The organism is Bordetella ansorpii, from assembly GCF_900078705.1.
GTDB classification, from domain to species: Bacteria; Pseudomonadota; Gammaproteobacteria; order Burkholderiales; family Burkholderiaceae_B; genus Bordetella; species Bordetella ansorpii_A.
On the sequence record NZ_FKIF01000006.1, the window covers coordinates 1 to 227,087 of the forward strand.

Annotated in this window: 218 protein-coding genes, 4 tRNA genes and 7 pseudogenes; 83 read left to right on the plus strand and 146 right to left on the minus strand. The window is 64.3% G+C overall.

All coding sequences use genetic code 11. The features are described 5' to 3' along the window. The 5 genes from A6745_RS10320 to A6745_RS10340 all read left to right on the plus strand — a co-directional run. A partial coding sequence (locus tag A6745_RS10320) for a dihydrodipicolinate synthase family protein (RefSeq protein WP_197488134.1) occupies nt 1-417 on the plus strand: 417 nt, incomplete at its 5' end. Nucleotides 418-561: 144 nt separating this feature from the next. Next, the gene (gene nhaA / locus A6745_RS10325) at nt 562-1,899 is read left to right on the plus strand and encodes a Na+/H+ antiporter NhaA (protein WP_066126629.1); all 1,338 of its coding nucleotides are present in this window, start codon (nt 562-564) and stop codon (nt 1,897-1,899) included. Nucleotides 1,900-2,058: 159 nt separating this feature from the next. Beyond that, the gene (locus A6745_RS10330) at nt 2,059-2,331 is read left to right on the plus strand and encodes a GNAT family N-acetyltransferase (protein ID WP_066126631.1); all 273 of its coding nucleotides are present in this window, start codon (nt 2,059-2,061) and stop codon (nt 2,329-2,331) included. Nucleotides 2,332-2,470: 139 nt separating this feature from the next. Further along, a complete protein-coding gene (locus A6745_RS10335; protein WP_066126634.1) occupies nt 2,471-2,878 on the plus strand; it encodes a YchJ family protein in 408 nt (135 codons plus the stop codon). Between the two features lie 37 nt (nt 2,879-2,915). After that, nucleotides 2,916-3,614, plus strand: a complete 699-nt coding sequence (locus A6745_RS10340) for a glutathione S-transferase N-terminal domain-containing protein (RefSeq protein WP_066126636.1) — start codon at nt 2,916-2,918, stop codon at nt 3,612-3,614. A gap of 154 nt (nt 3,615-3,768) precedes the next feature. Here A6745_RS10340 and A6745_RS10345 read toward each other — a convergent pair whose 3' ends face one another. Both A6745_RS10345 and msbA read right to left on the minus strand, forming a co-directional pair. Next, on the minus strand, nt 3,769-4,905 hold the full coding sequence (locus A6745_RS10345) for a porin (RefSeq protein ID WP_066126639.1): 1,137 nt from the start codon (nt 4,903-4,905) through the stop codon (nt 3,769-3,771). 261 nt (nt 4,906-5,166) lie between these two features. After that, nucleotides 5,167-6,942, minus strand: a complete 1,776-nt coding sequence (msbA, locus tag A6745_RS10350; RefSeq protein ID WP_066126641.1) for a lipid A export permease/ATP-binding protein MsbA — start codon at nt 6,940-6,942, stop codon at nt 5,167-5,169. A gap of 102 nt (nt 6,943-7,044) precedes the next feature. Here msbA and A6745_RS10355 point away from each other — a divergent pair, with 102 nt between their 5' ends. The 3 genes from A6745_RS10355 to A6745_RS10365 are packed head-to-tail and all read left to right on the plus strand — an operon-like array spanning nt 7,045 to nt 9,089. Beyond that, on the plus strand, nt 7,045-8,013 hold the full coding sequence (locus A6745_RS10355) for a glycosyltransferase family 9 protein (protein WP_066126643.1): 969 nt from the start codon (nt 7,045-7,047) through the stop codon (nt 8,011-8,013). Between the two features lie 18 nt (nt 8,014-8,031). Beyond that, on the plus strand, nt 8,032-8,799 hold the full coding sequence (locus A6745_RS10360) for a YdcF family protein (protein ID WP_066126645.1): 768 nt from the start codon (nt 8,032-8,034) through the stop codon (nt 8,797-8,799). Between the two features lie 8 nt (nt 8,800-8,807). Further along, nucleotides 8,808-9,089, plus strand: a complete 282-nt coding sequence (locus tag A6745_RS10365; protein WP_066126647.1) for a YkgJ family cysteine cluster protein — start codon at nt 8,808-8,810, stop codon at nt 9,087-9,089. 174 nt (nt 9,090-9,263) lie between these two features. Here the strand turns inward: A6745_RS10365 and A6745_RS10370 are convergent, their stop codons facing one another. Both A6745_RS10370 and icd read right to left on the minus strand, forming a co-directional pair. Further along, nucleotides 9,264-11,492: an NADP-dependent isocitrate dehydrogenase gene (locus tag A6745_RS10370; RefSeq protein ID WP_066126650.1), complete on the minus strand. Its 2,229-nt coding sequence runs from the start codon at nt 11,490-11,492 to the stop codon at nt 9,264-9,266. A 253-nt stretch (nt 11,493-11,745) separates the two neighbouring features. Further along, nucleotides 11,746-13,002 carry an NADP-dependent isocitrate dehydrogenase gene (icd, locus tag A6745_RS10375; protein ID WP_066126652.1) on the minus strand — a complete coding sequence of 419 codons (1,257 nt, stop codon included), beginning with the start codon at nt 13,000-13,002 and terminating at the stop codon, nt 11,746-11,748. 155 nt (nt 13,003-13,157) lie between these two features. Between icd and A6745_RS10380 the strand changes: the two genes are divergently transcribed. Next, nucleotides 13,158-13,583 carry a DUF1841 family protein gene (locus A6745_RS10380; RefSeq protein ID WP_066126655.1) on the plus strand — a complete coding sequence of 142 codons (426 nt, stop codon included), beginning with the start codon at nt 13,158-13,160 and terminating at the stop codon, nt 13,581-13,583. 120 nt (nt 13,584-13,703) lie between these two features. Here the strand turns inward: A6745_RS10380 and A6745_RS10385 are convergent, their stop codons facing one another. Both A6745_RS10385 and A6745_RS10390 read right to left on the minus strand, forming a co-directional pair. Beyond that, nucleotides 13,704-14,066 (minus strand): c-type cytochrome, encoded by a 363-nt coding sequence (locus A6745_RS10385; protein ID WP_066126657.1) that lies wholly within the window; start codon nt 14,064-14,066, stop codon nt 13,704-13,706. 13 nt (nt 14,067-14,079) lie between these two features. Beyond that, nucleotides 14,080-14,475, minus strand: a complete 396-nt coding sequence (locus A6745_RS10390) for a c-type cytochrome (RefSeq protein WP_066126659.1) — start codon at nt 14,473-14,475, stop codon at nt 14,080-14,082. A 158-nt stretch (nt 14,476-14,633) separates the two neighbouring features. Between A6745_RS10390 and A6745_RS10395 the strand changes: the two genes are divergently transcribed. Together A6745_RS10395 and A6745_RS10400 are read left to right on the plus strand one after the other, a co-directional pair. Continuing rightward, nucleotides 14,634-15,509: an AAA family ATPase gene (locus tag A6745_RS10395; protein ID WP_066126661.1), complete on the plus strand. Its 876-nt coding sequence runs from the start codon at nt 14,634-14,636 to the stop codon at nt 15,507-15,509. A 19-nt stretch (nt 15,510-15,528) separates the two neighbouring features. Further along, nucleotides 15,529-16,701: a vWA domain-containing protein gene (locus tag A6745_RS10400; protein ID WP_066126664.1), complete on the plus strand. Its 1,173-nt coding sequence runs from the start codon at nt 15,529-15,531 to the stop codon at nt 16,699-16,701. Between the two features lie 55 nt (nt 16,702-16,756). Here the strand turns inward: A6745_RS10400 and A6745_RS10405 are convergent, their stop codons facing one another. The 7 genes from A6745_RS10405 to phnD all read right to left on the minus strand — a co-directional run bounded on the left by A6745_RS10405 (nt 16,757) and on the right by phnD (nt 21,929). Next, nucleotides 16,757-17,131, minus strand: coding sequence for a hypothetical protein (locus A6745_RS10405; RefSeq protein WP_066126666.1), 375 nt, complete (start codon nt 17,129-17,131; stop codon nt 16,757-16,759). Beyond that, complete coding sequence (locus tag A6745_RS10410) at nt 17,128-17,484, minus strand: HVO_A0114 family putative DNA-binding protein (RefSeq protein ID WP_066126667.1); 357 nt, start codon at nt 17,482-17,484, stop codon at nt 17,128-17,130. The genes A6745_RS10405 and A6745_RS10410 overlap by 4 nt, the downstream gene beginning before the upstream one ends. 214 nt (nt 17,485-17,698) lie before the next feature. Beyond that, the gene (locus A6745_RS10415; RefSeq protein WP_066126670.1) at nt 17,699-18,256 is read right to left on the minus strand and encodes a GNAT family N-acetyltransferase; all 558 of its coding nucleotides are present in this window, start codon (nt 18,254-18,256) and stop codon (nt 17,699-17,701) included. A gap of 167 nt (nt 18,257-18,423) precedes the next feature. Further along, nucleotides 18,424-19,239, minus strand: a complete 816-nt coding sequence (phnE, locus tag A6745_RS10420) for a phosphonate ABC transporter, permease protein PhnE (protein ID WP_231885969.1) — start codon at nt 19,237-19,239, stop codon at nt 18,424-18,426. Next, entirely contained in the window at nt 19,236-20,030 is a 795-nt protein-coding gene (phnE, locus tag A6745_RS10425) for a phosphonate ABC transporter, permease protein PhnE (protein WP_231885970.1), read from the minus strand. Before phnE (A6745_RS10425) ends, phnE (A6745_RS10420) begins: the two co-directional genes overlap by 4 nt. Before the next feature lie 52 nt (nt 20,031-20,082). Next, a complete protein-coding gene (gene phnC, locus A6745_RS10430; protein WP_197488135.1) occupies nt 20,083-20,946 on the minus strand; it encodes a phosphonate ABC transporter ATP-binding protein in 864 nt (287 codons plus the stop codon). A gap of 2 nt (nt 20,947-20,948) precedes the next feature. Next, nucleotides 20,949-21,929 (minus strand): phosphate/phosphite/phosphonate ABC transporter substrate-binding protein, encoded by a 981-nt coding sequence (gene phnD / locus A6745_RS10435; protein ID WP_082853009.1) that lies wholly within the window; start codon nt 21,927-21,929, stop codon nt 20,949-20,951. A 126-nt stretch (nt 21,930-22,055) separates the two neighbouring features. Here phnD and A6745_RS10440 point away from each other — a divergent pair, with 126 nt between their 5' ends. The 12 genes from A6745_RS10440 (at nt 22,056) to A6745_RS10495 (ending at nt 34,665) form a co-directional block, all read left to right on the plus strand. After that, complete coding sequence (locus A6745_RS10440; RefSeq protein WP_066126677.1) at nt 22,056-24,809, plus strand: M16 family metallopeptidase; 2,754 nt, start codon at nt 22,056-22,058, stop codon at nt 24,807-24,809. A gap of 419 nt (nt 24,810-25,228) precedes the next feature. Then, the gene (locus A6745_RS10445) at nt 25,229-26,431 is read left to right on the plus strand and encodes a mandelate racemase/muconate lactonizing enzyme family protein (RefSeq protein WP_066126679.1); all 1,203 of its coding nucleotides are present in this window, start codon (nt 25,229-25,231) and stop codon (nt 26,429-26,431) included. A gap of 40 nt (nt 26,432-26,471) precedes the next feature. Further along, nucleotides 26,472-26,813: a carboxymuconolactone decarboxylase family protein gene (locus tag A6745_RS10450; protein WP_066126680.1), complete on the plus strand. Its 342-nt coding sequence runs from the start codon at nt 26,472-26,474 to the stop codon at nt 26,811-26,813. 72 nt (nt 26,814-26,885) lie between these two features. Further along, nucleotides 26,886-27,857, plus strand: coding sequence for a Bug family tripartite tricarboxylate transporter substrate binding protein (locus A6745_RS10455; RefSeq protein WP_066126682.1), 972 nt, complete (start codon nt 26,886-26,888; stop codon nt 27,855-27,857). After that, entirely contained in the window at nt 27,854-29,362 is a 1,509-nt protein-coding gene (locus A6745_RS10460) for a class I adenylate-forming enzyme family protein (protein WP_156513353.1), read from the plus strand. The genes A6745_RS10455 and A6745_RS10460 overlap by 4 nt, the downstream gene beginning before the upstream one ends. 46 nt (nt 29,363-29,408) lie before the next feature. Beyond that, entirely contained in the window at nt 29,409-30,155 is a 747-nt protein-coding gene (locus A6745_RS10465; RefSeq protein WP_066126687.1) for an enoyl-CoA hydratase/isomerase family protein, read from the plus strand. An 83-nt stretch (nt 30,156-30,238) separates the two neighbouring features. Next, nucleotides 30,239-31,231, plus strand: coding sequence for an acrylyl-CoA reductase (NADPH) (gene acuI, locus A6745_RS10470; RefSeq protein WP_066126689.1), 993 nt, complete (start codon nt 30,239-30,241; stop codon nt 31,229-31,231). Then, nucleotides 31,231-31,842 carry a cysteine dioxygenase family protein gene (locus A6745_RS10475; protein ID WP_066126690.1) on the plus strand — a complete coding sequence of 204 codons (612 nt, stop codon included), beginning with the start codon at nt 31,231-31,233 and terminating at the stop codon, nt 31,840-31,842. Before acuI ends, A6745_RS10475 begins: the two co-directional genes overlap by 1 nt. A gap of 80 nt (nt 31,843-31,922) precedes the next feature. Then, nucleotides 31,923-32,453, plus strand: a complete 531-nt coding sequence (locus tag A6745_RS10480) for a GbsR/MarR family transcriptional regulator (RefSeq protein WP_066126692.1) — start codon at nt 31,923-31,925, stop codon at nt 32,451-32,453. Between the two features lie 185 nt (nt 32,454-32,638). After that, nucleotides 32,639-33,889 carry an SDR family oxidoreductase gene (locus A6745_RS10485; RefSeq protein ID WP_066126694.1) on the plus strand — a complete coding sequence of 417 codons (1,251 nt, stop codon included), beginning with the start codon at nt 32,639-32,641 and terminating at the stop codon, nt 33,887-33,889. Continuing rightward, on the plus strand, nt 33,886-34,359 hold the full coding sequence (locus tag A6745_RS10490) for a DUF2269 family protein (protein ID WP_066126696.1): 474 nt from the start codon (nt 33,886-33,888) through the stop codon (nt 34,357-34,359). The genes A6745_RS10485 and A6745_RS10490 overlap by 4 nt, the downstream gene beginning before the upstream one ends. A 21-nt stretch (nt 34,360-34,380) precedes the next feature. Beyond that, complete coding sequence (locus A6745_RS10495; protein ID WP_066126698.1) at nt 34,381-34,665, plus strand: hypothetical protein; 285 nt, start codon at nt 34,381-34,383, stop codon at nt 34,663-34,665. Nucleotides 34,666-34,758: 93 nt separating this feature from the next. Here the strand turns inward: A6745_RS10495 and A6745_RS10500 are convergent, their stop codons facing one another. After that, complete coding sequence (locus A6745_RS10500; protein WP_066126700.1) at nt 34,759-35,634, minus strand: aldo/keto reductase family oxidoreductase; 876 nt, start codon at nt 35,632-35,634, stop codon at nt 34,759-34,761. An 87-nt stretch (nt 35,635-35,721) separates the two neighbouring features. Between A6745_RS10500 and A6745_RS10505 the strand changes: the two genes are divergently transcribed. After that, nucleotides 35,722-36,360: a TetR/AcrR family transcriptional regulator gene (locus A6745_RS10505; protein ID WP_066126703.1), complete on the plus strand. Its 639-nt coding sequence runs from the start codon at nt 35,722-35,724 to the stop codon at nt 36,358-36,360. A gap of 47 nt (nt 36,361-36,407) precedes the next feature. On the opposite strand, the gene A6745_RS10510 is transcribed toward A6745_RS10505, so the two are convergent. From A6745_RS10510 to A6745_RS10560, 11 genes are all read right to left on the minus strand, one after another. Next, nucleotides 36,408-37,511, minus strand: coding sequence for an extracellular catalytic domain type 1 short-chain-length polyhydroxyalkanoate depolymerase (locus A6745_RS10510; RefSeq protein WP_066126706.1), 1,104 nt, complete (start codon nt 37,509-37,511; stop codon nt 36,408-36,410). A 24-nt stretch (nt 37,512-37,535) separates the two neighbouring features. Then, complete coding sequence (locus A6745_RS10515; RefSeq protein WP_066126709.1) at nt 37,536-37,958, minus strand: CopG family transcriptional regulator; 423 nt, start codon at nt 37,956-37,958, stop codon at nt 37,536-37,538. A gap of 179 nt (nt 37,959-38,137) precedes the next feature. Continuing rightward, the gene (gene dnaJ / locus A6745_RS10520; protein ID WP_066126710.1) at nt 38,138-39,274 is read right to left on the minus strand and encodes a molecular chaperone DnaJ; all 1,137 of its coding nucleotides are present in this window, start codon (nt 39,272-39,274) and stop codon (nt 38,138-38,140) included. Nucleotides 39,275-39,380: 106 nt separating this feature from the next. Then, complete coding sequence (dnaK, locus tag A6745_RS10525; protein WP_066126714.1) at nt 39,381-41,303, minus strand: molecular chaperone DnaK; 1,923 nt, start codon at nt 41,301-41,303, stop codon at nt 39,381-39,383. 72 nt (nt 41,304-41,375) lie between these two features. Next, nucleotides 41,376-41,801, minus strand: coding sequence for a thioredoxin family protein (locus tag A6745_RS10530; protein ID WP_066126716.1), 426 nt, complete (start codon nt 41,799-41,801; stop codon nt 41,376-41,378). 28 nt (nt 41,802-41,829) lie between these two features. Next, nucleotides 41,830-42,390, minus strand: a complete 561-nt coding sequence (gene grpE / locus A6745_RS10535; RefSeq protein ID WP_066126718.1) for a nucleotide exchange factor GrpE — start codon at nt 42,388-42,390, stop codon at nt 41,830-41,832. Between the two features lie 159 nt (nt 42,391-42,549). Then, a complete protein-coding gene (locus A6745_RS10540) occupies nt 42,550-42,780 on the minus strand; it encodes a hypothetical protein (protein ID WP_066126719.1) in 231 nt (76 codons plus the stop codon). A gap of 166 nt (nt 42,781-42,946) precedes the next feature. Then, on the minus strand, nt 42,947-44,047 hold the full coding sequence (gene hemH / locus A6745_RS10545; RefSeq protein WP_066126722.1) for a ferrochelatase: 1,101 nt from the start codon (nt 44,045-44,047) through the stop codon (nt 42,947-42,949). A gap of 59 nt (nt 44,048-44,106) precedes the next feature. After that, a complete protein-coding gene (gene hrcA / locus A6745_RS10550) occupies nt 44,107-45,114 on the minus strand; it encodes a heat-inducible transcriptional repressor HrcA (RefSeq protein WP_066126726.1) in 1,008 nt (335 codons plus the stop codon). A 108-nt stretch (nt 45,115-45,222) separates the two neighbouring features. Next, the gene (locus A6745_RS10555; RefSeq protein ID WP_066126729.1) at nt 45,223-45,981 is read right to left on the minus strand and encodes an anti-sigma factor family protein; all 759 of its coding nucleotides are present in this window, start codon (nt 45,979-45,981) and stop codon (nt 45,223-45,225) included. After that, a complete protein-coding gene (locus A6745_RS10560; RefSeq protein WP_066126731.1) occupies nt 45,978-46,493 on the minus strand; it encodes a sigma-70 family RNA polymerase sigma factor in 516 nt (171 codons plus the stop codon). The genes A6745_RS10555 and A6745_RS10560 overlap by 4 nt, the downstream gene beginning before the upstream one ends. Before the next feature lie 174 nt (nt 46,494-46,667). On the opposite strand from A6745_RS10560, the gene A6745_RS10565 reads away from it, so the two are divergent. From A6745_RS10565 to A6745_RS10585, 5 genes are all read left to right on the plus strand, one after another. Beyond that, on the plus strand, nt 46,668-47,747 hold the full coding sequence (locus A6745_RS10565) for a catalase family peroxidase (RefSeq protein WP_066126733.1): 1,080 nt from the start codon (nt 46,668-46,670) through the stop codon (nt 47,745-47,747). Further along, nucleotides 47,744-48,271 carry a cytochrome b gene (locus A6745_RS10570; protein WP_066126735.1) on the plus strand — a complete coding sequence of 176 codons (528 nt, stop codon included), beginning with the start codon at nt 47,744-47,746 and terminating at the stop codon, nt 48,269-48,271. The genes A6745_RS10565 and A6745_RS10570 overlap by 4 nt, the downstream gene beginning before the upstream one ends. 204 nt (nt 48,272-48,475) lie before the next feature. Next, entirely contained in the window at nt 48,476-49,375 is a 900-nt protein-coding gene (locus tag A6745_RS10575) for an NAD kinase (RefSeq protein ID WP_066126737.1), read from the plus strand. A 15-nt stretch (nt 49,376-49,390) separates the two neighbouring features. Further along, nucleotides 49,391-51,049: a DNA repair protein RecN gene (gene recN / locus A6745_RS10580; protein ID WP_066126739.1), complete on the plus strand. Its 1,659-nt coding sequence runs from the start codon at nt 49,391-49,393 to the stop codon at nt 51,047-51,049. Between the two features lie 110 nt (nt 51,050-51,159). Beyond that, complete coding sequence (locus tag A6745_RS10585; protein WP_066126743.1) at nt 51,160-52,416, plus strand: allantoate amidohydrolase; 1,257 nt, start codon at nt 51,160-51,162, stop codon at nt 52,414-52,416. Nucleotides 52,417-52,498: 82 nt separating this feature from the next. On the opposite strand, the gene A6745_RS10590 is transcribed toward A6745_RS10585, so the two are convergent. Beyond that, nucleotides 52,499-53,755 carry a M20/M25/M40 family metallo-hydrolase gene (locus A6745_RS10590; RefSeq protein ID WP_066126745.1) on the minus strand — a complete coding sequence of 419 codons (1,257 nt, stop codon included), beginning with the start codon at nt 53,753-53,755 and terminating at the stop codon, nt 52,499-52,501. A gap of 131 nt (nt 53,756-53,886) precedes the next feature. Here A6745_RS10590 and A6745_RS10595 point away from each other — a divergent pair, with 131 nt between their 5' ends. The 5 genes from A6745_RS10595 to A6745_RS10615 all read left to right on the plus strand — a co-directional run bounded on the left by A6745_RS10595 (nt 53,887) and on the right by A6745_RS10615 (nt 57,612). Further along, a complete protein-coding gene (locus A6745_RS10595) occupies nt 53,887-54,582 on the plus strand; it encodes a GntR family transcriptional regulator (protein ID WP_066126747.1) in 696 nt (231 codons plus the stop codon). A gap of 203 nt (nt 54,583-54,785) precedes the next feature. Then, nucleotides 54,786-55,568 (plus strand): transporter substrate-binding domain-containing protein, encoded by a 783-nt coding sequence (locus tag A6745_RS10600; RefSeq protein WP_066126750.1) that lies wholly within the window; start codon nt 54,786-54,788, stop codon nt 55,566-55,568. A 13-nt stretch (nt 55,569-55,581) separates the two neighbouring features. After that, nucleotides 55,582-56,250 carry an amino acid ABC transporter permease gene (locus A6745_RS10605; RefSeq protein WP_066126752.1) on the plus strand — a complete coding sequence of 223 codons (669 nt, stop codon included), beginning with the start codon at nt 55,582-55,584 and terminating at the stop codon, nt 56,248-56,250. Further along, nucleotides 56,247-56,903, plus strand: coding sequence for an amino acid ABC transporter permease (locus A6745_RS10610; RefSeq protein ID WP_066126754.1), 657 nt, complete (start codon nt 56,247-56,249; stop codon nt 56,901-56,903). The genes A6745_RS10605 and A6745_RS10610 overlap by 4 nt, the downstream gene beginning before the upstream one ends. Then, complete coding sequence (locus tag A6745_RS10615) at nt 56,884-57,612, plus strand: amino acid ABC transporter ATP-binding protein (RefSeq protein WP_066126756.1); 729 nt, start codon at nt 56,884-56,886, stop codon at nt 57,610-57,612. The genes A6745_RS10610 and A6745_RS10615 overlap by 20 nt, the downstream gene beginning before the upstream one ends. Before the next feature lie 73 nt (nt 57,613-57,685). Here A6745_RS10615 and fur read toward each other — a convergent pair whose 3' ends face one another. Further along, nucleotides 57,686-58,105 carry a ferric iron uptake transcriptional regulator gene (gene fur / locus A6745_RS10620; RefSeq protein ID WP_066126758.1) on the minus strand — a complete coding sequence of 140 codons (420 nt, stop codon included), beginning with the start codon at nt 58,103-58,105 and terminating at the stop codon, nt 57,686-57,688. A gap of 165 nt (nt 58,106-58,270) precedes the next feature. Between fur and A6745_RS29685 the strand changes: the two genes are divergently transcribed. Both A6745_RS29685 and dapB read left to right on the plus strand, forming a co-directional pair. Continuing rightward, nucleotides 58,271-58,960, plus strand: coding sequence for an outer membrane protein assembly factor BamE (locus A6745_RS29685; RefSeq protein ID WP_407922727.1), 690 nt, complete (start codon nt 58,271-58,273; stop codon nt 58,958-58,960). Nucleotides 58,961-58,995: 35 nt separating this feature from the next. Beyond that, nucleotides 58,996-59,790 (plus strand): 4-hydroxy-tetrahydrodipicolinate reductase, encoded by a 795-nt coding sequence (dapB, locus tag A6745_RS10630; RefSeq protein WP_066126760.1) that lies wholly within the window; start codon nt 58,996-58,998, stop codon nt 59,788-59,790. Between the two features lie 103 nt (nt 59,791-59,893). Here dapB and A6745_RS10635 read toward each other — a convergent pair whose 3' ends face one another. The 4 genes from A6745_RS10635 to murB all read right to left on the minus strand — a co-directional run bounded on the left by A6745_RS10635 (nt 59,894) and on the right by murB (nt 65,250). Continuing rightward, nucleotides 59,894-62,362, minus strand: a complete 2,469-nt coding sequence (locus A6745_RS10635) for a TonB-dependent siderophore receptor (RefSeq protein ID WP_156513354.1) — start codon at nt 62,360-62,362, stop codon at nt 59,894-59,896. 158 nt (nt 62,363-62,520) lie between these two features. After that, nucleotides 62,521-63,528, minus strand: a complete 1,008-nt coding sequence (locus A6745_RS10640; protein WP_231885971.1) for a FecR domain-containing protein — start codon at nt 63,526-63,528, stop codon at nt 62,521-62,523. Further along, nucleotides 63,510-64,016 carry a sigma-70 family RNA polymerase sigma factor gene (locus A6745_RS10645; RefSeq protein ID WP_066126764.1) on the minus strand — a complete coding sequence of 169 codons (507 nt, stop codon included), beginning with the start codon at nt 64,014-64,016 and terminating at the stop codon, nt 63,510-63,512. The genes A6745_RS10640 and A6745_RS10645 overlap by 19 nt, the downstream gene beginning before the upstream one ends. Nucleotides 64,017-64,173: 157 nt before the next feature. Further along, on the minus strand, nt 64,174-65,250 hold the full coding sequence (murB, locus tag A6745_RS10650) for a UDP-N-acetylmuramate dehydrogenase (RefSeq protein WP_066126766.1): 1,077 nt from the start codon (nt 65,248-65,250) through the stop codon (nt 64,174-64,176). A 296-nt stretch (nt 65,251-65,546) separates the two neighbouring features. Between murB and A6745_RS10655 the strand changes: the two genes are divergently transcribed. Further along, nucleotides 65,547-65,622 (plus strand) — tRNA-Gly (locus A6745_RS10655). Between the two features lie 158 nt (nt 65,623-65,780). On the opposite strand, the gene A6745_RS29310 is transcribed toward A6745_RS10655, so the two are convergent. After that, nucleotides 65,781-66,380: an ATP-dependent Clp protease proteolytic subunit gene (locus tag A6745_RS29310; RefSeq protein WP_066126770.1), complete on the minus strand. Its 600-nt coding sequence runs from the start codon at nt 66,378-66,380 to the stop codon at nt 65,781-65,783. Between the two features lie 57 nt (nt 66,381-66,437). Between A6745_RS29310 and A6745_RS10665 the strand changes: the two genes are divergently transcribed. Further along, entirely contained in the window at nt 66,438-67,298 is an 861-nt protein-coding gene (locus A6745_RS10665; RefSeq protein WP_231885972.1) for an RNA polymerase sigma factor, read from the plus strand. 200 nt (nt 67,299-67,498) lie between these two features. Here A6745_RS10665 and A6745_RS10670 read toward each other — a convergent pair whose 3' ends face one another. Further along, on the minus strand, nt 67,499-67,927 hold the full coding sequence (locus A6745_RS10670) for an RNA-binding S4 domain-containing protein (RefSeq protein WP_066128696.1): 429 nt from the start codon (nt 67,925-67,927) through the stop codon (nt 67,499-67,501). Between the two features lie 166 nt (nt 67,928-68,093). Here A6745_RS10670 and A6745_RS10675 point away from each other — a divergent pair. Beyond that, nucleotides 68,094-68,169 (plus strand) — tRNA-Gly (locus A6745_RS10675). 246 nt (nt 68,170-68,415) lie between these two features. Next, a pseudogene (locus A6745_RS29315) lies at nt 68,416-68,574 on the plus strand (Arm DNA-binding domain-containing protein); the annotation flags it as partial. Here A6745_RS29315 and A6745_RS10680 read toward each other — a convergent pair. Then, the gene (locus A6745_RS10680; protein WP_066126773.1) at nt 68,504-69,442 is read right to left on the minus strand and encodes a LysR family transcriptional regulator; all 939 of its coding nucleotides are present in this window, start codon (nt 69,440-69,442) and stop codon (nt 68,504-68,506) included. The pseudogene A6745_RS29315 and the gene A6745_RS10680 sit on opposite strands and share 71 nt — an antisense overlap. A gap of 122 nt (nt 69,443-69,564) precedes the next feature. Here A6745_RS10680 and A6745_RS10685 point away from each other — a divergent pair, with 122 nt between their 5' ends. Genes A6745_RS10685 through solA form a run of 8 tightly spaced genes read left to right on the plus strand, consistent with a single transcriptional unit; the run spans nt 69,565 to nt 77,158 of the window. Continuing rightward, complete coding sequence (locus A6745_RS10685; RefSeq protein WP_066126776.1) at nt 69,565-70,443, plus strand: NAD(P)-dependent oxidoreductase; 879 nt, start codon at nt 69,565-69,567, stop codon at nt 70,441-70,443. Continuing rightward, entirely contained in the window at nt 70,440-71,387 is a 948-nt protein-coding gene (locus A6745_RS10690; RefSeq protein WP_066126778.1) for a DMT family transporter, read from the plus strand. The genes A6745_RS10685 and A6745_RS10690 overlap by 4 nt, the downstream gene beginning before the upstream one ends. 16 nt (nt 71,388-71,403) lie before the next feature. Beyond that, entirely contained in the window at nt 71,404-72,477 is a 1,074-nt protein-coding gene (locus A6745_RS10695; protein WP_066126780.1) for a cupin domain-containing protein, read from the plus strand. 54 nt (nt 72,478-72,531) lie between these two features. Next, nucleotides 72,532-73,224: an iron-containing redox enzyme family protein gene (locus A6745_RS10700; RefSeq protein WP_066126782.1), complete on the plus strand. Its 693-nt coding sequence runs from the start codon at nt 72,532-72,534 to the stop codon at nt 73,222-73,224. A 21-nt stretch (nt 73,225-73,245) separates the two neighbouring features. Next, nucleotides 73,246-74,205, plus strand: coding sequence for a pyrroline-5-carboxylate reductase (gene proC, locus A6745_RS10705; protein ID WP_156513357.1), 960 nt, complete (start codon nt 73,246-73,248; stop codon nt 74,203-74,205). Beyond that, on the plus strand, nt 74,199-75,083 hold the full coding sequence (locus tag A6745_RS10710) for a methyltransferase (RefSeq protein ID WP_082853015.1): 885 nt from the start codon (nt 74,199-74,201) through the stop codon (nt 75,081-75,083). The genes proC and A6745_RS10710 overlap by 7 nt, the downstream gene beginning before the upstream one ends. Nucleotides 75,084-75,089: 6 nt before the next feature. Continuing rightward, the gene (locus tag A6745_RS10715; protein WP_066126786.1) at nt 75,090-76,010 is read left to right on the plus strand and encodes an EamA family transporter; all 921 of its coding nucleotides are present in this window, start codon (nt 75,090-75,092) and stop codon (nt 76,008-76,010) included. After that, the gene (gene solA / locus A6745_RS10720) at nt 76,007-77,158 is read left to right on the plus strand and encodes an N-methyl-L-tryptophan oxidase (RefSeq protein ID WP_066126788.1); all 1,152 of its coding nucleotides are present in this window, start codon (nt 76,007-76,009) and stop codon (nt 77,156-77,158) included. The genes A6745_RS10715 and solA overlap by 4 nt, the downstream gene beginning before the upstream one ends. Nucleotides 77,159-78,079: 921 nt before the next feature. On the opposite strand, the gene A6745_RS10725 is transcribed toward solA, so the two are convergent. The 5 genes from A6745_RS10725 to A6745_RS10745 all read right to left on the minus strand — a co-directional run bounded on the left by A6745_RS10725 (nt 78,080) and on the right by A6745_RS10745 (nt 83,106). Beyond that, nucleotides 78,080-79,108 carry a Bug family tripartite tricarboxylate transporter substrate binding protein gene (locus tag A6745_RS10725; protein WP_066126790.1) on the minus strand — a complete coding sequence of 343 codons (1,029 nt, stop codon included), beginning with the start codon at nt 79,106-79,108 and terminating at the stop codon, nt 78,080-78,082. 49 nt (nt 79,109-79,157) lie between these two features. Then, nucleotides 79,158-79,916 (minus strand): SDR family NAD(P)-dependent oxidoreductase, encoded by a 759-nt coding sequence (locus A6745_RS10730; RefSeq protein WP_082853016.1) that lies wholly within the window; start codon nt 79,914-79,916, stop codon nt 79,158-79,160. Then, the gene (locus A6745_RS10735; RefSeq protein WP_066126791.1) at nt 79,913-80,629 is read right to left on the minus strand and encodes an SDR family NAD(P)-dependent oxidoreductase; all 717 of its coding nucleotides are present in this window, start codon (nt 80,627-80,629) and stop codon (nt 79,913-79,915) included. The genes A6745_RS10730 and A6745_RS10735 overlap by 4 nt, the downstream gene beginning before the upstream one ends. Nucleotides 80,630-80,884: 255 nt before the next feature. Continuing rightward, entirely contained in the window at nt 80,885-82,084 is a 1,200-nt protein-coding gene (locus tag A6745_RS10740) for a hypothetical protein (protein WP_066126793.1), read from the minus strand. A gap of 128 nt (nt 82,085-82,212) precedes the next feature. After that, complete coding sequence (locus A6745_RS10745; protein WP_066126795.1) at nt 82,213-83,106, minus strand: LysR family transcriptional regulator; 894 nt, start codon at nt 83,104-83,106, stop codon at nt 82,213-82,215. A 203-nt stretch (nt 83,107-83,309) separates the two neighbouring features. Here A6745_RS10745 and A6745_RS10750 point away from each other — a divergent pair, with 203 nt between their 5' ends. Continuing rightward, entirely contained in the window at nt 83,310-84,266 is a 957-nt protein-coding gene (locus A6745_RS10750) for a Bug family tripartite tricarboxylate transporter substrate binding protein (RefSeq protein WP_231885973.1), read from the plus strand. Between the two features lie 69 nt (nt 84,267-84,335). Here A6745_RS10750 and A6745_RS10755 read toward each other — a convergent pair whose 3' ends face one another. Beyond that, nucleotides 84,336-84,722: a lysozyme inhibitor LprI family protein gene (locus A6745_RS10755; RefSeq protein WP_066126799.1), complete on the minus strand. Its 387-nt coding sequence runs from the start codon at nt 84,720-84,722 to the stop codon at nt 84,336-84,338. 55 nt (nt 84,723-84,777) lie between these two features. Then, nucleotides 84,778-85,473, minus strand: coding sequence for an N-acetylmuramoyl-L-alanine amidase family protein (locus A6745_RS10760; RefSeq protein WP_082853082.1), 696 nt, complete (start codon nt 85,471-85,473; stop codon nt 84,778-84,780). 343 nt (nt 85,474-85,816) lie between these two features. On the opposite strand from A6745_RS10760, the gene A6745_RS10765 reads away from it, so the two are divergent. The 4 genes from A6745_RS10765 to A6745_RS10780 all read left to right on the plus strand — a co-directional run bounded on the left by A6745_RS10765 (nt 85,817) and on the right by A6745_RS10780 (nt 89,102). Continuing rightward, entirely contained in the window at nt 85,817-86,542 is a 726-nt protein-coding gene (locus A6745_RS10765) for an ABC transporter substrate-binding protein (protein ID WP_066126803.1), read from the plus strand. Nucleotides 86,543-86,730: 188 nt separating this feature from the next. Then, nucleotides 86,731-86,804, plus strand: a tRNA-Cys gene (locus tag A6745_RS10770). Between the two features lie 126 nt (nt 86,805-86,930). Then, a tRNA-Gly gene (locus A6745_RS10775) sits at nt 86,931-87,006 on the plus strand. Nucleotides 87,007-87,233: 227 nt separating this feature from the next. Continuing rightward, nucleotides 87,234-89,102, plus strand: a complete 1,869-nt coding sequence (locus A6745_RS10780) for a tyrosine-type recombinase/integrase (RefSeq protein WP_197488163.1) — start codon at nt 87,234-87,236, stop codon at nt 89,100-89,102. Nucleotides 89,103-89,138: 36 nt separating this feature from the next. Here A6745_RS10780 and A6745_RS10785 read toward each other — a convergent pair. Both A6745_RS10785 and A6745_RS10795 read right to left on the minus strand, forming a co-directional pair. Further along, nucleotides 89,139-90,331, minus strand: a protein-coding gene (locus tag A6745_RS10785) for an IS3 family transposase (RefSeq protein ID WP_109421512.1) whose coding sequence is annotated in 2 segments (ribosomal slippage) — nt 89,139-90,061 and nt 90,061-90,331 — 1,194 coding nt in all. Because the reading frame shifts where the segments join, the coding sequence is not laid out codon by codon here. A 63-nt stretch (nt 90,332-90,394) separates the two neighbouring features. Beyond that, nucleotides 90,395-90,580: pseudogene (locus A6745_RS10795) on the minus strand (transposase); the annotation flags it as partial. Nucleotides 90,581-90,644: 64 nt separating this feature from the next. Here A6745_RS10795 and A6745_RS10800 point away from each other — a divergent pair. Together A6745_RS10800 and A6745_RS10805 are read left to right on the plus strand one after the other, a co-directional pair. Next, a pseudogene (locus A6745_RS10800) lies at nt 90,645-90,890 on the plus strand (alpha-hydroxy-acid oxidizing protein); the annotation flags it as partial. Then, nucleotides 90,880-91,170 carry a transcriptional repressor gene (locus A6745_RS10805; protein WP_054500161.1) on the plus strand — a complete coding sequence of 97 codons (291 nt, stop codon included), beginning with the start codon at nt 90,880-90,882 and terminating at the stop codon, nt 91,168-91,170. The pseudogene A6745_RS10800 and the gene A6745_RS10805, both read left to right, overlap by 11 nt. A 315-nt stretch (nt 91,171-91,485) precedes the next feature. Here A6745_RS10805 and A6745_RS27830 read toward each other — a convergent pair whose 3' ends face one another. From A6745_RS27830 to A6745_RS10840, 9 genes are all read right to left on the minus strand, one after another. Continuing rightward, the gene (locus A6745_RS27830) at nt 91,486-91,854 is read right to left on the minus strand and encodes a diacylglycerol kinase (RefSeq protein WP_073110278.1); all 369 of its coding nucleotides are present in this window, start codon (nt 91,852-91,854) and stop codon (nt 91,486-91,488) included. Between the two features lie 77 nt (nt 91,855-91,931). Continuing rightward, the gene (locus A6745_RS27835; protein ID WP_231886012.1) at nt 91,932-93,485 is read right to left on the minus strand and encodes an ArnT family glycosyltransferase; all 1,554 of its coding nucleotides are present in this window, start codon (nt 93,483-93,485) and stop codon (nt 91,932-91,934) included. A gap of 28 nt (nt 93,486-93,513) precedes the next feature. Beyond that, entirely contained in the window at nt 93,514-94,566 is a 1,053-nt protein-coding gene (locus A6745_RS10810) for a glycosyltransferase family 2 protein (RefSeq protein ID WP_054447322.1), read from the minus strand. Continuing rightward, nucleotides 94,550-95,011: a GtrA family protein gene (locus A6745_RS10815; RefSeq protein ID WP_123786095.1), complete on the minus strand. Its 462-nt coding sequence runs from the start codon at nt 95,009-95,011 to the stop codon at nt 94,550-94,552. Before A6745_RS10815 ends, A6745_RS10810 begins: the two co-directional genes overlap by 17 nt. A 187-nt stretch (nt 95,012-95,198) precedes the next feature. Then, complete coding sequence (locus A6745_RS10820) at nt 95,199-97,109, minus strand: LTA synthase family protein (RefSeq protein WP_054447323.1); 1,911 nt, start codon at nt 97,107-97,109, stop codon at nt 95,199-95,201. Nucleotides 97,110-97,489: 380 nt separating this feature from the next. Next, on the minus strand, nt 97,490-98,773 hold the full coding sequence (locus tag A6745_RS10825; RefSeq protein WP_054447324.1) for a sensor histidine kinase: 1,284 nt from the start codon (nt 98,771-98,773) through the stop codon (nt 97,490-97,492). After that, on the minus strand, nt 98,773-99,480 hold the full coding sequence (locus A6745_RS10830; protein WP_054500160.1) for a response regulator transcription factor: 708 nt from the start codon (nt 99,478-99,480) through the stop codon (nt 98,773-98,775). Before A6745_RS10830 ends, A6745_RS10825 begins: the two co-directional genes overlap by 1 nt. 44 nt (nt 99,481-99,524) lie before the next feature. Then, on the minus strand, nt 99,525-100,178 hold the full coding sequence (locus tag A6745_RS10835) for a VTT domain-containing protein (RefSeq protein WP_054447325.1): 654 nt from the start codon (nt 100,176-100,178) through the stop codon (nt 99,525-99,527). Nucleotides 100,179-100,284: 106 nt separating this feature from the next. Continuing rightward, nucleotides 100,285-101,484 (minus strand): glycosyltransferase family 2 protein, encoded by a 1,200-nt coding sequence (locus A6745_RS10840; protein ID WP_082853017.1) that lies wholly within the window; start codon nt 101,482-101,484, stop codon nt 100,285-100,287. Between the two features lie 206 nt (nt 101,485-101,690). On the opposite strand from A6745_RS10840, the gene A6745_RS27840 reads away from it, so the two are divergent. Beyond that, complete coding sequence (locus A6745_RS27840) at nt 101,691-102,125, plus strand: EamA family transporter (protein WP_054500158.1); 435 nt, start codon at nt 101,691-101,693, stop codon at nt 102,123-102,125. 51 nt (nt 102,126-102,176) lie between these two features. Here A6745_RS27840 and A6745_RS10845 read toward each other — a convergent pair. Further along, nucleotides 102,177-102,899 (minus strand): annotated as a pseudogene (locus A6745_RS10845) (IS3 family transposase); the annotation flags it as partial. 62 nt (nt 102,900-102,961) lie between these two features. Here A6745_RS10845 and A6745_RS10855 point away from each other — a divergent pair. Next, a protein-coding gene (locus A6745_RS10855) for an IS3 family transposase (protein WP_109421512.1) occupies nt 102,962-104,154 on the plus strand; the annotation gives its coding sequence in 2 pieces (ribosomal slippage) (nt 102,962-103,232 and nt 103,232-104,154; 1,194 coding nt in all). A gap of 76 nt (nt 104,155-104,230) precedes the next feature. Here the strand turns inward: A6745_RS10855 and A6745_RS27845 are convergent. Further along, a pseudogene (locus tag A6745_RS27845) lies at nt 104,231-104,794 on the minus strand (LysR substrate-binding domain-containing protein); the annotation flags it as partial. Between the two features lie 107 nt (nt 104,795-104,901). Here A6745_RS27845 and A6745_RS27850 point away from each other — a divergent pair. After that, a complete protein-coding gene (locus A6745_RS27850; protein ID WP_071659031.1) occupies nt 104,902-105,207 on the plus strand; it encodes a helix-turn-helix domain-containing protein in 306 nt (101 codons plus the stop codon). Nucleotides 105,208-105,211: 4 nt separating this feature from the next. Here the strand turns inward: A6745_RS27850 and A6745_RS10860 are convergent, their stop codons facing one another. The 9 genes from A6745_RS10860 to A6745_RS10905 form a co-directional block, all read right to left on the minus strand. Beyond that, the gene (locus tag A6745_RS10860; RefSeq protein ID WP_066126805.1) at nt 105,212-106,102 is read right to left on the minus strand and encodes a LysR family transcriptional regulator; all 891 of its coding nucleotides are present in this window, start codon (nt 106,100-106,102) and stop codon (nt 105,212-105,214) included. 231 nt (nt 106,103-106,333) lie between these two features. After that, on the minus strand, nt 106,334-106,618 hold the full coding sequence (locus A6745_RS10865) for a CopK family periplasmic copper-binding protein (RefSeq protein WP_003090336.1): 285 nt from the start codon (nt 106,616-106,618) through the stop codon (nt 106,334-106,336). Between the two features lie 128 nt (nt 106,619-106,746). Beyond that, entirely contained in the window at nt 106,747-107,673 is a 927-nt protein-coding gene (gene copD / locus A6745_RS10870; protein WP_016445094.1) for a copper homeostasis membrane protein CopD, read from the minus strand. Between the two features lie 4 nt (nt 107,674-107,677). Further along, on the minus strand, nt 107,678-108,064 hold the full coding sequence (copC, locus tag A6745_RS10875; RefSeq protein ID WP_008063308.1) for a copper homeostasis periplasmic binding protein CopC: 387 nt from the start codon (nt 108,062-108,064) through the stop codon (nt 107,678-107,680). A gap of 141 nt (nt 108,065-108,205) precedes the next feature. Continuing rightward, nucleotides 108,206-110,644 (minus strand): heavy metal translocating P-type ATPase, encoded by a 2,439-nt coding sequence (locus tag A6745_RS10880; RefSeq protein WP_082853018.1) that lies wholly within the window; start codon nt 110,642-110,644, stop codon nt 108,206-108,208. A 154-nt stretch (nt 110,645-110,798) separates the two neighbouring features. Further along, entirely contained in the window at nt 110,799-111,071 is a 273-nt protein-coding gene (locus A6745_RS10890) for a DUF2933 domain-containing protein (RefSeq protein WP_008063316.1), read from the minus strand. Between the two features lie 33 nt (nt 111,072-111,104). Then, nucleotides 111,105-111,590, minus strand: coding sequence for a DUF411 domain-containing protein (locus A6745_RS10895; protein WP_006226241.1), 486 nt, complete (start codon nt 111,588-111,590; stop codon nt 111,105-111,107). A 37-nt stretch (nt 111,591-111,627) separates the two neighbouring features. Next, nucleotides 111,628-112,608, minus strand: a complete 981-nt coding sequence (locus A6745_RS10900; protein WP_023086160.1) for a copper resistance protein B — start codon at nt 112,606-112,608, stop codon at nt 111,628-111,630. A 25-nt stretch (nt 112,609-112,633) separates the two neighbouring features. Further along, nucleotides 112,634-114,553, minus strand: coding sequence for a copper resistance system multicopper oxidase (locus tag A6745_RS10905; RefSeq protein ID WP_023657320.1), 1,920 nt, complete (start codon nt 114,551-114,553; stop codon nt 112,634-112,636). Nucleotides 114,554-114,807: 254 nt separating this feature from the next. Between A6745_RS10905 and A6745_RS10910 the strand changes: the two genes are divergently transcribed. Beyond that, a complete protein-coding gene (locus A6745_RS10910; RefSeq protein ID WP_003097513.1) occupies nt 114,808-115,500 on the plus strand; it encodes a heavy metal response regulator transcription factor in 693 nt (230 codons plus the stop codon). Further along, complete coding sequence (locus tag A6745_RS10915) at nt 115,484-116,908, plus strand: heavy metal sensor histidine kinase (protein ID WP_021195321.1); 1,425 nt, start codon at nt 115,484-115,486, stop codon at nt 116,906-116,908. Before A6745_RS10910 ends, A6745_RS10915 begins: the two co-directional genes overlap by 17 nt. Here A6745_RS10915 and A6745_RS27855 read toward each other — a convergent pair. Genes A6745_RS27855 through mobH form a run of 3 tightly spaced genes read right to left on the minus strand, consistent with a single transcriptional unit; the run spans nt 116,868 to nt 119,257 of the window. Further along, nucleotides 116,868-117,125: a heavy-metal-associated domain-containing protein gene (locus A6745_RS27855; protein WP_013391817.1), complete on the minus strand. Its 258-nt coding sequence runs from the start codon at nt 117,123-117,125 to the stop codon at nt 116,868-116,870. The two genes, A6745_RS10915 and A6745_RS27855, sit on opposite strands and share 41 nt — an antisense overlap. A gap of 33 nt (nt 117,126-117,158) precedes the next feature. Beyond that, nucleotides 117,159-117,383: a hypothetical protein gene (locus tag A6745_RS10920; RefSeq protein WP_034012201.1), complete on the minus strand. Its 225-nt coding sequence runs from the start codon at nt 117,381-117,383 to the stop codon at nt 117,159-117,161. Continuing rightward, complete coding sequence (gene mobH, locus A6745_RS10925) at nt 117,380-119,257, minus strand: MobH family relaxase (protein WP_066126813.1); 1,878 nt, start codon at nt 119,255-119,257, stop codon at nt 117,380-117,382. Before mobH ends, A6745_RS10920 begins: the two co-directional genes overlap by 4 nt. A gap of 305 nt (nt 119,258-119,562) precedes the next feature. Here mobH and A6745_RS10930 point away from each other — a divergent pair, with 305 nt between their 5' ends. From A6745_RS10930 to A6745_RS10940, 3 genes are read left to right on the plus strand one after another with little or no spacing between them, the layout of a single operon-like run. After that, complete coding sequence (locus tag A6745_RS10930) at nt 119,563-119,880, plus strand: type II toxin-antitoxin system PrlF family antitoxin (RefSeq protein ID WP_066126818.1); 318 nt, start codon at nt 119,563-119,565, stop codon at nt 119,878-119,880. After that, on the plus strand, nt 119,880-120,338 hold the full coding sequence (locus A6745_RS10935; RefSeq protein WP_066126820.1) for a type II toxin-antitoxin system YhaV family toxin: 459 nt from the start codon (nt 119,880-119,882) through the stop codon (nt 120,336-120,338). The genes A6745_RS10930 and A6745_RS10935 overlap by 1 nt, the downstream gene beginning before the upstream one ends. A 27-nt stretch (nt 120,339-120,365) precedes the next feature. Next, nucleotides 120,366-120,722, plus strand: coding sequence for a DUF3742 family protein (locus tag A6745_RS10940; protein WP_066126822.1), 357 nt, complete (start codon nt 120,366-120,368; stop codon nt 120,720-120,722). On the opposite strand, the gene A6745_RS10945 is transcribed toward A6745_RS10940, so the two are convergent. The 16 genes and pseudogenes from A6745_RS10945 to A6745_RS11020 all read right to left on the minus strand — a co-directional run bounded on the left by A6745_RS10945 (nt 120,719) and on the right by A6745_RS11020 (nt 134,742). Further along, on the minus strand, nt 120,719-122,224 hold the full coding sequence (locus A6745_RS10945; RefSeq protein WP_066126823.1) for a conjugal transfer protein TraG N-terminal domain-containing protein: 1,506 nt from the start codon (nt 122,222-122,224) through the stop codon (nt 120,719-120,721). The genes A6745_RS10940 and A6745_RS10945 overlap by 4 nt on opposite strands. 15 nt (nt 122,225-122,239) lie before the next feature. Further along, nucleotides 122,240-122,599 (minus strand): hypothetical protein, encoded by a 360-nt coding sequence (locus A6745_RS10950; protein WP_066126826.1) that lies wholly within the window; start codon nt 122,597-122,599, stop codon nt 122,240-122,242. Beyond that, on the minus strand, nt 122,596-123,990 hold the full coding sequence (locus A6745_RS10955) for an integrating conjugative element protein (RefSeq protein WP_066126832.1): 1,395 nt from the start codon (nt 123,988-123,990) through the stop codon (nt 122,596-122,598). The genes A6745_RS10950 and A6745_RS10955 overlap by 4 nt, the downstream gene beginning before the upstream one ends. Nucleotides 123,991-123,999: 9 nt before the next feature. After that, nucleotides 124,000-124,947, minus strand: coding sequence for a TIGR03756 family integrating conjugative element protein (locus A6745_RS10960; RefSeq protein WP_066126834.1), 948 nt, complete (start codon nt 124,945-124,947; stop codon nt 124,000-124,002). After that, nucleotides 124,944-125,390: a TIGR03757 family integrating conjugative element protein gene (locus tag A6745_RS10965; RefSeq protein WP_066128708.1), complete on the minus strand. Its 447-nt coding sequence runs from the start codon at nt 125,388-125,390 to the stop codon at nt 124,944-124,946. The genes A6745_RS10960 and A6745_RS10965 overlap by 4 nt, the downstream gene beginning before the upstream one ends. Before the next feature lie 159 nt (nt 125,391-125,549). Beyond that, a pseudogene (radC, locus tag A6745_RS10970) lies at nt 125,550-126,044 on the minus strand (RadC family protein). Nucleotides 126,045-126,228: 184 nt separating this feature from the next. Beyond that, entirely contained in the window at nt 126,229-126,993 is a 765-nt protein-coding gene (locus A6745_RS10975) for a DsbA family protein (RefSeq protein WP_066126837.1), read from the minus strand. Between the two features lie 13 nt (nt 126,994-127,006). Next, a complete protein-coding gene (locus A6745_RS10980) occupies nt 127,007-129,889 on the minus strand; it encodes a conjugative transfer ATPase (RefSeq protein WP_066126842.1) in 2,883 nt (960 codons plus the stop codon). Next, nucleotides 129,886-130,335 carry a TIGR03751 family conjugal transfer lipoprotein gene (locus A6745_RS10985; RefSeq protein ID WP_066126845.1) on the minus strand — a complete coding sequence of 150 codons (450 nt, stop codon included), beginning with the start codon at nt 130,333-130,335 and terminating at the stop codon, nt 129,886-129,888. The genes A6745_RS10980 and A6745_RS10985 overlap by 4 nt, the downstream gene beginning before the upstream one ends. After that, entirely contained in the window at nt 130,316-131,734 is a 1,419-nt protein-coding gene (locus tag A6745_RS10990) for a TIGR03752 family integrating conjugative element protein (RefSeq protein ID WP_066126848.1), read from the minus strand. The genes A6745_RS10985 and A6745_RS10990 overlap by 20 nt, the downstream gene beginning before the upstream one ends. Then, nucleotides 131,724-132,647 (minus strand): TIGR03749 family integrating conjugative element protein, encoded by a 924-nt coding sequence (locus A6745_RS10995; protein ID WP_456236469.1) that lies wholly within the window; start codon nt 132,645-132,647, stop codon nt 131,724-131,726. Before A6745_RS10995 ends, A6745_RS10990 begins: the two co-directional genes overlap by 11 nt. Further along, on the minus strand, nt 132,644-133,336 hold the full coding sequence (locus tag A6745_RS11000) for a PFL_4703 family integrating conjugative element protein (RefSeq protein WP_066126850.1): 693 nt from the start codon (nt 133,334-133,336) through the stop codon (nt 132,644-132,646). The genes A6745_RS10995 and A6745_RS11000 overlap by 4 nt, the downstream gene beginning before the upstream one ends. Further along, a complete protein-coding gene (locus A6745_RS11005; protein ID WP_066126852.1) occupies nt 133,333-133,743 on the minus strand; it encodes a TIGR03750 family conjugal transfer protein in 411 nt (136 codons plus the stop codon). The genes A6745_RS11000 and A6745_RS11005 overlap by 4 nt, the downstream gene beginning before the upstream one ends. Nucleotides 133,744-133,755: 12 nt before the next feature. Next, nucleotides 133,756-134,115 carry a TIGR03745 family integrating conjugative element membrane protein gene (locus tag A6745_RS11010; RefSeq protein ID WP_066126858.1) on the minus strand — a complete coding sequence of 120 codons (360 nt, stop codon included), beginning with the start codon at nt 134,113-134,115 and terminating at the stop codon, nt 133,756-133,758. A 16-nt stretch (nt 134,116-134,131) separates the two neighbouring features. After that, entirely contained in the window at nt 134,132-134,365 is a 234-nt protein-coding gene (locus A6745_RS11015; protein ID WP_066126860.1) for a TIGR03758 family integrating conjugative element protein, read from the minus strand. Next, complete coding sequence (locus tag A6745_RS11020; RefSeq protein ID WP_066126862.1) at nt 134,362-134,742, minus strand: integrative conjugative element protein, RAQPRD family; 381 nt, start codon at nt 134,740-134,742, stop codon at nt 134,362-134,364. The genes A6745_RS11015 and A6745_RS11020 overlap by 4 nt, the downstream gene beginning before the upstream one ends. A gap of 161 nt (nt 134,743-134,903) precedes the next feature. Here A6745_RS11020 and A6745_RS11025 point away from each other — a divergent pair, with 161 nt between their 5' ends. Further along, nucleotides 134,904-136,274 carry a hypothetical protein gene (locus tag A6745_RS11025; protein WP_066126865.1) on the plus strand — a complete coding sequence of 457 codons (1,371 nt, stop codon included), beginning with the start codon at nt 134,904-134,906 and terminating at the stop codon, nt 136,272-136,274. On the opposite strand, the gene A6745_RS11030 is transcribed toward A6745_RS11025, so the two are convergent. The 7 genes from A6745_RS11030 to pilL2 are packed head-to-tail and all read right to left on the minus strand — an operon-like array spanning nt 136,275 to nt 142,294. Beyond that, complete coding sequence (locus A6745_RS11030; RefSeq protein ID WP_066126868.1) at nt 136,275-137,024, minus strand: TIGR03747 family integrating conjugative element membrane protein; 750 nt, start codon at nt 137,022-137,024, stop codon at nt 136,275-136,277. Continuing rightward, a complete protein-coding gene (gene traD / locus A6745_RS11035; protein WP_066126869.1) occupies nt 137,021-139,207 on the minus strand; it encodes a type IV conjugative transfer system coupling protein TraD in 2,187 nt (728 codons plus the stop codon). Before traD ends, A6745_RS11030 begins: the two co-directional genes overlap by 4 nt. A 4-nt stretch (nt 139,208-139,211) precedes the next feature. Beyond that, nucleotides 139,212-139,760, minus strand: a complete 549-nt coding sequence (locus tag A6745_RS11040; protein ID WP_066126870.1) for an integrating conjugative element protein — start codon at nt 139,758-139,760, stop codon at nt 139,212-139,214. Next, nucleotides 139,757-140,347, minus strand: a complete 591-nt coding sequence (locus A6745_RS11045) for a transglycosylase SLT domain-containing protein (RefSeq protein ID WP_066126873.1) — start codon at nt 140,345-140,347, stop codon at nt 139,757-139,759. The genes A6745_RS11040 and A6745_RS11045 overlap by 4 nt, the downstream gene beginning before the upstream one ends. Continuing rightward, a complete protein-coding gene (locus tag A6745_RS11050; RefSeq protein ID WP_066126875.1) occupies nt 140,329-141,054 on the minus strand; it encodes a TIGR03759 family integrating conjugative element protein in 726 nt (241 codons plus the stop codon). The genes A6745_RS11045 and A6745_RS11050 overlap by 19 nt, the downstream gene beginning before the upstream one ends. A 14-nt stretch (nt 141,055-141,068) precedes the next feature. Further along, on the minus strand, nt 141,069-141,719 hold the full coding sequence (locus A6745_RS11055) for a hypothetical protein (RefSeq protein ID WP_066126878.1): 651 nt from the start codon (nt 141,717-141,719) through the stop codon (nt 141,069-141,071). After that, nucleotides 141,716-142,294, minus strand: a complete 579-nt coding sequence (gene pilL2 / locus A6745_RS11060) for a PFGI-1 class ICE element type IV pilus protein PilL2 (RefSeq protein WP_066126880.1) — start codon at nt 142,292-142,294, stop codon at nt 141,716-141,718. The genes A6745_RS11055 and pilL2 overlap by 4 nt, the downstream gene beginning before the upstream one ends. Before the next feature lie 493 nt (nt 142,295-142,787). Between pilL2 and A6745_RS11065 the strand changes: the two genes are divergently transcribed. From A6745_RS11065 to A6745_RS11075, 3 genes are read left to right on the plus strand one after another with little or no spacing between them, the layout of a single operon-like run. Further along, complete coding sequence (locus A6745_RS11065; protein ID WP_156513359.1) at nt 142,788-143,552, plus strand: hypothetical protein; 765 nt, start codon at nt 142,788-142,790, stop codon at nt 143,550-143,552. A gap of 29 nt (nt 143,553-143,581) precedes the next feature. After that, entirely contained in the window at nt 143,582-144,547 is a 966-nt protein-coding gene (locus tag A6745_RS11070; RefSeq protein ID WP_066126885.1) for a patatin-like phospholipase family protein, read from the plus strand. A gap of 9 nt (nt 144,548-144,556) precedes the next feature. Further along, the gene (locus A6745_RS11075) at nt 144,557-145,450 is read left to right on the plus strand and encodes a nucleotidyltransferase domain-containing protein (RefSeq protein ID WP_066126887.1); all 894 of its coding nucleotides are present in this window, start codon (nt 144,557-144,559) and stop codon (nt 145,448-145,450) included. A 52-nt stretch (nt 145,451-145,502) separates the two neighbouring features. On the opposite strand, the gene A6745_RS11080 is transcribed toward A6745_RS11075, so the two are convergent. From A6745_RS11080 to A6745_RS11165, 17 genes and pseudogenes are all read right to left on the minus strand, one after another. Further along, nucleotides 145,503-147,782: a helicase-related protein gene (locus tag A6745_RS11080; RefSeq protein ID WP_066126889.1), complete on the minus strand. Its 2,280-nt coding sequence runs from the start codon at nt 147,780-147,782 to the stop codon at nt 145,503-145,505. 136 nt (nt 147,783-147,918) lie between these two features. Next, nucleotides 147,919-148,224 carry a hypothetical protein gene (locus tag A6745_RS11085; RefSeq protein WP_003098895.1) on the minus strand — a complete coding sequence of 102 codons (306 nt, stop codon included), beginning with the start codon at nt 148,222-148,224 and terminating at the stop codon, nt 147,919-147,921. 89 nt (nt 148,225-148,313) lie between these two features. Next, nucleotides 148,314-148,634: a hypothetical protein gene (locus tag A6745_RS11090; RefSeq protein ID WP_003098896.1), complete on the minus strand. Its 321-nt coding sequence runs from the start codon at nt 148,632-148,634 to the stop codon at nt 148,314-148,316. A 50-nt stretch (nt 148,635-148,684) separates the two neighbouring features. After that, nucleotides 148,685-149,818: a DUF6094 domain-containing protein gene (locus A6745_RS11095; RefSeq protein WP_254916320.1), complete on the minus strand. Its 1,134-nt coding sequence runs from the start codon at nt 149,816-149,818 to the stop codon at nt 148,685-148,687. Nucleotides 149,819-149,858: 40 nt separating this feature from the next. After that, nucleotides 149,859-150,509: a hypothetical protein gene (locus A6745_RS11100; protein WP_008266552.1), complete on the minus strand. Its 651-nt coding sequence runs from the start codon at nt 150,507-150,509 to the stop codon at nt 149,859-149,861. A gap of 104 nt (nt 150,510-150,613) precedes the next feature. Beyond that, nucleotides 150,614-150,955, minus strand: coding sequence for a hypothetical protein (locus A6745_RS11105; RefSeq protein ID WP_006226014.1), 342 nt, complete (start codon nt 150,953-150,955; stop codon nt 150,614-150,616). Nucleotides 150,956-151,057: 102 nt separating this feature from the next. Further along, nucleotides 151,058-151,384 carry a hypothetical protein gene (locus A6745_RS11110; protein ID WP_006226013.1) on the minus strand — a complete coding sequence of 109 codons (327 nt, stop codon included), beginning with the start codon at nt 151,382-151,384 and terminating at the stop codon, nt 151,058-151,060. A gap of 94 nt (nt 151,385-151,478) precedes the next feature. Further along, the gene (locus tag A6745_RS11115) at nt 151,479-152,168 is read right to left on the minus strand and encodes a DUF3275 family protein (protein ID WP_006226012.1); all 690 of its coding nucleotides are present in this window, start codon (nt 152,166-152,168) and stop codon (nt 151,479-151,481) included. Nucleotides 152,169-152,226: 58 nt separating this feature from the next. Then, entirely contained in the window at nt 152,227-153,156 is a 930-nt protein-coding gene (locus tag A6745_RS11120; protein ID WP_006226011.1) for a DUF3577 domain-containing protein, read from the minus strand. Nucleotides 153,157-153,522: 366 nt separating this feature from the next. Beyond that, nucleotides 153,523-153,875 (minus strand): annotated as a pseudogene (locus A6745_RS11125) (DUF3085 domain-containing protein). A 141-nt stretch (nt 153,876-154,016) separates the two neighbouring features. After that, nucleotides 154,017-154,829: a hypothetical protein gene (locus tag A6745_RS11130; RefSeq protein ID WP_006226009.1), complete on the minus strand. Its 813-nt coding sequence runs from the start codon at nt 154,827-154,829 to the stop codon at nt 154,017-154,019. Between the two features lie 287 nt (nt 154,830-155,116). Beyond that, the gene (locus A6745_RS11135; RefSeq protein WP_003108989.1) at nt 155,117-155,395 is read right to left on the minus strand and encodes a hypothetical protein; all 279 of its coding nucleotides are present in this window, start codon (nt 155,393-155,395) and stop codon (nt 155,117-155,119) included. 96 nt (nt 155,396-155,491) lie between these two features. After that, nucleotides 155,492-156,229, minus strand: a complete 738-nt coding sequence (locus A6745_RS11140; RefSeq protein ID WP_003098947.1) for a DUF5983 family protein — start codon at nt 156,227-156,229, stop codon at nt 155,492-155,494. Nucleotides 156,230-156,442: 213 nt separating this feature from the next. After that, entirely contained in the window at nt 156,443-156,835 is a 393-nt protein-coding gene (locus A6745_RS11145; RefSeq protein ID WP_003098949.1) for a hypothetical protein, read from the minus strand. Between the two features lie 571 nt (nt 156,836-157,406). Beyond that, nucleotides 157,407-157,718 carry a hypothetical protein gene (locus A6745_RS29690; RefSeq protein WP_003108988.1) on the minus strand — a complete coding sequence of 104 codons (312 nt, stop codon included), beginning with the start codon at nt 157,716-157,718 and terminating at the stop codon, nt 157,407-157,409. Between the two features lie 336 nt (nt 157,719-158,054). Further along, nucleotides 158,055-158,555: a signal peptidase II gene (lspA, locus tag A6745_RS11160; protein WP_003098955.1), complete on the minus strand. Its 501-nt coding sequence runs from the start codon at nt 158,553-158,555 to the stop codon at nt 158,055-158,057. A gap of 3 nt (nt 158,556-158,558) precedes the next feature. Further along, on the minus strand, nt 158,559-161,471 hold the full coding sequence (locus A6745_RS11165; protein ID WP_003098961.1) for a heavy metal translocating P-type ATPase: 2,913 nt from the start codon (nt 161,469-161,471) through the stop codon (nt 158,559-158,561). A gap of 91 nt (nt 161,472-161,562) precedes the next feature. Between A6745_RS11165 and cadR the strand changes: the two genes are divergently transcribed. Beyond that, complete coding sequence (gene cadR / locus A6745_RS11170) at nt 161,563-161,961, plus strand: Cd(II)/Pb(II)-responsive transcriptional regulator (RefSeq protein ID WP_003098965.1); 399 nt, start codon at nt 161,563-161,565, stop codon at nt 161,959-161,961. Between the two features lie 67 nt (nt 161,962-162,028). On the opposite strand, the gene A6745_RS29320 is transcribed toward cadR, so the two are convergent. Then, the gene (locus A6745_RS29320) at nt 162,029-162,403 is read right to left on the minus strand and encodes a DUF3703 domain-containing protein (RefSeq protein ID WP_055312603.1); all 375 of its coding nucleotides are present in this window, start codon (nt 162,401-162,403) and stop codon (nt 162,029-162,031) included. A 12-nt stretch (nt 162,404-162,415) separates the two neighbouring features. Further along, nucleotides 162,416-162,652, minus strand: a complete 237-nt coding sequence (locus A6745_RS29325) for a hypothetical protein (RefSeq protein ID WP_003098970.1) — start codon at nt 162,650-162,652, stop codon at nt 162,416-162,418. Nucleotides 162,653-163,036: 384 nt separating this feature from the next. On the opposite strand from A6745_RS29325, the gene A6745_RS11180 reads away from it, so the two are divergent. Next, a complete protein-coding gene (locus tag A6745_RS11180; protein WP_003098972.1) occupies nt 163,037-163,672 on the plus strand; it encodes a cation transporter in 636 nt (211 codons plus the stop codon). A gap of 723 nt (nt 163,673-164,395) precedes the next feature. Here A6745_RS11180 and A6745_RS11185 read toward each other — a convergent pair. The 11 genes from A6745_RS11185 to A6745_RS11235 form a co-directional block, all read right to left on the minus strand. Then, a complete protein-coding gene (locus tag A6745_RS11185) occupies nt 164,396-166,426 on the minus strand; it encodes a DNA topoisomerase III (protein ID WP_003116834.1) in 2,031 nt (676 codons plus the stop codon). Between the two features lie 283 nt (nt 166,427-166,709). Beyond that, nucleotides 166,710-167,150: a single-stranded DNA-binding protein gene (locus A6745_RS11190; RefSeq protein WP_003098976.1), complete on the minus strand. Its 441-nt coding sequence runs from the start codon at nt 167,148-167,150 to the stop codon at nt 166,710-166,712. A 73-nt stretch (nt 167,151-167,223) separates the two neighbouring features. Further along, nucleotides 167,224-167,751 carry a DUF3158 family protein gene (locus A6745_RS11195; RefSeq protein ID WP_003098978.1) on the minus strand — a complete coding sequence of 176 codons (528 nt, stop codon included), beginning with the start codon at nt 167,749-167,751 and terminating at the stop codon, nt 167,224-167,226. Next, complete coding sequence (locus A6745_RS11200; protein WP_003098981.1) at nt 167,748-168,539, minus strand: PFL_4669 family integrating conjugative element protein; 792 nt, start codon at nt 168,537-168,539, stop codon at nt 167,748-167,750. The genes A6745_RS11195 and A6745_RS11200 overlap by 4 nt, the downstream gene beginning before the upstream one ends. Nucleotides 168,540-168,968: 429 nt before the next feature. Continuing rightward, on the minus strand, nt 168,969-170,207 hold the full coding sequence (locus tag A6745_RS11205; RefSeq protein ID WP_008264646.1) for an STY4528 family pathogenicity island replication protein: 1,239 nt from the start codon (nt 170,205-170,207) through the stop codon (nt 168,969-168,971). A 3-nt stretch (nt 170,208-170,210) separates the two neighbouring features. Further along, entirely contained in the window at nt 170,211-170,771 is a 561-nt protein-coding gene (locus tag A6745_RS11210; protein WP_003090097.1) for a DUF2857 domain-containing protein, read from the minus strand. Nucleotides 170,772-170,785: 14 nt separating this feature from the next. Next, nucleotides 170,786-172,465, minus strand: a complete 1,680-nt coding sequence (locus tag A6745_RS11215) for a ParB family protein (protein WP_003098985.1) — start codon at nt 172,463-172,465, stop codon at nt 170,786-170,788. Beyond that, nucleotides 172,458-172,727: a hypothetical protein gene (locus A6745_RS11220; RefSeq protein WP_003050422.1), complete on the minus strand. Its 270-nt coding sequence runs from the start codon at nt 172,725-172,727 to the stop codon at nt 172,458-172,460. The genes A6745_RS11215 and A6745_RS11220 overlap by 8 nt, the downstream gene beginning before the upstream one ends. Beyond that, a complete protein-coding gene (locus A6745_RS11225) occupies nt 172,711-173,586 on the minus strand; it encodes a ParA family protein (RefSeq protein WP_003098988.1) in 876 nt (291 codons plus the stop codon). The genes A6745_RS11220 and A6745_RS11225 overlap by 17 nt, the downstream gene beginning before the upstream one ends. Nucleotides 173,587-173,628: 42 nt before the next feature. Continuing rightward, nucleotides 173,629-173,841 (minus strand): AlpA family transcriptional regulator, encoded by a 213-nt coding sequence (locus tag A6745_RS11230; protein WP_003090093.1) that lies wholly within the window; start codon nt 173,839-173,841, stop codon nt 173,629-173,631. A gap of 118 nt (nt 173,842-173,959) precedes the next feature. After that, entirely contained in the window at nt 173,960-174,706 is a 747-nt protein-coding gene (locus A6745_RS11235) for a hypothetical protein (protein WP_003098991.1), read from the minus strand. Nucleotides 174,707-175,156: 450 nt separating this feature from the next. Here A6745_RS11235 and A6745_RS11240 point away from each other — a divergent pair, with 450 nt between their 5' ends. From A6745_RS11240 to A6745_RS11250, 3 genes are all read left to right on the plus strand, one after another. After that, a complete protein-coding gene (locus A6745_RS11240; protein ID WP_003098996.1) occupies nt 175,157-175,657 on the plus strand; it encodes a DUF305 domain-containing protein in 501 nt (166 codons plus the stop codon). A gap of 488 nt (nt 175,658-176,145) precedes the next feature. Further along, nucleotides 176,146-176,757 carry a hypothetical protein gene (locus A6745_RS11245; protein ID WP_066126891.1) on the plus strand — a complete coding sequence of 204 codons (612 nt, stop codon included), beginning with the start codon at nt 176,146-176,148 and terminating at the stop codon, nt 176,755-176,757. Between the two features lie 580 nt (nt 176,758-177,337). Next, on the plus strand, nt 177,338-178,183 hold the full coding sequence (locus A6745_RS11250) for a S1/P1 nuclease (RefSeq protein WP_066126892.1): 846 nt from the start codon (nt 177,338-177,340) through the stop codon (nt 178,181-178,183). Between the two features lie 62 nt (nt 178,184-178,245). Here the strand turns inward: A6745_RS11250 and nudC are convergent, their stop codons facing one another. Together nudC and A6745_RS11260 are read right to left on the minus strand one after the other, a co-directional pair. Then, nucleotides 178,246-179,217, minus strand: a complete 972-nt coding sequence (nudC, locus tag A6745_RS11255; protein WP_066126893.1) for an NAD(+) diphosphatase — start codon at nt 179,215-179,217, stop codon at nt 178,246-178,248. 160 nt (nt 179,218-179,377) lie between these two features. After that, entirely contained in the window at nt 179,378-179,830 is a 453-nt protein-coding gene (locus A6745_RS11260) for a hypothetical protein (protein ID WP_066126895.1), read from the minus strand. 223 nt (nt 179,831-180,053) lie between these two features. On the opposite strand from A6745_RS11260, the gene A6745_RS11265 reads away from it, so the two are divergent. The 3 genes from A6745_RS11265 to A6745_RS11275 are packed head-to-tail and all read left to right on the plus strand — an operon-like array spanning nt 180,054 to nt 181,730. Then, complete coding sequence (locus tag A6745_RS11265; protein WP_197488136.1) at nt 180,054-180,560, plus strand: prepilin-type N-terminal cleavage/methylation domain-containing protein; 507 nt, start codon at nt 180,054-180,056, stop codon at nt 180,558-180,560. A 10-nt stretch (nt 180,561-180,570) separates the two neighbouring features. Beyond that, on the plus strand, nt 180,571-180,960 hold the full coding sequence (gene gspI / locus A6745_RS11270; RefSeq protein WP_066126897.1) for a type II secretion system minor pseudopilin GspI: 390 nt from the start codon (nt 180,571-180,573) through the stop codon (nt 180,958-180,960). Beyond that, nucleotides 180,957-181,730 carry a PulJ/GspJ family protein gene (locus A6745_RS11275; protein WP_082853019.1) on the plus strand — a complete coding sequence of 258 codons (774 nt, stop codon included), beginning with the start codon at nt 180,957-180,959 and terminating at the stop codon, nt 181,728-181,730. The genes gspI and A6745_RS11275 overlap by 4 nt, the downstream gene beginning before the upstream one ends. A gap of 240 nt (nt 181,731-181,970) precedes the next feature. Here the strand turns inward: A6745_RS11275 and A6745_RS11280 are convergent, their stop codons facing one another. From A6745_RS11280 to A6745_RS11365, 19 genes are all read right to left on the minus strand, one after another. Continuing rightward, nucleotides 181,971-195,110, minus strand: coding sequence for a filamentous haemagglutinin family protein (locus tag A6745_RS11280; protein ID WP_082853020.1), 13,140 nt, complete (start codon nt 195,108-195,110; stop codon nt 181,971-181,973). 9 nt (nt 195,111-195,119) lie between these two features. After that, nucleotides 195,120-195,383: a hypothetical protein gene (locus A6745_RS28665; RefSeq protein ID WP_156513360.1), complete on the minus strand. Its 264-nt coding sequence runs from the start codon at nt 195,381-195,383 to the stop codon at nt 195,120-195,122. A 296-nt stretch (nt 195,384-195,679) separates the two neighbouring features. Beyond that, nucleotides 195,680-196,942 (minus strand): substrate-binding domain-containing protein, encoded by a 1,263-nt coding sequence (locus A6745_RS27865; protein WP_082853021.1) that lies wholly within the window; start codon nt 196,940-196,942, stop codon nt 195,680-195,682. Between the two features lie 142 nt (nt 196,943-197,084). After that, nucleotides 197,085-198,308: a substrate-binding domain-containing protein gene (locus tag A6745_RS11290; protein ID WP_066126903.1), complete on the minus strand. Its 1,224-nt coding sequence runs from the start codon at nt 198,306-198,308 to the stop codon at nt 197,085-197,087. A 454-nt stretch (nt 198,309-198,762) separates the two neighbouring features. Beyond that, nucleotides 198,763-199,971: a substrate-binding domain-containing protein gene (locus A6745_RS11295; RefSeq protein ID WP_066126905.1), complete on the minus strand. Its 1,209-nt coding sequence runs from the start codon at nt 199,969-199,971 to the stop codon at nt 198,763-198,765. Nucleotides 199,972-200,220: 249 nt separating this feature from the next. Next, nucleotides 200,221-201,429 carry a type II secretion system inner membrane protein GspF gene (gene gspF, locus A6745_RS11300; protein WP_066126908.1) on the minus strand — a complete coding sequence of 403 codons (1,209 nt, stop codon included), beginning with the start codon at nt 201,427-201,429 and terminating at the stop codon, nt 200,221-200,223. Between the two features lie 14 nt (nt 201,430-201,443). Then, complete coding sequence (gene gspE, locus A6745_RS11305) at nt 201,444-202,907, minus strand: type II secretion system ATPase GspE (protein WP_066126912.1); 1,464 nt, start codon at nt 202,905-202,907, stop codon at nt 201,444-201,446. Next, nucleotides 202,907-205,726, minus strand: a complete 2,820-nt coding sequence (gene gspD / locus A6745_RS11310) for a type II secretion system secretin GspD (protein ID WP_231885974.1) — start codon at nt 205,724-205,726, stop codon at nt 202,907-202,909. The genes gspE and gspD overlap by 1 nt, the downstream gene beginning before the upstream one ends. After that, the gene (gene gspM, locus A6745_RS11315; protein ID WP_066126915.1) at nt 205,723-206,301 is read right to left on the minus strand and encodes a type II secretion system protein GspM; all 579 of its coding nucleotides are present in this window, start codon (nt 206,299-206,301) and stop codon (nt 205,723-205,725) included. Before gspM ends, gspD begins: the two co-directional genes overlap by 4 nt. Next, entirely contained in the window at nt 206,298-207,572 is a 1,275-nt protein-coding gene (gene gspL / locus A6745_RS11320) for a type II secretion system protein GspL (protein WP_066126917.1), read from the minus strand. The genes gspM and gspL overlap by 4 nt, the downstream gene beginning before the upstream one ends. Beyond that, the gene (gspK, locus tag A6745_RS11325; protein WP_197488138.1) at nt 207,569-208,618 is read right to left on the minus strand and encodes a type II secretion system minor pseudopilin GspK; all 1,050 of its coding nucleotides are present in this window, start codon (nt 208,616-208,618) and stop codon (nt 207,569-207,571) included. The genes gspL and gspK overlap by 4 nt, the downstream gene beginning before the upstream one ends. Next, a complete protein-coding gene (gene gspG / locus A6745_RS11330) occupies nt 208,584-209,030 on the minus strand; it encodes a type II secretion system major pseudopilin GspG (RefSeq protein WP_082853023.1) in 447 nt (148 codons plus the stop codon). Before gspG ends, gspK begins: the two co-directional genes overlap by 35 nt. Nucleotides 209,031-209,122: 92 nt before the next feature. Continuing rightward, nucleotides 209,123-209,635 carry a transposase gene (locus tag A6745_RS11335; protein ID WP_066126921.1) on the minus strand — a complete coding sequence of 171 codons (513 nt, stop codon included), beginning with the start codon at nt 209,633-209,635 and terminating at the stop codon, nt 209,123-209,125. Nucleotides 209,636-209,752: 117 nt separating this feature from the next. Next, on the minus strand, nt 209,753-210,367 hold the full coding sequence (locus A6745_RS11340) for a transposase (protein ID WP_066126923.1): 615 nt from the start codon (nt 210,365-210,367) through the stop codon (nt 209,753-209,755). A 96-nt stretch (nt 210,368-210,463) separates the two neighbouring features. Beyond that, a complete protein-coding gene (locus tag A6745_RS11345) occupies nt 210,464-211,456 on the minus strand; it encodes a FecR family protein (RefSeq protein ID WP_066126927.1) in 993 nt (330 codons plus the stop codon). A 150-nt stretch (nt 211,457-211,606) separates the two neighbouring features. Beyond that, nucleotides 211,607-212,122 carry an RNA polymerase sigma factor gene (locus A6745_RS11350; RefSeq protein WP_066126931.1) on the minus strand — a complete coding sequence of 172 codons (516 nt, stop codon included), beginning with the start codon at nt 212,120-212,122 and terminating at the stop codon, nt 211,607-211,609. Nucleotides 212,123-212,152: 30 nt separating this feature from the next. Next, nucleotides 212,153-212,968, minus strand: coding sequence for a TonB family protein (locus A6745_RS11355; RefSeq protein WP_231885975.1), 816 nt, complete (start codon nt 212,966-212,968; stop codon nt 212,153-212,155). A 134-nt stretch (nt 212,969-213,102) separates the two neighbouring features. Next, complete coding sequence (locus tag A6745_RS11360) at nt 213,103-213,681, minus strand: RNA polymerase sigma factor (protein ID WP_197488139.1); 579 nt, start codon at nt 213,679-213,681, stop codon at nt 213,103-213,105. 436 nt (nt 213,682-214,117) lie between these two features. Next, nucleotides 214,118-214,822, minus strand: a complete 705-nt coding sequence (locus tag A6745_RS11365) for a nitroreductase (protein ID WP_066126932.1) — start codon at nt 214,820-214,822, stop codon at nt 214,118-214,120. A gap of 246 nt (nt 214,823-215,068) precedes the next feature. On the opposite strand from A6745_RS11365, the gene A6745_RS11370 reads away from it, so the two are divergent. After that, a complete protein-coding gene (locus tag A6745_RS11370; protein ID WP_066126935.1) occupies nt 215,069-215,836 on the plus strand; it encodes a GntR family transcriptional regulator in 768 nt (255 codons plus the stop codon). A 46-nt stretch (nt 215,837-215,882) separates the two neighbouring features. Here A6745_RS11370 and A6745_RS11375 read toward each other — a convergent pair whose 3' ends face one another. Continuing rightward, nucleotides 215,883-216,260 carry a DUF427 domain-containing protein gene (locus tag A6745_RS11375; protein WP_066126939.1) on the minus strand — a complete coding sequence of 126 codons (378 nt, stop codon included), beginning with the start codon at nt 216,258-216,260 and terminating at the stop codon, nt 215,883-215,885. A 185-nt stretch (nt 216,261-216,445) separates the two neighbouring features. On the opposite strand from A6745_RS11375, the gene A6745_RS11380 reads away from it, so the two are divergent. The 5 genes from A6745_RS11380 (at nt 216,446) to A6745_RS11400 (ending at nt 220,477) form a co-directional block, all read left to right on the plus strand. Further along, nucleotides 216,446-217,036: a DUF2946 family protein gene (locus A6745_RS11380; protein ID WP_066126943.1), complete on the plus strand. Its 591-nt coding sequence runs from the start codon at nt 216,446-216,448 to the stop codon at nt 217,034-217,036. A gap of 96 nt (nt 217,037-217,132) precedes the next feature. After that, the gene (locus A6745_RS11385; RefSeq protein WP_066126945.1) at nt 217,133-217,714 is read left to right on the plus strand and encodes an NUDIX hydrolase; all 582 of its coding nucleotides are present in this window, start codon (nt 217,133-217,135) and stop codon (nt 217,712-217,714) included. 4 nt (nt 217,715-217,718) lie between these two features. Beyond that, nucleotides 217,719-218,480 (plus strand): leucyl/phenylalanyl-tRNA--protein transferase, encoded by a 762-nt coding sequence (aat, locus tag A6745_RS11390; RefSeq protein WP_066126946.1) that lies wholly within the window; start codon nt 217,719-217,721, stop codon nt 218,478-218,480. Nucleotides 218,481-218,593: 113 nt separating this feature from the next. Further along, on the plus strand, nt 218,594-219,319 hold the full coding sequence (locus A6745_RS11395) for an arginyltransferase (protein ID WP_066126948.1): 726 nt from the start codon (nt 218,594-218,596) through the stop codon (nt 219,317-219,319). Nucleotides 219,320-219,430: 111 nt separating this feature from the next. Next, nucleotides 219,431-220,477, plus strand: coding sequence for a quinone-dependent dihydroorotate dehydrogenase (locus A6745_RS11400; RefSeq protein ID WP_066126950.1), 1,047 nt, complete (start codon nt 219,431-219,433; stop codon nt 220,475-220,477). Nucleotides 220,478-220,686: 209 nt separating this feature from the next. Here the strand turns inward: A6745_RS11400 and phaP are convergent, their stop codons facing one another. Further along, on the minus strand, nt 220,687-221,274 hold the full coding sequence (phaP, locus tag A6745_RS11405; protein ID WP_066126952.1) for a TIGR01841 family phasin: 588 nt from the start codon (nt 221,272-221,274) through the stop codon (nt 220,687-220,689). A gap of 467 nt (nt 221,275-221,741) precedes the next feature. Here phaP and A6745_RS11410 point away from each other — a divergent pair, with 467 nt between their 5' ends. Next, nucleotides 221,742-222,719, plus strand: coding sequence for a tripartite tricarboxylate transporter substrate-binding protein (locus A6745_RS11410; protein ID WP_066126953.1), 978 nt, complete (start codon nt 221,742-221,744; stop codon nt 222,717-222,719). A gap of 125 nt (nt 222,720-222,844) precedes the next feature. On the opposite strand, the gene A6745_RS11415 is transcribed toward A6745_RS11410, so the two are convergent. The 4 genes from A6745_RS11415 to A6745_RS11430 form a co-directional block, all read right to left on the minus strand. Beyond that, nucleotides 222,845-223,930, minus strand: coding sequence for an AbrB family transcriptional regulator (locus A6745_RS11415; RefSeq protein ID WP_066126956.1), 1,086 nt, complete (start codon nt 223,928-223,930; stop codon nt 222,845-222,847). Further along, a complete protein-coding gene (locus tag A6745_RS11420) occupies nt 223,923-224,807 on the minus strand; it encodes an IclR family transcriptional regulator (RefSeq protein ID WP_066128728.1) in 885 nt (294 codons plus the stop codon). Before A6745_RS11420 ends, A6745_RS11415 begins: the two co-directional genes overlap by 8 nt. 150 nt (nt 224,808-224,957) lie before the next feature. Next, nucleotides 224,958-225,767: a competence/damage-inducible protein A gene (locus tag A6745_RS11425; protein ID WP_066126958.1), complete on the minus strand. Its 810-nt coding sequence runs from the start codon at nt 225,765-225,767 to the stop codon at nt 224,958-224,960. Nucleotides 225,768-225,785: 18 nt separating this feature from the next. After that, nucleotides 225,786-226,598, minus strand: a complete 813-nt coding sequence (locus A6745_RS11430) for an EI24 domain-containing protein (RefSeq protein WP_066126961.1) — start codon at nt 226,596-226,598, stop codon at nt 225,786-225,788. Nucleotides 226,599-226,662: 64 nt separating this feature from the next. Between A6745_RS11430 and A6745_RS11435 the strand changes: the two genes are divergently transcribed. Then, complete coding sequence (locus tag A6745_RS11435) at nt 226,663-227,052, plus strand: thioredoxin family protein (RefSeq protein WP_066126964.1); 390 nt, start codon at nt 226,663-226,665, stop codon at nt 227,050-227,052. Nucleotides 227,053-227,087 lie beyond the last annotated feature (35 nt).

The window sequence follows — 227,087 nt, forward strand, 5'->3', positions numbered from 1 at the left end:
TACGCGGCCGTGAAGGAATGCCATCCCGCGCTGCTCGCCACCCTGGCCCTGCATGGCCGCGTACAGCCGCTGTGCGGCGCGGACAACATGCTGATGGATCATTTCCTGGCCGGCGGCACGGGCGCCATCCCGGCGGCGGCACACTTGTTTCCCGAGCGTTTCGTGGCCATGATGCACGCCGCGCGCACGGGCGACGCCGCGCGGGCCGAGGCGCTGTTCGCCCCCCTGCGCAAGCTGATCCGGCTGCTGTTCACGGAACCCAATCCCGCGCCCTTGAAGCGCGCGCTGTCGATGCGGGGATTGATCGTCGACGAACTGCGAGCGCCCATGATGCCGGCCAGCGCCGCACTGACGGCAAGGCTCGCCCGCGCGATGCAGCGGGTCGAAGAGGCCCCCTCGCAACGGCTGGCGGCCTGACCATTCCAACGGCCAAGGCAGGCGGCCTCGCGCCCTTGGCTGGCCTGAAAAAAACCGGATACAATCATGGGCTGGGTGTCTGCTGCATTCTGCGGCAGGCAGGTTCATGCGTCGGTCGGGCCGCCACGCGGAGTTTTCTCGACCATGCACGCCCCCACCCCGCGGCAGCCCTTGCCGCGCGCCCAGGTCTTGGCCGAACGCGCCTTCGCCACCCTCGAACGTTTCCTGCACATCGAAGCCGCCAGCGGCATCGTGCTGGTCATTGCCGCGGCCGTCGCGCTGATCTGGGCCAATTCCTCGCTGTCCGACAGCTATCACCATCTCTGGCACCTGCCGGTCTCCATCGGACTGGGGGATTCCACGTTTTCGCAATCGCTGCACTTCTGGATCAACGACGGGCTGATGACGTTGTTCTTCCTGGTCGTGGGCATGGAGATCCGCCGCGAGATCCATGAAGGAGCGCTCAGCGACCTGAAGCAGGCGGGCCTGCCGATCATGGCGGCGCTGGGCGGCGTGGCCGTGCCGGCGCTGATCTACGTGGGCGTGAATGGCGATCCGTCAGGGCTGCGGGGCTGGGCCGTTCCCACCGCCACCGACATCGCCTTCGCGGTCGGCGTGCTGGCGCTGCTGGGCAAATCGATTCCGGCCAATGTCCGCGTCTTCCTGCTGGCCCTGGCGATCATCGACGACATTGTCGCCGTGCTGATCATTGCCGTGTTCTATTCGGGCGGCCTCGACTACCAGGGCTTCCTCGTCGCGGGACTGGGCCTGCTGATGGTGCTGGCGTTCCAGCGCATCGGCCTGGGCTCCGCCTACGCTTACCTGCTTCCCGGCGCGATCACGTGGACGGGCCTGCTGATGACCGGCGCGCATCCCACACTGGCGGGCGTGGTGCTGGGCATGATGACGCCGGTCGTGGCGCGGCCCATGCGCGAGCGCCCGCTGGACCTGCTGGGCAGCGCCGCCGAGACGCTGCGTGGCTCGCATGACCCCCACCACCTGGCGGGACCATTGAAGCAGGTGCGCCTGGCCCAGCGCGAAATGCTGCCGCCCGTCACCCGCGTACAGATGGCGCTGCATCCCTGGGTCGCCTACGGCATCATGCCCGTGTTCGCCCTTGCCAATGCCGGCGTCAGCCTGCAGGGCGTGGACCTGTCCGCCCCGGGCCCGCAATGGATCGTGGCCGGCGTCGCGCTGGCGCTGGTGCTGGGCAAGCCGCTGGGCGTGATCGGCATGAGCTGGCTCGCGGTCCGGCTGGGCTGGTGCCGCCTGCCGCCCGGCGTCTCCTGGAGCGGCATCGCGCTGGTCGGCATGCTGGCGGGTATCGGCTTCACGATGTCCATCTTCATCGCCATGCTGGCCTTCGACGATCCCGTGTTGCTGGGCGCGGCCAAGCTCGGCGTGCTGGCGGGATCGCTGGTGTCGGCGGTGCTGGGCCTGGCATGGGGCATGATGTATCGTCGTGGGCTGCGGACTGGCTAGCGGGCGCCATGCGCACGGCGGCCGGGGCGCGCCTTGCTGGCCCGCCTGCCCCGTGGGGCATGGCGCGGCCGGCTCGCGCCCGATCCTGGCCAGCGTGTCTGCGCGGGCACGCCGCCTGCGGGGCCACTGCCTGCCAAAGACACCACGAGGAACCTCACCATGACGGACATCACCCACGACACATCGGCCAGCCGTTTCGAATGCACGGTCGACGGGCACCTGTGCATGCTGGACTACCAGTTGGATGATGGCGTGATGACGATCACCCACACGGGCGTGCCGCCGGCCGTCGGCGGGCGGGGCATCGCCGCCGACCTGACGCGCGTGGCGCTGGATACGGCGCGTGGGCAGCACTGGCGGGTGCGCCCGCTTTGCTCGTACGCCGCCGTGTACATGCGGCGTCATCCCGAGTACGCCGATCTGGTCGCCTGACGCCTTCGGCCCACGGCCCACGGCCTTTCCGCGGCCTGGAACACAGACCCGCGGCCCTGGCGGCCAAGCCCGCCGGATTACCCCGCCACGCCGTCCGGGCAAGTGCCGGGACATCTCGGCTTCATGCCAAAATGTCCGCGTGAAAGCTGCCCCCTTCTCTCCCGCCGCGCCCTGCCCCTGCGACAGCAAACTTCCCTATGCGGGCTGCTGCGGCCGCTGGCACCACGGTCCCACGCTCTTGCAGGCGCCCGACGCGGAATCCCTGATGCGCTCGCGCTACAGCGCCTTCGTGCTGGATCGGCTGGATTACCTGCGCCAGACCTGGCATCCGGACACCCGGCCGGCCGATCTGGCGCCCAATCCGCCAAATCTCAAGTGGCTGGGCCTGCAGGTACGCCGGCACGAGCAGCAGGATGACGATCACGCCATTGTCGAATTCGTGGCGCGCTGCCGGCAGGACGGCCGGGCGTCGCGCCTGCACGAGACCAGCCGCTTCGTCCGACAGGACGGGCGGTGGCTGTACGTAGACGGCGATCTGCACACCTAGCGTCTGGCCAACGCCCCTTCCTCGGACCCTGACTTCCATGAAAGCACTCTCCGACTTCCCCATCACGCAAAAGTGGCCGGCCCAGCACCCGGGCCGCATCCAGCTCTATTCGCTGCCCACGCCCAACGGCGTGAAGGTGTCGATCATGCTGGAAGAAACCGGCCTGCCCTACGAGGCGCACAAGGTCGACTTCGGCAGCAACGACCAGTTGACACCCGAGTTCCTGTCGCTGAGTCCGAACAACAAGATTCCGGCCATCCTGGATCCCGACGGTCCCGACGGCCGCCCGCTGCCGCTGTTCGAATCCGGCGCCATCCTGGTCTACCTGGCCGCCAAGAGCGGGCAGTTCATGCCGCAGGACGTCGCCGCCCGCTATGAAACCCTGCAATGGGTGATGTTCCAGATGGGCGGCATCGGCCCCATGTTTGGCCAACTGGGCTTTTTCCATAAGTTCGCCGGCAAGGACTACGAAGACAAGCGTCCCCGCGACCGCTACGTCGCCGAGTCCAGGCGCCTGCTGGGCGTGCTGGACAAGCACCTGCAAGACCGCGACTGGATCATGGGCGGCGACTACACCATCGCCGACATCGCCACCTTCCCGTGGATCCGCAACCTGATCGGTTTCTACGGCGCGGGCGATCTGGTCGAATTCGATCGGTTCGCCAACGTGCGCCGCGTGCTGGACGCCTTCGTGGCCCGCCCCGCGGTCGAACGCGGCCTGGCCATTCCGGGCTGAGGCCGGTCATTCGGGTTTATCGCGCGGCGCATGTCTTGGTCGCCACGCCATGCCGCCGCTGTAAATAAAAAGAGCCGCCTTCTCGCGAAGGCGGCTTTGAGATGGGTGCCCCGGCCCTGCTCAGGCGAGGCGAACCCTGCAGTCGCAGTTGCACTTAGAAGCGGTGACGCAGGCCCACGCCGACGGTCAGCATCTTGTCGCCGTCGACAAATGCCGCAGCGTCGTTGTACGAGCCGAAGGCGTACAGGTTGGTACGCTTGGACAGGTCGTAGGTGTAGCCCAGGCTATAGACGTTCATCGTTTCCAGGCCCTTGTTCGGGTCGGCGCGCTGCCACGAACCGAAGACGCTGCTGGCGCCGCCGATCGGGGCGCTCAAACCAACCATGTACGAGTTGATCTTCAGGTCTTTCCAGGTGAACGAATCGTTGGTGTCGCCTTGGCCGGTGGCCGGGGTGTTCGGGTTGCCCAGGCCGCCCATCAGGTCGTAGCCTTGGCCGATCATGACGCCATCACGGCTGCGGCCATAAGCCAGCGACAGCTTGACGACCTCGAAGTCATAGGCGGCGCCGAGAATGAACTGGTCGGGCGACGGCTGGTTGGGCTTGAGCATCTGCTTGTCGTAGGTGAAGACGACTTGCAGCGGGCCGCCGCTATAGCGCACGCCGGTCGTGATGGCGCGGTTGTTTTCTTTGGTGGCGAACTGCGAGCCGCGCTCGACGTCATCGAACGAGAAGGAATAGCCTGCGCCGAATTGGAAACCCCCGAACGACGGGCTCTGGTACGTGACCATGTTGTCGTAGCGGACGGTATTGGCGGCGCTGAAGGCCGTACCCATCGAAGCCGTCCAGAAATCGGTGCCGAACGGGTCGATATTGCCGAACCAGTCGGAAGCGATATTCGTATTGCGGCCCAGATCCAGCGAACCCCAGGCCTCATTGGACAGGCCGAGCGTGGCGCGGCGGCCAAACAGGCGGCCCGCCTGTTCGCGATTGCCGTTATTGGCGGAGAAGCCATTTTCGAGCACGAAATTGGCTTGCGTACCGTTGCCCAGATCTTCGACGCCACGCAGGCCGAAGCGCGAACCGCTCTGGTTGCCGCTGTTCATGCCGATGCGGGAGTGGTAATCACCGCCATATTCGGGACGGTTGCCGTCGCTGGTACCGACCTTGCCGCGTTGATACACAATCCCCAGATCGACCAGGCCATACAGCGTCACCGAAGTCTCGGCGGCGGCGGTGCCGGCCATCGCGGCCATCAGGGCACCCGCAAACAGGGTTTTTGTAAGTTTCATCGCACTGTTCCACATGAGGTTCGAAGAGAATTCAGCAGACCGAAATCCGCGCACCCCTCAAAGCCTAGGGACATGGCTGGAAACCACTACAACCCAACTATTCAAAACGAAACTGGATAATTCAAGGGGCCGCCCTAGAAAGGTGCGGCCCCTGCCATAGAGAGATGACTACGAGATATTACGGTTACGTTTACACGTTATCTTGCACTGCAAAATTGGCGTTTAAACAACACCGGCAATACCGCGAAAGTTGCCATGTCCTCAAACTTCGCGGAATTGCATGTTGTAGAGCGAGGCATACAAGCCCCCGTGCGCCAGCAGTTCGGCGTGGGTGCCCTGCTCGGCGATGCAGCCGGCATCCAGCACGATGATGCGGTCCGCGTTCTGCACCGTGGACAGGCGATGCGCGATGACCAGCGTGCTGCGGCCCTGCATCAGGCGCTCCAGCGACGATTGCACCTGCCGCTCGGATTCGTTGTCCAGCGCCGAGGTGGCTTCGTCCAGGATCAGCACCGGCGCATTCTTGATCAGGGCGCGCGCGATTGCCAGGCGTTGCCGCTGGCCGCCGGACAGGCGCGCCGCCTTCTCGCCCACCGGCGACTGCAGGCCGTCGGGCAGCGACTCCACGAATTCCAGCAGATTGGCGTCCTTCAGGGCCTCGCGGATGCGCGCCTCGTCGGCCTCGTCCAGGGCGCCGTAACCCACGTTGGCCGCGATGGTGTCGTCGAACATCATCACGTCCTGGCTGACCAGCGACAGGTTGGCGCGCAACGAATGCAGCGAGACGTCGCTCAGCGGCACGCCGTCGATCAGGATCTCGCCCGAGGTCGGCGACACGAAACGCGGCAACATGTTGGCGATCGTGGTCTTGCCGCTGCCGGACCGGCCCACCAGGGCCACCGTCTGGCCCGGCTCGATGCGGAACGACACGCTGCTGACCGTATCGCGCTCGGCATCGGGGAAGCGATGCGACACCTCGCGAAACTCGATGGCGCCGCGCACGGGCTGGGCCAACTGGCGCGTGCCGGCATCCGTCTCGGGCACCTGGTCGATCAGGGTGAACACGCTTTCGGCGGCCACCAGCATCTTCTGCATCTTGCCGGCCACGTTGGTCAGGCGCTTGATGGGGTCGAAGATCTGGGCCAGCGCGGTGATGAACGACGCAAAGCTGCCCACCGTCAGGGCGCCGCTCTGGGCCTGGCTCAGCGCCACGGCGATGACCACGCCCAGCGCCACCGAGACGAACAGCTGGGTGATGGGCGTGAGGGCGGCGTCGGCCGTGGCCGTGCGCATGGCAAAACGGCGCAGGCGTGAGCTGACGAACTCGAAACGCTTGCGCTCCGTGGCATAGCCGTCGAACAGCTTGATGACGCGCTGGCCATCGATGCCTTCGCTGACCACCCGGGTCAGTTCGGCGTTCATGTTGACGGTTTCGCGGCTGATGCGGCGCAGGCGGCGGATGAAGGCGCGCATCACCAGGATGCAGACCGGCATGATGACCAGCACGATCGCCGTCAGCGCCCACGACATGTACAGCAGTACGCAGATCAGCGCGATGACGACCAGGGTTTCCTTGATCAGCGTGGTGATGACCTCGGTGGCATAGCTGGTGACGTTGCCCGCGTCCACCGTGAAACGGTTGAGCAGGCGGCCGGTGTCGCCCCGCTTGAAATCGGCGTCGGGCAGGCGCAACAGGCGATCGAACATGTCGCCGCGCAGTTGCAGCAACACCTTGTTCGCCACCCAGGCCAGCAGGTAGTCGCTGAAGAAGCTGGTGATGCCGCGCACCATGATGAGCGCGACCACGGCAACGGGAATCGCCCAGATGTAGTAGGGTTTGGCGCCCGAAAAACCGTCGTCCAGCAACGGCTTCATGATGACGGCCAGCAAGGGTTGCGTACCCGCGGCCACCGCCATCAGCAGCAACGTCAACACCAGCCGCTTCCAATGGGAACCGACCCGGCTGTAGATGCGCTTCCAGAGTGTGGCGCGTACCGGCTCGCTGCCGGCGGGCGCGTAGCGCGAAGCAGAAGTCAAAGCAAACTCGCTTTAATACAATTGTGCGGCGATTGTACCGGCCCGGCGGGGCGCGGACGGCACACTCTGTTCCTTTTCCCCAACGCGCCCCGGCGCCCATCCATGACCGAGATTTCCTGTCTGTACCTGAGATTGCCCAATTGGGTGGGCGATGTCTGCATGAGTCTGCCCAGCCTGCGGCTGTTGCAGGCAACCGGAGTTCCCCTGGTGCTGTGCGCCCGCCCCTGGGCCCGCGACCTGCTGGCGGGCGTTTCCGGGCAGGACTTCCTGCCCATGTCGGGCAAGTGGAAGATCGACCGGGCCGCCGTGGCGGCCCACCGCCGCGGCCTGGGCGCCCGGGCGCGCGATGCCCGCGGGCTGCTGCTGCCCGACTCGCTGTCCAGCGCGGCGGTATTCCGGCTGGCGGGCGTGGCCAGCGCCGGCTACCGCGACGATGGCCGCAGCGTGCTGCTGCGCTGGCCGGTGGCCAAGCCCACCGCCCCGCTGCACGCCGTGCAATCCTGGTATCACCTGGCACGCACGGCCCTGGGGCGGTGGAACCTCCCGCAGGGCCCCGCCGACCCCGGACCGGCCCTGGACCTTCCCCTGACCGACGCGCACCGGCAGGCCGCCCAGGCAGCGCTGCACGGCAGCGGACTGGCGGGGCGGCCGCTCGTGCTGATCGCCCCCACCGCCACCGGCCTGCACCGCGGACGCGTCAAGGTCTGGCCGGAATTCGACACCCTCACCCGCGCCCTGCAGGCGGACGGCCATGCCGTGGCGATGTGCCCGCCGCCCGCGGAGGCCGAGCAGGCGCGCCGCAATGCGCCCACCGCCCAGGTGCTGCCCCCCCTGTCGCTGGGCGCCTTCGCCGCGCTGGCCCGGCAGGCCGCGCTGGTCGTGTGCAACGACTCGGGCGTGTCGCACGTCGCCGCCGCCGTCGGCGCTCGCCAACTGACGCTGTTCGGCGTCACCCAGCCCGCGCGCACCGGTCCGTGGTCGCCCACGGCCTCGTGCCTGGGCTCGGAGGGGAACTGGCCAGCCCCCGACGAGGTCCGAATCCAGGTCCTGCGCCTGCTCGCAGGCGCCTGAGCAGATAAGATTGCGCCCATGACTATGTCGACGTTTCTCGCCAACCTGATCATTCCCCTGAATCTGTGCCTGACACTGGTGGCGCTCGGACTGGTGCTGGGCCTGTTCCGCGGCGTGCGCCGGGCCGGCGTGGCGCTGGCCGCGGCAGGCGTCATCTGGGCAGCCGCCTGGTCCCTGCCCGCCACCTCGGTCTGGCTGGGCGGCGCGCTGGAGCAGCGCTATCCCTATCAGTCCGCCGCGCAGATGCCCGAAGCCGACGCCATCGTGGTCCTGGGCGGCAACACCGCCAATGGCCGCGCCAACTGGTTCCTGCCCTATGACCGCGACAAGGCGGTGGTGCGGGTGGACACCGCCACCGACCTGTACCGCGCCGGCCGCGCGCCCAAGGTGGTGCTGTCGGGCGGCGCCCTGGAAGGCGACGTCAGCGAGGCCCAGGGCATGGCGCACCAGATGCGCCAGAGCGGCGTTCCCGAACAGGCCCTTATCCTGGAAAACGCCAGCCGCACCACCTACGAGAATGCGGCGCTGACGGAAGAGACCCTGAAGCAGCACGAGATCCACAAGGTCCTGCTGGTCACCTCGGCGCTGCACATGCCGCGCGCCATGGCGGCGTTCTCCAAGCAAGGCGTGGAAGCCATCGCCGCCCCCGCCCCGCCACAAATCCTGTTGCCGGCCGATGGCTCGGTCGAACCCTGGATTCCCAATGAACGCGCCTTCGATGCCAGCCGTTCGATCATCAAGGAGTACGCGGGCCTGTTCGTCTACTGGCTGCGCGGGTGGGTGTAGGACGCGCCATGCAAGACACGAAAGGCGACGCGCTCGCCTGCAGGCTGGGCTGCGGCGCCTGCTGCATCGCCCCGTCGATCACCAGCCCGATCCCGGGCATGCCCCACGGAAAACCCGCGGGCGTCCGATGCATACAGCTGGGAGAAGACAATCTGTGCCTGGTCTTCGGCAAGCCCGAGCGCCCCGATTTCTGCGGCGGCCTGCAGCCGTCCCCGGACATGTGCGGGGCTAACCGCGAGCACGCCATCGCCTGGCTGGCGGACCTGGAACGCGCAACCGCGCCCGCGTGATCGACGGGCGCTCGCCGCCGCCGATGGCCGTGTCAGTCAGCGCGAGCGGCCGGGACGCGCCACGGGCCACGACCCCGCAAAAAACAAAACCCCGGCAGGAGAACCTGCCAGGGTTTCAGGGAATGGCTTCGAGCGATCAGGCAGGCGGCAAGCCTGCCCGGTTCCTCCGGTCCATCAGCCCAGGGTGGCCAGCGCCGCGTTCAGCGTCTGGCTGGGACGCATGGCCTTGTTCACCAGTTCGGTGTTCGGACGGTAGTAGCCGCCGATCTCGATCGCCTGGCCCTGGTTGCCGCCCAGTTCGGCCACGATCTTGGCTTCGTTGTCGGTCAGGGTCTTGGCCAGTCCGGTGAACTGCGCCTGCAGTTCCTTGTCTTCGGTCTGGGCGACCAGCGCCTGGGCCCAGTACAGGGCCAGGTAGAAGTGGCTGCCGCGGTTGTCCAGGCCGCCGACCTTGCGGTCCGGCGACTTGTTCTCGTCGAGGAACTTGCCCGTGGCTTCGTCCAGCGTCCTGGCCAGGGTCTTGGCGCGGGCGTTGTTCGAGACGTTGCCGAGGTGTTCGAGCGAAGCGGCCAGGGCCAGGAACTCGCCCAGCGAATCCCAGCGCAGGAAACCTTCTTCCACGAACTGCTGGACGTGCTTCGGCGCGGAACCGCCGGCGCCCGTTTCGAACAGGCCGCCACCGGCCATCAGCGGCACGATCGACAGCATCTTGGCGCTGGTGCCCAGTTCCATGATGGGGAACAGGTCGGTCAGGTAGTCGCGCAGCACGTTGCCGGTGACCGAGATCGTGTCCTTGCCGGCACGGATGCGTTCCAGCGAGAACTTGGTGGCCTCGACCGGGCTCAGGATGCGCAGGTCCAGGCCGCTGGTGTCGTGGTCCTTCAGGTACTTCTCGACCTTGGCGATGATCTGGGCGTCGTGGGCACGGTTCTTGTCCAGCCAGAACACGGCCGGCGTGTTGGACAGGCGGGCGCGGTTGACGGCCAGCTTGACCCAATCCTGCACCGGGGCATCCTTGGTCTGGCACATGCGCCACAGGTCGCCGGCCTCGACCGGCTGCTCCAGCAGCACAGCGCCCGACTCGTCCAGCACGCGCACCACGCCGTCGGCGGCGATCTGGAAGGTCTTGTCGTGCGAACCGTATTCCTCGGCGGCTTGCGCCATCAGGCCCACGTTGGGCACGCTGCCCATCGTGACCGGGTCGAACGCGCCGTTCTTCTTGCAGTCTTCGATGACGGCCTGGTAGACGCCGGCGTAGCAGCGGTCGGGAATGACGGCCTTGGTGTCGTACAGCTTGCCGTCCGGACCCCACATGCAGCCCGATTCGCGGATCATGGCGGGCATCGAGGCATCGACGATGACGTCGCTGGGCACGTGCAGGTTGGTGATGCCCTTGTCGGAGTTCACCATGGCCAGTTGCGGACGATTGGCGTATTCGGCCTGGATGTCGGCCTCGATCTCGGCGCGCTTGTCGGCCGGCAGATCGCCCAGGCGGGCGTACAGGTCGCCGATGCCGTTGTTGGGATCGAAGCCGATCTGCTTCAGGGCGTCGGCATGCTTGGCCAGCACGTCGGCGTAGAACACCGAGACGACCTGGCCGAAGATGATGGGGTCGGAGACCTTCATCATCGTGGCCTTCAGGTGCACCGAGAACAGCACGTTCTTGGCCTTCGCGTCGGCGACCTGGGCTTCCAGGAAGCTGCGCAGGGCCTTCTTGCTCATCACGGCGGCGTCGATGATCTCGCCGGCCTTGACAGGGGTCTTTTCCTTCAGCACGGTCTTGGCGCCGTCGGCGGCCGTGAATTCGATCTTCACGTTGCCGGCGTTGGCCACCAGGGCCGACTTCTCGCTGCCGTAGAAGTCGCCGCCCGACATGTGGGCCACGTGCGACTTCGAATCAGCCGACCAGGCGCCCATCTTGTGGGGGTGCTTGCGGGCGTAGTTCTTGACCGACAGCGGCGCGCGTCGGTCGGAGTTGCCCTCGCGCAGGACCGGGTTCACGGCGCTGCCCTTGATCTTGTCGTAACGGGCCTTGATGCTCTTGGCTTCGGGCGTGTCGGGCTCGTCGAAGTACTCGGGCAGCATGTAGCCCTGCTGGCGCAGTTCCTTGATCGCGGCCTTCAACTGCGGGATCGAGGCGCTGATGTTGGGCAGCTTGATGATGTTGGCTTCGGGCTTGGTGGCCAGTTGGCCCAGCTCGGCCAGCGCATCGGGAATCTTCTGCGTGTCGTTCAGGAATTCCGGGAAGGCGGCGATGATGCGGCCGGACAGCGAGATGTCGCGCGTTTCGACGCCGATACCCGACGACCGGGTGTAGGCCTCGACGATGGGCAGCAGCGAGTACGTCGCCAGCGCGGGCGCCTCGTCGGTGAGGGTATAGATGATCTTCGATGCAGTGGACATGTTCTTGGCTTACCTTGATGGATCAGGAAAAGCGGCCGCCCGTCCCGCCGGATGGCGCAGCCCGGGAATTCAGGTCTTATATAAGACCTTCAATTATGCAGCAATTCGCCCGGAAACGCTCGGGTCTGGATGGAGCGGTAAAAAAATCGCCCCACGCCACGCCTCGGGCCTGCTGCCGCCCGAAGGCCGGAAAGGCCGCGCCGCCGGGACGCGACCCCATTTCTACCCCGCCAGCGATGTCAGCGGAATGACATCACATGTTATCGACCATCGCCCGCCCGAATCCCGAGCAGGACACCTGGTTCGCGCCCTCGAGCAGGCGCGCGAAGTCATAGGTGACGGTCTTGGTCTTGAAGGTCTTCTCCATGCTGGAGATGATCAGGTCGGCGGCCTCGGTCCAGCCCATGTGGCGCAACATCATCTCGGCGGACAGGATTTCCGAGCCGGGATTCACATAATCCTTGCCGGCGTACTTGTGCGCGGTGCCATGGGTGGCCTCGAACATGGCCACGCTGTCGGACACGTTGGCGCCCGGGGCGATCCCCACGCCGCCCACCTGGGCCGACACGGCATCGGAGAGGTAGTCGCCGTTCTGGTTCAGGGTGGCGATCACGTCGAATTCGGCCGGACGCAGCAGGCTGCGCTGCATGAAGGCGTCGGCATAGACGTCCTTGATCAGCACGTCGCGGCCCGTGCGCGGGTTCTTCAGACGACACCACGGGCCGCCGTCGATCACCGTGGCGCCGAACTCTTCGCGCGCCAGGGCATAGCCCCAGTCGCGGAAGCCGCCCTCGGTGAACTGCATCAGGTTGCCCTTGTGAACCAGCGTGACGGAGGAGCGGTCGTGGTCCAGCGCGTACTGGATCGCCTTGCGCACCAGGCGCTGCGTGCCCTGGCGCGACACCGGCTTGATGCCGATGGCCGACGTCTCGGGGAAGCGGATCTTCTTCACGCCCAGCTTGTCCTGCAGGAAGCCGATGAGCTGCCGGGCCTGCTCCGACTCGGCCTTGTACTCGATGCCCGCGTACAGGTCTTCGGAGTTTTCGCGGAAGATGACCATGTTGGTCTTCTCGGGCTGCCGCACGGGCGAAGGCACGCCATGGAAATAACGCACCGGCCGCACACACGCGTACAGGTCGAGCTGCTGGCGCAGCGCCACGTTCAGCGAGCGGATGCCGCCGCTGGTGGGCACGGCCAGCGGCCCCTTGAACGAGACCACGTAGTCGCGGACGATCCGCAGCGTCTCTTCGGGCAGCCAGGTGTCGGCGCCATAGACGCGCGTGGCCTTCTCGCCGGCATAGACTTCCATCCAGTGGATCTGGCGGCCGCCGCCGTAGGCCTTCTTCACGGCGGCGTCGACGACGTGGATCATCACGGGCGTGATGTCGGCGCCGGTGCCATCGCCTTCGATGTAGGGAATGACGACCTGATCCGGGACGGCCAGCGCGCCATCCGCGCCGACGGTGATCTTCCCGCCCTCGGCGGGAACCTTGACGTGTTGGTAAGACATGGATGCTCCAGGGCGGAATCCAGCCATTCTATCTCGCCCTGTGGGCGGCCCGGGCCGTCGCCGCCCGGCCCGATGCGGCGCCGTGCAAACCGAGGGCGTAAAATGCACATTCCCTGACCGCATTGCCCGGCGCCCGGCGCCGGTCGGACCTCCCGATGTTCAATCCTTCCCGCGAACAGGTTCGCGAATTCTTCATCCAATCCTGGCGCAAGCACCGCGCCAACGAAGTGCTGACGCCGCTGGAAGCCATGGCGCTGGACTGGATGATCGAACACCCCGAATACCACGCCGACCTGGAAAGCCCCGGCGCGATGGAAGAGGAATACCCGGTCGAGAAAGGCCGCACCAATCCCTTCCTGCACCTGTCGATGCACCTGGCCATCGCCGAGCAACTGTCCATCGACCACCCGCGCGGCATCCGGACGGCCTACCAGCAGTTGGTGGCGCGCAGCGATGCCCACCAGGCCGCCCACGACATCATGGACTGTCTGGGACAGGTCGTCTGGGAAGCGCAGCGCCTGGGCACGCCGCTGGACAGCGACGCGTATATCGAGCTGATCCGGCAACGGGCCGGCAAATAAGCAAGTCGGCTCCCGGCAGGAAGCGATCGGTCCTGGATGTCTTGATAATCGCGGGGTGTGAACACAGGCCGACCCCGCCTGATGGCGGGGTCTTGCCTTGTGCCGGCAACCACGCGGGCTTTACTTTCTGACGCCCAATCCACTGGGCAGCGACGCCAGCCATGCCGATACGTTGGCGATGTCCTGGTCCGACATCTGCGCGGCGAAGGCGCCCATGATGGGGTTCTTGCGCACATTGGCCGTGGCCGGGCTGCTGGACCCGCCACGCTTGTAGGCCTTCAGCGCATGCGCCAGGTAATCGGCATGCTGCCCCGCCAGGATCGGGTACTCGGGCTGGACCGCCGTCTTGGCGTCGGCGCCATGGCAGGACGCACAGTTCATCTTGTCGAACACCGCTTTACCGGCGGCGAGATCCTGCGCCTGCGACGGCAGGGCGGACACGGCAACGAGAATACCCGTCAGGGCAAAGATAGCGCGTTTCATGTGTCGGCCCCGATCACTTGAGGTTGCTGTAGTAGGCCGCCAGATCGGCGATGTCCTGGTCGGACAGGCTGCCCGCGATCGCATCCATCGTGGGATGGCTGCGCGCGCCCTTCTTGTATTCGTTCAGCGCGGCCTCGATGTACCTGGCGTTCTGGCCCGCGATCATGGGCACGTGGTACAGCTCGGGAAACGAGGCCTTGTAGCCGGGAATGCCGTGGCACCCGATGCACATGGACACCTTGTCGCGCGCGTTCTGCACGTTGCCCGTGATGGGCGCGGCCGCTGGTGCCGCCGCGGCGGAGGGCGCCGCGGGGGCCGCCGCCTGGGCCTTTGCCGGGGCGGCGATGGCACAGGTGGCCACCAGGACGAACAGGGGCGCCAGGCGCACCAGGGGTAATCTCAACTTCATCGGTCTGTCTCTTCTCTAGTAGGAATAATGATGACTGAAGCTGGGCTGCTGGCGGCGGGGTGCCCCGGCCGGCAAACGGGTGGATTGTACGATAATTGATCAGGGTCCATACTGTAGACGACCCCTGCCGCAGGGTTCCTCAACGACTTCGCCGCCACATGTCCGTTCATCCCGAATCCCAGACCTCCACCCGCTTCGAAGGCACCGACCGCTACGTCGCCACCGACGATCTGAAACTGGCCGTGAACGCGGCGCTCACCCTGCAGCGCCCCCTGCTGATCAAGGGCGAGCCCGGCACCGGCAAGACCATGCTGGCCGAGGAAGTGGCGCGCGCGCTGGGCCGGCCGCTGATGCAGTGGCACATCAAGTCCACCACCAAGGCGCACCAGGGCCTGTACGAATACGATGCCGTCTCGCGCCTGCGCGATTCGCAACTGGGCGACGAGAAGGTGCGCGACATCCGCAACTACATCGTCCGCGGCACGCTGTGGCAGGCCTTCGAGTCCGACGAGCCCGTGGTGGTGCTGATCGACGAGATCGACAAGGCCGACATCGAATTCCCCAACGACCTGCTGCGCGAACTCGACCGCATGGAATTCCATGTGTACGAAACGCAGCAGACCGTGGTGGCGCGCCACCGTCCGCTGGTCATCATCACGTCGAACAACGAGAAAGACCTGCCCGACGCCTTCCTGCGCCGCTGCTTCTTCCACTACATCCGCTTCCCCGACCGCGACACCATGCGCGACATCGTGGGCGTGCATTTCCCCGACCTGAAGCAGGACGTGCTGCGCGCCGCCATGGACACCTTCTTCGCGCTGCGCGAGGCGCCCGGCCTGAAGAAGAAACCGTCGACGTCCGAGTTGCTGGACTGGCTGCGCCTGCTGCTGGCCGAGGACGCCAGCGCCGCGCAGATCGACGCGCACGCGGCCACGGCCGTGCCCATGCTGGCCGGCGCCCTGCTGAAGAACGAACAGGACATGCAGTTGCTCGAACGCCTGGCCGCGATGACACGCGGCGGACAGCGCCGCTAGACCCCGACGCGGCGGCGCCATGCTGATCGACTTCTTCTACCACCTGCGCGCGCACAAGCTGCCCGTGTCCGTGCAGGAATACCTGACGCTGGTCGGCGCGCTGCGCACCGACGTGATGTCGCCCACGCTGGACGAGTTCTACTTCCTGGCGCGCGCCGCGCTGGTCAAGGACGAGTCGCTGTACGACCGCTACGACAAGGCCTTCGGCGCGTATTACCGCGGCATCGAGGCCGCCCTGCCCGCTGGCCGCGACATCCCCATCGACTGGCTGATCAAGCAGTTCGAGAAGAGCCTGACGCCCGAGGAAAAAGCCGCGATCCAGAAGCACGGCTGGGACAAGCTGATGGAGCTGTTCAAGGAGCGGCTGGAAGAGCAGAAGGAACGCCACGCCGGCGGCAGCAAGTGGATCGGCACGGGCGGCACCTCGCCGTTCGGCAACGGCGGCTATCACCCCGAAGGCATCCGCGTGGGCGGCGATTCCGCCGGCAACCGCACCGGCATCAAGGTGTGGGACATGCGGCAGTTCCGCGACTACGACGATCAGGTCGAGCTGGGCACGCGCAACTTCAAGGTCGCGCTGCGCCGCCTGCGGCGCTTCGCGCGCGACGGCGCCGACCTGGAGCTGGACCTGGACGACACCATCGCCAGCACCGCGCGCAACGCAGGGCATCTCGATCTGCGGCTGGTGCCCGAAAAGCGCAACAACGTGAAGGTGCTGATGCTGCTGGACGTGGGCGGCAGCATGGACGACCACATCGCGCGCGTGGAGGAACTGTTCTCGGCCGCGCGCAGCGAGTTCCGCAATCTCGAGGTCTATTACTTCCACAACTGCCCGTACGAAAACCTGTGGCAGAGCAACCGGCGCCGCAACACCGAACGCTTCGAGACCTGGGACATCCTGCGCCGCTTCAATGGCGATTGGCGGTTGATCATCGTGGGGGACGCGACGATGAGCCCGTATGAGATCCTGCAACCGGGCGGCTCGGTCGAGCACTACAACAAGGAAACCGGCGCGGTGTGGATGCGCCGGCTGCTGGATGCGTGGCCGAAATCGGTTTGGCTGAATCCCGAGCCGACGGCGTCATGGCAGTACCGCCAGTCGATCGCGCTGATGCGCGACATCATGCAGGATCGCATGTTTCCGGTGACGGTGGCGGGGCTGGAGCAGGCGATGCGGTTGCTGTCGAAGTAATTGCGCTTGGGCTCGCTGCAGGACTGCCGCAACAGCAGCAGCATCCCGAGATACGTCAGGCGGTCTCGTCGGCCGTGAACTTGGCGAAATCGTGCGTGTACGTCACGGTGACGCCATGCTTCGTGCACACCATGTCCCGCTCCAGGTCCAGGTCGATCAGCAGGTCTTCGCCGCGCAAGCCCTGCCACATGGCGAGATAGCGGTACGAGCCGAACTTGCGGCCAGACTTCAGCGCACGCTCCACGCCGCCACGCCACGGCAGGATGACCAGCTCGCCTCGCACGGCGGCGGCGGCCAGCTCGGGGCGTTCTCTTGCCATGTCGCGGCCACGTTCCCACGCGGCGATGACACCCCAGTCTTCTGCCAGCCAGAGTTGGTCCACGGGCAGGCTGCCGCGTGCGGGCGTGTCGATGGGTCGTTGCAGTCTCATGCTGCCATTGCCAGAATTCGGAATTCGGTCGCCTTGGCTACAGGTCGAACCACGTTTCGCTCGCGCATCAGATCCACGATACCGTAGTTGGACAGGGTTTTCAGCGTGCGGGACAGATTGCTTGGCCTACGCCCGGTGGCCTGCGCCAACGCAGCGATGGATGCAGGTTGCGTTTCAATAATCACGCGCAGCAGTGCGCGGTTCTCATCGCTGAGAACCTCGGCCAGCGACCTCATCGAGGTGAACCAGATTTTGGGCTCGCCCGCCTTGGGCTTGTAGTCCCCACGGGCGATAGCCAGCACTCGATCACGAATTTTCTCTTGCGGCATGATGCCGATGACGACGGACTTCATGACGTTCTCACTCTCGCTAATGTGCGGTCTGCATCCGCGAAAAAAATCAATCAACAACTGCTGAGCGTCCCTAAAGGCGTAAGGAACGCCCTTGTCCCTCGCATGCCGATGCTTATGGTCATAGGCATGGATATGCCCCGCATATATGATTCAGCGTAATCTGGCTAGCGGCGCCTCTCGCTGCTATTCTGAACAATCAGACCGTTTCCGGCTATCAGCCATCCACCGGCCGGTCCGGCGTATCCAGCGTCAACTGGTAGAACGCCAGATCCAGCCAGCGCCCGAACTTGAAGCCCGCCTGGCTGATCGTGCCCGAATGCACGAAGCCCAGCTTCTCGTGCAGTTTGATGCTGCCCGCATTGCTGGCGTCGATGCCGCCCACCAGCACATGCACCTGGTTCTTGCGCGCGGCGTCGATCATCACGCGCATCAGTGCCTCGCCCAAGCCAAGGCCGCGAAAACGCTGGTCGACGTAAACCGAATGTTCCACCGAGTACTTGAACGCCGGAAATGCGCGGAACGTGCCATAGCTGGCGAAGCCCATCAGTTCGCCCTCGGCATTCTCGTAGCCCAGCACCGGAAAGCCGCCCGCGGCCTTCACCTGGAACCAGGTTTCCATGGACTGCATCGTGCGCGGTTTGTAGTCGTACAGCGCGGTGGTATTGACGATCGCGTCGTTCAGGATGGCCAGGATGGCGGCCGCGTGGCGGTCGTAGGTGCATGACACCAGCGTGGCGCCGGCGGGGCCAGATGTTTGGGCGGAGTCGTTCATGGCAAGGGCACGGATGATCGGACGGGTTAGACGCGGGATTGTAGGCCCGACGAGGCAGGCCGGATCGCGCCGCCGCCCAAGCAGGCGGACATGACCCAACCCATGGCAATACGAAGTCACGTCTTGGCTGGCGCACGCGCCAGGCCAAAGCTATACGCCGCACTGCGTCAGATCAGCGCCTGCCTGACCCGATGCGACACCCACTCCGCCACGAACACCGTGGCCAGGATGGCCGCGAAGATCACCGTGACCTGCGGCCAGGCCAGCGTGTCTACCGAAGCCGCCAGCGGCAGGCCGATGCCGCCCGCCCCCACGATGCCCAGCACGGTGGATTCGCGGATGTTGATGTCCCAGCGGTAGACCGTGGTGCCCACCAGCGCGGGCAGGATCTGCGGCACCACGGCATAGGCCAGCACCTGCGGCCGGCTGGCGCCGGTGGCGGTGACGGCCTCGACCTGGCGCACGTCGATCTCCTCGATGGCCTCGTACATCAGCTTGCCGACGAAGCCGATGGAGCGCAGCGCGATGGCGATGATGCCGGCCAGCACGCCCGGCCCCACCACCGTCACCAGCAGCATGGCCCAGATCAGCGAGTTGATGGAGCGCGACGCCACGATGATGCCCAGCGCCACCGGTCGCAGCGCCAGCCGGCTGGGCGTGGTGTTGCGCGCCGCCAGGAAGGCCACCGGCACCGCGATGGCCGCGCTGATGGCGGTCCCCAGCGTGGCGATGTTCAAGGTGTCCCACAGCGGCTGCCAGAGCTTGTCCAGATAGCTCCAGCGCGGCGGCCACATGCGCGAGACCATGTCCCACCCGGCGGCCGGCGCGTCGGCGGCGAAGGCCCAGATGGTGTTGCCGGACATCAGTTGCCAGCCCCAGGCGAACACCAGGGCGGCGATCATCCAGCCCAGCCAGGCCCAGCGCTGCTGCGCGGGGGTACGGCGGCGCCAGACGGGCACGGCAGGCATCGTCGGAGTGTTCACAGGAACCTCCGCCGCACGTGCCCCGAGGCGTATTCACACAGCATCACGATGGCGATGATCAGCAGGAGGATCGCGGCGGCCGTCTCGAACTCATAGCGGTCGAAGGCCGTGTTCAGCGTGGCGCCGATGCCGCCCGCGCCCACGATGCCGATGATGGCGGCCTCGCGGAAATTGATGTCCAGGCGGTACAGCGACAGGCCGATCATGCGCGGCATGACCTGCGGCTGCACGGCATATACGATCCACTGCGGCCAGGCGGCGCCGGTGGCGCGCACGGCCTCCAGTTGGCCACGGTCGGCCGTCTCGATCTCTTCGGCCAGCAGCTTGCCCAGGAATCCCATCGACGCGATCACCAGCGTCAGCATGCCGGCCAGCGGGCCGAAGCCGAACATCTTCACCAGCAGGATGGCGATGATGAGTTCGGGAAACGCGCGCGAGGCGGCGATGAAGCCCCGGCACACCGCGTATACCGGCAGCGGGCTGATGTTGCGCGCCGCCCCCAGCCCGATCGGGATGCTCAGCACGATGCCGATGGCGGTGGACACGACGGCCATCGCCACGCTTTCCAGGATGCCCTCGCTGATCTCGCGCCAGCGGGTGATGAAATCCGGATGCGCGAACGCGGCCACGAAGCGCCAGCCGCGCACCAGGCCTTCGGCGACGCGGTTCCAGTCGACGTGGATGGAACCCAGCGCGGCGGCCAGGTACAGGGCCGCCAGCAGCCACAGTCCGTAGCGCAGCGCCGCTGAACGGATGAAGGGCGGCCGGCGCCAGTGCAGCGGCGCGCTCACAGGATCACCTCCTGCGCATGCCGGCATTGGCTCTCGCGTCGGCTCGACCTGCTCATGCCGCCGCCGATGCCGCGCGCAGCGCCACGTCGTCCTCGCCGGCATCCGCCGCATCCCCGGTGGCGGCGTGGCCCGAGGCGTTCCAGTCTTCCTGGCCGTAGATGTCGGTCAGCACGTCGGGCGTCAGCCCGGTGGGCAACCCGTCATAGACCAGCTTTCCCTTGCGCAGGCCGACGATGCGGTCGGCGAACTGCGTGGCCAGCGCCACGTCGTGGATGTTGATGACCGCGGACAGCCCGCGTTCGCGGCAGATCTCGCACAGCAGGCGCATGATCTGCCGCGAGGTTTTCGGATCCAGGCTGGCGGTGGGCTCGTCCACCAGCAGCAGCAGGGGCTCCTGCATCAGCGCCCGGGCGATGCCCACGCGCTGGCGCTGCCCCCCCGACAGGGCATCGGCGCGCTTGTTCTCGAAACCCGTCAGGCCCACGCGGTCCAGCAGATAGTAGGCCTGCTGGATGTCGGCCTGGGGGTAACGGCGCGTCCAGCTGCGCCAGAACCCCGTGTAGCCCAGACGGCCCGACAGCACGTTCTCCATGACCGTCAGGCGTTCGACCAGGGCATATTCCTGGAAGATCATGCCGAGCTGGCGGCGCGCCTGGCGCAGCGCGCGCGCGGACAGGCCGCCCAGGGCCCGACCTTGCAGCCGCACCTCGCCCCCCGAAGGCTCGACCAGCCGGTTCACGCAGCGGATCAGGGTGCTCTTGCCCGCGCCGGACGGACCAATCAGCGCCAGCACCTGGCCGCGCGGCACGGCCAGGTCGACGTGGTCCAGCGCCAGGTCGCCGGTCGGATAGCGCTTGACCAGCCCTTGCAGCGCGAGCAGGGGCTCGTCCTGCCCAGCCGGCGCGGTTCCGGCCATGCTTACTTGCAGGTGTAGGAGACGTTCATGGCCCGGTCGATCTCGCGAACCACGGCCCAGTGTTCCTTGTAGGTGATCGGGATGAAGCTTTCCTGCGCCGGTTCGGTCTTGCTGAATTCCTTCAGCAGTTGCGTGCCTTCCCAGTTGAACGAGAAGAAAGCCTGCTTCACCTTCTCGGCCAGCTCGGGTTTCAGGTTGTAGACGTAGCCGTAGCCCGTGGTGGGGAACGACTGCGACTTGTAGATGGTGCGGATCCTGGACTTGTCCACGGCGTTGCGCGCGAACATGCGGTACATGACCGAGTTGGCCACGGCGGCGGCGTCGTAGTCCTTGTTGGCCACGCCGATCACCGAGTTGTCGTGCTTGCCCGAGAACGCCGGCTTGTAATCGCGCTCGGCCTGCATCTTGTAGGTGCTGGCCAACAGCGCCGACGGCGCCTTGTAACCGGAGTTGGACGTCTGCGACGTGAAGGCGATGGTCTTGCCCTTCAGGTCTTCGATCTTCTGCGCGGGGCTGTCGGCCGGCACGATGATTTCCATCTCGTAGCCGTAGGCGCCCTTCCTGTCGGCCATCATGGCCATGGGCACGAAGCCGGCGCAGTTCACGGCCAGCGGGTTGCTGCCGGTGTTGAAACCGGCCACGTGCAGGCGGCCGGAGCGCATGGCCTCCAGCTGCGCGGCATTCGATTGCACGGGGAAGAACTGCACCTTCTTGCCGGTGGTCTTCTCCATGTGGCGCAGGAACTCGTCCCAGACGCCGCGGTACACCTCGGGGTCTTCGACGGGGGTGTAGGCGAAGATCAGCACCGACGGGTCGACCCACTGCTTGGGATCCGTGGGGGCATCGGCCACCATGTCGCCGTTGGCGTCGCAGAACTTCTTGTCGAGATCACCCTGGGCGCATTCCGCGGCGCCCGCGAACGGAGCCGAGAACGCCCCGGCCATGCCCATGAGCGCAATACCGAACAGCTGCTTCGTTTTCATTTCAACCCCGTGTCAGGAAACCGGCGGACATTTTTCGACAGATTCGTGACAAGCCCATGACGGGCGGTGAACCAATGGCTAGGGATAAACTCCAACCGGATTCCGCAACTGAACAGGGCACGAAACATGCGTCTTTCCTTCTCGGTACTGCCATGCCGCCTGCCGGTGCTGCTGGTGTCGTCGTTCCTGGCCTTCCAGGCCGGGGCCGCGCCGCTGCCCAAGGGCGTCTCCGAAGTCACCTCGGTCGAAGGCATTACCGAGTACAGGCTGGACAATGGTTTGCGCGTGCTGCTGGCCCCGGACGCATCCAAGCCCTCCACCACCGTCAACATGACGTACCTGGTGGGCTCGCGTAACGAGAATTACGGCCAGACCGGCATGGCCCACCTGCTGGAACACATGATGTTCAAGGGCACGCCGACCATGCGCAACGCGCTGGGCGAGTTCTCGCGGCGCGGCTTGCAGGCCAACGGCACCACCGCCGCCGACCGCACCAACTACTTCGCCAGTTTCGCGGCCAATCCCGAGACCCTGAAATGGTATCTGGGCTGGCAGGCCGACGCGATGGTCAATTCGACCATCCTGAAGTCGGACCTGGATTCGGAAATGACCGTGGTCCGCAACGAGATGGAAAGCGGCGAGAACAGCCCCTTCCGCATCCTGATGCAGAAGATGCAGGCCACCGCCTACCAGTGGCACAACTACGGCAAGCAGACCATCGGGGCGCGCTCCGACGTGGAAAACGTCGACATCGGCCAGTTGCGGGCGTTCTATCACCAGTATTACCAGCCCGACAACGCCGTGCTGATCGTGGCCGGCAAGTTCGACCCTAAGACGGCGCTCGCCGACATCCAGGGCACGCTGGGCAAGCTGCCCCGCCCCAAGCGCAAGCTGCCGCCCGAATACACCGTCGAGCCCACCCAGGACGGCGAGCGCGCCGTCACGCTGCGCCGCGCCGGCGGCACGCCGCTGGTGGCCGCCATGTATCACATTCCCGCCGCCGGCAGCCCCGACTTCGTGCCCTTCGACCTGGCGGCCACCATCCTGGCCGACACGCCTTCGGGCCGCTTGTACAAGGCGCTGGTGCCGACCAAGGAAGCCACCGACGTCTTCGGCTTCACCATGGACCAGCACGATCCCGGCATCGCCATGTTCGGCGCGCAACTGCAGGCCGACATGGACGAGGGCAAGGCCCTGGCCACCCTGACCGGCACGCTGGAATCCGTGGGCAAGCAGCCCTTCACCGCCGAGGAACTCGAGCGCGCGCGCAGCAAGTGGCTGACGGCCTGGCAGCAGACCTACAACGACCCCGAGCGCGTGGGGGTGGCGCTGTCCGAAGCCATCGCCTCGGGCGACTGGCGCCTGTTCTTCCTGCAGCGCGACCGCGCCCGCGACGCCAAGCTGGACGCCGTGCAGCGCGCCGCCGACGCTTACCTGGTGCGGGCCAACCGCACCGAGGGCCGCTACATCCCCACGGACAAGCCGCAGCGCGCGCCGCTGGGCGAGCGTCCCGACCTGGCGCAGGTCTTCAAGGACTACAAGGGCGATCCCGATTTCAAGGCCGTGGCCGCCTTCGATCCCACGCCCGCCAACATCGACAAGCTGACGCAACTGCGCACGCTGGACCTGCCCGGCGGCCCGGTGCAGTTGGCCCTGCTGCCCAAGGCCACGCGCGGCGAGCGTGTGCAGGCGCAGTTGCTGCTGCAATTCGGCGATGCCGAGACCCTGAAGGGCCAGCGCGACATCGCCGACGCCGCCGCCGACCTGCTGACCCGCGGCACGCCGCAACTGACGCGCCAGGCCATCGAGGACCGCTTCGACAAGATGCAGGCCCAGGTCAGCTTCAGCGGCTCGGGCACCGACCTGGCGGTGGGCATGTCGACCACGCGCGAGAACCTGCCGGAACTGATCTCGCTGGTGCTGGATATCCTGCGCAACGCCAACTATCCCGAGTCGGAAGTGGCCGAGTACAAGCGCCAGGTGGTCACCTCGCTGCAAAGCGCCATGACCGAACCCACCGCCCTGGCCTCGCGCGCCCTGGCCCGCCACAACAACCCGTGGCCGGCCGACGACGTGCGCTACACGCCCAGCTTCGAGGAGTCGCTGGCCAACGTGAAGTCGCTGGCGCGCGACCAGCTGGCCGCATTCCACGACAAGTTCTACGGCACCGGCCGCATCAAGTTCTCGGCGGTGGGCGACTTCGATCCCAAGGCCGCGCAAACCGCACTGACCAAGGGCCTGGACGGCTGGAAGCGCGCCCCGGCCTACACGCGCCTGGACAACCCGTACCGCGACGTGCCGGCCAAACTGTTCGAGATCGCCACGCCCGACAAGGCCAACGCGTTCTACATCTCGCGCGCCCCGATCAAGCTGCAGGACACCAGCGCCGACTTCCCGGCCCTGTATCTGGCCAACTTCCTGCTGGGCACGTCCGAGACCTCGCGCCTCTGGAGCCGCGTGCGCGAGAAGGAAGGGCTGTCGTACAACGTGCGCAGCAACATGACGGCCTCGTCGTTCGAACCCACCGGCAGCTGGACCATCTACGCCATCTACGCGCCGCAGAACCGCGAGCGCCTGGAAAAGGCCGTCTCGGAAGAACTGGCCCGCGTGCTGAAGGACGGCTTCACCGACGCCGAGGTGCGTGACGGCGTGACCGCCCTGCTGAACTACCGCAACCTGTCGCGCGCCCAGGACTCCGTGCTGGCGGGCGTGTGGGTCGACTACATGAAGACCGGCCGCACCTTCGCCTGGTCCGCCGAGATCGACGAGAAGCTGAAGGCGCTGACGCCGGCCACCGTGAACGCGGCCCTGCGCAAGTACCTGAAGCCCGAGGACTTCAGCACCTCGGTGGCGGGCGACTTCACCCGGAAGGCGCCCTGACGCAGCGCGTCACGGCGGAGAGATCCGCCACATCATGTCAATTTCTGGAACTTAAATCCCATGAAATGGGATTTAAGTTCCAGGCCTCGCAATAGTCCCCCTCTCTCTCCATGCCAGGCCCGGCGCCCTGCCGGGCCATCCGGCGCGTCCGCCTGCCGCGGGCAATACGCATGCGGAATGCCGCGCCGCACCATCATTTCAAGCACCTGAATCCGTCCAGGACGCTGCCTGGACGCCGGCGACATTCGTCTGTGCAAACGACGAATCTGCCTGTTCCAAGTGTTGTCACCCAGTTTTTTTGGGCGTAGTATCGCCAAAAATAATCCCGAATCAAAAGATTCACTTCCTAAATAATAGGATTTAAAGAAAAATCAGCGGCACCGTGCCGGCGGGACCGGCCCCAAGAGGAGACAACCAGGATGAAGATCGTCAACGTCGAAACCCTGTCGTGCGACGCGGGGTGGCGCAACTATCACTTCGTCAAGATCGAGACCGACGAGGGTCTCGTGGGCTGGAGCGAGTACGACGAAGGGTTCGGGTCGCCGGGCGTCAGCGCGGTCATCGAGCAGTTGGCGCGGGGGTTGGTGAACGCGCCGGTGCCGGGTCCGCAGCGTTTTTATGCCGAAGCCTACAGCCGCACCCGGCCCGCCGCCGGCGGCGTGGTGGGCGAAGGCATCGGCGCCCTGGAGAACGCGCTCCTGGACCTGCGCGGCAAGATCCTGGGCGTGCCCTGCTACGAGCTGCTGGGCGGCAAGGTGCGCGACGAACTGCGCGTGTACTGGTCGCACTGCCCGGCCTGGCGCATCAACCATCCCAAGTATTTCGGCCCGCCCGTCACCGACCTGGACGGCGTGAAGGCGATGGGCAGCGAGGCGCGCGAACGCGGCTTCACGGCGCTCAAGACCAATCTGTTCCTGTTCGACGACGGCCCGGCGCACGCCTGGCGGCCCGGTTTCGCCGCGCCGTTCTATCCCGAGCTGAACGCCGACCGCCGCCTGATCCGCAACCTGCGCGACAACCTGGAAGCGCTGCGCGACGGGGCCGGTCCCGACATGGAAATCCTGCTGGACCTGAACTTCAACTTCAAGACCGAGGGCTACCTGAAGCTGTTGCGGGCCATCGCCGACCACGACCTGTTCTGGGTGGAGATCGACTCCTACAACCCCGAGGCCCTGGCCTATATCCGCCAGCACAGTCCCTTCCCGGTCAGCTCGTGCGAGACGCTGTTCGGCGCCCGCGAGTTCATGCCCTACCTGCGCAACAACGCGGTGGACGTGGCCATCGTCGATGCGGTCTGGAACGGCGTGTGGCAATCCATGAAGATCGCCGACCTGGCGGACACGCACGAGGTCAACGTGGCGCCGCACAACTTCTACGGCCACCTGTGCACCTTCATGAACGCGCACTTCGCATGCGCCGCGCCCAACTTCCGCATCATGGAGACCGACATCGACCGGCTGGCCTGGGATGACGAACTGTTCACCCATGCGCCCGAGTACCGCGACGGCCACCTGATCGTTCCCGACCGCCCCGGCTGGGGCACCGACCCGGTGGAAGAGGCCCTGCGCGCCCATCCGCCCAAGCAAGGAGGCGGACTGATCCAGCCCCGGCCCAAGCACTGATCCGCAGTCCCGCTTTTTTCCCGACAAGGAGATGTCAACGATGCTGAACAACTGGGTAGATACGCTGACCAACCTGCGCAAGTCCGCTGGGGCTTTCGCCGAACACAATCCACCGGTGGTGCAGGCCTATCGCGGCCTGAACGAGGCGCTGGGCCAGGGCAAGACGCTGGATGCCAAGACCCGCGAGCTGATCGCGCTGGCGGTGGCCGTGACCACGCGCTGCGATGGCTGCATCTCGTCGCACTCGGCGGCCGCGCGCAAGGCCGGCGCCACCGAGGCCGAGGTCGCCGAGGCGCTGGGCACCGCCATCGCGCTGAACGCCGGCGCCGCCTACGTCTATTCGGTGCGCGCCATGGAAGCTTTCGGGCAGTTCAAGGAATAAACGCGGGGCCAGCCGCGCCCTGAACAGACACAGACCACCTCCGGGATACACCGGAGGGGCGAGGAGACAGACATGAATGCATTCCCGCGCCGGCGCGCCAGCGTGTTTTGCGCATGGGTACTCGCAGCAACCATCACCCACCCCGCCGTGGCCGCCTGGCCCGACGACAAGCCCATCCGCATGATCGTGCCCTATACGGCGGGCGGCGCATCGGACACCCTGGGCCGCATGGTCGCGGCCCACCTGACCACCACGTTGAAGCAGACCGTGGTCGTCGAGAACCGGCCCGGCGCCGGCAGCATGCTGGGATCGCAGTTCGTGGCGCGGGCCGACCCGGATGGCTACACCTTCCTGCTGGGCAGCATCTCGAACGTGCTGAACAACTTCTTCTACAAGGATCCCCTGTACGACCTGCGCCGCGACCTGGCCCCCGTGGCGCAACTGGTGACCGTGCCCAACTACCTGGCCGTGGCCCCCTCGGTGCCGGCCAAGACCATTGCCGAGCTGATCGCGCTGGCCAAGAAGGACGGCAAGGGACTGAGCTGCTCGACTTCGGGCATCGGCTCGTCGCCCTATCTGTCCTGCGAGTTGTTCCGCCTGCTGTCCGGGGCGGAGATCATCAATGTGCCCTTCAAGGGCGGCACGCAGGCCATCCAGGCCGCCATCGGCCAGCAGTCGACCATGGTGTTCGCCAACGAGGCGTTGCCCTTCATCACCTCGGGCCAGTTGCGGCCACTGGGCGTCACCACGCCCAAGCGCGCCAGCTTCCTGCCTGATGTGCCCGCGATCGGCGAAAGCCTGAAGGGCTATGACGTGACGGCGTGGTACGGCGTCTGGGCGCCGGCCGGCACCCCCTCCAAGGTGCTGGAGCGCGTCAGCGCCGACATCAAGGCCGCGCTGGCGCAACCGCAGGCGCAAAAGACCCTGGCCACGCTGGGCGCCGAACCCGCGCACGCCGGTCCCAAGGCCTTCGGCCAGTACGTGGAACAGGAGATGCAGCGATGGCAGAAACTGACGCAGAGCATGAATGTGAAACCACAATGATCCCGGCAGGGCAGGTCCGGCTGGCCGACGGCTTGCGGGTATGGGCCGAACGCACGCCGGACCAGCCAGCGGTCAGCGATGACCGCGCGGCCTGGACCTATGCCCAGCTGCAGGGCTGCGTGGACGAGGCCGCAGCTTTTCTGCGCGGCCAGGGCATCGCGGCCGGCGACCGCGTGATGCTGGTCGGCGAGAACAGCGCGGCGCTGGCCGCGCTGATTCTCGCGGCGGGCCGCATCGACGCCTGGGCCGTGCTGGAGAACGCGCGACGCGCGCCGCTGGAGGTCGACGCCATCGTCGACCTGTCGCGGCCGCGGCGCGTGGTGTTCGTCACCTCGCAGTCGCCCGCCGCGCTGGCGCATGCCGAACGGCATGGCGCAACGGTCGTGCCGGCGGGCTTCGGCGACGTGGCAGTCGGCCCGTTGCGAGACAGCGAGGCCGAGCCGGTTCAGGCCGGTCCGCAGCAGGTGGCGGCGCTGATCTACACCACCGGCAGCACCGGCAAGCCCAAGGGGGTGATGCTGACGCATGCGAACCTGCTGCACATCGCCCATCTGATGCGCACGCTCAGGCGCGTCACGCACGCCGACCGTGTCTATGGCGTGCTGCCCATCACGCATGTGATGGGGTTGTCGTCGGGCCTGATGGGAACGCTGGCCTCGGGCGCGCACGTCAGGCTGGTCGCGCGCCTCGATCCGCAAGCCTGCCTGCGGGCCCTTGCGCACGAAGGCATCACCATTCTCCAGGGTGCGCCCGCCATGTTCGCGCGGCTGATGCAGATCGCGTCGGCGCAGGGCCTGTCCGCGCCCGCGCTGCGCTTCATCGCGGCAGGCGGCGCGCCGCTGGACCCCACGCTGAGCGCGCAGGCGCGTAGCCTGTTCGGCCTGCCGCTGCACAACGGCTACGGCCTGACCGAAGCCTCGGGCACCTGCTGGACGCGGCTGGAAGACGTGGCGCCAGGCACTTCCGTGGGCCCGCCCACGCCGGGCGTCAGCCTGCGCGTGTGCGACCCGGACGGCCGTGAACTGCCGGACGGCCAGGAAGGCGAGTTGTGGCTGCGCGGACCCAACGTGATGCGCGGCTATTACCGCGCACCCGAACTGACGGCCACGGTGCTGCGGCCCGACGGCTGGTTCAACAGCCAGGATCTGGCGCGCCGCCTGCCCGATGGGCGCATCGAGATCGTCGGCCGCGCCAAGGACCTGATCATCCGCTCCGGCTTCAACGTGTCGCCGCTTGAAGTGGAACAGGCCCTGAACAGCCATGCCGACGTACAGCTGTCGGCCGTGTTCGGCCATGCCGTGGCGGGCAACGAGGAGATCATCGCCGTCGTCGAACCGGCGCCCGGCGTGGAACCGCGGGAGGCCGCGATACGCGCGCACCTGGCCCAGCGGCTGTCGCCCTACAAACTGCCCGGACGCATCCTGTTCGTGCCGGCCCTGCCGGTGGCGCCCAACGGCAAAGTCCTGAAACCCCGATTGATGCAGCAGATAGGAGAGATGCTATGAATACGTTCTTCCAGCACGGAATCACGCGGCGGCAGGAGGCACAGGCATGAGCCATGCAGTGACCTACGAATCGCGGGACGGCATCGCCGTCATCACCATCAACCGCCCCGACCGCCTGAACGCCATCGGCCCCGAGGTGGAAGCCGGCCTGGCGGCGGCATGGATGCGCCTGAACGACACGCCGGAAGACCGCGTGGGCATCCTCACCGCCGCGGGCACGCGGGCCTTTTCGTCGGGCCGCGACCGCGATGCGCAAAGCCCACCCGACTATCGCAGCTTCACGCCCAACGTGGGCGTGGCGCTGGACAAGCCGCTGATCGCGGCGGTCAGCGGCTGGTGCGTGGGCGGCGCGCTGGTACTGGTGGCCATGTGCGACCTGTGCGTGGCCACGCGCGATGCGCGCTTCACCTATCCCGAACCCAAGATGGGCTTCGCGGGCGGCATGATCGCCTCGCTGGCGGCGCGCATTCCGCACAAGGTCGCCATGGAGATCATGCTGCTGGGCGAAGTGCTGGAAGCCCAGCGCGCCTATGACGTGGGCCTGGTCAACCGGTTGGCCGAACCGGGCCAGCACCTGGAAGAGGCCATGAAGCTGGCGCGCCGGCTGGCCGACAACGCGCCGCTGGTGATGGCGATGCTCAAGCGCTTCGCGGCCGCCACCGTGCCGGCCAGTCCTGTCGAGCAGGCCGGCCTGGCCTGGCGCGAGACCGAACGCGTGTTCCGCAGCGCCGATTACCAGGAAGGCGTATCCAGCTTCCGCGACAAGCGCGATCCGCGTTTTTCCGGGCGCTGAGACGCCGCATATTGCCCATGCCGGCCGGACATCGATGTGTCCGGCCTGGTGCTGTTTCCGAAGCAACGACGAAGGAGAGGACCATGACATTCGCGGCCCTGATGCTGACCCAGCAAGACAAGACCACTCGCGCCGAGCTGACCCGGGCCGATGCCGGGCAATTGCCCGAAGGCTCGGTGACCGTGCGCGTGCAGTACTCCACCCTGAACTACAAGGACGCCCTGGCCATCACCGGCAAGGGGCCCGTGGTGCGCCAGTTTCCGATGGTGCCCGGCATCGATTTCGCCGGCGTCGTCGAGCAATCGGATGATCCGGGCTTCAAGGCCGGCGACGCCGTGCTGCTGAACGGCTGGGGGCTGGGCGAGACCCGCTGGGGCGGCCTGGCCGGCTACGCCCGCGTGCCGGCCGACTGGCTGCAGAAGATTCCCAAGGGCCTGGACGCGCGCCGCGCCATGATACTGGGCACGGCCGGCTACACCGCCATGCTGTGCGTTCGCCGGCTGGAGGCGCTGGGTGTCGCGCCCGGCAGCGGTCCGGTGCTGGTGACGGGCGCCAACGGCGGCGTGGGCAGCACCGCCATCGCGCTGCTGGCGCGGCGCGGCCATGAAGTCACCGCCAGCACCGGCCGCGCCGACGCGCACGAGCGGCTGCGGGCGCTGGGCGCGCACGCCATCGTCGACCGCGCGCAGTTGTCGGCGGCCGGCAAGCCCTTGCAGAAGGAGCACTGGGCCGCCGTGGTGGACAGCGTCGGCAGCCATACGCTGGCCAATGCCTGCGCCGCAACGCGCTACGGCGGCGTGGTCGCGGCGTGCGGGCTGGCGCAGGGCGCGGACCTGCCGGCCACCGTCATGCCGTTCATCCTGCGTGGCGTCACGCTGGCGGGCATCGACAGCGTCTATGCCCCGATGGCCCAGCGGCAGGCCGCCTGGGACGACCTGGCCGCCACCCTGCCCGGGGACCAGATCGACGGCATGGCCGAAGAGATTCCGCTGTCGCGCGCCATCGAGTACGCTGAACCTCTATTGGCTGGACAATTGCCGCATGGCCGGGTGCTGGTGCGGGTGGAGGAGAAATAATGGAACGCCGTCTCGATCGGCTGCGCGACTTCATCGCGGCAGCAACCCGCCTGGCCGATCGGCACGGCGCCGCCGGCATGGCCGGACCCGAGCTGCAAGCCGAACTGGGTAAACTCATCGCGCACGACGACTGGCTGCCCGAGTCCTGCACCGTGCCGCATGCCGAGTACTACCAGCAGTTCCTGCTGCATTGCGATCCGCTGGAACGCTTCAGCCTGGTCAGTTTCGTCTGGGGGCCGGGGCAGTTCACGCCGGTGCACGACCACACGGTCTGGGGCTATGTCGGCATGCTGCGCGGCAGCGAGTACAGCCAGCGGTATCGGGTGCGTGACGGCGCCTGTGTCACCGAAGGCGAACCGGCCGCCTTGCAGCCGGGACAGATCGAAGTGCTGTCGCCCGTCGAAGGCGACGTGCACAAGGTATGGAACGCCTATCCCGACCGCACCTCGATCAGCGTGCACCTGTACGGCGGCAACATCGGCGCCATTGCGCGGCACGTGTACGACCCGGCCTCCGGGCGGGCCAAGCCGTTCGTGTCGGGGTACAGCAGCGTGGTGGTTCCGAATCTGTGGGATCGGTCGGCACAAGTGCGTGCAGGGCTGACCGCCTGAATACCCTGCGCGCAAGGCGCGGGAAGGGTTCATTTCATTTCTGTCTTGACAGAAATTTCTGAAATAACTAAATTGGCGCCATGACACTGACGCCAATCGCAGAACGCTTCATCCTCCACTGGGGCGAAATGGGCTCCCGGTGGGGCGTGAACCGCACCGTCGCGCAGATCCACGCCCTGCTGTTTCTGCTGGGCCGTCCCGTGCCCGCCGACGAGATCACCGACACGCTGGGCGTGGCGCGCTCCAACGTCAGCAACAGCCTGCGCGAACTGCAAAGCTGGAAGCTGGCCCGCGTGGTGCACGTCAAGGACGACCGCCGCGATCACTTCGAGACCTCCACCGATGTCTGGGAGTTGTTCAAGCTGATCGTGGAGGGCCGCCGCCAGCGCGAGATCGACCCCACCCTGGCCATGCTGCGCGACAGCCTGGCCAGCCCCGGGATCGGCCGCGAAGACCGCGAGATGGCGCAACGCATGCGCGACACCCTGGTGTTCCTGGAGACCATGACGGCGTGGTCGGACGAGATGCTGCGCTTGAAACCCGAGACCCTGATGAAGACGCTGGGGCTGGGCGCCAGGATCAGCAAGACGATGCGGCGCTCGAAGGACTGAGCAGCGCGACGGCGGGCGAGGCAGGTCCGCTTTTTTTGAACCCATTATTTCTGTCTATACAGAAATATCTGAAATAAAAGAATCATAGGCGAATCATGAACCGGGCTATCGGAGAGGCTTCGGAGACAGGCACAAGGAGCGGAACCGGCTCGGCGGCGGCCGCCAGCGCATGCGCGCATCAGCGCTTGAACATCCTGGTCTGCGGCGCCAACGGGTTCATCGGCGCCGCACTGTGCAGGGCGCTGGCCCCTCATCGCATCATCAAGGGCGTGCGCCAGCCCCGCGCGGCGGACGAGATCGCCATCGACTACACGGTCGATCTCGATGCCGGCGCCTGGATGGACAGCCTGCAAGGCGTGGACGTCGTCATCAACGCCGTCGGCATCGTCAACGAGCACGGCGCACAGACGTTCGACCGGGTGCAGCGCGAAGCGCCCATCGCGTTGTTCGATGCCTGTGTACGCGCCGGGGTGAAGCGTGTGATTCAAATATCGGCACTGGGCGCGCAGACTGGCGATGCACGGTTTTTGCAGACACGGCGGGCTGCCGATGAACATCTGCAATCGCTGGGAATCCCGCATCACCTCCTGAGGCCTGCCTTGGTCTATGGAACGGAAGGCACCTCCGCGCGGTACTTCCGCACGCTGGCCTCGATGCCTGTTCATCTGCTACCCGCGGGCGGCCACCAGGTGTTGCGGCCTGTGCATATCGATGAACTCGCCGAAGCCGTCGTTCGGCTGCTGGACGGGAACCACGCCGAACCGTCCGTGCTCGACGTGGTCGGGGGAACGGAGGTCGATTACCGCCAGATGCTTGCCACCTACCGCGCGTCGATGGGTTTCGCGCCCGCCTGGCGCATCGGCATCCCGAGCAGGCTGATGGACCTGGGCGCCGCCCTGCTCGAACGCGTGCCGGGCTCGCTGTTCACCCGCGAAACCTGGCGCATGCTGCGCGCCGGCAACACCGCCGACGCCGCCCCCATGGCGGCCGTGCTGGGCCGCGCGCCCGCCGGCATCGAGACTTTCATTCCGCGCCGCGAGGCCCCCGCGCTGCGCCAGCAGGCGCTGGCCGCGTGGCGCCCCGCCCTGCTGCGGGGAGCCTTGGCGATCACATGGCTCTGGACCGCGGTGTGCAGCGCTTTCATCTACCCCCAGGCGGACAGCCTGGCCCTGCTGGCGGGCGTGCCTCTGCATGGCCTGCCGGCGCTGGTCGCGCTGTACGCGGCCTGCGCGCTGGACGCCGCCTTCGGCATCGCCACGCTGTTGCGCCCCGGGCGCCGGCTGTGGGCCGCGCAGGCGGCGCTGATTCTCGGCTATTCGCTGGTCATCGCCGTCGCGCTGCCCGAGTTCCTGTGGCATCCCTTCGCCCCCCTGCTGAAGAACCTGCCGATTCTTGCCTTGCTGATCCTGTTGTTTTCCGAAGAGAGCGAATCATGAACATGTTCCTGACGATGAAGACCCTGCACATCATGTCCTCGGTGCTGCTGGTGGGCACCGGCTTCGGCACGGCGTTCTACCTGTTCTTCGCCAACCGCGCGGGCAACGTGCCCGCCATCGCGGCGGTGTCCCGCCTGGTGGTGCGCGCGGATCTCTGGTTCACCACGCCCGCGGTGATCTTCCAGCCCCTGTCGGGGCTGTGGCTGGCGCACTCGGCGGGATGGCAGTGGAACACGCCGTGGATACTGGCCAGCATCGGGCTGTATCTGCTGGCGGGCGCGTGCTGGCTGCCGGTGGTGTGGCTGCAATACCGGATGGCGCAGATGGCCATGGCCGCGCACGGCAGCAATGCGGTGACCTTGCCGGCGCGGTACTGGCGCTATGCCAAGCTGTGGGAACTGCTGGGCTATCCCGCGTTCGCCGCGATGGTGGCGGTGTATTTCCTGATGGTGTACAAGCCTGACTGGTAAGCCACCTGCCTGGAGCCGATCATGACCGATGTCCAGAACGACGAACCACTGATCATCACCCCGGTGCCGGCCCTGTGCCTGATCCTGCTGAACCTGGAAAAGGACAAGGGCAGCCCGCTGACCGAAACCGAAGTGCTGGAGGCCCGCGACAAGGCTGTCTGCATGATGGTGCCCCAGTCGGTGGCCAAGATCATGGAGGAAAAGCGGGGCTATCGGGACCTGATCCTGGAGGACGTCTGGAACGATTGGCTGGGATTCAAGCAGTGGCTCGCCGACACGGCGCGGGCGGAAGGCGGCTCGGCGTGAGTCCGCGCCCCTGGGCGTGCCGCCCGGGCCGCCCGGGCCGCCCGTCAACGCCCCGGCAGGCGGCCCGTGGCCGAACCGCCTGGTCCGGGCGGGCTACCGTGCGGCGGCGCCGATGCCATCCAGGGCCATGACGGCCTCGGGCGGCAGCGCCAGGCCGGCCGCCGCCACGTTCTGCCTCAGGTGGTCGACGGACGACGTGCCCGGGATCAACAACACGTTCGGCGCCCGCTGCAACAGCCATGCCTGCGCCACCTGCATCGGCGTGGCGCTCAACCGCGCCGCCACGTCGTTCAGGATCGACGATTGCAACGGCGAAAACCCGCCGAGCGGGAAGAACGGGACGTAGGCGATTCCCGCCTGCTCCAGGCTGTCGACCAGGGCATCGTCACCGCGATGCGCCAGGTTGTACATGTTCTGCACGCAGACAATGTCGGCCAGGCCCCGGGCCTGTGCCACCTGGGCAGGCGTGGCGTTGCTCAGGCCCAGATGGCGGATCAGGCCCTTGCGCCGCAGTTCGATCAACGGTGCCAGCAGCGGCTCGATGTCGCCTTCCGCCGGTCCCGCCACATCGAACATCAGACGCAGGTTCACCACGTCCAGGACGTCCAGCCCCAGGTTGCGCAGATTGTCATGCACGGCCGCCGTCAACGCCTCGGGCGACAGCGCCGGATTCCACGAGGCATCCTCGCCGCGCCTGGCCCCCACCTTGGTCACGATGACCAGGTCGTCGCGGTACGGGTGCAGCGCCTCGCGGATGATCTGGTTGGTGACGTGCGGGCCGTAGAAGTCGCTGGTGTCGATGTGGTTGATGCCGCTGTCGATCGCGGCGCGCAACACCGCGATGGCGGCGGCGCGGTCCTTGGGCGGGCCGAAGACGTGCGGGCCGGCCAACTGCATGGCGCCATAGCCCATGCGGGCAACGCTCAGGTCGCCCAGCTTGTAGGTACCGGCGCGGGTGGCTTCAGTCATGCGGAACTCCTGGTGGAAATCGCTGAAAGGCGTTCAGCGCGTCAGGGGTTCATAATATGAACAATCCTTCACATTGAAAATTCGCATATGGACGCGCACGCCGAATCCACGCTGAAGCCCCGCAAACAGCCGCGCCAGGCCCGTTCCCAGGCCACGGTGGATGCCATTTTCGAGGCCACTATTCAGGTTTTGCTGGCGGACGGCCTGCAGAAGCTGACCACGATACGCGTGGCCGACCGCGCCGGCGTGTCGGTGGGTTCGCTGTACCAGTACTACCCGAACAAGCAGGCGCTGCTGTACTCGGTGCTGGAGCGGCATCTGGTCAGGATAGGCGATGCGGTCGAACAGGCCTGCCTGTCCTCGCACGGACAGCCGCTGGCGGACATGGTCAGGGCGGTGGTGCGCGCCTTCGTCCACGCCAAGACGGAACACCTCGAAGAAGGCCGCGCCCTCTATGCCCTGGCGGGCGAACTGGAGACGCGGGAACTGGTGCACCGTGCGCAGCAGCGCCACCGCACGCTGCTGGCCGACATGCTGGCCACGGCCCGGGATGCCGTGCTGGAAGACCTGCCCACGGCAGCCTATATGTTCAGCACCGCCATGACCGGCCCCATCCTGGCGGTGATAGAGGGCAAGGCGCCGGCCAGGCTGGTGCGTGCCTTGCCTCATCACATCGAATCGCTGTGCCTGGGGTATCTGCAGCGCGAAGCCAAGATACGACCGTAGAAACGCATGAATCCGTCGGAAGACATCGAAAGAACAGTGTCACGGGCTCAGCCCTGCCTGCCGCCCACCGTCCGTGCGAAGAAGAACCGCAACATCTCGCCCGTGGCATCCGGCCCCGCCGGATCCGTATAAGAACCGCTGTTCGTGCCGCCAGCCCAGGCGTGCCCCGCGCCATGGATCTCCCAGCGTTCGGCGACAACGTCTCCCGCAGCGTTGCGATAGGTGTGCCGGACACTCTGGCGCAGGCGGTTCGAGCCCGCCACGCGATCGGTCCGGACCTGGGCGGACGAACCGGCGCTGGCCACCGCCACCGCCTGGGCATTGCTGGGATGCACGGTGGCATCGCGGTCGCCGTGGAACACGATCGTCGGCACGCCGCTACCCGTGCGAGCGGGCTCGTTGGCGCCCCCGCCTTTCATCGCGGCCAGCGCCGAGGGCAGGTCCGACGCGACGCCCGGCGCCAGGCCGGAGTGCACGCCGGCCGCGGCATACAGGCCGGGATAGGCGCCAGCCAGGATGGCGGCCATCGCCCCGCCCGCGGACAGGCCGGCCACATAGACACGCTGGGGATCGATGGCGTGCGCTTCCATGACCGAACGCGTCATGCCCGCCAGAATGGCCGGCTCGCCGCGGTCCGCGCGCTGGTGATTGTGCTTGAACCAGTTCCAGCACCTCTGGGGATTGGCCTCCCGCGACTGGATGGGATACAGCACATAGAAGCCCTGAGCCCGCGCAGCATCGTTCATGGCGGTGCCGGCGGCAAAATCGTCGGCATCCTGCGTGCAGCCATGCAGCATGACCACCAGCGGCAAGGACTGGCCGTCCGCGTTGGGCGGCACGTAGAGCTTGTAATGCCGCAGTCCGACCGAGTTGCGGAACGATCCCGCAGTGAACGTATCGCCAGGCTGGCTGGAGGTGCGCACGGGCGCGGCGGCGCTCTCGTCGCGCGCCGCCCCTGCGCTGGACGAGGCGGCGGACGCCGGGATCTCGACGGCCTCGACGTCAATGACGTCGGCGTCCTCGCGGACGTCGCCGGCCGTGGGCGCGAGGCCGCGCAACGCGGCCTGGATCGCGGCCGTGGCGGCGCGCAGATCCCCCGACTGAGTAAGCCGGGCGGCCTGCTGCATGAACTGCTGGAAATCAGGGTGCATGAAATACCTTTTCGGCGAGCGCGTTCAGCGAATGCGAGAACGCAAGGCGGCCTTGACGGCGGCGCTGGCATGCAGGGCGCCCAGGACCGTCAGGGATTCGATGGTGGCGAGCGCCAGTTCCGGCGTGACATCCGGGGCGATCGTCGCCAGCCCCAGCACCCGGATCTGCAGCATCTCGCCTCTTGCCTGCACCGCCAGCAGGTCCTCGGCGCGGTAATGCTGGATGCCCAGGACCAACGTCTTGCGGCTGACGGCCTGGCGTACGGCGTCGCCGTGCGCGGCCAACTGGTTGCGGATAGCGGTGCGGATCAGATCGGTGCGGTTCGCGTAGAAGCCTTCCTGGACCAACAGGTCTATCTGGCCCAGGTCGACGTAACCCAGGTTGATCGTGACCTTCTCATCGGCAGGCTTGGAAGCGGAAGCAAGGGCGGGAGTGGGTGGCGGCATGAAAACATCATAACACCATCCACTTGGATGGTAAGTGGATTATTTTTCCACCATTCATCTTGACCATCCAAAGAAAAAAGCCCGTCTTGCCGACGCCTGGCATGAAGGAATCCCTCCACGGGCCAGACACTGGGCAAAACGGGCTCGTCCATCGCGCCTTCATGGGAAGGCCGAGGCGGTCAGCTGAAGAACTCCTTCACCCGATCCGTCCACGACTTGCTCTGCGGCGAATGACGATCGCCGCCATCATTCAGCGAAGCCTCGAACTGGCGCAGGATCGATTTCTGCTCGTCGCTCAGGCGCACCGGCGTCTCGACCACCACGTGGCAATACAGATCGCCCGGATACCCGGCACGCACGCCGCGAATCCCCTTGCCACGCAACCGGAACGTCTTGCCGGACTGCGTACCCTCGGGAATCTGGATCTCGGCCTTCCCGCCCAGCGTGGGCACCTGCAGGTCGCCGCCCAACGCCGCCGTGGTGAACGGAATCGTCAGTTCGCAATGCAGGTCATCCCCATCGCGCTGGAAGATCTTGTGCTGCTTCAGGTGGATCTCGACGTACAGGTCGCCCGGAGGCCCGCCGTTGATGCCCGGCTCGCCGTTGCCGCTGGAACGGATGCGCATGCCGTCGTCGATGCCGGCGGGAATCTTCACCTGCAGCGTCTTGTTCTTGCGGATGCGGCCCACGCCATCGCAGGCGGGGCACGGATCGGTGATTTCCTTGCCGCTGCCGTGGCAGGTCGGGCAGGTCTGCTGCACGCTGAAGAAACCTTGCTGCATGCGCACGGCGCCCGCGCCATTGCAGGTGCGGCAGGTCTTGGGCGAAGTGCCCGGCTTGGCGCCGGAGCCATGGCAGGTGTCGCAGTTCTCCCAACTGGGCACGCGGATCTCGGTGTCGAAACCGGCCGCGGCCTGCTCCAGCGTGATCTCCAGCGAATACTTCAGGTCGGCGCCGCGATACACCTGCGGACCGCCACCCCGGCGGCCACCGCCGGCAGCGCCGCCGAAGATCTCGCCGAAGATGTCGCCGAACGCATCCGCGAAGCCGCCGCCCATGCCGCCCGCCCCGCCCATGCCCGCGGCATTGGGATCGACGCCGGCATGGCCGTAGCGGTCGTAGGCCGCCCGTTTCTGTTCGTCGCCAAGGATCTCGTAGGCTTCCTTGGCTTCCTTGAACTTCTCCTCGGCGTCCTTGCTGTCCGGATTGCGGTCCGGATGGTATTTCATGGCCAGCTTCCGGTAGGCCTTCTTCAGTTCTTCGTCCGAGGCGTTCTTGGCGACACCAAGAATCTCGTAATAGTCGCGTTTTGCCATATGGTCCGATGGGCTCCGGAAGGAGCGCTATTCCAGGTCCGTCTTAAACGAGCCCGCCCGGTAGGCGGATTTTCCGGCTACCGGGCGGGTGCGTGCGCGGCGCGCCTTACTGGTCGCGCTTGACTTCCTTGAAGTCGGCGTCGACGACATTGTCGTCGGCCGGCTTCGCGTTGTCGGCGGCCTGTTGCGAGGCTGCCTGCTGCGAGGCCTGGGCGTCAGCGTACATCTTTTCGCCCAACTTCTGCGAAGCGGTGGACAGGGCCTCGACCTTGGCGTCGAGCTGGGCCTTGTCGCCGTCCTTCAGCGCGTCTTCGACTTCCTTGATGGCCGCCTCGATGGTTTCCTTCTCGGAGGCCTCCAGCTTGTCGCCGTATTCGGTCAGCGACTTGCGGGTGGCATGCACCAGGGCATCGGCCTGGTTGCGCGTCTGGGCCAGCTCGGCGATGCGGTGGTCTTCTTCCGCATTGGCCTCGGCGTCCTTCACCATGCGCTGGATCTCGTCTTCCGACAGACCCGAGTTGGCCTTGATGGTGATCTTGTTTTCCTTGCCCGTGCCCTTGTCCTTGGCCGACACGTGCAGGATGCCGTTGGCGTCGATGTCGAACGTGACCTCGATCTGCGGCACGCCGCGCGGCGCCGGCGGGATGCCTTCCAGGTTGAACTCGCCCAGGCCCTTGTTGCCGGCGGCGATCTCGCGCTCGCCCTGGAAGACCTTGATGGTCACGGCCGGCTGGTTGTCGTCGGCGGTGGAGAAGGTCTGCGAGAAGCGGGTCGGGATCGTGGTGTTCTTCTGGATCATCTTGGTCATCACGCCGCCCAGGGTCTCGATACCCAGGGACAACGGGGTGACGTCCAGCAGCAGCACGTCCTTGCGGTCGCCCGACAGCACGGAACCCTGGATGGCGGCGCCGGCGGCGACGGCCTCATCGGGGTTGACGTCCTTGCGCGGCTCCTTGCCGAAGAATTCCTTGACCTTGTCCTGCACCTTGGGCATGCGCGTCATGCCGCCGACCAGGATGACGTCGTCGATGTCGGAAACCTTGACGCCGGCGTCCTTGATGGCGATGCGGCACGGCTCGATGGTGCGCTCGATCAGCTCTTCGACCAGGGCTTCCAGCTTGGCGCGGGTGACCTTCAGGTTCAGGTGCTTCGGGCCCGAGGCGTCGGCCGTGATGTACGGCAGGTTGATCTCGGTCTGCTGGCTGGAGGACAGCTCGATCTTGGCCTTTTCGGCGGCTTCCTTCAGGCGCTGCAGGGCCAGCACGTCCTTGGACAGGTCGACGCCCTGTTCCTTCTTGAACTCGCCGATGATGTAGTCGATGATGCGCTGGTCGAAGTCTTCGCCGCCCAGGAAGGTGTCGCCGTTGGTCGACAGCACTTCGAACTGCTTCTCGCCATCGACGTCGGCGATTTCGATGATGGACACGTCGAACGTGCCGCCACCCAGGTCATAGACGGCGATCTTGCGGTCGCCCTTCTCGGTCTTGTCCAGGCCGAACGCCAGCGCGGCGGCGGTGGGTTCGTTGATGATGCGCTTGACTTCCAGGCCGGCGATGCGGCCGGCGTCCTTGGTGGCCTGGCGCTGGCTGTCGTTGAAATAGGCCGGCACCGTGATGACGGCCTCGGTCACTTCCTCGCCCAGGTAGTCCTCGGCGGTCTTCTTCATCTTGCGCAGCACTTCGGCCGACACCTGCGGGGGGGCCATCTTCTTGCCGCGCACTTCGACCCAGGCGTCGCCGTTGTCAGCGCGGGTGATGGTGTAGGGCATCAGGTCGATGTCCTTCTGCACGGCCTTCTCTTCGAACTTGCGGCCGATCAGGCGCTTGACGGCGTACAGGGTGTTGCGCGGGTTGGTGACGGCCTGGCGCTTGGCCGGCGCGCCCACCAGGGTTTCATCGTCCATGTAGGCGATGATGGAAGGCGTCGTGCGGGCGCCTTCGGCGTTTTCGATGATCTTGACCTGACCGCCGTCCAGCACAGCGACGCAGCTGTTGGTCGTGCCCAGGTCGATGCCAATGATTTTGCTCATGGTAGGTTGCCTTGAATGAAATTCTGGAATGCGAAGAGTTGGTAAAAACCCGTCGAAAAACTCGGTCCCAGCCTAACTGGGGTCGCCTGCAGGGTTTTCAAGTGCTGGCGACCCGCCTGCCGCCCCGGCCTGTTGCCGCCTGACCGCCTCCGTGAACCGCGGCAGGCCCGGCCAGCCGGTGATCCGGCCCAGCCGCTTGCCCGCCCGGTACAGCACGAAGGTGGGCACGCCATGCAGGCCGAACCGGCGGCCCAGGGGCTCGTCGGCGTACACGTCGGCCTCGAACCAGGTCAGGCCCAGGGCCAGCAGCGCGTCCTGGTGCAACAATGCCGTCTGCTTGAACAGATTGCAGTTGTAACAGTCCTGGCCCCACAGGAACACGCACCGCAGATCGTCCCCCGGCGCTTGCGCGACGGCAGCGTCGAAGTCGGCATGGCTGACGTGCCGCATGCCGAACAGGTCGAAGACCTGCGAGGGATCGAAGGAGGCGTTGCCCATGGTGGGGATCGCGTTGGCCCGGGTCCGATCAGTTGCCGGCGGCGACCACGACCAGCGCGGGGCGCAGGGTACGGTCGGCGATGGCGTAGCCCTTCTGCAGCAGTTGCACCACCGTATTGGCGGGCTGCTCGGCGGGCACCGACGAAATGGCCTGGTGCTGATGCGGATCGAACTTGTCACCCTGGGCCGGCGCGATGTCCTTGAGCATGTTGCGCTCGAAGGCGGACGACAGCTGCTTCAGGGTCACTTCGACGCCTTCACGCAGGTTTTCGACGGTTTGTTCGGGCTGGGCCAGCGCCGCCTCCAGGCTGTCCTTGACCGGCACCAGGCTTTCGGCGAACGACTCGATGCCGAACTTGCGGGCCTTGGACACGTCTTCCTGGGCTCGGCGGCGCACGTTCTCACCTTCGGCCATGGCGCGCAGGGTCTGTTCCTGGGCCGCCTTCTGGGCTGCCTGGGCGGCGTCGAGCTCGGCGCGCAGCGCGGCGATCTCGGCCTGCAGGGCCTCGACGCTGTCCAGCGCCGGGGCGGCAGCGGCTTCACCGGCTTGCTCAGGGGTGGAATCGACAGGCTCTTGGGGTGCCGTCATGGGGTCCTCCGGAAAGTGTTTCGATGGGGTCGCCCAGCACGATGGGGACGAATGCCCCTGTTTCAAGTCCGGTCTTGAAAGAAAATCGAGGTGGGGTGGCGTATTCCGGGGCAAAAGCGGGGCCGGAGCGCCACCCGGCCGGTCCTGGCGGAATGGCCGTTACTGCTTGCCGGGTTGGGACGGGGCCGCCGGGTCGCTGGCGGGGAAAGTGTCTTCGAGGGCCTCGTCTACCGACTGGTCATGGCCGGTCTTGCGGTCTTCGGGGTCCTTGCCGGTGTCGATCGAGACGGGATCGCTGGCCGGAAAGGTGTCGTCCAGGGCGTCATCCAGCTCGCGCTCGAGCGGATCCTTTTCGCCTGTACGGGGGTGGGATTTCTGCTTGGTCGTCATACGCAGCCTCCTGGTTTAACCTGCGAGAAAGCTCGCGAGCCTGCATTGCGCAGCAAGAAGCATGCCTCGGCCTCTGGGCGCCCGTGCAAACGCCGCCCGGCTCGCCCCGGGGCGGCATGCCGCCGCAGAAGTCTTCCGGCCCCGCTTTACCGGCCCTGGCCCCGCTTTACCGGCCCTGGCCCGGCGCGACCGGCCAGCCTTGCAGGTTCGCGTCGACGATGTCCGTCAGCGCCGCCGTCCAGGCCGGGCTGTCGTTCAGGGCCGGAATGTAGCGGAACTGCTTGCCGCCCGCCTCCAGGAAGGCATGCCGGCATTCCTGGTTGATTTCTTCCAGGGTCTCCAGGCAGTCGGCCACGAACCCCGGGCAGGCCACGTCCACCGACGTGATGCCGCGGCGCGCCAGCTCCTTCAGGGTGGGCTCGGTATACGGCTCGAGCCAGCGCGCCGATCCGAAGCGGCTCTGGAACGTGACTTCCATCTGCCCGGCCGACAGGCCCAGGCGCTCGCGCAGCAATTGCGCCGTCTGCATGCAGTCGCGGTAATACGGGTCGCCCAGCTCGATGGAATAGCGCGGCAGGCCGTGAAAGCTGAGCAGCAGCAGTTGCGGCCGGCCGTTGGCCTGCCAGTGCGACTCGATGCGCTCGGCCAGGGCGCCGATGTAGCCCGGATCGGTATGGAAACGCTTGATGAAGCGCAGCGCCGGCTGGTCGCGCAGCCGCGCGGCATGCGCGCTGACGGCATCGACCGCGGTGGCGGTGGTGCTGGCGGCGTACTGCGGGTACAGCGGCACGGCCAGGATATGTTCGCAGCCACGCTTGCGCAGCGCCGCCACCGCGTCGGGAACCGAGGGGTTGCCATAGCGCATGGCCAGCTCGACCTCGACGTCGCGGCCACGCTCGCGCAGCGCCTGGGCCACACCGTCGGCCTGCTGGCGGCTGTAGACCATCAGCGGCGAACCGCCATCCATCCAGATGCCGCGATAGCGCGGCTCGAGCTTCTTTGGCCGCAGCGTCAGCACCAGGCAGTGCAGGATGGGCTTCCAGAGATAGCGCGGGATCTCGATGACGCGCGGATCGGACAGGAACTCGCGCAGGTACTTGCGGATGTCGCCCCTGGACGGGGTGTCGGGCGTGCCCAGGTTCAGCAGCAGGACGCCGACCCGGCCCGGTCCGGTGATGGGCGGATTCTCGTCGAACAGGTCGACCTGGGCCGGCGCCTCGGGCAGGAATCGCTCGGGCCACAAATACTTGAACAAGCGTAGGAACACACACACCCCCTATGGCGGCTCGCCCGCGGCGCAAGCCGTTTGTCGTGTTGAATGGATTTTTACGGGTGGTTATGGCTCAGTGCGTTGGACAGCAGCCGCGCCGTGATGTCGACGATGGGAATGACCCGCTCGTAGGCCATGCGCGTGGGGCCGATGACCCCCAGCGTGCCCACCACCTTGCCATCGACTCCATACGGCGCGGTGATCACCGAGACCTCTTCGAATGGCACCAGTTGCGAATCGCCGCCGATGTAGATCTGCACGCCCTGCGCGCGGCTGGAGACGTCCAGCAATTGCAGCAGGTCGGTCTTCTGCTCGAAAAGGGAGAACATCTTGCGCAGCCGGTCCATGTCGGACGCGATGTCGGTGACGTCCAGCAGCTTGCGCTCGCCGGAGATGACCACGGCATCGCCATCGTCGGCGGCCTCGGCGCTGGCCTCGACGGCCGCCTGCATCAGCTTGGAGATGTCTTCGCGCAGTTGCGCCAGTTCGGTCGACAGCGTGCGGCGCACCGCGTCGAAGGACTTGCCCGAGAAATGCACATTGAAGAAATTGCCGGCCTCGGTCAGTTCGGCATCGGTGTAGTCGCGCTGGGCGGCCAGGATGCGGTTCTGCACGTCGCCGTCGGGCGTGACGATGATCAGCAGCACCCGGCGCTCGGACAGGCGGATGAACTCGATCTGGCGAAACACCTGCGACCGCTTGGGCGTGAGCACCACGCCGGCGAACTGGCTGAGATTGGACAGCAGCGCGGCCGCGGCGTTGACCGCGCGGGCCGGGTCGGACATGGGCAGCATGTCGCTGACGCTGGGCTGGTGCAACTGGTAGGCGCGCACGGCCAGCAGCGAGTCGACGAACATGCGGTAGCCGCGCGGCGTGGGCACGCGCCCGGCCGAGGTATGGGGGCTGTGGATCAGGCCCTGGTCTTCGAGGTCGGCCATGACGTTGCGGATGGTGGCCGGCGACAGGTCGAAGACTTTGGACAGCGTGCGCGAACCGACAGGCTGCCCGTCGGCGATATAGCGTTCTATCAACGCTTTGAGCAGTGCGCGTGCGCGATCATCCATCCCCCTATTTTAGGGAATCTTTTTGAAACGCGCCGACTTTTGCGCCGGACACGCCGCGACCCGCGGTTTCATTGGCCGGCAAGCCCGGCGGGAAGGCTCCGGAGGGCGTCAGATGCCGTCGCCCAGGGCGCTGGCGACGGCCTGCCGGGCCACGCTGTCCGCAGGCCCCACCACCGCATACAGCACGCCCTGCAGCGACCCGTAGCGCGTCAGCAGCCCGCCGTCGGCCCGCTCCCCCCGGGGCAGCATCCGCAGCGGCGACTCGGGCGGCCGCAGATAGAAGCTCAGCACCTGGCCGTCCGCGTCCTGATACAGGATCATCGCCGCCGCCCCGCTTTCCGTGGCGAACAACCGTCCGCCCACAGGGGTGAATCCGGCGCCGGCCAGATCGGGCAGCCGTGCCGACTTGCCCATGCTGCGGTCCACCCAGGCCTGCAGGGCCGGAACACTCGACGCCGCGACGTCCACCCGGGCGCCGCGATCGGACACCATGAGCTTGTAGGCGGCGATGGCATCGCTCATCGGCAGGGAGACGCGGGCGGTGGCCTGCCAGCCGCGCGCCTGCCACCCCCCCATGGCGCCCAGCGTCAGGCACACGGCCAGGGACGCGGCCAGGGCCAGCCGGGCCCGGACGCGCTGGCCGCGCCGGGCGCGAATGGCCACGGGGTCCAGGGCAGGATTGTCGGGGGGCAGCGGCATGCCTGCCAGCGCCGCACGCAGATCGTGCGTCTGCCGCTGCCACTGCCGCACCTGCGCTGCGCGCTCCGGATCGCCGGCCAGGAACTGTTCGACGGCCCGCCTCGCCGGTTCGTCCAGCAGGCCATCCACATAGGCATGCAGCGTGTCGTCACTGGGGGGCTGGTTCATTTCATCACTCGGAGTAAAGGGGCGGCGCGCTTGCCATTGTCCAGTTGGCGCAAGGCGGCGCGGGCGCGCGACAGGCGCGACATCACCGTGCCGATGGGGATGCCCAGCAGATCGGAGACCTCCTGGTAGCTGTAGCCCTCGACGGCGACCAGCAGCAGCAGGGTGCGCTGCGGTTCGGGAAGATGGCCGAAGGCCTCCAGCGTGCCCCGGACCACGGCCACGTCCTCGGCGGACGGCCAATGCGGCTCCCCGGGTTCGTGCAGGCGGCCCAGCAGCCATGCATAGCGCTTGGCGCTGCGCTGGCTGTCCAGGAAGCGCCGGTACAGGATGGTGAAGAGCCAACTGCGCAGGGCGTCTTCCTCGCGCCGGCTGGCCCAGTGCGACAGGGCGCGCTCCAGCGTCGACTGCACCAGGTCGTCGGCGGCATGGACGTCGCGCGTCAGCCAGAGCGCGAAGCGGCGCAGCCGCGGAATCAGCTCCCGCAGTTGGTCGTCGAGATCGAAGGATGACATGGCCGTCGGATACCCAGGGGGACGCAGCAGGGAGGGTGCGCCATCGGAAGTGTAAGACGCCGCCGCCGCCCGCTTATTCCCTCGCCCGCCAGGAAACTCTGTCTGGAATAAAAGCCGCCGGGCCGCGTCCCACGTCTATTCGACACAGGGCCTGCGGCCCGGGAGTGGATTCACATGGAGCAACCGTCTTCAGGACAAAGCAGCCCGCGCAACGCCATGCGCTGGGTGGCGATCGGCGTGGCGGTGGCGGGCGTGACGGCCGCCTTCGGCTACGTCGGCGGCTGGCTGGCGCCCCAGCGGCTGACACCGGAAAAGGTGGTCGACGCCTTGCAGGCCAATGGTGGCCAGCATCCCGGCTATCGGCGCAATCATGCCAAGGGGGTTTGCGTCAGCGGCTATTTCGAGGGCAACGGCGCGGCCAGCGCCTATTCCAGCGCGCCCTTCTTCCAGGCCACCCGCACGCCCGTGGTCGGCCGCTTCGCCCTGCCAGGCGGCAATCCGTACGCCCCGGACAACAGCGTGCCGATCCGCAGCCTGGCGTTGCGGCTGACCGCGCCCGACGGGCAGCAATGGCGCACCGGCATGAACAGCATGCCCGTCTTTCCGCTTGCGACGCCCCAGGCGTTCTACGAACAGGCGCTGGCCAGCCGCCCCGATCCCAAGACCGGCAAGCCCGACCCCGAAAAACTCAAGGCCTTCGTCGGCGGCCATCCCGAGATGGGCGCGTTCCTGGCCTGGGTGAAGCAGGCCAAGCCCAGCGCCAGCTATGCCACCGAAACGTATTACTCGCTGAATGCGTTCTATCTGGTGAATGCGCAGGGCAGGCGCCAGGCGGTCCGCTGGCGCGTGGAACCGGAACAGGCCGCCGCGCCCGGCAGCGTGGCCACCGCCGGCGACGCGAACGTCCTGCAGGAAGACCTGTCGCGCCGCATCGCCGCCGGCCCGCAACGCTGGAAACTGCTGTTCACCCTGGCGGCCGCCGATGATCCCGTCGACGACGCCACCCGGAGCTGGCCCGCGCAACGCACCACGATCGATGCGGGCGTGCTGGTGCTCGATACCGTCACGGCCCAGGACAGCGGCCCCTGCCGCGACGTCAACTATGACCCGACCGTCCTGCCGCGCGGCATGCAGGCCTCGGCCGATCCGCTGCTGGCCGCCCGTTCGGCCGCCTATGCGGATTCCTACCTGCGGCGCACCAGCGAAGAAGCCGGCATCCCCGGCGCCGCCCGCATGCAATCGGAGAAACGATGATGAAGACGACTTTCAGCCTGCCCGCGCGGCTACTGCACTGGCTCATGGCGGCGATGATCATCGCCATGCTGTTCATCGGCGTGGGGATGACGGCGTCGGTATCGGAACGGCACACGGCGCTGGTCTCCATCCACCTGCCCCTGGGCATCGCGGTATTGGCGCTGGCCTGTATCCGGCTTGCCGTGCGGTGGCGCTCGCCTGCGCCCGCGTTGCCCGGGGACCTGCCGGCCTGGCAGCGGCTGGCCGCGCATGGCTCGCACCTCGCGCTGTACGCATTGATGATCGCCATGCCCCTGATCGGCTGGGCCATGCAGTCGGCGGGCGGCTATCCCATCATGCTGGGCGCGGGCGTGCAATTGCCCGCCATCGCCCCGGCGGATCCGGTGCTGTTCGCCTGGCTGCGCCACGCGCACCGCTGGCTGGCGTACCTGTTCTTCGCGACCTTCGTGGCCCACTTCGCGGCCGCGCTGTACCACGGCCTGATCCGCCGGGACGGCGTGCTGAAGTCGATGGCCGGCAAGTAACGGGAGGAAATCGGGGCCGGGCGCGCCGGTGCCCGCGCAAGGTGGAAGGATGACGCGGCGCCGCCATGGGCCGTGGGGAAATGGGAAGCACGGCGGCCAGGGCGGCGCAAGGGAGACTTTTCTCCTGCGTCCGCCACGAACGGCCCCCTATAATCGTCAGGCGCGCTCGCTTTTCCCATACCAATACATATACAGACCTCCACCATGCATTTTCCCACCGTCGCCCTGATCGGCAGGCACCAGGACAGCGGCCTGGACGGCCCGTTGCGCGCGCTGGCCAACGCCATCACGCAGGCAGGCCGCAAGGTGCTGATCGAGGCGGACACCGCCCAAAACACGCAGGTGCGCGAGTACCCTGTCGCCGACCTGCAGGAAATCGGCCGCAGCGCCTCGCTGGCCGTGGTCATGGGCGGCGACGGCACGGTGCTGGGCGCCGCGCGCCACCTGGCTCCCTATGGCGTGCCGCTGGTCGGCATCAACCATGGCCGGCTCGGCTTCATCACCGACATCCCCGTGCAGGACGCCCACGCCGCGCTCAACCGCGTGCTCGAAGGCAACTACAGCATCGAGGACCGCATGATGCTGCAGGGCAGCGTCTGGCGCGGCGAGCAGCAGATGGTCTCGGCCTCGGCGCTGAACGACGTGGTGCTGAACCGCGCCGGACGCGGCGGCATGATCGAGGTGCGCGTCGAGCTCGACGACGCCTTCATGTATGCGCAGCGCGCCGACGGCCTGATCGTGGCCACGCCCACGGGCTCCACCGCCTACTCGCTGTCGGCCAACGGCCCCCTGCTGCACCCGGGCCTCAATGCCATGGTGCTGGTGCCGGTGGCCCCGCAGACCCTGTCGAACCGGCCCATCGTCATCCCCGACACGGGCGTGCTCAGCATGACCCTGGTGGCCATGGGCCGCGTCGAGGTCGGCGCCAGCGTGCATTTCGACATGCAGACCTGGTCCGACCTGCAGCCCGGTGACCGCATCACCGTGCAGCGCGCCCCGCATACCGTGCGCTTCGTGCACCCCGAGGGCTACAGCTTCTTCTCCACCCTGCGCCGCAAGCTGCATTGGAACTTGATGCCGCAGGCCACCGATAACGTTGAATAGCCACACGCGCCCGCCATGCTGCGCACCCTGCACATCCGAGACTTCGTCATTGTCGAAGAAACCGAGATCCACTTCGGCTCCGGCTTCACCGTGTTCTCCGGCGAGACCGGGGCCGGCAAATCCATCCTGATCGACGCGCTGGCCCTGGCGCTGGGGGAACGCGGCGACGCCAGCATGCTGCGCGAAGGCGCGGCGCGCGCCGACATCACGGCGGTGTTCGACACGCCCAGCCATTTGAAGGAATGGCTGACCGAGCGTGACCTGGACGCAGAGGGCCCCGAGCTGGCCCTGCGCCGCGTCATCGACGCGCAAGGCCGCAGCCGCGCCTACCTGAACGGCACGCCCGTCACCGTGACCCTGCTGCGCGACCTGGGCGAGCACCTGGTCGACATCCACGGCCAGCACGCCCACCAGAGCCTGATGCGCCCCGACGCCCAGCGCGACCTGCTGGACGCCCATGGCGGCCACGTCGAACTGCGGCACAAGGTGGCGCAGGCCTGGAAGCACTGGCGCAATCTGCAGCGCCAGCTGGAAACGGCCGAACAGGATGCCGGCAAGCTGGCCGCCGACCGCGAACGCGTGCAATGGCAGGCCGACGAACTCGACGCCCTGGCCCTCGCGCCCGACGAATGGGACAGCCTGCAGGGCGAGCACACCCGCCTGGCGCATGCCCAGTCGCTGCTGGACGACGCGGGCCAGGTGCTCGAGGCGCTGGACGGCGAGGACGATTCCGCGCGGCACCGCGTCGGCGTGGCGCTGCAGCGCACGCAGCAGATGATGCGGCACGATCCCGCGCTGAAGGGGCTGTGCGACGAACTGGAATCGGCCGAGATCGCCATCGGCGAGGCCGTGTCCGACCTGAACAACTACATCTCCAAGGTCGAACTGGATCCGCAGCGGCTGGCCGACGTCGAGACGCGCATGGGCGCGGTGTTCGAGACGGCCCGCAAGTTCAAGACCACGCCCGAGGAGCTGCCGGCGCTGCGCGACAGCCTGCATGCCCGGCTGGACGAGATGCAGGCCGCGGGCGACATCGAGGCGTTGCGTGCGCAGGCCGGCGTGGCCCAGGCGGCCTACACGGCCGCGGCCGCCAAGCTCACCGCCGCGCGCCAGAAGATCGCGAAGGAACTGGGCAGGGAAGTCAGCCAGGCCATGCAGACGCTGGCCATGCAGGGCGGCACTTTCGTCGCCGCGCTGGCCGAGGCCGCCCCGTCCGCGCAAGGCAGCGAAACGGTCGAGTTCCGCGTGGCCGGCCACGCCGGCACCACGCCGCGTTCGCTGGCCAAGGCGGCGTCGGGCGGTGAACTGTCGCGTATCTCGCTGGCGCTGTCGGTCATCGCCAGCCGCGCCGCGCGCGTCCCCACGCTGATCTTCGACGAAGTCGACAGCGGCGTGGGCGGCGCGGTGGCCGAGGTGGTCGGCAAGCTGCTGCGCGAACTGGGCGAACGCCACCAGGTGCTGTGCGTGACCCACCTGCCGCAGGTCGCGGCCTGCGGCAACACGCAATACCGGGTCAGCAAGAGCGAGTCGAACGGCACCACGCGTTCGCAGATCACCGAGCTGGCCCCCGACGCGCGCATCGAGGAACTGGCGCGCATGCTGGGCGGCGTCACCATCACCGACACCACGCGCAACCACGCGCGCGAGATGTTGGGCGTGTCCGAACCCGTATAAGGACATCAGGCGCTAGGACCGGGCCGCCGGGCGGCCTGGATTGTTCTGTATACAAAATTTGTGCATTATTGTTTAATGCTTTTGTTCCCCTGCCCTTCGCCTTCCTCGACATGACGCCCGAACGCGCTCTTCACGCCGCCCAGCAGATCCTGGCGCGCGCCGACATCCTGGGCCGGCACACCGACATTGCCGGCGAATTGACCTGCACCTACCTGGGCGCCGCGCACCAGGCCGTGGCCGGCCAGTTGGCGGCATGGATGCGCGAGGCAGGCTGCGACAGCGTGCGCATCGACGCCATCGGCAACGTGGTGGGCCGCTACCTGGCGCGTCCCGGCCCGGCGCCCGCCGCCTGCCTGGTCACGGGCAGCCATTACGACACCGTGCGCAATGGCGGCAAGTACGATGGCAGGCTGGGCATCCTCATGGGCATCGGGCTGGTCGCGGACCTGTCCGCGCAGGGGCTGCGCCTGCCCCACGACCTCGAAGTCGTGGCCTTCGCCGACGAAGAGGGCGTGCGCTTCGGCAGCACCTTCCTGGGGTCGTCGGCTTATGCCGGCCATTTCGATGGCGCGCTGATGCAGGCCACCGATGCCGCCGGCACCACGCTTCGGACAGCCATGCAGGACGCCGGCCGCGACCCGGATGGCATCGCGCGGGCCGCCACCGACGCCAGCCGCCTGGCGCATTACTTCGAGATCCACATCGAACAGGGTCCCGTACTGCTGGACCGGGACCTGCCCGTCGGCGTGGTCACCGCGATCGCAGGCAGCGTACGCCGCCGCCTGACGCTGACCGGGCTGGCCGGCCATGCCGGCACCACCCCCATGTCGCTGCGCCGCGATGCCGCCTGCGCGGCGGCCGAGATCGCGCTGTATGTCGAATCGCGCTGCGGACAGGAACCCGGGCTGGTCGGTACGGTAGGGCAATTGGAAGTGCCGGGCGGATCGATCAATGTCATCCCGGGCGCCTGCCGCCTCAGCCTGGACGTGCGCGCCGCCGAGGATGCGGTGCGGGACGCCGCGCTGGCGGACATCGACGCCTGCATCGCGCGGGCCTGCGGTCGCCGCGGCGTGGCCTGGCAATCGGAAGAACTGCTGCGCGCGCCTGCCGTGGCCTGCGATGACGCGGGACGCGCGGCCTGGCGCGAGGCGGTCGCGGCGCAAGGCGTGCCCGCGCATGAATTGCTGTCGGGCGCCGGACACGATGCCATGATGATCGCCAGGATTGCGCCCGTCAGCATGCTGTTCATCCGCTGCGGCGCGGGCGGCATCAGCCATCATCCTCTGGAAACCGTCGAGGCCGCGGATGTCGCCGTGGGCCTGAGCACGGCCCATGCCTTCCTTCTGGCCCAGGGCAAAAGCGCGTAGCGCTACCTCAGCGCCGGCACATACTCGGGCAGCTACCGCGGCGCACGCATGCAGAACGTGTGGCGAGGTAGCGCGCGGCCCATCACGCCATCAGGTCGGCCAGCGTCAGCGCCACGACGCGCGTGGCCCGCGCCAGGTCGTTCAACCTCAGGTTCTCATCCGAATTGTGCCCGCGCGCTTCCATGATGGTTCGCGGCCCCGCGCCATACAGCACCGTCGGAATGCCCGCCTGCATGTAGTGGCGGGCATCGGTGTACAGCGGCACGCCATGCACGGGGATGTCGCAGCCGAGCACCTCGCCGGCGTGCTTGCGCAGGGCATCGATCAGCGCACGCGCGCCCGGCAGTTCCGCCAGCGGGCTGGCCTGCAGCACCGGCCGGATCTCCACCGAGATGCCCGGACGCTGGGCGGCGGCGGCTTCGATGATGCCGCGAAGCTCGGCCTGCGCGTCGTGGCCGGCCTCTTCGGGAATCATGCGGCGATCCAGCCGGAACACCACGCGGTCGGGCACCACGTTGGTATTGATGCCGCCCTGGATCAGGCCCACGGTCAGTCCGGGCGTGTCGATGCCGGGCGTGGCCGAACGCTTCTGGGCCAATTGCCCGCGGAAATCGTACAGCGCGCGCAGGATGTGGGTGGCGGCCTCGAGCGCGTCCACGCCCGTGTGCGGCATGGCGGCATGCGCCTGCCTGCCGCTGACCGTCACTTCGAGATGCAGGCAGCCGTTGTGCGCGGACGTGATGCCATAGGCGAAGCCGGCGGAGATCGCATAGTCGGGGCGACTGATGCCCTGGGACAGCAGCAGCGCCGGGCCGATCTCGCCACCGGTCTCCTCGTCGTAGGTGAAGTGCAGTTCGACCGTGCCGCGCAAGGCGGCCCCCTGGGCCTGCGCATGCAGCAGCGCCAGCACGGCCCAGGTATAGGTGGCGAAGTCGGACTTGGACACCGCCACGCCACGGCCATACATGACGGGGCCGTGTTCCGGATCCTGCTCGATGCGCGCGCCATAGGGATCGTGCCGCCAGCCCTGTCCCGGCGGAACGACGTCGCCATGCGCATTAAGGGCGATGGTGGGACCGCCCGGGCCGAACGGCACGCGCACGACCAGATTGGTCGCCGAGATCATGCCCGCGGCGCGCACCTGTTCGGCGGGCACCGGGTAAGCCTCGACCGGCAGCCCCAGGCCCGACAGCCGCTCGCGCACGTGTTCGGCATGCGGCGCGCAGTCGCCGCCAGGATTGTCGGAAGGCACGCGGACGAGTTCGGACAGGAACGCGACCTGCCTGTCATGCTCGCTGGCCAGGAAGGATTCGATGCGCGCGGGAAGGGAAGAGGACATGGGATGGCGGAGACGGGAGGACCGGGGCGATGGCAGGCCGCCACGCGTGCGGCGGCAGGAATCCCACCACTATATTGGATGGAAATTTTGTATTCAATAGTGGTTTCACAATTTTGGTTAGACTAGGCGGCATGACTGACCGCCCCACTCCCCCCTCCGACGCCAGCGCCGAGCAGATCGCGCAGGACATCGCGTCGGCCATCGTCGACCGCCGCCTGCCCGCCGGCGCCCGCCTGCGCGAGGAAGCCCTGGCCCGCGCCTATGGCGTCAGCCGCACCAAAGTGCGCGCGGCCCTGCTCATGCTGTCCAAGGACAAGCTGATCCGCACGGTGCCCGACAAGGGCGCCTTCGTCAGCAAGCCCAGCATCAACGAGGCCCGCGAGGTCTTCTCGGTACGGCGCATCCTGGAAGCCGCGCTGGCGCGCGAATTCGTGGCCCGGGCCAAGCCTGCCGACTACCGCCGGCTGGAGCAGCACCTGCGCCAGGAGCGGCGGGCCATCGGCGGCACGGATGCCCGCCTGCGCAACACCCTGCTGTCGGACTTCCACATTCTGCTGGCCGAGGTCGTCGGCAATTCCGTGCTGACGGAAATGCTGCGCGACCTGTCGGCCCGCAGCGCGGTCATCACCGCGCTATACCAATCCACGCTGGACGCCGCCTGTTCGTCCGACGAACACCACGCCTTTCTCGGCGCGGCCAAGGAGGGCGACGTCGAACGCGCGGTGGCGCTGATGCTCGAACACCTGCACCACGTCGAGGAAGCGCTCGACTTCAGCGACCAGGCCAAGGATGGCGACGCCGATCTGGTGCTGGCCCTGCTGACCTGAACGACGCCCTGTGGCCCGCCCCACGATGGGGCGCGGCCGCACCAGCGTGGCGCGCGAACGCACCACGATGCCTCCGCCACCGCGCATCCCTGCGTGGAGATACCGGGCGCGGCCCCGCGCAACCAGCCTGGCATAGCGATTGCTTGAGTAGTTTTGTATACCGTATTGGTGTGCATAAATAGAGGCCACTCAGGAGAACCTCCATGCTGCGCAGAACCCTGCTGCTGTCTTCCCTCGCCGCCGTGGCGATGCTGGCAAGCCCCCTTGCCCGTGCCGATGCCCTGCAGGACATCCAGAAAGCCGGCACGATCAGGATCGCCGTGCCCCAGGATTTCCCGCCGTTCGGCTCGGTCACCGTCGATCTCAAGCCGCAGGGCTACGACATCGACACCGCCGCCCTCATCGCCAAGAGCCTGGGCGTGAAGCTCGAACTGGTGCCGGTCACCAGCGCCAACCGCGTGCCCTATCTGCAGACGAACAAGGTCGATCTGGTCATCTCCAGCCTGGGCAAGAATCCTGAACGCGAGAAGGCCATCGACTTCTCGGACGCCTACGCGCCCTTCTTCAACGGCGTGTTCGGTCCCGCCGACATCAAGGCCGAGAAGGCCGGCGACCTGGCCGGCAAGGTCGTCGGCGTGACGCGCGGTTCGGTCGAGGACATCGAGCTGTCCAAGATCGCCCCCGAGTCGGCGACGATCCGCCGCTACGAGGACAACAACGGCACCATCACCGCCTTCCTGTCCGGACAGGTGCAACTGGTCGCCACCGGCAATGTGGTCGCCGCCGCCATCCTGGCCAGGAAGCCGCCGAAGAAGCCCGAGACCAAGTTCCTCATCAAGAACTCGCCGTGCTACATCGGCCTGAACAAGGGCCAGTCCGCGCTGCAGGCCAAGGTCAACGAGATCCTGGCCCAGGCCAAGAAGGATGGTTCGTTGAACGCCATCGCGGTGAAGTGGCTGGGCGAGCCCCTGCCGGCGCAACTGTAGGACCGAGGCGCGCGTGGACTACGCATTCGCCTTCGGGGCCATCCTCGACTACTGGCCGGCGCTGCTGCGCGGCGTGGGCCTGACCCTGCTGCTGATCGCCGTGGGCGGCGTGGGTGGTATCGCGCTGGGCCTGGCATGCGCCTGGGCGCGTACCGCGGCCCCGGCCTGGTTGCGCGCGCCCGTCGTGGCCTACATCGAGCTGATCCGGAACACGCCCTTCCTGATCCAGCTCTTCTTCATCTTCTTCGGCCTGCCGGCCATCGGCGTGCAGATGGGCGAGTTGCCTGCCGCCTGCCTGGCCATGGTCATCAACCTGGGCGCCTACAGCGCCGAGATCATCCGCGCGGGGATCGACGCCACGCCGCGCGGCCAGTACGAGGCCGGCGCCAGCCTGGCGCTGTCGCGCGCGCAGATCTTCCGCCACATCGTGCTGGCGCCGGCGATGGCCCGCATCTGGCCGGCCCTGTCCTCGCAGCTCGTCATCGTCATGCTGGGCTCGGCCGTATGCTCGCAGATCGCGGTCGAGGAGCTGAGCTTCGCGGCGAACTTCATCCAATCGCGCAACTTCCGCGCCTTCGAGGCCTATTTCGTCGCCACGGCCATCTATCTGGTGCTGTCGCTGCTGCTGCGCCAGGCCCTGCGCGAGCTTGGCCGGCGCCTGTTCCGGAGTCCCGCACGATGATCGAATTCTCGCAATGGGACATCGTCCGCAACCTGCTGATGGCGGCGCGCTGGACCGTGCTGCTGTCGCTGGCGGCCTTCGTGGGCGGCGCGGTGCTTGGCCTGGCGGTGCTGATGCTGCGCACCTCGCACATGCCGGTGCTGCGCCGGGCCGCCACCGCCTACATCGAGCTGTTCCAGGGTACGCCGCTGCTGATGCAGTTGTTCCTGGCCTTCTTCGGCCTGGCGTTGCTGGGACTGGAGGTGCCGGCCTGGCTGGCGGCGGGCGCCGCGCTCATCCTGTGGTCCGCCGCCTTCCTGGCCGAGATCTGGCGCGGCTGTGTCGAGGCGATTCCCAAGGGGCAATGGGAGGCCTCGGCCAGCCTGGCGCTGGGCTATGCCCAGCAGATGCGCCACGTGATCCTGCCCCAGGCGCTGCGCATCGCGGTGGCGCCCACGGTGGGCTTCGCCGTGCAGATCGTCAAGGGCACGGCCCTGACCTCCATCATCGGCTTCACCGAACTCTCCAAGGCCAGCACCATCATCGTGAACGCGACGTTCCAGCCCTTCGGCGTATACGCCTACACGGCGCTGCTGTACTTCGTGCTGTGCTGGCCCCTGTCCCGCCTGGCCCTTCGACTGGAAAGGAAACTGCATGCCCCTCATCGCCCTTGAAGACGTCCGCAAACGCTATGGCCAGCACGAAGTGCTCAAGGGCATCACGCTGCGCGTGGAGCCCGGCGAGGTCATCGCCATCATCGGCAAGAGCGGCTCGGGCAAGAGCACGCTGCTGCGCTGTATCAATGGCCTGGAATCGCTCGACGGCGGCGCCATCATGGTGGCCGACGCGACCCTGGGCGACACGGAAATGCAGTTGCGGCGGCTGCGCCTGAAGGTGGGCATGATCTTCCAGCAGTTCAATCTTTTCCCCCACCTGACCGTGGGCAAGAACGTCATGCTGGCGCCCATGGTGGGCAAGAAGATCAAGCAGGAAGAAGCCCGCGAACTGGCGCAGACCATGCTGGAACGCGTGGGCCTGGGGCACCGTTTCGACGCCTGGCCCGCCGAGCTGTCGGGCGGCCAGCAGCAGCGCGTGGCGATCGCGCGCGCCCTGGCCATGCAGCCGATGGCGCTGCTGTGCGACGAGATCACGTCGGCGCTGGACCCGGAGCTGGTCAGCGAGGTGCTGAGCGTGGTGCGCGCACTGGCGGCCGACGGCATGACCTTGCTGATGGTGACGCACGAGATGCGCTTCGCGCGCGACGTGTGCGACCGGGTGGTGTTCATGCACGAAGGCCGGATCCACGAATCCGGCCCGCCGGCAGAGCTGTTCGTGCAGCCGCGCACCGCGGAACTGCGGCAGTTTCTGGGATTGCACGGCTGACGCCTGGGGCGGCGCCACGGGCGCGGCCCAGGCGTGCCCATGAAAAAGCCGGCACTTGGCCGGCTTTCTGACTTCAGCGGGTTTTCTGGCAGTTGCCGCAGATGCCGTACAAGACCATCGCGTGGCTTTCCAGCGCGAAGCCGTTGTCCTTGGCGATCTTGTGCTGGCGCTTCTCGATCTCGTTGTCCGAGAACTCGACCACCACGCCGCAGTTGGTGCAGATGAGGTGATCGTGATGATCGCCGTCGTTCAGTTCGAAGACAGCCTTGCCGGTGTCGAATTGGCTGCGGCTGAGGATGCCGGCCTGCTCGAACTGGGTGAGCACCCGGTAGACGGTAGCCAGGCCGATCTCGACGTTCTCGGCAATCAGGGCGCGATAGACGTCCTCTGCGCTGAGGTGGCGCTCGTCCGACTTGCGGAAGATATCGAGGATCTTCAGGCGCGGGAACGTCGCCTTCAGGCCCATGTTTTTCAGGTCGCTTTGGTCGGTCATGTGTGCTCGCTATCCGTAGGCAGAAGCCGGACCCCGGGACGCAGAAACCGGCCGGCCTCGCTACACCCGCCGGCCATCTTGTCGCCGCTACACGGAACTATCTTCTTGAAACCTTTATGATAACGGTTTTGTTCGTTTCTCAATAATGGCGGGGCGCAAGTGTCCATGATTGCACGTAATCCCATCCGGTCCGTCCGGATTCTCAAGACGGGCCTGGCAGCACTGGGCATCGTGGCCGTTCTGGCCGGGTGCTCTTCCGGCAGCAAATGGGGCTTCCCGTACAAGATTGACGTCCAGCAAGGCAACTGGATCACGCAAGAGCAGATCGCCCTGCTGCAGCCCGGCATGTCTCGCGAACAGGTCCGCTTCGCCCTGGGCAGCCCCATGCTGACCAGCGTGCTGCACTCCGACCGCTGGGACTACCCGTACTACTACAAGCCCGGCTACGGCGAAGCGCGCGAGCGCAAGTTCACCGTCTGGTTCGAGAACGACCGCCTGGCCCGCTGGGCCGGCGACGAACAGCCCACGCTGCAGCCGTACCAGTTGGACGAGAACGGCAAGCCGATCGAGCAGGCGCCGGCCGCGCCGGCCAACCAGGCCAAGTCGGAACCAGCCGCCCAGCCCGCCGCCGCGCCGGTCGCCCCGGATGCCAAGGCGGACGCCGCCCGCGCCGAAGCCGCCCGCCAGGCCGAAGCCCAGCAAAGCAGGGCCAGCCAGACGACCGACTCCGACCAGGCCCGCCAGCGTGCGGAAAGCAGCCGCCAGATCACCCCCAACGTGGTGATCCAGCCGCCGGCCAGCACCGCGCCCTATTCGCCCGGCCTGCCCGGCAGCGACGCCCAGCCGCTGCGCTGATTGCCGCCATGCCTGTCCAACACCAAGGAAATTCCATGCGTATCGCCATCGCGGGCGCCAGTGGCCGTATGGGCCACATGCTGATCGAGGCCGTCCTCGATGCCCCCGACCTGCAACTGACCGTGGCGCTGGATCGCGCCGGCTCGGCCTCGCTGGGCAACGATGCCGGCGCTTTCCTGGGCCGCGACACCGGCGTGGCCATCACCGACTCGCTCGATGCCCTGGCCAATGCCGACTGCCTGATCGACTTCACGCGCCCCGAGGGCACGCTGGAACACCTGAAAGCCTGCGTGAAGCACGGCACCAAGCTGATCGTCGGCACCACCGGTTTCGACGACAGCGGCCGCGCCGCCATCGACGTGGCCGCGCAGAAGATCGCCATCGTGTTCGCGCCCAACATGAGCGTGGGCGTCAACGCCACGTTCAAGCTGCTGGAGATCGCCGCCAAGATCCTGAATGCCGGCTACGACGTCGAAGTGTTCGAGGCGCACCATCGCAACAAGGTCGACGCCCCCTCGGGCACGGCCTTGCGCATGGGCGAAACGGTGGCCCGCGCCTGGGGCGTGGCCCTGCCCGACGTCGCCGAGTGGGCGCGCCATGGCGAAACCGGCGCGCGCAAGCCCGGCAGCATCGGCTTCTCGGTGGTGCGCGGCGGCGACATCGTCGGCGACCACACCGTCATGTTCTGCGGCACGGGCGAGCGCATCGAAATCACGCACCGCTCCACCACCCGCGCCAACTACGCGGAAGGCTCGCTGCGCGCGGCGCGCTTCCTGGCGGGCAAGCAGACCGGTATTTACGACATGCAGGCGGTGCTGGGTCTGGGCTGACGCACCTCTCGCGTTCGCAATCGAAAAAGCGGTCCGCTCCTCGGCGGACCTTTTTTCGTGCATGCCGTGCCGGACGGCAAGTGGCCCGCCCGGCTGGCGCCGTCTACATCCGGTACTGGACGGTCAGCAGATAGCTTCGGGGCGTACCGAAGTAATTGCGGTCGTAGCTGATCGAGCTGTAGTACTTCTTGTCGGTCAGGTTGCCGATGTTCAAGGCGGCCGACAGGTTGTCGCTGATCTGGTAACCGACGCGGGCATCCAGCACCGTGTATCCGCCCTGCTTGCGGCCGTAGTACGCGAAGCCGGAAGACTGGCTCTGCGTGGTGAGGCCAGCACCGATCGACCAGCGGTTCCATGCGTCCTGCAAGCGGTAGTTGGCCCACAGCCGCGCCAGATGGCGGGGAACCCCGGTGTTGGCCGAGATGTCGTAGCCCACCGAAGGCACGTCCGAGCCGCGGTGCCGCGTATGCGTGTACGTGTACGACGCCGCCAATTGCAGTCCCGGCCAGACCTCGCCATTCAGCGATGCCTCGAACCCTTGGCTGCGCACCTGCGCCGAGGGGCGATAGCAGGTGCCACCGCACTGCGCATTGGCCACCTCCTCGGGTATGCCGCCCTCCTCGAAAGCCACTTTCTTCTGTTCGGTGCGGAACAGGGCGAACGCCGCCTCGGCGCGGCCATCCAGCAACTCGGCCTTCAGCCCCAGCTCATGGTTCTTGCCCGTGACCGGGCTCAGGAACTGCCCATCGACGCCACGCTGGCTCTGCGGGCGGAAGATGTCGGCGTAGCTGGCATAGGCGGACCACTGGCTGGACAGCTTGTAGACCAGGCCCAGAAAAGGCGTGAATTCGCCCGACTCCCTGGCCGTCGATTCCGAGTATCCCCAGACGCCGTCCGACACGTAGGTTTGCTCGTACCACGAGTAGCGTCCGCCCAGCACGACCGACAGGGGCTCGGCCAGCGCGTAGCGCGCCGTCGCGTACAGGCCCTTCTTGTCGGACCGATAGCCGTCGTTCATCCGGTTGGTGTTGATGATGTCGTAGCTGTCGATGTCCGACGCCGTGGACCGCTGGTCGTAGCTGCCGTTCAGGCTTTCGACGTTGCGCCGCCAGCCCCAGATGTCGGTGCTGCGCTGGTGCGAGAAATTGCCCCCGAGCGTCAGGTCCAGCTTGCGACCGAGTACGATGGCGTCGCCCGTCAGGTAGGCATCGCCCCCCAGATTCCGCGATGCCATGTCGAAAGCGTACGCGTCCCCGCGCACCGTATTGGGCGGCCCCAGCGTGCCGCTGCGCAGCAGGTATTTGATGTCGTTGTCTTCCTGCACCCGCACCAGGGCGGCCTTGAACTTCCAGCCGTTGGCGAAACGGTGGGTCAGATCCGCGAACCAGGTGTCCTGGCTCTTGTAGGCATGATTCCATGGCGCGCTGAGGTTGGTCGAACGCTTGAAGTCGGGAATGGATCCGTCGGCATATCCTGGCAGCCCGGACCAATCGATGCCGCCATAGGGCCTTTCGCGGCTGTAGCCCAGGCCGAGGGTGGTGGCGCTGCCCAGGTCGATATCCAGCGCGCCGTAGAACGTCCGGTCGTTCGTATCGAGGTAATCCCGGAAAGAACCGGCGGTTTCATAGTTCATGACTACGCGGCCACGCAGGGATCCGCTGTCGTTCAACGCCCCGCCCATGTCGGCTTGCGCGCCGTACTGGTCCCATGACCCGATCTTGCCGGTCAGGATCACCTGCCGCTCCTGCGTGGGCCGCTTGCGCACCATGTTGACCGAGCCCGAGGGGTCGCCCGCGCCCTCGAACAAGCCCTGTGGACCGCGCATGATCTCCACGCGATCATAGATGGAGGTATCGGAGTTGAACGCCGATCCGCGCGCGTACAACTGGCGTTCCAGCGGCACGCCGTCGAACTGGTAGCTCTGGATGAAAAAGCCGCGTGAATAGAAGTGCCCGCCCGGCTCATTGGCCACCATGGACACGCCAGGGGCATTGGCCAGCGCCTCACGGATGTCGCTGATGCCCTGGTCGTCCATGCGTTGCCGGGTGATCACCGACACGGCCTGCGGAATGTCGAGCGAGGCCTGGTCGCCCTTGGCGATCGTCAAAACTTTCGACGCATACGAGCGCGAGCCCTCGGTCGTGGCCGGATCCCGCCCCAGCACCCGCACTGGCGCCAGCGTAGTCACGCCGCCCTGGCTCGCGCGCAGTTGGTAGTCGCCCTGCGCATCGCGCACCGCGTCCAGGCCGGTGCCACCCAGGATGTCCGACAGGGCCGAGTGCGGATCGTGGGCGCCTCGCACGCCCGCGCTGCGCCGACCCTGCACCAGTCCGGGCGGACTGGCCAACAGGATGCCCGACTGCCTGGCGTACTGGGCCAGCACGTCGCCCAACGCGCCTGCGGGAATGTCGTAGTGCCTTACCTGGCCCTGCTGCGCGGAATCCTGGCCGGATGCGCCGGCCTGTGCCTGGGCGGCCGGCGGCAGGGTGGCCGCCAGCAGGCCCGCCAGGCATGCCTGGGAGACGGCGGCGGCCGGGCGTGGCAGGACGGCGCGGCGGCGGAGATCGGACAAGAGCGTCCTCGCCGGGAAGCGGACGGGTGGAGACGGGCGCAATGACATGCGGGATTCCTTGGTCGTTCGTGGGTCAGGTGATGTCTGTCATCTGCTCATCGAACGACACGGCAAAAAGCGGAACTCCCCGATGCAAATATTCTTGGCGCGGAGATCGCCTAGCGGGGCCCGACGCTGACCCACCAAGGCAGGAAACGCCGCACGCGGATGGGCATCACGCCTTCCAACATGCCCAGCACACGGTCGGGATCGGTCATGGGAAAGCTGCCGAATACCGGCAGGCCCGCCACCTCGGGCGCCACGGCAAGATGGCCGGTCCGGTATCGGCCCAGCTCGCGCAATACCTCGCCCAGCGGCACATCCTGGACCACGTACAGGCCACGAACGGCGGACTCGGCGGCGGGGTCCGCGCGTTGCAGGTCCGAGACGCCATCGCGGGCCATCTCGGCTTGCCACCCGGCCGGGATGACAACGGCCACGCCGCTGGCGGACCTCGCCTGCACGGCGCCCTCGTAGACGGCGATGCGCGTCCACGCCGCTTGCCGCTGCACGATGAAACGCGTGCCCAGGGCACGCAAGCGGCCGTGCAGCGTATCGACCACGAACGGCCTGCAGGCGTCGGCCGCCGTGCTGATCAGCATCTCGCCGGCCAGCAGATCCAGCCTGCGCAATGCGGGGGTGTAGTCCTCATTGAATGCACTGGCGGTGCCCAGCCAGATGCGCGTGCCATCCGCCAGCAGAATGTCGCGCACCTCGCCGATGGCTGCGCGATGATCGGCCGACCACGCCAGGACCGAGGCAGGCAGCCAAGCCTGCCGCCAGGCCGCCGCGCCCACCCATCCGGCGCCGGCCAGCGCGGCCACGCCCAGCACGAAGCGGCGGCGCGCCGCCTGCGTCGTCGCCGCGCGGTAGGCGCCCACCGCGTCACGCGGCCGGGTGGTGGACTGGATCGGCTGGAACAGCCGGCCGACCTGCTCGACTTGGCTCCATGCGGCGCGATGCGTATCCGCGCCATCGCGCCAGGCCTGCCAAGCGGCCCGGTCGGCGGAGGTTGCCTCGCCCGAGCGCAGCAGCGCAAACCATTGGGCCGCCTGCTCCAGCGCCGCTGGCGTGGGCTGGACGACGTCCCCGGAACCTGCCGCGCCGGTCACAGCGCGTTCAGGCAATGCAGCATGGCCTGCGCGACGTACTTGCGCACCATGCGGGTCGAGACGCCCAGTTCTTCCGCGACCTCTTTGTCGGTCATCTCGCATCCGACCGCCAGCACGAACCCGTGCGCCGCCTTGACGGGCAGGCTGCGCAGCAGCCGGTCGATGTCCTGCAAGGCCTGCAGCACGATCGCCTGGTGTTCGGCCGATGGCGCCCGCGCTTCCGGCTGGGCGGCCAGGGTATCCAGCCAGGCCTGCTCGATCTGGCGGCGGCGCCACAGATCGACGCACAACCCGCCTGCCATGGCGCGCAGGTAGACGCGCGCTTCGGGCAGGCTGCCGAATGCCCTGGGCTTGGCCAGCAATCTCAGGAAGGCATCCTGCGCGAGGTCCGCGGCGTCGGCCGCATTGCCCAGGCGCCGGCGCAGCCATCCCTGCAACCAGGAGTGATGGTCGCAATAGAGAGTCTCAACATCGGGAGGCGAGGCGTAGTCCGAAGCGTTCAAGGCCGGCAGCCGGCCACGCGCGACGGCACGCGGACTCGGGCGAATCGTTATGTAATGAGAACTATTATTTCTTAAATTCGGACGGGCTTCAATATCGCGCTCACCCGGGACCGCTTTGCTCGCCTTGCCAGACGCCCGCCCGACGAACGCGTGGAGCCTATGCCACCAGCACCGGCTCGCGCTCCAGCCGCACCCCGTAGCGTTCTTCCACGTCGCGCTGGATGGCCGAGGCCAGGTCCAGGATGTCGTCGGCGCGGGCGCCGCCGCGGTTCACCAGTACCAGCGCCTGGCGGTCGTGCACGCCAGCCGCGCCCTGCGTCCTGCCCTTCCAGCCGCATTGGTCGATCAGCCAGCCCGCCGCCAGCTTGTAGCGGCCATCGGGCTGCGCGTACGACACCAGCGTGGGAAAACGCGCCAGCAGGTCTTCGCGCAGGGCAGCGTCGACAATGGGGTTCTTGAAGAAACTGCCGGCGTTGCCGACGACGGCGGGGTCGGGCAGCTTGGCGCGGCGGATGCGGCAGACGGCATCGAACACGTCGCGCGCGCGGGGAGGCATGGCGGCCTGGCCGGGGCGGCGCGGACCGGGATTGAGAACGGGATCGCGGGCCAGGTCGGGATAATCGGCCACGGCATGCCAGGGCCGGGGCAGCGCGAAGCGCACCGACACGATCACCCAGGTGCCCGGCTCGGCATGCTTGAAGACGCTGTCGCGATAGGCATAGCGGCATTCCCGGGCGCTCATGCGCACCAGGCGGCGTTCGCGCAGGTGCCAGGCCAGCAGGCTGTCGAAGCGTTGATCGAGCTCGACGCCGTAGGCGCCGATATTCTGCACCGGCGCGGCGCCGACCGTGCCCGGGATCAGCGCCAGGTTCTCCAGGCCGTCCCAGCCTTGCTCGACGCAATGCGCGACGAAATCATGCCAGACCTCGCCGCCAGCGGCTTCGACGATCCAGGCGTCGGGGCGTTCCTCGATCAGGCGGATGCCCTTGAGCGCCACGCGTGCGACCAGGCCGGGCACGCGCGAGGGAAGGATGACGTTGCTGCCGCCGCCCAGGATCAGCAGGGAAGGATGCTGGAGGGCCAGGTCGGACAGCGCCTGCAGTTGCGCGGTGTCGTCCAGGGTGACGCAGGCGGGTGCGTGCGACACCAGGCCGAAGGTGTTGGCGTGAGTGAGATCGCAGGCGGCGGGCGTCAGCATGGCGCCGGAAACGGCAGGATCGGCGGGCTGGGACATGGCGGGCGGGATGCAGCGTGGGGACTGGGGAGATGATACTTGACGGGGTGTGGGCAGGCGGATTCGGGAAGGGTTGCACGAGTAAAGAGGTGCTGCGAAGAAAGGGGATTTTCTCCTTGGGGATTCGAACTCCAGAGGGCCTTGGCTGCGTCTGCGGACTGCGTGGCCCTCTCTCGCCTGGCCACGCTCGGACGCGGCGGCAGGAACGCTTTCAAGCAGGCGGCATCCGCAGGCGCCGGGGAGCGCGCAAAGGCGACGCGCACGTTCGATTTATCTGTGTATAATGCGCCCTCTCTGCGGGAGTAGCTCAGTTGGTAGAGCGCAACCTTGCCAAGGTTGAGGTCGCGAGTTCGAGACTCGTCTCCCGCTCCAGTGCATGATCTACAGACCTCCCCGGGTGTCTGTACGTCGTTGAAAAAAGGAGCTTCGGCTCCTTTTTTCATTCCAGCCAAGGCCAGGGAAATCCACCGGCAGCCAGCGTTTTTGAGGCCAAGAACAAGGCCAAGGAATGCGGGCAGCGCCGGTTCCGATCAGCCCTGCTCCAGTTCCGTGCGCCGCTCGATGATGCGCGACACCAGGCCATAGGCCACGGCATCCTCGGCGGGCATCCAGTGGTCGCGTTCGATGTCGGCCATGACGCGCTCCAGCGGCTGCCCGCATTCGCGCGCGATGACGCGGGCGATGCGTTCGCGGGCCTTGACGATCTCGCGGGCCTGGATGGCGATGTCGCTGGCGGGGCCGCCCGCGCCGCCGCTGGGCTGGTGGATCAGGAAGCGGGTCTGCGGCAGGCAGACACGGCGCTCGCGCGGCACGCCCAGGTACAGATGCGTGGCGGCGCTGCCGACCCAGCCGGTGCCGATCATGTTGACCGGGGCGCCGATGAAGCGCAGCACGTCGTGGATGGCGTCGCCGGACTCCAGGTGGCCGCCGGGGGACGACACGATCATGTTGATGGGCGCGCCGGATTCCGCGTCCAGCATCAGCAGGCGCCTCACGGTTTCCGAGGCGCTCGTATCGGTGATGCTGCCGAAGACCAGCACGGTGCGGTTGCGGAAGGTCTTTTCTTCCAGGAAGGCGCTGTTCGGGGCGGGGACCGGCGCGGCGGCCTGGTCGGGATCGGTGGCGTGCATGGCGGAAACTCCTTTCATGTTAAGTTCCGACCGGTATACGAACGAGCGATCGACAACGTGACATCCGCCCCGCCCCCGCACCCCCTGGCCCACGACGAGCCCCTGCGCAGGCGCCTGATCGGAATGGCGCGGCGCTGGCTGATGCACGGCGGCCAGGCCGAAGACCTGGTGCAGGACGCCTACTTGCGCACGGCGGACGATGCGTTGCCGCCCACCGAGGCCGGCCGGCAGGCGTGGCTGGCAACGGTACTGCATCATCTCTGCATCGATTTCCTGCGCCGCCAGGGGCGTTATCGGGAGATCCTCGGGCAAATGGCCGGCTCGGCGCGCCAGGTCGAAGACGATTGGCCGCAGCGGCTGGCCGACCAGGCGCAGCGCGTGGAAGCCGCCCTGGCGCATCTGGCGCGCACCCTGGCGCCCGGCGATGCGGCGGCCGTGTTGCTGTACGAGGTTTTCGAATTCACCCATGCGGAACTCGGCGCGCTGGCCGGGCGCAGCGAAGCGGCCTCGCGCCAGTCCCTGCATCGCCTGCTGAAGCGCCTGCGCGCGGCGCCGCCGCGGGATCCCGGGCAGGCCGAAGACGATCTGGACGAGGACGCGGCCTATCTGTTCGCGCTCTGCCGCCAGGCTTTGGCCCAACGCGATGCCGGCGGCCTGGTCGCCGTGCTGCGCGCCTGCAGCCCGCAAGCCATGACCGTGGCGGCGAATGCCGTATCGGGCATGCGGGAAGGCGATAGGCCGAGCGACGGCTCGCCGTGCCTGCGCGCTCCCAACCTGATGGCGCTGACGGCGATCACGGGCGCGGGCGGCATCGCGGCCGCCCCGCCCTGGATTGCCGCGCCCGGCGCGGGCATGACCCACCCACCGATGCGCCACGCCACCCCCGCCATCGAAGATGCCGCGCTGGCCGTTTGCTGAACCTGGCGCGCCAGCCCTGTTCCGGCGGGATGCCCGCCTGATCCGGCCACGCGGGCGCTATGTGGGAGTGATGCCGGAGGCGACGGCGAACGCGCAATGCTCATGGCGTCGCCGCGGCTCGGCCCACACCTGCCTGCTCGGCACGCGGCCGGACGACACGATGGCCATCGCGCCATCGCCGGAACCGGCAAGCCGCCGGATCAGCCCCCATCCCGCCACGAGGACAGCCTGCGGCGGTCGCGCTTGGTGGGCCTGCCGTCCGAAATGGTCTGCGCCGGTTCGGGCGCCAGACGGCGCTGCTCCGCCGCGCGCTGGCGGGTCGCCTGGCTTTCCGGCGTCTCTTCGTATAGCAGCACCGCCACCGAGGCGGGGCCGCGCACGCCGCTGATGGCGCGCACGCGCACTTCCATGTCGTGCTCCTGGCGGCGTACCACCAGCACGTCGCCAGGACGCACCTCGCGCGCCGGCTTGGCGCCCTGGCCGTTGACCAGCACGCGTCCTTTATCCACTTCGTCGGCGGCCAGGCTGCGGGTCTTGTAGAAACGCGCGGCCCACAGCCATTTATCCAGGCGGATCTTGTCTTGGGAAGACGCGCCGTCTTGCGCGTCACGGGAATGGGCTTTGGACATGCCGGACATGATACGGCGATCGGCGGACGGCGGGCGAACACATGGCAGTGGCGTCCCCAGCGAGTCGAATCGATATTTTTCCCGCGCCCGCTTGACAAGCTCGTTACACACGTTATATGATCTCTTTCTTCGCAAAACGCACGTAATAGCGCACGTACAGCGAAATGCGGGAGTAGCTCAGTTGGTAGAGCGCAACCTTGCCAAGGTTGAGGTCGCGAGTTCGAGACTCGTCTCCCGCTCCAGAATTTGGATCTTCAGTGTTCCACTGAAAGCTCAGGAACACTGTAAGTCCTTGATTAAAGGGGCGAAATCGAAAGATTCGCCCCTTTTTTCGTTCTCCTGACGTCTCTCGAAATCCATCAACAGCTCCCCCTTTCTAGTCCAGAAATTAGTCCAGAAGAATGGGGGACTGTCGCACCGGATTGTTAGAGGCGTGGCGCGGGCGATGAAATGACCATTCGGTTCCTGACGCTTTCAGGAGCCATACCGTGGCACTCTCAGATTTGTCCGTCCGCCAGGCGAAAGCCGCTGACAAGGATTACACCCTCGCTGATACCGACGGCCTCTCCCTGTGCGTCACAGCGGAGGGCGGGAAATCGTGGCATTTTCGGTATAGCTGGGCAAAGAAGCAGAAGCGGATGTCGCTGTGGGTCCGCGATTACATTCGAGCAAGACTGCGGACAACGCCAGTATCTTGGCCTGCGGTGCCTCTTTACGCCATATCAAGCGGGTCTTGGCCCGCCTGAACTTCGGGCTCAGGGGATGAATGCTTAGCCGGTCCCGTTCGTGATAAGTGTCCATGACGCTGCGCGGGACCAGGGCCACGCCCATCCCCACCGCGACGCATCCCAAGATGAGGTGATAGGAGCCGACCTCCACGATGCGCTCTGGCGACACGTGGCCGCGTGCGAACCAATCCTCCAACCTTTTCCGGTGCGGGCATCCGGGATGAAATGCAAGCAGCGTGCGCGAGGGGACGTCCTTGGCGGACTGAATCGCGGGGTGTTTGGCCTCGGCGACGATGACCAGTTCTTCGTCGTAAATCACCTGTGATTCCAGTCGTCGATCCGACACCGGATCAGCGATCAGCGCAGCATCCAACTTCGCCTGCAGCACGTCGTTGATCAGTTCGCGCGGGTCGGCCGAATACAGCTCCAGGGCCACATCAGGATGGCGCTCATGAAACAGGCCAAGCGGCTCGGGTAGACGCACAGCCGCGGTGCTCTCCATGGCCCCGAGCCGCAACGTGCCAGAAGGCCCATCCGTCTGCACTGCATGGGCCGCCTCTTTGGCTAAATCCAGCATGCGATCCGCATAGCCGAGCAGAACGCGGCCCGCCGGCGACAGCCGCAGCCGGCGCCCCTCTCGGACAAACAGCGACACCCCCAGCTTCTCCTCCAAAGCGCGGATGCGAGCCGTCACGCTCGACTGCGCACGATGCAACGATTCAGCCGCGCGGACAACGCCGCCAGCTTGAACCACAGTGCGAAAGACATGGAGATCTGAGAGTTCCATATATCGATAAAACCGAATTATTTGTTCTCAATTACCCATTTTATTCGAATCGAAACACTGGGTAGAGTCGGTGCATAAACCGTAGCAATCATCAAATCGACCCGTGCAGGAGCGAGACAGTCATGAAGATGGGAATCATAGGCGTAGGCGTGATGGGCGAGCCGATGGCACGCAACCTCCACACAGCGGGCTTTGCCGTGACGGTCTACAACCGGACAGCCTCGCGCTGTGCACCACTGCGCGAGGCCGGCCTGACCGTTGCCGCCACCGCGCAGGACGTGATCGACGCCTGCGACGCGATCATTCTGATGCTCCCGGGACACGAGGAGATCGATCAGGTCCTGGGCCGAGACGCCCAAGGCAAGATCACGGCTGCCGTCGCCGGCAAGACGCTGATCGTCATGGCTACAGTCTCCCCAGCCTACTCGACCACGCTGGGCAACGCGATCAAAGCGGCCGGCTCACGCTACATCGAAGCACCCGTCTCCGGCTCGCGAAAGCCCGCTGAAACCGGGCAGTTGGTGATTCTGGCTTCAGCCGAGGACGACAGTCACATCGACGCGGTGCAGCCTGCCTTCGACGCCCTGGGAAAGAAGACAGTTCGCTGCGGCGCGGTGCCCACCGCCATGCGCATGAAGCTGGCCAACAACCTGCTGCTCATCGCGAGTTTTGAAGCACTATCGGAAGCGGCCCATTTTGCCCAGCGTATCGGGCTGGATATGCCGTTGTTCTTCGAAATGGTCCAGGCCGGTCCGCTGGCTAACGACGTCGTGCGGATGAAAGTCCCCAAGCTACTAGCCGACGACTTCGCCGAACAAGCGCCCATTCGCCACGTCTCGAAAGATATCGGCTTGGTCTGCGCCGAGGCGCAGCGCTGTGAAACATGGCTGCCGATCGCCCAGGCCAACCGCGAGCTTTTCGGGCGGGCGATCCGCCGTGGCCTGGCGAGCGACGACGCCATTGGGATCATCAAGGTGCTGCGCGAAGGAGTCGATGCATGAAAAGCGGCGCGCTGTCTGCTCCTGTCGCTGCCCGGACGGGCGATCTTGCCACCGGCGTGCTATGCGGCCTGGCCGTGGCTCTGATCTGGTCGGGATGGTCGGTTGCAACACGCTTTGCAGTAACCACCAACCTGCGGCCCCAGGACGTCACCTTCCTGCGGTTTGGCGTCTCTGCGTTACTTCTCTGGCCCATCCTGGCACGCAAGGGTCTGGGGTTGGCCGAGGTTGGTGTGGTGCGAATGTTGGTCATGCTGGTGGGCGCCGGCGTGCCGTTCATGCTGCTGGGCTCCATCGGCATGCGCTATGCCCCCGCCGCGCACGTGGCGACCCTGATGATCGGCGCCATGCCGATATTCGTGGCGCTGCTGATGGTGGCGTTCTTTGGTGAGCGGTTCTCTCGCCTGCAGACACTTGGGATCGGCTCGGTGGTGATCGGCGTCGCGTGCATCGGCGGCTACGCGCTGGTGATGAACCGCGCAGCCGGCGAATGGCGCGGTGACCTGCTTTTCATGCTAGCGGGCCTGCTCTTTGCCAGCTTCACCATCGCACAGCGTCGCTCCGGCATATCACCGTGGCATGCCACGGCGCTTGTGAACGTGGGCTCGGCGGTGCTGTTCACACCGATCTACTTCCTGTGGCTAGAACCCAGGATATTTACAGCTCCCTTGCCCGCTGTGGCATTCCAGGTGGTCGCACAAGGCGTCTTCGTAGCAATTCTCGGTATGTACTTCTACGCCCAGGCCGTGCGGCGCCTGGGCGCTGCGCGCGGAGCGATATTCGGCGCGCTCGCTCCCGCCTTCGCGGTATTGCTGGGCATGCTCGTCCTGGATGAGTACCCCGCCGCGATCACCGTGGCAGGGATCGTCCTGGTTATGGGTGGCGTATTGCTGGTCGTCAATGGTGCGCGGGCGAAACCGACAGGTCACAGCCCGCCGAAACGGTAACCTCACAGGTGAAATCATGCTTCATTTGCTCCCGTTGGATGGCCCGACCACCCCCCAGTTCGAGCTAGGCAGTGTGGATGGCCCCGCAGACCAGGTAGCACGCAACCTGCAAGGCAGCGAGATCATCAAGACGATCAGCGCAGGTTGGGCGTCAAAGGAAGACCTCTCGTTTCTTTTGCCACTGCTCGCCGCTACGCATGATGCAGCGGTCCAGGCCGATGAAGGCGCGAATGAAGAAACGGATGAGGCGCAGGAGTCCGGCATACGGTCCAAGCTCGGCATCACAGACCCTCAACGTGCACAATACGACGCAGCGCTGACTGCAATCGCCACGCCACGCGCTAACGCCCGCCAGTTGCCGGTCGCGATCAAATACTTCGCCCAACAGTGCCAAGCCGCACAGCGCGACGCCAGCGCGGCAGGCGTGCAAGACTTCATCGAGGTCAGCCAGCAGGTGTCTGCGCTCGTCCTCAAGGCAATCGAGCGGGGATTTCACAAGATCGGCATTAATCCCCAATGGCCCGCGGCGCCCATCCAGGCACCGCCGACACGCGAACCAGCCATCTCCGCCGAGTCGGCACAACGCCGCGGCGAAGTCCTCGCGCTGCATATGGAGCTACACGCCGAGCTCTACCGAGTCCTGCGTTTCGAGCGTGTCAGGGCAGCATCTGATCGCATCCAAGCCAGGCTCAGCCTGGAGACCGAAGATGAGCCACCTATCGCGCTCTATCCAGGCGTCGGCGAGATCATGTTCACCGAGGATGACCAGGCGCGCGACATCGCATTCACGGTGGAGCGCTATCCCTGCACCGCCGAGGTCCTCGACCCACGGGTGGTACGGATACCACCGGGGAAATCCAACAACCGCCACAAGCACGCGCACGAGACGCTCTTCTACTTTATCTCGGGCACAGGCTCGATCCTCGTGGGCGAGACCTGGACGCCCGTGAAAGCGGGCGACGCAGTTTTCTCGCCGCGCTGGGCTATTCATCAAACACGCAACACTGGGGACGAAGAGCTCGTTCTGCTCGCCATTACCGACTACTACCTTACAAGCCAGGTCTACGTGGGTGCCTACGACAAGATCTGAAAGAACTCCCAAAGGAGCGGGGCCTATCGCAGCAAAAACAATGGATACAACATCATGTTGGAATTTTGGCAACTCGCGGACGCGAGCAAGACCGAGGCGGAATTTCTAGCCGACAAGAAACTGCAATCACTTAGGTCGTTACCCATCGAATCACTCAGGAGGATCTTCGTTCAGTACCGTTTCTTCACCATCTACTACATCGCCGACATGGCGCTGCTGGTGCACCGCCTGCCCTTCGGCAAGCTGCGCAGCCTGCTGGCCGAGTTCCTCAGCGAAGAGCTGGGCGAAGGCCAGGCGCCCGGGGCGCACCCACAGCTATATGACGATTTCCTGGTGAGCGTGGGCGCTGACGCCTCGACCTTCGACGAGCCCCTGCCAAGCAACATCGCTCTGCTCGAAGAGATCAGCACGTTGGTCGCGCAGGAGTCGGCTACACAAGGCGTCGGGCTGCGCGGTCTCGGCGGGGAATGCCTGTGCCAGCTCTACCTGTCGGCCATGCACACGCATTTCAGCAAGAACCCGCAAATCATGGCGATGGGCGATCGCGTCGACTGGCGCTTCTGGGAGATCCATATCGGCGACGTGGACATCTCCCATCGGCTGCGCCTGCGGGCCGCGATCGACGAAGAGATCGCTCGCTCACCGGCGATGGGCTACGAGATCCGCGTCGGTTACGAGAAGAGCAAGAAGGCCTGGGATCAGTTCTGGACCAACATCTTCGAGGCCGAATACGCGCAAGCCGCCTGATGCGGCCCACAATCCGGGACGATCCGGCCACCGCCGCGCTCGCGTGCACCGCTTTCTCCGGGCGCCAGGCGGTGCTATGGCCGCGATTCGTCTTGGCACGAGCATCGAACTACGACCTCCTTCGAGGAGCCGGCAATGAACATCGTCATCTTCGGCGTTGGCCACATGGGATCAGCTATCCTGCGTGGTCTGCAGCGCAACGCGCGCGCCGACGTACTCGCGGTGGACCCCGATCCGAAGCGACGCGCCGTCGCCGCAAACATGGGCGTCAACGCCACCGATACGCCATCTCGGCTGGGATCGTCCGATATCGCTGTCCTCGCCATGCCACCGCAGGCATTCGCGGCCTTCGCGGCGAGCCAACGCGCCATCCACGCCACAAGCCCTGTCGTCTCGGTCATGGCGGGAATTCGCGCCTCAGCGCTGGAGGCTGCGCTGGCAACGCCCCAGGTCATTCGGGCCATACCGAACACCCCTTCCGAGTTCTACGAGGGGATGACCGTCTTCTACGCCCCTCCCGCAGCAAGCCCTGACACCATCGCCGCAGCCGGTCAAATCTTCGAGACAATCGGCCGTGTGCTGCACGTCCAGAACGAAGCCTTGCTCGATCCGGCCACGGCTTTATGCGGTGGCGGTCCAGCGTTCGTGGCATATTTCGCGCATGCACTGGCGCAGTTCGCCACTGACGCCGGCTTCGCGCCTGCGCAGGCAGCAGCAATGACGGCTCAGGTACTACGCGGCACGGCGACGCTACTGGAACGATCAGCCAAGCCTGCGATGCAACTTTGCCAAGAAGTCATGACCGCAGGAGGAACCACCGAGCGCGGTATCCAGGTCTTCGAGCGGAAAATGCTCGGACGCATCATCTACGAAGCGCTCGAAAAGGCGAGCGCACGATCCGCGGAGCTTGGCGGCGCCGAGACCGCCGATACGGGTTCGCCAACGATGCAAGGTATATCGACAGGGGGCACGTCATGCTAGGGCTAAGTGACAAGAGCTGGCTGGTCGAAATGCTGCATCCACAGGATGCTGCCGCTGCGCAATCGGCGGGAGACGCGCCACCACCGCGTGAATACGATGCGTACTTTGGCCTGGGCTACAGCGTGAGGCTCTTGGACAGACCGCCGGTCTTCAAAGTCAGCTTGGCGGGCTTGGCGCTGGGCGCGTATCTGGTCAGAGCGTTGGACGACACGATGCTCGAGGGGAGCTTTCTGGATCTGGGTACCGGCAGTGGTGTGCACGCCTTGCTGCTACGCCGGTTGGGCGCCACGCACGTCACAGGCACAGACCTTTCCTGCGAAGCTGTGATGTTGGCTCGCGAGAATGAACTGCTCAACTTTGGCGACCAAAGAATCACCTTTCAAGAAAGTGATCTCTTTCTCGGACTAAACGCGCCGAGCGGCCAATACGACACGGTGATCTTCAACCCACCTGGCTGGCGCACACCTTCCCAGCGCTTGCTAGCGCGCCTAGCCAGCAACGCAGATGGTACGGACATGCCCGTGTCCGCGATGTTCTATGGCGATGATGTGCTGCTGAAGTTCCTGGAGCAGTTGCCGCGTCACCTGAAGCCTGGCGGACGGGCGATCGTGGGCCTGAACTCTCTGGTCGGCATACAGGACGTGTTGGGCCGATATCGGCTCGGACACGCAGGCAAGCCGCCGCTGCGCTATCGTCTGCTTGAGCGCCACGCGCTGCCCTTGCTGTATTACTCGGCTTCCTGGCGCGCCCAGCAAGGTGCGCTCGAGGCCGAGTTTCGCGATTGGCGGGATCACGCCCTGGCCGCATACTCGACGGATGGTCGGGGCAGCATCTACTGGTCCTACGAGATCGTCGAGTTTCAGTTCTCGGAACGATAGGTCACGATGACACAAGGATTCGCCTCCCGCCATGCCTACGGCCTTGCAGCAGCATCTGGCGTTACGGCCAACGTGCTGCTGGGCGCCTCCTCGCTGTACTGGCGGGAACTGGGAAGCGTCGCGCCTACGACCCTCGTTGCGTATCGCATCCTCGTGTCCCTTTTGACCTTGCTGCTGGTCATGTGGGCGGGCGGGCTGCTGCGCGGCCTGGCCACCCTTCTCGCCCGCCGGGTCGTACTGCTGCATGCGCTGGCCGCCGCGCTCGTGGTCGTGAACTGGGGGACGTTCATTTGGGCATCGATCCACGGGCGCGTCGTCGAGAGCGGCCTGGGCTACCTGATCGCGCCCTGCATTGCGATCGGGCTGGGCATCGTGTTGTATCGCGAGCGACCTAGCCGCTGGCGGGTCCTAGCCTTGGCGGTGATCGCAATCTCGCTGGGCCTACTGCTTACACGTAGCGGGGAGCTGACCCACTGGGTCTACCTCGTCATTGGCACAACCTGGGGCCTGTATGCCTGGCTCAAGAAATTGACCCCGCTGGACGCCTTCAGCGGCCTTCTCGTGGAGACGCTGGTGTTGGCCGTGGCGTGTGCCGCCTTGCTGCTGGGCGCACAGATCAGTCTGGCGGTACCGCCAGACTTTGGAGCCGCTTCATACGGCTTGCTTGCCCTGTGCGGTGTCGTCTCGGTCTTGCCGTTGGCCCTATTCGCCTTCGCAGCAGGCCGGCTGCCGCTGAGCCTGATGGGCTTCTTTCAGTTTGTCCTGCCGACTACGCAACTGGTTGTTGCGATATGGGCCTACGAGCAAACCGTTACACCCAACACGTTGTGGGCCTTTGGGATGATCTGGTTGGCCTTGGTCGCGATGGTGCTCGAACCGCTAATGGGCCGCAGGCCTGCAAACCAGGCGCTTGGAGGTGAACGATGAACGACAGATACGATGCGGTGGTCATTGGCCTGGGCATCATGGGCTCGGCCTCGCTCTGGCGCCTGGCAACCGCAGGCGCCAAGGTCCTGGGCGTAGAGGCATTCGGCCCGCGTCACGGCATGGGCTCCTCGCATGGCGCGACGCGGATCTTTCGCCGGGCGTATTGGGAAGGCGAGAAGTATCTACCCTTGCTTGCGCAGGCCGATTCCCTATGGTCGGCACTGGAAACGGACAGCAAGACGCCACTTTGCATACGCTCGGGCGGCCTGTTCGTCGGTCCGCGCGCCACCGGCATGGTCGAGCGCAGTGCACGCACCGCGCGAGCCGGCGGCATCGCCCATGAACTGTGGGACCATGCCATGCTCGCAGCGCGCGCGCCGGCCTTCGCGGCCGCCACCGACCTTCATGCGGTGTTCGAGCCTGGCGCCTACGCGGTTGCCGCCGAACAAAGCCGCCTCTGCATGCTGGATCAGGCAGTCCGTCGATCGACCGTCGTTTGGTATGGGGATGCCGCCGTTGCCGTGGAACCGGCTGCGGACGGCATCCGAATCCCACTTCGCAGTGGGCGCACCTTGCGGGCCGACTCGGTCGTGGTCACCACCGGACCGTGGCATATGCAGGGTTTTATCGAAGAACTGGCCGCGCACGTGCAGCCTCGGCAAGTGCCCATCTACTGGTTTGCCCCCGAAGCGGGGGCCGAGCACCTGTTCGATGCCAGCCGGTTCCCGGTGTTTCTTTTTGAGCTGGAAGACGGCGGCTTGCTGTATGGCACACCCAGCATCGGCAGCATCGAGCCAGGCGTGAAGATCGGCTTTCACAATCGGCAGCAGCGCCCCGCCTCGCTTGGCGAAGGTCCAGGCGTGGTAAGCGCCGCTGATGAGCAAGAGATCAGCCGGCGAGTGCAGCAGGTCTTCCCTCGCCTGCAGCCCCGGCCAACTCGTTCAGCCACCTGCATTTACACAATGACAGCCGACGAATCCTTCATCATCGGCACCGCGCGCGCCCATCCTCGAATTCACTATGCCTCAGCATGCTCAGGACATGGCTTCAAGTTTGCGCCCGCGATCGGCGATGCGTTGGCCCGTTTAGCTCAGGGACAGGCACCTGACGTTGACGTCAGGCCTTTCTCTGTGGATAGGCTCTGCTGAGAACCCGCCGCCAGCACATTGGGCGCAGGGCCTACCGGCTCTCCGAGCGTCCGGCGGCTGACCGGAAATGCGACGACAACTCGCGCGTTCTCACAGTACCAACTCAGCCGGGGCCGTCAAGACGCAACACGTCAAGCGCCGCTACGCGAGCGCTGACGATAGCTGGCGCAGAACGCGACCTGCCCGAAAGGTCCCGAGCGGGCGACCATTGATCGGCAGCGCGACGGCCGCCCGCGCGTACCTGCCATCGCCATAACTCACCCACGCCCCCTGTCACGCAGCACATCAAGCACCTCTGTCCGTGCACGTGCCGAGATTGGCACCCACTTCTTCTTCTCCCCGGGTGCCCAAAACTCCCCTGTTTCCATATCTACGGCAAGCCACTTTCCAGGCGTATAGGTGTGCAGGACCAGATCGACGGGGGCCTTCAGTTCTTCTACTTCCATACCGTTACGCAGTATTCGACCTTTACCCGACACAACCCCAATGCCGATAGCTGCGGCGGACGAGCACGCCCAGCCTGTGGTACTCCAAAATCAGGTGATCAAGCCAATGCACCCGCGGTTGTTCGTGACCGGGGCTCGGTAAATGGATAGAGCCGGCGCGCAACTTCAGCTCGAAGGAAAGGTTTAGTGTGGCAGGGCCACCCGCTTGACTGGGTGCTTGCGTCAGGCAAGTTGAGCCTATGCCTGCAGGTATGCGATCAGCAGTGACATGAGGCAGGAGCGCTTCGACTCTTGTCCCCTGTACACAGCGTGATCTGCTCTTGCGGAAATAGAGCAAAGATCCGGTTTTCAGGCCACGCCTGAACAACCAAAGCAAAAAAGGAGCCCCTGGCTCCTTTTTTCATTTCCTCGCCCAAGACACACAACCGGTTCCAGCACGGCCATGCCGCGCCGGAACCGCCTGGGCGATCGGCTATCAATCCACCTGGGCGCCCGAGATCTTCACCGCTTCCGCCCACTTGGTGATTTCCCGGTCCACGAAGGCTCGGAACTCATCCGGCGTGGACGGCGTGAATTCGCTGCCGGCGGCAACCATCTTCTGCTTGGACACGGGATCGGCCATCACTTCACGCATGTCCGCCGAGATCTTCTCGACCAGCGCCTTGGGCGTGCCCTTGGGCGCGAAGAAGCCGGACCAGGGCGGCGCGGCAAAACCCGCGAAGCCCTGCTCGGCCACGGTCGGATAATCCGGCGCGCTGGCGAAGCGTGTGCCCGTGGTCAGGGCGATCAGCTTCAGCTTGCCGGTCTTGGCGTAAGCCTGCACCGCGGGCAGGCCCGTGATGCCGACCTGGATCTGGCCGCCCAGCAGGTCCGTCACCATCGGCGCGCTGCCGCGATAGGGCACGTGCGCGATCTGGAAACCGCCGCGGCTCTTCAGCAGCTCCATGCCCAGGTGCGAAGCCGTGCCGTTGCCGTCGGAGCCGTACGAGTACTGGCCCGGATCCTTCTTCAACAGCGCGATCAGCTCGGTCAGGTTGTTGGCCGGCACGCTGTTGTTGATGACGATGGCGTTGGGATACAGCGTGGCCTGGGTGACCGGCTCGAAGTCCTTGCGCGGGTCATAGCGCATGTTCTTGTACAGCGACGTGTTGATGCCGTGCGAACCGGTTACGCCCAGTACCAGCGTGTAGCCGTCCGGCGCCGCGCGGGCCACGTACTCGGAACCCAGGTTGCCGCCGGCGCCGGGGCGATTCTCGACCACGACCGACTTGCCCCACTTCTTCGACAGGCCTTCCGCGACCAGGCGCGCGGTGATGTCGGTCGCGCCGCCCGCCGGGAACGGCACCACCAGCGTCACGGTGCGCGACGGGTATCCGGCGACGGCGTCCTGTGCCTGCGCCTGCGTCGCGGCCGACATGCCCAGCGTGCCGACCAGCAGCGGCAGCGCGATGCCCTTCAACAGGGTGCGGCGCGACAGGGCGCCGCAGAGATGCTCGATGCTCATATAACCTTCCTTCTGTGCTTGATCCAGGTAACCCAGAGATGGCTCGCCGCTATATTGCGGAATAGCCCCCATCCACGCGCACGTCCGTGCCCGTGATGAACGCAGCGCCCTCGCCCATCAGGAACAAGGCCGTCCGCGCAACTTCTTCCACATTCCCCAGGCGGCCGGCCGGATAGCGGCCCGCCAGCGCCGCGGTCGCCGAGTCGGCATCGCCATAGCGGCGCAACACACGGCTGGTCAGCACCGCGCCGGGGGACAGGCTCAATGCCCGGATGCCCTCGTCCGCGTGGTCGACGGCGATGGCGCGCGCCAGCGCGATCAGCCCGGCCTTGCTGGCGCCGTAGGCGCCGCGACCCGGCGCCGCCACGCTGCCCAGTTGCGAGGCCACGTTGAGCACCACGCCGCGGCCCGCGCGGCGCATGGGCGCCAGCGCGGCCTTGCTCATCAGCCAGGCGCCGGTGAGATTGATGGCCAGCGCCTGGTGCCAGTGCGCGGAAGCCAGATCGCCGATCTTGTCGCCCGGCGTGACGACGGCGGCGTTGTTCACGAGCACGTCCAGGCGGTCCCAGCGCGACAGCACCGACTGCACCGCCGCGCGCGTCTGCGCGGGATCGGCCACGTCGCACTGCACGCGCAGCAGCCGGGGATCCTCGGGCGCTCCGCGCGCCTGCAGCGCCGCCATGTCCAGGTCGACCAGCGCGACATTGGCGCCCGCCTGCAGGCATTGGCAGGCGATGCCCCATCCCAGGTCGCCCGCGGCGCCGGTGATGACGACGACCTGTCCGGCCAGATCCGTGGCGTTGCTCATGCGGGTGCGGCTCCTATCGAAGCGCCGCCGCACACGTACAGTGTCTGGCCGGTGATGGCGCCGGCTTCGGGTGAAAGAAAAAAGGCGATGGCCGCCGCGACCTCGCCGGCCTGGATCAGGCGCCCGAGCGGCAGGTCGACCGCAGGCGGCGCGCCCCGCGACGGATCGCTCAGCATGGGCGTATCGACGGCGCCCGGGGCGACCACATTGACGGTGATGCCGCGTCCGATCAGTTCGGCGGCCAGGCTGCGCGCCAGGCCGATCTGCGCGGCCTTGCTGGCGGCATACGCGGCGCGATGCGCGCGGCCCAGCACGGCCCGGCTGGACACCAGCACGATGCGGCCACTCGCGTCGGGCAGGCGCGGCACCAGCAGGCGGGCCAGCGCCAAGGGTGCGGCGCCGTGCAGGCGCCAGAGCAGGTCGATGTCTTCCGCGCGGCTGTCCACCGCCCCACCGCTGCGCATCACGCCGGCGCTGTGAACCAGCGCCCGCACGCATTTCGGCAATTGCTCCGACAACGCGTCGATGGCCGATTCGTCGGTCAGGTCGCAAACATGGTGCCGATAGGCAGGATGCGCGATGCCCGCGTCGGCCTGCCGGTCGATGCCCTCCACGGCCCAGCCGGCGTCCAGCAGACGGCGGGCGAGCGCCTGGCCGATGCCAGACGCGGAACCGGTAATGACGGCGTGATCGGGGGTGGCGTGAAGACTCATAGCCCGGACAGGCTATCAATCCAGCGGAAAAAGTGTCAACTCTTTTTTTGCGCAACGCAGCAAAACAAACAAGCGCAACCAGGATTCTTCCCAGAGAGAGCGCAAGGAGATTTTTCCTCCTACCTGGGGAAACCCCTAGGTTTTGAATGCAGTGATCGCGCCACGAACAGGGCGTCCGGGAGCGGCTTCAATTGTCTTGAAGACAAAGTGTTGACAGAAATCCGGGTATTTCCTCTGACTTCCGGGGTTCCGGCGTCACTCGCCCAGTTCCCGGGCGGCCTCGCGCATCGCGTCCACCAGCAGCTGCTGCACGAAGTTGACGTGCATCATCGAGCCGATTTCATCGAAATCCGACGCGCCCGGCGCGGCCAGCGCCGAGAACCCGATCACCGGATTGGCATTGCCACGCAAGGCCACTTCATAGGTCGACGCGGCCAGCTCGCGCTCCAGCGGATGGCTCGACGTAACCTTGTCCACGAACATGGCGTCCAGCGCGGACACCCTTTCGGTGCCCTCGATGCGATGCGCCTCCTGCATGCTGCGGTGCGTGTAGCCATTCCCGGGCCAGAGCACCTTCAGCATGTGGCCCGACACCATGTCCGCGCCGCCGCGCAGCAGCTCGGGACTCATCTCATACCTGGTCTGGCCCTCGATGCCGAACACCAGCACATGACTGGTCGCGCTGCGGCTGGCGCCGTCCCTGAACATCTGCGAAGAGAACCCGCCCTCGTCCCAGGCCCCTTCCGCGCGCCAGTTCGGCGGCAGCTTGAACGTCAGGTCCTTGCCAGAAGGCAGCCGCACCGTATGGGTCACCATGCTGTCCATCAGCGGATCCGATGCCATCGGATGCAGGAAGACCATCGAACGCATCATCTCGCGCATCCGGGGAATCAGGTCTGCCGAGGCCTGCGGACTCATGTCGGCGCGCACGACCAGGATCTTCATCCCGCGCCGCCAGACACCGATCAGGCTGTGGCGCCGCTCGGCCGCGTCGAGGCCGTCGTCGCGGGAGACTTCAGTGGTGACATTGGCGCTGACCGTGTTGCCATCGGCATCGTTGACGTTCTCCTCTTCGCCCTCGCCATTGCCGAAGCCCTTGGCCATCAGGCGCGCGTAGTCCATCGGCACGGCGGCGCGCGTGGGCACGACGTTGGCCACGTAGATGGTCATGCGCAGCCTGTCGGGGCGCTGGGCGTTCTCGCCGATCATCAGGCGCGCGAAGTCCTCGATCATGCCCGACGCCTCCAGGCCCTTCATCTCGTGGCCGTCCTTGCGCCACGACAGCCCCACGGGGGTGTCCAGGCGAAACGCCAGCTCGGGCAGCCGCGGGATATCGACGGTCATCTCGCGCGTGTCGCCCCCGGCAGGCTGGCTGGCGCCCTGCTCGCGAGCCGCCGCCTGCGCGCCTGGCGCGCACAACAAAAAGCCCGCCACCACGGCGGGCAACAGGCGCATACGGGATCGCTGAAGCAATGTCGGCATGGATCTGGATGGGCTGTGGGCGTGAAGGCCCGTATCTTAGCCAGCCCCCCGCCGTGAGACCCTGCCGAACGTAACGGAGGGCTACGAAAGACGCCCACGCGCTATCTGTGCACGATCGAACCGCGCTGCATCGCCGCCAGGCTGACTTGCATGGCGTTGCGCACCGCGGCCAGCACGCGGCTGTCGTCCGATTTGCGCGACACCATGGACAGCGTCAGCACCGGCGCGGCGCGTCCCAGGCGGATGATGCGCACCGGATAGCCCACCAGCGACACGGGATCGGGCTCCTGCAGCACCGAAATCCCCAGGCCCGCGCTGACCATGGCCCGGATGGCGGGCGCGCTGTCGAACTCCAGCGTGCCGCGGATCTCGGGCACGTTGGCGGCCACGTACTGCGCGGCCATCGCACCCGACACCGTCTTGCGGTCGTAGCGGATCCAGTCGTGCTGGCGGAACAGCGTGGCCACGCTGGCCTCCTTGGTACTGGGCGGGGCGATCAGCACCAGCTCGCGGTGCAGCATGGGCGTCCAGGCCAGCCGCGCCGAACCACCCGTGACGGGCTGGGCCACCAGCGCGGCATCGATCTCCGCGGCCTTCACATCGGCCGTCAGCGTGCCGCTGCGCCCCCGCACCAGTTGCAGTGCCAGCCGGGGATGGTGGTCGCGCAGGTAATGCATGATGCCCGGCAGCACCACCGGCTGCAGCGACTCGATGACGCCCAGCCGCACCACGCCCTCGACCGCCACCTTGTTGCCGGCGCGCAGCGCCTCCAGGCTGTGCAGGGCCTGCCGCATGTTGTCGGCGATCTCGTGCGCCAGCCGATTGGGCTTGGCCTGCAGGCCGGATCGGTCGAACAGGGGCTTGCCCACGTACAGCTCGAGCTGCTTCATCTGCATGCTGACCGCGCTGGGCGTGACGTTGGCCTGCTTGGCCGCCCCGGCGAAGGTGCCGGTCCGCAAAACGGCCTCGAGGGTGCGGAAGGTTTCGATCTTCATCAAAATCCCTTATGAAGAAGCTAAAGGAAGTTCGCTATTCTAATGAAGCCCGCTCTGACTAGACTAGGGCCTGAAGAACGAACGACTGCCACGAGACCGCTTTCCGGCGCCCTGGGCGCCAGCGCCGCCGGCCCAGGCAAAGGCCGAGCGGCTCGCGCCAGCCTCACCGTCGCGACCACAAATACAACGTCAAGGAGACAACCGTGCACAGACGATCTTTCATGGGCGCCATGGGCGCCGGCATGCTGGCGGCCTCGGGCCTGGCCCGCGCGCAGGACGCCCCCACGCGCATCATCGTGGGCGCCACGCCCGGTGGCGGCACCGACACCGTGGCCCGCCTGCTGGCTGCCGAACTGGGCCGCATGATGGGCGGCACCTTCGTGGTGGAAAACAAACCCGGCGCGGGCGGCAACATCGCCGCGCAGGCGGTGGCGAACGCCGCCCCGGATGGCCGCACGCTGCTGGTCTGTTATACGAGCCACGCCATCAACGCCTCGCTGTATCCCAACCTGCCCTTCGATCCGGTGAAGGATTTCTCGCCGGTGTCCTCCGTGGCCACCGCGCCGTCGATCCTGCTGGCGCACCCTTCGGTTCCGGCCAATACCGTGCCCGAGCTGATCGCGCTGGCCAAGAAAGAACCCGGCAAGCTGAACATGGCGCTGCCGGGCATCGGCTCGGCCGGCCACCTGGGCGGCGAAGTCCTGAAACAGCAGGCCGGCATCGACATGGTGATGGTCCCGTACAAGGGTACGGCGCCCGCCATGACCGACCTGCTGGGCGGCCAGGTGCAGCTGATGTTCGCCGGCGCGGCGCTGGCCAAGGGCCAGATCCAGGCCAGGACGCTCAGGCCGCTGGGCATCAGCAGCGCCAGGCGCATGGAAAACTATCCCGACATCCCGCCCATCGCCGACACGCTGCCGGGCTACGATTTCAGCGCCTGGTATGGCTTGCTGGGCCCCAAGGGCATGGATCCGAAACGGGTGGCGCAGTTGTCGCGGGCCACGGTGAAGGTGCTGTCCGAGCCAGGCAACAAGAAGCGCCTGATGGACGAGGGCCTGATCACCACCGGCGGCACGCCCGAGCAGTTCAGCGCGTTCGTGCGGGAAGAGGTGGTGCGCTGGGGCAAGGTGGTGCAGGCTTCGGGCGCGAGGGCGGGCTGAGCCTCGCCCTTGCATGCCGCCAAGCCGGGATGCCCGCCCGGCCCGCGGCAGGCATCCTCGTGCGCCTGCCTACTGCGCCAGCTTGGCGTCGTTGCAGCCCGTGCTCTTGCACTCGCGCTCGCGTTCCTTCAGCACGCCGACGCGCGCCTGCGTCATGTCCATGGCGCAGGTCAGATTGACGTAGTAGCCGTTGGGCTTTTCCAGGCTGCATGCCTCGTCGCGCTGCTTGATCCAGGCCAGTTGAGCCTTGCGCAGCGAGGCCTGCTGGCCCTCGTTGAGCATCTTGCGCAGCGTGGTGTATTGCGTGTTCAGGTCGCGGTCGGCCTGCGAGTATTCCGTGCTCTTGCAGTAGACCTGGTCGAACGCGTTGCGCGGCTTGCCGCAGCCCGCCGCCCACGCGCCCGCCGTCGGCAGCGCACCCAACAACAACCCGGCAACGATCAGTTTCTTGTTCACACTCTTGCTCCATCGGATCGCCACGTTCGTGGCGGCTTGGTTGAAACCGGAGAACTCACTTGCCTTGCAGGCATTCGCGCAAGCCCCGCGCGATGGCGTCGGCCTGGCGGCGCACCACGGCCGGCTCGCCCAGGCGCCGCGCTTCGTCCGGGTTGGCGATCACGCCCACCTCGACCAGCACCGCGGGCATGGCCGCGGTCTTCAGGACGACGAGATCGTCGAAGCGATGAACGCCCAGCCGCTTGTCGATCAGCGGGCGATTTTCGCCGGGAATGGGGGTCTGATGGTAGAGGGAGGGGACCTCTCCGATGGTAAGCAGTTGTGTACCGATCGCCCGGGCGCAGGCCAGGCTTTTTTCGTAGTGCGGATTCTTCTCGGATACGAACAGGGCGTATCCGCGGAACTCCCGGCGCCTGCCCGCATCGATCCATTCCTGCTGGATGGAATCGTGATGAATGGATACGAAGAAGTCCGCGTCGGGATGGGCGGCGGTGCGCTCCTTGAGCGCGATGTCCTTGCCATCGGCCGCCACGCGGGCCACGCGCTGCCCGTCGGCGGCCAGCGCGCGCGACAGCGCATCGGTGACTTGAAGGTTGTAGTCGTACTCGACCTTCCCGCCGGGGCTGACCGCCCCGGGGTGGGCGCGCGTGTGGCCGGTATCGACCACCACGAAAGCGGCCTGGACCGCCATCGGCAGGCAGGCGCCCACGATCATCACAGCCGCCAGCACGCCGGCCGCGCGCGCACCCATGTTCTTCATCGAGGTCTCCGAACCGGGCGGCACGCCATGCCGCCCCATGAGGACGAGCGCCGCAACGGAACGCGGTCTCGAAAGAGACGGCGCCCGGCGCCCGGCGCGAACCATCGGATGGTACTCCAGGCGGCCGGCCGCATGGCTCCAAGGGTGCGGCGACCCGCCCCCAGGCGGCAGCATTGCGGGCAGCACCTGCCTGTGCTGGAATTGCGCGAGCGCGAACCTCCGCCAAGCACGCTGGACAACCTCGGCCGCATCAAGGCACGCTGGGATCGGACGCGCCGGCCAGGCGGCCGCGCAAAGAGTCCCGCCCATTCCCCCTGACTGGAGCATCACCCGCATGGACGCCGCCATCAAGCAAGCCTTCACTCCCACCGGCGCGCTACGCGCCTCGATCAACCTGGGCAACCCTATCCTGGCCGGACGCGATGCCCAGGGCGAGCCGGCCGGCGTGTCGGTCGACCTGGCCCGCGCCTTCGCCGAACTGATCGGCGCCCCCCTGGAACTGGTGGTGTTCGACGCGGCAGGCAAGTCGGTCGAGGCGGTGACCAACGAGCAGGCCGACATCGGCTTCTTCGCGGTCGATCCGGTGCGCGGCGCCGGCATCGCGTTCACCGCGCCCTACGTGTTGATCGAAGGCGCCTATCTGGTGGCTCAGGACTCGCCGCTGCAAAGCAATGAGGAAGTCGACCGCCCCGGCACGCGCGTCACCGTCGGCAAGGGCAGCGCCTACGACCTTTACCTGACCCGCGAACTGAAGCACGCCGAGATCGTGCGCGCGCCGACCTCGCCCGCCGTGGTGGACACCTGGCGCGAGCAAGGGCTGGACGTCGCCGCCGGCGTGAAGCAGCAGTTGGAGGCCGATGCGCAACGCGTGGGCGGGGTGCGCCTGTTGCCCGGCCGGTTCATGGTGATCCAGCAGGCGATGGGCTGCCCCAAGTCGCGCCCCGCGGCCGCCGCGCAGTTCCTGGCGCAGTTCGTCGAGGCCCGCAAGGCCGACGGTTTCGTGGCCCAGGCCCTGCAACGCCACGGCATCCAGGGGGCATCGGTGGCGCCCGCCGCCTGAGCCCGGCATGGGCGGGCATGCATCCCCGCCGCCATCGGCTTCACCTTCGTGCAGGGGATCGCCCACGTCCCGCCCTTCGCGCCAGGACGGCCATCCCTCATCCGGATGGCCGTTCTTTCTGTTCGCCCTACGCCGGGCTGTGACAACGGACAAAAAGCTGATGTATACTAGCGGGCTTGATGCGGTTTGGCGCAATGGCAGAGTGGTTATGCAGCGGATTGCAAATCCGTGTACGTCGGTTCGATTCCGGCTTGCGCCTCCAGCAACTTCCAAAGAAATTTGGGTTGCCGCAAAATAAGGTATAATTTTTGGCTTGCTGCGGCTCACACGAACCACGGCACAAAAATGCAGGACACCACGCAGTACGTACTGAAAAGTACAGCTCCATGCGGGAGTAGCTCAGTTGGTAGAGCGCAACCTTGCCAAGGTTGAGGTCGCGAGTTCGAGACTCGTCTCCCGCTCCAGTTTATGATCTACAGACTTCCACTGACGTCTGTAAGTCATTGAAAAGAGGAGCTTCGGCTCCTTTTTTCATTCCAGCGAAAGCCATGGGAATCCACTGACAGCCACCATTTTTGAGGCCAAAAACAAGGCCAAAGAATGCGGGTCGTGCCGGTTCCGGGTTGTTGCTGGGGTTGGATCGGGATGACAAGCAGCATCGGGCCTAAGTCCAAGACTTAGGAGCTTGATGATGACACTCTCTGATCTGACCGTGCGGCAAGCCAAGGCCGCCGAGAAAACCTACAGCATCCCCGACACCGATGGCCTCGGCCTGGTGGTCGCCCGCACCGGCGGCAAGTCGTGGCATTTGCGCTATTACTGGCTCGGCAAGCAAAAGCGCATCTCCCTGGGGAACTACCCCGAGATCGGTTTGCGCGAAGCGCGCACCTTGCGCGACGAAGCCCGGGCGCTTCTGGCAAAGGGCGTCAACCCCCATACCGATCGGAAACAGAAGCGACACGCGGTCAAGCTTGCGGCCGACTACACCTTCAAGGCCGTCTTCGATGCGTGGGTCGAGCATCGCCGCAAGGAAATCAAGGAGGGCAGGAACAGCACGCTGTCGCAGATCCTGCGGATCTTCAACAAGGACGTGCTGCCTAGCCTCAAGCAGATGTCGATCTACGACATTCGCCGGCCCCAACTCCTGGGCGTCCTGGCGAGGATCGAGGAGCGCAAGGCGTTCACCACTGCCGAGAAGGTCCGCACCTGGCTGGGGCAGTTGTTCCGCTATGCCCTCGTCATCGTGGAGGGGCTGGAAGCCAATCCGGCCTCCGACCTGGACGTGGTGGCCGAGCCCAAGCCCCCGGTGAACCACAACCCCTACCTGCATCTTCCGGAGCTCCCCGAGTTCCTGCACAAGCTCAGGCTCTACAACCCTCGTGGTTGGCAGACCCAACTCGGCATCCGGCTGCTGTTCCTGACCGGCGTGCGTACCGGCGAGCTGCGGCTGGCGACCCCGGACCAGTTCGATCTCGACCGTGGCCTGTGGATCATCCCGCCGCAGATCGTCAAGCAACTCCAGGACGAGATGCGCAAGGCCGGCAAGCGCCCGCAGGACGTTCCGCCCTACATCGTGCCGTTGTCCGTGCAGGCCATCGAGATCGTGCGCTACCTGTTGGGTGTGATGAGGCCGGCCCAGGTCCATCTGCTCACGCACCGCAGCGAACTCAAGAAGCGCATCAGCGAGAACACCCTCAACGCGGCCTTGAAACGAATGGGCTACGAGGATCAACTGACCGGTCACGGCATCCGCGGAACCATCTCGACGGCGCTCAACGAGATCGGCTATCCCAAGATTTGGGTGGACGCGCAGCTTTCGCACTCGGACCCGAACAAGGTGAGTTCGGCCTACAACCACGCCAAGTATGTTGAGCCGCGCCGCCGGATGATGCAGGACTGGGCGGATCGTCTCGATCTGCTCGAACAGGGCCAAGTGGAAGCGGCCAGCGCGCACCTCACGATCCATATCGAGGGCGTGCCGGCCATGGCAGAGGAGGACAAGCCCAACACCATCGTCGCTGCTGCTTCTGCGGCATCCCTTCCGCCTGTGGTGGCCGAACCCATCGTCGTGACGCCAAACGACGGGGGAATCACATTCCAGCGACTGTCGCAGGTACCACCGCCCCCGACGCATGCGCCAGAGCCGGAGGTGTCAGTCATCCAGCGCGAGCGCGAGGAAATGCTGGCCATCTACGAATCGCCGAGCAGTCTGCCGGTCCCGCTGTTCGGCAAGTTGGCCGGGAAGTCCAAGGACCAGATCAACCGCGAGCTGAAGGCGGGCAAGCTGCTGTCTATCAGCTTGGGCAACCGCGGGCAACGCGTGCCCGACTGGCAGCTGGTACCCCTCAAGCACAAGCTGGCACAGGTGCTCATGAACCAGTGCCCGCATGCGGATCCGTGGGACCTGTACCGGATGCTGACCCGCCCACATCCGGACCTGGGTGATCGCGCAGCCATCGACATCGTGACACCAGGAAATTTGGGCATGGTCGTGCGGGTCATCGCGGGCACCCAGCAGCAGCCAAACAGGCCCGGACCTGACTCGTCTGTGCAAGGTTGATATTGCCCCCGTTTCTCGTAGTCCTTAGCCTCGGGTTCAGGCAGCGACCTTATATTGGCTCGCATGCCAGCGTTCTTCATATTCCATCGGACTCGTATAGCCCAATGCCGAATGCAGTCGTCGGTGGTTATAGAATGTTATCCAGTCCATCACAGCAGCCGTAGCGACTCGGTGGGAAGCGAATTTCCGCCCCTCCAAACTCGCCAGCTTGAGGCGGGCCCAGAAGCTTTCTATCGGGGCGTTATCCCAACAATCCCCCTTCCTGCTCATTGAGGCACGTATCTGCCGGGTGCGCAATATTTGCTGGAACTCATGGCTGCAATATTGACTACCTCTGTCGCTATCGAATATCAGCCCAGGCGCCGGCAGTCTGCGCAGGTACGCCATTTCCAGGGCATCCTTCACCAGGCTGGTCTGCATGTGGGGCTTGATGCTCCATCCTACGATCTTTCGACTGAACAAGTCGAGCACGGTCGCCAGATACAGCCAACCCTGCTCTGTCGGCAAATACGTGATGTCACCACACCAGATCTGATCTGGTGCAGGAGGATTGAATTGCCGCTGTACCAGATTCGGGGCCACCGGCAGCGCATGCTTGCTGTCGGTCGTGGAAGCATACTTGCGTTTGACCCTGCCACGCACGCCATGGGCTTGCATCAGCAGCCGCACCCGTTCCTTGCCTACACGCAGCCCTCGGCGACGCAGCTCCTGATGGATTCGTGGCCAACCATATTCCCCCTTGACCTCGCGGTGGATGGCTCGGATGTGAACCAACACCCGCTCATCCGGCAGCCGCCTGCGCGTCGGTCCGCCGCAACAGCGCTGCCAACCGTAGTAGCCGCTCTCACTGACTCCCAGCACCCGGCAAATCGCCCGGACAGGCCAGTGGCCCTTCATTTCTTGAATCCAGGCGTACTTTGCAGCGTGTCCTGCGCAAAGTACGCCGCGGCTTTTTTTGCTATATCGCGCTCCATCCTCAGCTGCACGACCTCCGCCCGTAAACGGGCAATCTCCATTTGCTCGGCCGACACAGCACCGGGAGCCGTCGTCGGTGTTGCGACGACACCCAGCTCACCGCGTTGTTGCTGGCGAACCCAATTACCTAAACTGGCCTTTGGGATGCCCAGCGAGCTGGCCACCGAGCCCACAGACGCCCCCGCCAGCACCTGCCGGACACTTTCCTCTTTGAATTCCTGCGTGTACCTTGCACGCCTTCTCGAATCTGACATTCCTTGCTCCTTCTTTCCAATTTAACTGGAACTAAGGACTCCGTCATTCGGGGGCAAGCTCATCTCGGCTTCCAGCTCCTTCATCCGCGCCATCAGCGACACGTCCATGCCGCCGTACTTCGATCGCCACTTGTAGAACGTCGCCGAGCTGATGCCCAGCTCCCGGCACAGTTCGGGTACCGCAAGGCCAGCTTCCACCCGTTTGATGGCTTCGATGATCTGGCTGTCCGTGAATCGTGACTTCTTCATGCTGTAGAACTCCTCAACGAGAAAATTCTACTTCTGACCTCAACGCTTTTGCGGGAGGATTACCCTGGCGGACGGCGGCATCCGCCGAGGAACAGATGTCTTCAAGATGCTGGCCTTGGGGGCGGACGCGGTGTTAGTGGGCCGCCCCGTCCTACACGGGCTAGCCGTGGCAGGCGCCACCGGGGTCGCCCATGTGCTGAACATATTGCGCACCGAGCTGGAGGCCGCCATGGTGTTAGCGAGTTGTAGGACGGTCTCGGAGATCGACGCAACAAGGTTATTGACCAGAGGAGAGAATCATGGCAGATAGGAGCTTCTCGCTGCCCCGGGCTCGTATTGACGCCGATCCGCTCCGCTCGGCAGCGCAGGTCATGAAAGAGGCAGGCGTGGCTACGACCATGCCGCGCATGGTCGTATGGAGGGTCATTGCTCAGTCGGATCGACCCATAATAGCCATGGAGATCAAGCGTTACCTTGTTGGTAATGGGTTGGATATTGCTATGTCGTCCATATATGCGGCGCTCAAGCGACTTACAACTGCAGAACTACTCTCGACCTGCAGAGTCGCTGGAAAACACATTATTATTTAACATCCAGGAAGTTCCGTCAAAGAATAGTATGTCAAGATTCCGGCACGGAGCATTGGCTTTTCGATCCCGAACTTGAGCGTGCTGTTGAAGTTTTTTGCCAAAAGCATGGCTTCAAGATGTCCGATTACACGCTATCGGTGCAAGGACAAAGCATCAATCCTGGGAAAAAAGAGGCCGGTGGTGATCGAATGAAAAAGAGAGCGGTTCCCTGACGCTGTACTTCATTCTGCAACACCACACATGTTCTTTCTATGCTGGCCTTGTATACGCTGAGTGAGAGCGCCTATTAACCTGCACTACCTAGCAGGAACGGATTTACGCCAAAATCACACCTATCCAAATCAGGGACGCCATAGTAAGTGATAGCAGCACAGCAGCACTTCCTAAATCCTTGGCTCGTCCTATCATGGGATGGTGATCTATGGTGATCGTATCAGCGACCGCCTCCAGTGCTGAGTTCAATAGTTCGATAATCAACACAAAGAGAAGTGAACCTATCAGTAGTACGGCTTCAAAAACGTTCTCACTTATCCATAGTGCCACAGGGGTGAGCACAACCGCAAGGATTAACTCTTGCCGAAAGGCGGCCTCATGCTTGACTGCGATAATCAGTCCCTGGATTGAGTAGCGTAGAGCGCTAAGCAGACGCGAAAATCCGCCCTTGCTTTTGTAAGGTGAATACATGGGAAATGGGTGCGAAGGAGTTATTCGAATGAGAGCGATAACGCACGAACTCTGTTGGCATGAAATCCCACGCCCTCTCAATTAATGATGATTGAGCCTTCGTTACTTGGGAGATGCTTTAGTTGCAAGCTGATCGGTTTCTGTTTTGCTATAACTTGAGCGCTGCAATTGGAGAGCGGTGATATCTTCACTAAGATGTATCGCTTGTTTGAGTAAAGCGCAATAAGTGGCTTGCTCGTCATCTTTGCAACGATCGATTGCCTTTCTTTGGGGATTGCCAAATAGAAGGGCGTGCCGCATTTGATTGCGTTCCCAAGATCTGATTGCTGAATTTCCCGTGCCCTCCCTGCCGAGTAGAACTGTGCTGAGAAAGGGATCTTCGATAAATAAACCAATGGAATTGTAAAGTTACCGTCTTGTCTCGCGTAGCGTATTAGTTCCCGTTCTGTATTCCCCAGATTGGGATTAGCCCAAACGACGGCACTCAACACAAGAACGGCGACTGGAACGATTCCTGCGGTAATTAGAAACCCGCGCCTGGATAAGCCTAGTTGTCTGTATATATGATCTGCGAGAATTGCAGTCAAGACACTAAATCCGGCCAACGAAGGAAGCACGTAAGTCCAAAGTATGTTGGCAGAGAATGTAAAGAATAACGGTGTGACGACAGCGCCAGCCAGCCAGTAGTAAAACAACGATGTTGTGCTGGCGATTCGTACCGCAGAACGCAGGCGCATGCTAACAAACGCCCCAACGAATGTTGCTAGCACCATAATGCCCCAGGGAAAGGATGCTTGCAGCCAACAGAGCCATATTGTTCCGTATGCCTGTTTGTGGGCGGTTCCATATAGATCGCCCTTCCAGCCCGGATCTAGGAAGCGTCGAAAGTGCTCGCCCACGATGAAGTAATCCAGAAAGCCTGGCGTCTTGATTTCAGCTACAACGTACCAGGGCAGACTTATTGCAGCCACTAAGGCTAGACCTTTAGCCCAGGGTAGCGCTGAAACCAGAGAGCCCCTCCTTCTGTTCAGCAAGTACCAAACCGCTATCGGCGCGAAGCTGAGTACCGCAGCCAAAGGCCCTTTGGCTAGCAAGCCAACAGCCAGGCCCAAGAAGAACCCATATTGCCACCACACGGAGCCCCGCGCTGGCCCGACGCCGGCCGACTTTCCTACAGGATTGCCAGTTCCTGCTACGCGCTGCTCGGGCTCGTGGACGACCACAGCGAATGAAACCAGAGACAAGGTGGTGCCAAGTGCGAGAAATGGGTCAGTGAGTACGGCGCCCGAGCTGATGTAGACGAGCAGACACGTGCTATAGACGATTGCGGCCAAAAGCGCAACGCGTGAGCCATGTATTAACCGCAGCCCTGCCAAGAGTATGGCGTTGGATAGAATCAGGCATAACCAGGAAGGAAAACGCGCTGCAAACTCGGTGAAGCCAAATAACTTCATGGATAGCGCCTGTGCCCAGAATGAAAGGGGGGGCTTGCCCCAGAAAGGCAGCTCAGGGCTGAACCAGGGCGTTATCCAATCGTCTGATTGCGCCATGATGCGGGCAATTTCGGCATAACGAGGCTCACTCGTATCATAGAACGGCACGATGATCATTGAGACGAGTGGCAATAACACCGCAGCCAATAAAACTATCCACGTGCTCCTACTTATACGTTGCATACGACTCTTTTCCTGCAGTTGCGGTCGAGGGGGGAGTGCTCTCTCTTTCGTTGACGGTATTGCGACGGCTTACTACCTCACGAACTAGATACACTGGACGTTGCTTGGTTTCGTAATACGTTTTGCCTAGGTATTCGCCAAGAAGGCCGATGGAAAGTAATTGGGCACCGCCCAGGATTGTGATCATGGAAATAAGCGAAGGGTATCCCTGCACGGGGTCGCCCAAGACAAGCGCCTTGAACACAATCCACAGAGTGAAGAGGACACCAAAGAGCGCAGTCAAAAGGCCGGCTGCCATCGCCAGACGCAGCGGCGCCGTCGAGAAGGAGGTAATCCCCTGGAAGGCCAAGTTGAATAGACTTAGATAGTCCCATTTGGTCACACCCGCTGCGCGTGGCAGGCGATCATATTCAATCACGGTGGTGGGCAAGCCGATCCAGGCGAACAAGCCTTTCATATAACGGTTGCGTTCGTTCAATTGGCTCAATGCGTCGACGGCTTTTCGGCTGAGTAAGCGAAAGTCGCCCGTATCAGCAGGAATATCCACTTCGCTGATGGCGTTAAGCACCCGGTAGAAACGATGTGCGCTGTAGCGCTTGAGCCAGCTTTCCCCGGCTCTTGAGCGCCGACGCATGCAGACTACGTCTGCACCGCCCTTCCAGGCACGCAGCATTTCTGGAATGAGTTCCGGGGGGTCCTGCAAGTCGGCATCCATAATAATGACTGCATCCCCTGCGGCATGATCTAGACCCGCTGTAAGCGCGGCCTCTTTTCCAAAGTTTCTGCTTAGGAATACAGCTTTCACAGCGGAATCCACTTCGGCCAGCCGGTTCAACATGTTCGGGGTACCGTCACGGCTGCCATCGTCGATCAGAACCAGCTGGTAAGAAATATCCAGACTGGCGAGCACGGCACTCAAACGCTCGTGCATCATTGTGATCACTTCGTACTCGTTATAGAGAGGAATCACGATCGACAATTCGATCTTGCTCTCCCTTTGAGATTCGGGGCGCCAGCTTTCAACTAAAGCGTTCATGGAACACAACCTTCTTATAAGCAATGAAATTCATGACGGCGACCGCGGCGGTGGCGGAGAGCTGCGCCAGAACTAAGCCCATATGAGCGAAAGAGGTAAGAATGTAGAAAAGCACGGCATTGACGCACCAGCCCAGAAACACCGTGCAGATATAGGCTGGGATGGCCATACCGTGGATACCATTACCTTTGAACGTCCAGTAAAACTGGAGCCAGTAGTTGAAGATGGATCCAACGAACGCGCCGATGATGGTGGCTAAAACCGGCGTCAAGCCTCCCCAGACCAGTAGGACCATTGAAGTCCAATGGATGAAGGTGGCAAGGCCTCCTGAGGCCAAGAACAGGGTGACTTGGGCACAGAGCGATGCGGCAGCGGTCCCGGAGCTATTAGGGAATCGCTGCGAGCTGGTTTGTTTTTTTGGCGAGATGGCTCTCAATGTCGTCACTCAATTTATCCATTGTTGCAATGGAGCAAGAATACGAAGACCGACAACAAGAAATCGTCAATCAAAGATCAAGATTTCATCAAGGGACGATCGAGCTTGCCAGGAGCAAGCACGCAAGAACAGCTTGAGACGCCATGCATAAAAGAAGTGGCCGGCATAGGCCGAAATACGAGTATGGAGAGTCGCGCTAGGGAAGCGATTGCGCAGTTGGAAGCGCGGGGCGTAGATGTGGGAGCGTGTAGTAATGGTTCTTGTACGCCCACGTGGGCCAGAGCACATGACTCAGTGCTTCCTTGAACAATGAGTCCTCAACGCTCTGTGGGGTGTAAGAAGCAGGTGCAGCGTACTCGTACTGAGTGGGCGCCCGGTGTGGTTCTAGAACAAGGAGCTTGTCGCCCTTGAGATAGCCATAGTTCTCCCCATACTGCATCATCGCTCGGTTGCAGTCCGCCTTCGTGAGATCGCGCCCGATCATAGGGTGCTCGCAAAGAACCCCAATCAGAGAGAGTAGCGTCGTGGGTAAGTCGATCTGGCTAATGATGCGATCGTCTTGTCGTGGCTGAATGTCGGCTCCAAGGATAAGCGCTGGTATATGAAAATGCCTCAACGGAACAAGGTTTGCGCCGAATACGCGTGAGTCATGATCTGCCACCACGAGAAAGACGGTATCCTTCCAGTAGTCGGATGCTTTGGCTTTTTCAAAAAATTTCCCTAGCGCCCAATCAGCATAACGAACGGTATTTTCGATGGTCGCCGGGTCGTCGTTGACCTCGATCCGTCCTTGGGGATACTCCCAGGGAGAGTGATTGCTCACGGAAAACGCGAGACTGAATGTTGGCTGGCTGGGTGGATTGCTCAACAGCGCATCGAGCTTGTTGAACATGTCTTCGTCGGAGGCGCCCCATGTCCCGACGAAGGCGGGTTCGTCGAAAGTGGGCAAATCGTGCAGCTCGTCAAAGCCGTTGCCCAGGAAGAAACTCTTCATATTATCGAAGTGGGCTTCTCCTCCATAGATGAATCGAGATCGGTAATCATGCTGCTTGAGTACCTGGGCGAGCGTGAAAAAATTTCGTTGAGCCCCTGATAGACGCAAGGCGGCATCTGAAATGGTGGGCGGAAACCCTGAGACGAGGGCCTCAAGACCGCGAACCGATCGCGTACCCGTTGCGTAGGCACGCCTGAAGTTCCAGCTTTCGGTTGCCAGATCATCGATGCAGGGCGTCAACCCGCTCCCACCGAGGTTCTTCACATACTGAGCGCCTAGGCTCTCTTCGACGATCATCACCAGGTTCAACGGCTTTGTTCGCTTGCATGTGGGCTCTTGGATGTGGAGCGACGGAATATCGGCGTAGCACGGGATGATGCCCGCGCGCAGATTGACCTCCTCGCTGACTTGCTCATTGGCAAGCTTGCCGTACACGTCCGAGGCTGAACGTTCATTCTTCATGCTGTAAATAGCGTAGAGAACGCTGTAAAGCGAGTTGAGCGGCAACGTGTTGAGCATGCCGTCGCCGCAGTATGCCACGGTGGATGGGTTGATTGGCCGGTGGCCCAACGTACCGCGAATGGCCAGGAAGATAAGGGGCACAGCAATGAGCGTGTAGAAGATTCGTTGCCGCCATAGGAGCGGTGCATCGACTTGATCTTGGCCGAACAATAGGTAGCCCACCCACATCAGTAGCGCGATTGACAAAAGTGCGCCGGAAATCGCTAGCCGATATCCTTTCCACAGCATGCTGAAAACCTCTTTGGGATGTTTGAGGTATTCCACATAGAGACGGTTGGGACGGGTATCGTATTCGAAAATGAATTGCGGGGTCGATGCTTCCAGTAGGACGAGTACAAACCATGCAATGAGAAGCCAGCTCACGGTGATCGTGCCGGCAAATGGATAGTGGCCTAACCAGGGTCCAAGAATCAACGGAATTCCCGAAAGCATGGCAATCTGGGCCGCGTCTATGCGTAGGCCGCCCTTCAGCACCGGCCATAGGCCGCCGGCGGCTTGGATACGTTGCCACTGCCATGCGCAAAGCAGAAGGCGGCAAAGTGTCAGAAAGCAAAAGCTGGTAGCGATAAAAGCTAGGGTATGTCCACGCATTTAGAGTTATCGGTCATGCAGTGCTAGCCAGCAAGGGCGCGGCAACAAATACGCCGTCTTTTGCACATCACATGCTAGATAGCGACCATGTTGAGGTTATGGTAAATCTACCGAAAAGAGTACAAGGAGCGACAACAAGAATTCATCAAGAAAAAATCAAAATTTCATCAAATTGATCTTGTTGGCTGTGGAAGGCAGACTCTTGCATGAGCTATCAGGAGGTCTTTGTATGATGGTGCCAACCGAAGTTCCTAGGCTCGGAGATGACAGACGATGAAAGGCAGGCGGGGCGCCCCACAAAGTCCAATATGTGTAGGCAACTTCAGTGCATCCTTGAAGAGCGACCCGTCATACGCATGGACGGATTGGCAGCGTACTGTTCAGTTTCGGACGCCCATGGCGCCGCCCTTCGGATTTAGGAGGATTCTCGTGCCATTGTTGTCGTTCTGCGTGATATCTAGTTGCCAGCCCAGCCTTTCGGTCATCAGCGTCACGATATAGAGCCCTAATCCTGTAAGTGTCGATCCGTCGGATACAATTTTTCTCTCACCCCGAAGAATAGCTTGCTGCTCGGCGGTGAGGCCAGAACCTTGGTCCTCAATTGCTATTGCGTTTTCCGATATCGTTACACGTATGTCGCTTTGGGTATGCTGGACGGCGTTCTGTATAAGATTTCGCAGCAACATACGCACCATGATGGGATCCGTATTGATCGTCAATGGGGATTGTGCGTCGAGCGTCACACGCTCTCCTGCATGGTGACTGATCTTCAGATCCTCGATTACCTCCTGAGCAACGAGGTCTACGTCAAATACTTCTTGATTTTGATCGGCGGAAGCGCGGCGAGCAAGCTTAAGCAAGATACTAACGTTGTCCCGCATTTCGTCACACGACCTGCGTACACGCCCGAGCGTGGCCTGGTCGTTAGGCGTTAGCTGATTGCGCTGCTCCAGAATATCGATGGCACCCGACATTACGGCGATTGGCGTGCGCAATTCATGGCTGGCCAAACTCAAGAGAGACTGTTCTCTTTGTACGTAGGATTCAAGTTCATCCAGGAACCGATTAAATGTCATCGCGATAGAATGCAATTCGGCATCCGCATAGTCGGTTTCCATCCGAGGCATGTTAGCTCCAACTGGAATACGACTTATCCGCTCGGATAACAACCTCAACGGCCTAACAATGCGTCGGCTACTCAATACCGCAAGCAGCAAACTGAACGCGATAATGACCAGCGTCATAATGATCAAAGCTATTTCGAACAGCGCTTCCCGATCTTCAAAGTGCGTGATGTTCTTGGCAACATAAAGTAGACCCGTTTCAACTTTGCTCACTGTCACAAGATAGGTTTCAGCCCCAAGCTTGATCTCCGCTGAATAGTTGTCGGGCAATCCACGAAATACGGGCGGTAAGACTTTAGGGCGTGGCTTGCCCGAGGGGATGAACACCACCGCCAGGTTCGGTGTGTCCCATACCAGCACGTCCTCGCCCGTATTGTTCATGAGAATGAAGTCGCGCTCTTGAGCGAACTCCACGTCAAGCATCGTGTGTTCAAGATCTTCGTTGACGAGCAGCACGGTCATGACCATGACGACCATGCTGACCACACTGACTGCCAGTATGGCGCGATAAACCCGACGGGAAATTGACTTATGTTGCATCAGCTATCTTGGTGTGGCGTAAGAAGTCTGTAACCACGTCCATGCATGGTCTTGATCATTGGATATTGAAATGTATCTTGCAGCAACTTGCGAAGGGAGTACACATGGGTGCGCAGAGTATTCATATCGACTTCTCGCTCGCCCCACACCCGATCTTGAAGCTCAGTGTACGAAAGAAAATTGGGGTACGCCCTGATTAGCTCCTCGAAAATGCGTGCTGCTATGCCTGATAGTTCGAGCTGTTCTCCATTGTCGGTGCGTACCATAAACGTGCCGGGATTAAAGTGGATTCCCGGGATGCCGATTTCCGGGGTTCTGGAAAATCCAGCTTTGCGTCGATATAGTGCGTCTACTCTTAATTGCAATTCACGTAGATTAAATGGCTTGACAACGTAATCGTCCGCACCAACGGTAAAGCCCTCCTCCTTGTCTTGCAATTGATCTTTCGATGTCATGATAATGACTGGAGTCGAGCAATGAATGTCACTCCGAATACGGCGGCACACTTCAAATCCAGACAGCCCCGGCAGCATGACATCCAGAATAATGACATCGTATTCGTTGGTGGCGATCAGATGAATGGCCGTCAGGCCGTCGGAGGCGAAATCTAATACATATCGGCTATTATCGAAGAACTCTAGCAGGTTGGTGGCCAGACCCGCGTGATCCTCGACGATTAGCATCCGTATTGAGTGCTCTAGAGACATGTCGGTTATCTAGTATGATTTTCTGTTGAGTGTGTAGCCGTTGTTCATGCGTTTCCTTTTCTTTCTTTCGCCCCTATGGAACGTCTCATTTTACTGATAACGCCTGGCAGAAAAGACAGCAGCACGATACCTAGCAAGATCGTGTTGAGGTGATCGCTCACAATGGGAAGGGTTCCCAGTGCGTAACCCGCGCCAACAAGCGAGACGACCCAAAAGAGAGCTCCAATGATGTTGTATTTCAGGAAAATCCCATAGTCCATCTTTCCAAACGCTGCGATGAAAGGTGCTATCGTGCGAACAATGGGAACGAAGCGAGCAAGCACGATAGTCTTGCGACCATGCCGCTCAAAAAACAGATTCGTCCGTTCGACATACTCGGGCTTCAGTAAGCGCAACCGGGCTGTATCGACCGTACGTTTGCGAACCGTACTACCCACGGCGTAGTTCACGGTGTCGCCTGCGATGGCGGCCACAGCCAGAAATGGAACCAGAATAGGAAGATCCAAAGCTTGTTGCGCCGCTAATGCGCCGGCTACGAATAGTAGAGAGTCTCCCGGAAGGAACGGCATCACGACGATGCCGGTCTCGATGAAAATCACGGCAAACAACGCCAAGTAGACAAAGGTTCCATGATTCGCGGCCAATGCGCCAAGGTGTGTATCGAGATGAAGGAACCAGTCAAGTATCAAGCTCAACATAGATAATCTTATCGTTAAAGTATTGTGGTTGGAGGGCTGTTGCGTCAGAAAGCGACCCTACGGTTTTGTTCCAAGTGTCGAAGACGGAGTCTTCTTCTCGCAGCGACTATAACGACGAGGGCCTATGAAAACGCATAACTTCCTTGACCAAGTATTGAGGACGTTTAGGATGAAAACGCGCACGGCTGATGGATTTTCCTAGACCACCAACTAAAAAAAACACTACGCTCCAGAATAGAACTTGATTGGACATTGCTACTGGTTTGACCTCCGGAAGAGAACCTAGCGCTGTTGCTTTTATAATGTTGTAGCAAACATAGAGCAGACTGGTTAGCGTGCCTAACAGTCCGAGGGACATCATGACCCGCAGCATCGCATCGAGATAGTTGCTGGTGCCATCTGGGTAGAATCCTAGAAACGTCGGGAGACACCATTTGGAGTAACCCGCGGCGCGTGGCAGCCTCTCATACTCGATGACGATTTGGCTCGCGCCTACCCAGTCGAACATTGCCTGCATATACCGCTTTCGATGGACCACGAGACTCAGGGCGTCCACAGCCTTTCGACTATAAAGCATGAAGTCGACGCGGCTTTCGGGCATCCCCACATCCCCGATCGCGTCCAGTATACGGTGAAGACTACGGCTCCCCAACCGTCCGAGTGTTGAGCTAGCGATCTTATGCTGGCGACGCATGTGCACCACATCGGCGCCCTCGCGCCATGCCGTTAGCATTTCGGGGATACGTTCAGGGGGGTCTTGTAAGTCCGCATCCATGATGACGACCGCTTGGCCGCTTGCTTCGGCCAATCCGGCGGCTAGGGCCGCTTCTTTCCCAAAATGGCGAGTAAGGACAACCACGACAACGAACGGATCGTCACGTGCAATGTTCGACAGCTCATCAATGGTGTTATCGTTACTACCGTCGTCTACGAACACCAGCTCATAGCGAATCTCCAGTGGCATGATAACCGTTGTTAGTTGCCGGTATATTTGGACAATAACCTCAGATTCATTGCGCAGGGGGAGGACAATGGACAATTCCAGCTTGTCTTCGCTGGAGGATTCGGAATGATCGTTCGGGATCGTTTCCGCCAGTTCTGGCGTTTTTGTCGAGGTAAGGATTGTTTCTTTGACGCTATGTACGAGAGGTCGCTGAACGACCGTTCTAGCGTTAGGCCCATACGAAAACCTTGAATATATATTCTTTGGATTTTCTTTGGAGTGGCACAGCCTTATCGGGATCGATTGTCCGTCAAGGCGTTGGCTTATGCCGACAGTAGCTTGAGAACGGTTTAAGGGTGACATGTCTCGCCTGCGTTGTGTTCGTATACGGCAGGGTAGAACAGTTACAAACAAGAAATTATCAACTATTTATCAATTTAATATCAAAATGTTGTAGCCACTCCGCTGGATTTGTACCTGCCCACATGAATTAACTCGCTAGCGGGCGCATAACCGCGCGGTGCTGTGTGTCTGCCCGTTCACCACGGGCCTTACAAGGTTTGGAAAATATGGCGACATCTACCGGGTGGTTTTTTTGGGCACTTTTATCTGCCGTTTTTGCGGCACTAACCGCCATTTTTGCCAAGATTGGTATTCAAGACGTCGATTCGGATCTAGCCACATTGATCCGTACGGTGATAATTATCGTTGTACTGTCTTTGTTCGTGGTTTACACGGGTAAATGGGCCAATCCACTAGAGCTTTCGCCCAAGACCTGGCTATTTCTTGGATTGTCTGGCCTGGCGACAGGGGCGTCTTGGGTATGTTATTTTCGTGCCCTCAAAATAGGCGACGCCTCCAAGGTGGCGCCCGTTGATAAGCTTAGTCTAGTCCTGGTTGCCGTGTTTGCATTCACATTCTTGGGTGAGCGGCCGTCGCTACGTGAATGGTTCGGTATCGCTATGGTCGCCGGCGGTGTCCTTTTGCTTGCCTTCAAGCGCTAGCGCGTCGACGGGTAATCCCCCCATTTTTAGCGTTTGCCAGAAGTAGGAACGCTATGCGGCCATGGCGAGCCGCTGTTTCGGGGTAAATCCGCCCAGTGCCATGTTCGGGCGCTCGTGATTGTAGGACCACATCCACTGCGTGGCGACACGCTGAACGTGATCCAGATCGTCCCAATGATATTGGGACAGCCATTCGTAGCGAACGGTCCGGTTGAATCGCTCGACGTAGGCGTTCTGCTGGGGTCGGCCCGGTTGAATATATTCGAGCTTGATGCCCCATGTGCCTGCCCACTGCACAATGGCCGCACTCAGGTACTCCGGACCGTTGTCGCAACGAATCGCCGAGGGTTTTCCTCGCCAGCCAATGATCTGCTTGAGCGTGCGAATCACACGTTCTGAAGGCAGCGAGAAGTCGACCTCGATGCCCAGCGCCTCGCGGTTAAAGTCGTCGATCACGTTCAGCACTCGGATGCTACGTCCGTCGGCAAGTTGGTCGTGCATGAAGTCCATCGACCACACCTGGTTGACCTGGGACGGTACCGTCAACGACTCGGGCGCCTGCCGAACCAGCCGTTTGCGCGGTTTGATCCGCAAGTTCAATTCGAGCTCGCGGTAGATCCGGTACACACGCTTGTGGTTCCACCGGAAGCCGCGGACATTACGCAGGTACAGAAAGCACAACCCAAAGCCCCAGTTGCGGTGGTTGTCCGTCAGGCGAAGCAGCCAGTTTGCGATCTCCTCGTTCTCGGCGTCGATCTTGGCGACGTACCGATATGAGCTTGCCCCCGAATGACGGAGTCCTTAGTTCCAGTTAAATTGGAAAGAAGGAGCAAGGAATGTCAGATTCGAGAAGGCGTGCAAGGTACACGCAGGAATTCAAAGAGGAAAGTGTCCGGCAGGTGCTGGCGGGGGCGTCTGTGGGCTCGGTGGCCAGCTCGCTGGGCATCCCAAAGGCCAGTTTAGGTAATTGGGTTCGCCAGCAACAACGCGGTGAGCTGGGTGTCGTCGCAACACCGACGACGGCTCCCGGTGCTGTGTCGGCCGAGCAAATGGAGATTGCCCGTTTACGGGCGGAGGTCGTGCAGCTGAGGATGGAGCGCGATATAGCAAAAAAAGCCGCGGCGTACTTTGCGCAGGACACGCTGCAAAGTACGCCTGGATTCAAGAAATGAAGGGCCACTGGCCTGTCCGGGCGATTTGCCGGGTGCTGGGAGTCAGTGAGAGCGGCTACTACGGTTGGCAGCGCTGTTGCGGCGGACCGACGCGCAGGCGGCTGCCGGATGAGCGGGTGTTGGTTCACATCCGAGCCATCCACCGCGAGGTCAAGGGGGAATATGGTTGGCCACGAATCCATCAGGAGCTGCGTCGCCGAGGGCTGCGTGTAGGCAAGGAACGGGTGCGGCTGCTGATGCAAGCCCATGGCGTGCGTGGCAGGGTCAAACGCAAGTATGCTTCCACGACCGACAGCAAGCATGCGCTGCCGGTGGCCCCGAATCTGGTACAGCGGCAATTCAATCCTCCTGCACCAGATCAGATCTGGTGTGGTGACATCACGTATTTGCCGACAGAGCAGGGTTGGCTGTATCTGGCGACCGTGCTCGACTTGTTCAGTCGAAAGATCGTAGGATGGAGCATCAAGCCCCACATGCAGACCAGCCTGGTGAAGGATGCCCTGGAAATGGCGTACCTGCGCAGACTGCCGGCGCCTGGGCTGATATTCGATAGCGACAGAGGTAGTCAATATTGCAGCCATGAGTTCCAGCAAATATTGCGCACCCGGCAGATACGTGCCTCAATGAGCAGGAAGGGGGATTGTTGGGATAACGCCCCGATAGAAAGCTTCTGGGCCCGCCTCAAGCTGGCGAGTTTGGAGGGGCGGAAATTCGCTTCCCACCGAGTCGCTACGGCTGCTGTGATGGACTGGATAACATTCTATAACCACCGACGACTGCATTCGGCATTGGGCTATACGAGTCCGATGGAATATGAAGAACGCTGGCATGCGAGCCAATATAAGGTCGCTGCCTGAACCCGAGGCTAAGGACTACGAGAAACGGGGGCAATATCACAAATCGATCAGCTACAAGATTCGTCTGTCCCGAGAGTCGCTGCAGGTGCGTAATGACCTCGTAGGGGCCATCGGCTATTGGACGCGTGCAGATTCCGCACTGGCTAGCGGTTTCAATGCGTGATCGCGAAGAAATCCCTACGCCATATCCAGCTGCGACCCAGAGCAACAACATCTCAAAAGAACTGACATGCTGGACATTTGGCCTTTCCGTTGATGACATGGAGGACAGGTACTGGTCCAGCGAAGGAGAATATTCGGCCTTCCATCGAAACACGGAGTGCTCCTTAAGTTCATCTATTCTGATTGACTGCTGCCGGAGCAGTGGGTATCGCAGCGGCGTGGCAAGAGCTGTCGCCTCAAACCAAAGAGAAAGACTCTTCAGCGAAGAATCGCTCACCTGCTTCAGAGAAAGGCCGACGTCGAAGCGCCGTTTGTAGAGGCCTGTAATGAGATCGCTCGTCGTAACCTCATTAAATTCCATAGAAACATCGGGCTCCTCCGCGCGCTGCAGGGCAAGCAATGCAGCTAGGTTCGAAGAGGCCACACCAGGCGCTATGGCGAGCCTGAGCTGTGGGCGTGGGCTGGTGGCGTCGTGCATGAGAGGCCCCAAGAAGCGATAAGACAAGGATGGAAAGTCTTCATGATAGCTAGTTTGAGTTAAACTTAACGTGGTTAAATTGTCGGGGCTGTTCGACGCTTCCAAGGATGGAGAAGCGAACTGTCCGACGAGGCCGTCCCCCAGGCACTACCACTTTCGACGCCGAGCCAGCGTTGGCATTCGGAGCGGCCGTTCGTGTCGCCCGCCTGACGCAAGGTATTGCTCAGGAAGAACTGGCTGCGAAAGCAGGGATCGAGCGATCGCACATGGGCAAAATAGAGCGTGGGGAGCACATGCCCACTCTCGCTCTGATCTTAAGAATCGCCGCCGGACTCAAGCTTAGTGCTGCGGAACTCGTCAGCGCAGCAGAACGCAATCTTCGTGCCGCGGCGCACGATTCAGATAGGCATTGACGCTTTAGTCATCCGGAGGTCCTCGCAGACGTTCGATGAAGCGATCCAGTGAAACCGATGAGTTGCTGCTTTCTGGCCGAAGCAGATAGGTTGTGATTACCGCCGTGTCCTGCGCCAGAGGGCGAATCACCACGTCCGGCCTCTGGCTGATGGGAATCTTGGTCGCTGTCATGAAACCAATCCCATAGCCTGCGCCGACCAGCGTTAGCATCATGTCCAGCGACGACACTTCTTCGACAACGTTGAGCCTGTGTTCCAGAACCTGTAGCAGCCGATTTAGTTCTCGGCAGTAGCCTTCGCAGGCCAGTTTGTCGCACAGAACCAGTGGGTGACCCTGAAGTTCGTTGAGCGGAACTTGCTTGTGCGCAAGAAGCGAGTGCCGCGCTGGCACGGCGATCACAATCGGGTCTCGCCAGATCGGTTCAGCCACGATGCCTTCGCCAACATCCGCCGCGTGTGCAAATCCGATCGTGAAGTCGCCAGACCGTAGGCCCCGTATCTGCTCGGTCAGCGGTACCTCGGAGAGACGTATCTCGACCTCGGGCTCTTCCGCGTGGCAACGAGCTAGGAACGCCGATAGTCGTGGGTCCATCGCACCATCGGAAATTGCAATGCGCAGGCTGCCCCTCAGGCCCGCGGCAATGGCTCTGGCATTCTCACGCGCTTGCTCCAGGACAGTGAAGAGTCGGCGGGTGTCCTGCAAGAATGCCGCCCCCGCCACGGTCAGCCGTGTGCCCCTGCGGTCGCGGTCAAACAGCGTGACCCCAAGCTCATCTTCCAATTCCTTGATCGCGCGAGACAAGGGGGGTTGCTCTATGTGCAGCCTCTCGGCCGCCCGCGTGAAATGCAACTCCTCTGCCAAGACGACAAAGCATCGTAGATGACGCAACTCCATAAATCGGGCTCCTCGCAGGTTCTCCTTCGCGCCAGATGTCCCGTGGACGAATCACGGTGGATGGGGAGACTGGATCCATTCCAGGGAAGTTGATGCGCTTGACATCGCAAAAACTGGCATCTTGAGCGCTCGTGGTTGCTCGTGACGCGTCCAAAGCGCGCGCGCCCAATCAGGGCGCGCGTCTCTGTCACACTGTGCAGAAGCTTTGAAAAGCACCGCGCACCCGCGGCGTCATCCGCCGTGCTCTTTTTGTAGCAGCGACCCGAGGCGAGCGACTTCATTGCTGGTGATCGCGATGTTGCGCCCATCCTTCGTCGACACCGAAGCCCCGACATTGAGATAGACGGCGCGCCCGAAGCGGCTTTCCTGTGCCATCTTTCCGTCCTTGAAGATGTACAGCGTTCCCCCGTCAGCCAAGGGAACCATCTCCTTGGCTGCTTGGGCTGCTGCATGACCGGCGAAGGCTGGCACGGAGAGAGCGCTCAACAGGGCGGCAATGACAATTTGCGATTTCATGATCGACTCCTTTGTAAAAACGACGACAACTTGCGCCGCGTCGTTAAATGTAGAAGCAGGCGGTCTACAGAGGGCTTACCCGTGCATTACATTCAATTCATGCGCTGTCATCTGCCGCCCATGAAGGATTAGGTTCCAGTGGGAGACAAGATGCCAAGCCATGCAACGCTCGCCAGAACCAAAACGGCCAAGGTTGCCTCCGTGAACAGACTCTGCCTAAGCTTGATGACTGCCTGTGCGCGATTGCCTGCCTTCAAAGCTGCCTCCAGGCTCGGGCTCAACCGATACCGATTGGCAGCAGCCAACGCCAGCATGCCTGCGAAAAGCAGGAGCTTTACCATCAGCAGCCGGCCATACAGCGTCGAGATGAGCGGATCAAACGATGGTCCGGCGATCAACAGGTAATTGAGAGTTCCACTCACGACGAGTGCAGCCACGATCGCTGTACCTATGCGAGCAAAGCCATTCGACGTCCGACTGAGGACCGCTACCGGGTCTTGCGCGACATCCCGCTTGTGGGATGCCAGCATCAAGAACGCCAACAATGCGCCCACCCAAGCGCCCGCTGCCCAGAGGTGGGTGATATCCGACGCAAGATGGATGTAGCCGCGAACGCCGTCGTCCATGGCGCCGTGGCCTGCCCACGCAAGGGTCGCCAGCGCCACGCCGGTGGAGAGCGCCATCACTGCAAATCGCAAGGTAGCGTTCAATTTCAACATTGCGACGAGCACACACACCAACAGCGCGAGGATGCGAATGCACCAGGCGATGCCCATGTGCGTGCCCGTAATGAGCATGTCGAAAACGTGCGTTGACAGCTCCGCGTAGCTTTGGGCGCCGGACATGGCCTTGGCCATGACCGTCATGCCCCACATCGACAGGGCAATGCCGATGGCAGCGGATGCGCCAATGAGGACGCGATAGCGGCGCGAGATCGTCGAGGATCGCTCGTCGTTGCCCAAAGCATAGAGTCCGAACATGGCGACGCCAAACGCCGCCGCCAGGTCCAGATAAAGCGCCAGGCGCAGGACGATGGTCAACCAATCCCCGGCCATGGGCTTACTTCACCTTGAAGGTGACGTTACCCGTGATCGGATGCGTGTCCGAGGAGACGGCACGCCATTCGACGCGATAGTCGCCGGGCTGGAGCGCCTGTGCTGGCGTGATGACCATGGTCTTGCCGTCGCCGGCACCCGCGACGCTGGCGTTGATCTTCATCGGGCCATGGCTCGCCATTCCCGGCATGCCAGTCATGACAAGGCTCGCGGCGGAGAACTGCGGCACCAGCGTTTCGGAGAACTTCAGCTCGATGGTGGCTGGCGCGGAAACCTGCGACTTGTCGGCTGGCGTTGAAGACACCAGCGAAGGATGCGCGAATGCGGCGGTGGCGAACAGACCAGCAGCGATCGGCGCGACGAGCTTGGCGATGAAATGTGAACGGGTCATAGAGATTTCTACCTTGATGTGTGAGGAGTGGTTTAAGAACGAAGTGCCGAGATAAGGCTTGCACCTTCGCAACGGCGTGGAACGAAAGAAACGGTTCGCTGGGCGATAGCAGGCTCCTGTAGGTTCAGAAAGAAAATCCGGTCACAGTCGGCTCGCTCTCAGGCGCAAGGCGTTGCCAACGACCGACGCCGAACTCAGGCTCATCGCCAATGCTGCGATCAGCGGCGACAGCAGCCAGCCCGTGAGGGGATAGAGAACCCCGGCGGCGATGGGGATGCCCAGCGCGTTGTAGAGGAAGGCGAACATGAGGTTCTGCTTCATGTTGCGCACGGTACTCACCGAGAGCGTGCGAGCGACAGCGATGCCACGCAGGTCGCCCTTGACCAGCGTGACCTGGGCGCTGTTCATCGCCACGTCGGTCCCCGTTCCCATGGCGATGCCCACGTCTGCCTTCGCCAAGGCCGGCGCGTCGTTGATGCCGTCTCCGGCCATGGCGACGATGCGTCCTTCTTTCTGCAGCCGCTCGATCAACATGAGCTTGTCCGCCGGCTTGACCTCACCATGCACCTCGTCGATGCCTAGGCGTGCACCGACGGCTTTGGCGGTGGTCTGCCCGTCCCCGGTGGCCATGATGACCCGCAGGCCCGCAGCCTTCAACGCGGCCAGGGCCTCGGGGGTGCTGCCCTTGACCGGATCGGATACGGCGAGCAAGCCCGCGAGCTGCCCGTCCACAGCCAAGTACATGACGCTTGCCCCTTCGCCGCGCAGAGCTTCGGCCTGGGGTACGAGCGGTTCCACCGATACGCCAGACTGTTCCATCAGCACTGTGTTGCCCAACGCCAGTTGCCGGTGCTCAACCTTTCCGCGCACGCCGATGCCGGTTCCCGATTCAAAGCTCTGAGGCTTCACGAGTTGGAGGCCCTGGGCACGCGCGGCCTGCACGATGGCGTCGGCCAGGGGGTGTTCACTGCCCTGGTCCAGGCTGGCCGCAAGACGCAGCACCTCATCGTTCGTAAAGCCGCGTGCTGCGACGACCTGATCGAAAGCAGGTCGGCCTTCGGTCAGGGTTCCTGTCTTGTCGATGACGAGGGTATCGACCTTGCGAAGATTCTCGATCGCCGCGGCATCGCGGAATAGCACGCCCTGCGTGGCGCCACGGCCCGTTGCGACCATGATCGACATCGGCGTGGCCAGACCCAGCGCGCACGGGCAGGCGATGATCAGAACGGCCACCGCATTGATGAGTCCATAGACCCAGGTGGGCTGCGGCCCGAAGAATCCCCATACAAAGAGCGTCGTGACCGCAATGGCAACGACGGCCATCACGAAGTAGCCGGCAACGACATCGGCCATGCGTTGCATCGGCGCCTTGGAACGCTGCGCCTGGGCGACCATCTGGACGATCTGCGACAGAACGGTGTCCGAGCCGATCCGCTCCGAACGCATGACCAGCGCGCCGCTGGTGTTGAGTGTGGCCCCGATGACCTTGTCGCCCGCGCGCTTGCTTACGGGCAGCGGTTCGCCGGTCAGCATGGATTCGTCAATCGAGCTGCTGCCCTCGTGCACGATGCCATCCACCGGCACCTTCTCGCCGGGTCGGATGCGCAGCAGATCGCCGACGTGCACATGGCTGAGCGGCACGTCTTCCTCGCTGCCGTCCGCATTGATGCGCCGCGCGGTCTTGGGCGCCAGCCCCAGCAGCGACTTGATGGCCGCCGAAGTCTGGGAGCGCGCCTTGAGTTCCAGCACCTGGCCGAGCAGTGTCAGCGAGATGATGACGGCGGCGGCCTCGAAATACACGCCGACCCGTCCCATGGACATGAAGGATGCCGGAAACACTTCTGGCGCAACGGTTGCCACGACGCTGTAGATGAATGCCGCACCTGTTCCCAGGCCGATCAGCGTCCACATGTTCGGGCTGCGGTTGACCACGGACAGCCAGCCGCGGGAGAAGAAGGGCCAGCCGGCCCACAGCACGATCGGCAACGACAGCACCAACTCGACCCAGCTCTGCGTGGCCATGTCCATCAGGTGCAGCCGCTCACCCAGCATCGCCAGCGCCAGAACCACGAGCGTCAACGGCAAGGTCCACCAGAAGCGACGCGAGAAGTCACGCAACTCCGGGTTGTCGTCGTCGAGGTCGGGCAGCAGGGGCTCCAGCGTCATCCCGCACTTGGGGCAGGTTCCCGGATGATCCTGGCGGATCTCCGGGTGCATCGGGCAGGTGTAGATCGTTCCGGGTGCGGTTGGCGATGCCGCCGGGGCCGGTGAAACTGCGGTGCTGGCATGGTGATGCGGCGCATGGCCGCTGCCTGTGCCTATGCCCGCGCCACCGCTGGCATATCGCGCCGGATCGGTGTCGAATTTGGCCTTGCATCCGGTGCTGCAAAACAAGTACGTGTTCCCCAAGTGCGTGGAGCGGTGCTCCGACGCCGCCGTGACCGCCATGCCACACACCGGATCGCGCGTCGCGGCATCGGGCTGCGAGTGGCTTGAGGACCCGCCCGCGTCGTCACTGCCGGCATGGCTGGCGTGATGGTGGTGCTTATGCGGGCCGGACGTTGTGGCACCCGCCGCCATGCCTGCGTGCTCATGTCCTGAAGACTTGCTGGGTGAATTCATAGTGACAAGTGCCCTCCGCCGTTAACCGTTGGTGTCTGGTGATCGCAGCAGGCCGCAGGCGCGCAAGGAGACAAGCGCGGCGTCGCGTGCTCGCACTGTGCGAGCACGCGACTCATTGCTTCTGCTCCTTGGCGGGTGCGGCACCTTCCTCACCCTGACGCGCGGCATGATCGTGTCCGCCGTGGCCGTGACCACGGTGCATGAACAGGTGCATCAGCGGACAAGCCGCCAGCAGCAGGAAGGGGAGATAGCCGGCAACATGTGCCGTGTGCTCCTTGAGCAGGAAATACGCGGCGACAGCGGCGATGATGAGGAACGCCACGCCGTAGCGCGATCGCCAGAACCGGGGACGATCGCTGGGGGTCTGTGTGTGCTGATGCTGCATGGCATATCTCCACGGAAAAGAGTTGATGGATGGTCAGAGATGCGACTGATAGACCGTGCTACTACCGTTTTTCCCGATCAGCAGCACGTCGTAGGCGTCCTTGCGTCCACCATAGGCCGGACCATCCATGCCGGGCGAACCGACCGGCATGCCCGGCGCCGCGAGGCCGATGGCCTGCGGGGCTTCGCGCAGCAAGCGTTGAATGTCCGAGGCAGGCACATGACCCTCGATGGCATAGCCGCCGATCTGCGCCGTGTGGCACGAACCGTACTTCTGCGGGATGCCCAGCCGCGTGCGCGCTGCCGTGTTCCCGGTGTCAAGAACCTGCACATCGAAGCCTGCGCCTTGCAGGTGTGAGACCCAGTCCTTGCAGCAACCGCAGCTCGGGTCCTTCCACACCTTGGCGATCGGTCGGCTCTGCGCCAGGCTCGGTCCTGCGAGTGCCATCACCAACAAGCCAGCGATCAATGCTTGGCGTCTCGGCACTTTGCCCTGGCTTCTGTCGTAGTGCATGTTCATAGATTGCCTCTCATCAGATGATCAAACCCACAAGGTTCTAGAACCAGAATCGCACGCCAGCCACCCAGCGCGTCTGCTGCGCGCGGCCACCTTCGGCACGCACATAGTCCGCTGTGCGTCCGAAGCTGCCCGCCCGTTCCACGCCGATGTAGGGGGCGAACTGGCGACTGAATTCATAGCGCAGGCGCAAGCCAGCAGACGCTTCGGCCAAGCCCTTGCCGATACCGCGTTCCGGGTCGTCCTTGCCATAGAACTGCAATTCGGCACGAGGCTCCAGAATCAGTCGCTGGGTCAGCAGCAGCTCGTAGCTGCCTTCGACACGCAGCGCCGTACGTCCGCCACTTCCCACGTAGCCCGTCGCCTCCAGCTCGAACCAGTAGGGGGCGAGGCCCTGGATGCCGAAAGCCAACCATTGACGGCTCGGGCCTTCTCCGTTATCCACCCGAACGCCGAGCTGGGTGTCCCAGTACGGTGCGACGGCGTGCCCCCAGAGAAGCTCGGTACGCGATTCTTCGAGCTTTCCTTTGGCGATATCGCCTTCGGCCTTCACGACGGCCTTGTTGTAGGTCGTCCCATACCAAGCCTGGAGGTCGTAGGCCGTGGAATCGTCCCCTTTGCGCGTGAAGCGGCGTTCCAGGGTTTCGCCGCGCAACGAGAAGAACCTGTGTTCGTCGGCCAGCATCAGCCGCGGCACACCGGGTACGGCGTAGTCGCCCGATCCCAATGTCAGGCCATTGGAGTAGCCATGCGGATCGCGGGCGTCAGGAGGCGCCGACCCGCCCTGCATCTGCATGTTGCCGTGATCCATGGCCGGGGCTGCGGTGGAGCCGCTCGCCGGCGCCGCGTGACCCGCGTGCGGATCGGCGGCAGGAGGCACGGTCTGAGTGGATGGCGCGGCCGTTTGAGCGTCGGTCTGGCCGTGCGCTGCATGGTCGTTCTGTGCTTGTGCCTGGGCGGCGACGCTTACCAGGGCCAGGAGCGTCGTGGCCAGTGCGCGAGTGGGGAGTGCTTTGGACATTCTTGGTCTTCCTTGTGCGCTGGGTTCAAGACACCACGACTTCGCGGAACATGCCGGCATCCATGTGGAACATCAGGTGGCAGTGCCAAGCCCAGCGGCCGAGCGCGTCGGCTGTCACCAGGAAACTGATGCGTTGTGCCGGTTGCACCGGCAGGGTGTGGCGGCGCGCCAGGAAGCGACCGTCGGGGCTTTCCAGCTCGCTCCACATGCCGTGCAAGTGCATGGGATGGGTCATCATGGTGTCGTTGTGCAGAATGACCCGCAGCCGCTCACCGTGTTTGAAGTGCACCGGCGTGGACTTTCCGAACTCCAGTCCGTCCAGGGACCATGCGTAGCGTTCCATGTTGCCCGTGAGGTGCAGTTCGACCTCCCGACCAGGGCCTCTCTTGTCCAACGGCCCCGACGGGGTATGCAGATCCGCGAGGGTCAACACGCGCCGACCGTTGTTGCGCAGTCCGATGCCGGGGTCATCGAGGTTGGTGCGCGCCATGTCAACGCGCATGTCCGTGCTGGAACCATACTCGGTGCGAGCGTGGCGAGCAGTAGTGCTGGGCACGGCCAGTCCCCCCGCCGCCGCGGCGTGTTGGCTGTGATCCATCGCCATGCCACCGTGGTTCATGGCGCCGTGATTCATGCCTGCCATCGCCCCATGATCCATCCCGGACATCGAACCCGAGCCCATCCCGGTCATCCCGGTCATGCCCGTCATGCCCGTCATCCCGGTCATCCCGGTCATCCCGGTCATCTCCATGGCCTGGCCGGACCCGCCATGGTCCATGCCCCCCATCATGCCGCCCATCATGTCGTTCATGGTCAGCCATTCGACCGGATCGAGGGCAGGCACGGGAGCTTGAAGACCTTCACGCACGGCCAGCGTGGCACGCGCGTAGCCTGTCCGGTCCATCGCCTGGGCGAAGATCGTGTAAGCGTCATCCCGTGGCTGGACGATCACATCGACGGTTTCGCCAGGACCGAATCGGAACTCATCGACGGTCACCGGCTCCACGTCAACACCATCGACGTGCACCACCGTGAGTTTCAGTCCTGGAATGCGTACGTCGTAGAAGGTGTTGCCCGCACCGTTGACCATGCGCAGCCGCACGCGCTCACCCGGTCGGAACAGCGCCGTCCAATTGCCGGCGGGGGTGACGCCGTTGGCCAGATAGGTCAGCGTGGCGGCAGACAGATCTGCGAGATCCGTCGGATTCATCCGCATCTCGTTCCACATCTTGCGCTTGTCGATCGCAGCGGCCGTGCCTTCGCGCGAGGCGTCCCGGAAGAAGTCGAAGACGGTAGGTTGGTTGTAGTTGTAATAGTCGCTTTGGGACTTGAGCTTGGTGAACACCCGCATCGGGTCTTCGTCGGTCCAATCCGAGAACAGCAGCACGTGGTCACGGTCGGCGTGGATGGTCTCGGCGCCAGCGGGGTCGATGATGATCGCCCCGTACATGCCCGTGAGTTCCTGGAAGCCGGAGTGCGAGTGGTACCAGTAGGAGCCGCTCTGCTGAACCTTGAAGCGGTACGTGAAGGTCTCGCCGGGAGCGATGCCATTGAAGCTGATGCCCGGCACGCCATCCATCTGATACGGCAGGATGATCCCGTGCCAGTGAATGGATGTGGCTTCACGCAGCTTGTTGGTTACACGGATTGTGACGGTGTCACCCTCGCGCCAACGCAATGTCGGTGCCGGCAGCGAGCCGTTGATGGTCGTAGCCACGCCTGGCTTGCCCGTGAAGTTCACGGGCGATTCGGCGATCACCAAGTCGAACTCGGTGCCCTTCAGCACAGGGGCGGCACCGCGCGTCGCGGAGCCTTGCTGGGCAAATGCCTTGAACGCCGGCGTGGACAGCCCAGCGAGAACGCCGCCGGCGGCTAACCCTTGGACGAAACGCCGACGAGAAAGGCCCTGTGTGGGCACGATAAAAAAGGGTGAACGAGGCGGCATGGCCTGAAATCCTCCATAGATGACTCGGAAGTCGTTCTAAACGCCACCCCATCCTGAGCGGCACAGTTCGACGCAATGCAGGTCATGCTATGGGTTGGGCACTTTCCATCGAATGACCCCTGAATTACATTCATGTAATGTTCGTGTCATGTTCGTGGAAGCTGGCAACCAGTAAATTGCTGATTGAAAGTGGATGAATGCGTACATCGTGAGCGGCTATTTTTCCGCGCCGTAGCGATTTCATGGGACATGCGATGAAACTGCTGGTCGTTGAAGACGAGAACAAGACGGCGGATTACGTCCGCCAAGGTCTCATGGAGGCGGGATTCGTCGTGGATCTGGCGCGCAACGGATTGGACGGACACCACCTGGCCATGGGCGAGACATACGATCTGGTGGTCTTGGATGTCATGCTGCCGGATGTCGATGGCTGGCGCATCGTGCGTGCCCTTCGAGATGCCGGTAAACAGGTCCCTGTGCTCTTTCTGACGGCGCGTGGCGGTGTAGACGACCGTGTCAAGGGATTGGAACTGGGAGCGGACGACTACCTCGTCAAGCCATTCGCGTTCTCTGAGTTGCTGGCGCGGGTGCGGACGCTGCTGCGACGCGGAAGCGCTCCGAGCCAGCCTGATCGCATCCAGGTTGCCGATTTGGTGCTGGACTTGGCGCGCCGGCGCGCAACGCGCGCTGGCCAACGCATCAATCTCACCAGCAAGGAGTTCGCGTTGCTTGAGCTCCTGGCCCGTCGCCAGGGGGAGGTCCTTCCACGGTCTCTGATCGCGTCGCAGGTATGGGACATGAATTTCGACAGCGACAGCAACGTCATCGATGTAGCCATCCGCCGTCTACGCGCGAAGATAGACGATGCGTTCAATCCGAAGCTCATCCACACCGTGCGTGGAATGGGATACACGCTCGATGCGCCCGATGATGCCCCTGCGCCATAAGCCGCGGCAAAGCCGTCCAGCGTCGCTTGCATTGAGGGTCACGGCCCTCGTTGGTATCGCCACGACCTTGGTGTTTCTTGTGTTCAATTGGGTCATTCTCCGGTCGTTGGAGCACCACTTTGCTCAACAGGATGCCCACGAACTGGAGGCAGTGACAACCGCTTTGGCTCAGCCCTTGCACCAGCTTGCAAGTGACATCGCAAGCGACGAACTGAAGCAACACTTGGCCAACGCAGTCGCAGGACATCATGGGATGACGTACGGCGTCTACGATGGGGCTGGCAATAGCATCTATGCCACGCCCGGTCCTGACCTGTCTAAACTTGCCAGTAGCAAAAAGTTGGTCAACCGCATCACCGCTGACGATTTGATCGTGTGGCAGGAGGATCAGAGGTCATATCGAGGTGTGGTGCTGCAACTGCCTGCTGACGATTCAGCGGCGCCCGGCTACCGCATCGTCGCTGCCATGGACATCGGCTTTCATCTCGACTTCCTGGCGGAGTTCAAGCGCATGCTCTGGTGGGCAACCGGCTTGGTCATGTGCCTGGCGCTCGGTGTGGCTTGGCTGGCGGTGCAGTGGGGCCACCTGCCGATTCGCAAGGTCAATGAAGAGATTCGGGCGATTCGCTCTTCAAAGCTGGATGTGAGGCTGGATCCTCGGGATGTGCCGATCGAACTGGCGGAACTGGTATTCGCCTTCAACGATATGTTGGCGAGAATCGAGGAAGGCTTCACCCGGCTATCACACTTTTCCGCAGACATAGCGCACGAGTTGCGCACGCCCGTCACCAACCTGGTCACGCAGACTCACGTAGCGCTTGGCCAGCCGCGCAGCAACGAGGAATACAGAGAAATCCTCTATTCAAATTTGGAAGAGTTTGATCGGATGGGACGCATGATTGGAGACATGCTGTTTCTTGCCCAAACGGAAAATGATCCCCGCAACTTGCGCTTGTCTACAATTGATCTGTCCGAATTGGTGCGGAGTCTGTTCGACTATTTCGAGGCGCTGGCAGAAGATAGCGGCATTACGCTTGGCGTTAAAGGGGCGATCGGCAGCATAGCGGCGGATCGGGAAATGCTCACCCGGGCGCTGAACAATCTTCTCTCGAACGCAATTCGACACACTCCTCGCGGGAAGAGCATCACGGTCTTGCTCTCGCAGGATGAGCAGTGGACAACGATCAGTGTGGTCAATCCCGGTGAGAAAATTCCTGAGCCCGATCTACCAAAGCTCTTCAATCGATTCTACCGAGTTGATCCGGCACGGCAACGAAATACGGCGGGCGCCGGTCTTGGCCTTGCCATCGTGAAATCGATTGCGGAGGCGCATGGTGGTTCTGTTGCCGTGACCTCCAGCGAGCTTGTCACAAGATTTGACTTGGCACTGCCCCATCTGCGGCAGTAGTCCGGGTGAGCTTCGGTGCCGGATAGCCGCATTCGGAGATGCAATGGCGCAGATCCTTGACCCTGAGGCATCGCTCGTCGAGATGAATCGTTGCGCTTCCCGCAACATAGTTGGCATCCGCATTATGGACGCCGTGAAGATACAGCAGCTTGCGGCGCACTCCCTCACCGCTCAGGCTCGATACAAGCCCTCCGACTTCAACGTTGATCGACTTCATGAATGCTCTTTCCTGTTAGCTGTATTTGTGGTGTCAAGGAGCGAATCGGCCCGAGTCCAGACAGTCCTGCGAGAACTCGAAGACAATCTCCCGGTCGGGAGCGATGACCTTATGCTTCTTGCCGGCGTAGTGCAGCCCAGAGACGGGAGAGGCGCTGCCTTGTTCCATCATCGCTGCGCTCATCGGGCCTTTGGCTCTGTCTGAATAAAGGTGCGCTTTGGCGGCAATAGACTGCCCCGGCGAAATTGAGGAGGTCATGTTGACGCCCCTTGCTTTCCTGAAGTCTGTTCGCAGTGTCTGGTCTCACCCAACAGGGATAGATAGGGATTGCTCGGAGGCGTTTCCGAGAAAAGCAGGCTCGGATCTTCCAGAAGGTATCCATGCAGACGGCGGGATTTTCTAGGCCCGGTTACTTCACAGGTCCAGATGTTCAGGCCGTTCGGTTGCTTGCGATGCAGCTGCAGCCTCTCGAAGCGCTTTTGTATCCACTGCCAGTCTTGCTGGCTCTCCTGCTTGGCCAGCGCGCTGACTTGCGGATGCTCCTGCGCATAGCGCTGGAATACGCCGGGGCTGACCAGGTAGGCGGTGCCGCTCGCGGTATGCACGAGCGCTTTCGCGTCGTTGATGATGAGCCGGCGGGAAGCGATGCCTTGTTTCAGCCACGCCATGAAGTGCTCTCCGGATGGCGCTGTCGTGGGCTTGGGCGCTGGGGACGAACGCTGAGGTGCGGTCAAGGTCGTCGCTTCAGTACGCGCGGCAGACACCGGCTCCGAAGGTGCTTCAGCGTCCTGCCGGGTTGCGGGTGAATTCACCATGCCCACCATCGAAAGCATGTCTTCCATGGCGTCGGGCAGCGGTTCACCTTTCGCTGGACGAGAGGGGTTACCTCCCTCCCATGGCGGAACCTCTTGGCCCTCCGAGGCTGACTGCGCTCCGGCCGGCGGAGTAGTGGCTGACACATCGGGCCCTTTGTCCGTGGCCGCCGCGTCGATCGCCACTGTGCCGGCGAACAGCGCCGGCCTCTCGCTTGGCTCCCAGATCAGCGCGGGCCCGAGGCGCAACAGCGTGAACGAGTGACACCAGCCGGTGGAACTGGTCACGGTCGCGCGCCAGATCGCCTTGCCGTCGGGCGTCGGCTGCAACATGCCGTGATCCTGGAGGACGTTGAACACCGCGGTGTTGTTCGCAGGAATGCCGTCAACGCCTTGGGACAGCAGGTGCGCACGCAGTTTGTCCGATACCGTCTTGCTCACCAGCCACAGCGCGTCCTCGGTGAGCCAGCCATCGGAGGCTTCCGGCTGGTTCAGCTTCAACTCTTCCTTGAGCAGATAACGCAGCCCGTCGAGCAGCTTGCGTTGCAGTGCGTGCTTGGGCGCGGCCATGACGCGGGCCGGATCACCACCCAGCTCCTGCGCCACAGAAGCGCGATCAGCCTGCACGACAAGCTCGCCCAGGACCCCGGCATGCTCGTACTGTCCGGCCAAGACGTAGAGCAGCGGTGCCCATAGCGCAGGGTAGCCACTGAGCCAGTCCAAGAGTTGGGCGTCCAGCAGTTGGCGATAGAGCAGCCCTGTCGCGGCACTGTGCAGCCGGTACTCGCGGTCCTCGCGGTAGCGGAAGCGGTACGGCTGGTGCAGCGGGCCGTGCCACGGGTGCCAGGTGCTGCCATCGGCCAGCTCCACGTGCAGATCGACAGCGATCTTGCCGATGTCGTGCAGCAGTGCCGCGTAGGCGACGGCAGCGGTCCAGGCCTCGGATTGCGCCGCCTGGTCCTCGGGGCTGGCGCCGACGGGCAGCAGATGGGATTGCCGTAGCTTCAGGCTGTAAGCGACGATTTCGAGGCCGTGATCGAGCATGCCGCCCGGGTATGCGTGGTGATGCGCTTCGGAAGCCGGGAACACCTGGACCAATTCGGCGTAGCGTTCTAGCGGCGTGCGGTACAGGGTGGCGAACTGTTTGCGCGAGAGCGATGTGCGATGCCAGATGTGCTCCAGCAGCTTCTGCCGGCGCGGCGTCGCCAGCAGCGATGCAGCCGACTCGGGCCGCAACAACCCTTTCGGAAGATCGGTGGCGGGCGCTGGCGACGGAGCGGCAGCGACCGGGGGCCGTTTTCGCTGGAACAGTGAGAGCATGTAAGTGTCCTGGTGGCGGGCCGACCGGGAGGCCTTTTCGCCTTTTCGAGGTAGGGCCTTTCCCCTTGCACCCCATTCCCTTGCCCTTTCTGCCCTTTGGCCTTTAACCATTTGGGTATAGGGCGTGGGGCATTGACCGTCCACGGCCAATGCGGGGTTCGGCGGGCCGGATTGATGCGTGAAGGCTTGGTGTTCCCGCACTACGATGGGCCGATTCTTGGACTCGGGAGGACGCCATGCGACCCCATATTGACACGGTAAGGAATATTCCTTACCATCGAGGCATCGCTATTAGGAGAACGGCCATGCCTGCCATTCATGAAATTGCCACCCTGACCTCAAAAGGCCAGATCACGCTGCCCAAGCCCATCCGGCAGGCGCTCGGCGTCGATGCCGGCGGCAAGGTTGCGTTCGACCTGCGTGACGGAGAAGTCGTCGTGACCCGTGCCAACGCCGAGCATGAGGACCCCGCCATCGGTGCGTTCCTGAGTCTGCTGGCCCGCGACATCGAGGCGGGCCGGAACGTCCATGGCCTGCCCGAGGACCTGGCTCGCGCCATGCTGGAGCAAGCGGGTCACGGCGTGAAGCTGGACGAGGAAATCGACGGGGAAGTGGCGCTCTGATGCAACGGCATGGCTGGACGCTGCTATTCCATGACTGCGTAATCGAGCAGTTGCAGAAGTTGGATGCAGCGGCGCGGCGCGCTCAGGAGAACGATCCGGAGGGCTTCGAGTCCAACGCCAACGTCAAGCTCTTCCGGGCTTTGAGTCAGTTGATGCTGGATGTGGTGCCGGGTGATCCGGCACGCGACGAGTACCGCCAGGGCAACACCCTGGGGCCCGCCCACCGGCACTGGCGACGGGCCAAGATCGGAAGGCGGTTCCGGCTGTTCTTCCGGTACGACTCGAAGGCGAAGGTCATCGTGTACGCCTGGGTCAATGATGAGCAGACCTTGCGATCATCGGGGAGCAAGTCAGACCCCTATGCCGTTTTTGAGAAGATGTTGGGACGGGGAAATCCGCCAGACGACTGGAACGCATTGGTACTGGCAAGCAAGCAGAATTGGAGCAAACTGGAATAGGCATTCCGCATGTAGCAGGAGACGACCATGAGTAGGACAACCCGCACCAGCACCGCAGAACGGCTTGGCCACAGCTTCGGCCGCGGATGGCGCGCCTATGCCCGCGGCGAAGGGCGAGTGTCGAACTGGCTGGCCTCCAGGGGGGTACCGGCGGCTGGCGCCACCGCGCTGCTGTGGTTGGTCAAGTTGGTCGTGCTCGGTGTGCTGCTATACACCACCTTCTGGCTGGCTCTGCTGCTGGTGTTCACCGCAATGGTTGCCCGAGCTGCCGGGAATGTGTCCATTGAAGACGACGAGAAAGCGGAATGGCGGATGGGCTGGTCAGGCTATGGTCTATATCGTGGCGAAACGCGCGTCGATCCTGGACAAGATGAGGATGACTAGACCACTTTGTTAACAGCCTTGCTTCCTGCGGTTTTGGCCCCATCGGTCGACGTCGCCATCATCTGTGCAATGTTGCCTGCCCGAATGCCGGCCCAGGCAAGCGCTCCAACCCAGAATGCGGGTAGCACGATGAACATTGCCCCCATGACGAAGTTCAAGAGCAGGTCGCCGAACGCATTGTTCAAGCCGACCAGCGGATCGAAATTGTTGTGCGGCCGATTCCACCCCCAACCCCACCCGTAGAGCGCATCGAGGATGGTGCTGTCGATCCAGCGTGCGAGCTGGAACCAGAAATCCACGAAGAACAGCGCGAACTGCACGACGCTGACGGTGATGACCGTCTTCAGGTCATAGGTGCCCACGACCAGCACCAGCGGGATGCAGATGACCAGCGCCAGCTTGAGCAAGGCCAGCACCATGGGCAGCGCCTGGCGCACTACATCCATGGCAGGGAACGCGGCAATCGCTCCAACCGCCAGGCCTACGTCGCCGGTGGCCCGCGTCACGATGTTCGGCAAGGTCTTGTCAATCTGGCCGCCGTAGTCGGTATAGACCGAACCCTGGTTGAGCTTTTGCTGCCGCGGTGAGGCGATCGTGCGAATCACCGAATCGTCCACCTGGGCCCGGCTCAGGAACCCGGCCCAGCCCGCCAAGCGATTCAGCAGGCTCGGATCCACCTGGCCCAGTAGCCGTGCGCGCAGGCCGTTGCTGCCGTCGGCCCACCATTGCCTGCAGGTCGGGTAGCCGCCGCTGCTGGCCACCTGCGCCAGCCCCGCATCGCGGGTGCTGTCGTAGGGCCAGTCGTTGCGTGGCGTGCTGGATCGATAGTTATCGTAGTAGCCAGCCGTGTCCGTAAAAAAGCGCGAGCCGATCCAAGTGACATCGTGCATCTGCTCTTCGTCAAGCTGTGGGCGCTGCATGAACAATTTCGCTCGGGCCGGCCCGTAGCAGTCGTGCGTGAAGTCCGCCACCTCCTGAGCCAGTACCGGATCGTCGATGCGCGTGGCGTCGATCTCCATCCTCATCTGCCGCAGGTCCGTCCCGCACGGGATCGCCGCCACCGAGGCACCCGTGACGGCGCGCGAGAGCGCGTGCATGAAGGCCCACCACACCGGCAGCTTGGCGCTCTGGTTGTTGAGCGTCGAGAAAGACTGCGACCAGCCCGTGTCGGTAGGCTGCGGCACGCTGACCTGGCACTGCGCCGAGCGCGAGCTGTCGTACTGGATGGTGTTGAGGTCCACGTCGATGAACGGAATGCCAGCGAACATCACCACCACGATGGCGACGAACACCCGGTTCTCGATGCGCGCAGCCGACAGCACACCCTTGTTGCCTTCGTCCGCGCCTTCCGCGCGGGCCTTCAGCCATTCCTGCACGATGATTGCCACAAAGGGCAGCGCAAACACCCCGCTGGATACCAGCACGGCCCAGATCCCGTTATGGACGATCCAGGACACAAGGGTGAGGTAGTACTCCAGGTAGTCGGTCGTAAAAAGCGTCATTGCCTGAATCTCCCCTCAGCCCTGCACCAGCAAGCTGGCTTCCAGCGCCACGATAGCGATGACACCGGCGATCTCGCTGCGCACTAGGCGGCGCCGTGCCTGCCTATCTGTGCCGTTCTGGGCTTCACGCGCCAGCAGCCGGCGGCGCATCCAGACCCATCCGTAGGCCGTCGCCACGTACAGGCACAGCCGCCACACCAGGAAATAGCCTGCGGCGGCAGCCAGCCACCGCTCCCAGCCGGCGACGCTGCCGACTAGGTAGATGCCGGCGAGGTTGGCTCCCACGGCAGTGGCGATGATTGCCACCGTCCACACCAGCGTCTTCGCCGCGCGCCGACTGAACAGCCAGCGCGGCCGCAGCCAGGTCGCACTCATGGCCGACCTCCCGGATTGCCCTTTTGCAACTGGTCGAGGCGGTCGGGCACCGGGTCGCCCTCATAGACGCCGCGCGAACCCGCCGCGCGCGTACCATGGCGCTGGATGATGGCCATCGGCGAGTTGTTGGCCAACTCGCGGCGCAACTCCAGTTCGGTCTTGAGGTTGCGGATCTCCTGATCGAGCGTGTTGCTCTCGTTGTTCACCGCCTCGACGGCCAACTGGTTGGCCGCCACGTTGGGTTCCTTCTTGCCCGTCAGCAGGGTCCGCTGGAGCAGCAATGCCTTCTCTAGCACCGACGAGAGAGCGACCTCAGACGCTAAGCGTCGCGCTAACAGGTCTTGATCCGGCTCGTCGCGTAGCGCCTCGATGACGCTGCGGGTGATGGGGAGTGAGTTGCTACCAGCCTCGCGCAGGTTCTCGAACGTCGTGTTGCGCGTCCCCGAGATCAGCTCGTGCAAGGTTTCCAGCTTCGCCTCGTACTCCTCCTGGATCAGCGGCGTCAGTCCGACGCCGGGCACCGTCTCGGTCTTGGTGCAGGAATCGCATGTGCGCTGCTCCTGCTCCCCGAGGACCCGTGTGGCCCATTCGATCGCCTGCTGCGGCGAGGACCAGGTCTGGCATGACAGACTGGCGCAACTGGCTGCTGCGATGGACGATGTATCGGTCACGCCACGACCGTTGACCAGATTGTAGCCTGCGCGGGTGACATCGCCGACCACCCGAATAGCGGGCTGGCCTGCACCGCCGGCATTGCTGCCGCCAACCCAGGGTACACCGTCATTGCCGCGGCGCGTCTCGGCCTGCTCGATCGCCGACACGGCATCCGTGCTCGACACCGCATCGCGTAGCGCCATGCCTTCGGCCATCTGGTTCCAGCCAAGCTGGCCGCCAGCCGTCTCGGCCATCTTCTCGGCCATCGCCCTGCAAGTGAGCTTCGAACGGTCGAAATCCAGGCGTGCCTGCAGCACGCCGTTGGTCAGCAGGTTGTACAGGCCCGGATCGGCGCGCTGGATGATCAGCGCAGGCAGGGACGCCACCGCGCTGGTCGCGCTCTGGATCACGTTACTCATGATCTGCTGAAAGCCATTCGTGACGCCGTTGAGCTGGTTGCGCAGCGTGGTCTGAATGCTCATGTCTCCGCAGATCAGGTTGCTGTTCCAACCCACGCCGACGCCGATCGAGCGCATGCCGGCGGCGCGTCCCATGGATACCGCGCTGCCGCCGCCAATCGAATACATGACGTCATCACCGATGACGGGGCCGCTGTTCTGGTATCCGGCCTGTGCCCATGCCAGGCCGCAGCCCAGGGCGAGCGCGCCGGCCAGTGCCGTCGGACGCAGCAGGCGGCACGCTCTGGTGGAGAGATTCGTCGGTTCAGGACGCTTCATCGCGGCACCTCAGAGGAAATCAACGCTGCCAAGGAACACCTGCCCGCGGCGTTCGCAGCAGGCATACGGCCGCCACAGCGCCCAGGCGTAGTCGCCTTGCTGGGCTTGCGTCAGGGAGCCGCCGCGCGGGAAGACCGTGCAAGACGAGGACAGGACGGGCGTGAGTTCCTGCCACTTGCCAGTCGAGGCGTTGCCCTCCATCAGCGCGCCAGCCGGCCAGTAGCCATCGCGGGAATTGGCGAGCAGCGGCTGGTACACGTGCAACTGCCCGCGCCGAGTAACGACGTCGCCGGCACGCTGAGCCACCAGGGCACCGGCCTTGTGATCGTCCGTCTGGTGCAGGAAGCCGCCGCGCGGATACACGTTGCCCCAGAGGTTCAACGTCGAGCGCGCGCCGACCTCGCGCATGCCCGGAATCAGCGCTTCCGGGTAGGCCATCTCGGGCACGTTGTAACGCCAGGCCAGCGTGTCCAAGGTGCTGAGCAGATACGGCATGAACGCCGTGCCCGCACCCTCGCAGAAGTAGCCCGACGATGAGACGAACTGGTTGAACACCTCGACGCCAGGGTGGCCGATCACGTCGGCGTTCTTGAATTTCTCGAGGTTGTTTTCGTGGCCTTCGTTCGTGGTTCCGTCCCCGCCGGCTTGGGCGGATGGGTTGGGCGTGCTCATCAGCCGGACTTCGATCCAGGGGCTCTCGCCGGTGTTGCTGTAGCTGGAGACGACCGCATCGGGAATGTAGTGGCGAACCTTGATGGACGTGCGTACCGTACAGCCCGTCCAGGTGCAGTAGAGCCAGTAGCAGATCCCGACGACGCGGTATTCGAGGCAGTCTGGCGATGCCACCGAGCCGACGATGGTTGCGGTGTTGAGCGCATAGCTGCCCGTGGCGCTGAGCAGCAGCACGGATGCAACGCCAGCCCGCAGGCGGCGCATCAGGTTGAATGGGCGGGTCACGGTTGGGCCCTCCGGTGCTGCTGGATGCGCGTGACGGCGCGGGCCACGTCGGGCTCGCCATAGACCACGTAGCGCTGATCCACCACGACGGCGGGGATGCTGGCGATGCCCAAGCTCCATGCGTCGGTGACGCCCTGGTACGCGGATGCAATGCGGCGCTGAAGGTCGGCACCGCTACTGTTCAGCCGACGCTTGACGATGGCGGCAGCCTCTTCAGAATCGGCGGGGAGTTCGGCAGAAAGCTCCGCTTCAATCCGATGTGCTTCGTCCAGCTCGATCAGCCGCTCGCCGCCCATGGTCTTGACCGGGTGGCGGCTGTCGGTGACGACCACCACGTCGGCGGCGAAGGTGGCCGGGCTGAAAACCGCGAGAGCGGCTGGCAGCGCAACGGCCAGACCAAGGGTCCGCCAGCCCGGCGCGAACCTGGAAAAAGAAGCTGGCATGTCGCGTGCCCCTGAAAGTTGATCAGGGTCATAGTCAAACGCCGAACCCAATGCGGGCCCCACAAACAATGCGCATCGCGGGCACCCCGCATTCCTGCTTGTCTCGCCGCAAAGAAAAGCGGAGGCCGAAGCCCCCGCAGTGATCAATGAAACGATGCGCTACAGCAGGCCGTGCTCAGCGAAGGAGTACGGATTTCCCAGACCGACGACGATGTGGTCCAGTACCCGAACATCGATGAGCGCCAGCGCAGCCTGCAATCGCTGGGTCAGCGCTTGATCGGCGCTCGACGGCTAAGTGACACCTGAGGGGTGCTGGTGCGCGAAGATCACAGCGGCGGCTTTCAGCTCCAATACACGCTGCACGACGACACGGGGATAGACCGCAGTCGAATTGATCGTGCCCCTGAACATCGGCTCGTAGGCCAACACTTGGTGCATGCTGTCCAGGAAAACGATTGCGAATATCTCGTTGGGCTCAGCGACCAGTTTTAGACGCAGGTAGTCCCGCACGGCGGCCGGTCGGCTGAGGCACGGTCCGACTTTGAAGATCCGTCTCTCCAGCAGCTCGATAGCCTGCTGGATGATCCAGTCCTCATGCTGGGCTGCGACGGCGGAAAGCGACTCCACGCAGGAGTCATTGACGACGAGAGACATGGCGAACCTCCGGATGATGAGATCAGAGGGCGCACGCCCTGGGAGGGCAAGCCCTCCTAGGGATGAGAACAACGGAACAAGGTGCATCCACCACCACGCAGCGGTGATTGTTCGCGGTCAGGATGCGGAGCGAACGGGGAGCGGTCAGCGCAGAAGACTGCGCCGTAGCCTCAAGGACCGCGGGCTACCTGGGCATGTCGCCGACAACGTCGGCAGGCATTTCGGTGGCGGGTGTGGCGGGTGGTTCATCAGCGGACAGCATGTCCATGGACGACAGCAAGGCATCGCCTTCGATCGGTCCCTGCAGCAGGATGGACTGGCCCGTCTGGCGATCGAGCAGGCGCAGCGACGGCGTGGCTGTCACGCCGCTTTTCGTGGCTTCCGCGGCCTGCGCGCGGATGGCCGCGTCGACCGGCTCGCTTGCCATGCACTGCTCGACGGCCGGCGTCGATTCGGGGTAGCGCAGGCCATCGGGCAGTCCTAGGCCGTCGCTGCGCGTGTGGGCATAGACCCACTCGACGGCTCGCCAGAAGGCAGCATGCCCGCCGGCTTCGGCGACGCACTCGACCAGACGCGCCTCGGCCAACGCGGCCGGCTCGTGCGCAGCCAGCGGCTGGTGGTGCCATTGCAGGGCCACGTCGGCGTTGCTGCCGACCCAGCGCTTGAGCTGCGGGAAGTACTCCCGACAGAACGGACATTCCAGGTCGGCATAGAGCGTCAGCGTGAAACGGCCCTCGGGATCACCCATCTGCCAGGGCGGCCCGGACACCTGCGCCGTGCTGATCGGCGTGGGCGACTGCGGTGAGGATTCGCCAGGCGACCGGGACACGAGCCAGATCAGCAGCAGCGCGACCAGCGCAACAGCCAAGGCCCAAGGCCAGCGGGGCGGCCAGCGACGACGACGGAACGCCTGCACTTGAATCGGAATGGAAGGACGCTTCTGTTCCATGGCATTCTCCGGCTTACGACAGTTCCAGGGCCGGCGACTCGATGCCGCGTGCCTGGTCGATCTTCTCGGCGACCTTGAAAGCTGCTTCCAGTTCAGTGCAACCGTATTGCTGCATGAGCTGGTAGCGCTCGGCCTTCTCTTCGGGTTCGGTTTGCGCAAGCGCGAGGTAGAGACTCGGCGGCACGGCGCGGAACAGCACTTCCATGCTCTTAGAGAGGATGACGCCCTCGGTGAATTTCCCCGCCTCTTTGCGCGCCGAAAGCATCAGCGCCTTCTGCGCGGGCGAGAGTTCGCGGAACCGGGCGATCTTCTCCACCTCGTCCGGCGGCATCGACAGGCAGATCCACCACTCGATCATGTTGAGCATGGGTTCCGCGGCGCGCGGCAGATCGTCGATATTCTGCGTCGCGAGCCAAAACCAGGCACCCAACTTGCGCCACATCTTCGTGATCTTCACGACGTAGGGCGCGAGCAGCGGGTTCTTGGTGATGATGTGCCCTTCATCGGTCACGTTGATGATCGGGCGGCCCAGGTACTGGTCGCGCTCGGCGATGTTGTTCACCGTGCTGATCAGGCTGATGTAGGCGATGGAAAGCTGCGCGTTGTAGCCTTCGCGGGCATAGGTCGCCAGATCGACCAGGGTGATGTCGGCCTCGGGCCACGGCGTGCCGTCGCGGTCGAACATTTCGCCATCGGTGCCTTGACAGAACATGTCCATGGCATCTGCCATCTCCAGCAGCCGCACGCGCCGCATCTCTGGCAGCGTTGGATCCTGGCCGCGCTCGCGCAGCGCGTTGCGCACGTCGCGCGTGAGCACCGTGCGCTTCTCGGCCACGCAATGCTCGGCGGCGTCGAGGATGCACTGGCGGATGAGCGAGCGATCGGCCCGCGTCATCCGGGCCTCTTCTTTATCCTCGCCGCCGGTGATCATCAGCCGTGCGGTGATTTCCAACTCGCCGAGTACGTCGCGCTGCTCGTCCGCTTCCATGGCCGATGCATCGGGGGGCATGTCCTCGTCCAGCACATCGGCATCCAGCGTCTGCACGTCGCTCGGCGTTTCGATCAGCCGACGCGCGTCGGCGAACGGCGCCAGGCTGATGCCCGAGCCTGGGGCCAGCTTGACCCGGTTCACAGTCAGGCCCAGGCGCTTGGCGAAATCGCTGAACAAGCCGAAGCTGTTGCCGGCTTCCACGATGAAGAGGCGCGGCCGGTAGATGGCCGTGACCTGGTTCAAGAGGTTGTTGAGCGTTGCGCTTTTGCCGGAGCCGGTGGGGCCGAACAGGAACAGGTGCGCGTTCATCTGCCGATCCAGGCGGTTGAGCGGGTCAAAGGTGATCGGCCCGCCGCCTCGATTGAAGAACGTATTGCCCGGATGTCCCGTACCCTGGCTGCGGCCCCAGGCCGGCGAGAGATTCGCCACGTGCTGGGCGAACATCAGTTGGGTGAACCAGTTCCGACGATCCTGGCTCGGGTTGTAGCAGCACGGCAGCCAGCGCAGGTAACTGTTCAAAGGCGCGACTTCATCGTCTTCGCGCACGGGCTGCAAACCGGCGTTGAGCATCACGTTCGCCAGATCCAGGCCGCGCCGGTCCAGTTCGGCTTCATCCCGGCCGCGCAAATAGAACGCCAGCGTTCCCCGGTAGAGCTTGTGCGCGCTGCCGATGAGCGAACGGGCCTCCTGCACATCCTTGAGTGTCTGCTCCGATGCCAGCGTTTCGCCGACTGCCTTCTTCGCCAGGTGGTTCAGATGCGATTCGAGGATGTCTTGGGGTGTCGCCACCATGGTCAGACACATCGTCGTGTCTTCGGGCATCTGATCGAACAGCGTGTTGATCGCATCGCCTTTGCGAGTTTCGCCAGTCAGATGCCCCGTGCCGGGCGGCATGCGTAGCCGGTCAGTGACCAGCACACGGTGCGGCATGCCGTCGAAGTGCCAGGTGCCGTGATCCGCGTCCGAGCGTGGCTGGCTGAAGAAAAGCCGCTGGCTGAAATCTTGCCCACTCGCTAATTCGATCTCGCCGGCCTCGGTCTCGTCGGGGTAGCGCGCCAGTGCATAGAAGTGCTCCCGGTCCTCGGCCCCAGGCCCGAGCAGCGTGGGCCGCGGGTTGAACCACCGCAGAAGCCAGTCGTGGACGTCGGCCGCGACCATGCGCCGGGCCTGGATGCCGGCGTTCGCCAGCCCGCCACACAAGCGATCGCAGACGATGTTCAGCATCTGCTCGGGCGTCTGGCCGCGGCGGCTCGCCTGCCCGGTGGCCCGGCGATAGACGACCATGCGCACGCGCCGCGTCTGGCCGCGCCAGCGCAGCCGCGTGACCACCGTGTCCTCGAACAGGCCGCCCGGCTTGGCGACCGCGCGCAGATGGTGGCCGAAGAAGCGAAGGTAGAACTCAGTGAAGGCCGTGTCGCGGGCGCGCGGCTGCACGTAATCACGCAGAGTCTGCATGTACTGGTCGAAGCTGGGTTCGTCCTGGGCGTAGAGCTGGAGTACCCAGGGGTTCTCGTCCAGTTCATCGAACGAGTCCTGGAGCGCATTCTCCAAGGCGTCGCGCGCATGCGCGAGCCAGCCGGGTTCCCGGCCCTCGGTGCCCAGCGGCACCAGCTCGTAGAAGGCGGCCACCGATTGCCCGTCTTCCAGCAGCATAGACTTCGACTGGGGCAGGAACTCCACCCAGGGCAGGAATTCCGCGAACGACGGCGCGACGTCGTACAGCGCCTGCTCGTCGGCCAGGGTCGCGGGCCTGTGACCTTGGACCGCCGTGCCGGGTTCGGGGATGCCGGCCTGACGCAGGGTCTCGACGTGGCGCTGCCAGCCATCCGGCTGTTCGTCACCGCCAGCGCCGGATGCCGCCAGCTTCGGCGCGGCCGGCTTAGGCCAAGGGAGCTTCCACATCAGTAGTCCTCCACGCGCTCGCCCGGCATGGCGTACTGCACGCGCTGGTACAGGGGGAACACCGTTGTGTAGCCCGGCACGGGAACGGGGTCGGTGCCTGCCAGGTGCGGGTACACATACATCTCCAGGTCGGGGTTGGGCAGGCGCTGGAACTGGCGATGGACCTCGTTGCGCGCTGTGCGCGTGTAGCGCATCTGCTCGACGGGCGCCGCCTGCACGTCGGCCTCGGTCAGCAGCCGGCGCAGGCTCTGGCGCGCGTCGAGCAACTGCCGGCGCGCAACCTGGCCGGCGCCCCCGCCGCCGTCCCCGACGTTCTGCTGCCAGACGTCCATCATCGTGTTGTCGCCGTGGGGCAGCAGCTTTTCCTTGCTGGTGGCGCAGCCGGCGAGCACCGCGACGGTGAGGGCCAGCGCCAGGCCACGGGCCAAGTCAGTCAAGTTCGAGGGCATGGCTTTCTCCTGCACGGTGATCGACCTTGCGGCCTTCGGGATCGAAGTCGATGGCGAGCGGCTTTTCGAGGTGGACGGCGACCTTGGCGCCGGGCTGCACATACACGGCGGCGAAGGCCTGGCCGTAGAGCTTGTTGACCCAGGCCGACATGTCCCGGACGCCGCCCGCGAGAATCTGGCCGACCGCTTCCTGGCCGGTGATGCCCACGGTGCCGATGGAGCCGTCCGAGCCGACATAAGACATGCGGCCGCTGTCGCTTTCGATGAGCGAGGCCACGCCGGCACCGGCCGCCGTGATCAGGGCCTGCGAGCCGAGGTATTGCTGGGCGTTGCTGCGGCGCTCACCGCTGACGCACGGAATGCCGTAGGGGTCGCTGATCCAGCCCAGGCCGTCGCGCTGCTGGTTGTTCTGCTGGTTGCCCTCGCGGTCCTCGGGGATGGTGCGAACCGTGCCATCGTGGAAGACGAAGGTGATGCTGCGCACCTGACCGCGCACGCATGAGAGCGTCCAGTCGCCCGAGGCCGTGCCGGAGAAGACCGCGCCGGCCACGTCGGGAATGTTGATCCCGTTGGCCGTGAGGTTGTCGGGACCGACAAGGACTTTGAACGGATACGGATCGTTGACCGTACCGTCGATCGGAACGCGGCCAATCAGTGCCGTCATCGCCACAGAGCCCATCAGCGTCGAGTTGGTCGGCACCGTATAGACCGGCTTGGCGCTCTTGACGCCTGCGGCGCGGGCGCCGGCGTTCGCCACGTTTTCCGCGGTCGTTTCCAGCGTGCTTTGCGCTGGGCCGAAGCTCGTCGGGAAGCTCATGCCGCTGCCCGTGCCACGACTGCCGTTGCGTCCCTCAGTCTTCTTCGCGTCGTCCGGCTCGACCCACCGCATGTTGCCTTCCATGCCGGCCTCGTCGCCATCGCGCAGCCCCAGGCCCACGGGCAGATCGGCATGGCCGCCGCCGCGCCCACCGATGCTATCCAGACGCCGCTGCAGGTCGGCGAGCAGCCCTTCGGTCTGCTGGCGCGCACTAGCAGCTTGTTCCTGGTCGCGGCGCAGGTTGGAGCGCTCGGATTCGAGGGCCGAATTGATGCGCTGATCGATGGAGTTTTCGCGCTGGCGCAGCCGCTGGTTTTCCTCGCGCTGCGACTTGTTGTCGGACAGCGCGGTCTGAAGCTCGGTGCGCAACTGCTTCACCTGCGCCACCAAGGTTGCAACGGTGTCGCGCGGGGTATCGCCTTCGATGCCCAGCGCCTTCATTTCCTCCGGCGTGAGCTTGGCGCCGGCATCCGCGGCGGGAGGCGCAGACGTGCTTCCACCCGAAAACAACCGGATGGCGACGAACAGCACCAGCAAGGCGACTGGGATCATCAGCCACTTGAGCAAGCCGTTACTGCGCATGGCGGGCCTCCTTGCCGTCGTCGGCTTCAGCTTCCGGCTGTGGCAGGTGCGCAGCCGGGTCGAAGCGGTGGATCGCCGGCAGCAGCGACTGCGCCAGGCCGCGCCCGCGCGTCACAAGGTACAGGACGGTCGTGTCCTCGGGCGTTCCGCGCGGGCCGAGCGCCTCGTGCTGGAAGGTGGCGGTGAGGAAGTCGCCTTGCAGCACGCGCGGGTCGAGCGTGATCCAGCCCGCGCCGGTGTTGGTCAGGCGCACGGCAGTGATCCACTGGTCTTCCAGACGCCACGAGGCGAGCGCGACCGCGCGCACCGGCAGCGTCGGCATCAGCATGCCGAGGTCGAGGTCACGGCGCAGGTTGACCCGCATGACACCCGGCAGCGGCTCCACGGTACGCAGCGGCGCATAGAGGTTCTGCGCGGCGAAGCGCGTCAGCACGACCGGAACCGGGGTTTCGCGCCGGGTTTCCCGCGTACCTGCCTGGTCCTGGGCGCGCGCGCGGGCCTCGTCGGCATCGCCGGGCTGGTCGCCATAGCGCGCCGGGGTGCTGTTGCCCTCGACGATGCGTACCGGCTCCAGCTCGGCCTCGCCGTCCTTGGGCGGCTCGGCCGCGATGTCCAGCAGGATCAGCGCGCCGGTATCGGCGTCCTGCAATTGCAGCCGCGTGGGTTCGATCGGCTCGCTGGCGCGCAGGTACACCGCACCGCCCGCGCTTTGGACACGCAGGCGTTCACCCACGCCTGCGGGCACGCCCACGCGGATGTTCCGGTCAATGAACACGATGCGCTCCTGGCCGACCTTCAGCGCCACTGCCAACGGCATGCGTTCCCAGCGCAGGATTTCCACCGCCTGAGCGGGGGCCACGGCGAAGGCCAGCAGCCCCAGCAGCGTGAGTACAGGGTGCTTCATGGGGTTCATGGGGAGTTCCCTCCTTGAGGCGCTTGCGGAGACAGTCCGCCAGGTGCCGGACGCGTCGGCTCCGGCGCGCTGATGCGCTGGGGCGTGCCGTCGTAGCAGTCCAGCGCCAGGCCGAACGGGTTGCGGGCCGGATCGACGTCCACCCGCGTGACCTTCACGGGGTAGCGCACCAAGGCCCGCTTGACCTGCTCGGCGCCGTAGTACTCGTCGGCGGTGATGTCGAGCGTCACCACCCAATCGCGGTCGGAGACCACGCGCACGCGCGCCGTGGGGTCGTCGCCGTAGCCGCGGCCGGGGATTTCGTAGATGCCGCGCACGCGCTGGCGCAGCTCCCCCGTGGAGCGGCGGTAGTCGTAGTCCGCACGCAGGAAGGCCTGGCAGGACTGGGTGAGGTACGGCGACAGCGTGTGGAGGTTGCGCGCGTAGTCCTCTTCGCCATTCGTCGGCCAGCGGTTGAGGGTCTGGAACACGTAGAACGTGAACGCATAGACCGATTCGGGCGGAACTTCCCACCACTTGCGGGTACTGCCGGAGCGCAGATCAGGCGGGACGTGGATGGTCAGGTCGCGCGGCGCGCTCCACCAGCCGCCGCCCATGACCAGAGCGACGATGACCAGCGCGCCGGCACCCAGGCGGAGCGTCTTGATGTGCGCCTGCAGATGGGTGATCTCGTTCTTGAAGCGGCTCATCGTGCCCCCCTTGCAGCAGACCTTCGGGTGGTCCAGAAGCCGGAGCGTGAGATCAGCACATGGCCGCCCACCCAGCCCGCCACCAGCGGGTGGCGCGTGGCAATGCGCCACTGAAGTTGCCGGTACAGCCAGGTGTCGGGACGCCCACGCTTGAGGCGACGCAGGATGCCGCCCCCGATGAACACGCCGAAGGCCACGCCCAGCACGACGAACGTGGGCGCGAGCGCGATCGTGCGGAACACCCAGGACAGCGGCGCACCGACCAGCAGGCCGGCGGCGCCGGACAGGCCGCAGCAGATCCACAGCTCGTCGGCGGTGAGGCCGCGCACGACAACGGGATGGCGGTTGAGCCGGTGCGGAAGGAACATGACCGTCCCGTCAGCACGGACGTGCTGCTGCTCGGACATACCAGCCTCGCCTTACAGGATGCCGGTGGCTTCGGTGAGCAGCCAGATGCCGATCACGAGCAGCACCGCGCCGATGGCGACCGTGAGGCCGAATTGGCCCCACGTCTTGCGGCCAGTGTGGATTTCCGCGTAGGTGCCGTAGGCGTGGTAGCACACGCCGATAAACATCGACGCCACGACCAGCAGGGCCACGAGCATGATGATGTCGTAGCCGTAGTTGCGGATCGTTTCCATGATGCCGTTGCCGGTGCCGCGGGTCGGGTTCTCCAGTTGCGGCAACCCCTGCGCGAACGACAGCGCGGGCAGCGCGGCGGCGCCCAGGGCCGCGGCGGCGCGCTGGGCAAAACGGGACGTGAGGATGCGGTTTTGCATGGTCAGGCCTTTCAGGTCAGGAGAGGAGGAAGAAACTCAGGACGAGATACATCGCGACGAAGCGGATGCAGACGCCGAGGAACTGGCGCTGGTTGAGGCGGCTCTCGGACCACCCCACGTAGGCCGTTCGGATGGCCCAGACGCCCCAGACGAGCAGGACTGCGAACACGACGCCGACCAGGACGGTCGCCATCACCGAAGGCGCGATGCCGCTGTTGGCTTGAAATGCCGAGACCTGCGCGCCGTTCATGGCTTGGCCTCCGCGGTCGTCGGCGATGGCGCGACGGTCCGCTCGGTGCGGTAGTCGCCAGCCAGTTCGGAGGGGTCGCGCGGCTGAGCACGCGAAGGAGAGAGGTGCGCCTGGATGCCGGCGCGCACGCGCGCCAGGTCAGCCAGCAGCCGCGGGTAATCGAAGTGGTAGCGCTCGCCCGGCTGGACGGGAGCATGCGCGGCGCTGTCGGTGACGGTGCGCTCCAGCGCGTCGAGCTGGCGCAGCGCCGCGACCAATTCCTGACGCTGCGCGGGGGGCTCGGCCAACGCCATCGGGGACTGGCCCAGCAGGAGGGCCGTCACGAGAAAAGTGGGCACGCCGCGATGCGCGGCACGCAGCCAGGTTGAAGCCACCATCGCGCCATTCCTGTGTGATCAGCAATGGCTCGATCGTGGAGATCAGGGCTGCTTTAGGCCGCAAACAATAGGAACCCGCGGATGACCGGATTGATGGATGCCGAGGCTGTTGGTGTCAGCCTGGGCTATCCTGCGGTCAGAAGTAGAGCGAGGAGGAATTTATGGGGCTAAAGACCGAGCTGAAAGCTCTGGTGGATGAGTTAGATCGCGTGCACAAGGGGGCCACTCCATGGTCCGAAGAGGCCGGCATTCCTGATTTCGTCACCGCTGAGAACGGTATGCAGCGGTACTTCACCAAGAAGGCAAGAGAGGCGCTTGGGCAGTTCTCCAGCACCCTCCATCAGAATCGGACTCTGAACTCAGTGAAGATCGAACCCGAGGCCTTTCAGAAAATTGCCCGCCAAGCCGTTGCCGATATGCACGCCTCGGGTGAGCTTTCAGGGTTTGATGAATGCGATCAGGGCGAGCTGCTTCCCAAACTGAAATTGCTTATCGAGGAACGACTCGCAAGCATCACCAACGAACACACGCACTATTTCCCTGCCTGGACCCTGGGCATGGAGAGGAAGTCTCCGTTCTCCCTCGGCCCGGTGACATTCTTGAATAGGTCGGACTGGATAGATTCTGTAGATTTCCCTCAGCAGGGAAAGGATCACTATCTGAACCAACCAGAGGCGAACCACCGCTGGAAGGAAATTCTCAAGGATGCCTTGCAGAAGCCCAATGATGGCTCCTCCATCGAAGGGCTGGCCAACGCCGTCTACAGTGCGATAGTCGGATGTCCAGCCTTGGTCAAGGTAACAGTCCGTGGCTATGAGCGTGAATTCTCACGCAAGTTGGCGAGATTGGTGGGCAAGACAGCGCTTGACGCTATCTCTCTGGGCTTTGGAGCCCCCGAGTGCTTCCTGCAACAGGCGCTTCAAGACGAGCGCCTACCGCCTGCCGGTAGCGATCGTCTGGTCGAAACTAAAGGATTTCTGTGGCTGCCCGGAAGCTCGCTTGGAAAGCGGATTATCTCGCAACCTCCCAAACGAGTAAGGCAAGCGTTGGATGACATGGCATCAATTCTTCCGGCATTCGCGGCGATCCTTGAAGGGCTGCTTGATCCATCGAATCACGAGCATCCCAAGCTTGCCAATCGATGGGCTACTGCGCTGGACTGGTTCGGCGAAGGTAATCGTGAGTCAAGTGATGCCATAGCGCTAGCAAAGCTCGGAACCTGCCTGGATGTACTGTGCTGCGGCGGCAAGAACGACGGTATCCGTGAGATGGTCGTACATCTGACCGGCACGAAAGGCGACACGCAGGTTGTCCGGGGAAACCGCCCTCGTACACTGAAGCAGTTGGTCAAGGACATTTATGACCACGGTCGATCACAGATACTGCATGGCACACACTACGATAGACTCGAATCATTCGCCGCAGAGCGCCAGTATGCCGCCTACCTCGCACGGATCGTGTTGATTGAATGCGCACTGCGGCTACAGCGTTATGGTGGTCCGGACGAAGACAAGGCGTTCAGAACAATGTAGCTACAGGTACTTCTTGAAGCTCCCCGCAGTCAGAGACACCGCTAGTCCCAGCAAGGCGGCGCTCGGCAACAGGATCAGCAATGGGTGCACCGAGATCGGCAAAGCCAGGTACGTGACCCAGGGCAGAACGGCTATGGGCATCAGGCTGGCTTTCGCACGGTGGTAGATAAAGCCCGATTCGCGGCCCGCGCCGAATCGGCGCAGGTCGCGCCGCACTAAACCGTCGATCAGGCCAACGAACGCCGCGGTGAAGATCAGCGGCAGCGTAAGCACCAGGACCAGTAGGCGCACCAGGAAAGTGAGCGTGGTGAAGGCCGCGGCGATCAGATAGCTCTCGGCCCAGACATAGACCTGGCTGATGAAATACTGGAAGTTGTGGGCCTGTTCGTGGCTGGGCACGCGGGCGCGCTCGGCGGTCAGGCTCATGCGCTCCAGAAGCCCCGAGCGCACGAACACCCATTCGTAGCCTGTATCCACCAGCGCGTGCGCCGTGCGTCCGGGCTCTTGAACCACCACGCTGCGCGTGAAGTGACTGGACAGGTGCCCCAGTTCGTACTGCAACATCTGCTGGGAGTGGCGCCAGCCCTGATCCTTCCAGAACAGGTGCATGCCAACGCATTCCACGACGATGGAGAACAGCAGCGAGCCGATCAGCACCCCGAGCAGCCGGAACGGCAAGGTGATGGTGCCGACGATCAGGCCTTGGCGCTGGTTTTGCTCCCGCTGCGTGGTCGAGGCGGCATCCTTCATGACGAGGCCTCGTTGCCGGCGCTGTCGTCGTTGGCCAACGGGCCAGGGTCGGCCGCAGCAGTATCATCCAGCAGGTCGTCGGGCAAGGCCCCGTCCTGCAAGGCCGGGGAGCTGGTGAACTCCCACCACTGCGTGGCCTCGCTGTAGCTCTGGCGCATGTAGCCCGCGAGTTGTTGCAGATCCTGCGGCATGACCTCATCGGGGTCCGGTGCCGGCAGCGGCATGCGAACCTTCCAAAGTTGGCCGCCCTGCAACAATGCAAAACACTGGCCTTTGGGCAAGCCGACGATGTGCGACGGTTCGATCATCGGCACGCTGGACATGCTGATGCGGTCCTGAGTGTTGGACGTGAAATCCGTCGCCCCGCGGATGTCCGAGCTGTCGGTCGCGCCGGAGACGATGGTGGTGGTATAAACCTCGACCTTCGGCAACTGCCTCGTCAGCAGTTCGGCGGTGGCCGTCTCTCGCACGCGCAGCATGAAGAGGTTATTGAAGTTGCCGATCACCTGACCGGCCTTCGCGCGGTTGCCGATGCGAGCCTCGATGTCCGAGAGGGTCTGCGTGTACGCGGTGACTTGCAGCCCGGCGCCACCGCCTTTGTTGATCAGCGGAACGAACTCGTCGCCCATTAACTCGTTGAATTCGTCGGCATGGACGTTGATCGGCACGCGCGTGCCCGCCGATGCGCCCGGCAGGCCATCGTCGATTCCGTGCTTGTAGATATGGCCTGCCACCGAAACCAAGTCGGAGAACATGGAATTGCCGACCGCTGCGGCAACCTCGGCGTCGGATAGCGCGTCCAGGCCCACATAGACGACTGCGCGCTTTCGGATGACCTGCATCCAATCGAAGATCGGGCGCGGGTCGGCCAGGTCGGAATAGTTCGGGGCCAAAAGCTGGGAAATCTTCCCGCTGGTGAGCTTCTCCAGCAGCGGCAGCAACGACGCGACGATCTTGTCGAAATACGTCTTGTCGTAGCGAACCGCCGAGCGCAGGCCGTCGAGTACCGGGTCGTAATTGCGCGCCTGGGAGAGGTACTGCTCCAGCGCCACCACGCGCTTCTCGCGCCCGATCATGTTGCGCGGGATGTTCTTCTCGTTGAGCTTGGCCTCGATCTGGACGATCACCTCCCAGGCTTTCGGCTCCGTCTTGGCGAAGTAGTGCTGCGCGTACTCGATGAACAGCGCGTCGATGTTGATGACATGCTGCTGGATCAGCATGTAGTCCGGACGCTGCCCCAGTTCCACCAAGGCGCGGGCGATGATGTTGACGAAGCGCCAGGCGAACTCGCGAAATGCCGCGCTATTGCCTTCGCCGGAAAGCTGCCCAGCGATGCGGGTTGCCACTTCCGAGATGCGCCCGAAGCGCCCCACGGCGTTGTAGCGGGCAGAAATGTCCGGCCAGCCCAAATGGAACACATAGAACTCGCCCTCGCGGCCTGCGCGTTGCGCCTCGACATACATCCGCTTCAGGAGGTCGGCATCCCCTTTGGGGTCGATGACGATCACGACCTCGTGCTCTCCGGCGGCGCTCTTGCGCCGGATGTCCTGGGTCACGAACAGTTCGGCCAGCCGCGTCTTGCCCACGCGGGTTGTCCCCAAGACCAATGAGTGCCCGACGCGCTCGCCCAGCGGCAGGCTGACGTCCACCTCCTCGGGTTCGATGCCGTGCAGCCGAGGAAGTCCGCCCACAGGTGGTAGCGGGCGCACTGGGTTGAAAGGCACGTCCCAGCCGGTGAGTTTCGACAGCCGGGACAGCGGGAACGGCGAGAACTCCAGCCGTTCCTCCAGGCGCCGCGCCAGTCGGTAGGCCGGCGTCGGCTCGACGTAGCGCCGAAACTCTGGCCGGTACGTCTGCATGAGCCTATGGGTGTGTTTCTGCTCCCACAAAAAGCCGCGCCCCACAAACAGACGCTGCTGGCTGACCGGCACGTCCTTGCTGGTCATCACATATCGCGGCAGGCGGCGGATGTTGCGTCGGTAGCGAAGGATGACGCGGGCATCGCGGTAGCGGATCGCGCCGTAGGCGCCGAACGCCAGTGCGCTGCCGACGCCCATGGCGGGGCTCAGCGCGAGCGACCACGGGGCCACCAGGGACAGAAACGCGGCGCCTGCACACGCCGCGACGGTATATAGCTCCACCGCTGGGCGAAGCAGAACCTCGACCGGCTGTTTCCCCGACATGGCTTCATTGCTCGATGCCGGTGGCCGTGATCAGCGCCGGGTAGTGCCGCAGGCCCAAGCGCTCGGCCAGGTCGTCGCCGGACACGGGTGCGAGGGGGACGCCGGGCACCAGTGTGCGCAGCCGCGCCAGGCCCTGAACGGTCTCGACGTTGACCACCAGACCGACCGCGCCGCGCTCGCGCAATGAGGCTGCATGGCGGTGCAACCAGGCCTGGGAAGCCTCGTCGTCGCCCACGACCACGAAGGGACGCAGGCCCGGGGCTTCGATCACCCGCCGCGTGACGGTGCCGGGCGTGAGCTTGGTGCTGCGCACCGGCAGCATCGCGGCCTCGTCCGCCGGCGTGGCCGGGATCTGAGGCGTCGGGATCGGCGACCGGGCCGGAGCGTTGGCGCGCGGCTGGAGGTTCAGGGATTCGTAGTACGGTAGCGCCGACGTGCCGCCACGGTCTTCGACCACGATCAGCGGCTCGCCGGCACGCGAGACCAGCGGCAGACCCGCCAGCAGCACGAGCAGGCCCTTTGCCGCGAGATGGGCCAGATGGGATTTCGTCATGGGGAGGTCTCCTGGCGCGCGGCGAGGACCGCGGCGGTTGCGCGCGCGCCCTGCACGCGCGCGAGGTGGCGGGACACGCTGCGCCGATAGCGGGCGGCGGGCTCGCCACCCGCGGGGCGGTGGTAACGGCCGATCGCCACCAGCCAGTCCTCGCCGGGGGTGTGCTGTTCTTTCAGGATCTCGGCGGCGATGGCGAGATTGCGGTACGGGTCGAGCAGATCGCATGCGCTGGCGTAGCGCTGCTGGTGGTAGCCGAGGTTGATCTGGCCCAGACCCGCGTCGATGCGCGTGTTCGGCGTGGAGCGCATGGCCTGCTGCAAACCGGCGCAGGCGTCGGAGCGGGTCGCATAGCGGCGCGATTGGCCGGCGACGTTGAGGGACCACGGCCACGGGACGATGCGCTCGTTGCGCCGGATGCCGCTCTCCTGCAAGGCCACGGCGTAGAGCACTGTCGAGGGAATGCCCGCGCGCTGGGCGGCAAGCTGGTAGGCCGGTGGCGGAACCTCCTGCGCCTGGGCGGCGCAGGCGCAGAGGCCAGCAGCGAGCACCAGAGCGCGCAACGGCGCCGTCAGGGTTGGCGCTGCCATTGGCCGTTCACTTCGCGCACGACCGCAGGCAAATCGCCGGGCAGGCCCAGCGACAGCCAGCGGCCGCCGTCGTGGTTGAGCGTGATGCTGCCGCTACGCACCCGTGCCGCGTCGATCTGTGCGCGCTTGGCCCAGTCGCGGATGCGCGCGTCGTCCTGGCGGCTGCCGACCATGTACAGGTCGAACTCGGTACCCGAGGATTGCAGGCGCTGCACGAGCTGTCCGCAGGCCACGCAGCCGTCCTTGACGAACACTGCCATGCGGCCGCTGCCGCGCACTGCGCCGGCGCTGGGCTTGTCGTCAGGCAGGTTCACCCGTTGCATGTCGGGGTTCAGGCGCTGCCAGGCTTCGTCATAGGCACGTTGATAGGCAAGCAGCTTCTCGACGCGGCGCGCTTCGATTTGCACCTGCAGTTCTGCGTAGCGCCGCCGTTCCTCGTCGGTGCGGGCCTCGATACCCAGGGCGGACAGCGGGTCCAAGTTGGGCGAGTAGATGCCTAGCGGCCCGTCCATCAACTCGCGATAGCGCGTCCATTCCTGCGGTTGCAGGCCCCACCCGCTTGCTACCTGGTCGCCCGGGGTTCGGGTGACCAGCGGACGCTCCTGGCTCTGCGCATTGCGGGCCGGGGCGGTGGCCGGCTGCTGCGCCCAGGCGGGCAACTGGGCGGATGCCAGCAGGAGCGCGGAAAGGATGATCGACGGCTTCATGTGGTGTGCTCCGGTCAGGGAATCGCCACGCGACGGGTCTGGTCGCCGGCCTGGAACACGGCGGTGTTGCCCTCAATCGTCTGTAAGCGCCACGGGCCGAGCGCATCACCTGGCAGCAGCACCTGAAGCTGGTCGGGCGTGAAGTCCGCGCTGCTCGGCGCGACGGACACGCTGCGCTGGCCAGCGCGCAATTCGGCGCCGACGACGCGGAACGGCAGCGGCGGCGGTTCGGGCTTGGCGGCGGCCTTGCCCGATGCGCGCGGCTGGGCGGGTGCGGCGGCGCGCGGAACGGGCGCAGCGGTCTGGCGCGCCTTGATCTGCTCGACCTCCGCGCGCAGCGCCTGAAGGTCGTCGGCAGCGGCATAGCCGCTCAGCGTTTTCTCAACCTGGGCTGCGCGTGCTTCCAAGACTTGGCGGGTGTCTTTGAGGTCTACCGCCGTTGCGATGGCCGGACGCTGCTGGATAGCCTCGATCGATTCGACCAGGCCCGCCGCCTGCGCTTCCAGGCGTTGCAGGCGGGAATCGAGCCGCTCCTGGCCAGCCTGGTCGTTCATGGTCTGGTAGCCCAAGGCCACGAAGACGCTGAGGCCGATCAGCCACAGCCACAGAAGGCTCTGCACCACCACAGCGCAGGCCGGGCGCCGGGCAGACTGTGGGGCGTTCACGGCTGGCCTCCCGAATCCGAAGGCTCCAGCGGGAATGTCTGCATCACCTCGGCGGCGGGTGACTCGGATGCGGGTTCGATGGCCGCGCTGTCGGCGGGCCGTTCGAAGCAAATCTGCCGTGCGCGATCATCCGCGTGCAGTTCCCAGGCCGGGCCAGCCAGTGTGAGCAGCGCATCGCGCAAGGTCATGGGGCCGAGGTGCAGGTGCGCCGCCGGCAGCGGCAGCGCATACAGCTCGATTACCGCGTGCGCCGTCTGGCACAGGCCGTAACCGCTACGCTTGAGTACATGCCGCATCCCATCGCCGACGGTGGCGCGGGCATCTTCGGGCATGGACACGTCAATGGTCTGCAACAGCAGGTCCCGCTGCGCCGCCGTGGGTGCTAGCTCGACCAGCGTGTAGCGACCGTAGCGCACAACGGGGATGTACTCGGGCGTCTCGGGTTCGGGCGCGGCCGAGACTTCCTCGATGGCATCGGGCGCGAGCGGCGTAGCGGTGGTCGCACAGCCGCTGGCTAGGACTGCGGCCAGTAGGCCGGCGCCGACCAGACGCAGGTATGGGTGGTTTTCGGGCATGGCTCGGCTCTATGGTTGCGATGAGCCGATACCTTGACCACGGGCTGCCGCGGAGTCAGCCGGGAATACGAACTGCGGGTTGCCGGATTTCGTAAGGATGTCGCGACTGCACGCGCATGTCCCGCGCGCATTTAAACTGAGCTGTGTCTACTCTCGCAGCGTCCTCGTCCCTCATTGGCAAGCCATGGAAGATGCCGGAACATCCACTTGCGTGGTGTGCGCGGCGAGATTTGCAGCTACCAGTGCAGAACGGTAGCTTGAACCCCGGCTGGCCGTAGAGATTGATCGTGGGGTATTGGGCTGTGTGGCCTGTTGAAAGACCGCCTCCCAGAGATCCCGTGGACAGACGCCGCCGGGCATAATTGACGGTAACTGTGCCCCTTAGCGCTTTGCTGTCCCGTTCCCCTCATTAGATGCACGAATGCCATTTGCCAGGGAGATCGTATATATGGAGTGCCCTCACACACTTGTGGAGCCAGCCTTAGATAGGTGGATGGAATGCCACTGGCATTTGCACCAAATGGAGGCAAGCTACCATGAGCCTGACGCATTCCGATATGCGCTCAATAGCTTCATTCGTGCGTTCAAAGAGGTGCCTCAACTCCTGACAATGCAAATTCAGAATCACTCCGATCTGAAGAATGCAATTGAACCCGTCTTTAAGGCCCTTCGCGATAGTGACCTGTATAGGGTGCTGACGACCAAGCGAAACTTCTTGGTGCATCAAGGCATGTTGGACCTTGAAAGCCGCGGTAGCGCGGGCACCACGGAGGGACACAAAGTTAAGATATCTTTTCCTTTCCGGGTCCACCCTTGGGAAAGCAGCAATGAAGCCTACGTGCGCTACAAGGAGGTCTGTCGTACCGACAAGATGATGAGAAGCTTGATCGGCCCAGATTGTGACTCGGCGCCAGCGATATGGCGCACTTGGCTCATAAGGGAATTTCCGGGGCGGGATCTCTTGGATGTCGCCTTCGAAGCCTGGACCAAGTTGGGAGAGGTGCTCTCTGCAACGGTAGAGGCGCGGGGAGCTGAGCCATTGGATCTCAGCATGCCATGTCGCCACGATCCAGAGCATGTCAAGGTAAGGCGCTTCAGCCAGCGCGAATTCTTTCTCGATGTCGATGGGATCGACCTAGCGAAAGAAGAAAGAAAATGGCGGGAGGAAAATATGCGCCGCACGTCCGAGTGTGGCGCCACCCCCACGACGCCCGATGATTCAATCTACTCGCCAAAAAGTCCATCGCCAGCCGACTGATACACTCAAAAAAATAACTGGAGGCAAGCATGGCCGACACACCTAACCCTCAGGAAATTCCGGCAAGTGAGCAACCGAAAGAGGTCTGTAGGGTTTTGTCGTTAGACGGAGGTGGAGCTAAAGGCTTTTATACGCTTGGCGTGCTTCGCGAAATCGAAGCGATGGTTGCCCGCCCCCTTTCCGAATGCTTCGATTTGATATTCGGCACCAGCACCGGTGCGATCATTGCCTCTCTGCTAGCTTTGGGCTATCGAGTCGAGCAGATCCACGATTTGTACAAAACGCATGTGCCGACGGTCATGGCGCAGCGCTCACCCGCGGCCAGGACCGCAGCTCTTGAAAAACTGGCTACGGAGGTGTTCGGAGAGAGAACCTTCGATGAGGTCAAAACCGGCATTGGCATTGTGGCGACACGATGGATGACAGAAAAACCGATGATCTTCAAGTCGAATGATGCCCAAGCCCATGGTCGAAAGGGGACATTTGTCCCAGGGTTCGGGGTAAGGATCGCGGATGCCGTCCAAGCCTCTTGCTCTGCATATCCGTTCTTTGAGCGAAAGTTCGTAGTCACCTCGGCAGGTGACCAGATAGAACTGATTGATGGTGGCTATTGCGCTAACAATCCCACTCTTTATGCCATCGCAGACGCAGTGCTGGCATTGAGAGCTGCACATAGTGATCTGAGGGTCGTCAGCATAGGTGTCGGTGTCTATCCTGAGCCCAAGCCCAGTTTTAAGATGTGGTTCGCGAAGAAGTATCTCGTGAGCGTTCAGCTACTGCAGAAAACACTTGAAATCAATACGCAGTCGATGGATCAACTCCGAGAGGTACTGTTCCGTGAAGTGCCCACAATCAGGATAAGCGACACCTTCGAACGGCCCGAAATGGCCACGGATTTGATGGAACACGACTTGGCAAAGCTCAATTTGCTGCGTCAGCGAGGAAGCGAATCGTTCGCGTCGAGAGAGGCCAGGTTGCGAGAATTCCTACTATAAGGCGTCGATATGCCCATTCCCGAAGCACAGTTGGAAACATGGTCCCATCAAGGAGCCATTAAAGGTTCGAGTTCTACTTATCAATCGATAAAGGGAAAGTTGGAGAGCAAGGATGCCGCATATGCCGGAAAGAATGTAGAGGTCTTCCTTCAGGGATCGTATGGAAATGACACGAACATCTACTCCGAAAGTGACGTAGACATTGTCATCGTCCTGAAGGACTGCTTTCAAAGCGACCGGAAGAGCCTCAGTGAGGTGGAGCAGGCAGCGTGGAGAAGCGCTCATCACGACGCGACCTATACCCATGCGGACTTCAAGAGGGACGTTCTGGCCCTCTTGGTGGACGCCTACGGCAACGAGGTAAATGTCGGCGATAAAGCAATTTCTATCGACGCGAGCGGCACGCGAAGGAAGGCCGATGTTATCCCTGCGATACAGTATCGAAGATACTACAAGTTCAATGGCCTGCACGACCAGCGATACGACGAGGGAATATGTTTCTACAATGCAGCGGGCGAGTGTATTGCTAACTATCCTAAGCAACACTCCGCGAACCTGACGACTCGCCACCAAGCTACAAATCAGTGGCTCAAGCCAATGGTGCGGATCTGGAAGAACTTGCGCACCAAGCTCGTCGAAGATGGAAAAATTGAAGCCGGCGCGGCGCCTTCTTATTACATCGAAGGGTTGTTATATAACGTGCCGGTTGAGAAGTTCGGGAGCAGTTATGAAACGTCTTTTGTTAACGCCTTCAACTGGATAGTAACCGATGCAGACAAGACTAAGTTCGTCTGTGCGAACGAGCAATATTATCTCCTCCGAGACAGCGCCCATACTTGCTGGGAACCTGCCAAGTGCGACGCTTTTCTCGATGCAGCGGCTAAGCTCTGGAAAGATTGGTGATGCCAAAAAAATGCCGGTGACCTATTGGTCACCGGCGTTGGATGGTTTTGTCTTATGCAGCGACCAGTTGCCTGGCTAGTGCTACTTCGACCGAGTCGCCATCCTGGTTCAGGACATCGAGCCCCGATTCGGGTACATCGCCCGAGGTGGACTGCGAGACCATGATCTTCTTGGCCATCAGCTCAAGGCAGGTCATCTGCGAGGAGCCGGCGTAGCCGAGGTAGATCACGCGCACGGACAGCTTCTGCCCGATACGCCAGGAGCGGCGTGCTGCCTGTTGGAGCGAGTACACGTTGTAGCCCGACTGCATGAACACGATCGTCGGAAACTCCAACAGGTCCAATCCCGTCTTGACAAGCTCGGGGTTGGTGATGAGCACGTCGATGCCACGGTCCAGCTGCTCGGCGATCCAGTCCTCGCGGCGGCTGGCGTCCACGCTCGCGCGCAGCACCGCCACCTTGAAGCCTTCCTGCTCCAGCAGCACCTTCAAACGCGACGTGGTGTCGCGCGTGCCGGTATAGACCGTGTAGGCCAGGACCTTGCGCCCTTGTGCCTTCTCTGCCTTGCAGATTTCGATGAGTTCACGCTCCTTGGGGCTGATCTCGAACTCGTTGAACTGAGCCGGGACAAACGCCAGGGTGTTGCGCGTGCGCGGATGCACCACGGTCTCCGACCGGAAGCAGCAATCCGGCCAGGCCAGCAGTACGTTGAGCACCACGCCGAGGAGCGTCGTATCGCGTCGCGCCAGAGCCTGTTTCAGCTCCGCGGTCAGCCGGCCCGCCAGATCGCGGTAGGCCGCGGCTTGCGCCGTGTCCATCGCGACTTCACGGAACTCTTCGTCATACGGCGGCAGGACATTGCCGCCGATGTCTCTGAGCTTGAGGAAGATCGTGAACGGCAGGATGCAGCGCAGCACACCCTTCGGGCCGAAGCCCGGGGCCTTGACCGTTCTGACACTGACTTTCGTGCCTTTCGCGGTCTTGTGCGCCGTCCCGGTGCTCTCGGAATAAATGTCCTTCAGGACACCGTGATCGCGCATGAACGCCATCGCGGCCGAGGTCATGCTGCCGCTCGTGGTCGGGCGATAGCCGTCTTCGATCATCCGCCCGGGAAGGGCTCGGAACAGCAGGTAGAACAGATCGTCGCCGTAGCCGCCCATCAACGTGCCGGTCAGCAGCAAGGTCTTGCGAGCCTTCGCCGCCAGAACGCCCATGGCCTGGCCCTGGGCGCTGCCGCCGTTCTTGTACTCGTGGGCCTCGTCGGCGATGAGCAGGTCGAACGTGCCTTGCGGCAGGTAGCGCTTGATGAACTCGGACGGCTGATAGCCGCCCTCGCCAAAGCCGAACTCCATGTTGGCCATCGCACGTTCCATGCGCGTGGCCTGACGGTCGGAAAACACCAGCTCGCCGTTGCCGTCCATGAGGTTGATGAACTCATGGATGTTGTCGCCCAGCATCGACGCCAGGAACCCGTCGCCGAACTTCTGCATCAGCTTCTGCGCGGTGACTTCTCCGATCGTCGGGATGCGCTTCAACGCTTTCAGCACGGCCGAGGACTGGTCGCTGCCGGACAGGCTGCGCGGGCGGATCAATGTCCACAGGGGCGCGGCGCAATGGCTGCACTTCCTGCGGTACTCCTCGGCGTCGAGCGCGACCGGGTTGACCGGCTCGCCGTCGAGGTCGGTGATGACCGTGCCGCAGTCAGGGCACGCTGCCACGTCGCCATGGCGGGTGCGCCGCGTGGTGAAGACAGGCTTCCAGTGGAATCCCATCCGCATCCTGACGCGCCCCAGGACAAAGAACTCCTGGCCCGTGGGCTGCAGACCCAACTGCTCGCGCAGCTTGATGAGCTTGACCAGCGTGTCCGGGCCGTTGAGAACCCAGACCTTGGCGCCTGCCACCGTCTCCTGGATCTCGCGCCGCCACTTGTAGACCAGGTGCGGTGGAGAAAGAACCAGGGTACGGCGATAGCCTTCGGCGTTGAGCACGGCGGCTGTGGCGATACCAACGGTCGTTTTGCCGCAACCCATCTCGCCGTTGACGATCGCGGCGTGTTCGCCACGGTCGATCAGCAGCTCGGCGGCGGCATGGACGACTTCGGCTTGGGCTTGGAATAGCTTGCGCTTGAGGCTGGCGACGACGAGTTGACGATGCGCCTGCGGCTGGCCGGTATAGACCGGCGGATTGGCGCTATTGAGGGCGTCGAGCAGTTCGTCGCCGAACTCGCCGACGAAATCCTGAAGGCTCAGGGTCAGAGGGGATGATTCCGCGTCGAGCAGTTCGCCCTGTACGGGCGCGGCGTCAGCGGCAGTGGTTTCGAGATCGAAGGACATTGTGATGCTCCAATGAAAAATGGGGCATGCACCACCCCCAGCGGGGCAATGGCATGCCCCGTGGTGGGAAGGAAATCGGCGCGCGGCCGAAGGTGGTTGAAGATGCTGGCCTGAGTGGCCTGCGGGTGAACCGTGCTCAGTCTTCGGACGGCAGCACGATGGCAGTGACGCTGCGCCCCGCATCGGTGATGATGCGAATGGCGAGTCCCGGGTGGATCACATAGTGCGATTCCAGCGACGCGCCCGATTGAAGTGCAACGCCGTTGGCGTGCCATTGGCAGACGTTGACGTCACCCCAGTCGCCACGGGTGTGGCGCCTGAAGTACGGAATCGGGTCCAGGCGACCCGCGCGGACAAGGCGATCAATGCCTCGGCTGAAGATGAGCGCCCCGATGGGGAACGCCAGCCTCTGGCAGTAGGTTTCGATGCGATGCGATGCCATGGGCTCCTCCTTGAAAGGCTATTGAGCCACGACACCCCTGGCGGAGTGAAGTGGCTCCGTCAAGTGGATGGGATGACGAGGCGGCGCCTTCAGATCAGGTCGCGCTCTTCGGGAAGCTGGACCACCGTGGTCTGGTGGTCTTCGCTGGTCTTCACGAGCAACACCAGTTCCGGCGTGATCCGGTACTGGGAGATCATCAGGTTGTCCTGTTGGATTGCGACGTCGTTGGCTTGGCGGGTGGCCTCATCGATCTCGCCCCAGTCCCCGCGCACATGGCGCTGGACATAGGCCAAGGGGTCGATCAGGCCTCGCCGAGCCAGCCAATGCACCTTCTCGCTCAACTTCAACGTACTCGGTGCGAACAAGGGTTGCTTGCGCGGCGCAGGCCGCTTGAACGGATTGGGGAACATGGTGTTTCTCCTTCGATGTGGTACAGCAGGACGGCAGCGCGTCCGGTGGATCAGCGAATGGTCAGCACCTCGCCCCTTGTCGGGGAGCCAGGCGTCATGTCCCACGCGCGGATAACGGGCACAAACTTGTCGGTGAGGATGCGTGTCTCGGCGATGGAGCCGTCTTCGCGTTCGGTGAATTCCCGCTGGAGCGTCTTGTCCTTGTGGGTGTCACCTTTGACGACGAGCACGCGCCCCGTCTGGGAGCGCACGACGCCGGAGATCGCGCCCGCGGCCAGAGCCAGGGCGAGATGCCAGTGGGACAAGGCCCGCGCCGGTGGACGCAGCGACTGCTGCGCGGTCCCCAAGTGCGTGTCCAGCGACGGCCAAAGGCCTTGCAGCCGGCCAACCTCGTCGGCGAACTGTTCGGGCTCCATCGTCACGCGGAAGAAATGCTCCGGCTCGGCCGGACTGGCGGGGACGATGTACGGCAGGAACGGCCATTCGCTCGGCAGTTCCTCGGCTTCGACTTCGCCAAGCCCAACCTGCAGCAGCAGATTGCGCACGGCCTTGACGCCATCGGGTGCCAGCTCCCGCTGACGGACCCGGCGGCCGAAGATCACCACCTGCTTGAACTGCGTTTCCACCGCTCGGTAGATACGCAGATCGGTGTAGTGGCGCGTCAACCAGCCGACCAGCTCCGCGTCGAGCACGTAGCCGGGGACGATGAAGACCAGCACGCCGCTGTATTGCAACAGCGACAGCGAACGCTGATAGAACAGCTTTTCGAGGCGGGCACGGCCCTGGCCCTGATAGCCGATGTTGCCGTTGACGTCCTTGGACAGGTCGCCATACGGTGGATTCAGCCACAGTAGTCCGAAGGACTGCTTGGAGATCATCGTGTCCATCAGGTCCGCGTGCAGGCAGTGATCGACCAGGCCGCGGGCATGGCGCGCCCGCTCGGCGTCGAATTCGACGGCGAACGCCTTGGCCTGTTCGCGCCCGAGGGCATGAGAGGCTTCGGCGATTGCCACGCCTTCACCGGCGCAGGGATCGAGGATGCACATCGGCCCGTCGCTGGGCATCAGTGCGTTGAGGGCTCTTTCGAGCGTGGGTTCGTCGGTCGGGTAGTACCCATTTTTGGCGAAATTGCGGGCGAGCCGCGGGAACATGAGAGCCATGGAAGTCTCCTGGTTGGCGGGGATGAATGACGGAAGCACGCCAAGGCGTGCCTCCGAGGGTGGGTCAAGCCGCCACCGCTTCCGGCGTCCAAATCTTGGCCGGATAGGGATAGGCGGTGAGCGCGTCACTGCGGATCAGGGAGCCCAGCGCCAAGCTCAGCGCCGGCACGTCGATGGCGAGCCGATGGCCTTCCAGCGGCCCGAGGGCGGACGGAAGGCGGGCCAGCATCTCGCGGCTTTGCAGCAGTTCCAGCACGGTCTCGCGCCAGTGGTCGAGCAGCGGCAACGGGCAGGTGTCCCGCACCAGCATCCACAGGCGGTCAAGCCGGTGGGCGCTGTCACGTGGCAGCAGTGCCAATGCGCTGGCGTTGGCCTTGTCGGGCTTGACGCAGCGCCGGTCGAACAGCCACACGTTGGACAGCGAACCGAACAGCGTTCGCCGGTAGGCGCGCGTGATGCGCTTTTCCAGGCGATCGACGTTGCCGATGAATACCGGGACGCTGCCGCCCTGGTCGGTGATGACGTGGAACTGGTCCAGTCCCTGCTCGTCGCGCCCGAGGGTCAGGCGTGCAAGGAACTGCTGGACGGCGGTGTCGCGCGCCCAGATGGACAGGAAGATCAGGTTGCCCTGGTCATCGCCGACGCAAGCGTCGGCCATAACGTCCGGGCATTCGTCGATGTGGAACAGCGTGGTGGATGAAGTGTGTGCGTGCATGGTGGTGTCCTCGATGAAATGAGGGGCAGCACCGCCCGCAGGGGCAGCGAATGCCCCGTTAGGGATGAAGGAATGCGGATAAGGTGTTCGATCCGCTTGGGCGTTCAGAACGTCTGTTCGGTGAACGAGCCGTCGGCCTGATGCTTGACTACACGGTTGCCAACGTTGCCCTCGCAGTCCTGTTGGACTTCGGTGAACATGCTTTCGGGCACGTCGATGTGGAAATGGCGCAGGACCACTCGGTAGTAGTCCAGGTAGTGGTTGAACGGGTCGCTCTCGTGCAGGTTGCTGTACAAGAAGTCGTCGCTCTCGACCTTCGCGGTATCGTCGATCAGCTCGGCCGGCTTTTCGATGAATAGGAAGAAGTAATTTGCCGGCCGGTCCCAGCCCAGTACGACGGTGATGGGAAAGCCCTTGTGAACGGTGTCGAAGTAGTGCCGACTCATGGTGATGTCCTCGGTGAATCGGAAACAGCACCGCCCCTGAGGCAGGTGCTGCCCCAAGGGGTGGAGAAAAGCCGCGCAAGCGGCGATGACGTGTGCCGGACCTCAATAGTCCGAATCGCAACCGGACGGGCAATAACCCAGTTCGATTCCGTGCGAGCAGTAGCCGTTTTCGGCGTTCCAGTCCTGGGTTTCCTGCCTTTCGGCCGGTGTGGCGTAGCCCCATTCCTGTGCGATCTGCAGCGCCTGTGCGCGTTGCTCTTCCGGCAATCGACTGGCTTGCGCGTCGATCTCCGAACTGAAAAGCGTGACCCAGTGGTCCCAGGACAGGCCACAACCACGCTGGGCGTGCTCGGCGGCTGTCTTGCAAACAGCTCGCCACGCGGGTTCACCCAGCGAAGAACGGGGTGTATCGCAATCGATGGTGGACATGATGGAGACCTCCAGAAGAAAGCCGGGGGCCTCCCCGCATAGGGAAAGAGCCCCGGCGGGTGGATGAAGAACACCGCGCATGCGGTGTCTGCGATCACGCAGGTTGCAGTTCGGCCTGGCGGCTCCACTCCTGCGTTTTGAAGTCCAGCGCGTAGCCCAGATCGCCCAGGCGGGCGATCTGCGCGCGCAGGGCGCGGCGGTCGATGGTCGAATCCAATTTCACGGAATCGCCCAGCGGCCAGAGCAAGCCGAACAAAGCAACGTCGCCCTCTTCGGTGCTGCCAGGGGCAGCCGCCGCAGCGGGCGTCGGTGCATCCACACCGAAGGGCGTGGTATCGACCAGCGGGTCCGCCGAGGCCTGCACGGGTGCGGGCTTGGCGGGTCTGGAGGCCTTGGCGGGCTTGGCCGGCGTTTCCGCAGGCTGCGTCCCCAGCTCTTCATCGAGTGGATCGACTTCCTGGGTGGCGAAGCTGCGGGCCTCATCACGACTCAGTTTGTCGATGCCGTTGAGCGTCATGCCGTCGAGGTTTGCGCGCACTTCAAACCGCGCGCCGCCCGCGACCGGATAGGACTTCGCGAAGATGTAGCGAATGACGAAATCCCCGTCGTACTTTCCTTCGGGGTACTGCTCCAACTCCGCGTCTTTAACCGCGAACTCGCCGATGGGGGTAGAAAGGCGCCCAACCGTGAACGGGCCGTTCTTGCCCCGGATGGTCCGCAACGTGAGCTGGCCCGGGACGACGATGGGTAGGGCTGATCTCGTAGGTGCCGATGTGGCTGCCATGATGGTTCTCCTTGGACGAATAGGAAAAAGGCAAGGCCCCGTGAGGGGCCGTGCCGGATCAGAACGAAGCAGCCAATGCCGGCTCCTGCTCCTCGACTGCACATTCGGGCTCGCGCTCGGCGGGCTCGGCAGATTGGTAGGAAACGGCGTCGGCGGCAGTGTCGATGGCGTTGGCGGCTTCGGACGCGGGTGCGTCCTCCGCTGGCGCTGCCTCGGCATGCGCCTGGCTCGTCGGATAGACCTGGGTGCCGTCGATCTTGATCAGACCGATGTGGACCAGCGTCGATTCCAGGCTTGCGGCCGGTTCCCCAGCGTGCTCGCCCTTGGTGCGGATGTACGGATCGATCTTCATGTCGTTCAGACGAAAGGCGATCAGCACCTTGCGATCCCCTTCGATGGCCTGCACGCATCGGCGAACCAGATGCTCGGCTTCAGGGGTGGCGACGATCGTGTCGAAGTACCGATATTCCGGTTCATCGACAGGTCCGGCCAGCGCGGCGATGGAGCACGACAGGAACGGGTCACCATCCTTGGGGGTGACGTCCTTCGGACGGTTGAGGTAGCCGATGCCACGGGTGATCAACTCGTGCTGCTCGATCGAAGCCAGTTCGGCCCGCTCGATCAGCTCGGCCTTGAGCAGTCGCGCCTTGAGGGATGCGGCGGCCTGGCCTTTCTGTTCGCCCTTGTCGCGGATGTAGGCATCGCCCCAGAGGTCGCCGAGGCGAAAGCGCACCAGCGGTCGCTGCTTGGAATCGTCAACGCCGATGTAGCGCTGAACGAGCTTCTTGGCCTCGGCACCCGAGACCTTGACGTCGAAGTAGCGGTAGCTCGGGTCCCTGGCGGGGCCGACCAGCGCGGCGATGGTGCAGGCCAGGAAGGGCTGCGCACGGCGGCCGCCCCTGACGGGCACCTCACGGACACGCTGGAGGTAGCCGATGCCCGAGGTGTGGAGGTCGAAATACGATTTCTCGTTGGAAGTGGTGTTCATGGTGAATCTCCATAGGGAAAAGCGGAGACACACCGAGCCCACGCATGCGGGGAAAGGTGCGTAACCCCGCGGTGGGTTGATAAGGCGAAAGCATCCGCCACCAGGGACTGGTGGCCGCTCGCGGATGGATGCGGTGCGAGCTGGCTCGGTCACGCAGTGGAAACTGCGCCGCAACCTCGAGGACCGATGGTTGCCTGGCATGTCGCTGACAGCGTCAGCAGGCATGGGGTCAGCATGGCCGGGCCTCGCGCGCGCGACAGCAATCAATTGGCACCCGCGCGTTTCCCTTTGTCCACGCAGCCCGGCTCAGCGCAAAAGAAAGCCCCCGGTGTGGGGGGCTGCGAGAGTCGAGTGGCGGTTGCCGCGCTATGCGGGAGGCACCACCTCCAGCGACAGATGTGTGGCGGTGGCCGACAGCATCAGGTCGTCTTCGGTGTGCAGGATGCGCGTGAATACGCCGTCCTTCGGGTCGAAGTACTCCCCGAAGTCGTCGCCGCCCAGTTCGGCGCGCGCCAGTTCCCACCAGTCGTCGAACGGGTCGGTATCCGGGTTGCAGCCGACGGCATAGGCCAGCAGCTTCACACGCCCATCCGGGCGGCGCTCTCCCTGCTCGGCGAGGAAGTACACGCCCTGGTCCTTGACCAGGATGACGCGGCATTGGCTGCGATGGCCTCGGTCAGCACGGGGCGCAGGTCGGAGCCTTTGAATCGCAGTGACATGGTTGAAATCTCCTATGTGGAATAGAGAAAAGGCCCTCCATCCGCATGGATGGAGGGCCTGTGGGCACATGGCCCATGGGCGAAACTTCGTGGCGGGACCCACGGGTCAGCCGTAGAACCGGCAGGATTCAGTTTCCGGCGTCATGCCGGCACCGCCTGGCGCTGCCGGGTAGCCTTGGCGTCGATCACGCTCACATCGATCAGGCGCCAACGTCCGTCGTCGATGAGTCGCTCCAGCACTTCGCCGAGCATGTCGAAATACACCTCGTCATGCCGATCGACCAATTCGCCGTCGCGATGCAGCTCCACCACGTAGGTGTCGCCGCCTCGGTCGTACAGCACCGTCACCCGGCCCTCGAACTTCGCGGTCGAGACCGTGAAGCTGATCGCCGGAGGCGTCTCGATGATCTTGGACGGCGTCGGATCGACCCAGGTGAAATCCCGGGCACCCGCATCGACCAGCATGTGGGTGATGCGCCGGAAGCCATCGGGCGCCGGCATTTCCTCCAACTGCTGGATGAGCTGACCCAGCTCCATGCACTGCGGCTCGGGAATGGGCAGCTTGGCCGGCGCGGAGCCGAGGATGTGCGTCTTGACGGTGTAGGGAATGCCGTCGGACGTCATCTCGGTGCGCTCTTCCGGCGTGTCCGCCCGCAGCCCATCGAAACGGCGCCGTGCGTAGGGTTGGACATGCACCTTGGCGCCTTCGTCGGGGACGGTGGTCACCAGCTTGGAATCGAGCACAGCGAACTCGCTCGGCTTGAGCTTGACGACGATGGCATCGTCGGTGATGGCGACTACCTTCCCGTCGAAGGGCTGGGGGTCGACGGCGAAGCCCAATGTCGAAGATTGCGGCTGATCGTCGAACACGCGGTACTTGAACGACCGCACGTTGCGGGGCACGTGGCCTGCGACTAGCGAAGGCATCATGGATTTGATGAGGGAACGGTCCATGGGAATCTCCTTGAGGAAGAAACAAGGGATTCCCCGCCCGCAAGGGAGAGGTCCCTTGTGGGTGGTGTGGATGGACGCGGTACGTCCGTGGAAAACATCGACCAGCACGGCTTCCCGTGCTTGCAGCCTTGAAGGTCTTGGCTGCCTGGGCATGTGTCGGCAACGCCGACGAACATGGGGCAAGAATGGCCCGGGAGTAAGCGGCCCGCTTGCAGGAAACGGCACCCCATCGCACCCGCTTTCCAGCGCTGCGGGCGAGAAAAAGCCCCTCGAAAGGGGCTTGGGGGTCAGGCTTCGTACACGAAGTAGTGTTCTCGCTGACGCGGGAAGAACACGTGCTTCCACGTGTCGCCGCTTGTGTTGCCACCGTCGAATACGACCATTTCGTAGTCGTCAATGTCGGTGTCCACCAGATCGGCGCTGTCGATATGGCGCATGTGCAGCGTACCGCTCATGCGCTCGAACACCAGGATCTGGCCGATGGCGTCGTCCTGGCTCATGGCGTTGACGCAGGCTCCAAGCTGATTCTCGAAGTCGGGCGTGGGCAAGATGAGATCGGGGAACATGAGATTGCTCCTATGGAATTGAACCAGCCCGGCTCCTGGTGGGAGGCGGGCTGGCATATGGGGGATAAAGGGGAAGGCTTGCGCGTCGCGTGTCTGCTAGGTCTCGGCCAGTGGCAAGCCCAGTAGCGCGGGTGCGTCGGCATCGAGGATGAGGATGCGCACATCTGCCTGGCCGGCCAGTTCAAGGATGTTCGCCAGGTCGTCAGGCATGCCCTTGTCGCGGTGCTCCTGTCGAAGCTGCTCAGCACTGATGCCCTCGGCATATTCCAGGTTCTTGTCTGTCCAGGGCGTGGAGATCAGCTTGACGCCAATCGCCGGGCTGTACGGAACCCGAAAGGCGATGAACAGAAAAGCCTCCGGCGTGGCGAGGTCTGCCAGGTTGGCGAGGTACTGGCCGGTTTCCTGGCAGATGTGCGCGCTGCTGACTTCCCAGCACCGGCTGTAATAGCCGGTCTCGAAACTCAACCGCTGCACCACGTCTCGCGCGGCTTCGGCCGAATAGGTATCACCGACATGGACCGGGCGGCCGTCGAGGTCGTCGCCATGGATGGCATAGACCACGGCGCCCACCACGCCTTCGCCGTTGATGCCTTCAACAGCATCACATTCAGCAATCAGCTCGTCGCTGATGGCGTCAGTGCCGCTTTTGATCAACGCGAAGTCGCTGGTGACGATGCAAGGCGATGAGATCAGGTCGTTGTCGGAAAGATGCGCTTGGCTCGTGTGGATGGATCGCCAGACATGCGGGCTTCCGTCCCCGTAGCAGATGCACAGCGTTCGGACGACTCTCAGATTCCAGTAGCCGCGTACAAAGGGATTGGGATTCTGGGTCATGGAATTTCTCCAGATTGAATAATGGAGCCAATTCCCGCCACCGGGAATTGAACCCCGGTGGGTTGAAAGTGGAAAAAGCGTCAGGCGGCACTGATCGAGGGCTTTGGGCCAATCGGCGCAGGCTGACGGAAGAAAAATCGAGGGACATGGCCGCGTGGACGCATGTCCCTCATGGGCAGTGAACAAAAAGACGGTGGTATGCCGCAGACCGGCTCACCAACCGCTGTAGTTCACCAACAGATCGGCGATGACCTTGCGGCGTTGCAGATCGAGACCATCGAAGTCCGACAGTCCTTGGAAGTGGCAGCGCTTGAGCATGGCACCGCCCTCGCGCGCGTTGTAGAAGCTGAACATGGCGGACAGGAACATGCGTTCCCCGCTGCTCAGGACGCCGAGTGCGTCGTTGGCACGCAGCATGTCGGGACGCAGATCCCACTTGCTCTTGGCCTGGTTCAGGCCTTCGCGCGTGCCGTCGCCAAACCATTGCGGGCCTGCGATCTCGACGCCGCGCTTCCAGACCTCGAAGAAGGCTTGGGGCGCGGCGGCGAAATGCTGCTCTTCCCGCATGATCTGATCGACGACTTCCTGGGGCAAAAGCTGGTTCATGACGTGGTTCCTCCAGTTGGATCAGGGTGTGGCGAGCTGGGACCCGCCGCCTCTTTCGAGGGCACGTTGAGCCGCGGCATAGCTGCGGAAGTACTGGCAGGATTCCCGCGAAACGGGACCTTCTGTATCGCGCGTGCCGATGTAGTGGCCGGCGGCGCTATGCAGGATTTCGAGCGGCAGGAACTTGCCGCAATGGATCAAGGCCAACTGGCCGAAAGAGGCTTGCTGGGACGTGGACGGGCTCCTTGGAAAAAGCGGGGCCTCGTCCCTCACGGGATGGCAGCTCCCGCACGCGGTTGAGAAAAAAGCATCGGCGTCACGGGTGACGCGCGTCCGCAGACTCGATGCGATGGCGGACTGGCGGGTAGCGCGGAAAGAATCCGCGGCAGCCTGGAAACTCTGGCTGCTGGCATGGTGCTGACGAATCAGCGACACATGCGGGCAGCTTCATGCGCGAGGCGAGCCGCGTCAGCCGGAAATCGGCATTTGCAACAGCCCCGATTGGCGAACGCGGAAAAAAGAAAGCCCCGCAATAAGTGCGGGGCTGTCAGGAGGATGAGGCGAAACTGGGTCAGCGAGGCCTGTCGCCCAGTACATGCTGCTTCCACAGGGCGAATGCCTCGTCCGGTCCCAGCTCTGCGAGGATGACGATGGGCTGGCCCCGACGGGCACGCAGCGATGCGAAATACGCTGGCCGGTCGGCGATGGCGTTGAGCTTGATGCCCTTTAGGAACAGCAACTGGCGGGGGCGAACTTTGGTGGTAACGCAGGCATGATTGCGCTTGTTTGGGGCAAAAGGGCCAGCGAAGCGGGCGGACACGGCCAGAAAACCGCGACGAACTACTTGTACTTGCCAGGCGAGGCGAACGGGTGACATCAGCATATCGCTATGCGGTAAAGAAGACCGTCCTAAAGCTTGCAGGATCCCGGCATAGCTTCATCATCACCTCTCCGTGACGGCTCATTGGAACGAAAAAGGCCAGCATCGCCGTGATGGACTTTCATAATTGCCAGGTCAACTGGCTTGCGTGCTGTTTATTCACAGCAAGGCATTGCGACGTCGTTGCAGCAATCGCCGCCATCGCAACAGGGCGTTGCAGCAAAAGCGGCGGTGGGCGCTAGCATGAGGGCCAAGCCGCGGCCGCTCATGCTGGGGGCCGTTCTCTTCAGATTGGTGTCCTGCACCGTGTGCATTGCGAATTTCCGGATCGTCCCAATGTCACTGGGACTCCTTTGTGGCGGCCGGGTTCTCCACGCTCATGAACGACTGGGCCACCAGCGCGATCGCCCCGCCCACGATGGCCATGTCAGCGATGTTGAAGGCGGGCCAGTGCCAGCCGTGCAGGTGAAAGTCGATGTAGTCGATAACGTGCCCGCGCGTGGCGCGGTCGAACGCGTTGCCCAATGCGCCGCCCAGAATGAGGCTGTACGAAAGGCCTTCCGTTTTGCGCAGCGGCCGGGAGAGCAGCCATGCGAGCCATGCCGATATTGCGAACGCGATCGCCAGAAAAAACCACCGCTGCCAGCCGCCCGCGCCAGCAAGGAAGCTGAACGCCGCGCCGGGATTGAGAGCGTGAACTAGGTTGAAGAATGACGCCACCTCGTGCGACCAACCCAAGGGAGTTGTCGCGTCAATGTAGCTCTTAGCTGCCTGATCGCCGGCGAATATAACGATCGCGAGTGAGTACCACTGCGTCTTGCGAAGAGATGGTTCATCCATTGTTCATGCCGCCTTGAACTTCAGGAGGCGCAGCCCATTGACGACAACCAAAAGACTTGCCCCCATGTCAGCGAACACAGCCATCCACATGGTGGCATGCCCTGTGAACGTCAACGCAAGGAACACCGCCTTGATGCCAAGGGCCAGAACGATGTTCTGCGTGAGGATCGCCGCAGTGCTACGCGACAGCCGGATGAAGGCGGGGATCTTGCGCAGGTCGTCGTCCATCAGGGCGACGTCGGCTGTTTCGATCGCGGTGTCGGTGCCGGCCGCGCCCATGGCGAAGCCGATGTCGGCACGGGCGAGCGCGGGCGAATCGTTGATGCCGTCGCCCACCATGCCCACCTGGCCCTCGCCGCCGACCAGGCTTTCGATGGTCTTGAGCTTGTCTTCGGGCAGTTGGTCACCACGGGCTTCAGAGATTCCGACCTGGGCAGCGATGGCCGCGGCCGTGTGCTGGTTGTCCCCCGTCAGCATCAGCGTGCGCACACCCAGCGCCTGCAGGTCGGCCACCGCCTCACGGCTGGTTTCCTTCACGGTGTCGGCCACTGCAAAAATGCCGAGCACGGTCGCATCGTCCATCAGCAGGATCGCTGTCTTGCCTTGGCGCTCCAGGGTCTCCAGCCGAGCCTGGAGCGTCGCTTCGCTCAGGCCCAGCTCCTGGGCGAGCCTGTGGTTGCCCATGTGCAACATGCGCCCGGCGACGCGGCCGCGCACGCCGCGGCCAGGCAGCGCCGCGAAGTCGTCGACCTCGTGCAGCGCGATGCCGTCACGGTTCGCCTTGCGGGCGATGGCCTGAGACACAGGATGGTCCGAGCGTGCCGCGAGGCTTGCGGCCCAGGCGGCAACTTCCTGCGCCTCGCCGATCAGCGGCACGAAGTCGGTCTGCTCGGGCTTGCCATGTGTGAGTGTGCCGGTCTTGTCCAGGGCCAACGCCTTGAGCTTGCGCCCGCCCTCCAGGTAGACGCCACCCTTGATCAGGATGCCGCGTCGGGCGGCAGCGGCCAAGCCGCTGACGATGGTGACCGGCGTGGAGATGACCAGAGCGCAGGGGCAGGCGATCACCAGCAGTACCAGGGCCTTGTAGACCCAGTCAAACCATGCGCCGCCGAAGGCGAGCGGCGGCACGACGGCAACCAGCACGGACACCGCGAACACCGCCGGCGTGTAGACGCGGGCGAACTGGTCGACGAAGCGCTGCGTGGGCGCACGGCTGCCCTGCGCGGACTCCACGGCATGGATGATGCGCGCGAGCGTCGAGTCGCTGGCGCCTGCGGTCACCTTGTATTCGAAAGAGCCGGTCTCATTGATGGTTCCGGCGAAGACCTGGTCACCTTCGGCCTTCTCGACGGGCAGGCTCTCGCCGGTGATGGGCGCCTGGTTGATGGCCGATCGACCCGAGGTGATCAGGCCGTCCAGTGCGATGCGCTCGCCAGGACGCACGCGGACCACCGCGCCCTTTGCGACCTCCTTGGCCGGCAGCTCTGTCCATGAGCCATCGGCCTGCCGCACGGTCGCGGTCTCGGGCGCCAAGTCCATCAGCCCCCGAATGGCGTTGCGGGCGCGGTCCAGCGACTTCGCCTCGATCACTTCCGCCAACGCGAACAGGAACATGACCATGGCGGCCTCCGGCCAGTGGCCGATCGCCATGCCGCCGGTGACCGCGATGGCCATCAGGGCGTTCATGTTCAGGTTGAGGTTCTTCAGCGCGATCCAGCCCTTCTTGTAGGTGCTGAGGCCGCCGGTGAAGATCGAAACCAGTGCCAGCACGATCACGGCCCAATGATTGCCGTCGTTGACCCAGTACACGCCTTCGGCGGCCACCGCCGCAACGCCCGAAACCGCCATCGGCCACCAATTGGTCTTGTGCGCGGCCACCGGGGCATCGCGCGGCTCATCAGTCCTCTGGACCTCGGCTTCCATGCCCAGCGATTCGATGGCTTCGACTGCCGGCTTGATCGCGTCGGGTGTGTGCCGAACCGTGAGCGTGCGCTGCATCAGGTTGAAATCCATTCCCTGCACGCCCGGCATGCCTTGCAGCTTGCCGCGGATCAGACTTTCCTCGGTCGGACAGTCCATCTTCGCGATGCGAAGTACCGTGGTGGCTGTCTGCATGTCCTGCCGCGCAGCCTGCATTCCAATGGAAGCAAGCGCCTTCTCGATCGGCGCTGAGGTCGCCAGCGTGTGCTGGACTCCCAGCACACGCTGCATCAGATTGAAGTCGAGCGCGGTCACACCCGGCAGCTTGCCCAGCCGGTCGCGGATCAGCGCTTCTTCCGTCGGGCAATCCATGTTCTCGATCCGGTACGTCACCCGCTCGCCGATCGGCGGCGCGGAAACGGCAGCGGTTGGTTGCTGCTGCAGGGCCGAGGATGGGATCACAGCCGCGGCTTCGATCGGCCCCGTGTGGCCGAAGGTCTGCTCCTTGGCGCGCATGCCGATCGAGGCCAGGACCTGCTCCATCTGCGCGCGTGCCTGAGCGAGGTGTTTCACCGACAGGGTGCGCTCAGCGAGGTCGAAGTCGAGGTCCTGAATTCCCTCGACTGCCCCGAGGTGCGAGCGGATGAGTTTCTCCTCGCTCGGGCAGTCCATGTTCTCGATGCGGTAGGTGGTCGACACGGCGGCGTCTCGGACAGCCTGAGCCTTCATGCCCACCGAATTCAGCGCTTGCTCCAAGGCATCGGCCGAGACTTCGCGGTGCGAAATGGTCAACAAACGCTGCGGAAGATCGAACAGGAGCCGCTCGACACCGGGCATGCCCTCCAGCGTTCGCCGCACCAGTGCTTCCTCATTGCGGCAATCCATGTTGCTCACGTGGAAAACGGTGGTTTCAGTGCTGGCCTGCTCACTGGCGCACGCCGTCTGTTGGCCATTGCCGCCGGAGCAGGCGCATGGGCTGGAAGGTTCTTTGTTCATAGATCGCTCTTCATTGACAAGGTTTTCCCCGGATGCCATCATTAGAAAACCTCTAGTAGATATAGAGTCAAGTTTTTTATAGGAAGCAACCATGATGCGGATCGGTGAACTGGGCAAGAAGGCAGATTGCTTGGTGCAGACCGTGCGCTTTTACGAGTCAGAAGGCTTGCTGCCCGAGCCTGCACGTAGCGAGGGCAACTTCAGGCTCTATGACGAAGTCCATTTGCAGCGCTTGCTGTTCATCCGCCGCTGCCGGGCGAAGGACATGACGCTGGATGAGATCCGTCAACTGCTGAACTTACGGGATCGGCCAGAGTTGGGCTGCGGCGAGGTGAACGCGCTGGTCGACGCTCATATCGCGCAAGTGCGGACCAAGATGAAGGAATTGCGCGCCTTGGAGCGCGAGTTAATGGATCTGCGACGCTCCTGCGATAGCGCCCGAACCTCGCGCGAGTGCGGCATTCTCAACAGCTTGGCCGAGCCCGCCTGAAGCTCGAGCGTGTCATCGGTGCTGGAAGTGATCGGGTCCAGTTCTGAGAGCCACGTGCCGCGCTCCATCATGCGAAAGCGCGCGGTTCTGACGTTTTGAGACGGCGTGCGACCGAGGGCGTGGCCCACAGGAGCCAGCGCGAGCCGGACGACCTGCGCGCCGCAATCTCCGCCACCTTACGGGTTCTCCAGGCCAGACCGAGCATCGCGGCGTGGCTGCGCAGGTGCAGGTGCAGGCCAAGGTAGCAGTGCGCCACGACGCGGCCCGACTCATGGGCACGCCACGCAACTCGCGATCGCTTCGCAAGAAGCCGCAAGGCCCGACTCGCGCAAGAATGCGACGTGGGCAAGATCGTATAGCCAGCAGCGCAAGCGTTTGCCGCTGCTGGCCGGCTCCGGAAGGGATAGACAAGCTGCGGGCCGTAGTCCATTGGAAAGTCCATCTTTCTTGAGTGTCACTCTTTGGCGCCCAGCGTGTGCTTTTGCGACCGGAAAGCGCTGAACAAGTGGCCCCCGGGCATCCAGAAATCGCCGTAGTTGACTTGGGCGTCTTCGTGCTCACGCTTGTGATGCCAGCGATGGGCTTCAGCCACCCCGATCAACAATCCCAACGGCCCGACCCGGTATCCCAGATTGGAGTGCTGGAAGGCCAGATGCACGACCAAGAAGCCGAGCCATGCGCCGACGGCCAACCACAGCTTGGAACGCCGCTACTGGCTCAACGGGGAGTGGAAAGGCCGCCCGCCCTCTAGCAAGGCGGCACAAGCGAGCGCGACGATCACTGTGAGTAGCTCCGTCGGAAAAGACGGCCGGCCGGTCGCGAGCTCGCCGAAGAGCACAACCGCAGTGGCGCCACGGATCAGTGGATAGCAGCCATACCGGATGACAGTCGCAATGAAGGGGGCGCATTGGTGCTCATCTGTTCTGTCCTAAAGCTCTGACTGGATTGGAAAACCTTCTAGCTACGGTAGAGTCAAGGGCGTCCGGGAAGACCCTGTGGCAAGTTCGTTGCATCTGCGCCTTGACTCTCCAGCCGCTACAGGCTTCAGCATCCATCGATTTGGAAGGAACAATGCATGGCTGAAAACCACAGAAATCACGAAAACGACGAGTTGGGCCGCCTAGATGCGAGCGATGCGAAGGACCGAAAGATTCTTCTGACTGTGTTGCTGATCAACCTGACGCAGTCCGCCGCCGGCATTGCCCTTGGCATCTGGGCTGGCTCTACGGCGCTGATGGGCGCCGGGTTGGACAACCTCGCCGATGCGTCGGTCTATGCGGTTAGCCTGTATGCCGTCGGTCGTGCGGCAACGGTCAAGGTGGGCGCGGCCCGCTTGTCGGGTTTCTTGCTAATCGGCCTGGCCGCGCTGCTGCTGTTGGAAGTCCTACGCCGCTTCGCTGGAGGGGAAGAGCCTGTCGGCCCAGCCATGATGGCCATGGCCGCGCTGAACGCGGCTTTGAACCTAGTGTGCCTCAGACTACTGCGCCGCCATCGCGGGGAAGATGTGAACTTCAAGGCGTCAGCGATCTTTACCAGCAACGACTCCATCGTCAATGGTGCGATTGTGCTGTCCGGGGTGCTGGTGATGGGGTTCGGGTCGAACATCCCGGATCTGGTGCTGGGCGTCATCGTGGCCGCAATCGCAGCGAATGGGGGGCGGGAAATCCTGCGCGAAGCATCGGAAACAGCTCGCCGTAAGGCGGGCACATAAGGCATGTTTTCGCCCAGTTCATCCCGAGGTTTACCTCTGCAAAAGAGGTAGTCCAGCCTTTGGGCTACGGCCTCGGCTGCAGCCGAGCGTACCATTGGCGATGGCCGCGCGATAGGCGGGCATGCCGTTCTCGACCTCCGTCTGCCGTACAGCAGCGGTGCGCAAGGTTGAGGGTGCATGTCGTCTCTCCTGTTCGTGTGGCCCAGGCCAATGGCCGGGCCGGGACGTTGATGGGCAGGAGAATGGCGCCGAAGGCCCAACGGCCTTCGGCTCGGGAGAAAAGAGGAACCACCCGTGGGCTGATTGGCAGGCCCGGTCGTCGCTAGAACCGTCTGCTCATCAAGCAATCACACCCGGCCCATGTCGTGGCTGGGGCCGGCATCGTCTGGCGCACATCCGCGCACAAAGGGAGCCCGTTTTTGCACCGGCGGGCACCGGCACCGATTACCGCTGACCACGAAGGGTCTCCCGGTGGCTCGTGCAGCCTGGCAAGCCACCGGGAGACCCTTCGCAGAGGGCGGAAGAAACGCAGATCAACAGAACGCGCGTGGTGCGGCTCGCAGAGAAGCTACCTTCAGGTCCCGCGGCCGGGGACGGCTGGGCGGGACGCGCACACGGATCAAGAAGGCGTTGCGCGCTGGGCGTCCCGCAGGGCATGCGGCGGAGTGCGGGACAGGGGCCACGCCGCCGAAGGCGGGCACGGCTCACGGGGAACGGGGGCGGTCAGGAGCCTTTGCGGCCGCTACGGCGCGGGCGCGAGGCGCCGCGCTTGGAGCTGCCGGATTCGACTGGCAGCGTGCCTTTGCAGTCCGGGTAGCGGCTGCACGACCAGAACGGGCCGCTCTTGCCGCTGCGCTGGCGCGTGGGTGCGCCGCACTGCGGGCATGCCGGCCCTTGGGGAACCTTGATGGACAGGGAGGCGCTGCCGTACTGCGCAATCAACTGCGAAATCCACGCGGCCTGCTTGCCGATGAACACGTCCAGGGTGAGCTGTCCGGCCTCGATCATGTCGAGCGCCTGTTCCCAGACGGCGGTGGTGCCAGGGTCGGCAATCGCCGCAGGCACGGCATCGATCAAAGTGAAAGCCGCATCCGAGGCGCGGATGGCGCGCCCCTTCTTCACGAGGTAGCCGCGAGCGATCAGGCCGCCGATGATGTTGGCCCGCGTCGCTTCGGTGCCGATGCCAACCGTATCCTTGAGCTTCTGCTTCAGGCGGGGATCGGACACCAGCTTGGCGACGCCTTTCATGGACTTGACCAACTCGCCTTGCGTGTACGGTTTGGGCGGCAGCGTCTTGAGTGCCTTGAGATCGACGTCGGCCACCTGGCATGCCAGGCCCTCATACAGTTTCGGCAGCGCGGGCAGCACCTGGGCGCGGACCGCAGTATCGCCCTCGCCATCACCGTCTTCGGCCTGCGGCTCGGCGAGCACCTGGCGCCAACCCGGGATGACAACCTGCTTGCCCGTGGCCGCCAGGTTCTGCCCCCCGCACGAAAACTTGGCCACAGTGCGGTCGAACTCGTGGTGAGGGAGGAACTGCGCCAGGTAATGCGACCGGATGAGCCTGTACACGGCCAGTTCCTTCTCGCTCATGGCGGAGAGCTTCGCCGGTTCGAGCGTCGGGATGATGCCGTGGTGCGCCGTGACCTTGCCATCGTTCCAGGCGCGCGAGCGCTGCGAGCGGTCGAGCTGGCCCATGATCGAGCGCAGCGAGGGATCGGTCTTGAGCAGGCTGTCGAGAACGGTGGGCACTTCGGCAAACATGCTCTCGGGCAGGTAGCCGGAGTCCGAGCGGGGGTACGTCGTGGCCTTGTGCGTCTCGTACAGGGCTTGGGCAATCTCCAAGGTTTCCTGCACGTCCAGCCCAAGCTGCTTGGAACACACTTCCTGCAAGGTGCCCAGGTCGAACGGCAGCGGCGGGCCTTCGCGGACACGCTCAGTCTCCACCGACACGACGTGGGCACTGCCCGCAGCGCGGATCTGCTGCATGGTCTGCTGTGCGACCGGCTGCCGCAGGCAGCGGCCTGCGTCGTCGGTGCACGCATCGGGTGGAACCCATTGCGCGGCGAAAGTCGAACCGCCTGCGAACAGGGACACGGCGATGGCCCAGTATGGTACGGACACGAAGCGCGCGATCTCGCGGTCGCGGTCCACAACGAGCTTGAGCGTCGGGGTCTGTACGCGGCCGACCGACAGCACGCCGTCGTAACCCGCCTGTCGCCCCAGCACCGTGAACAGCCGGCTCAGGTTCATGCCCACGAGCCAATCCGCACGGGAGCGCGCCAGCGCCGAGTGGTACATCGAAAGCGTCTCGGCCGAAGGCCGCAGCTTGCCCAGTGCCGCCCGAATGGACGCATCGTTGAGCGCCGACAGCCACAGGCGTTCGATGGGGCCGCGGTAGCCGCAAAGCTCCACGATCTCGCGGGCGATCAATTCGCCCTCGCGGTCGGCATCGGTGGCGATAACCAGGTGAGTCGCCTTCGCCAAGAGCGCCTTGACGACCTTGAATTGCGTGGCGGTCTTCGGTTTGACCTCGACCCGCCAGTGCTGGGGAATGATGGGCAACTGCTCAACGGACCATCGTTTGAGCTGCTCGTCGTAGGCCTCGGGCGGCGCCGCCTCCACGAGATGGCCGATGCACCAGGTGACCGTGACGCCGGAACCGTTGAGGCAGCCTTCACCGCGCTGCGTGGCGCCGAGAATCCGGCCAATGTCTTTGCCCTGGGAGGGCTTCTCGCACAAGAACAGCCGCATATCCGTCCATCCCGATTCCTGTTGTTCATGGAGTTGCTGGGATCGAGGATGCCGAGCGCAGCCCCTGGCAGCAGCAAACAAGCCGCATGCGGCAGCGACCGCTTTCACGCCGATGAAATGGCGAGTGCGGGGAAGGTGCGTGGCCGGAAGTGTGCGGGCCGAGAGCCGCGATTTCCGGGAGCGCGCGTGGAACTCGGTGGACGTTGGTGGAGCTATCCCCTGGGGATAATTCGCAGCGCATGGAGGGCGGCGAAGCACTGCGGCAGCCGCCCTCCATGCCCGATCACTTCCTGCGCTTGGTCTCTTTCGGCGCCGTCGATTCCTGGGTGGCCTGGGGCTTCGGCTCTGCCTCCTGTGGCTTCGGGCTGAGGGCCACAGACTCGATGCGGTACGGCAGGATGCCGACACTGCGCGCGTTGACCTGCCAAGTCTCACGCGGCTGATCTTCGTTGTCCGTCCAGGGGTCGCGCTCCATGCGGCCGACGACCAGCACCCGCATGCCCTTCTGGTAGAGCTGCTGCCAGCGGTCGGCGTCGTGGTGCCAGAGTTCCACCGGCGCCCAGAAGCCGCCGCGGTCCTCGAACTCGCCGCCCTTGGTGGGGACGGGGTTGTCGAAGTACACGTTCAGCCGGAGCAACCGGCGAGGATCGTCGTTGCCATTGGGGAATTCGCGGTACTCGGGAGGCGATCCGATGTTGCCCTCGCCGATGAATTGTGTGCTCATGTTGGAATCTCCGTGGTGGTTGAAATACCCGTGCCTCGTTGGGCTCGGGCGCGTGCTCGGATGGCAGGCGCAATCACCGATCGCGCACTGCGGCAGGAACGGACGCGAGCCGGCGCAGGTAGGTGTTGTCCGCCTGCGCGGCCTTGCTGGCGCATTCCTGTGCTTGCCTGCCCAGGGTGTGCAGCAGGCTGATCTGCATGTTCAGCATGACGCGCTGCAGTTCGATCTCGTGCAGGTCGTGCAGCAGGTTGACCGGCGTGCTGGGGCTCGCCATCAGCTCCTGCCACAACGCCACGCCCATGGCCGATCGATCGTGCTTGCGCCAGCGAAGAAAGGTCGTGCCTGCGCCAGTGGTCTGCTGGGCCAGCTCGACGGGAAGCAGGTGGAAGGGATGCCCGCACGCCTGTGGCAGCACCTGTCGCTGCGCCAGGGCAATCAACTCGTCGCGCATGGCGAAGCACTGGCTGGCCCAGGCCTCGAAGTCCCCTTTACCTTTAAAAGGCTTTAAAAGGCCTTTTAGAGAGGCCGCGTGTTCCAGCCGCATGAAGGCTGGCTGTTCCAGACGACGGAAGTAGCGCGGTTCGCGGTTCGGGTCGCTCATGCCGGTTCGTCCTCGCCGGCGGCTGTGGACTTGGCCTCGGCCGAATCGGCGGCAGCGCCTTCGTCGGTGGGAGATGCGGCTGCGGCAGCGCTATCACCACGCTGTTGCAGACCACGGCGCACGACGGGCGGCGCAAACTTCGAGCGGCGCATGCCTTCGAGCACGTCCTGCGGCAGTTCGCCGAACTTCTCCAATGCTGCCCGAGCTGCGGCGTTCTTGGCCGCGAAGTCGTCGCGGGTGCAGCCCGAGTAGCGGTATTGCTGGGCCAGGCTGAACAGGCTGCGCAGCGCGTGGGCACCTTCGTTGAGCCAGCGCTCCAACGTCGAGCGATCGATCAGCGCGGTGTGGTGGGCGAGGATCAGCTTGCGCGCGATGTCGTCGTAGTCGGCCAGGAGATAGACGGCGGCAAAGCCCAACTGCGCATTGACGAACAGCGGAAGCTTGACGGGCTGCACGTTGAGGTTCTCGCCCAGGGTCAACGCGGCGGGCACGCCGGCCAGGGCCTGGTCCACCTGGTCGCGCAGCGTCTGCAGCGTGGTCCTGGTCTGGTCGAGCTTGTCTTCGATGCGAAGCATCCACCAGTCGCTGTATGGGTCGTCCTGCTCCGAGCCGCGCTTCATCTTGTTCATGACGGCGATGTAGCCGTTCAGGCCGACGATGCCCGGTCGCCCCTCGGCGGCGGCGCGGCCATGCCAGATGCGCGAGGCGTGGTGGGTGTGCAGCGTCAGCGACATCGCGCTGCGCAGGGAGCCGAGGTTGAGTTGCAATGGTTCGTTGCTGGTTGCCATGGTGATCGCTCGCTGGTGGACAGGGAGCCGCCAGCATCCGCATGCAGCGGAAGGCAGTCAGTCAACAAACCGAAATGAGCCGACCCCCGGTTCTGTGCGCGCTGGCGGCGCAGCGCGCAACGGTCCCCTGGGGACCGCTCCGCAGATGGGCACTCACATCGGCGTTCCCGTCCTCGGTTGTTGACGGTATGCGTGCTGCACCGCACGTCGCGCTGCCGTTCGACACGATCCTTCGCCGCGCAGCCGTCCCCAGGGGACCGTTCCGTTGAGCGCCATGGAGGTCTGCTTCATGGTCTTGCATGCGCTCTACTCAGGTTTTGCGCAGCATGTCGCGCCGTCGCCCGGCGCTTCACCGCACAGCCGTCCCCAGGGGACCGTTTCTGCCGACCGCCATGGAGATCTACTTCACGGCTTTGACAAGCCCTGTGCTCAGGATTTGCGCAGCAGATCGCGCAGGCGCTCGATGTGCTGCCGGGCCACCTCGGGCGGCACGACGTTGCGCGGCGGCTCGGTTGGTGGCGCTCGCGCCGCCGATGGTGTTGGCGGTGCCGGGCCGGTCTGCTTGGCCCAGGCATTGAACTCGCCGCGCATGGCGCGCTGGATGATGCCGAACAGATAACCGGCGGGGTTGCGGATGCCATGCTTGCCGCACCGTGCGGCCCATTCGTCCAGCACGGCCTGCCGCAGGGCAGCGTCCACCTGCTGCAACGCCATCTTGGCTCCGGCCTGCTGTTCCGCCTTCAGTTCCGCGAAGCGCTTGGGCCATTGCAGGTCGCCCAGCGCACGCGCCTGCGCGGTAGTACGTACTTCATCAATACGACTACTACGTACTGTACGGTCCTGCTTCGAATTCCGAAGAGCGCCGTCTGGCGCGGGTTTCGGCCCTGCTTCGGATTCCGAAGATGGGCGATCGCCATTCCGAAGAAGGCTCGCGGGCCCTTCTTCGGAATCGTGGACCGCATCCTCCTGTGGATAACTTTCGGAGGCGGTGATGCCCTGGTCGGCCAGGCGCTCGGCGAGCACTTGCAGCCGCGACGGCAAGGTGCGTCCGGACAGCATCGGGTCGTCCGCGATCTCCTGGAGGGTGTTGAGTCCCACCACCTGGACGGCCTTGGCCGAATGCCCCAGCGACTGGCTGACCAGGGCCAGGTAGTCGGCGTCGAGTTGCATCGCCTCGAACGGCGTCAGCGGTTCGTCGTGCAGGACGTAGAGGTTGCCGAGGATGCGACCGGTCTTGGGGTCGCGCCGTCGTCGCACGAGGCTCAGCCAGCGCGTCAGGCGCAGCAGCGTCAGCGCCCGCGCCACGGTCTCATGGGAGGCCTGGCCTGCGCAGGGCATCGACGCCAGCCAGGGGCGCAACTGCTCATAGGTGGGAAATGCCGTGACGCCATCGTCGTTGAGCATCAATCGGAACACCTGCCAGGCGTTGCGCTCCAGCGGTGTCAGGCGGCGGTCGAGGAACAGCCGCCGCGGCACGCTCCCGTGCCGATTGCCACTGAACAGGAAGGCGTCGCCGGACGTAGGAGGCGTGGGCGTTGGAGCAGGCAGGGACGCGGGAGCGCCAGAGCTGGACTTGGGCGCGAGGTCCTTCAGCGCAGCGTCGAACAGGTCGGCGAGTGCGATGGGGCCAGGGCGCTGGGCTCGTGGGGCGGTGTCGTCCACGGCCATGGCCTAGCCCAATCCCTGATCGACCCAGTTCCTGATCGCGGCCCAGACCACCGAGAGCGGCAGCGACATGCCCTCGGCCAGGTCCATGGCCGCATCGAGAATCGAGGTCTCGTCCTCCAGATCGACGTTCCTGCTGCTGGTCACGGCTTTCCATTGCCGCCACAGTTCGGTGTCCTGGGTCTCGTCCAGGACGGGGTGGCGCCCCTTGCGCTTGGGCAGGCCGAGGATCTCCCGCCGCAGGGCGACTTCCTGATGGGTCAGGCCATAGAAGCGGCTGACCATCTCCGTGCTGGCCCCCAGCCGCAGCATGCGATCGACCGTGGCGATTTCCTTCTCCACGTCCTGTGCCTGGTTGAGCAGGCGCTGCAGCACTTCGCGGTTGACCGTGACCGAGCACCACGAGACGCTGGCGTTGGCCAGCACGCTGATCAGCGCGGGGTGCTTGAGCGCATCCAGCTCGGCCTCGCCGAAGCCCATGGCCTTGCAGCGGCGCAGTTGGCCGTTGCGAAGGTCATACAGCGCCTGGGCAATCACGGCCTGGTTGAGCGGATGCGATGTGGACATGCGGCCTCCCTCGCTCACGTCCCGGGCGCCGTGGTGCCGGCTTCCAGGTCCAGCAGACGCCGGGCGAGGCGCAGCAGCCGAAAGAGCTTGACCAACGCCGTGTCGCTCAAGCGCCTTGCGCCGCTGCCATGGCCTTGGCTCTGGCCGTGCAACAGGGTCGGCAGGTCGGCGGCGAGCTGCGCGCCGTCCAGGCCCGCTTCGGCGACGGGCTGACCCGTCAGGGAAGTGAGCAGCGTCAGCACCGCGCGGCCGAGCGGCGACGGGGCTTGGCCGCGGGCGCGGCACGCAAACCCGATGCCATCGGCGCGATCCTCGATGCACTCGTCCAGGCCTGCCTCCCCGGCGATCTCGCGCGCGAACTGCGCGATGTGGATGCGCAGCCGATCGGGCGTGTCCAGGCCGGCGTCGATGTACCAGACGTCGGAGATCGGATAGAGTCCGCCGAGTTGCACCGGGATGGACTGCAGCACGCTCGCCGAGAAGTCGGGCGGCAGCGCATCGCCCAACTGGTCGGCGACCATGCGCTGGATCGATTGGAGCCGTTCTGTCGTCGGTGCTGGCGAGACGATGTGCTCGCGAAGCAGATCGCCCGGTGCGGCCGGCTGGCTTCCCGTGGCCGCTTCGCCAACCGCCGTGTCGTCGTGGCGCAAGGTGGGCTCGGACGCCGGAGGGCTGGCGGGTGGAGGACCGGCCGCCGCTGCAGGCGTGGCGATGGACGATGCTGCGCCCGGCGGAGTCGGCGTGCCGGCGGTGGGCGAAGGCAACGCCGGCTGCGCCGCAGGTGGCGTCGGGTCACTGACCAGCGCCCGGTGGCGGCTTTCCGATTCGGTCAGGTCCAGCGCCAGCACGTCGTAGCCGATGCCCAGCAGCTCGGACATCTGGCCGATCAGCTCGTCTTGCACGCGCTGCGGCGCGAACTCGTCGCCCTGCGTGTCGAACTGCGCCAGCACCTCCTGAAAGAAACTGTCGAAGTCCAGCGGCAGCGAACGGTCCTTGGCGTAGTGCTCCCAGGTGCGTTTGCAGGCCGTGCGCATGACCGACAGCCGCTCGACCTGGTGGCGCCCCAGGCCGCCATAGAGCACAGTGGGAATGGCGGGCAGCAGGTAGCGCACCGCGTCGGCCATGCGGGTGATGTGCGACCGCTGGACGGGGAAGCCATCGGCCGCCAGGCGGCGGGCCAGTTCCGACTGGCTCAGGGCGGCGCCGCTCTCCTGCTCGTAGAACTCCCGTGCTTTCTCGACGCCGAGCGCGCGCTCGATGAACGTGAGGCCGCCGCGCAGTTCGTTCTCGGCAAGATGCCCGGTCAGCGCGACGATTTCACCGCGCTCCGGCCATGGTCGGAACAGGCACGATATGCGGAAGAAGCGTTCTTCCTTGGTCTCCGACCAGAGTTCGCGCAGGATCGCCAGTCGCGTGTTGCCGCCGTTGCGGATGATGTAGTGGTCCTCGCCGGGCCTGCGCGTGATGGCCGGCGCCGCGTCCAGGCCGCGCTCGCGGATGGATGCCTTGATTTCCTCGTAAGCCGGGTTGCGCTTCATGCGCGGGTCATGGTCGTAGGGCCGCAACTGGTCCAGCGTCACGACCATGGGCGTGTCCGCGATCGGGTCGCTCAAGGCCGTAGCCGCTGGGCCGCTGCGCTCGAAGCCGGCCGCGAGCAGCTTGCCTGCCATGTCCTGCGAGGTCATGTCAGCCATGGCCGCACCCCTCGCAGTCCCCACGACCGCCGGCCGGCGCCATGCGGGCCTCTCGCTCGGCGCGGCGGATCTGCGCACGGGCGTTCAATTCGGCCCGGTGGTCACTCGCTGTCGAACTCGTGTAGATCGCCGCGCAGCCGGCCTTGGTGAACTTGAGGTGCCCGCCCGGCGTGCGCTTGACGTGCCAGCCCTCACCGACCGCGAACTCGATCAGGGCGCGCAGCCGCTTGTGGCCGCGGGCCAGCTCATGTGCGTTCGCCATGGGGCCTCCCAGGATCAAGAGGTCGCTGCGGGCGGCCGGATACTTGAGCCAGTCGGTCCTGCCATTGCGGGAACAACTCGCTGGCGAGCGCGCGCATCGTGTCGAGCGCGGCAGGGGCGACTCTGCCGGGCGGCTGGCGGTGCTCGACCCGATGCACCGGCAGGCCGCGCGTTGCGGCACGTGGATACGCTTCTATGGCCGGCACGTCGGTGGCGAGCACGCGGATGCCGGCGCTGTCCTGGAACAGGTCGCGCAAGGCCTGCTGGATCAGCCGTGCGTTGGCGGACACCGGGTGGACGCGGTTGATGAGCAAGTGCAGCGGCGGCGGTTCGATGCCCAGGTGCCGGTACGGCGCAATGTCTTCGAGCAACTGCATGGTGCCGCGCCGCAGCTCGCGTGCCGCGAGGATCTCCGGCGTGACGGGCGACAGCGCGAGATCGGAGGCGAGCACCGCCATCTCCAGCAGCACGGAACGCGCGCCCTGGGTGTCGATCAGCACCAGGTCGTAGAGGGGAGCAAGTGCTGGCAGCAGATGCCGCAACCGCAGGCGGCCATCCGGCGCATGCAGCAACAACGTGTTCAGCTCGCCCCGGTGGTCGTCGGACAGCACCAGGTCCAGGCCCGCGATGATCGTGCGGGACACGAGCTGGCCAAGGTCGCGCTCGTTGAAGGCCAACAGCTCATAGATGCCGCCCGGCGCGCGCTGGGTCAGTTCGTAGTAGGAGGACAAGGTGGGCTGCACGTCGAGATCGAGCAGCAGCACGCGCAGGCCCGCGTCCGCGGCGAGCCCGCCCAGGTTGGCGGCCGTCGTGGTCTTGCCGACGCCGCCCTTCGTTGAAATGATGGACACGACCTGCATGGCGCTCTCCGGCTGGGAATGGGAAGTCCGCGGGAGAGCGGGTCAGGTCCGGTGGTTGAGGCGCTCGGCGATCCACTGGTCGATTTCGATCGAATCCCAGCCGACAGCGCGCACGCCCAGGCGCAGCGCCTGAGGGAACTGGCGCTTCTTCATCAGGTTGTAGATGTGGGCGCGTTTGAAGCCGGACTTCGCTTCGACTTCATCGAGCCGCAGGATGCGGCGCTCGTTCGGCGGGAGTACAGGGGTCTGCGACATGGCGGTCACTCCTGAACGCTCGGTGGCGTTTGTTGGCGTGACCTCTATTCAATAGACCTGGCTGCGGAAAGACATTGCAAATGCAATCTCCGCGATTGCACATACAAGCTGGATAACCTCATGCGCTTGCGCTACGAACGTACCTCTTAGCGTTGGCGAACTTTCCGTTTAAGGTGCGCTCAGTGATGCCCATGGTGCCGCCGTAGTGGGCGACCAATGCAGAGACAAGGGCCTCCTGCGTTTTGAAGCTGGAATAGGGCACGCCTGAAGGCGACTGGCTCAGCATCAGCGTCAACATCCCTCCAATGATGTTGAGATAGGTCGTTTCCGCCCGTTCGCTGATCTCGCATTGCTTGGATGCCAACAGCACCGAGGATTGCTTGAGTAGCGTGTCGTGCTGCTCCTGCAGTTCTCGCATCTCACGTCGGGCTTGTTCAAGCGCGGCCTGAAGGGCCAGCCGCTCCACGAGGATCGCCTGTCCTGTTTCCATGGTGATGAAAGGATGCGCCATGCGTTCGCCACGGCTGAACAGAAATCCTGGCCGGTGCTCGGGATAGTGGGTGCGCATCCAGCGTTTTAGATCGACATGGCGAACAGTCAGATCCAGAGAATTGAGCAGGTTCGGATCATTGAGCGTGATCCCGTTCTTGCCGTAGGGCAGCTCTCCGTTGAGGATGCCGTCATAGATACGTTCCGAGTGCAGCCGGCACTCATTCCATCGAGGGCAGTTCAGCGACCGAGGCAGGACACGCGGTGACGCGATCGTGGCCAGGATCATCGGGAGATACCGCAGCAACCCAGCCCATCGGATGGCCGCCTCGATGGGACGATAGAACACCTTTGATGTTGAAATGTCCTTGTGCATGTCTTCGTCTCCTTTCGGGTGCGCTACATCACCGGCTCCTTTCTTGCCCAAGGGCTGTTGTGTCGTTATGGCCTGCGACGGACGCTTGAGGCGATGCCCTAAGCGAAGGCGGAGGAGGCCATTGGCGTCCGCCGCAGGTGGCCTTGTCTTGCTTGATATGCAAGAATCGATCAGTTGCCGGCCCATCGAGCGATGAGGACGCAAGCTCGATATTGGCGCTCACGGTACCAGCGTCATAGGTGGCGCAAAGCCCATCAAGACCGATTTGGTATGGTCTGATATCCAGACGGTTCAAGACCAGCGAGTTGAAGCGTTCGACGCCCCTACGTCCAGTTGGGGACTGGAAATCAGCGGTTAGTGATGCATCGCTCCACATGCTGATATATCGACAAAGTATCTGCCGCAGTACCAGTGACCCTGCCAGGTTGCCCCAGCACATAGGAGACGGAGATGGCTGAACATTCCCATGAACATCAACATCACACATCCGGTCAGATGGGTAAGCACGGCCGACCATACGCCAAGTTCTGGGTGAACATGGTGTTGGGCCTCGTCGTCATGTACTTCGTAATGTTCAGCATGATCGACGGCGCCAGGGACTTCAGAAACAATCTCAACATGCTCTACATGGCGGTCACTATGTGGGCGCCAATGGGCATCTTCATGCTAGCGACAATGCCCGGCATGTTTCCAAACCGGCGGCTCAATCTCGTGCTGTACGGCTTGTTTGCCGTTCTCACACTCGGTTCTTTTGCCGCTACCCGTGCTCAAACCGGAATCGGCGATCGACAGTTCATCGCGTCTATGGTCCCGCACCATTCGGGAGCGATCCTCATGTGCCGCGAGGCGCAGCTCTCAGATCCGGAACTCGTCAACCTATGCCAAGCGATTTCCGATGGCCAGCGCGCGGAGATCGAGCAGATGAACCGGATTGCTGCACGCCTTCGTTGAGGCTGGCTGCCACTACACTGGCGCCGCGTTGCGCTCCGGCGAAGTTAGCCGCAGCGATGTAAAGATGAGTACTTGCGGTGTTCCGATGCCGGCGGTTGTGTCCTACAGCCGTCCAGGTGCCAGGTAGTCCACGCGACACCACCCCGCGCTGCCTGCGGAGCGAGCGCAAGTCATGATCGTCGCAAGTTGGAGTTCGATAGCGAACCCGCTCAGCAGCTGGACGCATCAGGCGTAACGACGGGTGGATGGATCATCCTTGGACGCTGGTGGAAGTGGTTGGATGAACTTTGTTGCCGAGGGCGAAAAACAAGGCTATAATTGAGTTCTTCGCTGATCACCACAGTGGAGAAAGTGATTGGGAAACAGAGACTTAGCGCTCTAGTGCATGACTCGTCTCCCGCTCCAAATTCAAAAAGGCCCAAACCCAGGTTTGGGCCTTTTGTTTTGTTCGCCCCGCGCCCCGGCGGCGCCATCACGTACGGTAGGCCATGGACTTTGCTCTGATCCTGTTGATCGTCATCGCGGCATGGCAGGTACTGCGCGTGCGCCATCAGCGCGCCAATATCTCGTTGCTGGGCCGCCACCTGGCCGACCTGAATCTCGAACGCCACATGGAAACGCTGACCCAGGGCTACACCCGGGCGATCCATGAAGAGACCGAAAACCGCCAGCTTCAGGTGCTGGAGACCTTCGCCCCCACCGAGCGCGCGGTGGCCGCGCAGATGCAGACGCTGGCCGCGTCCATCCAGAAAGACGACGCACAGCGCACCAGCATGGGCACCTATCCGATCTGCGTGCCCTATGCCACGCACCTGCTGCCCGCCTCGACGCAGCGGGATTTTCGTGCGCTGCTGCAGATCCATGCGAACGGACTGCGCCGCGCGGTGGACAATGAAGCCGGCTGGCCGCCCAAGACGCGCGCCTTTCACCTGTCCGCCGAGCTGTACCTGTTCCAGCACAGCTGCCACTGGTTCTGCAAGTCGCGCAACGTCGCCGATGCGCGGCTGATGCTGCGCCACCAGGTCACTCAAAAGAAGGTGCTCGAATCGGTTTCCGAGCCCACCCGCAAGGCGTACATCGAGTGGCTGCGGGGCCGCTGAGGCCCCACCCTCGCCAGGCCGACGGCCTATTTCACCGAGCTGCCGGCCTCCTGGCCCGCGACTTCCACATCGCTATCCCGGTCTTCACCAACTGATCCAGCTCGGCCGCGTGCCGCCCGCGGCCACCAAGCCCTGGGCGATGAATGCCTCCTGCACCGCCTGTTTGCGCCCGCGATCGGCGATGCGTTGGCCCGTTTAGCGCAAGGCGCGGCACCTGACGTTGACATCAGGTCTTTCTCTGTAGATAGGCTCTCCTGAGAAACCTCCAAGACGTCAGCAAATACGGTGCCGTGGCAGCCCGGTCTCTTCAACCCGCCCGGTCCCTTACCTCGACCCCCCTTGCCTGCGCCAGGCAAACGCAAAAAGTCAGCGCTGCTCCTCTCCGATTTATAGTGACCATCTCCCTCATATCAAGAACTTGAATTCATACTCCGCGCAGCGGCAAGGCGCCAGGCTTTGTGTTTGTTTGCATCTCATCGGACAGTGCGCCGTTTACGACACGCTTCCATGCAAACTCCACGCCTGCGGCGTCATACACTCCAGCTACGCTGACTGTCCCGCCTTGCAAGGATTTCCCGCCATGCGTCTGGCCCCCGCCATCTGCGCTGCCGCGCTCGCCACCGCCCTGTCACTGGGCGCCGCCCTGCCCGCCCATGCATGGGGCGAGGAGGGCCATTCCATCATTTCCGAGATCGCCAGCCGCCGCCTGTCGGCCGAGGCGCACAAGGGCGTCGAGGCCCTGCTGGGCAAGGGCGCCTCGCTGGCTTCGGTGGGCAGTTGGGCCGACGATGAACGCGTGCGCGATCCCCGCACCACGCGCTGGCACTTCGTCGACATCCCGCTGGCCAAGGAAGACTATCAACCCGCGCGCGACTGCGTGGCCGATCCCGACAAGGGCGACTGTATCGTGGCCGAGATCCTGCGCGAGCAGGCCGTGGTGGCCTGTCCCACGCGCCCGGCGTCCGACCGCAAGCGTGCGCTGATGTTCCTGGCGCACTTCGTGGCCGACATCCACCAGCCCCTGCATACGGTCAAGGAAAACAACGGCGGCAACGGCATCAAGGTCACCATCGCGATGCGCAACGGCGCCAACGGCACGGCGTCCGAAGACACCAACCTGCACGCCGCCTGGGACGCCGCGCTGATCCGCAAGACCGTGTGGGCCTGGGGCAGCTACGTGGACGTGCTGGAATCGAACTGGCTGCCCAAGGCGGACGCCAACCTGGCCGGCGGCACGCCCGTCGATTGGGCGCTGGACAGCCACCGCGCCGCCGTGAAGATCTTCGACATGCAGCCGCGCAACGACGTGCTGGACGACGCGTATCTGGCCAAGGCCCGGCCCATCCTGGATCGGCAACTGGCGGTGGGCGGCATGCGGCTGGCGCACCTGTTGAACCAGGCGTTCGCGGCGAAGCGCTGCAAGTAGAGGCAAGCCCCTCGCGGCAAGGCAGCCCGGCAGTCGCGGCTGCCAGGAATACGATGCCGGCGCTATTCCAGTTCGCGCGACTGCACGCGCGTGAACACGCCCTCGCCCTCTTCCACGAACGCCTTCATCAGGTGATACGCGATGGCGAACGGCTTGGGCGACGACAGGCCCTCGGGATGCGTGCCGGCGATCATCCCGGCCGCTTCGGCCCGCGTGAACCAGCGCGCGTCTTCCAGTTCGTTGTAATCGATGACGACCTCGCTGCTGACTGCGCGCGCGAAGCAGCCGATCATCAGCGACGAAGGAAACGGCCAGGGCTGCGCCGCGAAATAGCGCACCTCGGCGCAGGCGATGCCGGCCTCTTCCATCACCTCTCGCCGCACGGCGTCCTCGATGGTCTCGCCGGGTTCGAGAAAGCCCGCCAGCGCCGAGTACATGCCGGGCGCGAAGCGTTGCTGGCGGCCCAGCACGCAACGGTCGCCGTCGATGGCCAGCATGATCACCACGGGATCGACGCGCGGAAAATGCTGCGCGCCGCAGGCGTCGCAATCGCGGCGCCAGCCGGCGGCCGAAATGCGGCTGGGCGCGCCGCAATTGGCGCAGAAGCCATGCTTGTCGTGCCAATGCAGGATGGCCTTGGCGCCCCCGAGTTCACCCAGCACCGATGGCACGAACAGGCCGCGCGAGGCGATGCTGCGCAGGTCCATCAGGACCGTGCCGGGAAGCTGGGAAATCCGGTCGGAATCGGCAGCGGGATACGCCAGGGCGAACAACGCGGCGCCTTGTTCGTCCTGGCCCATGAAGATTTCACGCAAGGGTTCGCCCAGGCCAGCCAGTTGATCGGCGTCGAACAGGGGATCGATGCCTTCGTCGCGCGCGTCCAGCACCGGCACGTCTCCCGCGAAGACGAAATACCGGGTGGCGGCCTCGCGCCGGCGGGTGGCGACGTAATCGGCATCGTCGCGCCGCCCAGACAGGCGATCCAAGGGGTTCAGGCCGAAGTCGATCTGGGAAGACGAGTCGATGAAAGGCATGGTGTCAGCGAGGCAGTTGCGGCGCTGCTTACGGTAGCACCAAAGCCCCCATAGCGTCGATGCGATGGGATGCTCGCGCCTTTGGCGGGTTTGCCTCCGTCCTGGACGGGGCGCCTGGAGAGACAAGCCTTCGCCAATCATGCCGGACGCTGGCGACTGGTCAGCGGGCGGCGTGCGCCCCGGACACCCGGGTGATGCCACCGCCCGCCACGCCAGGCTGTTCGGGCAGGGCAATGCGCACGATCTCGCCCGCCTTGTCCACTTCGATGCCATCGCGGCCGATGCGATGCACGGTGACGGAATCCACCAACGTGTCCCCCACCGCATATGCGCGCGGCGCGCCGCCGTTGACGGACAGCACCGCCACTGCCCGCACACTGGACCACATCAGGCCGCTGGCCTGCACTTCGATTTTCAAAGGCCCAGGCACGAACCACTGCACCAGTTTGTCCTGGCTCGGGTCGGCGGCGGGCGCCGTGGCCATGGCGGGAGGCGCGGCGGGGGGCAAGGGCTCGAACAACAGATACCCCCACACGGCGATGGCGGACACGACGCCGACCAAGCCCATCAGGCGCACCAACGCGCGCGGATCGATGCGTTCAAGGGTTTGCATGGACATTTTCCTTGCGCAAACATCAAACTGCGCCAATTAGTGCCGTTCGGCGCGAGGATATTTATCTAAGACGAGTTTGACACGCCAAAACCGCCCGAATCCAGTGAAATTTCCGCGCCAAATCATTACGGACCCATATTCAGCAATTCGCGATTTCCAGTTCATCTATACATCACATTCTGGTAGTAGCCTGGGTTCCCACTTCCACTGCGTGGAGTTTGCCGTGACACGTGTCCGCCATGCGTTGCCCTCGCAAACCGGGCAAAAGGGCTTCACGCTCATCGAGATGATGGTCGTGCTGATGATCATCGGCATCGGCACGGCAGCCATCAGCCTGAGCATCCGGCCCGACCCGGCCCGCGTATTGAAGCAGGACGCGCAGCAACTGGCCCAGATGTTCATCATCGCCCAAAGCGAAGTGCGCCTGGACGGCCGCAGCATCGTCTGGCAGGCGGATCGCGAGGGGTACCGCTTCGTGCGATCGAGCTGGGTGATTCCCGACAATGACGTCATTCCCGTGCTGTCACCCGCCGCGGCGCCGGACACTTTCGCCCGCGACGATGCTCTGCGCCCGCGCCATTGGCAATCGGGCACCATGCAGATCAGCCCTCATTCTTCCGTCACCCTTGACGCTGAACGGATTGGCGCCCCCTGGGAGATCCAGCTATCGGACGGCACGTCCACCGTAGCGGTGGTGCGGGATGCGGTCGGACGGTTCTCGGTGCAGTAGACCACCCATCATGCACAAGCCCCTGCCCCGTCATAGAACCGCCCAGACCGGCTTCACGCTGATAGAGGTGCTTGTCGCACTCGCCATCGTGGGCATCGCGCTGGCGGCCGTCATGCGCACCATGGGGGTCATGACGCAGAACAACGGCAAGTTGCGCGACCGGTCGCTGGCCATGATGTCGGCCGAGAACCGATTGAACGAACTCGACCTGGAGCCAGGCGCCCCTGCCCCCGGCGGCCAGCGCTTCGCGTGTCCGCAGGGGTCTGCCCGCTTCATGTGCGAGCAGCGTGTCGACCTATTGAAAACCGGCTTCCGCAAAGTCACCGTGGATGTTTACGAAACTGACGACTCGCGCCGCTTGGTGGCCACCCTCAGCCGGGTTCTGGGGCGGGTGCAATGAGCGCCCGGCATCGCAGCCCGGCAACACGGAATGCGTCCAGACACGCCAAGGTGCTGCACACCGTCAAGCCTCCGGTATTTCATGGCGGCGACACCCATCCAAGCCCTCGTGGCTGTCGGACCAGTAACCCAGGGAATTCCCAGGCAGGATTCACGTTGATCGAGATCCTGGTGGCCATCGTACTGATGGCCTTCGTCAGCCTGATCGCCTGGCGCGCGCTGGACAGCGTCACGCGCACCAGCGCGCACCTGGATCGCAGCACCGAGGCCACGTTGTCCACGCTGCGCGCCTTGGAGCAGTTCGAACGCGATATTTCGCTGCGCGCCACGGTGGAGCTGCCGCTGTCGCCCGAAGACGGCAATCGGCCGAAGCTGGACGAGGACGGCTTGCCATTGCGCAAGCGGCTGCTGCCCGAAGCCCTGACCACCGAACGCGGGCGCGTACCGTTCCGCATCGAGATCGTGCGCGCGCTGCCCGACGCCACAGGCACGCTGCAGCGCGTGTACTGGTGGATAGAGCGCGGCACGCTGTATCGGTCGGCGGCTGCGCCCTCCGATCATTTTCCGCTGCCCGCACCCGATGCGCGTTCGGCCGTTGCTGTATTGCAGGATGTACAGGATTTCGACGTGCGGGCCTGGCGGCCCGGTGCGGGATGGACCCGGCTGCCCTATACCGCGGAATCGAGACAGAGCAGCGGATTGGAAGTGATCATCGCGCAGCGCACCGACCGGGGCGATGAGCGGTATCGGCGGGTGATTGCGCTGCGGTAGGCAAACGCAGCGTATGCGGTGATATCGATGAATGGCTTCGGCCGGCCATAGTCTCAAGCCACCAGAGCGATGCCTGAAAGGGGGACCGGCATTCGGCACGATAGCGGTTGCCACACAGCGCTGCGATACAGAAATCACACTCTATCGGGAAGCACCGCACTGCGACATTGGACGGATTCGTCGCATTTACCACGCAGGACCCACTCCCCGCCACACGCAAGTGGCGGGGAGGATCAACGCTTACGGCGCCAGATTGCGGCGCTCTGCGTCGGTCAGGCGACTGCGGCCCTGGGCGTCCAACTGCCCATTGCCCACCACCTGGATGGCGCTGCCCGCGTCATAACTGACGGGCTGGCCACGCGGGCGCTCGGGACGCTGCGCGGGCGCCGGCGCGCCTTCCTCGCCGAAACCCAGCACCTGCACCGAGATGATGGACGGCAGGTTCTGGCGCGCGGCGGCTTGCGAGCGGGCCACCGAGTCCTGAGCGGCCGAGGCCGCGGACGTGGCGGCCGAACTGGCAGACGTCAGCGCTCCGGTGTTCACCACCGCCACCGTCGGCACGCCCACGCTCTCGCCCTGGGACTTGATGTTGGCGGCGTTCACCACTTGCAAGGCCGCGATGCTGACATTGCCTGATGCACGAATGCCGGCCTCGCCCGCGTCGATGGTGCCCAGCGGCGCGTACAGGTCCACGTCGCCCGGCGCCACCTCGGGCAGCGGATCCAGCGTCGCGAAACCCGCGCCCGTGGATGGCGCCGAGGGCGCCAGCGCCACGTTGCCCAGCGAGTCGTACACGCGCCGCACGGGCGTGTAGACCAGCGCCGTCTTCGAGCCTCGGCCCGCGTTGATGTCGCCCTGCACCGCCCACGCCAGGATGTCGCCGCCAAAGCTGGTCATCACGCGGCTCTGGCCCAGCAGCACGTCATCCAGCGAGAACAGCTGGATGTTGCCCGAGCCCTGCGTGATGACGCCGGCCGTCCCGTTGATACCCGGCGGCGGCAAGCCCTCCAGACCGTAGATCTGGCTGCCACCCGGCGTCATCACCTGGATGTCGCCGCCGAAGCGCGTCTGGATGCCGGCATCGCCGAACAGCGTGACATCGCCCTGGTAGGCAATCTGCTGGCCCGCTGCGTCGGTCGAGGGGAACAACGCGGCGATGGCCTGCCGACCGCGCAGGTAGCTGCCGAAGCGTGCGCCATCGCTGTCGTTGTACTCGCGCCCACCTGCCTTCAATTCGGCGAAGTAGACGTTGCGCGCGTAGACGCGCTGCTGTTCCGCCGGCAGGGCGTTGAAGAAGGCCACGGCATCGGTGGTGCCGTCGTACTGATAACTGCCTGACGTGCCGCTGCCGTAGCGCGTGCGCAGCCAGTTCACCAAATGCAATTGGCCGGCCTGCTGGTAATCGCGGTCCAGGTCGCGCCTCGGGGCCGTCGTGTCCGTGGCGCGGGCGGCATCCAGCTCTGCCTGCTTGGCCTGCAGGAAGCGTTGCGCGCCAGCTTCATTGCCGGTGTAGCCGTAGTTGTCCGTCAACCACTGCCCCAGCGTCAGTTCGCCGCTGTACACGTGCACCACCTTGCCCGGCTGGTCGGCCAGGGGCTGGCCTGCCAGGGCAATATTGGCCGGATCCAGATATTGCTTCAGGAACGCGGTGTAGTCGGGACCGAACTTGCCCGCGCCCACCGTGATGGCGATGTTGGCGCCGCTGTTCTGGTCGTTGGGATCGATGTTGATGATGGGACCCAGGCTGTTGATGGAAGCCTGGTTCTCTTGGCGCAGGTTGCGGCCAGCGGTGATTTCCAGCGTGCCGGGGCCGGCGACGTTGAAGCTGCTGAAGATGATGTCGCGGCCCGCGGAGACGACGGAGATGTCGTCGGGGTTGGAGTGGACGAAGAGGTTGCCGGCGGATGTGCCGTTTTCCGGCCCAAAACCTCCAGTAAGTTCACGTGGCACTCCACCGGGCGCTCCCAGGCGCGTACCAGATCCCACGATATCTCGACCCGCCATCATCCACACAGGGCCGGCACTTTCGTACCAAGTTTTTCCCGAGTCGTTAAAGGTGACGATTTCGCCTGTCCTCAAGCCGACGATATCTCCTTGTGCCGCATATATGCGTGCTGCAAGCTCGTTGTCCCGTTGCCCCTGCACAGACGTATCTGGACCAAAAGCCATGATCGGAAACCGCCCGAGCGCCGGAGACACCCCATCGGCATTCAGATTACTAGCCACCAGGTTGCTACCCGAGAGCACTGCGTCCATCGTGCCGACAAAGGCAGCCTTATACGGCGTTGGGGCCACGCTGGGATCGGCACCAGAAACACTGACCGAGTACCCGGCTGCATAGATCGAGTCTTGCGCCAACAGATGCATGCTCGAAGAATCGGAAGGTGCCAAGACGATCGAGTAATCCCCCGTGCCAAAGTAGATGGAACCACTGGCAGCCACCGCCTTGAATATCGAAGGATATACAAAGCGGCCGTCGGTCTGCGAGTAGTTCTGGCCCGATACAGGAGTAGGGATCGAGGTGCTGGCAAGCAAGGCATCTGCCTGCGTGCTGGGCAACAACGTGCCTCCCGCCGATAAGAGATTGATTGCAGAACGATCCGTCCACAATGAGAACCAGCTCAAGCCTCCCCCGAGATACGTAGTATCCCCGACGCTGAACGGTGTGGAATTCATTAGCGACACTCGGCCCGGATCTCCCGCGCCTGCCAAGACCAGATCACCGCGCGCAGACACACTAATCGGTGAATCCCCAGGCACGACAACAAGACCTCCGAATCCCGTGAAACGGGTGGCCCGAAGAGGATCGGTAGCCACCAAACTGGTGCCTCCGTAGACTGGCGTGAGGCTACCCACAGATGCAGCAACAAGCGCAGTATTTCCGCGCAGATTTGTCAAGGCACCACCCAGACCCGTTTGTACAGGCACGCTGGCGGCCGATCCCAAGTTCAAGTATGAATAAGGATTCAGTTGCCCACCAATCCGAACATCAAGGTCGCCCCCTCCCGTCAGCGTCAACGCCCCCGCCTCTCCATCCACGCGGCCCGTGCCCGCCACCGCCAATACGAGACCCTGACTGCGCGGGATGTCATTCTGCGTAGCCCCCCCGCGCTGGGTCAGCGTTCCAGCATCGCCACCCGCCAACAGGGTCAGATTTCCGCCACCCAGGGTACCGATACCGGTAAACCCAGACAGATACGGCATGTTCTTCCCGGAAAATGTGGATCCGGACGAAAAGAAAGGCTCTCGCGTATAGGTACCGAAGTTGATCCACCAAGCCGTATCGACAGCATCTGCAGCACTGCCCGATCCCGTCCCCTGGCGCCACAGCCAATTACCGACGCTCGCACTCGAATTTTGAATACGGTCCGTGGTCGTGAGGGATTGACCGGAAGATGTGAATCCTATGCTGTCCCCAGCAACGGTTCCTCCAGCGCGTAGCAACAAGTTCCCGCCATTAGTCGGATAATAAGCCGCATAAAGGCTGGTGCTGCTCTGGTTAACGAATTGCTCGTAGGCACTGCCTTCAGCGCCAAGCACCGTAGACCCAGTCACGTTGTACGTTCCTCGCGGCAGATCGTAGTCCTGCGAGATCGCTGATTGCGTACCCGCGGTGTATACACCGTACAGCGATTGCATACTGAAATCGCCAGCAGCCAACAGATCCATATCTCCCGTACCCGTGCGTAGTACGCTGAATACGGGGTACAGATTGGTCGTGCCACTGGTGGCAATGTGCGCGTCGTTCAATGTCAGATTGCCCTGCTTTGCCGCCACGGTAGCCCGCATATCCGCAGCAGCCGTATCCGCTCCCGCCACCAAACGCATCGACCATGACAATGAACCCTCCGGCAACATGCGTGCAACGGCCCAGTTGTAGCCTTGCTGCCCATTCGATGCCGTACGTTCGCGCAATGCGATGGACGTCGCATTGCCCACCAGCTTGACGCTGGCGTTCCACGGCACGGTGGCGCCTGCCTTCATGGCCAGATTGCCATTCTGTGTCACGGTGGCCGGCAGCGGCACGCCAGCCGGCCAAGTCATCGCCCGCACGGGCGTACGTGCCACCAGGACGCTGCCGGCGCCCAACCGCATGCCTGCGGCCAGTGATGCAGCCTCGGCCAACTTCGTTCCGGCTGCATAAAGCACCACGCCCGTCGAGCTATAGATCGGCGCGGCCAGCACAGTACCGGCCGGCACCACCAACGCGCCTCCCAGCGTAAGGTCGGCGCCAGCCACGGTGCCTGCATTCAGGAACAAGGCCTTGATCGGCACAGGGAAGTTCAATGTGGCGCCAGCGGGATAGGTCGTGCCATCGGCCACCGTCACCAGGCCGCTGCGCGGTATTACCACGTCACCACCGAATGCCTGCTGGCCTGCCTTCAACACCCATCCATTGTCATCGGGCGTCACCAACCCATCGGGTAGGTAAAACCCGTCGGTGAAGCTGCCATTGATATCCAGGTTGCCAGCGGCGCGCATCGTCAGCACGCCGGGCTCGCCCGAGCCGTAGACCGAAGTCTGGGCACTATGCGGATTCAGGCTGGCATAGCGGTGGCCAGCCAAACTGACATCGCCCACCACGCGCAGGTCGTGGGCAGTGACAATCTCCACCCCCGGGCGCAAGTGGAAAGCATCCTGATACGTCAACAAGCCCTGCAGCTTGCCCGCCAGCGTGCCGCCGCCACGGATGTTGGCCAGGGCAGCGTTCATGAAGGCGAGGCTTTGCAGGTTCTTCTTGTCCAGGTACGCCTGGTCGACCAAGCGATATGCCTTGCCACTGGCGGCGTCACTGCCCGGTCGCACGACGGCGTCGGCATCCGCGTCCTGGGCGGCATCGTTATCCGCATAGCGTTGATTGGCGACCAAGGCAATGGTTTGCGCACCCGAGATACCCACATTGCCGCGGGCATCGACGTCCACGTCGCCTGCCGTCACACCGCCCAGACGCGGGGCGTAAAGCGTCACCGTGCCCCGCGGCAAGCCGTCGTTTCCTGAGACAACCTCGGTGCCCGCACGCAGATCCATCCGCGCGCCGTCGGCCAACACCAGCGTGCCCTTGCCCGAGTTCAGTTCGATCACAGCGCGGTTGGGTGCGTCGATGATCTTGCCGTAGCTGTCCACGCGAAGCGCCGTGCCATGGGCATCCAGCACCGACGATCCCGTCAGCGTGAGGCCGCGGCCCGCGGACAGGCGGATGCTGCCCACCTGGTCACCGCTGGCGTCGATCTTGCCCTGCACGGTCAGGGTGCCATTGTCCACGGACACGTCGACCTCTCTGGCGCGCAATTCGTCGCCCACCACGAGATTCAGCCCTTCTTCCTTGATCTGGAAGCTGCGGCGGCCGAATACTTGTCCTTCGGTCAAACGCTGGTTCAAGCCGGAGAAATCGGCAATGCGCTGCCCGCGCAGCTCAATGCCGCCATAGCCGTAGGACACCAAGGTGCCGCCCGCATCGTATTGGCCCGACGTGGCGCCCAGGATATCGCCTTGCAGGTCGATGACACCAGCCGAAGCGTCCAGTGCCGTCGCGGTCAACTGGCCAGCCTGATGGTTCTGGGCAGACAGGTCGATGGTAGATCCGACCGCCTGCGCAATGTTTCCAGCACGGCTTTCCAATATGACATCGCCCCCCCAGCTGTACTGGCTGACGTCAAAGAAATCGATCTTGCGGCCAGACACGTCGATGCGCGAGTTGCCTGCCAATGCCACATCGCCTTGCGCCGCCAGCGTCAACTTGCCGCTCGGCAAGGCAATCGTGGTACCGACATTGACACTGCCGCCATCGAGCGCCAGTTCCGCGCCCAGCACATCAGTCGTCACGTCAGCAGACGTACCTTGGGGGCGGCTCAGCGTGATGGCGCCGCCCGCCTTGATCCGGCTGACCGAGCCGGCCTCGCCCGTCACCAGCGGCGTATTGATGTTGAGATTTCCGCCCTCGTAGGCGTAGCCGCTGCCCACGGCGTACGCACCACGCGATGCGTATACCGAAAGCGTCCCCTGGTGATTCGCAGTGAAGCGGTCGCTGGCGTTCAAGTTGACCGTACCGAAACCAAGTGCCATGCGATCTAGGCTGACGCTGCTCGCGCGCGCGCTCGGGCCATAGCCCAGTTCGATACGTTGCGCTTCGATGTTAAGCGTACTCGACCCCGTGCCGACGCCGTCCGTCACGATGGCGCCAGGCGTTCCGGTAGCGCCGTTCCAGACCAATGTGGAAGTGCCGATCGTCGCGACATCGCTGGCCGACCCCGCACCATAAATGGCGGGCGTGCTCAGCACCAGGCGGTCTAAAGACGAAACCCCCGTGACGGGATCCCGGGTATCCAGCGCCACAGTGCCAAAGAAATTCAGCGAATCCCGTGCAGTGAGCACAAGGTTTTCGAGTGCGGGCGCACCGTATTCCGTGTCGCCCGACAGCAAGCGGTTCAACAGAGCCTGGTTCAATGTCAGGCCATTCGGAACCAATTGCCGCGAGGCAGCCTCAGCAAGGCTTTCCGTGCTTCCCACATTGAACGCGCTGACCAGCAAGGACAGGTTGCGCGTTCCATATCGAACGGCATCGCCGAACTGGATGTCTCCCTCTGCTATCAGCGCAAGAGTCCCTTCGGAATACAGACGCGTCGTATCCACACACGCGTTGCCGCATACGCCAATGGACAGCCGAGACGTCGGGCCATTGCCCAGCGCAGACTCTGGAGCAACCAGATCAAGCCATCCATTGGATGCGGCCACGACCGCAATGCTTCCCTGATTTGCGTCTAACACTTGCGGAATGTAGTAATAGCCTTGAGACGAATCGTAGGCTACCGATCCCTGGCCTATAGTATTGATACTGGCGCCAGGTTCGATCGTGATGGCTCTATTTCCAGTCCTATAGGACGAAATGAGGAATACTTCGGGCGCGCCCAACTGTGCCCCCGAGCGCAGAACGATCTCTCTGGTGCTGGAAGAGTTATCCGCGCCGAACACCATGGCATTGCCGTTCTCGCCATACGTTGCACTGGCATATCCGCCGATCTGCAACCGTGGCGCCCTCAGGGCGTTCAACTGATCGGACTGCAAGGTTATGCCTGCATACCCAGGCGTAGCCGTGGCCCCCGCGCCAACAATCTCGATCTGTCCGCCACCGCCGCCGTCAACACTTACCGCTCCGCCATAGCCCCCTTTGGCGCCTTGGAACAGCGCGGTACCCTCGAATCGGAACGCAGGGATCTCTGCTGTGGCACCAGGTTTGAAGGACAACCGTAGCGTTCTGGCGTCGGCGGGCGTCAGCGCGCGGGCTACCCCCAGGCGTTCCGCGTCGGCCAGAACGAAGTCAGTAAAGCTCGTCTCATTGTATTGGGAGTACTTGCGCAGCGCGTCGGCAGAGGTCACCGTGACCTGGGTGGACAGGCTGTCGGAAATCCCCATCGGGCGAGATACCGTTGACGTATTGGCCGTGGACAAGCGTCCAGAAACAGACCAAGACCCGTTCCGCAGACCGATAGTGCGATTCGCCACGCTGGCACTGGCGGCGCCGTTCAACTCGACACGAAACGCCCCAGGCAGTAGTGCGTACGTGGATGGCAGCAGCGTGTAAGTGCCGGCGGGCAGGCCGGGAACGCCGGCGCCAACCGTGATCTGGCGTCCGACATTGGGATCGACCGCCCCTCCTTCCGCAGCCACCGGCGCATAGGTCGCCTGGCTGCTCGGCACAATGGCATACACCGGATTCGTATCCAGCCCCGGCAAGGCGAAACTGCCGCTGGCGCTGTTCTGTATCAACGGCCGGAAGCGCGCATCGGTGGAACCGCCTCGACCCGACACGAAGCCCGCGCCTGTCAACTCGCCACCGCCAGAGAGGTCAAGCACCGCTCCCTGCTGCACTTCGATCATCTGGCCATTGAGTACGATTCCACGGCCTTGGCTGCCCACCCCTTCCAAGATGACATCCTGCCCTGCGTATTGATAGGCAATGCCGTCGGTCGTGCCTCCGTAAGGCATGGTCAAGCCCTCGGCACTGACAGAGGTCAAGCTACCGGGAAGCAATACGACGCGCACGGGCACACCAACTGCCAGCGACTGTTCGCCACCGATCTTCACGCTTCCAAGGGGTGCACGCACGACGCCGCCCTGCTCGATAGTACTGGCACCCAATGTCAACGAGCCAAATACGGAATAGGGCGCAGCGGGTTCCACCTCAGTGGATCGGCCAATGGAAAGCTTGAAATCAGGGTCGAAGAGAGCGCTACCGTCGCTACTATTTCCCCACAGTTTCCCAACGAGGACCCGAGCCCCTACACCTGTGGCAGGATATATCTGCGCGGCGGAAAGGCTGATGTTTCTGGGGCTGACCAACTCCGTGGTGACATTGCGAATAATTTCACTTGGCGACACACCTGCCAAAAATCGAATATCGCCGCGACTGTACAGGTTGACGTCATTGAAGGTGCGCCGCTCCACGTCAGTACCGCCAACCGAGCCCTTCGCGCCGAAGCGCACGGCGTCACGTATGTCGATCAGGTCTGCCGTGGCATGGAAACTGGCGGCGGTGAAAAGCCGCGTGTCTCCGTCAGGGAGAACCGGGTTGGTTAATACAGGACTGGTCACCCCTTGGATACCGACCCCGGCCAGGCGGATGTAGGGCGCGGCGAGATTGACGCGCGTAGCTTCCGAGGCCCCCTCGGACAGCGCCAAAGCCCTCGCGTAAATACGCAGGCTCTGCCCCATGTCGAGGTTCACGTCGCCATCGAAGCTGATCAACCCATTGCTGTGCAGGACGAGGTCGTCAAAGCCGCCAGCCGCGACCTGGTCCATGCCCAGCGCGGCTTGGCCGTATACCAGACCCTCGGTCTGGCCCGGAACCACCCCCGCCGCCAGCGCGCTGACGCCTTTCTGCTGACGAAGCAGGAGCTCGCGTGGCCGCGTCACAGCGGAGTTCAATCCCGCTATTGCATATACGGGCGTCTCCAAACCGATCATCAGCGTCCCGCCGGCCGCACCGCTGCCTCCGGACACGGCCCTGAGCTCGCCGTCCAGATACAAGCCATTGGAGGACGACAACGTGATGCTGCCACCGTTACTGGCTACCTCTTGTTCGCCTTGGCCTTGCACGTACAGGCTGCCGGACGTACCCGAGGCATCGAGGACGGCGCCCGGCCTGACCACCACGAACAAATCGGCCGCTCTGACCGTACCGGAGGCCTCGTCAACGGCTCCTCCGACAACAATGCTGCCGCCCGCCGTGATCTTTCCATAACGACGGTTCTGCTGATCCACGGCGGTGACGGACGAGCCGGACACATCGAGTACAGCATGTTCGCCGAGCCAGATGGACCTGGAGTGTGGTTGCCCAACACCGTAATTGACGCCCGCAGTATTGGTCGCGTCCGTCAATTCTGGCGTGATTATCTGCAACAGCGAAATTTGGCCACCACGGGCATTCAGCTTACCGTCCACCGTCAACTGACCAGAAGCCTGCAGCGTCATCGACGCGCCAGGATCGACATTGATCACGGCGTTCTCGCCGATGCTCAGCGTGGCCAACCGGTTCGACTCGGTAGAGCCAGCACTCAACGTCAAACTGGCGACCTCGCGCTGTCGCAACACGCCATTGGCGCGGTCTTCCAAATAGACGGGCGGTGTCCAGACTTGCAGCGCATCGGCCACGGATGTCGCTTGGACACCGCCTTGGGCGAGCATAAGGACAGGCATCCGAACGTCCAGCGCACTGCCCGCCAAGACACCCAAACCGGCTTGGCCCCGAACCTCGTAGTGCGAGAAGCCCTTTTCGAAGAAAGCCTGGTTCAGCGCGAGCACGGGCAGCACCGAAGCATCACGACTCAGTGTCGCGCCAGCAGGAATCAACGTTCCTGCGGCGAGCGTTATATTCATCGGGGCAGGAGTGCCTGCTGCCAACGTCGCAGGTACGGGAGTGATGGGGAATCCGCCAACAAAGACCCCTTCCGGCACCTGAAATGAAATATTCAACGCGTTAGAGAAAGAAGAGAAAATCGTTACTTGCGACCCTTTCGGTATAACAACACTGCCGGGCGCAGTGTTCCTTGTCACGGAAACAGACGATGAGGTACCGGCAGGATTAATGTAGTTAATAATGACCGGACCATTGCTCGTTCCGCTGGGTACCGGAACAACCCAATCCCCGCTCAATAATATGCTGAGTGCCTTATTGAACTGAACGGCAGCAACGTACTCTCCAGGAAGCGCGCGATCCTTGAGATAACTGTAGTCAACGGGCAGAGCATCACCGGCCAACACCTCCCAATCCGCACTCAGCAAAAGATCCGTCCTGGCAACCTCCCCACCTTGGAGAATGTCGCCATGACTCAACATCTCACCTCCGATACCGACCGTCGAACCGGACTCTACGCTAAGTTTTCCTCCTGCCTCGACACCAAAACCACGGATCTCACCCCTCAGCCGGATGATCCCAGGGATAGCGTTCAACGCACCGACGTTCGCGCTTAACGTGACATCACCGCCACGACCGCTGTGCCTTAACGTGCCATCTATGTCCAACACCCCACCCGAGGAAACATCGATAACACTTCCGTCTTCCAACGTAATATCGCCATGGCTACGCAAGACCACCGAGCCACCGTTCACATAGGGCAGACCATTGCGGTTGTTCGGATCAAGCAACAGGTTGGTCCAGATACCACGTGCGTCGAGCGTGACACCCTGGCCTATCACGACCTGAGCACCAGCGTCATTGGCATAACCGAGCTGCGCATCCCCCAAGACAATATCGCCGCTCCGGGCCACAAGATCAGCGTGTACCTGCACGTCTGCGGCGGTCAGGTCGATCCTGCCACCGTTCTCCACCTGCAGCGTAGAAGTCACCGACACGTTGCGGCTAAGGCTGGTAATGCTTCCCAACCGGAACCGGTTCAGCGCTTCACTATCCAGATAAAGCGTGTTGACCCGATCCTCTGGCAGTGCCACGCCCAGGCCCAGCGCGTCAGCCAAGGAGGCTTGGCCTGTTCCAAAGACAATCGATCCATCAACAGCGGCCAGATTGGCCGGGCTATAGCTCAACACGCCAGTATCGGCATCGTAGGCAAGCAGGTAATCGCCCAGCATCAACCTGGCGCGACGCGCGGCGGCGGTCTGGGATTGGTTGTAGCCATCCAGGTTGGCCTGCGGCCTGTCGACCTGGCGATCTCCCTGAAACACCTCGGTGATGATGTCGCCTTCCAGCACGGCGGACTCGGTGGACACCATCAGCGTGCCCGCATCGCGCCCCACGGTGTATCCCGCCTCGTAGACACGGCGCGGCCCGATCAAAGGGCTGTAGAAATTGCGGGTGGCTGACTCCCCCCAACGCGCATGAGTGTCTTCATACCCGTTGTACAGGCCCTGGTACAGCATGTCTCCCGGCGCGGAGGACACGCTGTACAGACGGCCGTCTTGACCGCGCAACCAGCTCATGTTGATGTAGCCGGACTGCACATCCAGCGTACCGCCAGAAAGATTGATGCGAGATCCGGCTTGCGTCACCACCTCTTTTCCGCCGAATAGCACGGTGCCGCCCTGGGCCATCCATTCGCCCGCCGTGTGGCCACTGTTCGCCAGGTAACCGCTGACCTCCAGCAAGCCTCCCTTGGTGTACCAACGGTCCGGCGTACCGTTGGGGTTGGTCTCGGCGTTGTAGTCTCCCTTTACGAACACCAGATCGCGACGGTCCACCCACACGTCATTGCTGTTCAGCGTTCCACTATCGCGGTTGACGGGGGCATCCCGCTGCTCGTTCCCCTGGATGTTGATCGACAGATTGTTCGACTCCATCGCCACCCGGACGCCGACGGCTCCCGAAACGTCCAGGGTGGCATCGCGTTGCACCAGCGTTCTGCCGCCAGCAGTAACGGCGATCTGTCCGCCAGTAGCCAGCGTAAGCGACCCGCCTTGGACATCGACCGTGCCGTTGCTGGCAATTTCGATCAGTGATTGGTCGCTACGGTAATAACGGGAAGCCCCCGTTTCGTTGAGCTGAGCCAATGCGGCGGTCCGACGAGAATCCAGCGCCGTCAAATCGTCGTTGGCATCCAGCAGGATGGCGCTGGTGGCCTGCGGCGCCAGCGTGATGCTGCCGACCTGGCCCGCGGCCTCTCCAGACTGCGTGGCCGTGGTCAGGTGCAGGGTGCCGCGTACATCGACCGAGGTCGAGGACACCAGCACCCCTTGCTGGCGTACGTCAGTGCCTGTCAGGGTGACGTCACCCGTGGTGGCCATCAGCAGGCCGGTGTTCTCCACCAGAGAAGTAGTGGAAAGCTTATTGCGAACGGCAGTGACCTGATTGCCGCGCGTGGTGGAATACTGGTTGCCATCGGTACCTTGGCCGCGGCTGATGACGAAGTCGTCCCCCGCCGCCAGCAAGGCCTGGCCGGAGGGCGTGGAAATGGTGCCGGCATTTCTCACTTCGCTGCCCATCAACAGCACATATCCGCCCCCTTGCGTGGCCGTCTCTGGCGCGCGCGTGACGATGCTGGCACCCGCCTGCACCTCTACCGCCCCTTGGGCGCCTGAGAATGCCGGCGAGGAACCATTGGAGAATATGCCGCGCTGGATGAACTGCTCATCAAGCACATTGATGGTCTGCCCGTTCTCGGTGCGTGTCTGATCGACCCGCGTTGCGGCCACGACCAGATTGCGCACATTGACTTGACTGCTGCCGGAGAACACCACGCCGTTCTGGTTGACGACCATGACGGTGCCGTTGGCCTGGATCTTGCCTTGGATACGACTGGGTTCGGCGGAAGCGCCAACGACCTTGTTCAGCACGGCGTCCGTCGACTTCTGGTCGAAGACCAGCGTAGTGTTACGTCCGACGTTGAAGGTGTCCCAGTTCAAGATGGCTTTGCTGGCCGTCTGCTTGACCGTCAACTTGAACTGGCCATCACGCTTGAAGAGCACCGGCCGTTCGGCGCCACTCCACTCCAGGAGGTTCCCGTCGGCATCACGGTCCCACAACCCGCCCTTGCGGTTGCCATCGCGCACCGAAGGTTCGTCCTGCGCAGCCCGGCGCGCCGCTTCCTGCATCGCCACCTGCTGGGAGATGGCTGATGCGCTGCGATTCAGGTTGGCAATGGATTGCTGCAGCCGCTGCTGGGCCTGCTGCTGTTGCTGCGCCGCACGGTTGGTGGATGCCCCGCCCGTTACCACGGGCGTACGTGTAAACGCGGGATTCTTGGAAGAGCCGGATTGCGCAAACCATGCCCCGCCCGCGGCATGCGCCGCCGCCGGACCGCCAGCCAACAGCAACACCGCCACCGCATGCGCCAGGGGCGCCAGGCGGAACACGGGAGTTGTTGAATTCGCCGAGGCTACGCTTTGGCCAAGCTTGCGGACGATGCGTTTCGATGCCAACGATTTGCCTTGCATGGTTGTCCTTCAATCAATCCAGAAATTGCTTTTCTGCTGAAGATCCGACAAGGAACAGCAGGCGGCGCTGTGATTCCTATCGGGATGCGTAATGACGGCTTGCCACCCGCCGGACAGGCGGTTGGGCGCAGCGAGGAAAACGGGGGAAGGGGTGATGGAATTCGCCGAGCATTGCCGTATCGCAACACCACGAGACAGAATTCGCATCATTTCCAGCACTTGGGCCAAGACGCTCCAGTTCTTTTCAACTGAATGGTTTAAGGTCTTGGTCATACTGGGAGCGATATGCGACAAACAATAACGCGCCATGATCGCCTGCCGAAATGACAGTTTGTGCGAGAAGAGTGCGGACTTCAGTTACATCGTTTATGCCTAGCCCAGCTTGTCCCAAGGGAAACCCACTTTACGTTAGTGATTTAATGAAACCCGAGCAAGTCAGAGGGATATTGTGCTCAGCCATCAAGTCAATTTTGTTAACCCATAAAAAAGGCGAAGCCCAAAAGGCCTCACCGATACCTCAGCCAGCACCGCCTGGCTCGTGACCAGGCGGGCTGAACTTTCTGTATTTATTACTGCAGCGGCTTACCGATGCCGTTGCAAACCGTGCTGTTGGCGATGTTCATGCCGCGGCCCGACGTGTTGCTCAGGAAGGTCGACTTGACGGCGTTCTTCCACTCGATCGACAGCGGAACGAAGTTGTCGGCGGTGATGGTGGCATCGAAGTCACCGTCATACAGATCGTTCAGGAACGTGGTCATCGTGGCAACGGTGTCGTTGGTGTCGGTGCCGGTAAAGCACTGGCTGACAACCCACGAGGTGAAACCGGCAATGGCGTAGCCGTTGAACGGCACACCGAAGTTGGGCAGCCAAGCCGAGCGGGTGTTGGCGTTGGCATCGTTAGGAACGGGGGCGGCAGCGATAGCCAGTTGCGTGTTAGCTGCTGTGGGCGAGAAGCCCCGCAGTAGAGCGAACTTCGTGGCATCGGCCAGATCGGAGGTCGGGATGACATCCGGACCAACATAACCGATGCGGCCCTGATCGGCAAAAACAGCGTCGCGCATACCTGAGCTGCCCTTTACGCTAATGAAGCGAGCACCTCTGTAGGGTACCGTATCATCATTAAACTGCTGTGCAAAATTCGGCTGATCAACGGTCCACATGCCACCCTTCAAGTTGGACGGGCTGGCTTCCGCAGCGCAAGCCGCGTTCAGAAAGTTGCCCAGCAACGCGCTGGTTCCGCTACCTTCCTCACGGTACAGAACGGTGATTGGCCCAACCCGGTTCGAACCGGCGATTTGGCTCCAGTCAGAGATACGGCCAGAGAAGACACCGCAGAGGTCGCCAAAATCAGGCAGGCTGTTCGACAGAGTGCCACGGAAATTCAGGGCCTGGGCGGTGCCAGCAGTCGTGTTCTTGTTGAATGGAATAGTGACTGAGGTTCCTACAGACGGCATTTGCAGTACCGGACCCCAATTCGCTACAGCAGGTATAGGCGGATAACCGACGGAGGGATTGTGAGCTAGGCTATACGTCAGCTCTTCAATCGGAGTAATTACAACATCGCTAGCGGCGATCACCACACTACGATGCGAGAAATCCTGACTGGGCAGAACGCTAAACAACGAGCCATTGTTAGTCAACACGGCTGTCTTACCCGTAACGCTGTTCTTACCGGTGTACGAGAAGTCGGGCCCGATCGGTAAGATGTCGTTGTAAAGGCCATGGGGCAACGTGGACCCTCCGGTGACAACTTTCTGAGCCATGACAACAGCGGCCTCAGACACCAGAATCAGCCCAAGAGTGAATGCTATAAATCCAGTCTTGAACGACATAAATTATTCTCCTGCTGAATTTGATTTACCAGGCACAAGTGAAAACAAGGCAAGAAGAAAGGCGAAGCCCCAAAAGGCCTCGCCGATACCTCAGCCAGCACCGCCTGGCTCGTGACCAGGCGGGCTGAACTTTCTGTATTTATTACTGCAGCGGCTTACCGATGCCGTTGCAAACCGTGCTGTTGGCGACGTTCATGCCACGGCCCGACGTGTTGCTCAGGAAGGTCGACTTGACGGCGTTCTTCCACTCGGTCGACAGCGGAACGAAGTTGTCGGCGGTGATGGTGGCATCGAAATCACCGTCATACAGGTCGTTCAGGAACGTCGTCATCGTGGCAACGGTGTCGTTGGTGTCGGTGCCGGTGAAGCACTGGCTGACAACCCACGACGTGAAGCCGGCGATGGCGTAGCCGTTGCTCGGCACACCGAAGTTGGGCAGCCAAGCCGAGCGGGTGCCGGCGTTGGCGTTGGTCGGAACCGGAGCCGCGGCGATGGCCAGTTGCGTGTTGGCGATCGTGGGCGAGAAGCCGCGCAGTTGGGCGTACTTGGTGGCGTCAGCCAGGTCGGCGGTCGGGATGACGTCCGGGCCGACATAGCCGATACGACCTTGAGCGGTGAAGACGGCGTCGCGCATACCGGCGCTGCCGGTTACCGACACAAAGTTCGAAGGCACGGTGTTGTTCACGAATTGCTGAGCGAACGTTTGCGTGTCGGTGGTCCACACGCCGCCCTTCAGGTTCGACGTGCTGCCTTCCGCCGCGCAAGCAGCGTTCAGGAAGTTGCCCAGCAGTGCGCTGGTGCCGCTGCCTTCACCGCGGTACAGAACGGTGATCGGGCCCGAGCGGTTCGAACCGGGAATCTGGCTCCAATCGTTGGTAGCGCCGGAGAAGATGGCGCAAACGTCACCCAGATCGGGCACGCTGTTCGACAGCGTGCCGCGGAAGTTCAGAGCTTGAGCGGCGCCGGCGGTCGTGGTCTTGTTGAAGGGGATGGTGACGGAGGTGCCGACGGACGGCATTTGCAGCATCGGGCCCCAGTTGTCAGCGGGCGTAGCGGGGGCGGTGATGTGAGCAGCAGCGTAGTTCGTATCTTCGGTAGACGTGATGACGACGTCGCTGGCAGCCATCGGAACGGTGCGGTTCGTAGCACCGAACGGGGTGCTGTTGTTGTTCAGCACGGCGCTCTTGCCGGTGCCGCTGCCGGTACCGGTGTACGAGAAGTTGGGGCCGACCGGCAGAATGCTGGTGTACAGACCTTGGGGCAGCGTGGCGCCGCCGGTGACAACCTTCTGGGCCATGGCGCCAGCGGCCACGGACATCAGGCCCAGCGCGACGGCGGAGGCCAAAACGGATTTCTTGAACGACATGACTTGATCTCCTGACGGATTGGATAAACCGGATAAAGGTGGAATCGCGATACGGAGGAAAAAAAGAGAATTCGGTTAGTCACACGCCCCTCCACTGCAATCTCGTGCGACAGAGACAGTATCAATTCGCTGTGTGACGGCCAGTCAAATCAAATCGCGGACTTGAGTCATATTCGTATTTTTCTTAATTCCACCATCCAATAGCGCACTTCCGACATTCCAATTCCATTACAAGACAAAAGCAAAAACGCGGACTTGAGTCATATTTGAAGTTTCGCCAATATCCCCAAGAACCTCGGATCATCTGCAACAAAACCGCCATAAAAAAGGCGAGCCATGCTCGCCTCCCCGTACGCCATATATGCGCCATCGCTTATTGCGTAGCAGCGTCCCCCCAGCACCCTGGTCCTGGCAGATGGCTGCATCCATGCCGAGCTGCCACCGTGGCAACCTTCTACAGCAACGGCTTCCCCTGCAAATTACAGATCGACCCGTTCTGAATATTCATGTACCGTCCCGACGCATTATTCAGAAACGTATTGACTGCGGCGATGCGCCATGCCGCCGGCAGAGCAGCCACCCCCGGCAAGGTGCTGCTGGCATAGAGGCCGTTCAAAAACTCCATCATCGTGTTGTAGGTACCATTGGGGTCCGCGCCGATGAAGCACTGGCTGACGACCAATGAAGAGAATCCCACGATGGGATATCCAGACGCGGGATTGCCGAAGTTGGGCATCCAGGCTGCACGGGTAAGCCCGCCGGCACTACCGATCGGCGGCGCCAGCGAAGAAGCGGCGGCAACGATATTCACCGCGGTTGCGGAGGCTCCTGCCACCTGCGCAACCCTGGACGTATCGGATACAAGCGGCCCAAGCGTATCGACACTGGCATAGCCGACCGCACCTTGCGTGCTGACCACTGCCGCGTCCATCGCATCGCTTCCTGCTACGGCCAGGAAGTTTGCGGGTACGGCTCCCCCTGGGAATTGCGCGGCAAAACTCGACTGATCCACGTCGTAGGCACCGCCCGTCAGGTTGATCTCCGTACTGCCTGAACACGCCGCATTGAGGTAGTTGCCCAGCAGGACACTGGTGCCGCTATGGTCAGCGCGATACAACACCGTGATCGGGCCGGTTCGGTTCGATCCCGCGATCTGGGTCCAAGCCGTGATGCGCCCAGAGAAAATCCCGCAAAGGTCCAGGACATCCGGCGCCAGGCTGGTGGCAACTCTACGGAAATTGAGGGCCTCGGGGATGCCCGAGACGTTGGTCTTGTTGAAGGGGATGCCGACGGCCATGACATAGGCAGGCATCTGAAGCACCGGCCCCCATTGATCGGCGGGGGTCGCCGGGCTGGTGATGTGCGCCACGGTATAGGCAGCATCCTCGGCTGGAGTGATCCTCAGATCGCTGGCTGCCATCGGCACGCTACGGCCGGGGTGGCCGAACAAGGCGCCGTTGTTGTTCAGCACGGCGTTCTTGGCGGCGCCGCTACCTGTACCTACATAAGAAAACTGCACACCATCCGCCGGCAGGATGACCTCGTACAGGGCTTGGGGCTCGGTCGCCCCGCCCGTGACGACGCTCTGCGCCCAGGTGGAGACGGGAAGGAATATCAGCCCTGCAAGGGCCATTGCGGACAAAATGGGGCTCGGGAACATCATGATTCGATCTCCTGAAGGAAAAACCCGATGGCGGGGAATCACGACACTAAGCGGGGTCTATTGCGCAACCGCGCAGCTATTCCCGTCTGATCGAGCAGTCAGACCAGTTTCTGACTCGCAGATGACAGATAATCCAATCAAGTTGCGGCCTTCGGTAATGATGGGATTTGGCCCCAGTAAACAGAGTCTGGCGCACCATGACCGATGACCATGACGCATATTCCATAGTGCTCACCGCAGAAACGCGCGCTATTGCACCAACTGATTCATCTCCATGATCGGCATCAGCACCGCCAGCACGATCATCATCACCATCCCGCCCATCACCAGGATCATCAATGGCTCCAGCAGCGCGGTCATCGACATGGCGCGGCGTTCCAGGTCGCTGGACAACGACTTCGCCGCCCGATCCAGCATCGGTGGCAACGCGCCGGTCTTTTCACCGCTGGCGATCAGGTGGGTCAGCAACGGCGGGAATATCTTCTGCACGCGCAACGCGCCGCCCAGCGACACGCCTTCGCGCACCCGCGCGGTGGCGTCATGCACGCACAGCTTCAATCGTTCATTGCCCAGCGTCTGCCGCGCGGCTTCCAGCGCGCGCAACAACGGCACGCCGGCATCCGTGAGAATGGCCAGGGTGGAAGCGAAGCGCGCCGTGTTCACGCCCAGCACGAAGCGCCCCATCAGCGGCAGTTTCAGCACCCGGCTGTGCCACGACAGGCGAGCCGCGGGTGCACGCTGCGAAATGCGCCACCCCCAGAACCCGGCCACCAGCACCAGGGCATTCAACCCGCCCCAAGAGCGCACGTAATCGCTGGCGGCCAGCATGGCCTGCGTCAGGAACGGCAGCTCCTGGCGCGCCTGGGTGAACGCGGTGACCACCTGTGGCACGACATAGCTAAGCAGGAAGATCACGATGCATACGGACACGAAGGCCACGATGACCGGATAAATGAACGCCGCCACGATCTTCGAGCGCAGCGCATTGCGCTCTTCGATGTAGCTGGCCAGGCTTTCCATCACGCGGCCAAGATCGCCGGAGTCTTCCCCCGCGCTGACCAGCGCGCGGTAGATCTCGGGAAAATCGCGCGGACGGGCAGACATGGCGTCGGCCAGGCGCTGGCCGGCGCGCACGTCGGCGCGCACGGCCGACAGCGTCTCGGCGATGTGCTTGCGCTCGGCCTGCTCGATGGTGGCGCTGAGGGCGGCCTCCAGGGGCAGGCTGGCGGCCAGCAGACTGGACAGTTGGCGCGTGGCCCAGGCCAGGTCGGAGTCGGACAGGCGCGGCGCGAATGGCGACACGGCCACGCCGCCCTTGCCCGAGGATTCGGTGACCTGCAGGGCGGTCAGGCCACGCGCGCGCAACTGGTTGCGCGCCGCGCGCGGGCTGTCGGCATCCAGGCGGCCCCGCTCGATCTTTCCCGACATGGCGGCCGCTTCGTACTTGAAACTGGGCATGATACGGACTCCTTCTAGGCGTCGCGCGTGACGCGCAGGATTTCTTCGGGGGAACTGATGCCGGCATCCACCCAGCGCTGGCCGTCTTCGCGCATGGTGCGCATGCCGGCACGGGCGGCCGCAGCGCGCAGGGCCTGCTCACCTAACCCCTCATAGATGCAACGGCGCGCTTCATCGTCGATGACGAACAGCTCGTGGATGCCGGTACGGCCGCTGTAGCCGGTGTTGCTGCAGGCGGGGCAGCCCACCGGGTGGTAGACGATGCGGCCATCGGGCAACGCCTCGGGCTTCTTGCATTGCGGGCACAGGCGGCGCACCAGGCGCTGGCCCAGCACGCCCAGCAGCGACGAGGCCAGCAGGAAGGGTTCGACGCCCATGTCGGTCATGCGGGTAACGGCCGACACGGCATCGTTGGTGTGCAGCGAGGCCAGCACGCCGTGGCCGGTAAGCGAGGACTGCACGGCGATCTGCGCGGTTTCCAGGTCGCGGATCTCACCGATCATGATGGTGTCCGGATCCTGCCGCAGGATGGCGCGCAGCGCAGTGGCGAAGGTCATGCCGATGCGCGCGTTGACCTGGATCTGGCCGATGCCGGGAAAGTCGTACTCGATAGGGTCTTCGGCCGTCAGCACGTTGGTGGTGGAGGTATCGATCTTGCCCAGCGCGGCATACAGCGTGGTGGTCTTGCCGCTTCCGGTGGGGCCGGTGACCAGCACGATGCCGTGCGGCTGGCGGATCAGATCGGCCAGCCTGGCCAACGTGTCGGGCGCCATGCCCAGGCTTTCCAGTTGCAGGCGGCCCGCGTCCTTTTCCAGCAGGCGCAGCACCACGCGCTCGCCGTGGCCCGTGGGCACGGTGGAGACTCGTACGTCGATGGGCCGCCCGCCCACGCGCAGTGTGATGCGGCCGTCCTGCGGCAAGCGCTTCTCGGCGATGTCGAGGTGGCCCATGATCTTGATGCGCGACACCAGCGCGGCGTGCAACGCCTTGCGTGGCGACACCACGTCGCGCAGGGTGCCGTCCACGCGATAGCGCACCACGGAATGCGTTTCGTAGGGCTCGATGTGGATGTCGCTGGCGCCGTCGCGCGCGGCCTGCGTCAGCAGCGCGTTGATCATGCGGATGACCGGCGCGTCGTCCTGCGCATCCAGCAGGTCGGTCACGGCTGGCATGTCCTGCATCAGGCGGTCCAGGTCGACCTCGTTTTCTGCCGCGCCCACGACGGACGCAGCGTCGCCGGTATCGGAGTAGGTGGCGGACAGCAGCGCGTCGAGTTCGGCATCGCCGACCTGCACCAGCGTGATCTCGCCGTAACGGCGACGCACCTCGGTGATGGCCCAGCCTGGCGTGCCCGGCGTGGCGACCAGTTCCAGCCCGCCGGGCACGGCGCGCAGCGCTACGCGCTGGGCCTTCGCCCAGGCGTAGGGCAAGGCGGCATGGGTGGGCGTGGCGGGCGTGTCCAAGGGGCCTCCGGGCATCAGGGAGCGACGACGATCTCGGGCTGGTAGCCCAGTTCGCGCAACACGGCAACCGCATTGTCGACGGCACGGGGATCGCGCGGCACGTCGGCCCGAACGACGTAACCCATGCCGCCGGGCCCGGTCATCATGTAGCTCTTCAGGCCGCTGATGCGCGCGCGCTGCATGATGCGCTGCGCCTCCTGGTCGGTGGTGACGTCGGCGAACTGCAGTACGCTGCGCGTCTCTTCGGTCTGGCCATACATGGCGGCGGGGTCGGTGGATATCGTCAGGCCGGCGGGCAAGTTGGTGCGCACGCGATCGGGGCGGTCCTGCTGATCGGGGTCGGCAGGACGCTGGCGCAGTTCGGAGGACATCTCGACCTCGGGCCCCTCGCGCCGCATCGTGTCGGCCTGGGCCCGAGGACGCAGGTCGTAGGGAGTCTCGTCGGTGGTGCTCACGCCGGACGGCGGCAGGATGGGCGCGCCCATGTCGGGCAGCACCAGGTGGCTGCCGGGCTGCGACACACCCTGAGCGCGGCGCATGAAGTCGTAGCGCGTCTGCGTCAGGCCGCGGCTGTCGCGGGCGTCGCGCACGACGTAGGGCCGCAGGAACACCATCAGGTTGGTCTTGGCGCGCTGGCGGGTGTCGTAGCGGAACAGCGCCCCCAGCACGGGAATGCTGCCCAGCACCGGCACGGCTTCGCGGCCAGTGGTGACGGTGTCTTCCAGCAGGCCGCCCAGCACCATGATCTGGCCGTCTTCCAGCAGCACGCTGGTGTCCAGCGCGCGCTTGTTGGTGACGATGCCGGCGGAAGATGACAAGGCTTCGTCGATGCTGGACACTTCCTGGTAGATGTCCAGCTTGACGGTGCCGCCTTCGGAAATCTGCGGCCGCACGTTCAGCTTCAGGCCCACGTCTTCTCGCTCGACGGTCTGGAAGGGATTGTCGCTGCCACTGCCCGAGGTGACGTACTGGCCGCTGACGAAAGGCACCGTCTTGCCCACCATGATGGAGGCGGGTTCGTTATCCAGCGTCAGCAGGTTGGGCGTGGACAGGATGTTGGTGCCGCCCTGGGTCTGCAGCGCGGTGGCCAGCATCTTCAGGTTGATGATCTCGCCGATGCCGGGCAACGACACGTTGCCGTTGATCACGCCGATATTCAGCCCGCCGGGCAGCGCGTCGATGGTGGTGCCCGCGTTGGCGTTCAGCCCTGGCGCGCTGGGAAAGCGGGTGCCGCCGAAGACCCGCGTGGGATTGCCGGCCATCCACTGGATGCCCAACTGCGCGGCGTTGGTCTCGGTGACTTCGACGATGAGGCTTTCGATCAGCACCTGGGCGCGCCGCTGGTCCAGCAGGTCGATGACCTTGCGCAGACTGCGGTACATGGGCTCGGGCGCCGAGATGATCAGCGTGTTGGTGGAGGCATCGGCCTGCACGGTGGTGCCATTGGCGGAGAACGCCATCGATTGCTGGCTGTCCATGGTGCTGCCCGAGGCGCCGCCCGCGGCGCCACTCGCGCCGCCATTCAGCGAACTGCGCATCGATCCCGATGCGCCCAGGCCGGACGGGCCGCTGGTGGACTGGCCTTGCGAACCATAGGAACCACTGCCCGACGTGCGGGTGCCGCCACTCAGGCCGCCCCCCCCGCCGGAACTGGCGGTGCCCAGCGACGCGCGCACCGGATCCAGGGCGCCGCTGGTGGCGTCGGTTTCGCCGGTCAGCAAGCCGCGCAGCACGCGGGCCAGGTGCATGGACTGCGCATTGCGCAGGTACACCACATGCAGGTTGCCCGGGTCTTCCTGCGATTCGTCCAGCTTGGCGATCAGTTCGCGCGCCAGCCGGGTACGCGCGGGACTGCTGGCGCGCACCACGATGCTGTTGGCGCGCGGATCGGCCACCACGACGATGCGCTGGGCCGGGTCCTTGCTTTGCGTGTCCAGCAGTTGCTGCGCCATGGCGGCGACGTCGACGGCGATGCCGTTGCGCATCTTGACCACGTCGGTATCCAGCGAGGTGGGCGTATCGACGTTGGCGATGATCTTGGCGATGCGGTCGAGGTTGTCCGCGTAGTCGGTGATGACCAGCGTGTTGTTGCCCGGATACGCCGTGATGGGATTGTTCGGCGCGATCATCGGGCGCAGCACGGGTACCAGGTCGGCCGCGGTCTCGTAGTTCAGGCGGAAGGTGCGCGTGACGATGCCGCCGCCGGGCTGGCCGCTGCCGGCCACGGCGCCGCCCTGCAGCTTGGCGTCAGCCTCGGGCACCACACGGCTGACTCCGTTGACGTCGACCACCGTGAAACCCTGCATGCGCAGCGCGCCCAGCAGCATGCTGTAGGCGGTGTCGGACGGCACGGGCTGTTCGGAAACCAGCGTGAGTTTGCCCTTGACGCGCGGATCGACCAGGAAGTTGCGCTGCGTGAAGCGCGCGAGCACGCGCAAGACGGCGGGAATGTCGGTGTCGACGAAGTTGAGCGAGACCACGTCGTTGCGGTTCGAGGGCGCCGGCCGGGGCGGCGTGGCGGGCACGGCCGGCGACACGGCGACAGGCGGCAACGCCGGCGCGGTGCGTGTGGCGGCCGCGCGGCGGGCAGGCGCCGGCGGCGCAAGCGGTGGGGGGGCGTCGGCCAATGGCGCGGCCCGGCGCGTGTTGCGGGAAGGCGTGGACGGCACGGAAACGGCCTGTGCCACGGGCGTGCCCTTCAGGTCGTCATCGGCGGAGGTTCGATCAGCGGCGGGAAGGCGCGCGGAAGGGGCCGCATAGGGATCCGGCGCGGCACAGCCTGCAACCAGACATGCAAGTACCGGCCCCATGAGGTACCGATGGCGCTGCTTCATGGCAAATCCTTCGCGTCGGAATCAGGAACAAGGCGCACCGAGCCCGACAGCGCCGCGGCGGACGCATCGTGCGCGGCGGTATCGGTACGCCGCAGGGAGACTTCCGCCAGCCGCAGATGCAACTGTGCGGGCTGCGTCAGCAACCACGGAATCAGGGTGGCGGGCGGCACCCCGTTGAACGCCACGCGCCAGCCGGCCGCGCCATCGGCTGTCAACTGATAGGCGCCGCCCAATTGAGCGGCCTCGAGCTGGCGGGTCAGCGCCGCTTGATAGGCCTGGGTATCGGCGGGCGTGGCGCGCGGCGCCGGCACCTCGCTCAGGACGGCTTCGACCGCTGCGGATTGGGAACGCAATCGCGGCAACTCGCCTTGCCAGCGATCGATGGATTTCAGCGCGGGCTCGATGGCCGCCAGCCAGCACAGCGCCCCGATCACCACGGCGCCGCACAGCACGACCAGGCGCTTTTCGCGGGTAGCCAGCCCCGCCCAGGCGGTCTCGGCGCGCTCGATGGACGTGCGCAGGGATCGCTGCAGGCCGGGAGGCAGCGCCACCCGCTTGCGTCGCGGCGCTTTCATGAACGGTCCCCGGCAGTGGCGGTGCCGGCCGTGGCGGGACCGGTGGGCGGTTTGATGGCGCCGTCCTGCGCCGTGGCGCGCCGGATGCGCCAGTTCCCAGAGGGTTCGCCGGACTCGACGGTCAGCCCGGCCTTGCGGGCCTCCTGCACCCAGGCAGGTTCGGATTGCCCAGCCGGCGCGCCGGCTGCACGGGTCTGCAGGGTAAGTTCGCCGGGAACGTAGCGCAGTTCACGGACCTCGCCCGAAGAAAACGGCAGCGTTTGCGCGGACAGGCGCAGCAGCGCGGCGAACTCGCCCGCTGCGCCCTGCTCTTGCGCGGCAATGCGCGCGTCGCGCTGCTGGCGAGACTGCTGCAAGGGATTCAGCACGGTGGGCAGTTCGGGAAATACCGTGCGCACGCGCTGCGACATATGCTGCTGCAACGCCGCGCCCTCGTTGGCCAGGCGGCCCGCGTAGAGATTGAGGCCCAGCATCCACAACACCGCTGCGCCGGCCACCCAGGCCAGTGGCTCTCGCCAGTCCTGCGAATGGACAGACTTGTCAGCAGAGGGGTTCAGCGACCAGCCCGGCAACGCTCCCGCCCAACGCTGCGAAGGCGGCGCCAGGGTGCACGGCGCGGGGGACACCAGCGGCCACCATGCGGGGCAAGCGCCGATCCAGGCGACGGCGCCAGGCGCGGCCTGCTGCACTTCAGCCGCGATGAACGTCAGTTCCGCGGGCTGCTGCCCGGTGGTCATATCGACGTCCGCAGGCAACGGATACACCATCGCGCCATCCGTCCCCGTGCGAACGAGCAGGCTGTCGCCGGTCAGCGTGGCCGTCCACCCAGTTTCGGACACCGGTAGGAAAAATGGCGCGGGATAGCACCCCGCGACCTTGAGCTTGCAATCCGCAATGCGCTTCATGGCCTGCTCGAGCGCTTCGCGCTCGACCCATGCCAGCATGGCTTCGCCATTGTCGCCGCGCGGACCGTGCGCCAGCACCACGCTGGACAGATCGCCCAGCACCAGCGGCTCGGCCGCCGTGGTGATGGCGGCGTCCAGGCGCGCGCCGGACAGCGGAGGTACCGGCACGCTGGCCAACGCCACATCGGACGGGTGCAAAAGGAAATGCACGGGCTGGCCGGGCCAGCGCGCGGCGATATCGCGCAGCGGCAGTTCGCCCTCGAACTGCACCTCTCCATGACGCGTGACGTGCGCACAGGACACTACGGTGTCGGGCCGCATCGCATGCAGGGCCGGCAAGGCCACGCGCAATGACAGCTTCTTCACCCTGCCTCCCGCGACCAGAAGACACGCACCTCGTTGCGCTCGCTACGTTGCAACAGCGCCTGCGTGACAGTGGTGGACCGATCGGTGAACACAGCCCCCGTCAGCAGGAACCAGTTGCTGCCGATGCCGATGCGCACCTTCTGCGCGTCGAGATCGGGCATTCGAAGGCGATTGACGAAATCGCCGCGATTGATGAACCACTGGCCCTGGTCGCGCTCTGCCAGCACGGCCTTGGCCTGATCCATCGACAGGCCGGGCACCCAGGCCGCGATGACTTCGGGGCGAGCGGTGTTGGCGTTGATCCAGGTGCCGACGGGCAATACGGTGGCCACGGGACGCAGGCGGGCCAGCACGTCGTCGGTGACGCCCTTGACGGGGCGCAGATCGTCGAGCGTACGGATCATGGGCGCGCGGGCCATCTGCACGACCGGTGCGGCCTCGGGCGCGCCGGCGTCGGGAGCGCCGGCCTGCGCATCGCCCGCCTGCGCGCTGCCGGCATCGGCCGAGCGCGGCTGCGCGATCAGCACGCGCTGCACGATGCGGTCGGCCACCTCGGCGGGCACGCCGACCAGGGAGCATAGACGGCGGAATACCGCGGACTCGTTGGGATCGATACCGCTGCCGCTGACCACGTTACGCAGGTTGAACTTGCCCTGCTCATCGGTGATGCGGCCGGAAAACGATGCATACAGGCGATCATCCTCGTCGCCGAAGCGGGTATTGCGCACGGGCTGGGCCCAGTCGGCGGCAAGCTGCACCACCGGCGTGCGCTTGCCTTCTTCGCGCAGCATGGCCGACGCCCAGTCGATGCCGGACTGCATCAGCATGCGAACCTGGATGCCAGTCTGGTCGCTTTGCAGTGTGCGGATGAAGGCGCTCTGACGCGCCATGAGGGATGCCGCCAGGATCGTGACCAAAGCCACGATGAACAGCGCGCCGATGATGGCGGAACCGCGTTGGGCGGCACGATGCTGGCGCGAGCGCACGCCGGCGGCGTGGCCCGCGGCGGCATCAAAGCTGCCAGGAACCGATGTCAGCGTCTGCATTTTCGCCGCCCGCCTGGCCATCCGCCCCAGTAGAGAAGACATCGATCTCGCCGTTGGCGCCGGGGTTCAGGTACTGATAGGGGTGGCCCCAGGGATCGTTGGGCAGGCGGTCCAGGTAGACCCGTGCATTCTTGCCTTGCTCGCCCTTGCCGGTTAGCACGGCCAGGCCCTGCTGTGTCGTGGGATACCGACCGTTGTCCAGACGATAAAGCTTCAGGGCCTGCATCAGCGCACTGATGTCCTGGCGCGCGGCGACCGCGCGCGCCTGGTCGGGCCGATCGAGCACCCGAGGCACCACGAGCGCGGCCAGAATGCCCATGATGACCACCACCACCATGATCTCGATGAGAGTGAAGCCACGCTGTCGGCGCCGCGAGGCGGTTGGACCATGCTGAGGCCGGACGGAAGGCATGACTACGACTCCTCGCTCACTGATGATCGGGTGCCCATCTTTTCAGGCACAGATGTCACCGTTGCGGATAATGTTGTGGACTTGGTTTACATCTAGTGGCTGACCGCGCCGAACGGAATACCCGCCAGCAGATGCTCGATCGCTGAAGCGAGCAAGGGATTCAGCCTGATCAGGCATGCCGCGTCGACAGCCTCGTCGGCGCGCTCGCCTTCGTGCGGCAGGCCCACGAACCAGCGGCACAGCATGTCGTAGGTGAGCAGTTCGCGCAGATAGTTGTCGCTGTCCACGCCGTACGCCTGCCGCAGCACGATGACACGCAACAGGATGTCGGCGGCCAGGCTGCTGTCGCAGGCGTCGGCCACATTGGCCAGCAGGCCGGGAGCGCGCCGCAGCTCGGCATCGACTCGTTCGCGCAGCACGTGCAGCGGATGTTGTTCGGGGACCAGGTTGGCCCAGGGGTTGGGGTGTTCCCAGATGAGGTCCGGGACGATCCAGACCCATGGCGCGCCACGCCGCGATACGGCGACCGGTTGGCGCTGGGCGTGCGCCATGACCTTGCCGAGATGACGGTCCAGTTCCTTCATGCCCACCTTGGCTACTTGCATCGTTACACGCTCCTTTTGGGTGAGTGCTTACCGACGTATGCCGAGCGGTTACCCGCTCATGGCCTGAGCTTTATGACGAGATTCGTTAACGAAAACCGCACAACGAAACGCAGGTTTTCAGGATGGTTCTTTTGAATCGTCCGTTTTGGACTTGAGAATGGAACCAGGCATGTCGCGCCATTTGCGCAGCAGCGCCAGGTCGACCGGAATTCCCGCGTGATCGGCGATCTCGGCCAATGGAGCATTGGCCAACATGCGCTCCAGCAGGGCGAGCACGCCCTCGCTTTGCCGCAGCGCGGCAAGGTCCTGAATGAAGGGATCAGGATCGGGATAATCGGCATCGAGGCCGACGAAGCGCCGGAACAGCAGGTTGTAGCCGATGCGCTCGTGCAGCATCGCCGCGTCTTCGATGCCATAGAGGACCTGCAGCACCATCGCGCGCATCAGGTAATTGGGCAGCATGTTCACATTACCCGACGCCGCCGCCCGCTTGAGGAACGTGGCATGACGATACAACACCTCGTCGATATGGTCGCGCAGCTTGAGCAACGGATGGTGATCGGGCACCGAACCGGTCAAACCGATGCGTTTCATCCACATGCCATGCGAGACGATCCACACCCAAGGCGCTCCGTATCGGGAAATGGATACGGGATACTGCCAAGCGGATTTGGCCAGTTCGCCCAGGCGCTTCTTGAGACTGGTGGATCCCAGGTTGGTCTTGCGCGTCACGAATCTGCCTTCATGAAACCGGACCGCCGCACCCTTTGTGGGCGGTAACGTCCTATGACGAGATTCGAAAGCGAAATCCGTACAGTGAAATGAAGATCACGTAAAAAGTAATATGTTGCCCGGCAGCGTACGGGCCTTTACGTGAAACGCTTGACGGATTTGTGTCAGGACCAATTCGAGATTATCTACGCTGAAACGCCCGCTTAGGGGCAAACGCGCCTTTTCGTCATTCATCAAAATGACGCGGCCCGGACGATAGCGATTGATTTCGTCCACGACTTCGCTCAGCGGTGTCTGCCGGAAAACCAATATGCCGTTGCGCCAGGCTTGCGCGCTGGCGCCATCGACGGCAACGGCCACACCCATGCGCTGATCGTCGTACACCACCTGCTGGTTGGCCTGCAGCATCAGGCTGCCTCCTGCGGACTCGACCCGGACCTGACCCGACAGGCACGTCACGCAAACCGATCCGCCAGTGTTGCGGACCTCGAACTGGACGCCAGCATTCTGTGCCAGGGTTCGGCCGTTGCCGGCAACCACCATGAAACTGCGATCGGTACGCGCCACGTCGAAAGCCGCCTCGCCACCCACCAGATCGATGCCGCTGGCCGTGCCGGCATCGGAGCGCAAGGCGATACGCGTCTGCGTGTTGAGCGTCACCCGCACGTTGTCGCTGAGGACGACGTCGCGGCGTTCGCCGGTACCGGTGTGATAGTCGGCGCGCATGTCCTCCCATGACGGCCACAATCCCAGCGGCGGGTGCACCACGGCGACCCCGGCGGCCGCCACGGCAGTGGCGAATGCTCCTCCCAGCATGGCGCGGCGCTGGGGGTTGGGCGCGCGCGAGGCAACGCGGCGCGCGGGCAGAGGCCGGCGGTCGGCGACCAGCACGCCGGCCTTGCCGACCTTGTGCCAGACTTCCTGTGCATGCCGGAACGCGACGGCGTGCGCTTCGCTCTGACTACGCCAGTGCTGCAACGCCTGCGCATCGGCCTGCGTCGCCTTGCCCGACGTCAACCGCCGGACCCAGGCGTGCGCCTCGCGCTCGAGCGGATCGAGTGCGGGTGCGCGATTGCCGAATAACCTCATGATTCGTAAGCTCTATCGTGGGCAAGCCCCCGCTTGCCAGGATTGTGAAAGGGATTTCTCCGATACCCCACAACATCACTCGGAATTGCGAGTCAATGTAGGCGGCTTAGTGTAGGACGAGTCTGAGACCCAAAAGCCGCACGGCCGTTACTATTTTTTTAGATTGGCGGCGCAGTACTCGTGGGCTTTCTTCAACTCCCGTTCGACAAGGCGCAACGAAATGCCCAGGCGCTCGGCGATTTCGTACTGGGGCGTACCGTCCAGGCGAGCCGCCAGCAGGATCTGCCGGCGGCGTTCCGGCATGCCATCCATGACGCGGGCAAGGTCCTCGCACTCGGAGCGGGCCTGGGCAATCTCCGCCGGGCCCGGAGCAGGTTCCGGGATTTCGAGCAAGGCGTCGATTTCCCCCAGGCTCATCACCCGGCTGTGGGCACGCTGGTGATCGATGGCCAGGTTGGAAGCCATGCGCAGGATGTAGGCGCCAGGGCTTTGCACCGGCCCCAGGCTGGCCTCGGCATCGTCCCGGCAATGCAGGCGCATCCAGGTGTCCTGCAGGGCGTCGCCCGCCAGGTCGGAGTTCCCCAGCCTGCGGGTCAACTGACCCTTCAGTTCATCGTATCGGGTGAGCAGGAAATTTTTCAGCGTGGTCAGGCTGCTGACGCTCATGGGGTACTCCGGGCGCGAACACCGCAATCATCAATGCACATGGCAATCCACCGAGGTAGCGGCCGAGCGCGGCAGGATGATCATGGTGAAAGGCTGGGCCAGTCCTGGGGGGGGACGCTCGACGGCGGCACCGCGCATTGCCCTGAGGATGGCCTGGTCACGGGCGATGTCACCGGTGGTGTCCAGCAGATGCACCTGGGACACCCGGCCGGTCGGATCGACCCAGAACTGCAGGGCAGCCCGGAAATCGCCGGGCGCGGTCAGGCTGTCGCCGCACAGCACATCGCGCAGGCCTGACTGCACCGACCCGTAATAGGTGCGCGACGCCGGGGACGCCTGAGCGCCGTCGCCGGCGGGCCGGCGCGGGGAAAGTCTGGATTCGGCCTGCATGAGAATGAATGCCTCGGCGGTGGTGTGACTGACAGCCAAGCCCGTGCCCGCGAGCAGCAACGACAACGCGGCTTCGGGGGTATAGCTGCCTTGCACGGACTGCGAGGTGCGTCCGAGAACCAGGGTTCCGAGATACACCACTGAACGGCCCGTGGCAATGCTGTATTGCTCGATTGCCGATTGCAAGGGCTGGGCAGGAATGTCGAACTCGACGACCATGCCTGCCGCGGCGATGGCCATGTTGGTAGACCCCGAGTCCGCCGCCTTTGCAAGTGCCGGCAGCATGCCGCAAGCCCCCCCCACCACGAACGTCGCCAGTAAAAACCGAATCACGTCCGATCCGTTGAACTCATGAGCAGGAAGAGGATGGGCAAGGCTGCCGATTCCGCAGCAACCGATTTGCCAGGAGCGATACCATGCCTTGCCCGGCAAACAAATCGACAGCGGAAACTGCACTGAACTTGCACTGAACTGTGTGAGAAGGGAGCCTACTGACGGGTTATTTCGCCAACATGACAGACCGGCGACACCCAGTTGGAGAGAAAAGCATCCCTGAATGGGGAGACTTTTCCGTTAGAGGGCATTCAACATCAAAATGCGGGGCACAACTGCTTGGAATCGCGTACGACCTTGGTGACCAGCGCCAGCGTCACTCCGTGACGAGCCGCCACTTCCCGGCGCGACAGATTCTCGACACAGACACCGATGAATATGGCCTGGCGCCTCGGCGGCAATAATTCGACAGCCTGGATCAGCCGCCGGACTTCGGAGCGGGCCTCGGCGATTTTCTCGGGCCCCGGGGCGGCATCCGCCAGACCGTCGAGCAGAATGTCGTCGAATCCCATACCTTGGTGGACGCGCTCAGAACGGGCCAGATCGATGGCCCGGTTACAGGCCATGCGATAAATATAGGCTTCGGCGCTGAGGATGGGCTCGGATCCGCAGCCCTTATCCGCCAGGCGCACCCAGATATCGTGAAGGCTGTCGGCGGCCAACTGCGCGCAACCCGCATATTGGGTGATGCGGCGCAAGAGCGTGCCGTAGTTGGCCACGATGAAATCACGCAACCCCCTCGCGGCATCGGGCGGCTCCGATACCGGAGGAAAGGTCATAGGGCTGTCGTACGAATCGCCATGGCAATCGTGTCCGACCACTTTCTTGTAACGCATGACTGTTTTCACGGGCATGGCAACCTGGTAACCGCGTATGGAGCTGCCCGGCGGAAAAGTGGACGGATTCCACGGATTTGGGAAACATGTCGCGTGGAAGCGAAAACACACTGTTCTGCGGCAGTCTGCGGCAGGGCCGCTTCGCGCAAGATGAGAGTTCATCCCTTGACGAGTCTCGCCGGCAAATCCCGAACAGTTCACGCGGGACACGTTTGTTACCGAAAGAAACCAACAATTTCGTCATTGTGACGGTTGAAATCTATCAATCGGCAACTGAAATCCGCGATATCACCCTCGCCTCGCCACCGGGTGACGGAAGTACCGGTACAGGTAGTTTTTCAGTGAAAACCCCTATACGCATGATTGCCAGACGACAAAGGGGCGACATCATCGCCCCCCGGATGCACGCCGTGCGGGTTACGCCCGCCCCGATCCTTCACGATACGAAGGAAGTAAATCCCCTGACCGGTTCCCGTTCGCTGTACAGCGTGTTCTCGACCGCATCCGGATCCGCATACCCCAGCGCCATCCCGCACACCAGCATCTCCTCTTCGGGAAATTCCAGCTCGCGCGCCACCACCGTGTGATACGGCACGAAGGCCGCCTGGGGGCATGTGTCCAGTCCATACGCCCGCGCCGCCAGCATCACCGATTGCAGGAACATCCCATAATCCAGCCAGCTGCCCTGCTGCATGATGCGGTTGATGGTGAACATCAACCCGACCGGCGCATCGAAGAACGCGTAGTTGCGCGCGTGCTGGGCGTGCATGCCCGCCTTGTCCTCTCGGGTCAGGCCCAACAGGCCGTAGAGATCCCAGCCCACCTTGCGCCGCCGGTCCTGGAACGGCGCGATCCACTGCCGGGGGTAATAGAGGTACTCGGCGTTGTACGCGCTCTGGTCGGGGTCGTCGTAGGCCTGGCGCAGCGCGGCGCCCAGGCGCTCGCGCGCCGCGCCGGTGATCACGTAGACCTTCCACGGCTGGGCGTTGTTGCCCGAGGGCGCGCGGCTGGCCAGTTCCAGCACGCGTTCGATCAGGGGCTGGGGCACCGGGTCCGGCAGAAAGGCGCGTATCGAACGCCGGGTACGCATGGCCTCTGCCAATGACAGCGGCGGGGAATCGAAACGCGTTGAGGAATCCATGGTCTACCTCTGTAGGTTGCGCAGTTTTGCCGCGCGCGAAGGGGATGCCGATGCGAAAGCCAGCGCAGGCAAACCCCAGTGAAAAGCGCGCAAAGTCCTCGCGGGCTCCGGCTTCCGCTTGAAGGCATGCCCCCTCGCATCCGGCCGTGCCTAAGGCAAAAAAGAATATGCCCCGCGCCCAATCCTGTATACCATCGCGGGCTGGTTACAATTTTCGATCTTCTTGTTCGGCTGTATTCAATGACTATGAAGAGCGTAGACCCCGCTTTACCCGTGCCGCTGTATCACCAGCTGTTCCTCAATCTGCGCGAGGCGATTTTCCGGGGCGATTTCCAACCGGGCAGCATGCTGCCCAGCGAAGCCGAACTGGAAAAACAGTTTGGAATCTCCCGCATCACCGTGCGCCGCGCCATCGACGAGCTGGCCTCGCGCGCGCTGGTGCGCCGCGAGAAGGGCCGCGGCACCCGTGTGCTGGAACACCCTCCCCCCCAGACCGGCATCATCGGCAGCATCGAGACCATGGTGGACAGCAGCCTGGCCATGGGCATGCAGACCGAAGTGCAGTTGCTGGAATTCGAGTACGTGCCCGCGCCGGAAGCAGCGGCCCGCGCGCTCGGCCTGGAACGCGGCGCCCCCGTCCAGCACGCCATCAGGGTGCGCAAGCTGGAGGCCACGCCGTTCTCGTACCTGGAAACCTACGTGCCGGAAACGGTTGGGCGGCGCTACGGCCGGCACGACATCACCGCCCAGCCCCTGGTCGCCCTGCTGGAAGAGGCTGGCATCACCATCAGCCGGGCCGAGCAGACCATCTCGGCCGAATCCGCCACGCCCGAACTGGGCCGCGCCCTGCACCTGGCGCCCGGGGCGCCGCTGCTGAAGGTCGAACGGACGGTGTACGCGCAGGGCGAGCTGCCGGTGGAGTACATCACCGCCTGGTATCACCCGCAGCGGTACAAATACCGCATGGCGCTGGAGCGCCAGAATATCCAGGGCAGCTGGAAGCGGGCGCAATGAGCACCGCTGGCGTCCGGCGCGATGGGCAGCGGCGCCGCCCTCGGCCTCAGGCGATCTCCTCGATCGCGTCGACGCGGTCGGGATAGAACGCCAGATGGCCTGCGATCCGCGCCACGGCCGGATGAGGCGCCTCGTAGGACCAGGCCGCATTCTCGGCGCGCGCGCCCCCCGCCGGCACACTGTAATAGGCGGCTTCGCCCTTGTATGGGCAATAAGACCCGTGCGCGGTGCGCTGCAACTGCGCCATGTCCACGTCCTCGCGTGGAATGTAGTGCACGGGCGGATACGTGGCCTCGCGCAAGGTCAGCGCATGCTGTGTATCGGCGAGGGTGCGGCCGCCCAGCGTGACCACCACGCGGGCAGTATTGGGCGTGATGCCGATGGGATGATCGGCGCCGGGAATCTTGACGGGTTTGTCGGACATGGCTGGGCCCCTGGGAGTCGGTTGCGGCCGCGCCGCCGAAAGGGATCCGCGGCGCGTTGTCCGCTACAGCTTACCGCCTGCGCGAGGCCCCCTCGCCTGCGCAGTTGTGAGCGTCGGTGTCCCGCCCCGATGGCTTCCTATAATGGACGGATGCCCTCCTCCCTGCGCTACGCCTAGGCTGACCCATGGACCAGTCCGTCAAAGACGCAATCGCCCGCTGGCCCGACGTGCCCGCCGTCCACGGCTGGCTGTCGCTGGACGAACGCGGCCGCTGGCGCCTGCACCCCCACGGCGATGCCGCCTCGGGCGGGCCGGGCGAGGCCATCACCAACGAACAGATCCTGGCCTTCATGGGCCGCAACTACGCGGGCGACGCGCGGGGCCGCTGGTACTTCCAGAATGGTCCGCAACGCGTCTACGTCCGCCTGGACGCCGCGCCCTACATCCTGCGCCTGGCCGATACCGGCGCCGGCCTGCGGACGCATACGGGGCGGGATGCGGGCGAGATCGGCGGCTGGTGGCTGGACGACACGGGCCGGCTGTATGCCGCCACCGAAGCAGGCCCCGGCATGATCGAGGACCGCGACCTGGGCCCGCTGTTGGCCCACTTGAGAACCGACACAGGCCTGCCGCTGCTGGACGCGCTGGAGGATCTGGAACCCGACGGCACGCTGCAGGTGTGCCTGCCGGGCCAGGCGGCCTGCAGGCCGTTGCGCCAGGCCGCGCGGGCCGCCATCCCCACGCGCCTGGCCTTCGACGCCATGCCGACGCCCTGACGAGACCCGCGAACATGCCGTTGCGACATATCGACCTATCCGCAATCCCGCTGGCATGCCTGCGCCCAGGCCGCCGCTGCCGGTAGAATCGCCGTCATGAGCGCCCCACAGCCCCCCAGCTATTTCCCGGCCCCGCGCCGCTCCCACTTCTGCAGCCAATGCGGCTCGCCGGTCGACCGGCGCGTGCCGGACGGCGACAACCGCGAACGCGACATCTGTGATCACTGCGGGGCGATCCACTACCAGAACCCCCGCATGGTGGTCGGCACGGTGCCGACCTGGCAAGGCCGCATCCTGCTGTGCCGGCGCGCCATCGAACCGCGCTACGACACCTGGACCCTGCCCGCGGGCTTCATGGAACTGGGCGAAAGCACGGCCCAGGGCGCCGAACGCGAAACCCTGGAAGAATCCGGCGCGCGCATCACGCTGGGGCAACTTTATACGGTGATCGACGTGCCGCAGGTCGAACAGGTGCACTTCTTCTATCTGGCCGACGCGGTCGGCCCGGAACTGGATCCCGGCCCGGAAAGCCTGGAGGCGCGCTACTTCGACGAGGCCGAGATTCCGTGGGACGAACTGTCGTTCCGCACGGTGGCCACCACACTGCAGCGCTACCTGGAAGACCGCAAGCGTGGGACCTTCCCCACGCAGCACTACGTGCTGGATTCGCGCCGCTGACACCTTGAAGCTGCCCTGGCTAGAACCCGACACGCCGCTGCCGCCCCCGGAGCTGGCGCTGAAAGACCCGCCCGGCCTGCTGGCGGCCGGCGCAGACCTGTCCACCGCCCGGCTGAACGAGGCCTACCGCAACGGCATCTTTCCGTGGTTTTCCGAAGGCGAACCCGTGCTGTGGTGGAGCACCGACCCGCGCATGGTGCTGGCCTGCGACGACTTCGCGCCGTCGCACTCGCTGCGCAAGCGGTTGCGCCGCATCGCCGCCGACGCGCAGCGGCCCTGGCCCTCGGTTCAGGTGCGGGTGGATACGTGCTTTGCCGAGGTGCTGCGGCAATGCGCCGCGCCGCGTGGCGGCCAGGCCGGCACATGGATCCTCGAACCCATGCAGCAGGTCTACCGGCAATGGCACGCCGAAGGCAGCGCGCACAGCATCGAGACCTGGATCGACGGAGAACTGGCGGGCGGCCTGTACGGCATCAGCCTGGGCCGCATGTTCTTCGGCGAATCGATGTTCGCGCGGGCCACCGACGCCTCGAAGATCGCGCTGGCCTATCTGGTTCGATTCCTGAGGCGGCACGGCGTGGCCTGGATCGATTGCCAGCAGGAAACCCGCCACCTGGCCAGCCTGGGCGCCCGTCCCGTGGACCGCGCCGACTTCCTGGCCCACGTGCGCCGGGCGGTGGACGCCCCCGGCCTGCCCTGGCGCCCCGGCGTGCTGGACGCCGAAGGACAACTGTTGCCATTGCCACGCGCGAGCCTGTTGCCCTGACCATGGCGCGCCAGATCGGTGATAATGGATCTTACCGTTTCGGAATTGCGAATCCGCTGCACGCGTCGCCGCGCGCCCCTAGTCCCGATTCGCGGCCTCCCGCGCGCGACCCCATGAGCCAGCTCAAAGAACTTCCCTTCTCCACGCTGCAGTTCTACTCGACGGCGCCCTATCCGTGCAGCTACCTGCCCGGCAGGCAGGCGCGCTCGCAGGTCGCGGCCCCGGGCCACCTGATCAACGCCGGCACATATTCCCAACTGGTCGAACAGGGTTTCCGCCGCAGCGGCCTGTTCACCTACCGTCCGCATTGCGATCATTGCCGGGCCTGCGTGCCGGTGCGCGTGGATACCGCCCGCTTCACGCCCAACCGCAGCCAGCGGCGCGCCTGGCGCTTCCACCAGCCGCTGCGCGCCTTCGTGGCCGAGCTGGCCTGGTCGGCCGAGCACTACGCGCTCTACACCCGCTACCAGCAGGGGCGCCATCCCGGCGGCGGCATGGACGACGACAGCCGCACACAGTACGCGCAGTTCCTGCTGACCACGCGCGTCAACACCCGGCTGGTCGAATTCCGCGCGCCCGACGGCGTGCTGGCCATGGTGTCCATCATCGACGTGCTGGACGACGGGCTGTCCTCGGTCTACACCTTCTACGACCCCGAGGCGCCGGGCAGCCTGGGCACCTACAGCATCCTGTGGCAGATCGAGCAATGCCGCATGCTCGAGCTGCCCTTCCTGTACCTGGGCTACTGGATCCAGGAGAGCCGCAAGATGGCGTACAAATCCAGCTTCAAGCCCTTGCAGATGCTGGTCGACGGCAGTTGGCAGGAACAGGCTGCCTGATCCCCTGGTGTTGCCGCGGGCCAACCATTGGCGACGCGGCCCTTCGGACATCCGCGCGGCGCCCACCGGCGCGCCGCCGCCGCGCGCGTCACTGGACTACAATTCCGCCCCATGTCGATCCTGTTCCAAGCCTATCCCCTGGCCCGCGCGGCGCTGTTTGCCATGGACGCGGAAACCGCCCACGAAGTCACGCTGGCCAACCTGCAGCGCGTCTACGACTGCCAGGCCACGCGCCGGCTGCTGCATACGCAGCCGCAGGCTCCCATCGAACTGCTGGGCCTGAAACTGGCCAACCCCGTCGGCCTGGCCGCGGGACTGGACAAGAACGGCGCGCACATCGATGCGCTGGGCAACCTGGGCTTCGGCTTCATCGAGGTCGGCACGGTCACCCCGCGCGCGCAATCCGGCAATCCCAAGCCGCGCATCTTCCGCCTGCCGCGCTCGCAGGCGCTGATCAACCGCATGGGCTTCAACAACCTGGGCCTGGATGCGTTCATCGCCAACGTGCAGCGCAGCCAATGGCGCCGCGACGGCGGGGTGCTGGGCCTGAACATCGGCAAGAACGCCGACACGCCCATCGAACGCGCGGCCGACGACTATCTCATCGGCCTGGCCGGCGTGTATCCGCATGCCGACTACGTCACGGTCAACATCTCGTCGCCCAACACCAGGAACCTGCGCGCGCTGCAGGGCGGCGACGAGTTGATCTCGCTGCTGTCCCGCCTGCGGGACAAGCGCCGGGAACTGGCCGACCAGCATGGCCGCCAGGTGCCGATGCTGGTGAAGATCGCGCCCGACCTCGAACAGGATCAGGTCGACGCCATCGCCGATGCCCTGCCCACGCTGGGCGTGGACGGCGTCATCGCCACCAACACCACGCTATCGCGCACGGCGGTGCAAGGCCAGCCCCATGCCGACCAGGCCGGTGGCCTGTCCGGTCCCCCGGTGCACGAACTGTCGCTGAAGGTCATCGAAAGGCTGCGCGCGCGCGCCGGCCGCTCGCTGGCCATCATCGGCGTGGGCGGCATCGTGTCGGGCAAGGAAGCCCGCGAAAAAATGGCCGCCGGCGCCGATGCCGTGCAACTCTACACGGGCCTCATCTACCGCGGTCCGGCGCTGGTCGAGGAGTGCGTGCGGGCGCTGGCCGTCGCACGTTGAAACCGCTTCCCCAAGGCCACGTCCCCCGCGGGGCGTGCGGCCAATGCCGTCGGCGCACCCACCGCGGCATGACGTAGGCACGAGACGCCCGACATAATAGGGACGCCGTCGAGTCCGGAAATAAAAAGGGGCCACCCGAAGGTGGCCCTAATTCCAACTCTGCTCTGTTCTTCAACAGTACTACAGAGTGGGGCTACACGACAGCCCTGTTACGCAGTCGCGCGACGGGTGGCGGTACGCGTAGCCTTGCCGGCGGCTTCAGCGGCATCGGTGGCGGCCTTGAACGTGGCGTTCGCGGCGGCATTCATGTTGGATTCGGCGACTTCAGCGGCCTGCTTGGCAGCCTTGGTCAGCGAGTCATAGGCGCTGTTGGCGGTGGCCAGCGAGGACTTCAGCATGGCGACGGCGCTTTCCGAACCGGCCGGAGCGTTCTTCGACAGTTGCTCGACGGCTTCGGCCACTTGCTGCTGGCCTTCGGCGATCTGCTCTTCAGCCAGCTTGGCCAGTTCGGTCTGCACGCCGGCGACGATGTCGTACACGTGCTTGCCGTAGGCCAGGGCCTTCTCGGCGCCCGGCTGGACCAGGCTGGTGCCGAAAGCGGCGACTTCCTGCGGGTCGGTCAGGCCAGCGGCTTGCTGCGACTTCTGGGCGACTTCATCGATGGTGGCACGGACGACCTTCATGTTCAGGTCGACCAGCTTTTCGAAACCGCTGAACATGGCCGTTTGCGCGGCGATCAGGGTATTGATGGAAGCCTTCTGGCGGGCCAGCACTTGTTGCGGAATGGCATTGTTCATGGGGTATCTCCTGGTTTATGGCCGGCTCGACGGCACATGAATGGGTCTGCGACGAAACTTTGGAACGTGCGCGGACTGGTACCTTGTAACTCCCGCCGGCCCGTTTGCTGCACTGCACAAAGTGTATTCTAGACTTCGTACATTGCAAGTCAAGTATTTCTTGTGCAACGCAATACTTATTTGCACTTTACCGCCACGGTGCGGCCATCGCGCGGACGCCTCAAATAAACGATGCCATATGCGACAGCGTCCGACGCCCTATTCGCCAGGAAGTTTTGCCGGGAAACCCGCCCATATCCCCCTTGCGACATGTCCGCCTGCGTGCGCCCCCGGGGAAAATGGGGGAAATACCGGGGTGACGATGCGTCGATTGTTTTCTAGACTTGCTGCATGCTGATTGCAATATTTGTGGCGGCGCTCGCCGACCACGCAGAAACCACAATTTCAGCTCACCCCCTGGAGACTTCATGACCCGCTATACCCGCAAGCTGTCGGCCGCGCTGGCCATCGGCGCCTTGTTCGCCACCGGCGCCGCTCATGCCGAGTATCCCGATCACGTCGTGAACATGGTCGTCCCGTTCGCCGCGGGCGGCCCGACCGACAACGTGGCCCGTTCCCTGGCCGAAGCCATGCGCCCCTCGCTGGGCCAGACCATCGTGGTCGAAAACAAGGGTGGCGCCGGCGGCACCATCGGCACCACGCAGGTGGCGCGCGCCAAGCCCGACGGCTATCAGGTCCTGCTGATGCACATCGGTTTCTCGACCGCCCCGTCGCTTTACAAGAACCCCGGCTACGATCCGTTCGATGGCTTCGAGCCCATCGGCCTGGTGGTCGACGTGCCGATGACCGTCATCGCCCGCTCCGACTTCCCGCCCAACAACATCAAGGAACTGGCCGAGTACGTCAAGAAGAACGCCGACAAGGTGTCGCTGGCCAACGCCGGCATCGGGGCCGCCAGCCATCTGTGCGGCACCATGCTGTCCGACGCGCTGGGCGTCAACCTGCTGACCGTTCCGTACAAGGGCACCGCGCCCGCCATGAACGACCTGCTGGGCAAGCAGGTCGACCTGATGTGCGACCAGACCACCAACACCACCCAGCAGATCCAGGGCAAATCGGTCAAGGCCTACGCGGTCACCAGCCTGCAGCGCGTCCCCACGCTGAAAGACCTGCCCACCATGGACGAGTCCGGCTACAAGGGCTTCCAGGTCGGTATCTGGCACGGCATGTGGGTGCCGAAGGGCACGCCCAAGCCCGTGGTCGACAAGCTGGTGAAGTCGCTGCAGGCCGGCCTGGCCGATCCGAAGTTCCAGGAGCGCATGCAGCAGCTGGGCGCCACCGTCATGACCAAGGAAGCCAATCCCCAGGCCCTGCAGGCCAAGGTGAAGCAGCAGGTTCCGCAATGGGCCGAACTGTTCAAGAAGGTCGGCCTGGAGAAGCAATAAGGTTCGCGGGCATACCAAGACCGGGAGCCGGCATGGCCGAACCTCCTGGCGCCGGATAACAACGACAGTTGCAACGCTCGTCCCCGCCTGCTTCGGCCGCGCGGGGATTTTTCTTGCCGGCCTCGTCAGCCCCGACGGATCGCGCCGCCCCTGGCGTGATGCGCGACCCATTTCGCCAGCCAGGGCCCCAGCAACATCACCATGACGAAGCGCGCGGTCTGCAAGGCCATGACGAATGGCAGGTCCACCGGACTGGACGCCGCGATGATGGCCACCGAATCGGCCCCGCCCGGGCTGGTGGCCAGATAGGCGGTCAGGGGATCGACGCCGCCGAACTCGGTCAGCAGCACGGCCAGCACGCCGCACAGCGCCATCAACGCCAGCACCGACAGCAATACGCGCGGCAGGGCGCGCAGCGCGTGCATCAACACCTCGCGGTCGAAACGCAGGCCGATGTTCCAGCCGATGGCCGCGTAGCACAGCACCATCAGCCAGGGCGGCAGCGTGATGTGCAGGTAGCCGGTGTTCTGCAGCGCCACCGCCATGAACATGGGCAAGAGCAGCGAGCCCGCCGGCAGGCGCGCGGCGCGGGCCAGCCAGGCGCCGCCGACGGCCACCGCCAGCGTGGCCGCGAACGACCCGCCCGGCAACGCCGGAAACCAGTCGATGGCAACGGGATGCCCTCCGGCGGGCAGGCCCCAGATGCGGGAGACGGCGGCGGCGACCAGCACCACCAGCACCACGCGCAGATACTGCATGAATGCCACCAGGCGCACGTCGGCATCGTAGGCTTCGGCCATCAGCACCATGGCGTTGGCGGCACCGGGCGACAGGCCCCACACCGCCGTGCTGCCCGGCAGCACGCCGCGGCGCGCCAGCGTCCAGCCCAATGCGCCGCTGGCCACGATGACGCACACCACCGCCGCCAGGCAGAGGGCCCAATCCGCCGCCAGCGCGGCCAGAATGTCCGGCTGCATGCTGCGCGCGATCAGGCAGCCGATCAGGCCTTGCGACGCCACGAACGACCAGCGCGGCGTGAGCACCTTGACGCCGTTGACGGCCGCCACGATGGCGCCGCCGATGGCGCCCAGCAATACCGCCGCCGGCAGGCTGACGGCCTCGAAGAGCAGGATGAAGGGAAGCGAGATGCCAAGCAGCGCGGCCCATTGCGCGGGCCGGCTCAGGCGGCCCAACGACCGTGGCTCAGGCATGCCGGTTGGTGGCGGATGCTCCCGCGGCAAGCACGGCCGACAACCCCGTATCGTCGGGATGGGACCCGGGCTCGAAGCCCAGCGCCTCTGAAATGCCCGCGGCCGCGTCGACCAGCAGGCGTATCCATTCATCCTGCAGGCGTTCGGCGGGCGCGGAGATCGACAGGCCCGCCACCAGTTTGCCCGTGTCGTCGAAGATGCCGGCGGCGATGCAGCGCACGCCCAGTTCCAGCTCTTCGTTGTCGCGCGCGTAGCCGTGGCGGCGCACCTGCGCCAGCTCGCGCTCCAGGCGATCGATTTCGGTCAGGCTGTTGCGCGTGTGGCCGGCCAGGCCGGTGCGCAGCGCATAGGCGCGCACGCCCCGCGAATCGGACGTGGACAGGAACAGCTTGCCCGTGGACGTGAGGTGCAGCGGCGCCCGGCCACCGATGGCGCGCACCACCTGCATGCCCGAGCGCTCGCTCCAGGCGCGGTCGATGTAGACGATCTCGTCGCCCTGCTGCACCGACAGGTTGATGGTCTGCCCGGTCTGCCGGTGCAGGTTGCGCATGACCGACAGCGCGGCCTCGCGCACGTTCAGGCGCCCCTTGACCAGCGAGCCCAGCTCCAGCAGGCGCATGCCCAACTGGTACAGGCCGTTGTCGACCCGCTCGACGTAGCGGCCCACGACCAGGTCATTCAGGATGCGGTGCGCGGTGGAGGCATGCAGGCCGGTAGTGGCCGACAGTTCTTTCAGCGTGACGGGTTCGGGCTGCGCCGCCAGGGCGTCCAGCAGCCGCATGGCCCGGTCGATGACCTGGATGGCAGGCTCCTGCCGGCCGCCGGATTTGGCGTCCGGGTGCTCAGACTGCGCAGGCTCGGAAAACAGGCGGGACATGGTGGGCGTCCAGGGATGCGCCAGGTGAATCGCGACAGCGATGCCGCAGCGCAGCAAAAATTTGACTTATCGTATTGTGAAATTATGGCTGCGTTTTGGCAACCGCTTTTTCACTCGCGCCCCGCAAGCCCGCCTGCCCGGGAGAGGGCGTCAGGCGGGCACCGTCAGGCTGCCGCCCAGCCGCTGCACTTCCGTGCGGAAGAAAGCCAGCGCCTCGGCCGCGGCATCCGGGTCGCCCTTCACCCCAAGCTCAAGATGGGCCGGGCCGCCCTTGTCGCCCATGTACGGCAGGCTGAAGGCGCGCACGCCGGGCCAGCGCAGCTCGATGGCCTCCATCGAGGGCGTGATGCGCGACTCGGGCATCTGGTAGGCCAGGAACGAATGCTCGGCCAGCACCACGGCGTGATGCAGGTCGCGATAGCGCGTGTCCAGCGTCCATTCCAGCATCGGCCACGCCATCACCGGAAAGCCCGGCACGAAGGTGTGGTCCCGGATGAAGAAACCGGGAATGCGGTTGTACGGATTGGGCACGACCTCGCAGCCCTGCGGGAACATGCCCATCTGCAGGCGCTGGCGGTTCTCGGGCGCGTCCATGTCGGGCGGCGGCAGTCCCTTTTCCTTGGCCATCTCGGCGGTGCGCAGCGCGATGGCGCTGGCGGCCTCGGGATGCAGCGCCAGCGGCAGGTCCAGCGCGGCGGCGGCGGCCTGGCGGGTGTGGTCGTCGGGCGTGCCGCCGATGCCGCCGCACGACAGCACCACGTCGCCCGAGGCGAAGGTGCGGCGCAGCGCGCGGGTCAGGGCCTCGCGGTCGTCACCCAGGAACTCGGCCCAGGCCAATTGCAGCCCTCGGGCGCCCAGCAGTTCGATGATCTTGGAGAAATGCTTGTCCTGCCGGCGGCCGGACAGGATTTCGTCGCCGACGATGATCAGGCCGATGCGGCGTACAGGTTGAGCTGACATGTGAATGGGCTTCCGTGATTATTCTGGACGGACGGTGGCCTGGGCCTCGATGACGCGTTCGCCACGCAGCCGCGCGAGCGCATCCAGCCCGAAGTGGGCGTAGACCAGGCTGGAGTACACCGGCAGGATGACCCAGGCCGGCGGCAGCAGGTTGATCAGCGAGCAGATGAGCCCGATCAGCCAGAACGAGCCGTTGTGGCGCTTGAGCAGCAGGCGCCGCTCTTCGGGGCTGGCGTGTTCGGCGATGGCGTCCACCCGCATCATGTGCGAGAACGCATAGGCCCACCAGAAGATCGACAGCACCAGCGCCAGGGGCGGCACCAGCCACAGCGGCAGGGTCAGCAGCCAGCCCGCCGCGAAGATGAGGCTGACCGAGACGGCGTTCCAGACACTGACGGCGGTGGCATTGCGGCCCTGCAGCTTCACGCCCGCGTACTCGCGCTGCCCCACGTGGCGCAGCACCAGCGGCATGACGAAAATGGCGGCGATGGTCAGCCCCAGGATGCCCGACACCGGCAACAGCACGGCCGCCGCAATCACGGGAATCAGGTACAGCTTGAGCGAGAACAGCCCGATGCCCACCAGCCAGGCGTCGACGTCGTTGACGACCTGCCACTGGCTGGCCTGCACGCTCAGCCAGTCGGTCAGCGGGGACCAGAACAGCCACAGCAGCAGGATGGCGCCCAGCAGCGCGATGACGAAGGGCATGAGCACCGCGAACAGCATGTTCGGGTGGCACTGGGAGACGGCGGCGCGGCGAAAGGCGCGCGCCACGCTGGCGGCCCCCGCCACGGCCGCGCCAGGAGTGATGTCGGTACGGGGAGCAGTCATGAGGCGGGGCGCAGAGTCGGCATGCCGGGTATCATAGTCTCAAACACGTTGCCCTTCGCCCCCCATGCCCCTGCTCGTACCCGGTACCGACGATGCCGCACTGCGCACCGCGCTGGCCCGCCCCGACACCTGGCTGGTCGCCTGTTTCTGCGCGGCCTGGTGCGACACCTGCAACCAGTACCGCCCCAAGCTCGACGCCCTGTCCGAGGCCCGGCCGCGGCATGCCTACGCCTGGATCGACATCGAAGAACAGCCCGACCTGCTGGGCGACGTCGACGTCGAGAACTTCCCCACGCTGTTCGTGCAGGCCGGCGACCGGGTGCTGTTCTACGGCCCCATGCTGCCGCACATCGGCCACCTGGAACGCCTGTTGGACACGCTGGACGGCAACAGCCCGGCGGTGGCTACCGAGCTGCCGGACATCAAGGCCATGCTGGCTGGCGCCACGGCCTGACGGCGGCTCCCACATGGCCAAAAAGCCCTTCGAAG

Bases quoted from the DNA above. Each gene is read 5' to 3' on its own strand.
- nhaA (WP_066126629.1), top strand. From the start codon at position 562: ATGCACGCCCCCACCCCGCGGCAGCCCTTGCCGCGCGCCCAGGTCTTG.
- A6745_RS10330 (WP_066126631.1), top strand. From the start codon at position 2,059: ATGACGGACATCACCCACGACACATCGGCCAGCCGTTTCGAATGCACG.
- A6745_RS10340 (WP_066126636.1), top strand. From the start codon at position 2,916: ATGAAAGCACTCTCCGACTTCCCCATCACGCAAAAGTGGCCGGCCCAG.
- A6745_RS10345 (WP_066126639.1), bottom strand. From the start codon at position 4,905: ATGAAACTTACAAAAACCCTGTTTGCGGGTGCCCTGATGGCCGCGATG.
- A6745_RS10355 (WP_066126643.1), top strand. From the start codon at position 7,045: ATGACCGAGATTTCCTGTCTGTACCTGAGATTGCCCAATTGGGTGGGC.
- A6745_RS10360 (WP_066126645.1), top strand. From the start codon at position 8,032: ATGACTATGTCGACGTTTCTCGCCAACCTGATCATTCCCCTGAATCTG.
- A6745_RS10365 (WP_066126647.1), top strand. From the start codon at position 8,808: ATGCAAGACACGAAAGGCGACGCGCTCGCCTGCAGGCTGGGCTGCGGC.
- A6745_RS10370 (WP_066126650.1), bottom strand. From the start codon at position 11,492: ATGTCCACTGCATCGAAGATCATCTATACCCTCACCGACGAGGCGCCC.
- icd (WP_066126652.1), bottom strand. From the start codon at position 13,002: ATGTCTTACCAACACGTCAAGGTTCCCGCCGAGGGCGGGAAGATCACC.
- A6745_RS10380 (WP_066126655.1), top strand. From the start codon at position 13,158: ATGTTCAATCCTTCCCGCGAACAGGTTCGCGAATTCTTCATCCAATCC.
- A6745_RS10385 (WP_066126657.1), bottom strand. From the start codon at position 14,066: ATGAAACGCGCTATCTTTGCCCTGACGGGTATTCTCGTTGCCGTGTCC.
- A6745_RS10390 (WP_066126659.1), bottom strand. From the start codon at position 14,475: ATGAAGTTGAGATTACCCCTGGTGCGCCTGGCGCCCCTGTTCGTCCTG.
- A6745_RS10395 (WP_066126661.1), top strand. From the start codon at position 14,634: ATGTCCGTTCATCCCGAATCCCAGACCTCCACCCGCTTCGAAGGCACC.
- A6745_RS10400 (WP_066126664.1), top strand. From the start codon at position 15,529: ATGCTGATCGACTTCTTCTACCACCTGCGCGCGCACAAGCTGCCCGTG.
- A6745_RS10405 (WP_066126666.1), bottom strand. From the start codon at position 17,131: ATGAGACTGCAACGACCCATCGACACGCCCGCACGCGGCAGCCTGCCC.
- A6745_RS10410 (WP_066126667.1), bottom strand. From the start codon at position 17,484: ATGAAGTCCGTCGTCATCGGCATCATGCCGCAAGAGAAAATTCGTGAT.
- A6745_RS10415 (WP_066126670.1), bottom strand. From the start codon at position 18,256: ATGAACGACTCCGCCCAAACATCTGGCCCCGCCGGCGCCACGCTGGTG.
- phnC (WP_197488135.1), bottom strand. From the start codon at position 20,946: ATGGCCGGAACCGCGCCGGCTGGGCAGGACGAGCCCCTGCTCGCGCTG.
- phnD (WP_082853009.1), bottom strand. From the start codon at position 21,929: ATGAAAACGAAGCAGCTGTTCGGTATTGCGCTCATGGGCATGGCCGGG.
- A6745_RS10440 (WP_066126677.1), top strand. From the start codon at position 22,056: ATGCGTCTTTCCTTCTCGGTACTGCCATGCCGCCTGCCGGTGCTGCTG.
- A6745_RS10445 (WP_066126679.1), top strand. From the start codon at position 25,229: ATGAAGATCGTCAACGTCGAAACCCTGTCGTGCGACGCGGGGTGGCGC.
- A6745_RS10450 (WP_066126680.1), top strand. From the start codon at position 26,472: ATGCTGAACAACTGGGTAGATACGCTGACCAACCTGCGCAAGTCCGCT.
- A6745_RS10455 (WP_066126682.1), top strand. From the start codon at position 26,886: ATGAATGCATTCCCGCGCCGGCGCGCCAGCGTGTTTTGCGCATGGGTA.
- A6745_RS10460 (WP_156513353.1), top strand. From the start codon at position 27,854: ATGATCCCGGCAGGGCAGGTCCGGCTGGCCGACGGCTTGCGGGTATGG.
- A6745_RS10465 (WP_066126687.1), top strand. From the start codon at position 29,409: ATGAGCCATGCAGTGACCTACGAATCGCGGGACGGCATCGCCGTCATC.
- acuI (WP_066126689.1), top strand. From the start codon at position 30,239: ATGACATTCGCGGCCCTGATGCTGACCCAGCAAGACAAGACCACTCGC.
- A6745_RS10475 (WP_066126690.1), top strand. From the start codon at position 31,231: ATGGAACGCCGTCTCGATCGGCTGCGCGACTTCATCGCGGCAGCAACC.
- A6745_RS10480 (WP_066126692.1), top strand. From the start codon at position 31,923: ATGACACTGACGCCAATCGCAGAACGCTTCATCCTCCACTGGGGCGAA.
- A6745_RS10490 (WP_066126696.1), top strand. From the start codon at position 33,886: ATGAACATGTTCCTGACGATGAAGACCCTGCACATCATGTCCTCGGTG.
- A6745_RS10495 (WP_066126698.1), top strand. From the start codon at position 34,381: ATGACCGATGTCCAGAACGACGAACCACTGATCATCACCCCGGTGCCG.
- A6745_RS10500 (WP_066126700.1), bottom strand. From the start codon at position 35,634: ATGACTGAAGCCACCCGCGCCGGTACCTACAAGCTGGGCGACCTGAGC.
- A6745_RS10505 (WP_066126703.1), top strand. From the start codon at position 35,722: ATGGACGCGCACGCCGAATCCACGCTGAAGCCCCGCAAACAGCCGCGC.
- A6745_RS10510 (WP_066126706.1), bottom strand. From the start codon at position 37,511: ATGCACCCTGATTTCCAGCAGTTCATGCAGCAGGCCGCCCGGCTTACT.
- A6745_RS10515 (WP_066126709.1), bottom strand. From the start codon at position 37,958: ATGCCGCCACCCACTCCCGCCCTTGCTTCCGCTTCCAAGCCTGCCGAT.
- dnaJ (WP_066126710.1), bottom strand. From the start codon at position 39,274: ATGGCAAAACGCGACTATTACGAGATTCTTGGTGTCGCCAAGAACGCC.
- dnaK (WP_066126714.1), bottom strand. From the start codon at position 41,303: ATGAGCAAAATCATTGGCATCGACCTGGGCACGACCAACAGCTGCGTC.
- A6745_RS10530 (WP_066126716.1), bottom strand. From the start codon at position 41,801: ATGGGCAACGCCTCCTTCGATCCCTCGCAGGTCTTCGACCTGTTCGGC.
- grpE (WP_066126718.1), bottom strand. From the start codon at position 42,390: ATGACGGCACCCCAAGAGCCTGTCGATTCCACCCCTGAGCAAGCCGGT.
- A6745_RS10540 (WP_066126719.1), bottom strand. From the start codon at position 42,780: ATGACGACCAAGCAGAAATCCCACCCCCGTACAGGCGAAAAGGATCCG.
- hrcA (WP_066126726.1), bottom strand. From the start codon at position 45,114: ATGGATGATCGCGCACGCGCACTGCTCAAAGCGTTGATAGAACGCTAT.
- A6745_RS10555 (WP_066126729.1), bottom strand. From the start codon at position 45,981: ATGAACCAGCCCCCCAGTGACGACACGCTGCATGCCTATGTGGATGGC.
- A6745_RS10560 (WP_066126731.1), bottom strand. From the start codon at position 46,493: ATGTCATCCTTCGATCTCGACGACCAACTGCGGGAGCTGATTCCGCGG.
- A6745_RS10565 (WP_066126733.1), top strand. From the start codon at position 46,668: ATGGAGCAACCGTCTTCAGGACAAAGCAGCCCGCGCAACGCCATGCGC.
- A6745_RS10570 (WP_066126735.1), top strand. From the start codon at position 47,744: ATGATGAAGACGACTTTCAGCCTGCCCGCGCGGCTACTGCACTGGCTC.
- A6745_RS10575 (WP_066126737.1), top strand. From the start codon at position 48,476: ATGCATTTTCCCACCGTCGCCCTGATCGGCAGGCACCAGGACAGCGGC.
- recN (WP_066126739.1), top strand. From the start codon at position 49,391: ATGCTGCGCACCCTGCACATCCGAGACTTCGTCATTGTCGAAGAAACC.
- A6745_RS10585 (WP_066126743.1), top strand. From the start codon at position 51,160: ATGACGCCCGAACGCGCTCTTCACGCCGCCCAGCAGATCCTGGCGCGC.
- A6745_RS10590 (WP_066126745.1), bottom strand. From the start codon at position 53,755: ATGTCCTCTTCCCTTCCCGCGCGCATCGAATCCTTCCTGGCCAGCGAG.
- A6745_RS10595 (WP_066126747.1), top strand. From the start codon at position 53,887: ATGACTGACCGCCCCACTCCCCCCTCCGACGCCAGCGCCGAGCAGATC.
- A6745_RS10600 (WP_066126750.1), top strand. From the start codon at position 54,786: ATGCTGCGCAGAACCCTGCTGCTGTCTTCCCTCGCCGCCGTGGCGATG.
- A6745_RS10610 (WP_066126754.1), top strand. From the start codon at position 56,247: ATGATCGAATTCTCGCAATGGGACATCGTCCGCAACCTGCTGATGGCG.
- A6745_RS10615 (WP_066126756.1), top strand. From the start codon at position 56,884: ATGCCCCTCATCGCCCTTGAAGACGTCCGCAAACGCTATGGCCAGCAC.
- fur (WP_066126758.1), bottom strand. From the start codon at position 58,105: ATGACCGACCAAAGCGACCTGAAAAACATGGGCCTGAAGGCGACGTTC.
- A6745_RS29685 (WP_407922727.1), top strand. From the start codon at position 58,271: ATGATTGCACGTAATCCCATCCGGTCCGTCCGGATTCTCAAGACGGGC.
- dapB (WP_066126760.1), top strand. From the start codon at position 58,996: ATGCGTATCGCCATCGCGGGCGCCAGTGGCCGTATGGGCCACATGCTG.
- murB (WP_066126766.1), bottom strand. From the start codon at position 65,250: ATGTCCCAGCCCGCCGATCCTGCCGTTTCCGGCGCCATGCTGACGCCC.
- A6745_RS29310 (WP_066126770.1), bottom strand. From the start codon at position 66,380: ATGCACGCCACCGATCCCGACCAGGCCGCCGCGCCGGTCCCCGCCCCG.
- A6745_RS10670 (WP_066128696.1), bottom strand. From the start codon at position 67,927: ATGTCCAAAGCCCATTCCCGTGACGCGCAAGACGGCGCGTCTTCCCAA.
- A6745_RS10680 (WP_066126773.1), bottom strand. From the start codon at position 69,442: ATGGAACTCTCAGATCTCCATGTCTTTCGCACTGTGGTTCAAGCTGGC.
- A6745_RS10685 (WP_066126776.1), top strand. From the start codon at position 69,565: ATGAAGATGGGAATCATAGGCGTAGGCGTGATGGGCGAGCCGATGGCA.
- A6745_RS10690 (WP_066126778.1), top strand. From the start codon at position 70,440: ATGAAAAGCGGCGCGCTGTCTGCTCCTGTCGCTGCCCGGACGGGCGAT.
- A6745_RS10695 (WP_066126780.1), top strand. From the start codon at position 71,404: ATGCTTCATTTGCTCCCGTTGGATGGCCCGACCACCCCCCAGTTCGAG.
- A6745_RS10700 (WP_066126782.1), top strand. From the start codon at position 72,532: ATGTTGGAATTTTGGCAACTCGCGGACGCGAGCAAGACCGAGGCGGAA.
- A6745_RS10710 (WP_082853015.1), top strand. From the start codon at position 74,199: ATGCTAGGGCTAAGTGACAAGAGCTGGCTGGTCGAAATGCTGCATCCA.
- A6745_RS10715 (WP_066126786.1), top strand. From the start codon at position 75,090: ATGACACAAGGATTCGCCTCCCGCCATGCCTACGGCCTTGCAGCAGCA.
- solA (WP_066126788.1), top strand. From the start codon at position 76,007: ATGAACGACAGATACGATGCGGTGGTCATTGGCCTGGGCATCATGGGC.
- A6745_RS10725 (WP_066126790.1), bottom strand. From the start codon at position 79,108: ATGAGCATCGAGCATCTCTGCGGCGCCCTGTCGCGCCGCACCCTGTTG.
- A6745_RS10730 (WP_082853016.1), bottom strand. From the start codon at position 79,916: ATGAGCAACGCCACGGATCTGGCCGGACAGGTCGTCGTCATCACCGGC.
- A6745_RS10735 (WP_066126791.1), bottom strand. From the start codon at position 80,629: ATGAGTCTTCACGCCACCCCCGATCACGCCGTCATTACCGGTTCCGCG.
- A6745_RS10740 (WP_066126793.1), bottom strand. From the start codon at position 82,084: ATGCGCCTGTTGCCCGCCGTGGTGGCGGGCTTTTTGTTGTGCGCGCCA.
- A6745_RS10745 (WP_066126795.1), bottom strand. From the start codon at position 83,106: ATGAAGATCGAAACCTTCCGCACCCTCGAGGCCGTTTTGCGGACCGGC.
- A6745_RS10760 (WP_082853082.1), bottom strand. From the start codon at position 85,473: ATGGGTGCGCGCGCGGCCGGCGTGCTGGCGGCTGTGATGATCGTGGGC.
- A6745_RS10765 (WP_066126803.1), top strand. From the start codon at position 85,817: ATGGACGCCGCCATCAAGCAAGCCTTCACTCCCACCGGCGCGCTACGC.
- A6745_RS10780 (WP_197488163.1), top strand. From the start codon at position 87,234: ATGACACTCTCTGATCTGACCGTGCGGCAAGCCAAGGCCGCCGAGAAA.
- A6745_RS10805 (WP_054500161.1), top strand. From the start codon at position 90,880: ATGGCAGATAGGAGCTTCTCGCTGCCCCGGGCTCGTATTGACGCCGAT.
- A6745_RS27830 (WP_073110278.1), bottom strand. From the start codon at position 91,854: ATGTATTCACCTTACAAAAGCAAGGGCGGATTTTCGCGTCTGCTTAGC.
- A6745_RS10810 (WP_054447322.1), bottom strand. From the start codon at position 94,566: ATGAACGCTTTAGTTGAAAGCTGGCGCCCCGAATCTCAAAGGGAGAGC.
- A6745_RS10820 (WP_054447323.1), bottom strand. From the start codon at position 97,109: ATGCGTGGACATACCCTAGCTTTTATCGCTACCAGCTTTTGCTTTCTG.
- A6745_RS10825 (WP_054447324.1), bottom strand. From the start codon at position 98,773: ATGCAACATAAGTCAATTTCCCGTCGGGTTTATCGCGCCATACTGGCA.
- A6745_RS10830 (WP_054500160.1), bottom strand. From the start codon at position 99,480: ATGTCTCTAGAGCACTCAATACGGATGCTAATCGTCGAGGATCACGCG.
- A6745_RS10835 (WP_054447325.1), bottom strand. From the start codon at position 100,178: ATGTTGAGCTTGATACTTGACTGGTTCCTTCATCTCGATACACACCTT.
- A6745_RS10840 (WP_082853017.1), bottom strand. From the start codon at position 101,484: ATGTCACCCTTAAACCGTTCTCAAGCTACTGTCGGCATAAGCCAACGC.
- A6745_RS27840 (WP_054500158.1), top strand. From the start codon at position 101,691: ATGGCGACATCTACCGGGTGGTTTTTTTGGGCACTTTTATCTGCCGTT.
- A6745_RS27850 (WP_071659031.1), top strand. From the start codon at position 104,902: ATGGAGAAGCGAACTGTCCGACGAGGCCGTCCCCCAGGCACTACCACT.
- A6745_RS10860 (WP_066126805.1), bottom strand. From the start codon at position 106,102: ATGGAGTTGCGTCATCTACGATGCTTTGTCGTCTTGGCAGAGGAGTTG.
- A6745_RS10865 (WP_003090336.1), bottom strand. From the start codon at position 106,618: ATGAAATCGCAAATTGTCATTGCCGCCCTGTTGAGCGCTCTCTCCGTG.
- copD (WP_016445094.1), bottom strand. From the start codon at position 107,673: ATGGCCGGGGATTGGTTGACCATCGTCCTGCGCCTGGCGCTTTATCTG.
- copC (WP_008063308.1), bottom strand. From the start codon at position 108,064: ATGACCCGTTCACATTTCATCGCCAAGCTCGTCGCGCCGATCGCTGCT.
- A6745_RS10880 (WP_082853018.1), bottom strand. From the start codon at position 110,644: ATGGCGGCGGGTGCCACAACGTCCGGCCCGCATAAGCACCACCATCAC.
- A6745_RS10890 (WP_008063316.1), bottom strand. From the start codon at position 111,071: ATGCAGCATCAGCACACACAGACCCCCAGCGATCGTCCCCGGTTCTGG.
- A6745_RS10895 (WP_006226241.1), bottom strand. From the start codon at position 111,590: ATGAACATGCACTACGACAGAAGCCAGGGCAAAGTGCCGAGACGCCAA.
- A6745_RS10900 (WP_023086160.1), bottom strand. From the start codon at position 112,608: ATGTCCAAAGCACTCCCCACTCGCGCACTGGCCACGACGCTCCTGGCC.
- A6745_RS10905 (WP_023657320.1), bottom strand. From the start codon at position 114,553: ATGCCGCCTCGTTCACCCTTTTTTATCGTGCCCACACAGGGCCTTTCT.
- A6745_RS10910 (WP_003097513.1), top strand. From the start codon at position 114,808: ATGAAACTGCTGGTCGTTGAAGACGAGAACAAGACGGCGGATTACGTC.
- A6745_RS10915 (WP_021195321.1), top strand. From the start codon at position 115,484: ATGCCCCTGCGCCATAAGCCGCGGCAAAGCCGTCCAGCGTCGCTTGCA.
- A6745_RS27855 (WP_013391817.1), bottom strand. From the start codon at position 117,125: ATGAAGTCGATCAACGTTGAAGTCGGAGGGCTTGTATCGAGCCTGAGC.
- A6745_RS10920 (WP_034012201.1), bottom strand. From the start codon at position 117,383: ATGACCTCCTCAATTTCGCCGGGGCAGTCTATTGCCGCCAAAGCGCAC.
- mobH (WP_066126813.1), bottom strand. From the start codon at position 119,257: ATGCTCTCACTGTTCCAGCGAAAACGGCCCCCGGTCGCTGCCGCTCCG.
- A6745_RS10930 (WP_066126818.1), top strand. From the start codon at position 119,563: ATGCCTGCCATTCATGAAATTGCCACCCTGACCTCAAAAGGCCAGATC.
- A6745_RS10935 (WP_066126820.1), top strand. From the start codon at position 119,880: ATGCAACGGCATGGCTGGACGCTGCTATTCCATGACTGCGTAATCGAG.
- A6745_RS10940 (WP_066126822.1), top strand. From the start codon at position 120,366: ATGAGTAGGACAACCCGCACCAGCACCGCAGAACGGCTTGGCCACAGC.
- A6745_RS10945 (WP_066126823.1), bottom strand. From the start codon at position 122,224: ATGACGCTTTTTACGACCGACTACCTGGAGTACTACCTCACCCTTGTG.
- A6745_RS10950 (WP_066126826.1), bottom strand. From the start codon at position 122,599: ATGAGTGCGACCTGGCTGCGGCCGCGCTGGCTGTTCAGTCGGCGCGCG.
- A6745_RS10955 (WP_066126832.1), bottom strand. From the start codon at position 123,990: ATGAAGCGTCCTGAACCGACGAATCTCTCCACCAGAGCGTGCCGCCTG.
- A6745_RS10965 (WP_066128708.1), bottom strand. From the start codon at position 125,390: ATGCCAGCTTCTTTTTCCAGGTTCGCGCCGGGCTGGCGGACCCTTGGT.
- A6745_RS10975 (WP_066126837.1), bottom strand. From the start codon at position 126,993: ATGGAACAGAAGCGTCCTTCCATTCCGATTCAAGTGCAGGCGTTCCGT.
- A6745_RS10985 (WP_066126845.1), bottom strand. From the start codon at position 130,335: ATGCCCTCGAACTTGACTGACTTGGCCCGTGGCCTGGCGCTGGCCCTC.
- A6745_RS10990 (WP_066126848.1), bottom strand. From the start codon at position 131,734: ATGCGCAGTAACGGCTTGCTCAAGTGGCTGATGATCCCAGTCGCCTTG.
- A6745_RS10995 (WP_456236469.1), bottom strand. From the start codon at position 132,647: ATGAACCCCATGAAGCACCCTGTACTCACGCTGCTGGGGCTGCTGGCC.
- A6745_RS11000 (WP_066126850.1), bottom strand. From the start codon at position 133,336: ATGAGCCGCTTCAAGAACGAGATCACCCATCTGCAGGCGCACATCAAG.
- A6745_RS11005 (WP_066126852.1), bottom strand. From the start codon at position 133,743: ATGTCCGAGCAGCAGCACGTCCGTGCTGACGGGACGGTCATGTTCCTT.
- A6745_RS11010 (WP_066126858.1), bottom strand. From the start codon at position 134,115: ATGCAAAACCGCATCCTCACGTCCCGTTTTGCCCAGCGCGCCGCCGCG.
- A6745_RS11015 (WP_066126860.1), bottom strand. From the start codon at position 134,365: ATGAACGGCGCGCAGGTCTCGGCATTTCAAGCCAACAGCGGCATCGCG.
- A6745_RS11020 (WP_066126862.1), bottom strand. From the start codon at position 134,742: ATGGTGGCTTCAACCTGGCTGCGTGCCGCGCATCGCGGCGTGCCCACT.
- A6745_RS11025 (WP_066126865.1), top strand. From the start codon at position 134,904: ATGGGGCTAAAGACCGAGCTGAAAGCTCTGGTGGATGAGTTAGATCGC.
- A6745_RS11030 (WP_066126868.1), bottom strand. From the start codon at position 137,024: ATGAAGGATGCCGCCTCGACCACGCAGCGGGAGCAAAACCAGCGCCAA.
- traD (WP_066126869.1), bottom strand. From the start codon at position 139,207: ATGTCGGGGAAACAGCCGGTCGAGGTTCTGCTTCGCCCAGCGGTGGAG.
- A6745_RS11040 (WP_066126870.1), bottom strand. From the start codon at position 139,760: ATGACGAAATCCCATCTGGCCCATCTCGCGGCAAAGGGCCTGCTCGTG.
- A6745_RS11045 (WP_066126873.1), bottom strand. From the start codon at position 140,347: ATGGCAGCGCCAACCCTGACGGCGCCGTTGCGCGCTCTGGTGCTCGCT.
- A6745_RS11050 (WP_066126875.1), bottom strand. From the start codon at position 141,054: ATGAAGCCGTCGATCATCCTTTCCGCGCTCCTGCTGGCATCCGCCCAG.
- pilL2 (WP_066126880.1), bottom strand. From the start codon at position 142,294: ATGCCCGAAAACCACCCATACCTGCGTCTGGTCGGCGCCGGCCTACTG.
- A6745_RS11065 (WP_156513359.1), top strand. From the start codon at position 142,788: ATGGAATGCCACTGGCATTTGCACCAAATGGAGGCAAGCTACCATGAG.
- A6745_RS11070 (WP_066126885.1), top strand. From the start codon at position 143,582: ATGGCCGACACACCTAACCCTCAGGAAATTCCGGCAAGTGAGCAACCG.
- A6745_RS11075 (WP_066126887.1), top strand. From the start codon at position 144,557: ATGCCCATTCCCGAAGCACAGTTGGAAACATGGTCCCATCAAGGAGCC.
- A6745_RS11080 (WP_066126889.1), bottom strand. From the start codon at position 147,782: ATGTCCTTCGATCTCGAAACCACTGCCGCTGACGCCGCGCCCGTACAG.
- A6745_RS11085 (WP_003098895.1), bottom strand. From the start codon at position 148,224: ATGGCATCGCATCGCATCGAAACCTACTGCCAGAGGCTGGCGTTCCCC.
- A6745_RS11090 (WP_003098896.1), bottom strand. From the start codon at position 148,634: ATGTTCCCCAATCCGTTCAAGCGGCCTGCGCCGCGCAAGCAACCCTTG.
- A6745_RS11100 (WP_008266552.1), bottom strand. From the start codon at position 150,509: ATGCACGCACACACTTCATCCACCACGCTGTTCCACATCGACGAATGC.
- A6745_RS11105 (WP_006226014.1), bottom strand. From the start codon at position 150,955: ATGAGTCGGCACTACTTCGACACCGTTCACAAGGGCTTTCCCATCACC.
- A6745_RS11110 (WP_006226013.1), bottom strand. From the start codon at position 151,384: ATGTCCACCATCGATTGCGATACACCCCGTTCTTCGCTGGGTGAACCC.
- A6745_RS11115 (WP_006226012.1), bottom strand. From the start codon at position 152,168: ATGGCAGCCACATCGGCACCTACGAGATCAGCCCTACCCATCGTCGTC.
- A6745_RS11120 (WP_006226011.1), bottom strand. From the start codon at position 153,156: ATGAACACCACTTCCAACGAGAAATCGTATTTCGACCTCCACACCTCG.
- A6745_RS11130 (WP_006226009.1), bottom strand. From the start codon at position 154,829: ATGGACCGTTCCCTCATCAAATCCATGATGCCTTCGCTAGTCGCAGGC.
- A6745_RS11135 (WP_003108989.1), bottom strand. From the start codon at position 155,395: ATGTTCCCCGATCTCATCTTGCCCACGCCCGACTTCGAGAATCAGCTT.
- A6745_RS11140 (WP_003098947.1), bottom strand. From the start codon at position 156,229: ATGACCCAGAATCCCAATCCCTTTGTACGCGGCTACTGGAATCTGAGA.
- A6745_RS11145 (WP_003098949.1), bottom strand. From the start codon at position 156,835: ATGAACCAGCTTTTGCCCCAGGAAGTCGTCGATCAGATCATGCGGGAA.
- A6745_RS29690 (WP_003108988.1), bottom strand. From the start codon at position 157,718: ATGCTGATGTCACCCGTTCGCCTCGCCTGGCAAGTACAAGTAGTTCGT.
- lspA (WP_003098955.1), bottom strand. From the start codon at position 158,555: ATGGATGAACCATCTCTTCGCAAGACGCAGTGGTACTCACTCGCGATC.
- A6745_RS11165 (WP_003098961.1), bottom strand. From the start codon at position 161,471: ATGAACAAAGAACCTTCCAGCCCATGCGCCTGCTCCGGCGGCAATGGC.
- cadR (WP_003098965.1), top strand. From the start codon at position 161,563: ATGATGCGGATCGGTGAACTGGGCAAGAAGGCAGATTGCTTGGTGCAG.
- A6745_RS29320 (WP_055312603.1), bottom strand. From the start codon at position 162,403: ATGGACTTTCCAATGGACTACGGCCCGCAGCTTGTCTATCCCTTCCGG.
- A6745_RS11180 (WP_003098972.1), top strand. From the start codon at position 163,037: ATGGCTGAAAACCACAGAAATCACGAAAACGACGAGTTGGGCCGCCTA.
- A6745_RS11185 (WP_003116834.1), bottom strand. From the start codon at position 166,426: ATGCGGCTGTTCTTGTGCGAGAAGCCCTCCCAGGGCAAAGACATTGGC.
- A6745_RS11190 (WP_003098976.1), bottom strand. From the start codon at position 167,150: ATGAGCACACAATTCATCGGCGAGGGCAACATCGGATCGCCTCCCGAG.
- A6745_RS11195 (WP_003098978.1), bottom strand. From the start codon at position 167,751: ATGAGCGACCCGAACCGCGAACCGCGCTACTTCCGTCGTCTGGAACAG.
- A6745_RS11200 (WP_003098981.1), bottom strand. From the start codon at position 168,539: ATGGCAACCAGCAACGAACCATTGCAACTCAACCTCGGCTCCCTGCGC.
- A6745_RS11205 (WP_008264646.1), bottom strand. From the start codon at position 170,207: ATGGCCGTGGACGACACCGCCCCACGAGCCCAGCGCCCTGGCCCCATC.
- A6745_RS11210 (WP_003090097.1), bottom strand. From the start codon at position 170,771: ATGTCCACATCGCATCCGCTCAACCAGGCCGTGATTGCCCAGGCGCTG.
- A6745_RS11215 (WP_003098985.1), bottom strand. From the start codon at position 172,465: ATGGCTGACATGACCTCGCAGGACATGGCAGGCAAGCTGCTCGCGGCC.
- A6745_RS11220 (WP_003050422.1), bottom strand. From the start codon at position 172,727: ATGGCGAACGCACATGAGCTGGCCCGCGGCCACAAGCGGCTGCGCGCC.
- A6745_RS11225 (WP_003098988.1), bottom strand. From the start codon at position 173,586: ATGCAGGTCGTGTCCATCATTTCAACGAAGGGCGGCGTCGGCAAGACC.
- A6745_RS11230 (WP_003090093.1), bottom strand. From the start codon at position 173,841: ATGTCGCAGACCCCTGTACTCCCGCCGAACGAGCGCCGCATCCTGCGG.
- A6745_RS11235 (WP_003098991.1), bottom strand. From the start codon at position 174,706: ATGCACAAGGACATTTCAACATCAAAGGTGTTCTATCGTCCCATCGAG.
- A6745_RS11240 (WP_003098996.1), top strand. From the start codon at position 175,157: ATGGCTGAACATTCCCATGAACATCAACATCACACATCCGGTCAGATG.
- A6745_RS11245 (WP_066126891.1), top strand. From the start codon at position 176,146: ATGGACTTTGCTCTGATCCTGTTGATCGTCATCGCGGCATGGCAGGTA.
- A6745_RS11250 (WP_066126892.1), top strand. From the start codon at position 177,338: ATGCGTCTGGCCCCCGCCATCTGCGCTGCCGCGCTCGCCACCGCCCTG.
- nudC (WP_066126893.1), bottom strand. From the start codon at position 179,217: ATGCCTTTCATCGACTCGTCTTCCCAGATCGACTTCGGCCTGAACCCC.
- A6745_RS11260 (WP_066126895.1), bottom strand. From the start codon at position 179,830: ATGCAAACCCTTGAACGCATCGATCCGCGCGCGTTGGTGCGCCTGATG.
- gspI (WP_066126897.1), top strand. From the start codon at position 180,571: ATGCACAAGCCCCTGCCCCGTCATAGAACCGCCCAGACCGGCTTCACG.
- A6745_RS11275 (WP_082853019.1), top strand. From the start codon at position 180,957: ATGAGCGCCCGGCATCGCAGCCCGGCAACACGGAATGCGTCCAGACAC.
- A6745_RS11280 (WP_082853020.1), bottom strand. From the start codon at position 195,110: ATGCAAGGCAAATCGTTGGCATCGAAACGCATCGTCCGCAAGCTTGGC.
- A6745_RS28665 (WP_156513360.1), bottom strand. From the start codon at position 195,383: ATGACCAAGACCTTAAACCATTCAGTTGAAAAGAACTGGAGCGTCTTG.
- A6745_RS27865 (WP_082853021.1), bottom strand. From the start codon at position 196,942: ATGTCGTTCAAGACTGGATTTATAGCATTCACTCTTGGGCTGATTCTG.
- A6745_RS11290 (WP_066126903.1), bottom strand. From the start codon at position 198,308: ATGTCGTTCAAGAAATCCGTTTTGGCCTCCGCCGTCGCGCTGGGCCTG.
- A6745_RS11295 (WP_066126905.1), bottom strand. From the start codon at position 199,971: ATGATGTTCCCGAGCCCCATTTTGTCCGCAATGGCCCTTGCAGGGCTG.
- gspF (WP_066126908.1), bottom strand. From the start codon at position 201,429: ATGCCCAGTTTCAAGTACGAAGCGGCCGCCATGTCGGGAAAGATCGAG.
- gspE (WP_066126912.1), bottom strand. From the start codon at position 202,907: ATGCCCGGAGGCCCCTTGGACACGCCCGCCACGCCCACCCATGCCGCC.
- gspD (WP_231885974.1), bottom strand. From the start codon at position 205,726: ATGAAGCAGCGCCATCGGTACCTCATGGGGCCGGTACTTGCATGTCTG.
- gspM (WP_066126915.1), bottom strand. From the start codon at position 206,301: ATGAAAGCGCCGCGACGCAAGCGGGTGGCGCTGCCTCCCGGCCTGCAG.
- gspK (WP_197488138.1), bottom strand. From the start codon at position 208,618: ATGCAGACGCTGACATCGGTTCCTGGCAGCTTTGATGCCGCCGCGGGC.
- gspG (WP_082853023.1), bottom strand. From the start codon at position 209,030: ATGCCTTCCGTCCGGCCTCAGCATGGTCCAACCGCCTCGCGGCGCCGA.
- A6745_RS11335 (WP_066126921.1), bottom strand. From the start codon at position 209,635: ATGCAAGTAGCCAAGGTGGGCATGAAGGAACTGGACCGTCATCTCGGC.
- A6745_RS11345 (WP_066126927.1), bottom strand. From the start codon at position 211,456: ATGAGGTTATTCGGCAATCGCGCACCCGCACTCGATCCGCTCGAGCGC.
- A6745_RS11350 (WP_066126931.1), bottom strand. From the start codon at position 212,122: ATGAGCGTCAGCAGCCTGACCACGCTGAAAAATTTCCTGCTCACCCGA.
- A6745_RS11360 (WP_197488139.1), bottom strand. From the start codon at position 213,681: ATGCGTTACAAGAAAGTGGTCGGACACGATTGCCATGGCGATTCGTAC.
- A6745_RS11365 (WP_066126932.1), bottom strand. From the start codon at position 214,822: ATGGATTCCTCAACGCGTTTCGATTCCCCGCCGCTGTCATTGGCAGAG.
- A6745_RS11370 (WP_066126935.1), top strand. From the start codon at position 215,069: ATGAAGAGCGTAGACCCCGCTTTACCCGTGCCGCTGTATCACCAGCTG.
- A6745_RS11375 (WP_066126939.1), bottom strand. From the start codon at position 216,260: ATGTCCGACAAACCCGTCAAGATTCCCGGCGCCGATCATCCCATCGGC.
- A6745_RS11380 (WP_066126943.1), top strand. From the start codon at position 216,446: ATGGACCAGTCCGTCAAAGACGCAATCGCCCGCTGGCCCGACGTGCCC.
- A6745_RS11385 (WP_066126945.1), top strand. From the start codon at position 217,133: ATGAGCGCCCCACAGCCCCCCAGCTATTTCCCGGCCCCGCGCCGCTCC.
- A6745_RS11395 (WP_066126948.1), top strand. From the start codon at position 218,594: ATGAGCCAGCTCAAAGAACTTCCCTTCTCCACGCTGCAGTTCTACTCG.
- A6745_RS11400 (WP_066126950.1), top strand. From the start codon at position 219,431: ATGTCGATCCTGTTCCAAGCCTATCCCCTGGCCCGCGCGGCGCTGTTT.
- phaP (WP_066126952.1), bottom strand. From the start codon at position 221,274: ATGAACAATGCCATTCCGCAACAAGTGCTGGCCCGCCAGAAGGCTTCC.
- A6745_RS11410 (WP_066126953.1), top strand. From the start codon at position 221,742: ATGACCCGCTATACCCGCAAGCTGTCGGCCGCGCTGGCCATCGGCGCC.
- A6745_RS11415 (WP_066126956.1), bottom strand. From the start codon at position 223,930: ATGCCTGAGCCACGGTCGTTGGGCCGCCTGAGCCGGCCCGCGCAATGG.
- A6745_RS11420 (WP_066128728.1), bottom strand. From the start codon at position 224,807: ATGTCCCGCCTGTTTTCCGAGCCTGCGCAGTCTGAGCACCCGGACGCC.
- A6745_RS11425 (WP_066126958.1), bottom strand. From the start codon at position 225,767: ATGTCAGCTCAACCTGTACGCCGCATCGGCCTGATCATCGTCGGCGAC.
- A6745_RS11430 (WP_066126961.1), bottom strand. From the start codon at position 226,598: ATGACTGCTCCCCGTACCGACATCACTCCTGGCGCGGCCGTGGCGGGG.
- A6745_RS11435 (WP_066126964.1), top strand. From the start codon at position 226,663: ATGCCCCTGCTCGTACCCGGTACCGACGATGCCGCACTGCGCACCGCG.